Origin of the sequence: Lactimicrobium massiliense (assembly GCF_900343155.1) — a bacterium.
Taxonomy (GTDB): Bacteria; Bacillota_I; Bacilli_A; order Erysipelotrichales; family Erysipelotrichaceae; genus Bulleidia; species Bulleidia massiliensis.
The window spans coordinates 518,413-702,210 of sequence record NZ_OUNG01000001.1 but is presented as its reverse complement, the minus strand read 5'-3'; the positions used below and the strand labels follow the sequence as shown (position 1 = coordinate 702,210).

Below are 183,798 nucleotides of genomic sequence, written 5' to 3'. Positions count from 1 at the left end.
GATAGACTTCTGCCATGGTCAGAAGAAGTCCATCAAAAGCTTGGTATGTAAAACCATTCCCATTGACACCGTTAAGTGTACCTGGAAATGGTTTTTATCATAGGTACGGATTATCGAGCGCTTACTAAGTACTCGATAATCCTGCCTGTTAAAACGGCAGTTACGCTGACATGATGAGTCCAGAAAATACAGGGATTTCCGGGACTGATGAAAGATAACTAAAAAATCATATTCCTTTCATCTGAATGCGCTATCATTTATATATCATAAGGAGGAATATATGGCTCATTTTCGAGATGGTTTTCTCTGGGGCGGTGCTACGGCAGCCAACCAGGTAGAAGGTGGATGGGACAAAGATGGCAGAGGTCCTGCAAAAACGGATGTAACGACGGGAGGCTCCTATAAAGAACCTCGTTATATCACGTACATTGACAAGGATGGCAAACCAGGAAAGATGAATCAGTTTGCGCATCTGCCGGAAGGTGCACATTATGCTGTGCTGGATGGCGTTCATTATCCGAATCATAATGCTGTTGATGAATATGACCGTTATAAGGAAGATATTGCGCTTTTTGCTGAGATGGGATTCAAGGTATACAGAATGTCCATTTCCTGGAGCCGTCTCTATCCACGTGGTGACGAAAAGACACCAAATCCGGCTGGCATTGAACATTACCGCAAGGTGTTTGAGGAGCTGCACAAGTACAATATTGAACCGCTGGTTACGATCTGGCACTTTGATACACCTTTGTATCTGGAACAGAACTATGACGGCTGGAACAATCGTCAGCTGATTGATTTCTATGTCCGCTTTGCGACAACCTGCTTCACTGAATATAAAGGCCTTGTTCATTACTGGCTGACATTCAATGAGATTAATAATACTTGTGCATTTATTCCGATGAAAAAAGAAATGCTTCATATGGATAAGGCACAGGAAGATGCCGAATATCAGGAAGCATACCAGCAGCTGCACTATCAGCTTGTGGCCAGTGCCAAGGCTGTACAGATTGGCCATGCCATCGATCCTGACAACATGATCGGCTGCATGCTTTCCACTTCCTGCTCTTATCCGGGTACATGCGATCCGAATGATGTCCTTGCTAATGAACATAACTGGGAGAATGCGACGTACTACTGCGGAGATGTCCATGTCTTTGGAAGATATTCTCCGTTTGCACAGAGACTGTGGCGCATTCATGATGTTCATCTCGACATTACGGAACAGGATCTTGCCGATCTGGAAGCCGGCACCGTTGACATGTATACATTCAGCTATTATTCATCCGGTGTTGTGACAACACATAAAGTTGATGAAAAGGTTGGAGGCAACTTCTCCAATGGGGCCAGAAATCCTTATCTGCAGTATTCTGACTGGGGATGGTCACTGGACCCGACTGGTCTTGAATACTTCCTTGAGAAGATCTATGACCGTTATCGTCTGCCTCTGATGGTAGTGGAGAATGGTCTTGGTGCATATGACAAGGTTGAGCCGGATGGCAGTATCCATGATCAGTACCGGATTGATTATCTGCGCCCGCATATTCAGGCGATGGACAGGGCAATTGAGAACGGCGTTGATCTGATTGGCTATACGACATGGGGATGCATTGACGTTGTCTCAGCCGGAACTGGTGAAATGAGAAAGCGCTATGGCTTCATCTATGTTGATATGGATGACGAAGGAAAGGGTACACTTAACCGCAGCCGCAAGGATTCGTTCTACTGGTACAAGAAGGTTATTGCGTCCAACGGTGCTGACCTGGATTAACATCGTTTCCATGTAACTCTCAAAGCTCTGGGCTGCCAGAGCTTTTTATCTTGGCGGCAGAGCACCTGGAAATTCCTGTTTTTCAGTGCTTTCAGCTATAAATAATGGTTGACTGGAAGAATGGCTGGACGTAAAATAAAAGTCGGCATCTCATGCCAAATGTAGCCCCGGAAACTACATATGGAGGATGAAATATGCGTCAGACAACGATGGCTAAGCCAAACGAAGTCAAGCGTCAGTGGTATGTGGTAGACGCCACTGACTGTGTCCTGGGACGTCTTGCTTCTCAGGTCGCAACAGTATTAAAGGGCAAGAACAAGCCGATTTACACACCTAATGTTGACTGCGGCGATTATGTGATCGTCATTAATGCAGATAAGGTTCGTATCACTGGTGATCAGGATTTCAAGAAGTTCTACTTCTCTCATTCCCAGTATCCGAATGGTCTGCGTGTCAGAAGCACAAAGGTGATGCGTGAACAGTATACAGTTGAGTGGGTCACAAAGGCGATCACTGGTATGCTGCCGCATAACAAGCTCGGTGATCAGATGCGCAAGCATGTATTCGTTTATGAGGGTGCTGAACATCCTCATGCAGCTCAGAAGCCTGTTGAGCTGAAGATTAAGTAAGGAGGATAAGGACAATGGCAGGTAAGAAGAAAGTTACTTACATCGGAACAGGACGCCGCAAGCAGTCCGTTGCCCGTGTCTTTATGACTCCGGGTACAGGTGTGATCACAGTTAATGGACGCACTCTGGAAGAGTATCTCCCGCAGGCTACTCTGCGTATGGAGGTCAATGCTCCGCTTGTACTGACTGAGACAAAGGGTCAGTTTGACATCAAGATCAATGTTTATGGCGGCGGTTATGCTGGCCAGGCTGGTGCTATGCGTCATGGCATCTCCCGTGCTCTGCTGGAAGCCAGTGCAGATTACAGACCTGCACTGAAGAAGGCTGGATTCCTCACACGTGATTCCCGTATGAAGGAACGTAAGAAGTACGGTCTGAAAGCTGCTCGTCGTGCACCGCAGTTCAGCAAGCGTTAATCAGAGTATGGCTTGGAAAACCTGGAGAGAGTTCTTCAGGTTTTTTTGTGCTTTCATGCAGAGACAATTTTCGGATACCAGAAAAGCTTCTGGGCAAGAGTACATATAACAGTGTGTACAGATATGAGAATTGACACGGGAAAAGGATATTTATATTTGGCTCTTATTTTCTTTGGCTTGTTTTTCTGGTTTTGCTACAATGGCGACTGAAAGATTGTGTGAAGGATGAAAGATATGGAGCGCAGGGAATTGCTGCATGCTTTGATGGATCTTGGTGAGCTGATGTTAGTCAGCGGCGGTGAGGTGAAACGGGTAGAGGATACGATTACCCGCATGGGTGTGGCGTCTGGCGCTGCCAGGATGAATGTCTTTGTCATTACCAGCAGTATTGTTGTGACGATGGAAGATCCTGACGGTTGTGAATATACAGAGACAAAACGTGTTCTGATGAGTACTGCGAATCATTTCCGTCGTCTGGAGCAGCTGAATCAGCTGAGCCGTTCCTTCTGCAGCAGGCCGTGCACTGCGGCAGTGCTTCATGAGCGGATTGAAGAGATCCGGAACCAGAAAGAGAAAATATTCTGGCTGTATTTTGGCAGTGTGATGGGAGCTGCGGCTTTTGCCATCTTCTTTGGGGGAACGCTTGTGGATGGTATTGCCTCCGGCCTGATGGGACTGTTTGTCTCTCTGCTTGTGAGCTATCTGGAGCCATACTGCCCCAATGCCGTATCATTTAATCTTCTGACAAGTTTCCTGTGCGGATTTGGCATTTGTCTCCTTGGCCGTGCCATTCCAGGCCTGCATGCAGATATGATTATGATTGGTGATATCATGCTGCTGATTCCCGGTATTCCAATGACGAATTCCATTCGGGATGTACTGGTCGGGGATACGATCAGCGGTACGCTGCGCCTGACGGAAAGCATGGTGCGGGCAGCGGTGATTGCGGCTGGCTTTATGCTTGCCATCATGGCAGCAGGGAGGCTTTAAGATGCAGACAGTTCTGATTCAGCTGGCCGCGGCTTTCTTTGGATCGCTTGGCTTTTCCATCATGTTCCGGGTACGGGGGAAGCTGCTTCTGCCGGCCAGCCTTGGCGGCCTGTTTACCTGGAGCATCTATCTGTTTTTGTTTCATATCACGCATCATGTCTTTGCGCCCTGCCTGGCAGCATCTGCATTTGCGGCAGGCTATGCAGAAGTTCTTGCCCGCCTGCTGCATGCGCCGGCAACGCTGTTTGTCATTCCTTCTGCGATCCCGTTGATTCCAGGATCCTATCTGTATTACGGTATGCTGGCGGCAGTGCAGAACCGCATGGAAGAGTTTCAGCAACAGTTTTTTGTCATGATGGAATTTGCCATTGCCATTGCTCTGGGCATGAGTATCATCTGGACGGTAATCTATATGAGCAGCCGTTTCCATCACCATCGGACAGCCGGATAATGTCTGGCTGTTTTTCTTTTGCAGGATTACAATGCTATATGAAAGGGGTTTCATATATGGAACGAGCACAGGGTTATATCCGGTTTGAGAATGCAGTCAGAATCTATGGCAGCTCCAGTACTGCAGTGCATGCTCTGGATGGTGCCAGCTTTACGATTGATCAGGGAGAATTCTGTGTGATTCTTGGTTCTTCCGGGGCTGGCAAGACGACCCTGCTGAATATGCTCGGGGGCATGGACCGGCTGACATCGGGGCATATTTATCTGCAGAATAAAGAGATCAGTGCCTTCACAGATAAAGAACTGACAGAGTACCGCCGCCATGATGTTGGCTTTGTCTTTCAGTTCTATAATCTGATTCCGAATCTGACAGCTCTGGAGAATGTGGAGATTGCAGCGCAGCTTTGTGACCATCCCATTCCTGCCAGGCAGGCTCTGGAAATGGTTGGGCTGCAGGACCGTATGCATAATTTTCCTTCTGAGCTGTCCGGCGGGGAGCAGCAGCGCACGGCCATTGCCCGTGCTTTGGCAAAGAATCCATCATTGCTGCTGTGTGATGAACCTACGGGTGCCCTTGACTATAAAACTGGCAAGGCAGTGCTGAAGATGCTGTATGAGCTGAGCAGACAGAGGGGTACAACGGTTGTCATCATCACGCACAATCAGGCGATTGCGCCGATGGCAGACCGCATCATTCACATGCAGAGCGGCAGAATTCTGGATGATGTCAGGAATGGGCATATCCAGAATGTGGATGAGATTGTCTGGTGAGGATCATGAAAGGGATTGGTAAGCTGACCAGACGGTCTATTCTCAGCTTTCCGGGGCGCTGGCTTGCCCTGGTGCTGATTGTGATGCTTGGTGCCGGTTTCTTCTCTGGCCTGCGTATTACCCGTCATGCCATGGGGACGCTTGCCCAGAATTACTTCTCACAGCAGAATCTGTATGATTACCGGCTGTATTCTTCCCTTGGCTTTACGGATAAGGAGGTCAGTGCACTTGCGGATCTGGATGGTATCGGACAGGCGGAAGGACAGAAGAGTCTTGCTTCCATGGGTGCATTCTCAGGACGCAGAGATGTATATACGGTTTTGCTCTGCCGGAAAAGATCAATGTGCCGGCGCTGACTGCCGGCCGCATGCCGGCAGATTCATCCGAGTGCCTGGGGGATGACAATTTCTTTGACAAACAAGATCTTGGCAAGACTGTTACACTGGAAACAGATGATCTGAAAAGAAAGGAATATACGATTTCCGGACTTTGTTCTTCGCCGCTGTATATTGGCAATGATCGTGGTACAGCATCGATCGGGACGGGCTCTGTTCAGGCATTTGTCTATGTGATGGATGATGTTTTTGGTGATGCCTGTACAGAGGTGGATCTGACCCTGCTGGAAAAGGCAGATGCGTACAGTCAGGCATATGATGATCTTGTATCGGAATTTCAGGATGAGGTGGAGAAAAAGTGTGTTCAGGTGTCCGATGAACGTTATCATACACTGCTGGCAGATCATTTTCTGACGGAATGGTCTGGTGAGGCTGCCGGCATCGTTTCACCAAAGACATATGTACTGACGCGGAAAGATAATGCCGGCTATGTGAGCTTTCAGAACGATGCATCGATTGTCAGCGGTATTGCCAGCCTGTTTCCGGTATTCTTCGTACTGATTGCGATGCTTGTATGCGTGACGACAATGACCCGCATGGTGGAAGAGGAACGCGGCATGATTGGCACACTGAAGGCACTTGGTTTTTCTGACGGTGCCATCACGGCAAAGTATCTGCTGTATGCAGGCAGTGCCTCCCTGCTAGGATGGATCATTGGCTTTTTCGGCGGTACATGGGCACTGCCGCAGATTTTCTGGAAAGCCTATCAGGTCAGCTATCATTTTGCCCGGATGCCGTATGTGTTTTCTGGTTCTCTTGCAGGAGGAACACTGGCGGTGACAATGGCAGGAATGCTTGCCTGTACGTGGTACAGCTGCCATCATGAGCTGAAAAGTACTCCTGCTGCTTTGATCAGACCGCTGCCGGCACGCCATGGCCGTCATCTGTTCCTGGAACGTTTTTCAATCTGGCAGCGTCTTTCCTTCCTGCAGAAGATTTCCCTGCGCAATGCTTTCCGCTATCCGCAGCGTCTGGTCATGTTTGTGACAGGCATTGCCTGCTGCACGGGACTGCTGGTAACCGGCTTTGGCGTCAGGGATTCCATGATTGGGATTTCTTCTTTGCAGTTTGACGGGATTCAGACGTATGACATGGCATTGTCTTTTGCCAGTGGGAAACAGGATCAGGTGGAAAGCGGACTGCAGCAGAAAGAACATATCAATGGTATGCTGGCGGGCAGGGAAACGATTGTCACGGCAGGCAGTGATGTGCAGATGAACGGGGTGCATCTGTACCAGTTTGCCGATGGGGATGATTTTGGTTCATACTGGCATCTGATGCAGGATGGCAAACCGGTTTCGTATCCGCCGGAAGGAGAAGCGGTTATCAGCAGTTCGATCTCCCGCCGTCTTCATCTGCAGAAGGGGGATGCACTTGTTATGACAGACAGTGATCATAACCGGCTGACGGTGAAAGTCGCAGGTGTTTTTGACAGTTACATCGGAAGTTTTGTCATCATGAACAGTGATGCTGTCATGGATGGAAGTACATGGCAGACGAATATATTCCTTCTGAAATGCAGTGACAGTTCGGATGACTTTGCAAAGGAACTGACATCCATCAGTGGAGTTACCGGACTGGAAAGGCTGCAGCAGACAAGGCATACGGTGGACAGAGCTTTGTCCTGCCTGCACTATATCATTGCTTTGATTGTGGTTCTCTCCGGTGCCCTTGCCTTTGTTGTCATCTGCAATCTGACCAGTATCAATATCGCTGAAAGAAGCCGGGAGATTGCAACCGTTGAAGTGCTTGGCTTCTATCCCGGTGAGACGTACAGTTATGTACTGCGTGAAAATATCATTCTTTCTGTTCTTGCCGGCCTGCTTGGCTTGCCGGCAGGCACTCTGTTTGTCCATGCTGTAATGGCACGCATTGTGGTTGATGCAATGTCGTTTGATGTTCATGTATCTCTGCGTTCATACGTGCTTTCGTTTGCTGTGACGATGCTTTTTGCCATGGTTGTCAATGTGCTGATGCGGCGCGTGATCCGCAGGATCAATATGGCAGAGTCGCTCAAGGCGGTAGAGTAAAGAGGCATCATTCTGCGAAAATCCGGAAAAGAATGATATTCATGGTTTTATTCTGAAAAAATGGAAAAATAATTTGCAATATTCTGCAATTCTGACCGCCTTTTTCATGGGAATTGCTTTATTCATAGCAGGATGGTGGTATCATGGTGCCATTGTCCTTTGGGGCATTGGTGACGGGACTGGCACTGTTTGTGCAGGTCAGGCTGGCTTCATGTCCTGTACCGCTGCTTTCGCCTCACCGTCTGTATCATACTTTTCATCAGAAGTTTCCGGATCTGGAAACAGCAGAAATCAGATGGAGGATGTTCCGTCAGAAGGCGTCGCAGGGATCTCTGTTTCATCGCAAATAGAGGGCGGACTGCCGCCAGTGTAAAGGAGGATTGGGTATGAATACGAAAAATGATATGCTTGAAGGAAAGATTGGAAGACAGATCCTTCTTTTTTTCTTTCCTATTATGTTTGGATCTCTGTTCCAGCAGCTTTACAACACAGTCGATGCGATCGTTGTCGGAAACTTTGTCGGCAAGGAAGCTCTTGGTGCAGTAGGGGGCTCTACCGGTACTGTCATCAATCTTCTGGTGGGCTTTGTTGTCGGCCTGAGTTCCGGTGCGACAGTTGTCATTGCCCAGTATTATGGCAGCCGCCAGGAGGAAGGCGTGCGCAAAGCAGTAGACAGTTCCATGTACCTGTCACTCATCCTGGGCATTGTTTTTACTATTGGCGGTATTCTGCTGGCACCTTCCATCCTGCATCTGCTGAAAGTGCCGGATTCCATTTATGGCTATTCTCTGATCTATATGCGCCTGTATCTGGCCGGTATGGTACCCTCACTGATCTATAACAACGGAGCCGGTATTCTGCGTGCCGTTGGTGATTCCAAACGCCCTTTGTATTTTCTGGTAGCATCCTGTCTCACCAATATTATACTTGATATCCTGTTTGTCGTTGGCTTTCACTGGTCCGTTGCCGGAGCCGCCATCGCTACGGTGCTTTCGGAAGTTGTTTCCTGTGCTCTGACACTGTGGGTGCTTGCCAGAACGGAAGATATCTATGCTTTTAAGATGCGCGATCTGTCCGTGGACTGGAAGGTGCTGGCGAGTGTGATTGTCATCGGTTTTCCGGTTGGCATTCAGTCCTGCCTGTATTCCATCGCCAATCTGTTCATTCAGTCCAGCGTCAATGGCTATGGCACGGATACGGTGGCAGCATTCACTGCCTTTGGCAAGATTGATGCTTTGTTCTGGAATTCTTCTGCGGCACTTGGCCAGGCTGTGCTGACATTCTGTGGCCAGAACTTTGGGGCAGGCAAGATTGACCGGGTAAAGAAGGGAATTCACAGAGGACTGCTGATGTATGTCATTGGTGCCGGGGCAATTTCTCTGGGATGCATGCTGCTGGGCCGCTGGATCTACCGGCTGTTTACACCGGATGCAGGTGTTATCAATATTGGCATGCAGATGCTGTGGTACATGTGTCCGTTCTGGGTGACATTCTGTGGTGTTGAGATTCTATCATCATCCATGCGTGCATGCGGTGACTCGATTGTCCCTATGGCCATGACTGCGATTGGCGTAGGGGCCTTCAGAATCCTGTGGATCCTGTTTTTCCCTGCCTCCCGTCTGTTTGATACTCTCGTTTGTTATCCGATCAGCTGGATCGCAACATCAATCATGTTTTTCCTGTATTACTTCCAGGGCGGCTGGCTGAAACGTGCCGTCCGCCAGAGAGAAAAGCTCATGGCTGCAGCAAAGTAAAAGAGGCTGTAACAGGTGCTGATGGTTTAGCTCTGTTCCAGGCGTCTTTTATTGATTGATGACGTCGCGCATACCCTGTCTATAGCCAAAACCTCAATGTTTGCACAAAGTAGCGTAGGCTTAGGCGGGGTTAGCGGCGTCATTTTTCTTTTGGCCTTGTTCCTGAATATACTTACGGATCATCTGCTCTGTTGTATCTGATACGGTGCTGATGAAATATGTGTCAGACCAGAAATATGGCTTCAAACAGGATATGAACATGATCCGTATCCGTGTGAATCTCCAGTATCTCAGACTTCCAGCTATTCTCAATAATGGCATAGCTGATTTGGATGAGCCTGTCCTTAATGCCATCTACTCATACAGGATGGCTGTATTTTGTATAAACCACTAAGTGATACTGCAATCTGTATACCGCATGCCGAATTGTGTAATATCCATTACTATATTGCATATCGTTTCACCTCTATGAATGTTGTACCACTGAATATGTTATAATATCTATGGAGGAACATATGATACTGACGTCAAGTTACGGATTACATTTCAAAGGCAGTGAATCAGCAATTAAGAACACAAGCGCGTATTACGCTTCTGCCGTTAAATATCTGATACCTGTAGTCCGCGTAAACTGGGACGCTGTTGAACCGATCTCTTATAGCAAAGGCAGAGTGCGCCTTATTGAATGCCTGATCCACAGCAATAAGAGCAATCGGGCAGTGTATAACTTCGATGACCGGTTTTATAAGTTCCCCGTTTATCTGAGAAGAGCTGCGATTGCGGATGCCATTGGCAAAGTAGCCGCGTATTTCAAACTTTTCGAGTTATGGATAAAAAATGAATGTGAAGGCGTTATGCCGCAGATCGATACGTGTGACCATCTCATGCCGTGTTTCTTTAATGGCAATATGTTTGCCTGGGATCAGCTTGGCCGCACTGCTCAGGTAAAGGTTTATGTTAACAATGACTGGGTATGGAGAGAAATCCGTCTTTCCAAGACAGATATCAGGTATCTGAACAGCAGAAAGCGTCTGCATAACGCAAAGCTGTCCGCACCCGTCATTGAAAAGAAACATGGACACTATCAGCTTCGCTTTACGATTCAGGAGAATGTCAGACTGCATCATACGCCGATCTTTGAACAGAAGATATGTGCGGTAGATCTTGGCATTGGTACAGATGCCGTGTGCAGTGTATTGGATTCTAAGGGAACTGTCCTGTCAAGGGAGTTTATTAACTTTGGCAGAGAAAAAGACTCTGTATCCAATGCGCTGCACCGCGTATCTGATTTCCAGCGCTATCACGGATCTCATGACAGCGGCAGACTCTGGAATCTGGCAAAGCGAAGAAACCTGAACCATGCCCGCCTGATTGCCAATGCAATTGTGGAGTATGCCATGGCAAATGAATGCCACACAATTGTATTTGAGCATCTGGACACGGCAGGTAAGAAGAAAGGCTCAAAGAAACAGAAGCTTGTCATGTGGAAACATCGTGATGTGCAGAATACGGCTGAACGCTTAGCGCATCGTTATGGTATGCGGATATCGCGCGTCTGTGCATGGAATACAAGTAAGCTTGCGTATGATGGTTCTGGCATTGTAAAACGCGGCAGCGATGTACCGCGTTCTGAAAAAACAGAATCCATGATTCGTCATTCCATCTATAAAGGCAGGATGGAAGAAAGAGTTCCTTATGACATTTGTCAGTTCATGAATGGAAAGCTGTACAATTGTGATCTCAATGCGTCATACAACATTGGAGCACGATATTTTATTCGCGAACTGTTGAAAGCATTACCCCAGATACAGGCAGAAGTTCCTGATCTGGGCAGTGGAAGCTCCAGAACATTAGCTGATCTATGGCAGTTAAACACTGCAATAGGTACAGCAGTCAGCTGATTGTTCTGCACATAAGTCTCCCAAAAGTTAGTACAGATGGGTATAGCAAGCGTCAGCAAGCTATACTGTGCTGCAACCGTATCTGAAGGAGGCGAAAGTCTGAAAGCACACAAGCTTTTGGAAGCCCCATCTATAGTCCGAACGTAAGCGAGGACTTAGGTGGGGAGCTTCACACGGGTGCTGTGAATGTACTGCTTCTGATTATTTCATATCATTTGCACAAGGCAGTCCAAAGACAGAAGTGGCATGGAGAACAGCTGCATCGATAGCTTTGGCAACGGTTCTTGCAGCAAGCGTGCCAGCCACATTGATATCAGCTTTGACCTGCGGATGGCTCAGGGCATACAGAGTGTCTCCGTCAAACATGGTATGAACCGGATTGATTGAGCGGGCATAGCCGTCATGACCCATGCCGGCAATTTTGGTCAGCTCAGTCTTGTCAAAGATGCCGTTGGTCAGAATCGCCGCAATGGTTGTATTGGTATTGGATGACTGTGGTGCCATCTGGTAAAGTGCTTCTTCGCAGGCTGGTTCCATGGTTCCCGACTCATCCCGCAGGCCGGCAAGTTTCCTGCCGGTATCGGGATCATAGATATCGCCAAAGGCATTAACCACGGCAATCGCCCCTACCTGCAGGCTGCCCAACTGGTAAGCAGCAGCGCCGATGCCTGCTTTCATCGCATGTTCCATACCGTGTGCTTTGCCAACAGTTGCACCCATGCCGGCACCGTAATTTCCCTGGCGGAAATTCCCGGCATTCTGGCATGCCTGATAGCCCATGGCCGCATCTGGATATGCATCAGGATCACCGATGCCAAGGTCAAAGATGCAGGAACTGACAACAATCGGCACGGGTCCATACGCAGTTGCGAACCCGATGCCTTTTTCTTTTAGCCACCGCATGGCGCCGCAGCTGCTTTCCAGTCCGAAAGCAGAACCGCCTGAAAGAACAACGGCATGCACTGCATCATTGGCTGCCAGCGGATTGAGCAGCGCATTTTCCCGGCTGGCCGGACCGCCTCCCCGTACATCAGCGCCGCATACTGCACCTTTTTCTCCAGTCAGAATAACGGTGACCCCAGTTGCCTTTTTTTCATCCTCACACTGACCGATGGAAAATCCTGCAATATCTGTGATTTCAATTGATTTCAGTACTGTAGTCATGAAAACCTCCGTTTTTTCTGGATTCATGGTAGCACAATGCCTGTTTTTGTGGTATAAAGCCATTGATTATCTGAATAGAGCCATATTTGGGAAGAAAAATAGACAATGATGGGACCAAGAGATTATTTTACATTTGAAACAATTCGTGATCATGAACACAATGTGGTTTGCTACTATGTGACCGCAATCGGAACCATTGAGGAAGACGGTGCTGTGCATCTGCGGGGGGATATGGGTCCGGACAAGGATGAAAAGATGGCGTTCGGCAGGATTACGCTGCATAATCAGGACCGTAAGATCAGTACGCTGCTGAAGGAGACAAACAGCAGGGTTTATTACCATATTCATGATGAAGAAGGATCTGTGGATGTGATCAGTTTTACAGCCAGAAACTGGCGTGCAGATGAAGCCTATGAGCTTGAGGCAGGGGACCGCGTTATGGTGCAGGGCAGAGCATATCTGCGCAAGAATGATGTGGAGCGCTATCCGGGAAGACTGCCTGAGATCAGTATTACGGTAAGCGGGCTGTTCCGTCTGAGCAAGGCGCGCAGACCACGTTTTCAGGGGATGAATGCATCCCTGATTCCGCAGAAATAAGCAGAAGGACTCTGAGAAAATGCCAGAGTCCTTTTTTACAAGACGCTATTTTCAAATAAATAGTTGATGTACCCGAACAAGTACATCAAGTTAATATCTATAACTTATCATGACTTCAGTTGAGGTGATGATATGCTCGTTAATCAGAATTTCCTGAATTCTTTATCTCCTGTCGAAATTGAATTCATTCGTGTTGGTTTAGAAAAGCTATTCAGAGAGAAAGTAAACTGTACGACAACAAATTACGAGAATCTCTCTTTGCATGTTGAGAAATGTCCTCATTGTGGTTCAACTCACTTTGTTAAGAATGGCTTTAACCCACATAATCGTCAGAAATACAGATGTAAAAAATGCAAATCTGTTTTTATGGCAACAACAGGTACGATGTTTACTCATTCCAGAACAAGCTTTGATATCTGGACTACTTTTATCTCTGGCGAGCTTAACGGAATGACTCTGACTCAGCAGAGTGTAGCTACAGGCTTATCAGTTACTACCTGCTTCAACATGCGTCACAAGTTATATCAGGCTGCAGCAAAGATTCAGAATAATGTGGTCTTAAGTGGAAATGTTGAATTGGATCCTACTTATACCAAAATCAACCTGAAAGGGACCGGGAAGGATAAAATGCCAAGATTCAGCAAACAGCGTGGAAAGCATCGCCGTCATTCAACCAAGCGTGCTTTACCTGGCACCAGCCATCACAAGATCTGCCTGGTAACAGCTATTGATGAGCATGACAATATTCTCTTTAAAATTGGAGGATTAGGCAGAGAGAGTGCAGAAATTCTGAATCAATATAGCTCTCACTTCGCAGCGCATTCAACAATTATCAGTGATGACAGCCATAGCATTCAAACTTTCGTGGGCGATAATCACTTCAACAGTGACATTATTCCATCTAACGGTTATTTAACACCAAAGGGCAATACAGTATCTGAAGTAAACGAGCTTCACTCTGAGCTAAAAAACATGATCAGGCAGAAACATGGTATCAGCACAAGACATCTCCAGGGTTATTTGAATTGGATCGTCATGAAGAAATATTTAAAGTACAGGCTGGACATGCGCAAATGGAAATCAGAAGCATACATGGAAACAATGTTTGAACAGATTCCATTTACCTGTGCGGAGATCCCAAAGCTTAAAATGCCAATTAACCTCTATGAGGCATATAGCTCATGATATTTTGGTGTTTACAGCCTCATCAACTAAATCTTTGAAAATAGCGTTACAAGAAAAAAGCGGATGATTACTCATCCGCTTGCAGTGGAGCTGATGGATTCTTCCCGCTGGCCACTGGATGAGTAGCGGGCATAGATTACAGTTGGATTCAGGACTCCATGAATTTTTTCTTTTTGTCATAATTTCTTATTAATTAGAGTTTTGATAGAGCTGTTATTTTCCAAATGCTTGAAAAAGGAAAATAAGAGACGGTATATTTTCCTTCTGATACTTTTTGGAAACTAAAGCAGTTTAATTAATTTGACGCAAAAGTAAGTTTATTTCTTTTGTTTGTATCAGTTGCTAACACTCCAGCGGGCCCATTCCGCCCGGCTCTAACAGAAGCAAACATTATGAATTCAGATCCGTCAATGTATTATGAAAAAGCACATAAAATAGCCGAACAGAAATATAATTATAGCGAAGCACTACTACAGTACTTAAATAAAGTTAAGAAAGAGTAATGACTATGCTAACCTATAAATTACTTGAAGGATCAAATGGGACATATGTTTATGAATATTATCCAGAAGGAAACCTAACTAAGCCTGGTAAAATTTCTATTTCAGATTCTGGGAAGATTGAATTATTATCACTATCTGACAATGATCTATTCCATATTTATGCTATTCATGCTATTCATGGAATACCTGCAGGGAAGACAGAAGGAACTATAGCTTGGTACTAATTCTTAATGAAGAAGGGGCTGTAACGAATAAGATGATTTGACATAGTTAAGTCAATGAATCTTGGCGTTGCAGCCCTTATTTTCTGACAAAAAGTACCCAGAACTGCAGGTACTGCTTGAACCAGCCTTTATTCATGCGGGTTTTTGAAGGTTCAGTGAACCGGAACAACATCACAATGCTGTTAGTGTTCGACTTTACGCGCCATGATGGAGCTAAGAAGGATTCTGAGAGAATGCCAGAGTCCTTTTTTGTAAGACGCTATTTTCAAATAAATAGTTGATGTACCCGAACAAGTACATCAAGTTAATATCTATAACTTATCATGACTTCAGTTGAGGTGATGATATGCTCGTTAATCAGAATTTCCTGAATTCTTTATCTCCTGTCGAAATTGAATTCATTCGTGTTGGTTTAGAAAAGCTATTCAGAGAGAAAGTAAACTGTACGACAACAAATTACGAGAATCTCTCTTTGCATGTTGAGAAATGTCCTCATTGTGGTTCAACTCACTTTGTTAAGAATGGCTTTAACCCACATAATCGTCAGAAATACAGATGTAAAAAATGCAAATCTGTTTTTATGGCAACAACAGGTACGATGTTTACTCATTCCAGAACAAGCTTTGATATCTGGACTACTTTTATCTCTGGCGAGCTTAACGGAATGACTCTGACTCAGCAGAGTGTAGCTACAGGCTTATCAGTTACTACCTGCTTCAACATGCGTCACAAGTTATATCAGGCTGCAGCAAAGATTCAGAATAATGTGGTCTTAAGTGGAAATGTTGAATTGGATCCTACTTATACCAAAATCAACCTGAAAGGGACCGGGAAGGATAAAATGCCAAGATTCAGCAAACAGCGTGGAAAGCATCGCCGTCATTCAACCAAGCGTGCTTTACCTGGCACCAGCCATCACAAGATCTGCCTGGTAACAGCTATTGATGAGCATGACAATATTCTCTTTAAAATTGGAGGATTAGGCAGAGAGAGTGCAGAAATTCTGAATCAATATAGCTCTCACTTCGCAGCGCATTCAACAATTATCAGTGATGACAGCCATAGCATTCAAACTTTCGTGGGCGATAATCACTTCAACAGTGACATTATTCCATCTAACGGTTATTTAACACCAAAGGGCAATACAGTATCTGAAGTAAACGAGCTTCACTCTGAGCTAAAAAACATGATCAGGCAGAAACATGGTATCAGCACAAGACATCTCCAGGGTTATTTGAATTGGATCGTCATGAAGAAATATTTAAAGTACAGGCTGGACATGCGCAAATGGAAATCAGAAGCATACATGGAAACAATGTTTGAACAGATTCCATTTACCTGTGCGGAGATCCCAAAGCTTAAAATGCCAATTAACCTCTATGAGGCATATAGCTCATGATATTTTGGTGTTTACAGCCTCATCAACTAAATCTTTGAAAATAGCGTTGTAAGAAAAAAATTGTAAGAAAAAAGCGGATGATTACTCATCCGCTTGCAGTGGAGCTAAGGAGGATCGAACTCCTGACCCCCTGCTTGCAAAGCAGGTGCTCTCCCAGCTGAGCTATAACCCCATACGATGAAGTGGGCCTGAATGGACTTGAACCAACGACCTCACCCTTATCAGGGGTGCGCTCTAACCACCTGAGCTACAGGCCCATATCTCATCGAATGCTTATCTATAATACCAATGACTGCATATTCTGTCAATAATAATTTTCACGAATTTTACTGGGCCACTTTTTCTCTGCAGGATTGTCTTTTGCTGGAAGTGTCCAGGATCTGTCAGGACCGTGACAGGCATGCATGCGGTTGAGAGGGCATGACGATTGTGGTAGAGTAATACCCATTCAGGAGGATGTATGAACAGCTTTATTAACTGGTTCATGTCCACGGTTGGACAGCATATTTCAGCGGAATGGTCAGTCTTTCTTGTGTCGATGTTTCCACTGGTGGAGGAGCGCGGCGGGCTGATTGTTGCCAGACTGCTGAATATTCCGCTCTGGAAGGCAGTAATCTTCTGCGTGGCTGGCAATATTCTGCCAATTCCTTTTATTCTTCTTCTGCTGAAGAAACTTCTTCATTTTATGGCGGATCACCATATGGGAAGGCTGGCAGACTGGCTGGAAGCCAAGGCTGCCAAAAACAAGCCGAAAATTGATAAGTATGGCTTCTGGGGACTGATGCTGTTTGTCGGCATTCCGCTGCCTGGCACAGGTGCATGGACGGGTTCTCTGGTTGCGTCTGTTTTTGACATGGATATGAAGAAGGCAAGTCTTTCCATTCTGCTTGGCGTCTTTCTGGCAGCGGTGATCATGTCACTGGTGTCCTATGGTGTTCTTGGTTCGTTCCTTTCCTGAAGGAACTTTTTTGTCTGGAGGCAAAGTAATGTTTATCAAGATTGAAAAGATCCATGTTCTGGCACCGGAGGACTGCGGCATACAGGATGTTTTGGTATGCAATGACCGGATTGTCAGAGTGGACAGGCAGATTGATTTTTCCTGGGACAGAGATGTTCTGATCGTGATTGACGGACGTGGGAAGCTGCTTGTGCCTGGCTTTATTGATCAGCATGTGCATATTATCGGAGGCGGCGGGGAAGATGGTTTTGCGTCTTTGATTCCGCCGCTGCAGATGACGGACTGCATCCGCTATGGGGTGACATCTGTTGTCGGCCTGCTTGGCACTGACAGCAATGCCAAAAGTGTACAGGAACTTGTCGCCAGGACAAAGGCACTGCGGGAAGAGGGTATGAGCGCATGGTGCCTGACTGGCTCCTATGCATATCCCAGTACGACACTTACCGGATCGGTCGCAAAGGACATTGCATTTGTCAGTGAGATCATAGGTGTCAAGATCGCCATCAGTGACCATCGTTCTTCCAATGTCAGCAGGGAAGAGCTTGCCCGTCTGGCTTCACAGGCACGAACGGCGGGCCTGCTGGCAAAGAAGCCGGGTATTGTGCATATGCATACGGGACGTGGGAAGAAGGGATACAGTGATGTGCTGGACATTGTTCATCATACGGATATTCCGATCAGTCAGTTTCGGCCAACACATGTGGCCAATGCTTACCAGGATGCCCTGCAGTTTGCCAGTGAGGGCGGCTATATTGACTTTACCAGCGGCAATGATACTGCCGGCACTGCCCATCTGATGGCACAGGCGCGTGAGAAGGTGCCATGGGACAGGGTTACGCTTTCTTCTGATTCCAATGGCAGTTTTCCGGTTTGGAGTGAGGACAAGAAGCTGATTGGCATGGGCATAGGAAAGATGGAAACGCTGTTTGATACAATACGTCATCTGGTCAATGATGAGCATCTTCCTCTTTCTGAAGCCCTGAAGCCAATTACCAGCACAGTTGCCGGGGCACTTGGCTTTTATCCGCACAAGGGATGCATCAATGCGGATGCAGATGCAGATCTTGTCATATTAAAAGATGATCTTTCTCTTGACAGTGTGATTGCCAGAGGAAAGATCATGATGCAGGATGGCATAGTGACAGCAAAGAACTATTATCAGGGTCTCTAAGCGTGGGCAAGCGCGCGCAGCTTTTCACGGTCACTGACGAGCAGTTTTCCGCGCCCCAGCCGTTTCACAGCACCTGCTTTTTCAAACTTTGCAATCACGCGGGATACAGTTTCTGGACGCAGACTGATGGAGGCGGCAATATCTTCCAGCTTGAGTTCAATCTCTTTGCCAATGCAGCGGGCATCCCGGAACAGCAGAAACTGTCCTACCCTGTCATCCATGGCATGCAGGGACAGCAGGTATGCCTTCTCATTGGCATCCTGCAGTTCAGTTGACAGCATCTCTATCAGATACAATGCTGTGGTGGGGTGTGCGGCCAGCGTTGACAGGAAATCTTCGCGCTGGATCAGACAGAGAGAGACATCGGTGAGAGCAACGACATCGTAGTGATAGATGTGATCTTCCAGAAACATGCCATGCCAGATTGCCTGACCGTCATGAAGGACATCAAGAATATGCTCTTCACCGTTTGTGTCAATCCGTCTCGTTTTGACTTTACCGCTGCGGATGATCAGAATGGCATTGATTTCACTGTTCTCTTCTGCCAGAATGGTCCCTTTGGGACGCTGTATATGCCTGGCATTTTCAACCAGAAATGCCTGATCTTCTTCTGGCAGCTTCTGAAACAGCCGGATGGAATGTGTGCAGTACTCTTTTTTTGCCCGATAGGGGCATTCATGGTCAATATCCATATCATTAGTATAAGTAAAACAAAATGAAGCATCAAACAAATTGGATGGGCAGAAAAAAGAAAAGCCCTGAGACAAGGGCTTTGTGAGGTGCCGACTATCGGAATCGAACCAACGACCTACTCATTACGAATGAGTTGCTCTACCAACTGAGCTAAGTCGGCAAGTGACAGCTTTGATATTATAATCGAGGAGAATGTTGTTTTCAACGTGAAAGGGAGGAAAAGAAATGCGAATACTGATCATTCGTCATGGGGAACCGGATTATGCACATGATTGTCTGACAGAAAAGGGATGGCGTGAGGCACAGTATCTGGCCAAACGGCTTGCGAAGGAACAGATTGACTGGTTCTATGTGTCACCGATGGGCAGGGCACAGCAGACAGCTTCCTGTACATTGCAGGCAATGAATCGTGAAGCGGAAACGCTGGACTGGCTGCGGGAATTTCAGGTACCGGTGATTCATACGGGCGATACGGTACCAACCCGTCCGTGGGACTGGATCCCATCGGTATGGGTGAAGGATGAGCGCTTCTTTGACAAGGAATGCTGGACGCAGAACCCTGCTTTTGAGCAGGCTGATCTGAAGGAAAAGTATGATCATGTGATTGCATGTTTTGATGCGCTTCTGGAAAAGCATGGCTATCGGCGGGACGGCTATCTTTATGATGCTGTTGACAGCAGTCATGAGACGATTGCACTGTTCTGCCATTTTGGGCTGGAGTGTGTTCTGCTCAGCCATTTGCTGAATGTTTCACCGATGGTTCTGTGGCATGGCTTTTGTGCTGCGCCAACGAGTGTGACGGAAGTATGGACGGAGGAACGCGAACAGGGAACGGCATCGTTCCGGATCAGCAAGTTCGGGGACATTTCTCATTTGTATGTGCATGGTGAACAGCCTTCTTTTATGGCACGTTATTCTGAATGCTATGGGGATGTGCAGAAGCACTGACACATGTATTACACGCGTCTGCGGCGTGTGATACGATAAGTCAGCGATGATAAAGGGGGGTACAGAATGAATGCAAAGAAGCTGAAAGCATTGCTTACGATTGACTATGCCGGAGTACAGGGATTCTATTCGACAATGTATGCCGGCATCGGTGCTTTTATTTCGGTGTTTCTGCTGGCCAATGGCTTTTCCAATACGGAGGTTGGCCTGGTTATGTCCGGGGCAAATCTGTTAACGGTTCTGTTTTCACCGGGGCTTGCCGATTTCGCTGACAGGACAAAAAAGATTACACTGACCCAGCTGATCTCTCTTTTTTCTTTTCTGACTGGTCTGATGTGCATCATTCTGATGGTGCTGCGCGGTCACACTGTGGCATTGTTTGTCTGCTATATGCTTGCCCTTGTCTTTGATCTGGTGATGCCGCCGCTTGTCAATGCCCTCGTCTTTCAGATTGAAGGCTACGGCATTCATCTGAATTTTGGCCTGTGCCGGGCGGCGGGCTCTCTTCTGTATGCCATTATGACTGCCGCACTTGGGGTGGTGACAGAGCGTATGGGCATCAATTCCATTCCCGGCTCTACCATTTTCTCGCTTGCCCTTTTGCTTGCCAGCCTGTTTCTGCTCAGGCACCACATGGGTTTTCTGCATGGCAGCAAAACGGTTGAGAAAAAGGAGGAAGAACGCATCACCCTCAGGGATTTCATCAGAAACAACAAGGCATTCCTTGTTCTGAATATCGGCATCATGATCATGTATTACTACAACTATATTATCGGATCATTTATGCTGCAGATCATTACGCCTCTTGGAGGTACTGTAAAGGATATGGGCAATCTGTTTGCACTTGGCGCTGCCATGGAGATTCCTGCAATGGTGAGCTTTGACTGGCTGCGGAAGAAGGTTTCATCTGCCCGTGCCCTGCAGATTTCGATGGCTGGCTTCATGCTGAAGTCACTGCTTGTGCTGGCTGCCGGTAATGTTGCGCTTGTTTATGTATCACAGGCACTGTCATTTATTGCTTACGGACTGTTTTATCCGGCTATTGTACAGTACACCGGTGAAAGGATGAAAGCGGGAGAGGCGGTCAAAGGGCAGTCTATGTTTACGGTCATGATGACGGCTTCCGGCATTATTGCCAATGTCAGCGGAGGCATGGTTCTGGATGCTTTCGGACCGCACCTGCTTGTTCTGCTTTGCTTTGTGCTGTGCGTGACAGGCGGGACGATTGTACTTTTCATGAGCAGCAGGGTGCCTGTCAAAGCATGATGATGCTTTGCACATCTGCATGCTTTTTTCTTTTTTTGATGAAAGCCAGTGCAGAATTTTCAGAATGATTTTTTGGGCCTGGCATAGGGAAGAGCATGGCTGAGCTTGGAAAATGAATCCCTTTTCAAAGATATAGTCATGATGACAATAAATAATAGTCATGATGACTATACAAATGCATGAGCAGGTTGTATAACGGAACATGCTGAAAAGGAGAGGGATATATGGAAAAAGTAAGGGAATATCTTGCCAGCAAGGATATTGTGTTCTCAGCGGATCGCTATCTGATTGATGCGATGGGTGCTATGGCGAAAGGATTGTTTGCTTCCCTGCTGATTGGTACGATTCTGTCTACGGCAGGAACACAGCTCCATCTTGGTTTTCTTTCGGATATTGGCGCCTATGCTTCAGGGGCTGCCGGGGCGGCCATGGCTGCTTCGATTGCGTTTGCACTGCATGCGCCGCAGCTTGTTCTGTTTACGATGGTGGGCGTTGGTGCAGCAGCCAATAAGCTGGGCGGCGCCGGCGGTCCTCTGGCTGTCTATATCATTGCTATTATTGCAACAGAATGCGGCAAGCTTGTCTCTGGTGAAACAAAAATTGACATTCTGGTTACGCCGGCAGTCACTCTGATTGTCGGTGCCGGCCTCAGCATGCTTTGGGCACCGGCAATCGGTGCTGCTGCTTCCTCACTTGGCTCCATCATCATGTGGGCAACGGAACAGCAGCCATTTGTTATGGGCATGATTGTAGCAGTAATAACCGGCATTGCTTTAACCCTGCCGATCTCTTCTGCAGCGATCTGTGCTGCGCTTTCTCTGACCGGGCTTGCCGGAGGTGCCGCAGTTGCCGGATGCTGTGCACAGATGATCGGCTTTGCCGTGATGTCTTTCCGTGAAAACGGCGTGGGCGGACTGGTATCCCAGGGCATTGGCACAAGCATGCTGCAGATGCCCAATATCATCAAAAACCCGCGGATCTGGCTGCCTCCGATCCTTGCCAGTGCCATCACTGGCCCACTGGCCACATGCGTGTTCCATCTGCAGAATAATGGACCGGCAGTTTCTTCCGGCATGGGTACCTGCGGCTTTGTCGGGCAGATCGGCATCTATTCCGGCTGGGTCAGTGATATTGCCAATGGCGCAAAGACCGGCATTACCGGCATGGACTGGCTGGGAATGGCATTGATCTGCTTTGTTCTGCCGGCACTGCTGTCTGTGGTGTTCTGCCGCCTGGAAGAGCATTTCGGCTGGATCAAAGACGGTGATATGAAGCTGCAGTAAGATGCGGATATCGCCATTGTTTCCGCTGCTGTTCAGACAGAGTTCACAAAGAGGGGTTACCATGGGTATGCAAACATGGAAGGAGTGAGTGACATGTCAGAAAGCAAAGACAACGAAAAGAACAATGCAGGTGAAGAAAGCAGGGATGCGTCATCTGCTGAAAAAGAAGTTTCATCACCTGCGGCATCGGAAAAGAAAAGTGCTGCACCGCAGAATACAGAAATAGCAGAGCAGCAGAAGCAGGCTGACCAGGAAAACAGGAAAGATCAAGCGGAATCAAAGCCGGATGATGTGAAGGCGGAATCGCCGCAGCCTGCAAAACCTGCAAAGAAGAAAGGCAGCCACAGGAAGATCTGGCAGATTGCCGGTATCTGCGTGCTGTGCTTTGGCTGTGGCTTTCTGGGCGGTGTGACTGCCAATTATATAGGCCCTGGCCATGCGCAGAAGCAGACAGCTTCTTCTGACCGGGATGATCTGGAGAAGATATTTGGCCAGCTGCCTGAGCAATGGGATGATGGTTCTGACAAGGCCCCGGCACAGAGTACCCAGGGTGCGGATGGCGATGAGGATGATTCTGACAATCCGTTTGCGTCTCAGGCTGCTCTTGGCATTACGGTGCAGCAGGTACAGGCTTCAGATGATCAGGAAGGCGGTGTTTACGTTGTATCGATTGCCGATGGATCCAATGCGGCAGATGCCGGCGTCAAGGTTGGCGACCGCATTGTCAAAGCGGACAATACGGAGGTCACTGGTGTCAGCGCACTGGCAGAATATATCGCCGGCAAGGATGTTGGTGATACGGTAACACTGACTTTGAAGCGTGATGGTCAGGAAGTAACGGCGGATGTGACTCTGATTTCGAAGAACAGTGTTGCTTCGCAGGATAATCAGAAAGCCTGAAGAAGAAAGATGCATTGGCGGAAAGATGGTGTACAGCCATCTTTTTGTTTTCTTATAATTGACTGTGCAAGGAGGGGAAAGAGATGAGCGATGCGCTGCAGGAGTATCAGAAAGCCCGCCGGGAAGGAGAACGGGCTCTTCGGCACGGACATGGGCTGCCGGTACTGGATGAACTGGTGCATGGCACCTGCCGGCAGGTGCCGCTTGGCGTAATGGAAATTCCGCTGTCACTGGTAGCGGGAACCGTAACGGCTATGCGGACAGTTTCATTTGCGGACAATTATATGCCAGTTATGGCGGAAAGTACTGAATTCGCCCGCAAATGGATGAATGTGTATCAGGTGCAGACGGAAGATGGCATTGACGATCCCGTTCAGGTCAGAGAATATCTTGGCCGCTTCTATGTGCAGGAGGGCAACAAGCGTGTGTCGGTGATGAAGTATCTTGGCAATCCTTCCATCATGGCGGATGTCACCAGGGTGATGAGCGATCACATGCCGGCGGTCTATGAAGAGTTTCTGTCCTTCTACAGGGTCTGTCCGATCTACAATATCCAGTTTACAAAGGCCGGCAGCTATAAGCGTCTGGCGGCTCTGCTGGACAGGGATCTTGTGACGCCCTGGCCGGATGATCTGATTCATACTGTGCAGGGCGGCTTTTTCCGCTTTGAGAGTGTCTATCAGGAAATCAGGAGCGACAAGGTTTCTCTCTGTGCCAGTGATGCCTTTCTTCTCTATCTTCTGACCTACCAGTTTGACAGTCTTCTGGATTATTCCCGTTCTTCTGTTGCCCGCCGGATCATTGGCATGCAGAAAGAACTGATTCTGCGCTCAGAAGCGGATGCCGGCGTGCAGATGATGCCGGAAGATCCCAGACAGAAGCGTTTCAGCCTGCTGAATTTCAGCCCGGTTTACAGTGAGAGAAATCCTCTGCGGGCAGCTTTTATCTATCCTGTCCGGCAGAATGACAGCGCGGTATCTGATCATGAAATCGGCAGAATATATGTTGAAAATGTGTTTGAGGGCATTGTCAGAACGATGGTGTATGACGGCTGCAGCAGTGATGAACTAACGGAGGCGGCCTTTGCGGATGCGGCAGGAAAGGGAGCACAGGTGATCTTTACAACCAGTATTCTGCAGCGGACAGCTGCTCTTCGCCAGGCGATTCTGCATCCGGAAATCCAGGTATACAACTGTTCCTTGTTTCTGGAGAATCATACGCTGCATTCATATGCTACCCGTGATTTTGAAGTGAAATTTCTGATGGGGGCGCTGGCTGGGCAGCTGAGTGAATCAGGCCGTATCGGCTATGTTGTGCCTTCGCCTGTCTATGGTACAGCTGCAGAGCTCAATGCGTTTGCCATCGGTGCCCAGATGATCAGGCCGGATGCGTCTGTCATGGCCATCTGGGCAGACCGCAGGGATGCGGACAGCAATGCCCTGCTTGCCCGGGAACATATTTCAATCTATGCAGCCAGGGATCTGATTTATCCTGATAATGATGAACCGGCATATGGGCTCTGCCGCAGAGAGGGCGGCAAAGTGATTCATCTGGCCGCGCCTGTGCGCAACTGGGGTGCTTTCTATGAAAAGCTGATCCGCGGCATTCTGGCGGGCGAAAAGCCCGGACGCAACAGTCAGTGGTGGGGTATCAGGTCCGGTGTGCTTGATCTGCATTGTTCTGATCAGCTGCCTCCTGCTTCTTTCCGGCTGGTGGATGCGCTGCGCTGCAGTCTGCGCCGGGATGATTTTGCGATCTTCAGCGGTTTGCTGAAGGACCAGGAAGGCAATGTCAGAAACAGCACAGGAATGCTGGACGCAAAGCAGATTCTGGAAATGGACTGGCTGTATGAGAATGTTGAGGGAAAGATGCCTGATATGCATGAATTTGATGAAGAGACGGCGGCGGAGATACGCCGGATGGAGGCACAATGAAACTGCTTCTGCTGGCAGATATTGAGGACAGGGGGCTGTGGGACTATTGGGAACCGGAGAAAACAGCAGGCTATGATCTGATTGTGTCCTGCGGTGATCTTTCACCGGATTATCTGGAGTTTCTTACCACCGTAGCCAATATTCCGCTGCTGTATGTGCGCGGCAATCACGATTCTCTCTATGATCATCATCCGCCGCTGGGCTGTATTGATATTGATGATACAGTTTATAACTTTCATGGCCTGCGTATTCTGGGACTGGGCGGATCCATGCGCTATCATGACGGCAAAGATATGTATACGGAAAGGCAGATGCATAAGCGCATCCGGCATCTGGAAGGCATGCTCAGGTTTACAGGAGGCTTTGATCTGTTTGTGAGCCACGCCCCATGTCTTGGCTTTGGGGATGGAAAGGATCCTGCCCACCGTGGTTTTGCCTGCTTCAATGATCTGCTGACAAGATGGGGGCCAAAGTACATGGTGTATGGCCATGTGCATGCCAGCTATGGCGCACCGTTCCAGCGTGAGATCATCCATCCGGCCGGTACGAAGCTGATCAATGCCTGCGGCCGCTATCCGCTGGTTCTGAGCGGCTCTGACTATCCGGCTGAGGGCAGAACCGGCAGCCTGTTTTATGATCTGTATATCCGGCGCACTCATCATCTGTCTGTGTAGGGACCAAAATAAAACAGCGGCTTCTTCCTGTGATGGAAAAGACCGCTGTTTTGCGTGACACATTCAGCTTACTGTGTAGTTGAGATCCCAGTTGCCGGCATTGTCCAGCAGGATCCACAAAGAATAGGAACCATCCGGCAGATCCACCGTCTTAGTGGTATCAAACGGGGTTGACTCATGAAAGACGTTGGCGACGATTTTGCCATCACTGTCTACGACATCTGCGCGGTAAGTGCCGCTGCCCTCCATCTTTCCATAGACGGTAATGGAGGATGTGCAGGTAAAGTCAAACTTCTCAGTTGGCGTATAGTCTGCCTTTTTGCCGGCAGAAGAAGATGATGATGAAGAACTTGCTGTTGGTGTTGGCGTTGCTGCAACAACATCGGCATCTTTCTTCTCCACGTCGCCATCTTCCAGGATTTCAAACGTATAGGAGAAACTCTGGTTGGCTGTCTTTGCTGTTGAGGGATACTTGTAGGAGCCTTTGGCGGATGCTGTACTGCCGGACAGACTGAATTCTGTGGCAGTCATATCAGCATAGACCTGTGCCTTGGTGCCATAGGAAGCGTTGAGATCAGTGTTGATGATTTCCAGCATCTCCATTTTCTGAACATAGGTCAGCTCAGTTGGGGCTGGTGTCGGTGTTGCACTCGGGGTGGGACTTGCCGCTATGGTTGGCTTTTCAATATCAGTTTTATGATCGCCGCAGCCTGTCAGAATCAAAAGGCAGGCACAGACGGCGACAAATGGGACTTTTTTCATGTGAATTCCTCCGTGCTTGGTACCGCCTAATGATACACCTGCACGGCATTCTTTTCATGGCAGACTTCCAAAGACTGCCTCTGACACCGGTTTCATGCAAAAAACCTTTTGCTGGTGGCACTTTCTGTATTAAGATAAAGACACAGATACGCGGACAGAATACACAATGAGATACGGATATGCTGTTTTAGATGATGATGAAGTTTTTGAGACTTCGAAGAAATTGTTTTTTTCAAAAGTAGTTGATCTTGACCGCCTTTTTGTTGATGTGGGGTCATCACGGCAACAGATGGAGCAGATGCTTTCCCTTTTGTCGTGGTCTGATACCCTGATGATGCAGGGCTATGACTGCAGTGGTCTTTCTCCAGAGGAGATGCGTGATCTGCTGGGGAAGCTGCGTGAGCGTGGCGTTCCTTTCCTGTTTGCTCAGGGCAGGGGTGCCAGTCAGCCAAAGGAAGAGAAAAAGCGCGGCCGCAAGAGCAAGGAGCTGGATATGGCATTGTTTGCTCAGTTGTGCGAGCAGCTTGTAAATAAAGAGATTACCAAGAAGGAAATGGCTGCGGTGCTTGGTATTGCATATGCAACCCTGCAGCGCCATCTGCTTGAAAATGGCATTGTGCAGTGAGCGATGGAGCAGGAGGGATAATAGATGGAAGAGAAAGAACCGGTATAGGTGATAGGTCATGTGCATCCGGATACGGATGGACCATACACACTGCAGAAGGATATTCTGTCAGGGAAGATGCAGATTCTGCCAAAACTGATAAAAGCAATTGAGGCGTAATACGGGTAGTATACCCTCTTTTTGTGTAAGTGTGAGTGAGATTGACAACAGATTGAAAGCGGATACAATAGCATCTATGTGAAATCAGGGACAATACAGCTGTATAGCTGTGCCGGATGAGGTGATACGGTAATGATGCGGGATGATGCTTTTGCGCAGTGGCTTGGAGAAAAGCACCGTTGTTATGATCTGCTGCAGGCTGGTATTTGTGTGATCAGTGCAGATGATCAGGAAGAGGTGCTTTTTGCCAATCAGTCCGTTCTGGAAATGTATGAGTGTTCATCCTGGGATGAATTTCATGAACTGGTGCATGGCACATGGACAGGAATGTCTGCAGATGACTTCGCCGGGCTGGACCATATCGGGCCTGATCAGTCGCTTCACCTGCAGATGCATTTTACTGGCAAAAAGGGAAGCAGCCGCTGTGCCTATGCCGTGATCAGCCGGCTGCCTGCAGAAACAGGCAGCTGCTTTCTGCTGCAGATGTGGTGTCCGCAGGTGGATGCTTCTCTGCATGATCATGATGACCTCACAGGTTTTGTCAGCCTGGCAGTATACCAGAGAAGGGTGAATGACTTGTTTGGCACAGGTGGCACAGGTGCAGAGAAACCGTGGGCACTTGTGCATTTTGATATCGCCAATTTCCGTGGGTACAATCAGCGGTATGGTACGGATGCCGGCAACCGCTGTCTTGTGCTGGTGGCTTCGGTATTGAAAGATGTCATTCCGGATGGGCTGATGTGCAGGGTGAATGCGGATCAGTTCCATGTTGTTCTGCCGCCTGATGATGCAGAGAAAAAGGTGGAAGAGGTTTGTGCGCTTGTCAATGAGCGCATGGGTACGCATATTGCTTCGCTCAAGGCAGGAATTGTGTATCTGCATCCCCATGTATCTGTGAAAGCAGTCATTTCCGGTTTTGGCAGGGCAGTGCATGCATGTGCTGCCATTAAAAACGGCAGTTCCCGCAATACTGCGGTATATGATGAGAAAATGCAGGAGATGCTTGATACCAGGACGTATATTCTGGACCATCTGGAGCAGGCAATGTCTTCCGGCTGGATTCAGATCTGGTACCAGCCGGTTGTTCATACATATTTCCGTACGGTAAGCTCTTTTGAGGCTCTTGCAAGATGGCAGGATCCTGTCAGAGGGATGATTTCTCCCGGAATATTTGTGCCGATTCTGGAACAGGCGGGCAAAATTGAGAAACTGGACCGTTATGTGATGACACAGGTTGTAAAGGATCTGCATGAGAAGCTTTTGGATGGCAGTCAGGTTGTGCCGGTTTCTCTGAATCTGTCCCAGATGGATTTTCAGCTGATGTCGCCGCTGGATGAGCTCAATGCGCTGACGATGCGCTATCAGGTTCCCCGGCATCTGCTTCATATTGAGATTACAGAGAGAGTTGTGGCCAAGAGCAGGGAACAGATGGAGACGGCGATCAATCGTTTTCATGAAGCCGGATATGATGTCTGGCTGGATGATTTTGGCTCTGCGTATTCCTCACTGAATGCCCTGCACAGTTATTCATTTGATCTGATCAAGCTGGATATGGAGTTCTTCCGCAACTTTGACCAGCGCAGCAGGGATATTATTACAAGCATTGTAACCATGGCCAAGCGGCTTGGCATGCATACTCTGGCAGAAGGGGTTGAAACACGTGACCAGCTGGCTTTTCTCAGACAGATTGGCTGTGAGCTGATTCAGGGATACTACTTCAGCAGGCCGGTGCCTGTGGCCCTGATTCCCAAAACGCTTGCGGCAGGGCATCTGCGTCTGGAAAAGGAACTGGAAGGCGCAGTTTACGGGGCAATCGGACTGATGGATATCATCGCACAGAATTCTGCCGGTCTTTTTCTGGTGGATCATGGCTATGTACATGTTTTTGCAGCAAACCATGCCTTTATGCGTGAATTGGAAAATATCGGCCTGAACAGCCTGAATGCCCTGAATCAGTCTCTCATCTCTGCCAGTGTCTCCGTGCAGAAAAAACTGCATCATTATCTTGAAAGCGTGCTTGATGGCGGTGAGGAGAAGGCTGTTACGGTTGTGCTTCAGGATCAGTATATCCGTCTGCAGGCATCGATGGCAGCGGGTGTCAGCGACTTCTGGGCAGGCAGTCTTCAGATCATCAATATCAGTGACGACCGTCAGGGAGCCTGGAGCAGAGGGTATGATGCTGTGTTCCGCAATCTGGTTCTGCTGTATGACAGTATCTGCTGCATTGATACGGAAGATGATGAAGTGGAGGTGATGTTCACGCATCATCTGCAGATTCATCCGGAATCCCATATCAGTGGGATCAGTGCGTTGGCACAGCGCTTTTGCCATGAACTTGTGCATGCCTGTGATCAGCAGCGTTTCCTTTCTTTCATGGATCTGTCATCGCTGAACAGCAAGCTGCATGACTCTTCGCAGGGATATGTGCAGGATTTGTTTCGGGTGAAGGATAATACTGGAAACTATCTCTGGACAGTGTTCAAAGCGGTTCAGACTGTCCGTGATGGCAGAACGGATATTCTGATCTGTGAAGCGGTCGATCTCTGGGAACATCACAGCAGCCGGAAGGAACTTCTGCCGGATTTTTCCCGTTCCATGGAACCAGAACTGCCGGCAGTCAGTACAGATATGTCACAACAGGAACGGGAAGAGCTGTCTGTCTTTCATTCTTTTCTGAAGAATGCCGGAATTCCATTTTTCTGGAAGGACAGGCAGCTGCGCTACCGGGGCGTCAATGATCTTACCCTTGACCGTCTTGGCGGACTGAGCTGGCAGCAGATAGAAGGCAGGACGGTCAGAGAGCTTGGCATCATGGTGGATCCCGACAGTCCCGAGAAGCTGGAAAAGGATATTCTGCAGGATGGCAGGACAAGAAACGGCGGCAGTTTGCTGCATCTGCCGGGCAGCCTGCGCCGGCGGGCAGTGACAGAATTTCCCTGGTACCGCGGCAATCAGATCGCCGGTGTGGCAGGGGTGGTACACACATGTGCTGAAGATAGCTGCGAAGTATTCCTGAAGGATGAAAAAACGGGATTATTCAATATATATGGAACCATGCTGGCAGGTGAAAATATGGTTCGTTCCTATCGCCTGTCTCATGAGAATTTCTTCTGTGCTGTCATTGCGCTGCATGATGAACAGCGCCTGATCAGATTCTATGGACAGGAATTCGTTGACCGTATTACAGAAGCTGCGGTGGGAATACTTTCAGATGTTGATGATCCCGGGATCATTGCGGCACATCTGGATGGCTGCCGTTTCTGTCTGCTGGGAAAGAAGCATGAAGCCGTACGGTTGGTGAAGATCGCTGACAGAGTGGCGCAGTGCGTGTCAGCACTGTGTGATACAGCTGGACTCAACCGCAGGCTGCGCATGGATGGCGCTATGGCAGAGGGGACAGAAGAAAGCAGTGTTCTGGGCATGATGAAACTTCTGGATCAGCGTCTTCAGGACGCAAAAGGCATGCCCCAGGATTTTGACAGCCTGCGGGAAATGCTGTAAATACAGTGATCATTACGCTGCAGCAGGATTCTGGAATATTCAGTTCCAGATCTTTTTTTGTCTGCAGTCTACCAAAACTCGCAAAAGTCGCAAATTTGAATATTACGCGAATATCTGCTAGAATGCGGATATGGAAATGAAGAGATGGAAAAATGATCTGATCATGATTGCAGGTGCCTGCATTCTGTCTTTTGGCCTGTTCAATGTCCATCAGCAAAGTGGCATTACCGAGGGCGGAGAACTGGGAACAGAGCTGCTGCTGAACCATTGGTTCGGCATATCACCGTCTCTGACATCAGCCATCTTTGATACAGTGCTGTATCTTCTCGGTGCCTTTGTGCTTGGCCGCGGCTTTGTACGCAATGCTTTTCTCTCTACTGCCTCTTTCTCACTGAGCTACCGTCTGTGGGAATGGGTGGGACCGGTATTGCCGGATCTGTCTGACATGCCATTGGCAGCTGCAGTTCTTGGCGCTTTGTTTGTCGGCTTCGGATGCGGCATGGTTGTCAGAATCGGAGGTGCCTGCGGCGGGGATGATGTACTGGCACTGCTGCTGCACAGAAAGCTCCGGCTGCCGCTGGGCAGATGTTACTTTCTGGCGGATGCTGTGGTACTGCTGCTTTCATTGAGCTATCTGCCGCGGACAAACATTCTGTTTTCATTCGTGACGGTTACCTTGTCTTCCTGGCTGGTAGGCAGGGTATCATCGTTCCGCATTCCAGAGGATCTTGTCCCGGATACGTGAAAGAAAGAGGATTAAAGGCCAGAAGAAAAAGACGCCTGCGCAGGGCGTCTTTCATTTTAACCATGGATTGGCCGGATCCGGATCGGTAGGATCCCATCCGCGGCTGGCATTGCTGACATCAATCTTTTGGAAGTCAGGCTTGCCAAAAGGGCCTGGATTGCCGGCATCATCATAGAATTCCACCGTAGTGCCCAGAGGACAGTTAACATAGATCCACCTGGCACTGGCAGCCTGCAGCCGCACACAGCCAAGAGAAGCACTTGTTCCCAGCTTGTTGTATTCCTCATACTCCAGATCATCCGGGCTTTCTGAGAAGTAGGGCACGGAATGAAACAGGATGTCATCAACGATATCCGTCACATACTGGCCGCTGGCATTGTCAAACAAGGCTCTCCATCTGGACTGGCCATAGGTCTGATATGTGCCAAGCGGTGTAGCAGGACCGGTAGAACAGATAAATGCTTTATAGGGCAGAGAATAATTTCCCTGTGCATCCCGGGCATATACTGTGACGGTATTGGCCGCCCGGTTGACTCTGATCAGGTAAGGATGATCATCAGAGGCAGGCGTGACAACAGTGACCTGATAGGAAGTTGAGGCGGTATTGCCGCTGGCATCAGATGCTTCCAGAGTGACCTGATAGGTACCGGGCTGACTGGCATTGACATCGGATGTGATCTGCCAGTGGCTCTGATCAATTGGGCCATCAACAGCATCTGTGATCCCGGCAACATTCCCGGCAGGATTAAAGTCTGCTCCCTGGGCAATCTGCAGATTATCAGTTTTCAGTGTAATGACCGGGGCTGCAGTATCTTCGACAGTGAAGATTACGCTGCGCTTCTTCAGTATTTCACGCCCATAACGGTCACTGGTGCGCAGGGAATAAACAACCGGATAGCTTCCTGTCTTGGCTGTATTGACACTTCCGGAGACAGACAGCGTTCCTCCGGATGCCGTAACAGCATCATACAGTGAAACAGAATCTCCTGCTTCAACGATCAGCTTTGACTGATCAATACGGAGTATCATGCTGTTTTTGGCCTCCCGGTAAGCTTTGTGATGCTGTATTCTGACAACTGCCCACCGTCCCGCCAGCAGCAGTACAATTGCCAGCAGAAGAAACAGGCAGATATGTGCAAATCTGTAAGTGTTTTTCATCGCCATACGATGATAGCACGCAAATCAGACCCCGTAAAAACAATTGCTGTTTGTGCTATGCTAACAGCAGACGGAGGATTGAACAGATGACATATCAGGAGTTGCTTGCAGAAGCACGGAAGAAAGTCGGGCCATACTGCCATGCATGCCCGGTCTGCGACGGCAGGGCATGCGGAAGTCAGATCCCGGGTCCGGGAGCCAAAGGCATGGGTGATACAGCTGTGCGTAATTTTCAGGCATGGCAGAATATCAGAATCAATATGAATACAATCGGTGAGGGCAGGGAGCCTGATCCATCACTGACACTGTTTGGCCATAAGCTGAAATATCCCATTCTGGCAGGGCCGGTCGGGGCAGTTAATCTGCATTATGGCGACAGTCTGAATGATGTTTCCTATAACGATATTCTTGTCTGTGCATGCCGGGATGCGGGCATTGCGGCATTTACCGGTGATGGCACGGATCCAAAGGTCATGGAAGCGGCTGCCCAGGCGATCCGCAATGCCGGTGGAATCGGCATTCCGACGGTGAAACCGTGGGATATGGAGACGATTGAAGAAAAAATGGCGCTGGTGGAAGAGTCAGGTGCTTTTGCCATGGCAATGGATGTGGATGCGGCAGGTCTGCCGTTTCTGCAGGGCAAGAATCCCCCGGCCGGGCCAAAGACCATTTCCCAGCTTCGCCAGATTGCAGAACGTGCAGGCCGGCCGTTTATCATCAAGGGAATCATGACGGTCAGAGGCGCTCTTGCGGCCAAAGAGGCAGGCGCATCTGCGATTGTGGTATCCAATCATGGCGGCAGGGTGCTTGATCAGACACCTGCCACGGCGGAAGTGCTTGCACAGATCAGGGATGCCGCAGGCAAAGAAATGACAATACTTGTGGATGGCGGCATTCGTTCCGGCACAGATGTTTTCAAAGCCATTGCTTTGGGAGCAAATGGTGTTCTGATCGCAAGACCATTTGTGACTGCGGTCTATGGCGGCGGCAAAGATGGGGTGGCTTTATATACCGAAAAGATTGGCAGAGAACTCGTGGATACGATGAAGATGTGCGGTGTTTCCAGACTGGATGAAATTACCCGTGAATGTCTGTTCCGGCCATCTTCAGATTATTTCCGCCTGTGAGCAAAGGATAGAAAACAGGGACAGATGAAAGCAGAGGCTTGATTGATGCGCCGCGCATACCCTGTCTATAACCAAAACCTCAATGTTTGCACAAAGTGGCGTAGGCTTAGGCGGGGAGCTTCACATTCTGGATTTCAGACTGACAGATGAGGAAATGGCACAGATTGCCAGGCTGAACAAGGGTGTCCGCTACTATACCAGAACAGAAGAAGCACTGGCGGGGTTTGCTGTATGGAAGCCCGCATATGAAGCTGCCTGAGACGGCATTATTTCAGAATGAGACAAACTGCTTTGCATTCTGCTGCCTGCAGAATATGCAGAGCAGTTTTTTTGAGGATTTTAATTTTGTTGTCCAAACAACATAATTAGCCATGCCAAACTCCTATCATGATGATGTAAAAAGTGAAGGAGTCATGAATATGGCAAAAGAAATAGATCTGACAAAGTCGGTATATGAGCTGACAAATGAATATCCGGAGCTGATTGATATTATGGCGCAGCTTGGTTTTTCAGAGATTGTCAATCCTATGGTGCGCAATTCTGCGGGCAGGCTGATGACAATTCCGAAGGGTGCCTCTATGAAGGGGATCGATATGGCAAAGGTTGTCGCTGTGCTGATGCAGAATGGTTTTACTCTGGCTGGTGAGATGCCGGATGTTGGGGTGGTACAGTCTGCAAAGAAGAACGAAGCAGGCAATGCTGAAAGTGTGGAAGAAAAAAACAGCGAAAACCGGATGTCCTTGTTGAAATCCTATCTGCAGAGGCTGGCCAGCGGTGAGGAGCTGGAAAGTGTACGCAAGGATTTTGTGGAGAATTTCAAGGATGTGGATGCGTCTGAAATCATGAAGGCGGAGCAGGAGCTGATCAGGGAAGGCACGCCGCTGAATCAGGTGCAGAAGTTGTGTGATGTGCATTCTGCGCTGTTTCATGGGGCAACCAGAGAAGAGAAGATTGCAAATGCGGAAAATGCTGTGCGGTCTTCCCTGGTTTCGGATGGGATGGACCGCAAGGCAAAGGCGGCTGCTCTTGAGGCAGTTCCAGGACATCCCCTCTATACTTTCACAAAGGAAAATAATGCGTTGGAAACATTGCTGAATGCTTATGACAAGGATCATGATGCTGCCGTTCTGGCAAAGATCCGGGATGTTTCCATCCACTATGCAAAGAAAGGGGATCTGCTCTATCCGCATCTGAAGGTGAAGTATGACGTGACAGGTCCTTCTGATGTCATGTGGACTGTGGATGATGAAATCAGGGATGAGCTTGGTGCTCTTTGCCGGATTGACAATCATGATGATGCCTGGAACAAGCGTGTTGATGCGGTACTGACCAGAATCCGGGAAATGATCTACAAGGAGCAGAATATTCTGTTCCCGATTGCAGCAGAAAAGTTTTCCGTGGAGGACTGGATCGGTGTTTATCAGGGCAGCAGGGACTATGCATCATGCTTTGGCGTAAACAATGAGACATGGCTGCCTGGTGAGCAGAAAAAAGCTGCCCATTCTTCGGATCATACGGATGATATTCAGCTTGGAGGCGGTCACATGAGTGCTGCCCAGCTGACGGCCATGCTGAATACGATTCCGATGGAAATCAGCTTTGTGGATGATGGGAATATCAATCGTTACTTCAATGAAGGACCAAAGCTGTTCAAACGTCCGGCCATGGCGATTGACCGTGAGGTATTTACCTGCCATCCCCCCAAGATTGAACCGATGGTGCGTGCGATCATCGATGATTTCAGATCCGGAGGCCAGGACAAGGTACAGATCTGGATGAACAAGAACGGCAGATCCGTACTGGTCAGTTATATGGCTGTGCGCGATCATGAGGGCAATTATGTTGGCACGATGGAACTTGTGCAGGACATGGAGTTTGCAAAAGAGCACTTTGCCCGCAGTGCAAAATAAATCAGAGTTACAGATGGTCTGGCATTTCATGCAGGATGAATTCATTCTTCCGGCAGGAAATCAGACCGTCTTTTTTCATTTTGGAAAGCTCAGCAGACATGGCACTGCGGTCAACCCCAAGATAATCCGCAAGCTGCTGGCGGTCAAAAGGAATGACAAAATGAGCGCTGCCATGGATCATGGCCTGCTCAGACAGATAGGAAAGCAGCTTTTCACGTAAGGATCTTGGCGCTGTATGCATCATCCGCTGAGACAGATTCAGGCTTTTTTTTGCCTGAATGGACAGCAGATTGTGGATCAGCCGGTTGTGGAAGGCACATCCATGCTGGCAGGTTGTCAACAGCTTATTCAAATTGATGAACAGGATCGTGCTTGGCTCACAGGCAACGACATCGCAGAGCAGTTCTTTGCCGGGGATTGCTGCATAGTTTTCCCCGAAGATTTCGCCCTGACTGGCATGGCCGAAGATGCGGCTGGTCCCCCAGTAGAAGTTGACGATGATATTGACACCGCCGGACTCAACCAGACCAAGTTCCTGGATGGTGCTGCCTGCCCGCAGGATCGTCTCATTCTTGTCATAAGACTGTTCATGGGCATCCAGGCAGGAAAGCAGATGGGTGATTTCCTCTTTCCGGATGCCGTGGAACAGATTGGTGTTGGTCAGAAACATTTCATTCATAATATTCTCCATTTGTTGTCATAACAACATATATGTTGTGTATAGCATAGTATCCTGTTCGCGTAAGGTCAACAGGAGGACCGGTAAGATGGAAAAATATGTCAATGGTGAAACGCTGATTGGTGAGATTGTGGCAAAGTATCCGGCTTGTGTGGAGATTCTGATGGATGCCGGCATGCACTGTCTGGAGTGTGCTGCTGCTTCTGGTGAATCCCTTGAGGATGCCTGTGCAATGCACGGCCTGCCTTCTATGGTGATCGTCAATATGCTGAATGAGTCTATTGCTCTGCAGGAGAATGCCTGATATGAGCATGACGCTCGGGCCCATTCATTACTGGCTGTATGGCAAGATTTCCAATCAGGAGGAATTGACAAAGTTTCTTGCTGAGGGGGCAAGGGAACAGGGAATGTCACTGGCTGTAAATCGCTATACCAGAAATCTGCCGCCACTTGAAGAGATCATTGATCCCATGAATATCCACGGTTCTCTGCAGGCAGCCATCGATGATGCGGAAAAGCGGTATGCAGACCTTGTGCAGGATCTTTTAAAAATGCATGTGGATCCTGCGGATCTAGCCAACTGTGCGCAGGGATTTGGCAAAAAGCACCCCGTTACTGTGGATACACCGGAAGAAGTTTTCCGTGCCTTTGAGGATTTCTTCCTGGATGGGATGCCCTGCGATCATGTCAATCGGGTGAGTGACAGTTCTTCGGCTTCATTAACATGGGAGATCACAGCGGATGTACACAGTACTTACTGGCATGAAAATGCTGGCATGTATCAGAAACTGCGCCTGGCCGTTATGAACGGCATGCTGGCAGCTGGCAGCTTTAAGGCCGGAATGCCGGATGGTGCTCATGGCATCATTGAAAGGAAATAAGAACATGAAGGCAGATGCAGGTAAAGTGTTTTCAATCCGCAATGAGAATGCCCCGGTTCCCGGATGCACGGTTTCCGGTCAGATCATTGCCGGCCGTAATCCGCTGACGGTTTTCTCACTGGGAGCCCATACAGATATCAGTGCTGAGATTCATCCCTATCACAAGCTTGTGATGGTGCTGCAGGGCAGCGTGGAAGTCTATGGCAGTGATGGCAGCAGCGAGCATGTCAAAGCAGGTGAAGGTGTTCTGACGAAGATTCATCAGGCGGTTGGTTTCCGCACAGATGAAGATACGGTTTATACAGAGCTGGCAGTCCAGCAGGAGGATGTTATGAATCAGGCTATTCAAGCAGGAAAAGTATTCAGATTTGCCGATCTGGTTCCTTATCAGGACGGAAAGATCGTCAATATGGATATTGTTCACAATGACAGCATGAAATTTGTGGTCATGGCTTTCGATGAAGGTACCGGTCTTAGTGAGCATGCGGCGCCGGGTGAGGCGCTGATCTTTGCCCTGGATGGGGAGGCAACCATTACGTATGAAGGCGTACCGCATGTCATTCACGCAGGTGAGAATTTTCATTTTGCCAAGGGTGGTCTGCATGCTGTGCAGGCAGATCAGCGCTTCAAGATGGGATTGTTATTAACTCTGCAGAAGTAGATGAAGAAGGAGAATAAAATGGACGCAAAGATGTTTTGTTATCAGTGCCAGGAGACTGCTGGCGGCAAGGGATGTGTGTATGCCGGAGTCTGCGGCAAGCAGCCGGATGTAGCAGCGATGCAGGATCTGCTGATCTATGCAAGCAAGGGACTGTCCCAGGTCACAACAAGGCTGCGCCAGGAAGGCAAGGCTGTAAGCAGGGATGTGAATCATCTGGTGACTGTCAATCTGTTTACTACGATTACCAATGCCAATTTTGACAAGAATGCCATCATTGACAGAATTGTGAGGACTCTGGCTGTCAAGGAGGAACTGCTTGGCCAGCTTGACAGCAAGGAGGGTCTGCATGACGCGGCCGTATGGAACGGGGATGAGGCATCTTTTGATGCTAAGGCGCATTCTGGAGAGGTTGGTGTTCTGGCCACCAGAAATGAGGATATTCGCTCTTTGCGCGAGCTGATTACCTATGGTCTCAAGGGACTGGCTGCCTATATGAAACATGCCAATGCCCTTGGTTATGAGAATGAAGAAATTGATGCCTTTCTGCAGGAAGATCTGGCTAAGCTGCTGGATGACGACATGGACGTGGATGCCTTGACGGCATTGACGCTGAAAACTGGTGAGTATGGCGTCAAGGGTATGGCTCTGTTGGACGAGGCTAATACAGGCACCTACGGAAATCCGGAAATCACTTCTGTTGATATCGGGGTCAGAACAAATCCGGGCATTCTGGTTTCGGGTCATGATCTGAAGGATCTGGAACAGCTGCTGGAACAGACCCAGGGTACAGGTGTGGATGTGTATACGCATTCTGAGATGCTGCCGGCGCATTATTATCCTGCCTTCAAGAAGTATCCTAACTTTGCCGGCAATTATGGCAATGCATGGTGGAAGCAGAAGGAAGAGTTTGCGTCCTTCAATGGTCCGATTCTGATGACAACCAACTGCATTGTGCCGCCGTCAGATTCGTATAAGGACAGACTGTGGACAACCGGTGCAGCCGGCTATCCGGGCTGCCGTCATATTGATGGTGCCTATGGTACGGTCAAGGATTTCTCTGCTCTGATTGCGCAGGCAAAGACATGTCAGCCCCCGAAAGAAATCGAATCTGGTTCGATTGTTGGCGGCTTTGCCCATGCTCAGGTATTCGCCCTGGCAGATAAAATTGTTGAGGCTGTCAAGAGCGGTGCGATCCGCAAGTTTGTTGTCATGGCTGGCTGCGATGGCCGCATGAAGTCACGTGAATACTATACTGAGTTTGCAAAGAGACTGCCGAAGGATGTTGTGATACTGACCGCGGGATGTGCAAAGTATAAGTACAACAAGCTGGATCTTGGCGATATCAATGGTATTCCGCGGGTTCTGGATGCCGGCCAGTGCAATGACTCCTACTCTCTGGCTCTGATTGCCTTGAAGCTCAAGGAGATTTTCAATCTGGCAGATATCAATGATCTGCCGCTGGCTTTCAATATTGCCTGGTATGAGCAGAAGGCTGTCATCGTTCTGCTGGCTCTGCTGTCCCTTGGTGTCAAGAATATCCATCTTGGTCCGACACTTCCTGCCTTCCTGTCTCCTAATGTGGCCAAGGTTCTTGTGGAGAATTTCGGCATTGCCGGCATCGGCACAGTCGATGATGATCTCAAACTGTTCTTTGGCAAGCAGGCATAAGCAGTTCATCACATCTTTTCATGAGTACAGCGGGGCCCGTCGGGCCCCTTTTTTCTATTATGAAATGCGCTATCATGACAGGTATGAATACAAGCAATGAAAACAGAAGAATTGGCTGTATCTTTGACGCGGATGGAACTTTGCTGGATTCGATGGGATTCTGGCAGGCTCTGCCGCAGCGTTTCCTGGAAAGCCGGCAGATTGCGGCCCCGGCAGACATCAGCAAAGTACTGGCAGATATGTCATTGCCAGAGAGTTGTGCCTATCTGCATCAGCAGTATCTGTCAGAACGATCAACAGAGGATATCCGACAGGAAATTACTGCAATGATTCGGCAAGCATATGCAGAGCAGATCACGCTGAAGCCAGGCGTTCTGGCATTGCTTTCCGGTCTGCAGGAAAAGGGCATTGTGATGTGCGTGGCATCAACCAGCGATCAGTTGCTATTGGAGATGTGCTTTCAAAGACTTGGCATCTCATCCTTTTTCGAAGCTGTGATTACGCCGGGAAAGGAGAATACGGACAAGTCCGGGCCGGATCTGTATGTGCGGAGTGAAACTGTCATGCACACGGCTGCTTTCAATACTTATGTGTTTGAGGATACACTGTTGCCGGTAAGGACGGCGAAGAAGGCCGGATACAGGGTAATTGCCGTCCGCGATATCTGGTCCCGATCTGACTGGCCCCTGATGGAAGAAACTGCTGATCTTTGCGTAGATGGTCTTATGGAACGTGACAAAATTTTTGCCTTCATGGGCGTAAATAAAAATTCAAAAGAATTTTAAGATTTCGCTTGATTTTTTGTAAACGATTACATATCATAAAGGTGTAAGTTGTAAACGATTCCAGTAACGTTTCCATCCGGAGGGAAATGAAGGAACGTACAACCATGATTGAAAAATCAGGAGGAAAACATGAACAAGAAAGGTTTTGTAGCATTGGCATTATCTGCTGCTATGCTGGCTGGCTGTGGAGGTTCTTCTGCTGCTGCAGCATCTGCAGATTCCGGTAAGGGAAGCGTCTATTATCTGAACTTCAAGCCTGAAGCGGATGAGTACTGGCAGGATCTGGCAAGTGAATACACCAAGGAGACTGGTGTTAAGGTCACTGTTCTGACAGCTGCTTCCGGTGAGTATGAGAGCACCCTGAAGTCTGAAATGGCTAAGTCTGAAAAGCCGACACTGTTCCAGGTGAATGGTCCTGTTGGTCTGGCTTCCTGGAAGGACTACTGCTATGATCTGAGCGGATCTGATATTGAGGGTCAGTTGTCAAACAAGGCATATGAGCTCAAGGATGGCGACAAGGTCGCAGGCATTGCATATGTTACGGAGGCTTATGGTCTGATCACCAACAAGGCACTGCTTGAGATGGCTGGCTATTCTGTTGATGATATCAAGAGCTTCGATGATCTGAAGAAGGTTGCTGAGGATATCACAGCTCGCAAGGATGAGCTTGGATTTGCAGCATTCACTTCTGCAGGCATGCATTCTTCCAGTGACTGGCGCTTCAAGACACATCTGGCCAACCTGCCGATCTACTATGAGTACAAGGATGCAGGAGTCGATGATGAGGAAGAGCTGAAGGGTACATATCTGCCGAACTATAAGAACATCTGGGATCTCTACATCAATAATTCCACGGTTGATCCTTCTCAGCTTTCTACTGCGACTGGCGATCAGTCTGAGGCTGAATTCGTTAATCAGCAGGCTGTCTTCTTCCAGAATGGTACATGGGAGTATGACAAGGTAAAGGCAGTCGGCGATGACAATCTGGCTTTCCTGCCGATCTACTTCGGTGTTGATGATGCCAATGAGGGTCTCTGCATGGGTACTGAGAACTACTGGTGCGTAAACAGCCAGGCTTCTGAGGAAGACATCAAGGCTACTCTGGATTTCATGAACTGGTGCGTTACATCTGATGAGGGTGTCAAGGCTATGACAAGCGGCGACAAGATGGGCTTCAACATTCCGTTCAAGTCCAACCCTGAATCTTCCAATGTTCTGTTCAACTTGGCAAATGCGAATACAGGTACACCGGTATCCTGGAACTTCACAACAATGCCTTCTGAGGAGTGGAAGAAGACACTTGGCCAGGCTCTGACAGTTTATGCGGCTGACCAGAGTGATGCCAACTGGGATCAGGTCAAGAGTGCATTCGTTGATAACTGGGCAGCTGAAAAGAAGCTTGCTGCTTCCAATAACTGAGTTTAATTGATTCACAACGCAGACAGGCCGGCAGAATCTCTCTGCTGACCTGTCTTTCTTCACACTGAGCGAGGCAATATAAGATATGCAGAAAAATATCAAAAAATACTGGCCTGTCTTCACAGTGCCAACGATGGCTGCTTTTGCCATCGGTTTCCTGATTCCGTTTATTCTTGGTATCTATCTCTCCTTTACCAAGTTCACAACGGTCAAGGATGCCAGATGGGTTGGTATATCCAATTACATTACGGCATTCAAAGATACCACTTTCGTTCATTCTTTCTGGTTCACAGCTGCCTTTGCAGTCGTGACGCTGGTTTTGATCAATGTCATCGCCTTTGCACTGGCAATGGCACTGACCAAGGAACGCCATGGTACGAATATCTTCCGCACGATTTACTTCATGCCGAACCTGATCGGCGGCATTGTGCTTGGCTATATCTGGCAGCTGATCTTCTCTGGCATTCTGGTTCATTTTGGCACTGCCCTGAACCTGAATACAAAGCTTGGCTTCTGGGGACTGGTCATTCTGGTCTGCTGGCAGCAGATCGGCTATATGATGATTATCTATATTGCTGGTTTCCAGGCAATTCCGGGCGATGTGCTGGAAGCTGCCGAAATCGATGGTGCCAACAGCCGTCAGATGCTGTTTAAAGTCATTATTCCGATGATGATGCCAAGCATTACAATCTGCACATTCCTGACAATTACCAATGGATTCAAGCTGTTTGATCAGAACCTGGCTTTGACCGGAGGCGCGCCAATGAAGCAGACGGAGATGATGGCATTGAACATTTACAACACATTCTTCGGCCGTGTCGGCTTTGAAGGCGTCGGCCAGGCAAAGGCAGTTTTGTTCTTCATCCTGGTTGTCGTCATTGCCGGCATTCAGCAGAAACTGACAAGGTCCAAGGAGGTACAGCAGTAATATGAATCAAAAAGGTAAATGGTATGGCACAACATTCCTGACATTCCTTTGTGTCTTCTGGATTATGCCGGTACTGGTTGTGCTCTGGAATTCATTTAAAGACAAGAATGCGATCAATCTGCAGCCATTCAAGCTGCCGACGCATGAGACTTTCATCGGTGCTGAAAACTATGCACAGGCCATCAACAAGTATGGGCTGTTAAACTCTGTTGGCTGGACCGTATTTATTACCGTATTCTCCGTTGCGGCTATCCTGCTGTTTTGCTCGATGACCGGCTGGTACATTACCAGAGTCAATTCAAAGTGGTCTAAGATCATCTATATGCTGTGCATATTCTCCATGGTTGTACCCTTCCAGATGGTCATGTTCACATTGTCTCTGGTCGCCAATATGCTGCATCTGACCAATCCGTGGGGGATCATTATTGTGTATCTTGGCTTTGGAGCAGGACTGGCTGTGTTTATGTTTACAGGCTTTGTCCGCTCTATTCCGATTGAGATTGAGGAAGCTGCCATGATCGATGGCTGCACACCGCTGCAGACATTCTTCAAGGTTGTCATGCCGATCATGAAACCGACCTATATTTCAGTAGGCATTCTGGAAACAATGTGGATCTGGAACGACTTCCTTCTGCCGTATCTGGTACTGGATATCAAGAAATACAAGACGATTTCCATTGTTATTCAGTATATGAAGGGCTCCTATGGTTCTGTTGATATGGGTGCCATTATGGCTGCACTGATTCTTGCAGTGATTCCGGTAATTATCTTCTATCTGAGCTGCCAGAAGTATATTATCAAGGGTGTAGCAGCAGGTGCTGTCAAAGGATGATTTTAGAATTGAGGTATTTATGAGAAGAAGTGCAGGAATTCTGATGCCGATCAGCGCCCTGCCTTCCCGGTATGGGATTGGCACGCTGGGGGAAGCGGCTTACGAATTCATCGATTTTCTGGAAGCGGCCGGTCAGTCATACTGGCAGATACTTCCAATTGGACCAACCGGATATGGGGATTCTCCCTATCAGTCATTTTCTGCCTTTGCCGGTAACCCATATTTTATAGATCTGGATTTGCTGGCCAGAGATGGATGGCTGAAAAAAGAAGAGTACAGTGAGATTCATTGGGGAGATGATCCCGGCCGTACGGATTATGGAACGCTGTATAAAAAGCGTTTTGATGTACTGCGCAAGGCAGTAAAGCGTCTGTTGGCAGATGTTCCGGATGATTATGAGGCGTTTGCAAAAAAGAACGCGTTCTGGCTGGATGATTATGCTTTGTTTATGGCATTGAAGGATGCCCACCAGGGCAAGAGCTTCATGTTGTGGGAAGATGATCTGCGCAAACGGGATGAAAAGGCACTGGCTTCTGCCAGAGTAGGATTGAAGGAGGAGATTGCCTTCTACAAGGGAATTCAGTACTTCTTCTTCCAGCAGTGGGCTTTGATGCGGACGTATGCACTGGACCACGGGATTTCTCTGATCGGTGATGTACCGATCTATGTATCTCCGGATTCCAGTGACCTCTGGGCCAATCCACAGCTGTTCCAGCTGGACAAGGATGGCAGGCCGACGGAAGTGGCGGGCTGCCCACCGGATGGATTCTCTGCTGATGGCCAGCTCTGGGGCAATCCTTTGTATAACTGGGAAGACATGAAGAAGGATGGATATGCCTGGTGGACAAAGCGCATTTCCTATCAGTTTGAACTGGTAGATGTGCTGCGCATTGATCATTTCCGCGGTTTTGAGTCTTATTTTGCGATTCCCTACGGAGCTGTTACGGCACGTGGCGGAAGGTGGCGCAAAGGTCCCGGCATTGATTTCTTCCGCACCATTGAGAAGAAGCTTGGACATCTGAATATTATTGCTGAAGATCTTGGCTTCCTGACGCCGGGAGTCATTCAGATGGTCAAGGATACAGGTTATCCAGGCATGAAAGTGCTTGAATTTGCCTTCGATCCAAGAGATACAGGCTCCGGCTATCTGCCGCACAAGTTCATTAACAACTGTGTTGTCTATACAGGCACACATGATAATGAAACCGTCATGGGATGGATGGAGAACTCACCAAGATCCTTCAGTGAGCATGCAATTGATTATCTGCACTTGGATGAAAAAGAAGGCTATAACTGGGGCTTTATCAGAGCTGCCTATATGAGCGTTGCCGATCTGGCGGTCATGCAGTTCCAGGATCTGCTTGGCCTTGGTGATGAAGCACGCTTCAATGTACCTTCCACCACCGGTAATAACTGGGTATGGCGTGCAAAGAAAGACGATTTTACCTTTGCATTGTCCAAGAAGCTCAGACATATGACCGGTCTGTATGAACGCCTTCCGGAAGGTAAGAAAGAAGCAGACATTCAGGCATCGGATGAATAAGACAAAATCATGAGATCAGACGGTCTCATGATTTTTATGTTTCTTTTTTTGCCTGGCTGTGCTAGAATCATCTTACTTGAGTGATTAGCTCAGCTGGGAGAGCACTTCCTTGACGTGGAAGGGGTCATGGGTTCGAGTCCCTTATCGCTCACTGAATCATCTTCGGAAAGCCGCATAAATAGCGGCTTTTTCTGTACTCTCTACTGATTCGTAGAGGAATTTGTAGACTTTTAAGCTTTGTATCTTCTGTTCAATGAGGCATTGACTGCATCAGAATTCCATTGTCAGTGGGGAAGATGATACTTTGCTCAACTGGGATTTTATGCTAAACTATGAATCACTGGGGTTGTAGCTCACCCGGGAGAGCGCATCCATGGCATGGATGAGGTAGTGGGTTCGAGTCCCATCAGCTCCACTGTAAGAATGTGCCGCATTGCTGCGGCGCTTTTTTGTGTCTTGATTTTTCCTTTCCTGCGGTCAGATTAGCAGGGTGATGTAAAGCCTGTATCGCTTTGCAGGCTAACACTGTGTAAAATGGTAGGCATGAAAAGGGCTGAAGATGGCAGAGAAGGTACTGGTGATAGATGCGTCAAGGCATCTTGGCGGTGCTGCGGATGAAGCGCTGACATATGTGAAAAAGACAATCGGCAGCAATGATGTCACGGTGGAAATATGTTCCCTGGGCAGGGATGATATAGCCGGGTGCATTGGATGTGGAAAGTGTATCCGCCGGCGTGTGTGCATCATGGATGATGCGGTGAATCAGTGCAATGCGTGTATGTGGGATGGCATGCTGGTGCTGTTTGATGTGCTGTATGAGCAGCCGGATGAGCAGGCGGTGCGCTTTCTGAAGCGGCTGTTCTACAGTCACAGTGAAGGCTGGCATTATGTGCCTGCTGCATGCATTGGTCTGGCACGGATGGGATCTGTCAAAGAAGCGTGCCGGCTGATTGAAGATCTGTTTGCACTGGCAGATATGACGATTGTGACGAGGGCACATGGCACCTCCGGAAGTGACAGCGCCCAGATGAATATTCTGTTGGATCATTTCATGCAGGCGGTGAATGGCATGCAGAATAGAAAACCTTGCAAAGAGATTCCAAACCTGGATGGGTTTGTGCGCTAACGGAAGATGGAGCGGCGGTATCTGCCTGGTGAGGTATGGTACTGCTTTTTAAACAGGCGGATAAAGTAGGAGAAGTTGTCGAAGCCGGATTCAACGGCGATGTCGTTGACGGAGCTGTTTGTGCTGCGCAGCAGGTTGGCAGCGACTTCCAGACGGTAGCGGTTGAGATAGGTGATGAATGTTTCACCGGTTTCCTGATGAAAGACACGCATGAAGTGGTTGCGGGAGAAGCCTGCGGCTGCTGCAGCTTCATCAATCGAGATGCTGTGGCGGTAATTGGCTTTGACAAAGGAAATCGTATTTCTCACAATATCTTCATGGCCGGATTCGCTTGGAGCTGCTGCCTTGATGCGGTGGGCATACAGACACTGCAGAAACAATAATAAATATGCTTTGATCTGCATGGAGTAGCCGCCTTCTCTGGCAGTGCTGGCTTCATTTGCCCTATGCAGAAAGTAGGCAAGCTCCTGGTGCATGGGACTGGTCTGCAGGATGGGTCTGGGCAGAAAAAGTTCATGGTTTACCAGACGCTGCAGAACATGTGTGCGGCACCAGTCATCCGGATCGCTTGCATCAAGAAATTCCAGGGAGAACAGAAAGTCTTCATAGACCAGAGGATTACCGGATGTTCTGGCGATGGCATGCATTTCTCCGGGCATGATTGGGAGAAGGCTGCCCTGACAGATGGATATTTCCCGGTTGGAGACAGTGATGGTGCCGCTGCCGCTGCGTACGAGTATGACTTCCATCTGGCTGTGCCAATGGAGGCTGACAGCATCAAAATCATCCGGTATGGTGCATAACTGCATGCGGAATGAGAATGAATGGGAAAATGCTTTCTGAGGTGTATTGAATTGCGTATCCATGGTGCTATTGTACAAATTGTAAACGTTATAGTGCAAGATAAAACCATTGTGAAATTATTATAATACAAGAGAAATTTGTAGATGGAGGTCGTTATGACACGATTGATTACTGACTATACAGGCAAGCCGCTGCAGGAATGTACTGAGCTGGAACTGTTCAACGGTGTCCTGAATCTGGTCAATGATGCAGAAAAAGAGAAAGGATACAATACCGGCAAGAAGAAACTGTATTATATTTCGGCTGAATTCCTGATTGGCAAGCTGCTTTCCAACGATCTGATCAATCTTGGTCTGTACCAGGATGTCAAGAAGCAGCTTGAGGATGCGGGCAGAAGCCTGGCTGATCTGGAAGAGTTCGAGTATGAGCCTTCCCTTGGCAATGGCGGTCTGGGCCGTCTGGCAGCATGCTTTGTTGACTCGCTGGCAACGCTTGGCCTGCCGGCAGATGGTGTCGGTCTGGCATATCATTGCGGTCTGTTCAAACAGAACTTTGAAAACAACAAACAGTCTGAGACACCGGACAGATGGCTGCAGTGGGGACATGAAAGCTGGATGCGGTCAACCGGAAAGCATTATACAGTTGACTTTGGCGGTTTCTCTTTGACCTCAACAATGTATGAAATTGGTGTGACAGGTTATGGATCCAAGTGCGGCAAACTTCGGCTGTTTGATGTGGATACGCTTGATGAGCGTGTGATCCGCGATCAGATCAGCTTTGACAAGAAGCAGATCGCGAAGAATCTGACCCTGTTCCTGTATCCGGATGATTCGGATGAGGATGGCCGCATCCTGCGTGTCTATCAGGAATATTTCATGGTTGCCAATGCTGCCCAGCTGATTCTGGAAGAAGCACAGGCAAAGGGAAGCAATCTGCATGATCTGGCTGATTATGCAGCGATCCAGATCAATGATACGCATCCGACCATGGTGATTCCGGAACTGATCCGCAGGCTGACACAGAAGGGTATTTCTTTTGAGGAAAGCATTGAGATTGTCAGAGCTGTATGCGGTTATACCAACCATACAATTCTGGCAGAGGCACTTGAGACATGGCCGCGTGCATATCTGCAGAAGGCTGTTCCGCAGCTGCTGCCGGTGATTGAGAAGCTGCAGGCATATGTGGCAGAGCGCTATCAGGAACCGTTTGTACAGATCATTGATGGCAATGACAATGTGCATATGGCCAACATTGACATTCACTTCTCTCATTCTGTAAATGGCGTTGCCAAGCTGCATACCGAGATTCTCAAGAATACGGAGCTGGCACCGTTCTATCAGATTTATCCGGAGAAGTTCAATAACAAGACCAATGGCATTACATTCCGCCGCTGGGGTGTCATGTGTGATCCGGCTCTGACTTCTCTGATCAATGAGACGATTGGCAATGACTGGATCCGTCATGCGGATGATCTGAAGAAGCTGGAAGATAAGAAGGATGATCCTGATTTCCTGAAGAAGATTCTTGCAGTCAAGCAGGAAAACAAGCAGAACTTTACGGACTATCTGAAGAATTATCGCGGTATTGAAGTGGATCCGACGTCTGTGTTTGACGTGCAGTCCAAGCGTCTGCATGAATACAAGCGCCAGCAGCTGAACCTGCTGTGGGCAATCTCTGTCTACAATGATATGGTGGAAGGAAAGTTCCCGACCCGGCCGATTACGGTCTTCTTCGGCGCCAAGGCTGCTCCAGCCTATATCATTGCCAAGGATATCATTCATGCCATCCTGACATTCTCCAAGGTGCTGGATGCGGATCCTGATGCATCGAAGTGGCTGAAGGTTGTTATGCTGGAGAACTACAATGTTTCTCTGGCAGAGAAGCTGATTCCGGCTGCGGATATCTCCGAGCAGATTTCACTGGCTTCCAAGGAAGCAAGCGGCACTGGCAATATGAAGTTCATGCTCAACGGTGCGGTTACTCTTGGTACGATGGACGGTGCCAATGTTGAGATTGCAGAGCTGGTTGGACCGGATAACATCTATACATTTGGACAGTCTTCGGATGAAGTGATTGCCCACTATAAGAAAGCGGACTATGTATCCAGAGAGTACTATGAGAGGGATCCGAAGCTGAGAAAGGCCGTTGATTTCCTGACAGGCGATCTGATGATGCAGAATGGAGGAGATCCGGAAAATCTTGGCAGACTGAGCCACGAGCTGCTGTCCAAGGACTGGTTCATGACGTTCCCTGATTTTGAGGATTATTGTGAAACCAAGGCCAGAATGCTGGCAGATTATGAGGATCGTGAGAGCTGGAGCAGAAAGATGCTGATGAATACAGCCAATGCAGGCTTCTTCTCCAGTGACCGTACCATTGCCCAGTATAATGAGGATATCTGGCATCTGGACAAGGATACTTCCAAGTAACAGACAAGCAGGAGAAATCCTGCTTTTTGTTATGCTCTTATCCGGCATATACTAATAGCAGGTGGTGATATAAATGAAACTTGGCATGATAGGCCTTGGCGTTATGGGACGGCCGATGGCACTGAATCTGCACCGGGCAGGATATGATGTGTGCGTGGCACCGCACCGCAGAAATATGAATGATTATTTTGCTTCATTTGGCATTCCGGTTGTTTCCAAAAAGGAAATTGGTGAATGCTGTGATGTTGTGCTGCTGATGCTGCCGGATTCAAAGCAGGTAAAGTCGGTAATGCTGGAAGATGACCAGCTGGCAGAAATCATGAAGCCCGGTTCTGTTTTGATCGATATGAGTTCCATTGATCCGGCTGTTTCCAAAGAGGTGAATGGGCAGCTTGAAAAGCGTAGCATCGAGATGCTGGATGCACCGGTATCTGGGGGAGAACCAGCGGCTGTTGAGGGGACTTTAAGCTTTATGGTCGGTGGCCGGCAGGAAGTCTTCGACAGATACAAGCCGATATTGCTGGCTATGGGTTCTTCAGCCGTCAGGATAGGAGAGATTGGTGCCGGCAATACCGCCAAGCTCTGCAATCAGATCATTGTGGCAGGAAATCTGATGGCGCTGGCAGAAGGCATTACGCTTGCCCAGCAGACTGGTCTGGATCCTGCTGTGATGATTGAAGCGCTGCAGGGCGGTCTGGCTGATTCTGCTGTGATGCATGCAAAAGCACAGATGATGATTGATAAAAGATATGATGCCGGATTCCGCATAGATCTGCATATCAAGGATCTCAATAATGCCCTGATGGCAGCCCACCAGGCTGGTTCACCAGTGCCAATGACAGCACAGGTGAAGGAAATCATGCAATGGCTGCACAGCCATGGCCTGGGAGATGAGGATCACAGCTCCATCAAGGCGTTCTATGATATGCTGGCAGGCAGGTAAAAAGAAAAACCCATTGCCGGAAATGACAATGGGTTTTTATGCGGTTAGCAGGACTTGAACCTGTACGGGTTGCCCCAATAGATCCTAAATCTATCGTGTCTGCCAGTTCCACCATAACCGCGTGGAACATATTATAGTATGCCGATGTTTCGGTTGGCAAGTTTCAGCAGACAAAGTTGAGATAGTAAGGAAGCTGACGGCGCCACCATGGCCAGTCATGGGCCACATCGGCACCCCAGAAGTCTACCCATGCAGGTATATTCTTGTAAGCAAACAGTTCTTTCATTCTTGCTGCATCTTCCTGCATCGGATGTTCCCAGGCACCTCTGCCGCAGCAGATAATAATATCCCGGTGACGGTACATCTCCACATAGGGATGGTCATAAGACATGCCTTCAATGTAGTCAACTGGCGAGTTGGTATACACAAGGTCATCCATGTAGTCCGGGAAGAACAGTCTGGCATTGTAGGCACCGGACAGCGCAATGCATCCGGAGAAAAGATCCGGTCTTCTTAACAGAAAGTTCAATGCATGTGTACCGCCCATTGAGCATCCGGTTGTCAGGATCCCATCATAACTGTTGCCCTGGTTGGCATTTGTGCTGATTTCTCTGATACGTGGCACGAGTTCATCCGTGATATAGCGATAATAAGCTTCCTGATTCTCAATGCGCAGACGATTGTCCCATGTCTTCAGCGACCAGCTGTTGACATCATTGGAATCGCAGCAGAACATCTGAATTCTGCCGGCATCAATATATGGTGCAGCCGCAGCGATCATGCCATTGTTCTCATAGTCAAAGAAACGTCCGTCCTGGCTTGGAAAGACAAGTACCGGCTTGCCGGCATGGCCATACACCTTGAATTCCATGTCACGGCCAAGATTACGGGAATATTCCCTGAAATATTCTGTCTTCATTCTGCCGCCTCTGTTTCTGCCTGTTCCGGTCTGACTTTTTCATAGACAAAGCTGATGAATTTCTTCACGTCATCAATCGTCTTGAAGCGGGCAATATACATATCATCTCCCATTGCTGAGCCAAGGATGCCCGGCATCCGTTCATGCATGCAGATATTGGAGCCATAGCGGCGGAAAACCGCTGCATCGGAATTGGCATATCTCAGACGGTCGCGCTTGCCTACATAGACGCAGTAATACGGACGGTCAGTCTGATACAGGCCATGGTTGTACATGCACATGTTGGCATAAATGTTATAGACATTGATGTCATTGGCAAAGTTCATCATGTCAGGTGTATATCCTCCCGGCGGTCTCATGTTCACTTCCAGGCCGACAAGGCCTCCTTTTTTGCCAAGACCTGGCTTGTCTTCCGTCAGACGGAAATATTCCGTATGGAAGAATCTGCCTCTGATTTTAAATGCTTTGATGACCCTGGTCCCCATGTCATCCAGATCATCCGGAATGACTCTTTCACTCCAGTAGCAGCACTCATCACTTTCGTTGACTACATCCATGATCGGTTCCGGGAAGGTATGGGATGTTTTGAAGATAATATTGCCATCCTGGTCAGTAATTCCGTCAAAGGAAACAATATAGCCCGGTACGTACTCTTCCATGATGTACTGTACTTTCAGGTTCTGACGGTAGAAGTCTTCCAGTTCCTTATCACTGCTGATCTTCCATGTGCCATTGGCACCGACACCGTCATCTGGCTTGACAATCACCGGATAGCCGACTTCTTTGATGAAGTTTTTTCCTGCCTCAGGGGTTGATACCAGGTGCCAGCGGGCACATGGCACACCGGCTTCCTGATAGTATTTCTTCATGTTGGATTTCAGCTTGTAGCGCATGACATCCTTCGTTTTGTCACCGGTATTGATGTTGAAGTCTTCACGCAGATGGGCATCCTGCTCCAGCCAGAATTCGTTATTGCTTTCCAACCAGTCAATTCTGCCATGCTTGTGAGCAAACCAGGCAACTGCCCGGTACATCTGGTCATAGTCTTTCATTGAGGAAACCTGATAATATTCATCCATGGAATCCTTCATTTCCTGGGAAAGGGAATCATAAGGATCCTCACCGATGCACAAAGACGTTCCCCCTATCTGTTTCCACGCCTTGGGAAACTGATAATATGTCTTTGGAAAGTTTGGCGATATAAAGACAAAGTTTCGCATCATTGACGTCCGTCCTTTCTTGGAGTGATTATACACCACCGTTACGATCTGTATTTTATTTTGTTGGGCAGGTGCATTAAAAGCGGTCTATAATGAAAAATATCAGTGGGGAGACAGTGATGAGTGAAAATAAACTGATGGATGCACGCCGGCGTATTGATGCTATTGATGCACAGATGGCAGATTTGTTTACACAGAGATTTGCGGCTGTGCGCGACGTGATTGACTATAAGATAGAAAACAGGCTTCCGATTTTTGATTCGAGCCGCGAGGAAGTGGTTCTTGATCAGAATGCAGGACGTATTGATGATGAAGATATCCGTCCGTATTTCAGAGCATGGTATCAGGAGCTTCTGAAGCTGTCGAAGGAATATCAGAAGCAGATTAAGGAAGAGAAATAACAGGAGGTATTATGGGAGAGCTGTTGAAGCAGATCCGGCATGACAACATGCAGGCTATGAAGGAAAAGGATGAAGTTAGGAAGGGTGTATGTTCTTTGCTGATTAGTGCGATTGCACTGGCTGAAAAGGAAAGTGGGAAGGTTCTGGAGAAGGATGAGGAGCTTGTCTTTGTGCAGAAGGAACTGAAGCAGACAAAGGAAGAACTGGAGAGCATTCCGGATTCCCGTCCTGAGCTGAAGGAAAAGGCACAGCAGAAGATTGCCATCATTGAGAGCTATCTGCCGAAGCAGATGAGTGATGATGAAATCAGAGAGGCTCTGGAAAAGATCATTGCTGAAAAGGGGCTGGATCATACAAAGAAGAGTCAGGGGCAGGTAATGAAGGCCATGATGGCAGAGTATAAAGGAAAGACGGATGGCAGGACAGTAGCCAGAGTGCTTGGGACTCTGCTGCACTGAATTTACGATAAGGGGTTTTTGCAAGGCTCCCAATGGCGTAAACCTAAATTTAACGGTTTACGCTATTTTTTTATCTTTATGTCACCAGCTTTCTCATATTGAAGCTTTAAATACAGCTCAAATGTAGTATAAGATAATATAATTTCAAATGATTTAATAAGCTATGTTTCTATATAATTGTAGTATAGGAAGGAGGCTCTTATGTTTGTCAAAGTAGTACCTAATAACAAAGGTAGGAAGGATACTTTCTTCATCTACCTCACCGAGTCTTATCGTGACAGGAACGGAAAGGTCAGGCACCGTACCGTCCGCAGCCTTGGGCTGTTTGAGAAAGATCAGGTCCCATATATAAAAGCTGCTTTCATGGAACCTAAGCCTCGCCTCGTATACGACGGGAAGTAGTATAGAATTCTGTGGATCTGAGAGAAAAACTGCAGATCTTCTCTTCTATCCTGTGTGACTCTTCGCTCTTTGATCATGCCTGCATTATTCCTGGCTGTTTGACATTAGAAAAGCAGAGATGGCTTCAAAGGTATCGCTGGCAAATGCTGTGTCTGACAGTTTATCCTCCAGGGATACACTGGGATCCTTCCATTTTCTCTCTGCTTCTTTTTTCAGATCAATTTTCTCATTCATACCGCCATTTTAGCGGTTCTGCCTGCATTTCTCAATTTCTGTCCAGATAGGTGCAGGCAGCGGTTGCGGCAATGGCGCCATCGGCCGCGGCAGTGGTCAGCTGACGCAGGGATGTTGTCCGGCAATCTCCTGCGGCATAAATGCCTGGATGGCTTGTTTTACAGTCTGCTCCGGCTTTGATATAGCCTTTTTCATCCAGTTCAACAATATCAGAAAAGATCTGATTGTCCGGCTCCTGGCCAATGGCCACAAACAGGGCGCTGACGGGTACCTGCACGGTCTGTCCGGTTTTGACATTGGTAACGTCAATACTTTCCAGATGGTCTTTTCCGTGCAGTGAGGTGACATTGCTGTCAAGCATGAAGGTTACGTTGTCACATTTGTTCAGCTTGTCAAGGTCTGCCTTGTCGCCGCGGAAGGAATCACGCCGGTGAATCAGGGTGACATGACTGCAGATGCCTGCCAGATACAGGGCATCGGAAAGGGCGGTGTTGCCGCCGCCATTGACGGCAACATTCTTTCCCTTGAAGAACATGCCGTCGCAGGTTGCACAGAAGGATATGCCTCTTCCAGTCAGACGCTCTTCATTCTCCAGGCCAAGATGTCTGTTCCTGGCACCGGTAGCGATGATCAGAGCTCCTGCTTCATAGTCATTGTGATCTGTTCTGATATGGAAAGGATGCCCGTCAAGGATGCCGGTTACCTTTTCAAAAATGACTTTGACGCCCAGGCCGGTGGCCTGTGTATACAGATTTGTGGCAAATTCATATCCGGAGATATGGGCAAAGCCAGGATAGTTTTCGATATCGGGCGTATTGACGATCTGTCCGCCATAGGTGCTGCTTTCTGCTACAATGACGGATTTTCCTGCCCGGACCGCATAGATAGCGGCAGATAGGCCGGCTGTACCGGCACCGATAATAAATAGATCTGTCATATGAAGTTACCTCTCGATATCTGTATGATGCCTTGTCTCTGGAAAAAAGAAAAGGAAGATGCCCATGCAATCTTAAGATAATTTTAATGATGAAAATGTGTAAAAATCGTGAAAAAGGACTATCATAGTGGCCGGAATTCAAACAGGTGGAAATATGAAGCGTATGAAAGAGATATGGAGTAAAGTGTTTCACTTTCTGAAAGAGCTGCTGCGGGAGCGGGAAGCACCCCGGCAGATGAATAACTGGCAGGCACTGCTTGCCCAGTTTGGCTTATCAGTGCTGACCTGTCTGATCATCGAGGCGGTCTCCCGGCACAGCCTGATGGCAGGACTGGCGTTTGTGCACAGCAGTACCAAGGCATTTCTGTATAACTGTGTGCTTGTCTTTGTGACTTCATTGCCGATTTTTCTGTTCCGGAAGCGGCGTTTTCTGCGGGTGCTTGTCTTTGGTCTCTGGATTGCCCTTGGTGTAGCCAATGGCATTATCCTTTCCAAGAGGGTAACGCCGTTCACCGGCCCGGATTTTAAGAACTTTACGGAAGGCAAGGCAGTCATGGGCAAGTATCTGTCCAGTTTCAGGATATTCCTGCTCTATGCTCTTGTCGTAACGGCTATTATCCTTGTGGTGATCTATCTCTTCCGTTCTCCGCGGTATCGTGGAAAGATGCACTATCCGGTTGTGATCGTTGGTCTTGCGGCTGCATTTGCCGGCTTCTTCGGCCTGACAAAACTCTGCGTCAATGCCCGCATTCTTTCCACATACTTCGGCAATATTGCCTTTGCCTATCAGGATTATGGCTTTCCTTACTGCTTTACGGTAACGGTACTGGATACCGGGATCAGGGAGCCTAACAACTATTCACCTGCTCTTGTACAAACGATTACAAGTGAGGATGAAAAGGCAGGTACGACAACGGCGGATACCGATGATCTTCCTAATATTATTGTCGTACAGCTGGAATCGTTCTTTGATCCTTCGCGTGTGAATTATCTGCAGTGCTCCCAGGATCCCATTCCCAACTGGCATGAATTGGAGAGCAGCTGCACAAATGGCTACTATACGGTGCCGACCATCGGCGCCGGCACGGCCAATACGGAGTTTGAGACGCTGACCGGCATGTCGCTGCGCTTCTTTGGCGCCGGTGAATATCCGTTCAAGAGCATTCTGTCCCAGGAACCGTGCGAGAGCAGTGCCTATGATCTGAAGACGCTTGGCTATGCGGCCAGTGCCCTGCATGACAATGAGGCAAACTTCTATTCGCGCAAGAAAGTGTATAAGAATCTTGGCTTTGATACTTTTACGTCCAAGGAATATATGCAGAATCAGGATGATGTCAATCACAATGGGTGGATGCGTGACCGCAATCTGATCAGGCCGATCAATGATGCTATGGATGCCACTCCTGGCAAGGATTACATCTTTACAGTTTCTGTGCAGCCTCATGGTGCCTATCCGACAGAAGAAGTGCTGGAGGATCCGGAAATTACGGTGTCCGGCAATATGAGTGAGGCACAGCGCTGTGCATGGGAATACTATGTGAACGAGATTCATGAAGAGGATCAGTTCATCAGGGATCTGATTGATTCTGTCAATCAGCGTGATGAAAAGAGTATTATTCTGTTCTATGGCGATCATCTGCCTACGATGAATCTGACCCAGCAGGATCTGTCTGGCGGCAATCTGTATCAGACCAATTATATGATCTGGAATAATTTCGGCCTTGATATGCCGGATCAGGATCTGACATCGTACCGTGCGATTGCAACGATTATGAATGCTCTTGATATTCATACAGGGACTATGTTCCGCTTTCAGCAGGCACATACCGGGCAGGAGGAGAATTTCTTCAATGAAATGCAGACGCTGCAGTATGATCTGCTGTATGGAAAGCAGTATGTGTATGGCGGCGATGATCCGTATCAGCCGGATCCCAATTATCATCTTGGCATCAAACGTATTGTCATGACCGGGATTGTTCCTGTGGCGGATGGATATCTGATCAAGGGAAGGAACTTTACACAGGCATGCCGGGCTGTGGTGGATGGCGATGCTGTGGATACTGAGTTTGTGGATATCAATACATTGAAGGTGAAAGGTGAGATGCCAAAGGCTGGCAGCAGTATTGAGGTGGGCGTGCTGAGTGCTTCCAAGACGCATAGGATGCTGTCATATGCTTTGAATTACTATGTTGTTCCGGAAACGGCGAATGCTTCGCCATCGCCTTCACCGGCATCCTGATGCATATCAGAATGGGTATCTGTCAGATGGCAGATGCCTTTTTTGCGGCAGGCGAAGAATAACTGATTATGCAGAATTTGCATAATGGTATGATGCATTTTGCTTGATGGTTATGGAAAGCATGTCTAAAATGCACAGACAGGAGAGAGAAGAGAGATGACAGATGGATTGTGGGGAATCCTGTATGATTCCTTCTGGAAAATACTTGCAGCAGGGATCAGAGTGACGATTCCGCTGACTATAGTGGCTTTTCTGGCTGGTCTGCTGATTGCGCTGGTGACTGCTCTTGTGCAGTATGCAAGGGTGCCGGTGCTGAAGCAGATTGCCAGATTCTATATCTGGCTGATCCGGGGTACGCCGCTGCTTGTGCAGCTGGCGATTATCTTCTATGGACTGCCTGTCATTGGCATTCATGTGGATGCCTTTGCGGCAGCTGCAGTTGGTCTGTCTTTCTGTGAAGGGGCATATATGGCGGAGACGCTGCGCGGCAGTCTGGAAGCAGTAGACAAAGGGCAGAGCGAGGCAGGATACTGCATCGGCCTGAATTTCTTTCAGATCATGCATCATATTGTCCTGCCGCAGGCATTCCGTACGGCTTTTCCGGCTTTATCCAACTCGCTGATTTCACTTGTCAAGGATACCTCCCTGGCTGCCAATATTACGGTTGTGGATATGTTTATGACAACCCAGCGGATTGCCGGCAGAACATATCAGTTCATGCCATTGTACATTGAAGTGGCGGTGGTTTATCTGCTGTTTTGTTCCTTGATTACCCTTGTTCAAAGAGCCATTGAAAAAAGACTCAACCGCTATCAGAGTCAGGAGGCAAAGTGATGCAGCAGGTATTAAAAGCAGATCATATCCGCAAATCATTCGGTACGCTGGATGTTCTGCAGGATGTATCCCTGCAGGTAAACAAGGGTGATGTCGTAGCCATTCTTGGCCCATCTGGCTCTGGCAAGACAACGCTGCTGCGCTGTCTGAATTTTCTGGAGAAAGCGGATGGGGGTACGATTGTGTTTGATGGGAAAGACTATGATCTTGCCCATATCGGAAAAAAGGATATTGAAGAAGTCCGGAAACATACTGGTTTTGTGTTTCAGAATTACAACCTGTTTGCCAATCTGAACGTGCTGAAGAATGTGATGCTTGGGCTGACAGTGGCACGGAAGATGCCGGTGAAGCAGGCGGAAGAGATTGCCATGGCAATGCTGAGAAAGGTTGGCATGGCGGAAAGAGCAGACTATTATCCTTCTCAGCTTTCCGGCGGTCAGCAGCAGCGTGCTGCTATTGCCAGAGCCCTTGCCATTGATCCTGAGATCCTCTATTTCGATGAGCCGACAAGTGCGCTGGATCCGGAATTGATTGGTGAGGTGCTGAAGGTGATGCGGGATCTGGCCAGAGAGGGCAGAACGATGATTGTGGTGACGCATGAAATGTCATTTGCCAGGGATGTCAGCACGCATACAATCTTTATGGAACATGGGGTGATTGTGGAAGAAGGCAGTACGCAGGACTTCTTTGCGCGTCCTCAGAAGGATAGAACAAGGGAATTCCTGCGTATGGAAGACAGGGAGGAAAGATGATGAAGAAACAAATCAGTGCTGTATTAGCCGGGGTGCTGGCTTTGACACTGGCAGGATGCGGAAAATCCGCAGGAGATGATTCACTGAAGAAGATTCAGGATGCCGGTGTGATCAATATTGGTCTGGAAGGGGACTGGCAGCCTTTTTCCTATCATGATGAAAATGATGATCTGGTTGGCTATGATGTTGAAGTTGCCAAAGGTGTTGCCGAAAAGCTTGGCGTAGAGGCGAAGATTACGGAAGCGCCATGGGATGGCCTTCTGACAGGGCTTTCCACGGGGGTGTATGACATTGTCGTCAATGGCGTTGATGTGACCAAGGAGCGTGAGAATACCTTTGATTTCTCGGATCCCTATGCCTATGACCACATTGATCTTGTCACGTTGAAGGACAATACCGATATCACAAGCTTTGATGATCTGAAAGGCAAAAAGACTGCTAACTCCACGGGTTCCACCTATGCGGAAATGGGAGAGCAGTATGGGGCTGAGGTATCCAATGTTCCGACACTGGCAGAGACGATGACCCTGGTGCTTAATGGTACGGTTGATGCCACGATCAATGCGGATACATCCGTACAGGATTATCTGCATACCACCGGGGAGACCAATCTGAAGGTGGCAGTCCAGTCAGATGATGTGACAGAATATGCCATTCCGATGAAGAAAGGATCTGATTCCCTGAAGGAAGCTGTGGATAAGGCACTGCAGGAAATGAGAGATGATGGTACTCTGGCTCAGCTGTCAGAGAAGTATTTCGGGGCAGATCTGACCAATAAGTAAGAGGAAGGAAGAATATCCGGAAAAAGTCTTGTGGCACAGCATGCGCTGTATCGGGACATCAGACACTCTTGTGTGATGTCCTGATACTTTTTTCTTTTGCAGCGCTCTTCTTAATAATTCCTTAAAGTATCCTGTCTGGCACTGGCTATAATGAGTCTGAAAAGGAGCGGGGGACATGTCAACAATTCTATTGGTCGATGATGAGCGGGATATTTTGCTTGCTCTGCGGATTTATCTTTTGCCGCAGGGATATGAGATCCTGCTTGCGGAAAATGGCAGACAGGCCTTGCAGATACTGCGGGAACGAAAGATAGATCTGATATTGCTGGATATCATGATGCCGGAGATGGATGGCATTCAGACCGTTCGTGAGATTCGTTCCTTCTGTAATGTGCCGGTGATCTTTCTTAGTGCAAAAGGTGAGGAAGAGGATAAGATTGCGGGTCTGGAAGCAGGGGCGGATGATTATATCACCAAACCGTTTCATGCCAGTGAAGTCAGGGCGAGAGTTGCCTCCCAACTGCGGCGATATCAGCATCTTGGCGGTCAGACTGACGATGACAATGTTCTGGTCAACGGCGGCATCATGCTGAATCAGAAAACAAATGAAGTGAGTGTCGATGGGAATCCTATCCATCTGACCCGTACGGAATACAGGATTCTTCTGTTTTTCATGCAGCATCCCGGCATCACATATTCCAGCTCTGCTATTTATCGGGGCTGCTGGGATGATGAACCAGTCATGGGAGATAATACGATTGCTGTTCATATCCGTCATCTGCGGGAAAAGATTGAGACGGATCCTTCCCATCCGGAATATCTGAAGGTGGAATGGGGACGGGGATACAGAATGGAGGATTATCATGATGCAGCATAAATGGCAGAGGTGTACGGCTACGATCCTGATGATTATGATGTTTCTGCTGGCGGCGGTATCGGCCATGGGACTGCATGCATGGAACAGCACCAATGGCGATGCAAACAGCCTCATGAAGGAACAAATGCGTCAGGATGCCCTTGCATATGCGACGGGCTGGGGGAATCAATCTGATCTCAGACAGTGGAATACCGTGGATTCGAATCTACAGATCAGCCTGTACACATATGAGCAGGACACCGGCAGCTGGAAATTGGCAATCGGCAAGGCAAATAACAGTGTCACTGCTTACCGGGTAAATATCCTGCATGATCTGTATACAAATTCGACCTGGTACACAGATGCGAATCTGCCCAGAGCAGGCAGTGAGATCTACCAGGTGCGGATGAGCCTGCCCTCTGTATTGACGGCTCATGATGTTTACTGGAGGCTGAAGCTCTCCTGTGATTATGAAAATTGGCTTCATTCTCACCGCTATGTCTTTGTACTGGTGACGATGGCAGCAGCTGCACTGGCCCTCTGGCTTGCCTTTTCCGGCAGGCATTCCTTTCAACGATACAGTCTGGATGTATTTGCGGTTATTGCCCTTTTGATGGGCCTGCTGATGCGCTCATTCCTGCATGCCTATTCCTATCGGAGCCTGATTACAACTGGAAGCCCTGTCAATTTCCTGCTTTCCCTGCTGTATCTTCTTGCCTTTTTTCTTGTCTGTGTGCAGATCCTGCGGATCTTCCTGCATCTGCTGCAGACCCATACCTTTGCCTGTGACAGTATGATCGGATATGCTTTCAGTCATCTTGACAGTCATATTCTTTCGCATCCTGTGTTTCGCGGCATTGTCTATGGAACTGTACTTGCCGCATGGGTGATTTATCTTCTGTGGTCTGGCGGCAAGATTGAAAAGCTGCTGTTTTCTCTGGCAGTTCTGGTTCCGCTGCTGGATAATCTGATTCTGCATCATGGCCTTAAAGTGTGTACAAAGGCAGCCGATGAAATGCAGAATGGAAAAACAGACTGGCGCATTGATGAAGCTACGCTCGGCAATGTGCACGGCGCCGCATATGATCTTGCCATCAGGATGAATGGCCTGGGAGATTCTCTGGAGAATGCTGTTTCCGAAAGGACACGGGCACAGCGGCTGCAAGCCCAGCTGATTGCCAATGTGTCCCATGATATTCGTACTCCCTTGACAGCGATCATCAGCTATGTTGACATACTGCAGAAAGAGCATACGCCGGACCAGGAAACAGAGTATCTGGCGGTTCTTGCCCGCCAGAGTGAACGTCTGAAAAGACTGAGTGAGGATGTCATGGCTGCGGCCAAAGCAGAAAATGGTGCCATTCCGGTGCATTCTGAACAGATTCATGTCAGGGAACTGCTTGCCCAGGCTGAGGGAGAATACCGGGAACGCTTTGAAAAAGCCGGACTGACTCTGCATGTTGATGAAACAGATCCTGATCTGTGTGTAACTGCGGATGGAAGACTGTTGTGGCGGGCAGTGAACAATCTGCTTGATAATGCCCTGAAGTATTCTCTGCCTTCTTCCCGTGTCTATATTCATACCTGGCAGGAGAAGGATGACGTGATGATCTGTGTTGCCAATGTATCACGGGCACCACTGAATGTGAGTGCAGAAGAACTGATGGAACGATTTGTCAGAGGGGATGTATCGCGGAACAGTGAGGGCAGCGGTCTGGGTCTTTCCATTGCCAGATCTCTGATCGGACTCATGCATGGCACCTTCCATATCACAATTGATGGTGACTTGTTCAAAGCAGAGATACAGCTTCCCACCTGTGCAGCAGAAGTGGAATGATTCCCCCTGGTAATTCTCGTCCATCTAAATTTCTGAGATCAGATCGGCAATTCTGCAATTAATTCGAAGCCTGAATTTATGCGGTTTTCCATATGTATAAATAAGGCTATGATTGTGTTTAAGAAATTCTTAAGATTTCATAAAAATTATTGGTGGCGGAAACCTGCTACCTTTAGATGGTGGGAGGAGCCACCGATATATCGCTATCCCTGGTTCTCTATATAATGGTGGATCGTAGAGACAGAGACTTCTCCAATGCTGCAGGCAAAATAACCATCTGACCAGAAGACCTGCTTCTTGTAATACGTTTTGCATAGCACACTGCTGTATTTCTGCCATACCTTATAAGTTGTCATCTGCTTGATACTTTTGACAATGCCGCAGACGCACTCTGTCGTGTCGTAGTCCAGCAGAAACTTCCTTCTATACTTGGTGACAAGCACAAGATACACTTTCAGCATATACTTGCGGCGGTTATGACAATAATATCTGTCGTCACTTGAGTTCAATAGTTTTTTTCCATTTATAATAATTGTATTGAGGTGGTATCACACATGCAATTGGCTGAAACGATAAAACTTAGACTGTATCCAACTGCTGAACAGGAGCTTGCTTTCAGCGAGCTTAGTTATTGGTACATGAAAGCCTGCAACTTCGTGTCAGACTATGTTTTCAGCCATGACTTCTGCACAAACTCTGTCAGATTGAGCACTGCACTGTACAGTGATATCCGCTCTAAGTTTGGGCTGAAGTCACAAATGTCACAATCTGCTATCAGGACGGTAACAGCACGCTACCAGACGGTTGATACTCAAATGAAGAATCAGCCGCACAAGTTCAAGTGTGACGGAAAATATTACACCTTCAGAAGAGATATCACCTGGCTGCAGAAACCAATTGCATTCCGGAGGCCGCAGGCTGATCTGGTACGGAGCCGTGATTTCAGCTTTGTAGAAGATAAAGAAACAGGAGAACTTCTTCTTTCTTTAAATACACTTGCAGGACGAGCCAGACTGCCGTTTGCACATTCAGATTATTTTGAGCAGAAGTTTCTCAATGGCGGCTGGCAGTTTGGAACAGGTAAGCTTGTTTGCATGAAAGGCAGATGGTATTTCCATATCTCTGCCACCAGGGAAGTACAAGAAACGCAAAGGGAGGATATACAACATGTAGTAGGAATTGACAGAGGACTGCGCTTTTTGGCTGCAACTTATGATGACAAGCAGAATACTGATTTCTTCAGCGGAAAGAAGATTATCAAAAAGCGCAACAAGTTTGATGCCGTGCGTGCAGAACTGCAGTCGAAAGGTACAAAGTCAGCCAAAAGAGCACTGAAGCGTATTTCTGGACGAGAGAACCGTTGGATGAGTGACGTAAATCACTGCATCAGTAAGACACTCGTTCGGAAGTATGGACCAAATACGCTTTATGTGCTGGAAGACCTGACAGGTGTATCTTTTGAAGAAGAGAATCAGCATGGCAGAAAGCAGACGCACGATCTGCGCAACTGGTCGTTTTACGATCTGGAAACAAAGCTGTCCTATAAAGCAAAGGAAACGGGTGGACGTGTGCTGAAGGTTGATCCGCACTATACATCACAGAGATGCCCGCATTGTGGGGCTATCGTCAAAGAGAGCAGAGATCACGACAGGCATGTTTACACATGCAGAAAGTGCGGATTTTCTTCTAATGACGACAGAGTGGGCGCCATGAATATTTACCTGCTTGGCACTCTTTGGGTGACAGGTGAAGAAAAACCTCACTTCGCTCTGCAAGAGCCAAGTGAGGCAGCATAAATAAGCTAAGGTTTCGGTATACCGGAACGCTATCAAACGGGTGCAGTCAGCCACCCGGCGATGCAGCGGCACAGAGGGTGTATCCCCTGCTATTTGAATCCAGGAGAGCCGGTTATCTGGCTACGCTAGTACTGGAGGAGCCAGCTGCAAGCCCACGTGCCTTTAGGCCGTGGGTAGTTGACAGAGGTAAGTTACAGATGTACTGAAGTCTCTTTTCTAATTCTTTCATCCATGATATAACCGCTGTATTGTGAGGATGACGGATGAATGAGGGACAGAAGAAAAGATATCTGAGCGTTGGAATTGTGGCGCATGTGGATGCGGGCAAGACAACCTGTATTGAGGCGATGCTGTATGAAGCTGGCCGGATCAGAAAAGCCGGCCGGGTGGATCATCGTGATACAGTACTTGACTATGATGAACAGGAACGTGCCCATGGCATTACGATCTATGCCAAGGATGCCTGGCTGGACTGGCAGAATGAGCGTGTGTTTGTCATTGATACGCCAGGCCATGTCGACTTTTCTGCTGAAATGGAGCGGTCTTTGTCAGTGGTGGATCTTGCTGTCATTGTCATCAATGGTCAGGATGGTGTGCAGTCCCATACCAAAACCATCTGGAAATGCCTGGAATACTATGGTGTTCCGGCCATCATCTTTGTAAACAAGATGGACATTGCCCATCATACAAAAGAAGAATTGTTAAAGGATCTGCAGAAAGAATGCAGTGATATGTGCATTGACTGGCAGTCTTCTTCCCGTGATGAAAATGCGGCCATGGCATCAGAGGATCTCATGAATGCGTATCTTTCAGATGGTCACTTATCATCGTCCCTTTTGCAGGATGCCTTTACCCGCCGGCAGTTTTTCCCGGTTCTTTTTGGCAGTGCCCTGCATCAGGAAGGCATTCATGAACTGCTGGATACAATTGTATCCTTGCCTATGGAAAAGCAGTATCCCGACACTTTTGGCGCTCGTGTGTATGCTGTTTCCACCGATCCCAAGGGTGAGCGTCTTTGTCATGTGCGAGTCACCGGCGGTGTATTGTCGGCCAAGATGAATGTGTCACAGGATGAGAAGGTCGATCAGATCCGGTTATATACCGGTCAGAATTATGAAATGGTGCAGGATGCGTATCCGGGGATGATCTGTACATTGAAGGGCCTGAATGCGATCGAGGCAGGTGACGGTCTTGGCTTTGAACAGGATCTTGCCCGTCCATTATTGAATGCCTTCATGGATTACAAACTCATTCTGCCCCAGGGCGCGGATGTGCTTGCTCTTCGTGATGTCTGTTCACAGTTAGCGGCAGAGGATCCAACATTGCAGGTGGATCTGGATGCGGATCATCATTCCATCCATGTGCGCATCATGGGGGCAATGCAGATGGAAGTGCTTCAGAAGAAGATCTTTGCGCGCAGCGGTATCCAGGTTGGCTTTGGCCATGGCGGGATTGTCTATCATGAAACGATTGCAGACAAGGTGATTGGAGTTGGCCACTTTGAGCCATTGCGCCATTATGCAGAAGCGGTTGTACAACTGGAACCACTGCCATTGGGCAGCGGTGTCCAGGTAGAATCGCGCATTCCTGCCGGGATGCTATCAGGGGTGTTTGAGCGCTCCCTTCTTTCTGCTTTGCGCCATGAGCACCGTGGCGTTCTGACGGGGTCACCGCTGGATGATGTACGCATTGTTTTAATAGCAGGCAAAGGCTCACTCAAGCACACCAGCGGCGGTGATATGCGCCAGGCTGCACGCAGGGCAGTACGCCAGGGTCTGATGAAAGCAGAAAGCATCCTGCTGGAACCATATGAAGACTTTCAGATCAGTGTGCCTTCTTCATCTCTTTCCCGTGTGCTCTTTGATCTGGAAAAGAGGGACTGCACCTTTTCCATTCAGGAGGATACTGGCGGTACAAGTATTGTTGCCGGCAGTGGACCGGTACGCACGATGATGGATTATCAGAAGGATCTGACGGCAAATACGCATGGTCTTGGACGGCTGTATGCCAGTGTGTCGGGGTATGAGAAGGTGAAGAACCAGGATGCTGTCATCGCGGAAAAGAACTATGATCCTGACAGTGATCTGCGCAATCCGACGGGTTCTGTCTTCTGTGCCAATGGGGCAGGTTATTTTGTGCCATGGACGGATGTGGAAAAGCATATGCATATTGATCTGCATCAGGAAGGAAACAGTGCGGGATACCGGCATGAAACAATCAAGGTCGCTGAACAGGATCTTTCCCGGATTCTTGCCAATGCCGCGGGAAATAACCGCAATCTGAAGAAGAAAGAAGCCCCTGTAAAGAAGAAGGATGATGAACGCACGCATGTGGATATCAGGCCTGCTTCTTTGAAGGAGCGGCAGATGATTATTGACGGATACAACTGTCTGTACAGCTGGAAGAGCATGGAGCCATATCAGCATGGAGATCTTTCGGTTGCAAGAGAGAAGCTGATTGATATCATCTATGCATGGCAGGCGTATTACAAGGCACCGATTGTGCTCGTGTTTGATGGATATAAGCGGAAGGACAATGCCGGTTCTGTTGAGAATCGCAGGGGAATGACGATTGTATATACACGGACAGATCAGACAGCAGATGCATGGATTGAAAAGACGATTGCAGGGCTGAAGGGAAAGTATGATATGACGGTGGTGACGAGCGACGGACTGATTCAGAATGCTGTGCTGGCAGCAGGAGCAAAGCGTATGTCATCGCGTGAGCTGGAGGAGGAGATTGTAAGATGAAGATCAGAAGAGCAGAAGAAAAAGATATTCCGGCTGTTGAAAAGCTGCTGAATGAGGTGCTGGAGATTCATGCAGGTATTCGTCCGGATATCTTTATTGCCGGAACGACGAAGTATACGCCGGAAGAATTGAAGAAGATGTTTGCGGATGAGAATGATCTGATTTATGTGGCTGTGGATGATGGTGATGAAGTGCTTGGCTATGCTTTCTGCTGTAAGGAAAGCAGGCCGTTCAGCCATAACATGGTGCAGTTTACTTCTTTGTTTATTGATGATCTGTGCGTGGATGCACGGGCACGCGGCATGCATGTCGGTCAGAGGCTGTTTGAACATGTCAAGCAGGAGGCCAGGAAGCTTGGCTGCTATGAGGTGACGCTGAATGTATGGCAGGGCAATGACAGTGCCATTGCGTTCTATCAGAAGATGGGACTGAAAGTTCAGGAAATGCGGATGGAATATATCCTGGATGATGAGAAGAAATGAGGAAACAGCGTACCATTGAGATGGACATGGTTCACGGTCCTTTGTACCGGAATCTTGTCTTGTTTTCATTACCTTTAATGGCAGCCAACCTGCTGCAGATGGCGTTTAATGCAGCGGATACGATCGTGGTTGGAAAGTTCTCCGGACAGAGGGCACTGGCAGCGGTCGGGGCAACAGCACCGATCATCAATCTGATTGTGTCATTGTTTGCCGGTCTTGCCATAGGTGCCAACATCGTCATTGCCAGGGCTATCGGCAAAGGTGACCGGGAAGAGATCTCAATTGGTGTCAATACGGGATACTGGCTTTCGATTGTTAGTGGTATTCTGCTGACTATCTTTGGCATGCTGCTGTCACCTATGCTGTTAAAAGCCATGGGAACACCCGATGACATCATTTCTCTCAGCGTGCTGTATCTGCGCATCTATTTCCTTGGTGCCATTCCTTTGCTGATATATGACTTTGGCTCGGCTGCACTCAGAGCCAGGGGAGACACGCTGCATCCAACCATCTATCTGTGCATCAGCGGTGTGCTGAATGTTGTGCTGAATCTCTTCTTTGTCATTGTTCTGCATCATTCTGTGGATGGCGTAGCGATGGCAACCGTGATTTCTGAGGCCGTTTCAGCGGTACTTGTTTCCTGGTCATTGGTTCGTGAAGCGGATGAAACAAAGCTTGTGCCTGCTTTGATCCGCTTCCACAGGGAAGAAACGCTGCAGATTCTGAAGGTTGGCATCCCGGCTGGTCTGCAGTCCATGATGTGGGCAATTTCCAACATTGCCGTACAGTCATCTCTGAATACGTTTGGCTCTGTTGTTGTGGCCGGCAACAGCGCCGCCCAGTCTATTGAAAGCTTTGTGTACATTGGCATGGAAGCCTTCTCCCAGGCTGCCATTACCTTCACATCGCAGAATGCAGGCGCCGGTGAAAAAAAGCAGATCAGACGTCTGCTGATCGTGCTGAGTGTCATGATGTTTGTAGTGTCTTTTGGCATTGGCGCTGTCCTGACCCTGACAGGCAGGTACTGCCTGCGTCTGTATACCAATGATGAAGCAGTAATCAGGGCTGGCATGGTCAGAATGCAGTTTGTGGTTTTCTGGCTGTTTCTCAATGGTTTGCTGGATGTGCCGGCCAGTTCACTGCGGGGGATGGGATATGGCACACTGCCAACAGTGATCATGCTTGCCGGCATTGTCGGCATCAGACTGCTGTATATCGCCACGATCTTTCAGGCGATGCCGACCCTGGACGTACTGTATTTCTGCTTTCCGCTGTCCTGGGCAATCACGCTTGTTCTGCAGTATGGCTTCTGGATCTATGCCTATCATCGCTTCTGATCATTCCAGACTCAGATACATGATGTGCATATCCTGATAGGAGCCGTCTTTGATCCGGAATCCCTTTGGAATCACGCCGACTTCCCTGAAGCCGCATCTCTGGTAGAGATGAAGGGCATGGATGTTTGTGTCCACAACCCCGTTAAACTGCATGTAGCGGAATCCCTGTGCTCTGGCCTGAAGGATGCTGTCGTTGACAAGCATTCCGCCAATGTGCCTGCCGCGCAGATCCCTGCGCACAAGATAGGTCGCATTGGCACCAGAGGAGCAGCGTCCTAAGATATTTTCATGAAGCAGATAAAAGCCGGCAACACTGTTATCTTCTCTCACGGCACAGCGTACCGTCCTGCCTGAAAGAAAAGAAGACAGCTGTGCCGGCGTCCACTTCTCTTCAAATGGGAAGGAGCCTCCTTCCTCAACAACTTCATTCCAGATCATTGCCATTTCACTGAGATCCTCAGCCTGACAGCCACGCAGTTTGATCATCGTCAGCACCTCATTTTCTTTTGGCAATGATAGCACAAAAGCTGTAGTATCATGAAATAGACGCAGGAGAAGGAGATATGAAGATCTGGATTACACGACACGGTCAGACAGACTTTAATAAAAAACATCTGATGCAGGGCAGAACGGATGCGCCGCTGAATGAAAGAGGGATTCAGCAGGCCGAAGAGGCCAGGGCAAAGATTGGCGATATGCATTTTGATGCTGTTTATGCCAGTCCTTTGCAGAGAGCGAAAAAGACGGCCAGTATTATTGGCAATGTCCCGGAGGATGAAATCATTGTGGATGAACGCCTGATTGAGGTGGATTTTGGCAGATATGAACTGCACCGGTATGAGCTGCTTGGACCAAAGATGACATTCTACTGGCTTCTGCCGGAATTTCTGCCGTCACCTGCAACTGTAGAGCCGCTTTCCTCTATGATTGCCCGCAGTTCCTCCTTCCTGCAGGATCTTGAACAGAAAGACTATGACAATGTGCTGGTTGTCTGCCATGGCGGCATTATGCGTACATTATGCGGCTATCTCAGGCACAGCCCCAAAGGCATCATGTGGCGGCCTAAACCGCATAATTGCGAAATCCGTGTGTTTGACACCGGGAACAAAGATCATCCGATGATCAGGGATATCCGCTGAACCCGATCGTGATGATAGATTTTATGCTGAGGACATGAAAAAGCAGATCAGACAATCTGCCTGATCTGCGGATCGCATGCCTTTACAGAAATGGAAGTCGGAAAGTTAAGAATAATAAGACACAGCCAGCAGGATCAAAAGGATCATACTGCAGGAATATGCAATCTGTATGATGCGCTGCGCTTTCTCCTCTGCCAGCATGCTTTCTTTGTCAATGCGTGCATACCACAGCATGAGAATGAGGGATGCCGGTCCCAGTGTATAAACCAGAATATCTTTGAATGTCTCATTGACGGCATGCATATTGACGGTCAGAGCCAGTGTAAACAGGATGATCAGAATGATTACCCAGAGTAATTTTTTCTTTTTCATAGCATGGTACTAATAAAATAATCGTATTTGATAATCGTGTTTTATAAAAGCTGACTTTCTGAAACACTTAGTCTCCATTTTTATACCTGGCAGGATAATATAGAAGCATATTGGATCCTCCTTTTAATATGATTTCTATTAACAACATAGTGGAAAAAGCTGTCAAAAAAAGCCTGTTATTATATTTACACATATAATATAATTGTATTTTACCCATTTGGACAGTTGTACAAGAACATGTATAGCAGCTTCAGTGATCGTGTTTATCAATATGAGACTGCGTGAAGTGCTAAAAGAATTTGCCAAAATGAACTGACAGCCAGAAGAGACAATCCGTAAAACAGTCATGGACATGATCCAGATGAATGATAATCTGAACGCATGCGTGCCTGAGGTGTGTGCCATGTGTGTGGTGCAGAGCACGTCAGATTTTATCGCTGCGGCATTCAAGGCAAAAAGCGCGGATGGTGCTGCAGCAAATGCAAACATAAGTTCACTGATGATTCGCATACAATCACTTCCAATCTGAACATTGAAAGAGATATATTTGTGCAGATCTGCATGGATACACTCAATATGGTACCTATCCGGAAGAGGGCAGAACGGCTTGATGTCTCTGTTCAGTGCGTCTTCAACAATCGTTATAAGCTTCTCAGCCTTCTGGAAGAGATTTTCGGGAAAGAAAAGGAACTGATGACAGGAACCATCGAAGGTGACGAAAGTTATGTTCTGGAATCTATGAAGGGAAGTATTCCCGAAAACAGAAAATCCCGCCACAGAGGCGGGCATTCTGGTATTTTTTCGGTTCAGTCCTAATTCCTGTTGATAGATGTACCCAGAGGTCATGAGAATTTCCTGCTGGCATCAATGATCTTCAGGAAGAAATATTCATCATCTGGATAGCCGTATCCTTTGCGTCTCAATGTTTTTATCATCTGGTTGGTTCCTTCAACTTTGCCGGATGAGATATGGACTCTTGCATGAGAGATAATTCCTTTCATGTGTTCCTCCAGCAGCTTGGCAAACCATATGAAATGCTTGTTCTCTGTTGCTTTGCAGGTGCGTATGATCCGTTTAATATGAATCTTCATGCCTCTTTCGCTATTTGCTTTGTATGCTTTATCAAGCTGTTCCTTTACCAGATCCATGGTGAAGAACAGCTTGTTTTCATCCAATAGCTTCTTGTATTCTTCTTCAACGCCTGCTTTCTGCTTCACCTCCGGCTTCTTGAACAGATCGCTTCCACGGGCAATGGTTTTGCCCGCTTTGGCATCTTTTTCTTTCTGCTTTCTTGTTTCAGCACTTGTCATCAGAACATACTTAGAGCCTTTGAGAGCTTTGGCAGCTTCTGTATTGCCTTCTTCTATCAGGCGCTTCTGTTCCTCTTTACGGACTTCTGATACCACCTTGTCATTGAAGTTTTTGACCAGATGGAAATGGTCATAGACAATATCCAGCCATTCACAGCGATCTTTAAAGGCTTCTTCAAAGTCACTGTTCATATCACAGGCCACAGCCTTCACGTTCTTCATCCAGTCGATGCCGACCCAGTCAATAAAGTCATATACAGTCTGTTTCTTCTTGCCATAGGCAAGGTACAGCACATGTCCGCTCTTCAGGTCCATGATCAACGTAGCGTATTTATGGCCTTTATGAAGAAGAAATTCATCAATGCCAAGATACTCCAGGCATTCTGCAGGCTTCTTCAGTTCCTTGCCTTCACCATTAACGGTATACAGCTCCTGAAGGCGCTTCTTATCGATCTCCTTGACTGTATTCTTGCTTAAACCGGTAATGATGGATATTTCCTTCATTGTCAGTCCAAAGCGAAGCAGATCGCGTGTATAGTTCTCAAGAGCAGCTGTAATCAGATGTCCCTGAGCCTTGAAATCTAGTGGTTCTGTATAAGTACTGACCGGACAGTTCTTATTCTGGCAGAGTGCTCTCTGCTTGGATACAACGATATGAGTATAGATACCTCCCATAGGAATGTGTTTCAAGTCAACCTCAGTTGTGCCGTTATACACCATTTCCTGACCACAGCAGCTGCAGTAAATCGGCTGTCCGTTCAGACGATTCAGCTTTCCCTTAAAGAAATATTCAGTGACACTGCGCCTGGCAGGTCTGGATGATGTGCCTACAGAGATCTCTTTAACGGCCGTTTCCGGCATACCAACCTGGGTAAAGGATGGCAGACCTGATGAGAATGTTAAAATGCCACTCTGGAGTTGCACATCAGAAATTGAATCAATCAGATCATGTGCATCGGAGCGCAGATCGTCTGATCTGGTATCAAGTAATTCTTCCTGAATAAGCGGCTGTGTGTTAACATTCATATGGATCTCCTATCTTGTATGTTTGGGTACACACAATTATACGAGATCCATTTTTATATTCGTACTATATCTCCGTCCCACATGGCGTCATATCAACAGGTTTTGGGATTGAGCCATTTTTTCTGCCTGATATTGTTGCGCCTGTCAGTCGGCGAAGGCTATGGCTGTATCCAGGGCAATCTCCATCATGTCGGTGAAGCTGTTCTGTCTTTCTTCAGCGGTGAGGGCAACCGGCTTGAACAGATGGTCAGAGATCGACAGGATGGAAAGTGCTTTCTTGTGGTTGGCACATGCGGTCCAGTACAGGCCGGCTGTTTCCATTTCCACACACAGGTGGCCGAAGTCTCTGAGCTTTTCATTCAGACCCTTCTGGGGGTAATAGAAGAAGTCGGATGTATAGACTTTGCCGACTCTGGCATTGACCTTCTTTTCTCTGGCGACACTGACGGCTTTTTCCAGCATGTCAAAGTCGGCACAGGCAGCCAGCTGACCAGGGATGCCATAGGCGTTTCCGTAGTTGGAATTGGTGGAAGCGGCCTCGGCAATAACAACATCGCGGGCATTGACGGACATATCCAGACCGCCGGCAGAGCCGATGCGGATGATGGCCTCCACACCGAACTGGCTGTAGAGTTCCTGGGTATAGATGCCGATGGAAGGCACGCCCATGCCGTGTCCCATGACGGAAATGCGCTTTCCTTTGTAGGTGCCGGTGAAGCCCAGCATGTTCCGGGTATCATTGAACAGTACGACATCGGACATGTACTTGTCGGCAACTGCCTTGGCGCGCAGCGGATCACCCGGCATCAATACAACTTTGGCAATTTCTGCCTTCTGAACAATACTTGCGGAAATCGATTCTTTGTTTTCCATTTTCTTCTCCTTTTATTTCTGGAACAGTTTCTTCAGATTCTCTTCAAACGGGGGATAGACAATGCCCCGCTCGGTAACAATGGCTGTTAATAAGCTGTGGTCGGTCACATCAAAGGACGGGTTGTAGCAGTCAACTTCCCTGAGGATCATTGGCTCTTTGTACCACATGGAACGGATTTCATCCGGGTCTCTCTGTTCGATATGAATGTCGCTGCCGGTCTTTGTGCTGAAGTCAATTGTGCTGGAAGGGCCGAGGGTATAGAACGGGATGTGGTAATACTTTGCCAGAATGGCAACACCGGATGTGCCGATCTTGTTGGCAAAGTCGCCGTTGGCAGCAATGCGGTCACAGCCGACCATGACGGCCTGAATCTTGCCTTCTTTCATGACCAGGGAAGCCATGTTGTCACAGATAGAGGTGACAGGCACACCGCTCTTTGCCAGTTCGAAGGATGTCAGTCTGGCTCCCTGCAGCAGCGGTCTTGTTTCATCGGAATATACATGGATATGCATGCCTTTTTCCTGGGCCATGTACATTGGTGCGGTGGCGGTGCCATAGCCAAGGCAGGCCAGATAGCCGGCATTGCAGTGGGTCAGAATGCCATCACCATCCTTGATCAGAGTGACGCCGTATTCAGCAATCTTTCTGTTCATTTCAAGATTTTCTGCATCAATGCGCTTTGCTTCCTGGATCAGGGTGCGGGCAATTTCATGACAGTCGTTTTCTTTGCATTTTTCAGCTTTTTCCATCTGTCTTTTCAGTGCCCAGGACAGATTGACGGCAGTCGGCCGGGAAGAGTTGAGATAATCCGCCTGTTTCTGCAGCATTTCCAGAAACTCTTTACGGGGCAGATCGGCGATCTGTCCGGCCAGTACAGCAAGGGCATAGCCGGCAAATACGCCAATGGCGGGGGCACCTCTTACCTGCAGCAGTTTGATGGCATTCCACATGCTTTCTGCATCTTGCAGATCCAGATATTCCTCATGATTTGGCAGCTTCGTCTGGTCCAGAATGACAACACTCTTTTCATCTTCGGACAGACGGACGACATTCAGTCTTTCTTGCATATTATTCCTCTCTGTTCTGTTTTCCGTATTTGTTTACGGCAAAATCACGCATCCATTCCACTTTGTCTTTGGGAATGATGCATGGTTTGCCGATCGTCAGTGCTTTGTAATAGATTTCAGCGCTTGTTTCCAGTACCTCTGCTACTTTGAAGCATTCTTTCAGATCCTTTCCGGCACAAACGGCGCCGTGATTGGCCAGCAGTACTGCCTGTCCATTGCCCAGGGCCTTTACGCAGTTGTCAGCCAGTTCCACAGAACCGGGCAGGGCGTAGTCTGCACATCTGACTTCCTGACCGACTGCCTGGGCAAGCTCATCGGTCACAACCGGGATGGACATGTGCAGGACGCCAAAGACGGTGGAACTGACCGGATGGGTATGCAGGATGGCATTGATATCTTTGCGTGCAGCATAGATCTTTGCATGCAGTCCTGCTTCGACAGACGGCACCCGGCGTCCTTTGTATACGGATCCGTCCGGGTTCAAGGCGACGATATCTTCCGGCACCAGTTTGTTGTAGGGCATGCCGGAAGGCGTGATGTACAGCAGACCTGTTTCCGGATCACGCATGGAAATGTTGCCCCATGTTTCAATGGTGAGGTGGCGGCTTTCCATGGCAACCCCGGCTTCCAGGATCAGACTGATGATCTTTGTGTTCAGTGTGTTTGTACTCATAGCATTTATTGTAGAAGTGACAGGCGTAAAATTCAATCAATGCCGGGCAAAGGAAAAATAATGTAAATTGTTTCACAGAAATCAAAGTTTTACATTTCGTGTTGACAATGACTGGATCTGCAGTAAACTGAAATCACAAACCAGTGATTGGGAGATCAAACATACACAGCGGTCAACAGAGAGCCGGGAGGATGGAAACCGGCGATGTCAGCGGTATGCAAATGGACCCATGAGGGACTGATGAAAGCTTGTGCGAGTACTCAGTACGCAGTGTCAGCGTTACAGGACAGGAAATGTGATTGCATTTTCGTTAGAGTGGATTATTTCATCAGGAAATAGTCAGGTAAGGTGGTACCGCAGATGATAACGTCTGTCCTTCATTGGACGGACGTTTTTGTTTTTACAGGTATCCGGAAATGCAGAGAAGAAAGAGGAGGAAAAATCACATGAAAAAGTTTGGATCAATGGTTCTCAGTGCCGTTCTGGCGGCTTCTCTGGCAGGATGCGGTGCATCCGGCACAGCATCTGCTTCAGCTTCTGCAGCGGGTACTTCTTCGGGTAAGGTTTATAAGGTTGCGGTTGTCAAGCAGCTGCAGCATGCGTCTCTGGATGAGATTGCCAATGCGATTACCGCAGAGCTGGATGCGATTGCGGAAAAGGAGGGTGTCACGATTGAATACGGGGATGTGTATGACGGTCAGAATGACCAGTCGCAGCTGACAACGATTGGCTCACAGGTTGTCAATGACGATGTTGACTGCATCATTCCGATTGCAACGCTGGCTGCCCAGACCATGGCAGCGGCTGCCCAGGATTCCGGCACTCCGGTTGTCTTTGCGGCAATCTCTGATCCGGAAAGTGCAGATCTGACCGGTTTTGACAATGTGACCGGAACAAGTGATGCACTGGATACGGAGCGTATTCTGGATATGATGCTTGCTCAGAATCCGGATGTCAAAACGGTAGGCCTGCTGTATTCGACAAGTGAGACAAACAGCCAGAAGCCGATTGCGGAAGCCAAGGCATATCTTGACAAGAAGGGCATATCTTATGTTGAGGCAACCGGAAATACAACGGATGAGATCCAGACGGCAGTTTCCAATCTTGTTTCCCAGAAGGTGGATGCGGTATTTACGCCAACCGATAATGTGGTCGCAAGTGCGGAACTCTCTATTGCGGATACGCTTGCAGAAGCGAAGATTCCTCACTATGCCGGTGCTGATTCCTTTGTCAGAAACGGTGCCTTCGCTACCTGTGGAGTCAACTATACAGAACTTGGCAAAAAGACTGCGGATCTTGCCTACCAGGTTATGAGCCAGGGCTTTGATTCTCTTGGCGATGATACGATTGATGGTGCACAGAAGACTGACAACTACTATGTAATCAAGGGAACGGTAGTAACAGTAAACTCTGAGACGGCTGAAAAGGGCGGCTTTGATGACAGTTCCTTCAGTCAGTTCGGTGATGTGACGGAAGTAAGCACGACAGAGGAATAAATGTCTTTCGGAAAGTGCAGTACAATTGAATGATTGCATGCTCCTGCTGCGGCAGGAGCTTATGTGTGTAAAGAAGGTGGATGAATGGTATACATTGCACAGACGGCGCTGGAGCTGGGCACGATCTATGCGCTTGTTTCACTGGCACTGTTTCTGAGTTTCCGGATTCTGAACATTGCCGATCTGACCACCGATGGCTGCTTTGTCCTTGGCGCGGCGGTATCGGTATCGTTTGCTGCCAAGGGACATCCCTGCATCGGTGTTGTCATGGGTATGCTGGCCGGAGGATGTGCCGGCTTTGTGACGGCCTTTCTGAATACCCGCATGGGAGTGCCGGACATTCTGGCTGGCATTATTACCAACACTGGTCTGTATACCATCAATCTGATGGCAATGGGCTGGAGTTCCAATATCTCTCTTCTTAAGAAGGAGACGATCTTCTCCTTATTCAAGAAGACAGGCATCGGTGGTTCATGGTATCCGCTGGTGCTGTCTGCTGTCATTGTCGGCCTGTGCATGGTGGGGATGCGGCTGTTTCTTTCTACCCGGCTTGGTCTGTCCATCCGTGCCACCGGTGACAACAGGGATATGGTAGCTGCATCTTCCATTGACAGCCGCTATACCATTACGGTCGGCCTGGTGATATCCAACATGATGACCGGGCTTTCCGGAGCTCTGGCCGGGCAGTTTCAGCGGGCTGCGGATATCAATTCTGGCAACAGCATTGTTGTGATTGGCCTGGCGTGCCTGATCATTGGCGAAACGGTGATCCATGGTCAGAAGTCGCTGACCAGGAATATCATTGCCGTGCTTGTCGGCAATATCATTTATCGCTTTATTTATGCGGTAATTCTGCGCACTGGCCTGATTCCGGTGGAATCGCTGAAACTGATGACAGCGATCATCGTAGCCATTGCCATCGGTGCTCCGGCAATGAAAGAAGCGCTTGCCTATCGCACCAGAGCGCACCGGGAGGGATGAGTGATGCTTGAGATTGAACATGTCAGTAAGACGTTTGCACCGGGAACGGTGAATGAGAAGAAGGCACTTGTGGATGTCAGCCTGAAGATCAATGACGGCGACTTTGTGACCGTGCTTGGATCCAATGGAGCTGGCAAATCGACTCTGTTTCAGGCTATTTCCGGAACGTACCGGATTGATTCCGGCAGGATTATGCTGGATGGGAAGAATATTGCCTATGTGCCGGAGTATAAGCGGGCAAAATATATTGGCAGGCTGTTTCAGGATCCTTTGAAGGGGACAGCACCGCATATGACCATTGAGGAGAATCTGGCGCTTGCCTATCTGCGGGCAGGCACGCATACCAATCCGTTATCCCGCATTTCCAGAGCGGACAGGGAGCGTTTTCGCGATGCTTTGAAAAAGCTGGATATGGGTCTGGAGGATCGGATGGATGTGCCGGTAGGCACATTGTCGGGTGGACAGAGGCAGGCGCTGACCCTGCTGATGGCGACAATTGTTCCGCCTAAGCTGCTGCTGCTGGATGAGCATACGGCTGCTCTGGATCCTGCTGCTGCCGAGAAAGTCATGGCACTGACGGAGGCAATTGTGAAGAAGAATGGGACGACGTGCCTGATGGTGACGCATAACATGCATCAGGCGCTGACGAGTGGCAATCGGATTCTGATGATGAAGGACGGACGTATTGTATCGGATATTCAGGATAAGACTGGTCTGTCGGTAGAGGATCTGCTTGCCAAGTTTCATCAGGATGCCGGTGAAGATCTGGATAATGACCGGATTCTTTTGTCATAAGCGTGTACAATGTTGTACCGGGAGGCAGAAGGATGGCAAAGGAAGCGAAAACAAATGCAATGCGGATGCTGGACAGCGCCCATGTGAACTATGTTCTGCATACGTATGATACATCTGACGGTCAGATTGATGGTCTTGCTGTTGCCAGAAAGTGCGGCGAGGATCCTGAGCAGGTTTTCAAGACACTGGTGACACAAGGCAATGATAAAAACTTTTATGTTTTTGTGGTGCCGGTGGAGAATGAGCTGGATCTGAAGGCGTGTGCGCGCAGTGTCGGCGTGAAAAGCGTAGAGATGATTCATGTCAGGGATCTGCTGAAGACAACGGGTTATATCCGGGGCGGCTGTTCGCCCATCGGCATGAAGAAAAAATACACAACCGTCTATGATGAGACGATTGTGCTGTTTGATACGGTGCTTGTATCAGGCGGCAGGATTGGCACACAGGTAGAGATAGCCCCGTCAGATCTGATCCGGATTACGGATGGCATTACGGCGGATATCAGCCGTTCTTAAGATCATTGATCATCAGTCGGACAAGATATGCAATGAAGATGCCGGTGATATAACCGGTCATATCGATGCACACATCCCGTATGCAGCCATAACGGCCCGGGACAAAGTGCTGGATGGATTCGTCTATGATGCTGGAAGCTGGCCAGAGTACCCACTTTGGCCAGCTTTTGTGATTGAACCTGCCGGCGGGATACACAAGCAGGGCAAGTACAAAATATTCTGAGAAATGGGCGAGTTTGCGCACATAGAAATGCAGTGTGTCAAAGGGAACAGTGAAGCCTGTCTTTTCTACCCAGGGCAGGATGGCCAGGGTGATGGATCTGGACAAAGAGCCGGAAGCGGTGCCGGTTTCCATGGAGTTGTGCCATATCAGAAACAGATAGATGGCAACGATGATCCACATCCATTTGTTGTTTCTAGTTTGTGTTTTCATCTCTGCCATGATATCAGAGTCCTTCCCATCATGCTATAATTGGATCCATGGCAAAAAAAATCAATGAAATTTTCAGAATTCTTCTGGGTACATTTCTGCTTGCTCTGTCGGTGGAGGAGTTTATTCTTCCTTTCAGTATTCTTTCCGGCGGTGTGGCAGGCATTGCCGTTGCCCTGGAACCATTCTTCCATTTTAATGAAACATTGTTTGCCAATATCCTGACAGTAGCGTTTCTGGTATTGGGCCGCTTCACGCTGGGCAGAAAATTCATTCTGGATTCGGTGCTTTCATCGATCAGCTATCCGGTTTTTACAACGGTTCTGGCCCACTTTGCTGTGCCGCTGGATATCTCCCCGGCAGTTGCCTCATTGTATGCAGGTCTGTTAGGCGGGATTGGCGTCGGTATTGTCATGAGCACCGGTGCTTCCACCGGCGGTGTGGATATTCCAACCATGATCCTGGCCAAGGTGTTCCATCAGAAGATCGGTACGATGGCAATGATTCTGGATGGCTGTACGGTGCTGCTGGGCGTGATTGCCTATGATCTGTCAGCAGCTCTGATCGGACTGCTGTCCGTATTTGCATCCTCATTTGCCATTAACCGGGTTCTCTATGCCGGCCAGAACAGTTCCAAGAGCGTACAGATTATTTCGGATCAGTGGGAGACGGTCAATGAGCGCATCCGCAATGAACTGGAACGCGGGGCGACAATTCTGCAGGCCCAGGGCGGTTATTCCGGCAGACAGAGGCCGGTGCTGCTATGTGTTGTGTCGCAGCGGCAGTACAGCCGTCTGCTGCAGATTGTGCATGAGGTGGACAAGCGTGCCTTTATCATTACGACAGATGCGAGTGATATGCACGGAGAAGGCTTTACATTCCCATCTCCTTCCGCCAGAATGTAGCTGTTATGGTAGAATACCTTAGCATTACCGGAGGTTGCTATGATTGAGTGTTCACATGTATATAAAAGATATAAAACCGGGACCAATGCTCTGTATGATATCAATCTTTCCATTGCCCAGGGAGAGTTTATCTATGTCATTGGCCCGACCGGGTCAGGAAAATCTACATTGATCCGTATTCTGGATGGCGAGATTGTGCCTACCAAGGGTACAGTCAAGGTTGTCGGCATTGATGTCGGCCATCTGAAGAACCGTCAGGTGCCGATTTACCGCCGCAATATCGGTGTCGTTTTCCAGGACTATAAGCTTTTGCCGCAGAAAACAGTGGCAGAGAATGTGGCCTATGCCCTTGAGGTCATCAATCTGAAAAAGAAGATGATTAAAAAGAGAGTGGCAGAGGTGCTGGAAGTTGTTGGACTGAGTGAGAAGGCAAATGCTTTTCCGCGCGAGCTTTCCGGCGGTCAGCAGCAGCGTGTGGCCATTGCCCGGGCGATTGCCAACCGGCCGAAGGTGCTGATTGCGGATGAGCCGACCGGCAACCTGGATCCGGCCAAGAGTGAGGAGATCATGGAGCTGCTTGAGAAAATTCATGATGAATATGGCACGACAGTGATGATGGTGACGCATGATCTGACAATCGTCAACAAGTACAGAAGACGTACGGTTGTTCTGGAGCATGGCCATATTGTGGCCGATCTTGCGGAAGGAGGCTATGTCCAGCATGATCAGTAGACCGATTAAAGAAGGTGTCCGCGGTGTTGGCAGACACTGGGCAATGGCGCTGTCCAGCTCCATTGCTGTTACTATTACCCTGATTATTATTTCTCTGTTTATGCTGTTCATGGTCAATGTGCGTCAGTTTACGACCAATGTGGAACAGGGGATGGAAATCTCAGTCATGATTGACTGGGACCATGAATCCCAGGCAGATGAGGATGCTCTGAAGGCACAGATTCAGTCGCTGGACGGCATCAAGAGTGTGCGTTTTTCATCCAAGGATGAAGAGCTGCAGTATTATATTGATCAGTTTGATGATGAAGAGACAAAGAAGGCAGTGGAGTCGCTTGTACAGGACAATCCGATGCATGATGCCTTCTATGTGGAAGTGATGGATGGTGATGATATTGCTTCCATCGCTGACAGGATCAAAGCGATGGATGGGGTTGCCAGTGTCAACTATGGCGGCTCTTCTACTATGAATATGGTTGCGGCCATGAATACAGTCCGCAAGGGCGGCACAATTCTGGTTGTGGCTCTGACCGTGCTGGCGATCTTCCTGATTCAGAATACGATCAAGCTGACCATCTATGCCCGTCAGGATGAGATTACGATTGAGCGTAATGTTGGTGCGACCAACCGCTTCATCCGTTCTCCGTTTGTGGTTGAGGGTATCATTATTGGTGCTATTGGTGCTCTGATTCCGATTGCCCTGACAGTTTGGGGATACCGCTATGCCTGGAAGCTGACCGGCGGCTATCTGATCTCGAATATGTTCCATCTGGTTCCGCCGATGCCATTTACACTGTATCTGTCTGTGGTACTGCTTGTCATTGGCATACTGGTTGGTCTGATCGGCTCCTATCTGTCCGTGACGCGCTATCTGAAATGGAAACGATAAGACCCGGTGCATCCGGGTTTTTTCGGATATAGAGGTAATTGCATGAGTGAAAATCAGGATAACAGGGATATACAGCAAAAGCAGGCGGAAAATACGCCGGCAGAAGGCGGCGGGGCTGACCAGGATGATCTGGTTGTGACGATCCCGCTGAAACGGCATCTGTGGCCGGATGAAGCTGCATTAAAGAAGGAAAAGAAGAAGACAAAGAAGCTGAAAAAGCTCTGTATTGTTCTGAGTGTGGTGTTTCTTGCGGGCGGCTGGTTTGGAGGTTCTTTGCTGCCGCTGCCAAAGACCGTGAGCCTGCGTTATATGATTCAGAGTGCTTTTGGTCTTTCTTCTGAGAACAAGGTGGATGAAGTGCGGGATATCATGGAGAATTCCTGGTATTGTAGCAAGGATATTTCAGATCTGGATGATCGCCTGACTGATCAGGCGATCAGGGGCATGACGGACAATGACGAGGATACCCATACGGAATATATGTCGAAGGAAGAAGAGGCTGACTTTGTGCAGTCGATCAACCGCAATTATGTCGGCATTGGTGCCCAGTTCATCATGTATTCTTCCCGGGCTATGGTTACAAAGGTATTCAATGGCTCCCCGGCGGAGCAGGCTGGTTTACAGGCAGGGGATATCATCGCTGCGGCCGATGGCAAAAGTATGACTGGCGCTGACAGTTCCGCCATCAAGGAAGCGATTCAGGGGGAAGAAGGCAGCCAGGTTGTGCTTGGCATTGTCCGGGATGGACAGAGTCAGGATATTACGATCACCCGCGGGGCTGTTTCGGCAACCGCTTATGCCAGAATGCTTGATGACAATATGCTGTACCTGCAGCTGTATCAGTTTGGGGATTCTACCGCCCAGGATGTTAAGAATGACCTGGATTCTTTAATTGGAGATCAAGACAGTGTCTCGATGATTCTGGATCTGCGCGGCAATGGCGGCGGCTATCTGAACTCTGTACAGGCACTGGCATCACTCTTCCTGAATGAGGGTGATGTCATCATGAAGCAGGAATTCACCGATGGCACTTCGACTTCCATTACGGCTGACAAAGGTAAGTATGAGCAGATTCATCATATTGTGATTCTGGTCGACAGCGGCACGGCATCCGCGGCGGAAGTATGCACGCTGGCCCTGAAGCAGAACCGGGATGATGTGACAGTTATTGGCAAGACAACCTATGGCAAGGGCACGGTGCAGACAACAACCGAATTCCAGGATGGCTCTGCCCTGAAGTATACCAACAGCCGCTGGCTGTCTCCCGATGGCACCTGGATCAACGGCATCGGCATTACACCGGATCAGGATGTGGATCTGGATGAGGCGCTGACCATGACGTATCCATCCATGAACGATGGTGACAGCTATGGGGTGGATTCTGTTTCGGATGTTGTGAAGGCTGTACAGACAGTGCTGAAGTACTTTGGCTATGATCCGGGCAGAACAGATGGCTATTTCTCGCAGGATACGCTGGAAGCATGGCATGCCTTTGAAAATGATCATGGTATGCAGCAAAGTGATGTGATTGATTATACAGGCTATATGAATGCGCTGGCTGAGGTGACTTATGACTGGGCAACCAGCACTGCCCATGACAGTCAGCTGGCGGCCGCAAAGGAGGCGCTGCATGGATAATTCACATCATTTTGAGCTTGTGTCATCATTCAGGCCGACTGGTGATCAGCCCGAAGCCATTGATGCCCTTTGCAAAGGCCTGAAGGAAGGAAAACAGGAACAGGTGCTGGAAGGTGCCACCGGGACCGGCAAGACCTTTACGATGGCCAATATCATTGAACGGATGGACCGTCCTACGCTTGTGTTTTCCCACAACAAGACGCTGGCTGGTCAGCTGTATGGTGAGTTCAAGGAACTGTTTCCCCATAACCGGGTGGAATTTTTTGTCTCAAACTTTGATTACTATCAGCCTGAGGCGTACATGCCAAAGACGGATATGTATATTGAAAAGACGGCTTCGGTCAATGATGAGCTGGACATGTTCCGTGAATCAGCCCTGAATTCATTGCTGGAGAGGCATGACACGATTGTGGTTGCTTCGGTTGCCTGCATTTATGCTGCCTCTGATCCAAAGCAGTACAAGGATATGTTCATGACGATCCGGACAGGAGAATCCTGGCCGCGTGATGCTCTGCTCCGCAAGCTTGTGGAGCTGCAGTATACCCGCAATGACGTGGAGCCCTCCCGCGGTACCATGCGGGTGCGCGGAGATACGATCGATCTGACCCCGTCATGGACGGATCAGTTCTGCATCCGTATTGAAATGTTCGGCGATGAGATTGACCGCATCACGGAGATTGATCCCCTGACCGGACATATTCAGAAAGCCTATTCTTTCTATAATATCTTCCCGGCAAGCGGCTATGCCCGCTCCAAGAGCCAGATGCTGCGGGCCTGTGATGAGATTGAGGCAGAACTGGAAGATCGTCTGAAATATTTTGATGACAAGGGCAAGATGCTGGAGAAGGAACGTCTGGAGCAGCGCACCCGGTTTGATCTGGAAGCGCTGCGGGAGAATGGCTACTGCTCGGGTATCGAGAACTATTCGATGCATATTGATGGCAGGAAGCCGGGCCAGCGGCCATGGAATCTGTTTGATTACTTCCCGGATGACTATATGATGTTTGTGGATGAAAGCCATGTGTCTCTGCCGCAGATCCGTGGTATGTACAATGGCGACCGTCAGCGCAAGGAAACGCTTGTGGAGTATGGATTCCGGCTGCCAAGTGCTCTGGAAAACAGGCCGATGCGCTTTGATGAGTTTGAAAAGATCCGTCCCCAGGTCATTTACTGCTCGGCAACACCGGGTGATTATGAGCTGGCGGAGACAGATAATCAGGTTGTTGAACAGATTATCCGGCCGACTGGTCTGCTGGATCCTAAGATCAGTGTACGGCCGACCCATGGCCAGGTGGATGATATCTGCCTGGAGCTGGATAAGCGCATCCAGCGCAATGAGCGTGTATTGATTACAACACTGACGGTGCGCATGGCGGAGGACCTGACGTCTTATCTCAAAGAGAGAAATTACAAGGTATCTTATCTGCATCATGAAACCAAGACCCTGGAGCGTACCGAGACGATCCGGCAATTGCGGCTTGGCAAGATTGATGTGATTGTTGGTATCAATCTGCTGCGTGAAGGACTGGATATTCCGGAGGTTTCGCTTGTATGCATTCTGGATGCGGACAAGGAAGGATTCCTGCGTTCCAAACGGTCGCTGATTCAGACGATTGGCCGGGCTGCCAGAAATGAGAATGGCGAAGTGATCATGTATGCTGATACGGTGACAGAGTCAATGTCAGAGGCAATCAGTGAGACAAACCGGCGCCGCTCGATTCAGGAAGCCTACAACCAGGAACATGGCATTGTGCCCCATACGGTCAGAAAGCCTGTCAGTGAGGCAATCCGCGGCGTGGAGACTAAGGAGATGGCAGCGAAGTATCTGTCACATCATGCCAAGGTGAACAAAAAGGACCGCAAGACAATGATTGCGGATCTGGAGAAAGAGATGAAGGAGGCTGCCAGATCACTTGATTTTGAGCGGGCAGCAGAACTTCGTGATATGCTGTTTGAGATAAAAGCAGAGGAGTGATGAGTAAGGATGGATTACGATAAGATTATCTGCGACCGGGCAAAGAATATGCGGCCGAGTGGGATTCGCAGATTCTTTGATCTGGCTGCTGATATGCCGGACTGTATGTCGCTTGGTGTCGGTGAGCCTGATTTTCAGACGCCATGGAATATCCGGGCAGCTGCCATTGATTCTCTGGAGGCAGGTCATACCAAGTACACGTCCAATGCCGGTCTGAAGGAGCTGCGGGAGGGGCTGAGCAGCTGGCTTGCCCGGCATTATGATCTGCATTATCCCCCTGAGGATTTCCTGATTACGGTAGGAGGATCAGAGGCTATCGATCTGGCAATCCGGGCTCTGGTGGCACCGGGGATGAGGTGATCATTCCGGAACCGTGCTATGTTTCCTATGAGCCGATCACTACGCTGACTGGCGGGGTACCGGTGCATATTCAGACAACGGTAGAGAATTCTTTCCGGGTAAGTGCGCAGCAGATCAGGGATGCTCTGACCCCGCGTACAAGATTACTGGTGCTGTCCTATCCAAATAATCCAACCGGTGCCGTATTAAGGCATGAGGATCTGGTGGCAATTGCGGATGTGCTGAAGGATACCGATGTGATTGTGCTCGCCGATGAGATTTACTCAGAACTGACCTATGGGACAAAGCATGAATCGATTGCACATATTCCGGGAATGCAGGAAAGAACGATTTATGTCAATGGCTTCTCCAAGACATGGTCGATGACGGGTTGGCGGCTTGGTTATGCCTGTGGGCCGAAGCCTTTGATCAGCGTGATGACAAAGATTCATCAGTCATGCATCATGTGTGCGCCGACAACATCGCAGAATGCGGCTCTGACAGCCTTGTTTGACTGCGATGATGAAGTGCAGACCATGCATAATGAATATGACCGGCGTCGTCAGTACTGTGTGCGCAAGCTGAATGAGATGGGGCTGAAGACGTTTGAGCCGGAAGGCGCATTCTATGTATTCCCGGATATTTCTTCTTCGGGCATGTGCTCAGAAGAATTCTGTGAAAGACTGCTGAAGGAGCAGAAGGTGGCCATTATTCCGGGCACTGCCTTTGGCTCATGCGGTGAGGGATATGCGCGTATTTCGTATGCCTACAGTCTGCGCCACCTGCAGGAGGCAATGAAGCGTATTGCATGCTTTTTGGATGATCACAGGAAAGAGAGGACAAACTAATGGATACATTACAGCTGCTGCACTGCCTGGAGAATGATCCGGCTGCTTCCGTCACGGATCTGGCGGATATTCTCAATGAAAAGCCTGAGGATGTTGCCGGTGAAAAGGCACGCCTTGAGAAGGAAAAGGTGATCTGTGGCTATCATACGGTCATCAACTGGGATAAAACCGATGAGGAACATACGGAAGCGATCATTGAGGTTGCGGCAAAGCCGGAACGGGGACGCGGATATGACCGTATTGCTGAGAAGATTGCCCGGCTGCCGGAAGTTACGGATCTTTATCTTGTCTCGGGCAAGAGTGAATTCCTGGTCATGGTGACCAACCGTACAATGCGCCAGGTGGCAGAGTTTGTCGGCCAGAGACTGGCGCCGATTGATGGTGTACAGTCCACCGTGACATGTTTCCTTTTGAAGAAGTACAAGGTGGACGGCATCGCCATGGAGTTTGAAGAAGAGGGCGATGACCGCATTCAGATCTCCTGAAAAAACAGTGGACATGCCTGCCTGCAAATGGTAATATATTCCGGCGAGTGGGTTTTCCGCTCCTTGCCAGAAATGGCCGTTTAGTCCAGAAGGAGGTGTACACAATGAAAAAGTATGAAGTCATGTACATCATCAATGCATCTGTAGAGGAAGACAAGAGATCTGCACTGATCAGTGATCTGAATAAGATCATTACAAATCAGGGCGGCAAGGTCGTCAAGACAGATGAATGGGGCATGCGCGATTTCGCATACCGTATTGATGATATGACAAAGGGTTATTATGTCGTTTCCGCTTTTGAAGCTGACAATGCCTGCGTGAAAGAATTTGACCGTCTGATGCGCATTAACCCGAATGTCGTTCGTTACCTGATCACACGCGACATTGCCGCGGAGGCCAGATAATGATTAACAGAGTGGTTCTGGTTGGCAGGCTGACCAAGGATGTTGAGGTCCGCAAGACGAATTCCGGTCTTTCTGTTGCACAGTTTACGGTAGCGGTTGATCGTCGGATGTCGCGTGACAGCAATGGTCAGCAGAGCGCGGATTTTGTGCCGTGTGTTGCCTGGCGTCAAAGTGCCGATTTCCTTGGCTCTTATGCGAGAAAAGGAAATCTGGTTGGCGTAGAGGGCCGCATTCAGACCAGAAACTATGATGACAAGGATGGCAAAAAGGTCTATGTGACCGAGGTTGTCTGTGACAATGTACAGCTGCTGGAGAGCAGGAAGAGCCGTGAGGCTGCCGGTTCCTATCAGCAGAGCAGTACTCCGTCTTATGGAAGTTATAACAACAACGCACAGCCGTCCTTCAATGAGCCGGCAAAGCAGAATGATTCTGCTTCCGGTGACGATTTCAAGAACGGGGATTCACTGGTGATTTCCAGTGATGATCTGCCATTCTAAAGGAGAAAGCATAATGGCATTCAGAAAGCAGAGAATGGGCCGCAGAAAGGTATGTTATTTCACAAAGAATAACATCAAGTATATTGATTACAAGGATGTTGAGCTCCTGAAGAGATTCATCTCTTCCAACGGCAAGATTACACCGCGCCGTGTAACAGGAACCCGCGCCAAGTATCAGCGCCAGCTGGCTGTTGCAATCAAGCGTGCACGTCAGATGGCTCTGCTGCCTTACGTAGAGGACTAATGATTTGAAAAGCCTTGAGAAATCAAGGTTTTTTGTTTTCTGGCAGAAGGAGAGTGCATATGGCAGGACTTGGTACCTTGATCAATGCTCTGGCGATCATTGCCGGCGGCATCATTGGCATGGTGTTTGGCAAAAAGATACCGGAGCGCATGCAGGAAACGCTGTTGAAAGTCAATGGGACAGCGGTGCTTTTTATCGGCATCGGCGGTGTTATGAGCAAGATGCTTACGATCAAAGATGGTGTTGTTAATACGCAGGGCAGCATGATGATGATCGGTTCTCTGGCCATCGGGACAGTTGTGGGAGAACTGCTGGATCTGGATGGCTGGATGCACCGGTTTGGCGTCTGTCTGCAGAAAAAGACGGGCAATGGCAGTGACAGTCATTTCATTGAGGGGTTTGTCAGTGCTTCTTTGACGGTGTGCATCGGTGCCATGGCCATTGTCGGTGCCATTGCGGATGGCATCGATGGCAATCATTCCGTTCTGTTTGCCAAGGCTGTCCTGGATCTGATCATTGTCATGGTCATGTCTGCTTCTCTTGGCAAAGGGTGTCTGTTCTCGTTTATTCCGGTTGTCATCCTGCAGGGCAGCGTTACTCTGCTGGCAAAGCTGATTGCGCCGCTGATCACCACCGCTGCCTTGAATAACATATCCTATGTTGGTTCCGTACTGATCTTCTGTGTGGGGGTGAACCTTGTCTTTGACAGCAAAATCCGGGTGGCAAATATTCTGCCGGCCATCCTTGTGGCGGCATTGTGGCCATAATGCGCATTGATATAAGGGCAGTGAGCAGCCGTGCTATAATAACTGACAGCCAGAGGGATGTGTTTCCTGGCTTCTGGATTTGAATTCATATGAATCATAACGTTAGAAAACTGACAGACGGCGCCATGATGGCAGCTATCCTTGGCGTACTTATTCTCATTGACCGCTGGACCGGCGGTTTCTTTGAAGGCACCGCAGTGTTTCTGCTGCCATTGCCGATGGTATTCTATGCTGCCCGCTATGGCATCAGAGACAGCTGGGCGGTATTGGCTGCGATCTGCATTCTGTGCATCGTGCTGGGCACACCGCAGTCATTGTTTTACATGGCTTCGGAGTCCTTCATCGGCATGGTCTATGGCGATGGCATCAGACGGGGCACTGGTACAAGCTGCCTGCTGATGCGGACGATGGCCCTGGGGGCAATTGCAGACACGCTTTCAATGGTTGTGTTTGCTTCCTTCTTTGGCTATGATATGGCCGGTTCGCTTGCCCAGATCAAAGATGTATTCAATCAGGTTGGCACGCAGATGGGGGTTTCCTTCAATGACATCATGAATTTGGACAGCCTGGCCAGAGAAATCTTTATATTGGCGGCTGTGCTGTCAGGTGTGCTGGAAGGATTTGTGACCCACATGCTTTCCCGGATCATGTTAAAGCGGCTGCATTATCCGCTGCCGCCTTCTACACCGCTGCGCGATTATTATCCGCCCAAATGGACCGGTTATGTGGCGCTTGTCGGTGTGCTTGCCTATTTTTATGCCATGCGCAGTACGGGCATAAGCGAAACTGTGCAGGCCGTGTGCATGGGCCTTGGCCTGGCGGGCTATTACTATCTGGATCTGTTTGCCGTGATTGGTCTGACAGTCTGGGCAAGAGCCCGCAATCCGCATATCTCTAAATGGATTGCACTGCCGATTGTTATGCTGGTGATGATCATGAGTATGCTGGGAGCTATGTTTGGCTTTGTCTATATTTCAACGGATATGCATCAGAGCATGCTGGCGGGGAGGAATCAGTCATGAGAGAGAAACTGGTGCGGCTGAAACGGCTGATGGCCATCGTAGTGGCTGTGCAGCTGGGTATCTTACTACTGCTTGCCTTTGTGTTAGAGCAGAATATTGTAGGAGCTCTGATCATTCTGATCACAGAGGGCGCCTTTGTCTATTATCTGTTTGACAGCTTTGAAGACATCTATGAAGAGCAATCATCCGGGGTGCGCTCAATCCTGGGCTCCAGTTCCCAGGAAGCGTTCCTGACCGGTGGGATTGGTCTTGTCATTTATGATGATCAGTATCGTATCACCTGGATGAGCGATCTGTTTCAGCAGCGCGGCATTGACCGCGTTGGTGACAGACTTACTGCCTGGGTGCCGGAAGTTGGCAATCTGCTGTCCGGCGATCAGGATACATGTATGGTTGTTCTGGATCAAAGAGTCTATGAGATCAGGCGCAAAGAGGATGCGCCGATCATGCTTTTCCGTGATATCACTGAGATTACAGCGTACAAGACGCGCTGCGAGCAGGAACAGGTTGTCATTGGCATGGCGTCGTTTGACAACTATGATGAAAGTATTCAGTTTGCGGATGAAGCGGAGGCAGCCAACATCAATGTAGCGGTACGAACACCACTGATGGAATACTGCCAGGCACATGGCATCCTGATGAAGCGGGTGACCAACAGCCGCTATCTGCTTGTTCTGAATGAGAAGATCTTTCAGGAAGTGGCGGGTGATCATTTCAGCGTCCTTGCAAAAGTGCGCAAGGCTGCCCAGAAGCAGGAAGTATCCATTACGCTGTCAATGGCTTTTGCCAGAGGAACTGCGGACTTTGAGGAACTTGACAATATGACTTCCACTTTGATGGATCTGGCGCAGACAAGAGGCGGTGATCAGGTGGCAGTGCAGTCCAGCGGCGGTGAAGTGCATTATTTTGGCGGGTCCAGTGAGGCAGCCGAAAAGCGCAGCCGGGTGCGGGTGCGCGTTATGAGCAATACCCTGCGCGGTTTGATTATGAATTCTTCCAATGTCATCATTGCCTGTCACAAGAATGCGGACTTTGACTGCATGGGCAGTGCGCTTGCCTTAAGCCGCATGGTGCAGGCACTGCGCAAACCGGTATGCATCATTGCCAAAACCGGCGGGATTGAGGAAAAACTTGGGGCAGCCATGCTTGCCCATAAGCAGGAATTGCAGGATGAAGTCAGCTTTGTGACTGAATCAGAGGCACTGAATCAATTGCGCAATGACACTCTGGTCATCATGACGGATCATCATAACGTTTCTCAGTCCAATGGTGCCAGGGTAGAGGAGGCAGCGAAAAAGGTTGTGGTCATTGATCATCACCGGCGTTCTACGGACATGGGTGTCAAACCGGTGCTTGTGTATATTGAGGCTGGTGCTTCCAGTGCCAGTGAGCTGGTGACAGAGATGATTCCGTATGTATCTACCAAGACGGATCTGTCTGAGCTGGATGCAACGTTTATGTTAACGGGTATGACGATTGATACGGATCACTGGCATGTGCGCACCGGGGCGAGAACGTTTGATGCAGCCAGTGCTTTGCGCAAATATGGGGCTGATCCGCAGATGTCCAATGAATGGCTGAAGGACACATACAGTGAGTTTGCTCTGAAGAGCAGTGTGATTGCCTGTGCAAAGCAGTACGAACCGGGGATTCTGATTGCCGCATATGACAGTCAGAAAATGACGCGTTCTCTGATGAGCCAGGCAGCAGATTCTCTGCTGGAGATTCAGGGTGTACAGGCTGCCTTTGTGGTGGCGGATGATGACCATGGCCAGACATGCATTTCGGCCCGCAGTGCAGGTAAGATCAATGTACAGCTGATCATGGAGAAGATGAATGGCGGCGGCCATATGACCGCGGCTGCCGTCCAGCGCAGGAATACTTCAGTTGCAGTGCTTGAAAAAGAGCTGGAAATGGCGCTGGGCGAATATCAGAAAGAGGAGGAAAGTGACGATGAAGGTAATTCTTAAGCAAGATGTTAAAAAAGTCGGAAAAAGAGGCGAGATTGTGGATGTCGCCGATGGATATGCCAGAAACTTTCTGATGGCAAGAGGTCTTGCAGTGCCGCAGACGGCCCACAGCATGGAAGTGCTGCATGAACAGAAGGAAAAGGAAGCTGAGCTGGAGGCAGCAAAGAAGGCTGAGGCTGAAGAGACGGCAAAGAAGCTGGAAAAGATGGAGCTGCGCTTTCAGGTAAAGGCTGGCACGGAAGGCAGAGTGTTCGGCTCTGTTTCTACCAAACAGATTGTGGAGCAGCTGCGCCGTCAGGGCATTAGTATCGATAAGCATAAGATCCTGGATACATATCCGATTTCTTCGCTTGGCGTAACCAAGGTCAGAGTGGAGCTTTACAGGGGTGTGATCGGTACGATCAATGTCCATCTGTTCGGGAGTGAGCAATAATGGCAAAAGTGCTGCCATCGGCGCCGGAAGCAGAAGCGAGTCTGCTTGGCACCATGATGGTCTATCCCAATGCGGCCAGACTGGCAATGGAAGAGGGACTGTCCGGGGATGATTTTTTCCTGGAAGCCAATCGGAATATTTTTATTGCGGCCAGTCAGCTGTATCAGGAAGGCAGTCCGATTGATCTGGCAACGGTATCAACACGTCTTTCAGATCAGAATGTGCTGGAGAAAAGCGGCGGCATTGCGTATCTGACCCAGCTGGTAGATGCCTCTGTTACCAGCTATAACACGAAGAACTACATCAATCTGATCAAAGACAAGGCTTTGATGCGCCGCATGATTGAAACGGCGGCCAGGATTGCCGAAGATGGCATGGAAGGTCAGACCAGTGTAGATGACTATCTGGATGCAGCTGAAAAGCAGATTCTGGAAGTATCTCATAATCGCCGGGCAGGTGAGTTCAAGTCTTCCCAGGTGGTCATGAATGATGTGCTGGCCAATATTCACAAGATGGCAGAGGCTCACAGCAATGTGACCGGCATGAAGACTGGGTTTGAAGCATTGGATAATACATTGCATGGCTTTCAGCGCGGAGATCTGATCATTATTGCGGCGCGTCCTTCCATGGGAAAAACGGCGGTGGCGCTGAATGTGGCGATGAATGTGGCAATGTACCAGCCGGATGCGGCAGTGGCGCTGTTTTCGCTGGAAATGGGGGCTGAGTCCCTTGGCATGCGTATGCTCAGTGCCAAAAGCGGCATCAAGGCTGATAATCTCAAGACCGGCCAGCTGAGTGATGATGACTGGAACCGGGTCAATGAGGCAGCAGGTGAGTTGCGCAGCGCACATATTTACATTGATGACAATCCGATGACCAAGGTGGCGGACATTGCATCTAAGGCAAGACGTCTGCAGGCAGAGCACAAGGGCGGGCTTTCCCTGATTATGATTGACTATATTCAGCTGATTACCGGGGACAGGCGCAATGCGGGTGAAAACAGGCAGCAGGAAGTTTCTGATATTTCGCGCGGTCTGAAGAATGTTGCCCGTGAGCTGCAGGTCCCGGTGATTGCTTTGTCACAGCTGAGCCGTACGGTTGAACAGCGTGAGAACAAGCGACCGATGCTTTCTGACCTGCGTGAATCCGGTGCAATTGAACAGGATGCCGATGTGGTCATGATGCTGTACCGTGATTCTTATTACAATGAGGCAGCCAAGGAAGAGGCGGAAAAGAATAACAGCGAGCAGCTGGAGATTAATATTGCCAAGCACAGAAATGGTGCTACCAGGAAGATCATGCTTGCCTTCCAGGCGAATACCAATGCCCTGTTCAATATCAGCGGGCAGACGGAGCCGGAAGAACAATGAAGCACTTCTGGTCTGTGACAGCCTGCCTGCTGGCAGCAATTGGCATTGTGATGGTCTCTTCTTTGCTGTCTCCATCCATTGGTGCAAATGTGAATCTGGCTTCCACCGGTCTTTTTTCGCAGTCTGTCACAGCCATTCATCTGCATCCATCCACACAGTATGTTCTCTATGACGGTGCTACCCGGATCGGTGTTCTTTCTTCCCGGGAAAAGCTCGATCATTTTCTGCAAAAGGAATATGAGCATGGTTATGCAGAATCTTTTCCGGATACGTCTTTGTCTCTGGGAAAGGATCTCTATCTCACGCGGGAGCAGTCTTACTTTTCCTACCGCAATGCGGATGAGGATATCTTTTCCTATCTGAAGGAGAATCATCTTTTTTCGATCGGTGCTGTGAAGGTTACCATGAGCGGTGATGATAGCATCAGTGGCCAGATCTATGTCACTGACAGAGAGCTGTTCCTTCAGGCACTGCATTCTTTTCTGGAATTGTTTGTCAGCAGTGATGATCTGGACCGCTTGGAAAGGGGGCAGACTCTGCCCGCGCTCAGTGAGCCAGGCGAACAGACAACGGGTATTGCCATTGGTCAGAAGATCACCTATGCCAAGGCTGCTGCACCGGTGGATGAAGTCATGACCAGCACGGATGAGGTATTGAACTGGCTGGAATATGGACCGGCCCCGGAGAAAACGTATTATACGGTAGAAGAGGGAGACAGTCTTGCCGGCGTTGGGGCAAAGAATGGAGGGCTTTCTGCCCGTCAGGTCATGATGCTCAATAAGGATGCGATATCGGATCCTCATCAGTATCTGACACCGGGGCAGAAGCTGAATGTGACCTATCTTTCTTCTGCGTTGACAGTGACGGTAACAAAGGCGCGGCTGGTGAAGGAAGAGGTTCCTTTTGCGACGCATTATATAGAGGATGAAACCGTAGCACCCGGAAGCCGGAAAGTGCTGCAGGAAGGAGTTAGCGGTGAGCGCAGCGTTCTCTATCAGGAGACGTGGACCAACGGTGTTCTGATCAAGGGCAGCTATGTTTCAGAACGTGATGACAGGCAGGCTGTGGATGAGGTCGTAGCTGTGGCGCCGGGAGAGGCAGGAAAACTTGGCACAGGCAATTTCATCTGGCCGGTGGACAATGCGGCGATTGCCTGCGGCTGGGATGACTACAGCGGCCATAAAGCATTGGATATCATCAATGTGTACAACTGCTATGGCGATGTCAGGGCTGCTGATGCCGGCATTGTCGAAGCCAATGGCTATGACCAGAATCGTGGCAATTATCTCGTGATTGACCATGGCAATGGTCTGTATTCTTGCTATGGCCATCTCAACGAGGCATCTTCTCTTCCTGCGGGCAGCACCGTACAGCGCGGCGAAGTGATCGGTCAGATCGGTACCAGCGGCAATGCCACTGCACCGGCATTAAGCTTTTATATCAGTGTCCAGCAGCCGGACAATGCGCAGAATCCATGCGACGGCTATCTGGACTGTACGGGGTATGTATATGAGAATTGATTTACTGGCAAGTGGTTCAAAAGGCAATGCCTGCCTGGTGCGGGATGGCACAACCTGTATCTTGATTGACTGTGGCTCAACAAAGAAATATTTGTTTTCTGCTCTGGCAAAGGTTGGTGCAGATCCAGATGAGATTGATGCGGTATTGATTACACATGATCATGCGGATCATGTATCACAGATCCGCCATTTTGCGGATCATACGATCTATTCACCTGTGGAGATTCCGGACATTGAGACGCTGCATGTGCAGGCAATGAAGCCTTTCGTGATTGAAACACTGAAGATTACACCGATTGCTCTGAGCCATGATGCTCCGCATACAACCGGCTATATCTTTGAAAATGGCAGTGAAAAGCTTGTGTATGTGACCGATACAGGATACGTTTCCGAACGGTATTTCGCCTTGATGAAGGGGGCGGATACTGTCATAATGGAAAGCAATCATGATGTGGGCATGCTGATGAGGACAAGAAGGCCGCAGTATGTCAAAGCCCGCATCTATTCTGATGAAGGACATCTGTGCAATGAGGACTGTGCGGCTGTACTGGATGCGGTCACTACTGAAAATACAAAAACGATTTTTCTCGCTCATCTGTCACAGGAGGGCAATACAAGAGAGAAGGCACTTGCTGTCAGCAGTGATTTACTGCTGGCGCATCATCATGACCTGAACCGCCGTCTGGTGGTAGCAGCTGCCGGTCAGTTCGAAATACTGACCAGGGGGGATACGGATGAAGAAATGGATTACGGGACTGTTTATCGTGCTGTTGGCATGGAATGCGGGACTGACCTATGTCCTGACCAGAAAAACAACATCTGAAAAGAAAGATACAGCCCAGGAACAGAGTGAATATACACTGACTGACTACACATCTGATCTGTCCGCAATGGTTGCCAATGTGCGCGCTTCGGTTGTCCAGGTTGTCTCCTCAACAAGAGGGTCTGGCGTGATCTTTGGCTCAGATGAGGGCAATGCGTACATCGTAACATGCAAGAGCATTGTCAATGACAATGATGCTGCATCCGTTTATTTTGATTCGGGAGTGGAAATTGACGGTACGGTCATCGGCAGAGATGATGGCACGGGTATTGCCGTGATCAAAGTGCCGGTTTCTTTCGCGGTAACTGTCTTTACCAAAGGTGATTCCGACAGTGTGTCCGCTGGTGAGTATGTCAGCTCTCTTTCCGGCCGCAATCCGGATACCGGCAGGATGGGAGTTGCCTTTGGCACAGCTTCTGATGCCGGTATGGGCAGAGTCACATCCTCAACCTTGTGGCATGCGCAGCTGATTGAAACGGATATCCGTCTGGCCAATTCTGCCATTGGCGGACCGCTGTGTGATGGCGGCGGAGCACTGCTTGGCATGATGCTGGACAGTGTGGAAAACGGTGAAACAAGCCGCAGCTATGCAATCGGTGTTTCAGATGTACAGAAAGCTTATGATGAAATCTTAAAGGACGGCAGTGTGAGCAGAGGATGCCTGCCGATAACAGGCATCAACCTTTCGGATCTGCGCCAGTATCAGAAGAGTGAACGTGGATTGAATCTGGACTCTTCCAAGGGGATTCTTGTGAATAGTGCTGGCGGCAGTGCACAGGATATTCTGCAGACCAATGATGTGATTGCTGCGGTGAATGGAACACGTACAGACAATCTCAAGGAACTGCGATCTGTGCTGTACGATTGTGCAAGCGGCCAGGAGCTTTCTCTGACCATCATCCGGGATGGCAGTCAGATGGATGTGAGTGTGATTGCCGAATGATCCGCATCATTGCCTGTGGAAAGATGAAAGAAGCCTGGATGCGGGACGGCACACAGGAATATGTCAAACGCATCCGTCCGTATGAAAAGATTGAGCTTGTGGAAGTGGCTGATGAAAGAGCACCGGAAACAAACAGTGATGCCGAAAATGAACTTGTGAAGCAGAAAGAAGGGGAACGCCTGCTCAAACAGATTCATCCGGATGAGTATGTGATTCTGCTGGATCTGGCCGGCAAAGAGTGGACCTCACCCCAGATGGCAGACTATCTGGATAAGCTGTATACTTCCGGACACAGTAAAATTGATTTTGTGATTGGGGGATCGCTGGGACTGTCCAAGGATGTCATTGCCCGCAGTGATTACCGCTGGAAGCTTTCGGCCAATACCTTTCCCCATCAGATCTGCCGGATTCTCACTCTGGAACAGATCTATCGGTGTTTTCGGATTCTGCATCACGAACCGTATCATAAATAATGGAAAAGAAATGAGGGAATTATCATGCAGCGAAGCAGTGGCATTCTGATGCCGGTACCATCCTTGCCCGGCAGCTATGGCATCGGCTCTATCGGCAAAAGTGCAAAGCAGTTCATTGACTTTCTGGCAGCGTCCAGTATCCGTTACTGGCAGATATTGCCACTTGGTCCTACGGGCTATGGCAATTCACCCTATCAGCCCCTGTCATCTTTTGCCGGCAATCCTTATCTGATTGATCTTGACTGGCTTGCGGAGCACCACTATCTGAAAAAAGAGGAACTGCCTGCTATGGAAGAAGAGGACTGGATTGACTATGGAAGGCTGTATAAACAGCGCATTGCCCTGCTGAAAAAGGCATGTGCAAGAATGCCGGAAGTAAATCCGGATGACTATCTGTCCTTTGTAAAGGAAGAGCAGTCATGGCTGAAGGACTATGCGGAATTCATGGCTGTCAAAGACAGCCAGCAGGGCAGATCATGGCAGCAGTGGCCGCAGGATCTGCGCACCCGGCAGAGCGAAGCTGTAGGTGAAGTGATTGCAAAGCATCATGACAGTGCTGTTTTTTATCAGCGTGTGCAGTATCTCTTTTTCAGGCAGTATGAAGAACTGCGGGAATATGCAAAACAAAAAGATGTGCAGATCATTGGAGATCTGCCATTCTATATGGCACCAGATTCCATTGACGTCTGGGCGCATCCAGAACAGTTTTCTCTGAATCCTGACGGCAGTCTTTCTGCCTGTGCCGGCATGCCGGGTCAGGTATGGGGAAATCCGCTGTTCAACTGGGAAAGAATGCAGCAGGATGGCTATGCCTGGTGGATCCGGCGTGCCATGTTTCAATACCGCTTCTGTGACATGTTACGGATTGATCACTTTCAGGGATTTTTCCGCTACTATGCCATTGATCCCAATACCAGAGAAGGCCAGTGGTGTCAGGGACCGGGTCAGGATCTGTTTGACAGACTGGAACAGGCCAATGGCAGAAAGGAAATGCTGGTGGAGGATCTTGGTGAGCTGGATGATACATTCAAAGCCCAGGTCAAAGCATCTGGCTTCATGGGCATGCGCATCCTTGAGTATGCCTTTGATGAAAAGGATCCCGGTTCCTGGTATATGCCATTTCAGTATGCTCTGCGCAATGCCTGCGTGTATACGGGCACCCATGATAACAATACGCTGATGGGGTGGATCAAAGATGAGCCGGAAAGGGCGCAGCGGGCATGCGCATACTTTGGCTGTACAAAGAAGGAACTCTGGCAGGTCATGCTGAAATGTGTCTGGGGATCTCCCTGTGATCTTGCCATTGTCCAGGCCCAGGACATTCTTCGTCTGGCCGGCACGGAACGCACGAACAATCCGTATGGCGGCACTCACAACTGGTGCTGGCGTGCCAAAACGGGTGCCTTTGATGCCGCACTTGCTGCATGGCTGAAAGAAAACATGAAGCTGTACTGCCGCACTGCCAGCTAGATCAAAGATCAACCCTTGTATAGTTCTTTTTGTTAGACATCGTGAAAGTTCCTCATGATTCTTTCGTGCTATATCCGACCATAAATCATCATCCTGATTCCCATCAATTCAGTGCAATGGATCTGCTGCAGTGAGTTGTGCAATTTAGACAATCTTTTTCACAGTATTTGTAACCGCTTGTAAACTGGCACATGGTGGGTTAAAATAATACCAGTCAATGAAATTCAGGAGGAATGATAGAAATGAAACAGATTTCAGTTACAGTCGTTGACCCGGTGGGACTGCATGCACGTCCTGCTACGGTTGCCGTAAATGCTGCCAGCAAGTTCAAGAGTGAAGTAAAGGTATCCTACAAGGGACGTACCGTGAATATGAAGTCCATCATGGGTGTGATGTCTCTTGGTATTCCGACACAGTCTGAAATCACTGTCACATGCGATGGTGAGGATGAGGATGTTGCCGTCAAGACAATCGAAGACGTGCTGCGCGCGCAGAAAGTCATTGCCTGAAGTGAGGTATAAAGAAGGGATCTGGCCATATGCGCCAATCCCTTTTTTTCAGGAAAAAGGAGTAATAGATAATGGATTACAGGGAAGAGTATAATCGTTGGCTGCAGGCGGATCTGGTGGATTTTGATCTGAAGCATGAGCTGCATCAGATTGCGGATGATGATGAGGCGATCAAGGATCGTTTTGCCGTTGCTTTGAAGTTTGGTACAGCAGGTTTAAGAGGGGTGCTTGGTGCTGGTACCAACAGGATGAATATCTGGGTGGTGCGTCAGGCTACCCAGGGTGTTGCGGACTGGGTGAAGACGCAGGGCGGTACACAGACCGTTGCCATTTCCTATGATTCCCGTCTGAAGGGATGGAACTTTGCCCGTGATGCGGCTGGTGTACTGGCTGCCAATGGCATTCATGTTGTGATCTATGATGAGCTGATGCCGGTACCGGCACTGAGCTTTGCAACCCGCTATTATCATTGCAATGCAGGCATTATGATCACGGCTTCGCACAATCCGGCAAAATATAATGGGTATAAGGCGTATGGACCGGATGGCTGCCAGATGACAGATGATGCGGCCGCGGTTGTTTATGCGTCGATTCAGAAGACGGATGTTCTGACTGGCGCGGCGTATATGAGCTTTGCACAGGGTGTACAGAAGGGACTGATTCAGTTTGTCTCTGATGAGTGCAAGAAGGCGCTGTATGCAGCTATTGAGGCATGTCAGGTAAGGCCTGGCCTTTGTGCAAAGGCAGGCCTGAAGCTTGTGTATTCACCGCTGAATGGCACGGGTCTTGTGCCGGTGACGCATGTTCTGCAGGATATGGGCATTACGGATATCACGATTGTGCCGGAGCAGGAATATCCAAACGGCTATTTCACAACATGTTCCTATCCGAATCCGGAGATCTTTGATGCCCTGAAGCTTGGCCTGGAACTGGCAAAGAAGGAGGGCGCTGATCTGATGCTGGCAACGGATCCGGATGCGGACCGTGTCGGTATTGCCATGAAGTGTCCGGATGGATCCTATGAGCTTGTCAGCGGCAATGAGATGGGTGTTCTGCTGCTGGATTACATTTGTGCCGGGCGTATTGAAAAGGGTACGATGCCTGAACATCCGGTGGCAGTGGAATCCATTGTTTCCACACCGCTTGCTGAAGCAGTAGCGCAGCACTATGGCGTTGAGCTGCGTCATACACTGACAGGCTTCAAGTGGATCGGTGATCAGATTGCCCAGCTTGAGGCAAAAGGGGAAGAAAAGAGATTCATCTTTGGTTTTGAGGAATCTTATGGTTATCTGGCTGGCTCCTATGTCCGTGACAAGGATGCCATTGTAGGTTCCATGCTGATCTGTGAGATGGCTGCCTACTATCGTTCCAAGGGTTCTTCCATCAAGCAGCGTCTGGAAGAGATCTATGCTCAGTATGGCCGCTATCTGAACAAGGTGGATGCCTTTGAGTTTGACGGCCTTTCCGGCATGGAGAAGATGGCTGGCATCATGTCCGGTCTGCGCACAAATGCGCCGGTTTCCTTTGCCGGACATAAAGTTGTCAAAGTTACGGACTATGAAGACAGTGAAGCAACAGGTCTGCCGAAGGCCAATGTCCTGCGTTATGATCTGGATGATGGTGCGGTTGTAATCGTGAGACCTTCAGGCACAGAGCCAAAGATCAAGACTTACTTTACAACCAGGGGGACAACCCTGGCCGAGGCGCAGAAAGAGAAGGACGATCTTGCTGCGGCTGTCAAACCGTTATTATCCTGAGTCATTGGGACACAGATGGGTTTCCATCTGTGTCTTTTTTTTCTGCGATCACTTCACACCGGGCTTATAATCCATTAAAATTGAGCAGTCAGAGAGCTGTATTAGAAAGTGGGGAACACATCATGGATGATGAGATGCGGATGGCGCAGTACCATGCCGGCCAGTGCATTGATGCCTGGAAGCTTTTTGGTGCGCACCGCTGCCGCATGAACAACTGTGAAGGCGTCGGCTTTGCCGTCTATGCCCCGCATGCCCGCAATGTCTTTGTCATCGGCTCTTTCACCAACTGGGAGGATCATCCCATCCGTATGATCCGCACCGGCTTTACCGGTGTCTGGCAGGTGTTTGTACCCAATGTGTATGAATGGGACAGTTATAAATATCGGATTGAAACAAACCGCGGTGACTGGATTGACAAGGCGGATCCGTTTGCCTTTTATGCGGAAACAAGGCCGGAAACAGCTTCCAAAGTTGTGGATTTACGCCGTCTGACATGGTCGGATGAGATCTGGCAGAGCCGTCCTTCTTCCTTTGATAACCGTCCTGTCAGTATCTATGAAGTTTATGCCGGAGGCTGGAAGAAGAACGGCAACAATCCATATACATATGCCATGTTGGAAAAAAACCTGATTCCGTATGTCCGGAAGATGGGCTTCACGCATATTGAACTGATGCCTCTGCAGGAACATCCGTTTGATGGTTCCTGGGGCTATCAGGTTTCCGGCTGCTATGCACTGACATCACGGTATGGAAATCCGTATGAGTTTGCCTCTTTTGTCAATGCCTGCCACCGGCAGGGCATCGGTGTCATTCTGGACATGGTGCCGGTGCATTTCTGTGCAGATGCCTTTGGCCTTGCCCGCTTTGACGGGGAAGCACTGTATGAGTATTCACGTCCTGAGGATGCATGGAGTGAGTGGGGTACTTTGAATTTTGATCTTGGCAGGGAAGAAGTGCGATCTTTTCTGATGAGTGCCTGTGCCTTCTGGTGTGAAACTTATCATATTGATGGACTGCGCCTGGATGCCATCAGCAACATCATCTATTGGGGCGGCAATAAGGACAGGGGCATCAACCAGGGGGGCATTGACTTTATCAAGCGTCTGAACTATTACATGCATCAGTACTATCCCAAAGTATGGATGTGCGCGGAGGACAGCACGGCTTACCCGGGAGTGACCACATCCGTACAGAATGGCGGCCTTGGCTTTGATGGCAAATGGGACCTTGGCTGGATGCATGATACTCTGGATTACTTTGGCACATCCCCTGAAGTGCGGATCACGCATCCGCAGTCTTTGCTGTTTTCCATGCAGTATTTTTATCGTGAACACTTTGTGCTGCCTCTGTCTCATGATGAAAATGTGCATGGCAAGCATACGGTGATGGGAAAGATGTATGGCCGCTATGACGACAGGTTCGCTCAGCTGCGTGCCCTGTATGGCTATATGTTTGCCCATCCTGGCAAAAAGCTGAACTTCATGGGTAATGAGATTGCCATGTTCCGGGAGTTTGATGAAAGCCGGGCGCTGGACTGGAATCTGCTGGACTATCCCTCTCATGCAAGCTTTCAGAAATACTTTGCCAGGCTGAATGAGCTGTACCAGCAGGAAAGTGCCCTGTTTGTGCATGAGGATGATCCTGTGCTTTTCCACTGGTTCTTAAAGGGCGAGCATGGTGTCTTTGGCTTTGTGCGTGGAAATCTTGTCTGCCTGCTGAATACCAGTGATCAAAAGCAGGAAACAGAGATTCCCGGAACAGGTGCTGAAGTGCTGCTTGATTCTGAGGCGAAGGAATACGGGGGCCGGAATAACTGCCAGGTATATATAAAGGATAAGGTTACAAATATTGTTCTGATGCCGTATGCATGTTTGTGGCTGCGGCAGAAATAGATTAGAAAGAAGGATTGCATGTTCAGGAATAAGAGAGAGTTCAAGGCGGAGTTTCATCGCAGACTGGTGGAGGCGTATGGCTGTGAGATGGAGCAGACCAGTCCGGCTGAGAAATACCTGACCCTGGGTACAATGGTGCGCGATTATGCGTCAAATTACTGGAAGGATACCAAAAATGAAACAGCTTCTCAGGATCTCAAGCAGGTGTATTACTTTTCGATGGAGTTTCTGCTGGGCAGGATGCTGACAAGCAATCTGAAGAATCTTGGCATTTATGACATAGTGACAGAGGGACTGCAGGAGCTTGGTATTTCCTATCAGGAAATTGCAGATCAGGAGAATGATCCGGGTCTTGGCAATGGCGGTCTTGGCCGTCTGGCGGCATGCTTTATGGACTCTGCTGCCAGTGAGAACTATGTGGTAAATGGCAACTGCATCCGCTACCGGGCAGGGTTATTCCGTCAGTTTATCAATAAATATGGTGAGCAGGTAGAAATGCCGGATATGTGGATGCGGATTGGCAATCCGTGGGAGATCCGCAAACTCAAGCATGCCGTGGATGTGAAGTTCTATGGCCAGATTGAGGTCAGTTATGATGAAAATGGTGATATGCATTTCAGGCATCGCCACGCCAGCCATGTACTTGCTGTGCCATATGACATGCCGATGATCGGTGCCCATACAAAGACGGTGAATACACTGCGTCTGTGGAGTGCAGAACCGGCGGATGTTGCGCCGCGTGACAGGGATTACCGCCAGTATCTTTCTGATGTGGAAGCGATCTGTCTGAATGTTTATCCGGATGACTCCACCGAGGAAGGAAAGTATCTGCGCCTGAAACAGGAATATTTCTTTGTCTGTGCCGGTGTGCATTCCATTGTGGAAACCCATCTGAAGAACCATCCTTCTCTGGATAATCTTGGCGAGAAGGTTGCCATCCAGCTCAACGATACACATCCGGTGCTGGTGATTCCGGAGCTGATGCGGGTATTGATGGATGAATACAGTTACGCCTGGGACAAGGCATGGCAAATTGTGAAGGAAACGGTTTCCTATACCAATCATACGGTTATGGCCGAAGCTTTGGAAAAATGGCCAATGCAGTATATTGAGAATCTGCTGCCGCGCATTGCCATGATTATTTCTGAAATAGACCGGCGCTATTGTGCCTGGGCCTGGCAGCAGTGCCCTGATGATCCGGATCTTGTCAGCCGCACCCGTCCTCTGCGTGACGGCACGCTGCATATGGCTGCACTGGCACTGATTGGCTCTCATGCGGTCAATGGTGTGGCTGGCATCCATACGGAAATTCTGAAGAATGATCTGTTCCGCGATCAGATGCGTCTGTATCCCCATCTGATCCAGAACAAGACCAATGGTGTTACCCCACGCCGGTGGCTGATGTACTGCAACCCAGAGCTGAGGAAATTGCTGGATGATACGATCGGTACAGCATGGGAGAAGGACTATCATCATTTTGAAGATCTTTTGAAACATGTGGATGATCCTTCTGTGCAGGAAGCTTTCCTGGATGTCAAGCAGGTGCGCAAGGAAAAGCTTGCTGCATGTGTCAGGGATCTCACCGGTGAGATTATTGATCCTTCTTCGATGATTGATACCCAGGCCAAGCGCCTTCATGCCTATAAGCGGCAGCTGCTGAATATCATGCAGGTGATCTATCTGTATCAGCGCATGAAGCGTGATCCTTCATTCCGGATTGCGCCGCATACATATCTCTTTGCAGCCAAGGCAGCTTCCAGCTATACATTTGCAAAGAGTGTGATCAAGCTGATCAACTGCGTTGCCGCTAAAATAAACAATGATCCAGACACGAGGGATGTGCTCAAGGTTGTCTTTCTGCCAAACTATTGTGTGACGATGGCTGAGACACTTGTGCCGGGTTCTGATGTGTCTGAGCAGATCAGTACGGCTGGCAAGGAAGCTTCCGGCACAGGCAATATGAAGTTCATGATGAACGGTGCAATTACATTGGGAACACTGGATGGTGCCAATGTGGAGATTGACAGTCTGGTCGGCCGTGACAATGATGTGATCTTCGGCCATACAGTGGAGGAGCTCAATACGCTGCAATACCATTACAATGCCTATGACTATTATCAGCAGGACGGCCGTATTCATGATGTGCTGGATACGCTGATCAATGGCTTCTGGAATGGCAGTGCGGATGAGTTCAGAATTATTTATGATGAGCTGATTACCCGCAATGATACCTACTTTGTCCTGGCCGATTTTGATGCATATGTCAAAGCTCAGGAAGAGATTGCCAGACGATATGCCAGCCGTAATACCTGGGCCCGCAGCTGCCTTGTCAATATTGCCAGGAGTGGCTACTTCTCTTCCGACCGTACGATTGAAGAGTATGCCCACGATATCTGGGATCTGCAAAAACTTCACTTCTAACAGGAAAGAGAGGAAACAGTTATGCCGGCTATGCATGCATATGCGGATGATTTTGGCGTGATTACCATCTGGATGAAGAGCAGCTTTTATGGAGGCCGTTCAGATTATTTCTATCTGACATCCCAGCAGGGTCTGTACATGGATCTGATTATCAAAAGTGTGGAGGATCATCCCGATGCTGTGAAATATCTGCTGACAACGCCGGCGGATCTGCCGTTTGGCATTGACTACCGCCTGCATGAATCTCATGGTCTTTCGGTGCCGGTGGAAATGCGGCTGATCTGCCAGAAGCCGTTCTTTGCCAAAGAATTCATGTATGATGGCAATGATCTGGGACCAATATACCATCCGCTGTATACACTGTTTTCCGTATGGGCACCAACCGCTGTCAGTGTGATTCTGAAACTGGATAACCGCGGCTCGCGCACTGCTCATCCGATGACCAGAACAGATCATGGTGTGTGGCGGGCAAGAGTGAATGGTGATCTGCGCCATGCGACCTATACGTATCTTGTCAACCGCAATGGAGAGGTCAGGGAAACGCTCGACCCGTATGCTTTGTCCTCAACAGCCAATGGACATGCCTCAGCTGTCATTGATCCAAATCTGGTGCCGCATACCCATATTTCCTGCAGTACAAAGATCAATTCTGCTGTGGATGCCATCATCTATGAGTGCTCGGTGCGGGATATGACAAGTTCGGCTCACAGCGGTACAAGCACGCATGGCACTTTTGATGCCTTGCGTGAAGAAAATACATCCTGGAAGGGGCATCCGACCGGGATGAGCTATCTGGCCTCTCTTGGCGTAACGCATGTACAGTTGATGCCGGTGCTGGATTTTGTGACCGTGGATGAGGAACATCCATCCCGCAACTATAACTGGGGTTATGATCCGGCCCAGTATCTGACGGTTGAAGGCAGCTATTCTTCGGATCCGGATGATCCGTATGCACGCATGAAGGAACTGCGCATGCTGGTGGATACCTTCCACAGGCATGATATGCGGGTAACGCTGGATGTGGTGTTCAATCATATGTACGATGTGGATTCCAGTCCGTTCCAGTGTCTGACCCCGTATTACTGGTTCCGCTACAATGATTCCGGCTACCTGTCAAACGGTTCCTATTGCGGAAATGACCTGTCTTCCACCCAGCCGATGGTGCGGAAGTACTTTGTGGATGTCTGCACGAAGCTGATGGATCTGTATGATGTGGACGGCTTCCGTTTTGATCTGATGGGTGTCCTGGATGTGGATACGATGAATGCGATTCATGATGCGGTTAAAGCCAGAAAGCCGGATGCCTTATTATATGGAGAAGGCTGGGATATGCCGACCATGCTGGCACCGGAAGACAAAGCATGTATTGTCAATCAGAACCGGATGCCGGATATCGGCCATTTCAACGATTATTTCCGTGATACGGTAAAGGGCAGGACTTCAGATGATCAGAAGTATGCCCAAGGATATATTACTGGTGATCTGGGCATGGCATTTGGCATGTGTTCGGCAGTGACTGGCAATGTGATCGGTGATCCGTATTTCTATCGCTTTGATTCACCATGCAAGACCATCAATGGCACCGAGACCCATGATAATGCGACCAGTTGGGACAAGATGCGTGCCTGCTGCTCGAGTGAGAATCATGACACCCGTCTGCTGCGGCAGAAGATGCTGCTGGCATCGACACTTTTCTCGATTGGTGTTCCATTCCTGCATGCAGGTCAGGAATTCTGCGGTACCAAGAACAATGTATCGAATTCCTACAATGCGGGTGATGGCATCAATCAGATGGACTGGGACAGAGCAATTCAGAATCAGGAGATCGTCGCATATACACGCCGGGCAATTGCCCTGCGCAGGGAATACAAAGCGTTTCATTATGCTACCCAGAAGGAAGTCTGCGACAATGTGCATGTATCCGTGATGGATGGCAATGTAGTTGTCTGCGATATTCACTGTCCTGATCCTGAGCATGCATGTACAGATGTGAGGATCCTTTACAATCCATCCTATGACAATCGGGAATATGGCAGTGCGGATGAGTGGCAGGTGATCTTTGACCACGATGGCAATCCGCAGGCGCAGAAGAGCTCCGTGATTTACGTGCCTGGCTTATCTGTGATTGTGGCAGTGAAGAATAATCCGGATCAGTAAGGTTACAACAGATAATAAGGAAGTCATATCCACACCAGATATGATTTTCTTTTGGAACAGTATCAGGGATTGCATGTGAAAGCCTTTCGTCACTTCCTGATCTGGCGCATGGAAAATCGTATGGAGGCCATTGCGGCCGGAAAGAACAAGTTGTGAAAACAGGGCATGTGATATGGAAAAAAGACAGTCAGAGGTTTGAACAGCCATTTGAAAGCCAGTGCGTATTTGACAAAAGCTGGCAGATACACACAATGCTGATCTGAACAGCGAAAGCATATATGCGGTGCGTAAAAATGTACTTGTGAGTGCTGCGAATATGGGATTCCAGAAGTACAAAATCAACATCTGACCTGTGTATGCGGGGGGCAGTCGGGGCGATTTATAGTATAATGAGCAAAAGTAAAAGGAGTATCTATGACAGACCGTTTGAAGAAAGCCATTTGCATCATGTGTGCAGCCCTGCTGTGTGTACCGGCAGCAGTTGTTTCTGTACATGCCGATGACAGCGAAGAGCGCAATGCTGATTTTGATGCCCTGCTGCAGCAGGATTTTATCAATACGATGGAACAGGATTATCTCACTATGCATTTTACTGTGAAAGATCCTGACAGCCTTGGTATTGTCAAACCTGCTGTGCAGGTTGGCAGGGATCCCCGCACAGAGCTCAGTGAAGCCAGAAGCGAAGCCGAAGATATGCTTGCCAAACTCAGGGCCTTTGATTATGACAGTCTGAGTACAACTCAGCAGCATGACTATGATGCCCTTGTATATGCTTATGAAGATCAGCTGAACCGCTCAGATGAGAATTATAGCTGGCTGTTTACACCGGGCAATAATCTGGTGACCAATCTGTCTACCAACCTGACCGAGTTTGTCTTCTATACAAGAAGTGACTTTGACGATTACATCACGCTGCTGCAGTCGGTGCCGTCTTATTTGCAGGCATGTCTCAGCTTTACGGAAGAACAGGCTGAAGCTGGCTATTTTATGTCAGATAAAGCGCTGGAAGAAACAGAATCACAGATTTCTTCTTTTGTTGCAAAGACGCAGGATAATCCGATCATTGCCGACTTCAATGATGATGCGGATGCCTCACAGCTTCTGACGGATGGAGAAAGGGTGGATCTGAAGACCCAGGTCAGTGATATTGTCATCAATCAGATCATTCCTTCCTGCCAGACGATTGCCGATACGCTGAACAGCTACAAGGGAAAGGGCGGTCAGACCGGCTATTATGATATGGATGGCGGCCTGGATTACTACACGCTGGATGAACAGAATACAGCCAGTACGTCCAAGTCTCTGGATGATCAGTTTGATGAGCTGGACAGCTTTATTCAGGATGCGGTGAGTCAGCTGGCATCGCTTGGTGCCAATGCCGGCAGCGGCACCGTGAATTTCACTGATGCCGACAGGATTCTCAGCTATCTTTCCTCCGAAGAAACAAACTATGGTTTCCCGGCAATTCCGGATGTGACATATACTGCTACAAGCCTTGATCCAAGTGTTGTGTCTGGCAATGTGCTTGCCTATTATGTTTCTTCACCAGTCGATGATTACACCAGCAATATCATCAAGATCAATGATGCCAATATTTCCGATCTGAATGAACTGTATGGCACCCTTGCCCATGAGGGGTATCCGGGCCATCTTTACCAGCATGTGTATTACCTTGCGACAAAGCCAAATCTGATCCGGGAAGCCTGCAGCTTCCTTGGCTATACGGAAGGATGGGCAATGTATGCAGAGGTGCATGCTTACAGCTGGAATGTGCTCAGTGATTCTGATGCTGCTTACCAGCAGGTGATGGCCGAATTGAACTATGCACTGTGTGCACTGGCTGATATCGGTGTCAATGGCATGGGCTGGGACGAGGATGACCTGTCTGATTACCTGCGCACTGTCGGTCTCAACACACAGGCGGCATCCAGCCTTTATGAGCAGTGCCTGATTTATCCGGCGGACTATAACAGCTATGGCTATGGCCTGGCAAGATTGATGACGCTGGAGAAGGAAGCACGGGAAGCACTTGGCGATGATTTCAAGCTGGAAGACTTTAACAGGGTGATTCTCGACAATGGACCCAGAACGCTGGATTCTGTTGAGGATGATGTGTCTGCCTGGGTAGAAGCCAATGGCGGCACGATGAAGTCTGAAAATAAGACAAAGAAATCTGCATCTTCATCATCTGCCCCGGTCTATGGTGCGGCAATTGCGGCTGGCGCAGTGGTAATCATTGTCTTTGCTGTACTGAAGAAAAAGCATAACAGGAAGGGACTGGCAAAGTAAGTATGGTGCATAATACCTGGTGGCCATGGCTGCAGGAAGAATGGCAGCAGCCGTATTTCAGGCAATTATCTGCCTTTCTGCATGAAGCATATTCCCATGGAAACATTTATCCGCCCCGTCAGCAGGTATTTGCTGCCTTTGAAAACTGCGATTATCCGGATATCAAAGTTGTGATATTGGGACAGGATCCCTATCATCAGAAAGGACAGGCGCATGGCATGTGCTTTTCGGTTAATCCTGGCGTTCCCATTCCGCCGTCTCTGCAGAATATCTTCAAGGAACTTCAGGATGATCTGGGCTGCTACATCCCTAACAATGGCTATCTGATGCCATGGGCAAAGCAGGGTGTGTTTCTGCTCAACACGATCATGACAGTCGAGGATTCCCATCCCCTTTCCCATAAAGGAAAAGGGTGGGAAACCTTCACGGATCATGCCATTGCCAGAATCAATGAGAAACAGGAACCGGTTGTGTTTCTGCTGTGGGGCCGCAATGCCCGCAGTAAGGCATCCATGATTGACCGCAGCCGCCATCTTGTTCTGGAAGCACCGCATCCTTCGCCGCTCAGTGCGCACTATGGCTTTTTTGGCTGCCGCCATTTCAGCAGGGCAAATGCGTTTTTGAAAGAACATGGCCGTGAACCAATCAACTGGCAGATTCCGGATCTTTAAGCAATTGTGATCAGACATGACTGTTCTCATGGTGGGAACAGTCTTTTTCTAATCAATCAGATGAATAAATGTAAGCGCTTAGAATTTTCCCTGTTTTTCAAATCTGAGACCTGATAGAATACAGATATAGATTGAATTTGGAGGTCAGTTTATGGAAAAACTGAGTCCTTCCGCACTTACAGAAATTGATACCATTGTTGCAAAACACCGGAATCAGCCGGGCCCGGTTATTGAGATGCTCCATGAGGTGCAGAATTCTCTGGGGTATATACCTTTTGAGGCAATGGAGAAAATTGCGGAAGCTGCAGGGACAAGTCCTGCCCAGGTGTATGGGGTTGTAACGTTCTATGCCCAGTTTACGACCCAGCCGAAAGGAAAGCATGTCATCAATGTATGTTTAGGTACGGCCTGCTATGTCAATGGCAGTCAGAAACTGGCAGATCTGCTTGCGGAAAAGACAGGAGCTGGCATCAATGAGACAAGCAGGGACGGGCTGTTTTCACTGGATGCGACAAGGTGTCTTGGCGCGTGCGGACTTGCACCGGTATGCATTATTGATGGCAAAGTCTATGGCAATGCGCTTGTGTCCGGCAATGCCATCAGGCGCATTGAAGAGATCAGGGCACAGGAGGCGGACCATGGATAATATCATTCATTCCATTGATCAGCTCAATGCGATTCGTGATGCCTATCGCGACAATGTGCTTGTCCGCATGGAAGACAGTCATCCGGTCTTTGAAGCGGATAATGTGCATATGAATATTCTGTGCTGTGCGGGCACGGGCTGTACTGCCGGGGAGTCAGAAGAAAACATCCGCAGGTTTGAACAGCTGATTGATGAAAATCATCTGCAGGACAATGTGGAAGTCATCCGCACCGGCTGCTTCGGCCTGTGCCAGAAGGGACCAATTGTGGCAATTTATCCTGATCAGGTCTTCTATACGCATGTGCATCCGGAGGATGTGGACAGGATTTTCTTTGAGCATGTTGTCGGCCGTCGTCCGCTCAGAAAGAAGCAGCTGTGCGACGTGGATCCATCTACCGGGCAGACAGTCTATGATCTGGACCGGATCCGCTTCTATCAGAAGCAGATGCGGATTGCGCTGCGCCACTGTGGCCGCATCAATCCGGAAGACATTAATGAGTATATTGCAGTGGACGGCTATCAGGCGCTGGCCATGTGTCTGCGTGAGAAATCACCTCAGGATGTCATTGATATCATCAAGGCATCTGGTTTAAGAGGCAGGGGCGGTGCTGGTTTTCCGACCGGAAAAAAGTGGCAGTTTGAAAAGGATCAGCCGGGCAATGAGAAGTACGTCATCTGCAATGCGGATGAAGGCGATCCCGGTGCGTTCATGGACCGCTCCATCCTGGAAGGCGATCCTCACAGTGTTATCGAAGGTCTTGCCTGCATGGCATATGCCGTAGGTGCGCATCATGGCTATATTTACATCCGGGCGGAGTATCCCATTGCTGTGCACCGTCTGGAGATTGCCCTGCGGGAAGCACGGGAATACGGTTTGCTTGGCCGCAATATTCTTTCTTCCGGCTTTGACTTTGACCTGGAGATCCGACTTGGTGCCGGTGCCTTTGTGTGCGGCGAAGAGACGGCATTGATCGCCTCAATTGAAGGCAGGCGCGGCATGCCATCACCCAAGCCGCCGTTTCCGGCGGTTTCGGGTGTCTGGGGAAAGCCGACCAGCATCAACAATGTGGAAACACTGGCCAATGTCCCGATCATTCTGACTAAGGGGGCAGACTGGTACAGTTCGATCGGTACTGCCGGTTCCAAGGGGACCAAGGTCTTTGCCCTGGGCGGCAAGATTGTCAACACAGGCCTTGTGGAGGTGCCGATGGGCACCACGCTGCGTGAAATCATTTATGACATTGGCGGCGGCTGTCCAGATGGCAAGCGCTTCAAGGCAGTGCAGACCGGCGGGCCTTCCGGCGGCTGTCTGACGGAAAAAGAGCTGGATACGCCAATTGACTATGAAACATTGACAGCAGCAGGCTCGATGATGGGCTCTGGCGGCATGATTGTGCTGGATGAGGACAGCTGCATGGTCGATGTGGCACGTTTCTATATGTCATTTATCTGTGATGAAAGCTGCGGCAAATGTACGCCATGCCGGGTTGGCACCAAGCGTCTTCTGGAGATGCTGGATGCCATTGCGGAGGGGCGCGGAACCCTTGCCATGCTGGATGAGATGGAAGATCTGTGCCATGAGATCAAGGATACTGCTTTGTGCGGCCTTGGCCAGACAGCACCGAATCCAATCCTTTCTTCCCTGCATAAATTCCATGATGAATATGTGGAGCATGTGGTGGATCACAAGTGCCGTGCCCATGTATGCAAGCGTTTATTGCGCTATGAGATTGACGAATCGGCGTGCCGGGCATGTTCTTTGTGTGCCCGCAATTGTCCGGTGCAGGCGATCTCTGGTGAGCCGGGCCGCAAGCCATACCATATCGATCAGGACAAGTGCATCAAGTGCGGCAGCTGTCTGAATAACTGCCGCTTCCATGCGGTGGAAAGACTGTGAGGTGAGAAATCATGAGTGAAGTGCATATCAAGATCAATCATCAGTTTGTGACTGCCGAAAGCGGCGATACGATTCTGCAGGCAGCCAACCGGGCCGGCATTCAGATTCCTACCCTGTGTTATCTGAAAAATGTGATTCGCTCTGGTGCCTGCCGGGTATGTCTGGTGGAAGTCAAAGGAGCAAGAGCACTGCTTTCTGCCTGCACAACGCCGGTTTCGGAAGGCATGGAAGTATTGACCAACTCGGAGCGGGCGATCAGAGGCCGCAAGACAACGGTCGAGCTGATGATGTCAAATCACAATAAGAATTGTCTTTCCTGCAAACGGAACCAGAACTGTGAGCTGCAGCGGCTGTGTGCTGAGCTTGGCATCCGGGAAAATCGCTTTGAAGGTGAACATTCGCCAGCCACCCTGGAGCAGGCAAGCTGGGGCATCGTCCGGGATACAAGCAAATGTGTGCTTTGTGAAAGATGCATTGGCGTCTGCCGCAATGTGCAGGGGCTTGGCATTCTGTCTTTGCAGAAACGTGGTTTTTCAACAATTTGCGGACCAATCGGCAATGGTTCCTTCAATGATGTGGACTGCATGCAGTGCGGTCAGTGCGTCATTGCCTGTCCGGTTGGTGCTTTGAGTGAGAAGGAAAATATTCATGATGTCATTCTGGCGATCAACGATCCTGACAAGGTTGTCATCTGTCAGACCGCGCCGGCGGTAAGGGCTGCGCTGGGGGAGGAATTTGGCCTGCCGATCGGCACGCGGGTAACTCACAAGATGGTGGCTGCCCTGAAACGGTGCGGTTTTGACCGGGTGTATGATACCGACTTTGGTGCTGATCTGACAATTATGGAAGAAGGCCATGAGCTGTTAGAGAGAATAAATGGACATGGCGTTCTGCCGATGTTTACATCATGCTCACCAGGCTGGGTGCGTTACATGGAATATGAATATCCGCAATTGCTGGATCATCTTTCTACGTGTAAGTCACCGCATATGATGTTTGGTGCCATCTGCAAGACCTACTGGGCAAAGCAGCACAATATTGATCCGTCCCGGATCTATGTAGTTTCCATCATGCCATGTATTGCCAAGAAGTCTGAGATTCACAAGGAAGAAAATCAGACCGGGGATTATCCGGACGTGGATGCGGTGTTAACAACAAGGGAGGCCGCCAGGCTGATCAAGATGTATGGCATGGATGATCTGGATGCGCTGCAGGAAGAGGACTATGACCAGGATTTTCTTGGGACTGCTTCGGGTGCCGGGGTGATCTTTGGGGCCGGCGGCGGTGTGATGGAAGCAGCGCTGCGTACATTGAAGCAGGAAACAGAAGGCAAAAAGCTGGAGCGGGTTGATTTTGGAGAATGCCGCGGCATGGCTGGTGTCAAGGAAGCACAGGTGGAACTTCTGGGCAAAAAGTACTGGGTTGCCATGGCAAGTTCGATGTCCTGTGCAAAGCCGCTGATTGAAGATGTTCGCACGGGAACAAGCAAGTATGCATTCATCGAGATCATGGGCTGTCCGGGCGGCTGTATCAATGGCGGCGGCCAGCCGATTGTCAGTGCCAGGGCAAAGCATGGACGTCTTGGTTATTCCTATAAGGATCTGCGCATGAAGGCACTGTATGAAGAAGACCGCTATGCACCGGTGCGGGTGTCCTGTGATAATCCGCAGATTCAGCAATTGTATTCTGCCTTTCTTGGAAAACCAGGCAGTGAGATCAGCGAGCATCTTCTGCACACTTCCTACCATCGCCGGCCACGCTTTACCGGTTGGAAAACGGAACCTGAAGAGCAGCTGTGAGTTTCCACTCTCAATTGCATTGTTTTCAGCCAAAAAATGATCAGGATAGGATATAATGAAAGCGCAATCAAGTTTAATTCAGGAGGCAAATCATGAGAGCTAATACAATGGCAGCGATGATCCTGGCCGGGGGAAGAGGTTCACGTCTTCTGGATCTCACCAAAAAAGTCGCAAAGCCAGCAGTTCACTTCGGCGGAAAGTACCGTATTATTGATTTTCCGCTGAGCAATTGTGCCAATTCGGGAATTTCAACAGTAGGAGTATTAACACAATATGAGTCGGTTGTACTCAACTCCTATGTTGCCAAGGACCAGTTCTGGGGCCTGGATACCAATGATGGCGGTGTCTATGTGCTGACCCCGCGTGAGCGTGATGACAAGGGCCTTGAAGTTTACAGAGGCACCGCAGATGCCATCACTGCCAATCTGGATTTTCTGGATCAGGTGGCACCGGAATATGTATTGATCCTTTCCGGTGATCATATTTACAAGATGAATTATGCCAAGATGCTTGCCTATCATCAGGAAAAGCAGGCAGATGCGACGATTGCCGTTCTGCAGGTTTCTTTGAAAGAAGCAACCCGCTTTGGCATCATGAACTGTGATGAAAACGACATGGTCGAAGAGTTTGAAGAAAAGCCTGCCCATCCCAAGAGCAACCTGGCTTCCATGGGTATCTACATCTTCAACTATAAACTGCTGCGCAAGTATCTCAGTGCAGATGACAAGGATCCCAATTCCAATCATGACTTTGGCAAGGATATCATTCCGGCATATCTGAAAGACGGCCGCCGCTTGGCTGCCTATCGTTTCTCCGGTTACTGGAAGGATGTCGGCACCGTGGATTCCCTGTGGGAAAGCAACATGGATCTGCTGAAGAAGAACAGTGAGCTGGATCTGGAAGATCCGTCCTGGAAGATCTATACAGAGGATGTCAATGCTCTGCCGCAGTTCATTGGTGAAGATGCCGAGATCAAGAATGCCTATATTACCCAGGGTGCAGTTGTGCTTGGCACAGTGCGCAACTCTGTGGTCAGCACAAACTGCCGGATCGGCAAGGGTGCAGAAGTGGTTGATTCTGTGATTCAGCCGGGTGCTGTCATTGGTGAAGGTGCCAAAGTGACCCGGTGCATTGTGGCAGATAATGTGGAAATTGCACCGGGTGCCGTTGTCGGCAGTGCGGACAGTGAGCATATCAGCCTTGTCGCAAAGAAATATGTGGAGTGAGGAGGAAGACTGATGAACGCACTTGGAATTATTTACTTTGAAGGCAATTCGGTCAATGTCGAAGGTCTTGGTGATTATCGGCCGGTGCCGGCAATGGCCTTTATGGGAAGATACCGTGTCATTGATTTCATCCTCAGCGATATGACCAATTCGGGCATCAACAATGTGCAGGTATACTGCAAGGAGAAGCCCCGCAATCTGATTGAGCATCTGGGCAGCGGCCAGCATTACAATATCAATTCAAAGCGCGGCAAGCTGCGTGTACTCTATGGTGAAAAGACATTCTCTTCACCGGTATACAACCATGATGTTGCCAACTATATGCTCAACATGGAGTATATCGAAGACGATCCGAATCCATATGTGGTCCTGGCACCGAGCTATTTCATCTATTCACTGGATTTCAATGAAGTACTGCAGGCCCACAAGGATTCCGGTGCTGATGTGACCGTGCTTTATACCAATACCAATGATGCCAAGCGTGCTTACCTTGGCTGTGACACGCTGACCATGGACAAGGAAAAGCGTGTCATTGGCGTGGATACAAACCGCGGTGCGAAAAAAGCCAATACCATCTGTCTGGAGGCATATGTACTGAGCAAGGCGCTGTTCATTGAGCTGGTCAAGAAAGCAGCAGCGACTTCTTCTCTGTACTGGTTCAAGGATATTCTCAAGGATTCCCTTGGCGAGCTGCGTGTGCAGGGATACAGCGTGCGCGGTTTTGTGGCATGCATTAACTCTCTGCCGGAGTACTACAGATGGATGATGGCGCTGCGTGATCCGTCCACTGCCAGCGGACTGTTCAAGCCGGGCTGGCCGATCTATACGCAGACATCAGATTCTGCGCCGACAAAGTTTACGGATGATGCCGAGGTCAAAGGCAGTGTGGTTGCCAACGGCTGTGTCATTGACGGTACAGTACAGGATTCCATCATCAGCCGTAATGTCCGCATCTGCCATGGCGCCATTGTCAAGGATTCCATTATTCTGCCTGGCGCATATATTGGCGAAGGCGCCAAGCTTGATCATGTTGTGGTGGACAAGTATGCCATCATTCATCATGTCAAGGCACTCAAAGGAACAGATGATGATCTGGTCTACGTCAAGCGGCGTGACAGAATCTGACAGGGAGGCGTAATTCATGGGAAGATCAATATTGTTTGCGGCTTCGGAAGGATTACCGTTTGTCAAGACCGGCGGTCTGGCAGATGTCATCGGCTCTTTGCCGAAGGCACTTGCCAAGCGCGGTCATGATGTGCGTGTTGTCCTGCCTCTGTACAAGAAGATTATTGAGAAGCACTATGATGAGCTGGAAAGACTGGGTACCATTCAGGTGCATTCCGGCTGGATCAATCAGCCTGCGACTTACTACAAGGCAGAAGTAGACGGTGTCATCTACTACTTCATTGAGCACCAGTACTACTTTGAGCGTGACGGCCTGTATGGCTATCAGGATGATGGTGAGCGTTTTGCCTTCTTCCAGCGTGCTGCTCTGGATATGATTTATTTCATCAACTGGTGGCCGAACATCATTCACAGCAATGACTGGCAGTGCGGCATGATTCCGCTGCTGTGCCATGCATGCTATGCGGATGATTACCGCTATCAGAATATCCGCCATGTCTTTACGATTCATAACCTGGCTTTCCAGGGCAACTTCGGCGTCGATATGTTGCCGAGCTGCCTGGGCCTGGATTACAGCTATTTTGACAATGGCTCGATCAAGTTTGATTCCGGCATTTCCTTCATGAAAGCCGGCATCGTCTATGCGGACAAGGTCACAACCGTTTCGCCGACTTATGCCAATGAGATTCTGACCCAGACATATGGTGAGCGCATGGATGCGATCCTGCGCTATCGCAGAGAAGATCTCTGGGGTATCGTCAATGGCATTGACTATACGCTCTGGAATCCAAAGACTGATAAAGCTTTGACAAAGAACTATGACATCAAGTCATGGAAGAGCGGCAAGAAAGCCAACAAGGCGGCATTGCAGAAAGAACTTGGTCTGAAGGTCAAGCCGGACACATGCCTGGTTGGCATTGTTTCCCGTCTGACCAACCAGAAGGGTGTCTATCTGATCACAGACCGGATTCAGGAGATCATGGGCCTGGATATCCAGTTTGTCGTGCTTGGCACGGGTGAGCAGAATGCTGAGAATGCTTTCCGCTGGATGGAAGATACCAACAAAGGCAGGGCAGTTTACTACTGCGGCTATAATGAGGAGCTGGCACACCGCATTTATGCAAGTGCTGATCTGTATCTGATGCCGTCTTTGTATGAACCGTGCGGATTGAGCCAGCTGATTGCCTTGCATTATGGCACTCTCCCGTTGGTGCGTGAGACCGGTGGTCTGAAGGATACTGTGCAGCCGTACAACCAGTATACGGGCGAGGGCAATGGCTTCTCGTTCTATGCGGCCAATGCGGATGATATGGTCTATACGCTGCGCTGGGCAGTGGATCAGTATTATCACAATGAAGCGGGCTGGAAGGGCCTGGTTGAGCATGCGATGAATTATGATGCCAGCTGGGACAAGAGCGCAGATATTTACGAGGAACTGTATTACACCATCTGCAACTGGCCTGACAATTGATTGAACAGGAACAGGGGGGGGCCCCTGTTTTTTGGATGGGATTGTTTTCGCAAGATGACATGCTGGCATTTACCGCCGGCATGGGCAGGTGATATAATAAAAACGCTAAGAAGGAGGAGTTTCTTTACAATGTCTAAGGTTACTGTGAAAGATCTGGACGTAAGAGGCAAGCATGTCATTGTACGTGTTGACTTCAACGTTCCGCACAAGGGCAGCGTCATTACGGATGACAATCGTGTCCGTGCAGCTCTGCCTACGATTCAATATCTGACTGAGAATGGTGCAAAGGTTCTGCTGCTGAGCCATCTGGGCAAGATTAAGACGGAAGAGGACAAGGCCAAGAATGACATGTCCATCGTCGCTGACTGCCTGGCTAAGCTGCAGAGTGCTCCGGTGAAGTTTGTCAATGCGACAAGAGGACCTGAACTGGAGAATGCTGTCAAGGAGCAGGCTGAGGGTACGATCGTTCTGATGCAGAATACCCGTTATGAGAAGGGTGAGACAAAGAATGATCCGGAGCTTGGCAAGTACTGGGCTTCCCTGGGCGATCTGTTCGTTGAGGATGCTTTTGGTTCTGTACACAGAGCACACGCTTCCACTGTTGGCATCCCGAGCAATCTGCCGAAGGACTGCAGTGCTGTAGGCTTCCTGGTTGAGAAGGAGCTCAATGTTCTGGGCAAGGCTCTGAATGATCCGGCCCGTCCGTTTGTTGCAATTCTGGGCGGTGCCAAGGTTTCCGACAAGATCGGTGTCATTGAGAACCTGCTGAAGATTGCTGACAAGGTCATCATCGGCGGCGGTATGTCCTATACATTCTCTGCTGCCCAGGGCGGCAAGGTTGGTACTTCTCTGCTGGAAGCTGACAAGGAAGATCTTGCAAAGGAATTCATGGAAAAGGGCAAGGGCAAGCTGTTCCTGCCGGTAGATACGGTTGTTGCCAATGACTTCGACAATCCGACTGATGTCAAGACTGTCAAGGCTGGTGAGATCCCGGATGGCTACATGGGACTGGATATCGGCCCTGAGACAGTAAAGCTGTTCCAGAAGGAACTGGCTGGTGCCAAGACCGTATTCTGGAATGGTCCGATGGGTGTGTTTGAGAAGCCTGCATTTGCAAAGGGCACAGAAGCTGTCTGTGAGACACTGGCTGGCCTGGAAGGCGCTACAACCATCATCGGCGGCGGCGATTCTGCTTCTGCAGCCAAGAACCTTGGATTTGCGGACAAGTTCTCCCACATTTCCACTGGCGGCGGTGCTTCGCTTGAATTCATGGAAGGAAAGGAGCTCCCGGGAGTCGCTGTGATTCCTGAGAAGTAAGGATATGGCAAGAAGACCTATTATCTTTGGTAACTGGAAGATGAATAAGACACCTTCTGAAGCACTTGAGTTCTTCAAGGGCATGGAAGGTTATGTAACAGGCAATGAAGCTGCCGAGTATGGTATCGGTGCTCCGTTTGTTGATCTGGACGTTGCTGTTAAGAATGCAGGTGCCATCAAGGTTGCTGCAGAAAACTGCAATGAGAAGGACAGCGGTGCCTATACAGGTGAGGTCAGTGTGCCGATGCTGAAGGAAGTTGGCATTACATACTGCATCATCGGTCATTCTGAGAGACGTACATACTATGCTGAGACAAGTGCACACTGTGCTGCCAAGGCAAAGAGACTGTTCGAGGCTGATATTACCCCGATCCTGTGCGTTGGTGAGACCGAGGCTGAGTATGATGCCGGCAAGACTGCTGAAGTTCTCAAGACTGAGCTGACAGAGAGCCTGGCTGGTCTGAGTGCTGATGAAGTCAGCAGAATGGTCATTGCGTATGAGCCGATCTGGGCGATTGGCACTGGCAAGAGCGCTGATGTCAATACAGCTGAGTCCTGCTGCAAGCTTGTCCGTGATACGGTCAAGGGCCTGTATGATGAGGCTACTGGTGAGGCTGTCCGCATCCAGTATGGTGGATCCGTCAAGCCGAACAACATCCGTGAGTATATGGCCTGCGCTGATATCGATGGCGCATTGATCGGCGGTGCTTCTTTGAAGGTTGATTCCTTCAAGCAGCTCGTTGATGCGACTAAGTAAGGTTTCTACAGGATTCTTTCCTGGAAACAATAGGTACTGATTAAGGAGGAAATATCTAGATGCCTAATTTTATTGATCCGATTGCTGAAGTTCATGCACGTGAGGTTCTTGATTCCCGCGGCAACCCTACTGTTGAGTGCGAGATTACAACTGAGTCTGGTGCATTTGGCCGTGCGATTGTACCTTCCGGTGCTTCTACTGGTGAAAGAGAAGCTCTGGAGCTTCGTGATGGCGATAAGTCCCGTTTCGGTGGCAAGGGCGTTCTGAAGGCTGTTGCTAACGTTAACGAGAAGATTGCACCGGCTGTCATTGGCCTGAATGTCTTCGATCAGCCGCTGATTGATAAGACCATGCTGGATCTCGATGGCACAGAGTTCAAGAGCAACCTGGGTGCAAATGCTACTCTGGCTGTTTCTCTGGCTGCTGCTCATGCAGGTGCTGATTCCTGCGGTCTGCCGCTGTACAAGTACATCGGTGGTACAAATGGCAAGGTTCTGCCTGTTCCGATGATGAATGTCCTCAATGGCGGCAAGCATGCTGATTCTGCTGCTGACTGCCAGGAGTACATGATCATGCCGGTTGGTGCCAAGAACGTTCATGAGGCTGTCCGCATGGGTGCTGAAGTATTCCATGAGCTGAAGAAGGTCCTCAAGAAGTATGGCTACAACACAGGTGTTGGTGATGAAGGCGGCTATGCACCGGATTCCATCAAGGGCGGCAATGGTCCGCTGGAGACTTTGGGCAATGAAGGCCCTCTGGCTCTGATGAAGGAAGCTGTTGAGGCTACTGGCTACAAGCTGGGTGAAGATATCTGCTTTGCTATGGATCCGGCTTCTTCTGAGTTCTACAACGAAGAGACTGGCAAGTATGAGCTGAAGAGATCCGGCGAAGGCGAGAAGACATCTGAAGAGATGATCGAGATGTATGAGAAGTGGGTTGAGAAGTATCCGCTGATCTCTCTGGAAGATGGCCTTGCTGAGAACGACTGGGATGGCTGGGTGAAGCTGAGAGAGAGACTCGGCGACAAGATCCAGCTGGTTGGTGATGACCTGTTCGTTACCAACACTAAGTTCATCAAGAAGGGTATTGACCTGCATGCAGCCAATGCCGTTCTGATCAAGCTGAACCAGATCGGTACTCTGACAGAGACACTGAACGCTATCGAAATGGCTAAGGAAGCTGGCTGGACAGCTGTTGTTTCCCACCGTTCCGGTGAGTCCGAGGACACCACAATTGCAGACCTCGTTGTTGCTACAAATGCCGGCCAGATCAAGACAGGTTCCATGAGCCGTACTGACCGTATTGCCAAGTACAACGAGCTGATGAGAATTGAGGAAGAACTCGGTGATGTTGCTGAATACCGTGGCAAGAAGGCTTTCTACAACGTCAAGGAACTCTCCAAGTAAGCATCATTGATCATCTGATTCATAAAAGGGAAGCTCATGTGCTTCCCTTTTTGCTGTAGTGTGTCGGGCATGGCACACATCTAGCCTGCAATAGAGGCAGGCCGCGGGTATTTGTCGCCAAGCGAAGTGAACTACCAGCCGAGGGTGAATAACCCAGAGCGAAAGCAGTAGCTAGCATATTTCTGAGCTTACGTACAGAAACCTGATTGAGGCCATAAGGCGGATAAGGCTGCTATGCAAGCTGAAGTCCAAAAGACAAACGTAAAGCCGACCGGTAAATCAGGAAGCTATGGAAATTACAGATGTGTGTCTTACCCCGAGAGATCCTGCGGACAGATGAACCTAAACACAGGGAAACCGAGACGCTTTTAAACAGCTATCGTTATCATCTGGTCGGATAAAGGTCTATCGCAGGAAGTCAGCTGAGGTCATAGTAGTGATGAAGCTTCTGTAACGGAAGTGGAGCGAAGGACCTAATGTTTGTATAGTGTGCCCCACTATACGCAATGTTCGGATAGTCCGAAAGGGAGGATAAGCCTACAGCAGAGGATCGTAACCTCTGACGGCAAAGGGCCCCGGGATGATTCTGAATAATCTACAGATAGAAAGGAATGGCACAGCGGTATGGAATTAATTGAAGTGATTCTGAGTGACGAAAACTTGGAAGAAGCGATCAGAAGGGTTAAGAGAAACCGTGGCGCGGCCGGCGTGGACGGCATGAAAACCAGTGAGCTGGATGAGTATTTCTCTAAACATAAAGAAATAATCAAACAGCAGATCCGGAACATGCAGTACAGACCGAAACCAGTCCGCAGGGTCTATATACCCAAGCCCAATGGCAAGCAAAGGCCATTAGGTATTCCGTCAGTCGCAGACCGGGTGGTACAGCAGGCAGCAGCCCAGGTACTCAGCGGCATCTACGACAGCACATTCAGTGACCATAGTTATGGATTCAGGCCAAACAGAAGCGCACATGATGCGATGAAGGATGTCCTGAATAATCTGAACAGCGGATACGACTGGGTGATTGATCTCGACATCGAAAAGTATTTCGATACGGTGAATCATGACAAATTAATCTCCATTTTGAGAGAAAAGGTAAACGACAAGAGAACGTTACACCTGATCCGGTCCTTTCTGAAGGCTGGCGTCATGGTGAACGGACTCGTATCACCAACTGAACTAGGCGTTCCGCAAGGCGGACCCCTCAGTCCGATACTTAGCCTTATTTATCTCGATAAATTTGACAAAGAACTGGAGAGCAGAGGACTGCATTTTGTGCGGTACGCAGATGACTGCGACATCTTCGTGAAGAGCGAAATGGCGGCAGACAGAGTGATGAAGTCGGTAGCCTCATGGCTGGAACGAAAGCTGTTTCTGAAGGTCAGTCCAACCAAGACAAAGGTGGTCAGGCCAACACACAGCGAGTTCCTAGGCTTTACGTACTGGAAGGCAAAAGACGGATGGCACTGCAAACCGAGTGATGACAGAAAGAAACGGCTGATGGCGAAAACCAAGGCTGTCCTGCAACGCAAGGAAGCAATATCCAGACCTCTGGCCGTCACATTCACAAAACTGAATCAGATCGTCAGAGGATGGATCAATTATTTCATCATCGGAGATATGAAGGCTTTCCTCGATGAATATGGACAGTGGATGCGGCACAAAGTCAGAGTCATCATCATCAAGCAATGGAAGAAACCGAAGCGTATAGACACAAATCTCCAAAGGCTTAACGCTATGTTCCATTGTAATTTCACCGATGAAGATACATACAAGGTAGCCAACTCACGCCTAGGATGGTATCGGAGGAGTGGAATGGATGTGGTAAATTACGCTCTCAGCCCGAAAGTACTGGCCCTGCCAAGTAGGAAAACAGGTCGACCAGGACTGGTCAACCCGTTGGAATACTACCTCAATAATCGTAAGTAAATACAAACGTAGCGCCGTATACGGAAAACCGTACGTACGGTGCAACGGGAGGGTCGAGCCGCTAACGCGGCTCACTCTACCCTATTTGAGGCAAAGAAGAAATGATTGGGTTATAATGCAGAAGTCATGTCGGAGGTAAAGTATGGATCAGAAACAGGAAAAGATTGATCGGGCCCAGATTGCCCGGGCAGAGGCAATGAATCTGCCTGTACAGAATGCCATTGCGGCATATTATCATGACCGCTCACAGAAGAATGTGGCATTGATACTGCAGGCTTTAACCAGTGCAGTGCTGCTGGTGCCTGGTGTCCAGAAGGAAGAAGGACCTGCCATGGGTGTCAAAGTATCCTTTTCGATTATCAAGGATGGCTCTGGCAAGCCGTATTTTCCTGCTTTTACAAGCGTGAAGCAATTAGCCGCATGGTCACCAGAAAAGGCAAAGACACAGGCATTCCTGCCGGTTGACTTTACCCGTATGGCAGAGATTCTGGAAGAAAATCCATCCATCGGCGGCTTCATGATCAACGTGAAATCGCAGCCGTTCCTGATGCCTGCCCGCCTGTATATTCAGGCATATCATGCTTTGATGAACAGACTGAAGGGAATGGCATGAAGATTGCGGTATATCTAGGCTCGTCTTATGGCAGCCAGAGCCTCTTTGCGGATGGGGCAAAGCAGCTTGGCCGTTTGATCGGGGAACATGGGGATACGCTGGTCTATGGCGGTGCATCGGTAGGACTGATGAATGAGCTGGCACAGAGTGCTTTGGATCATGGTGCTGCCGTCATCGGTGTCATGCCGCGCTTCATGATTGATGTAAACAAGCAGAGAAATGATCTGAATGAACTGATCGTCTGTAAGACGATGAGTGAGCGCCGCAATCAGATGAAGGAACTGGCAGATGGCTATATTGCACTGCCGGGAGGTCCCGGCACACTGGATGAAATCTCAGAAATCATCTCTGACAGCCGCCTGCATCTTGTGCAGGGCAGAATTGCACTGCTCAGCTTAAATGGCTATTATGCGCCTTTAAAGAAGCAGTTTGATGATATGGTTTCCAATGGTTTTATGGAGCCAATGGACAATCTGCTGTTTGCCAGAACTGTGCAGGAAGGCTATGACTGGATCAAGGGAGAATCGATGGGGAGACAGGAGGAAACAAAATGAATAAAAAGACAATGCTCTCTGCCATGCTTGCGATGATGCTGGCAGGATGCGGCAGTACTGCTGCAACTGTATCCACATCACCTGCCGCATCACCATCCGCCAGTGCTGCTTCTGCAGAAAGTACATCACTGACGGAAGAGTATTCCAGTCTGCCTGCTGACAATGCCTATACACTGCTGCGTGATCATCAGGATGTGGAAGATATGCTCAATCATGGCACAGGTGTTTTGTTCTTTGGCTTTCCAGAGTGCCCGTGGTGCCAGTACTATGTGCCGATGCTCAATGAGGATGCTTTGACAGCCGGTGTCAATGTGAAGTACTACAACATCTATGTTGATAAGACTGCTGACCGCACCTGGTATGACAGCATTGCGGATCTGCTGGATGAAAAGGACAGTGAGATCACGCACTATGACAATGATGGCAAGAAGGTCATCTATATGCCACTGGTGGTTTTCCTGCATGATGGCGAGATCATCGGTTTTGATGATGAGACATGTGATCTGGATTCTGATGAGATTTCTCCAGCTGATTACTGGACAGATGAAAAGATCAGTGCTCTGCATGAGCGTCTTTCGTCTCTGCTTTCGCAGGTAAAGACGTTCCAGGATGAGGGCAATGCGGAAGGATGTGCCGTTAAGGCATCGCCAGACTGCTGAAAAGGGCTGTTTGTGGTCAGGCTTAGCAGGAATGCATTGCATACGTGGAAAAGCTGATGATATAATGTTGACTGCAGCGAAAGGAGCGATCCATGCTTAACGCGTTATTAATGATTGATTCAGCACTGCTGATTATTCTGACTCTGCTGCAGGGCGGCAAGTCAGATGGCATTTCCGGTGCTTTTACAGGAAACGGCGGCTTGAACCTGTTTGCCAATGTCAAGGAGAGAGGATCTGAGAAAGTTATTTCCAATCTGACTCTTGTCCTTGGAATTCTGTTCTTTGTGCTTGTGATACTGATCAGAGTTCTGTAAGATTCTTGTAACAATCAGCGTTGGTATAACTGCCAACGCTTTCTTAATATCTGAGGAAAAATTGAGGAAAGAAATGGAAGATTTACAACAAAAGATACTGGACCTGTTAGCAAATAGCAAAAAGAGCAGTCTTGATACCGGGGCGATTGTGGCTGGGCTTCACCTTGGCAAAGGGGGCAATTTCGCCTCTGTCAGCACAGCATTGAACCAGATGGAAGACCAGTGTCAGATTGTCCATAACATCAATGGCACATGGGATCTGGCATCGGTTGTCAATCTGTATACCGGCACACTTTGTGTCAATACCAAGGGACTTGGCTTTGTCGACAAAGAAGATGGCACAACGGTGCGCTTTGACGCCCGTGATCAGCTTGATGCGCTCAATGGCGATGTGGTTGCCTATCAGGCAGGGCCTGGTCAGGCATATGGCCATGTCATCAAGGTTCTGCAGCGTGCCCATGTCAAGGTGATTGGTACGTATGAGGGTGCCTATAAGCCAAAACTTGTGCTGGATGACCGCAAACTGCAGAACAAGGTGCTCAAGGTAGAAGGTGCCGACAAGTTCAACATCATTGAAGGCCTGAAGGTTCAGGGAACCATTGTGGAATATGGCAACCGCTATCTGCGGGTGCGGATTGACAGGGCCATCGGTCATAAGGATGATCCGGGTGTGGATATCCTTTCTGTTCTTCTCGATCACGACATTGAGCCGGCTTTCCCGGATGAAGTCATGGCAGAGGTTAATCAGATTCCTCAGGAAGTATCCGAAGAAGAGATGGCAGGCAGAGTGGATCTGCGCAATGATATTACGGTCACAATCGATGGTGATGATTCCAAGGACTTTGATGACGCTGTCAGTGTTGTCAAAGATGGAGATGGCTGGCTCTTGAAGGTATCCATTGCGGATGTACAGCACTATGTCAAAGAGAATTCTGCGCTGGACAAAGAAGCACTGAAGCGCGGCTGTTCTACGTATGTGACAGATCGGGTGGTGCCGATGCTGCCGCATCAGCTGTCAAATGGCATCTGCTCTTTGAATCCGCATGTTGTCCGTCTTGTCAATACATGTGAGATGAAGATTGCCCATGACGGCCATATCATCAGCTACAAGACTTATCCGGCCGTGATGCGTTCTACGGAACGTATGACATACCACAATGTCAATCTGATCCTGGATGGCGATCAGGAACTGTGTGCACGCTATGCACACCTTGGCACATTGTTTACAGATCTGCGTGACTGTGCCGATGCGATTCGTGCCCATCGCCATGACAAAGGTGCAATTGACTTTGATACAGATGAAGCTGAGATCAAGTGTGATGAAAACGGCGTGCCGATCAGTATCACGCTCCGCCAGAGAGGCCATGCGGAATGCATGGTTGAGGACTGTATGATTGCGGCCAATGTCTGTGTGGCCAACCAGATGAAGCTGGCAGATGTGCCGTGTGTCTATCGTATTCATGAAGCACCGGAAGCCAAGAAGCTCAAGAGCTTTGTGGATACATCGTTCCTGCTGGGTCATAAGTTCCGCCCTGAACACAGTGTAGCTAGGCCGAAGGAAGTGCAGCAGTATCTGGAGAGTGTCAAGGATTCACCAGAGTTCCCTGTATTGAGCATGATGCTGCTGCGGTGCATGCAGAAGGCACGCTATGATGCAAGACCTGTTGGACACTTTGGTCTTGCGGAAGAGGACTATCTGCATTTCACATCACCGATCCGCCGTTATCCGGACCTGATTGTGCACAGAATGCTGACAAAGTATGTGTTCAATCAGTGCAAGGATCCGGATCAGATTGCAAAGGATACAGGCTCCATGCAGGAGTTTGCCGATCAGTCATCAATCCGTGAACGTGCAAGTCAGGATGCTGAGTATGAATGCGATGATATGAAGAAGGCACAGTTCATGGAGAAACATATTGGTGAAAAGGGCGAAGGCCTGATTACCGGTGTGACATCGTTTGGCTTCTATGTAGAGCTGCCCAATACCGTGGAAGGTCTTGTGCATATCTCTCATCTCAATGATGATTACTACACATATGATGAGGACCGCATGGAACTCAAGGGTTCTCATTTCAAGCATGTATATCAGCTGGGCCAGACGGTCAAGGTTGTCTGCCTTGCAGCATCCCATGATACCCGTCAGATTGACTTTGGCATTGATGGCATGAAGGCAGCACCGCAGCGCAATGACCGCAATAATGGCGGCAGAAATGGCTACAGGAAGCGCAGGAGAGATAATCGTGGCAGAAGGTAAAACAAAAGAAATTGCCTATAACCGGAAAGCAAAGCATGACTACTTCCTGGAAGATTTCTATGAGTGCGGCCTGGTACTGACCGGTACAGAGATCAAATCAATCCGGGAAGGCCATGTGCAGTTCAAGGATGCCTATGTTTCGATCTTCCGTGGGGAAGCCTGGATCAAAGGCATGCATATCAGTGCCTATAAGTATGGCTCCTTTGCCAATGTGGATGAGGAACGGGACCGGAAGCTGCTGCTGCATAAGGATGAAATTGCTAAGCTTGACAGTAAGGTGCGCACCAAAGGCTACACGCTTGTGCCGGTGCGGATGTATCTGAAAAACGGCAGAGCAAAGCTGGAGATCGCACTTGCCAAGGGTAAGGATCTGTATGACAAGAGGCAGACAGAGAAGATCCGGGATGCCAGCCGGGAAATGGCAAAAGCATTAAAGCGTAAAGGATAATGGTATGAGACGTGTCATTACATATGGAACATTTGATCTGCTTCATTATGGGCACATCAATCTGTTAAAAAGGGCAAAGTCACTTGGTGACTATCTGATTGTCGGTGTATCGACGGATGAGTTCAACTGGAACCAGAAACACAAGAAGTGCTATTTTTCCTATGAGAAAAGAAAGGCACTGGTAGAGGCCATCCGCTACGTGGATCTGGTGATTCCGGAGGAAAGCTGGGATCAGAAGATCAATGACATGCATGAATATCACATTGATGTGTTCTGCATGGGTGATGACTGGAAAGGCAAGTTCGACTATCTGGAAAAAGAGGGCGTTGAGGTTGTCTATTTCCCGCGCACACCGGAGATTTCCACAACCCAGATCAAGCATGATCTGAACAAAGGAAGCGAGAAATGATTGATCTTCCCAGAGCATATGCGGCCTTTGCGTCTTATGTGAAAAACTATAATCCGCAGGATGGCAAGGTGCGTCTGAAGATTGTGCATACGGAGCATGTGGCGGCCATTTCCCGGAACATTGCCGAAAGTCTGCACGTATCCAGGGAGGATATCCAGCTGGCTGAACTCATTGGCTTATTGCATGATATCGGCCGCTTTGAGCAGATCAGGCGATATGGTGACTTCCGTGATTTTCTGACCATTGACCATGGTGATTTTGGCGCCCAATTGCTCAAAGAAGGACTGCTGGAACGCTTCATAGATGATCAGAGTCTGTATGATCTGATCATTACAGCGGTGCAACTGCACAATAAATACAGACTGCCGGATGGACTGGATGAAAGAACATTGCTGCATTGTCAGATCATCCGTGATGCGGATAAGACAGATATCTTCCGGGTCAGAACAGAAGATCCTCTGCTGGATGTGCAGACCTTTACCAGAGAGCAGATGGAAAATTCAACGGTAACACCGGAACTGTATGAAGAATTCTTCCAGGAGCACAGCATTCTGGCAAAGCCTGGCCGTACGCCGGCAGACACATGGATTGCGGCAACAGCATTGATCTTTGATTATAACTTTCCAAGAGGCCTGGCAATGCTGAAGGAAAAGGGTTATATCAGCCGCATGATTCACCGCTTTGATTTCAAGCTGCCGGATACAAAGGAAAAGATGGCTGCTGTAGAGCAGTATGCCAACCGCTGGCTGGACGTACACAGCAGGGCTTGAATGTAAAGTTTCGGCGTGCTATATTCTTTCTGCCGCAAGGCAATCCAGGGGCTGTCATGGTTTCGACAGGTTTTTAGTTTGATTCGGACTGCAGTGGAGCGGTGACCTTATCACCAAAACAAAAATAAACGCTAACAACAATAGTTACGCATTTGCTGCCTGAGTTCGCTTTACGCGATGCAGCATCCTCTGACCGTTCTTTGCTGTTTGACGGACAGAGCGTAAATGAACAGATACGGTGAGGCTTAGCCTGGAGGCCGATCCCGACAATCTTACAGGCACATTCAGCAGGCGGTAAGACCGCTGACATACCTGCTGTCTTACTAACAGCGGACTAAACTGTAGAGGTCTGAATGTGGGACGATTCCTGGACACGGGTTCGACTCCCGCCAGCTCCATAGCCCACTGGCTTTCTGGAAACTTCCGGAAAGCCTTTTTTCTGACTCTCTTTGCATGTGACAAATAATGCTCTGATATAGACAAATTATTTTTATAAATTTGTGAAGAACGTGTGAAATCTGCACGAAAACGGCGCTGTGAGGACAGCTAGCCTTGATTTAACACTTGTTTCAGGCTAAATTAAAAACATGTACGGAAAAAGAAAAGCAAGATTTCTGACATCGCTTTTACTGGCTGCAGTGATTGCAGCACCGATATCACCGGTATTTGCGGATGAGCATAAACCAGATGAAACAAGCAAAGTCAGAGTCTTTGAGATTGATATGAATAACCAGAATCCGCTTGCTACGCTGAAAGAACAGGCGATCAGGGAACGAGCGGATTATGATGCAGCGATCAACCTGAATGAGGTTGATTTTGACAAATCGACAATTCATACTTCGGCATTTAACCGAACTAAGAGCGGCATTCAGAATATTACGGTCAGTATCCAGATTGTACGTAAGGATGACAGCGCAGACAGTGTTGTCTATTCCTTCTCAGAAAATGCGGCTGTTAAGCTGATTGCTTCAGAGGGTCCGCAGGTCATTCTGAAACAGAGCGAAGTAACAGTGGATCTTGGCTCAGAATTCAAGTATGGCGACAACATTGGTTATGTTTCCTCGACGGTAGGCAAGCTGCCGGTCATCAAAGAGACAGATAATGTCGATATGAATACGGAAGGAACATATACATGCTGGCTTACCTTTGTGGATGACAGCGGCGATACAACCAAGATTTCTTATCTTGTGAATGTCCGCAAGCCGGCTGAGGTTACCAGAAGTGAAGAGGAAGCTGCTCAGGCAGAGGCACAGGCGGAAGAGCTTGCCAGCTCTAATGGCATGAATGTCTCCCAGGCCGCTGCTTTGCAGAGCCAGTTGTCTGCGTATGATCACAGCGGTGGAGCTTCTTCCGGTTCTGTATCTGATACGCCGGTAACCGGTACGTATTACAATGGCGATTCCTACGTATCCCTGCTGAAACAATGGGTTGGCTTTACATGGGAAGGCAAGCTGCAGTGCGTTGGCTATATGCATTACCGCTTCGCCCAGCATTATGGCTTTATGACCGGTAAGATCAATGGCAACGGCCGTGATCAGGCATGGGGCATCGTAGCTGCATCATCCTCCTGGAGTGTACATTTCTACATTTCCAATTCACCTGCACCCGGCGCAATCTTCTCCGGTGTCGGCAGTGATCCAAGCGGACACACAGCTTTTGTTGAAAAGGTTGATGACAATGGTCTGTGGGTATCTGAGGCATGGGGATCTACAGGTCAGGTCAATGAAAACAAATACTACACCTGGTCACAGTGGTCCAGCATGTATCCGTCCGGTGTTGTCTATGCTGTGCCGGAAACATCACAGGCTGCATAATCACAATAGAGATAAACGAAGCGTATGGCAGATGCTATACGTTTTTGTTATGTATTTGATTGAGCAATGTAAAGCGATCTTTCTAATATCTTTTCTGTGGAGCTGTATAAACAAAAGATAAATAGTAATTGTTGAAAATGAAACATGCATAACGTGCAGAAAACTGAAAGCGGCGGACATCCTCCGGCTGATCAACACAGGTCCAATGGCACGCTCTGATCAACAACGCTATTTTCAAAGATTTAGTTGATGAGGCTGTAAACACCAAAATATCATGAGCTATATGCCTCATAGAGGTTAATTGGCATTTTAAGCTTTGGGATCTCCGCACAGGTAAATGGAATCTGTTCAAACATTGTTTCCATGTATGCTTCTGATTTCCATTTGCGCATGTCCAGCCTGTACTTTAAATATTTCTTCATGACGATCCAATTCAAATAACCCTGGAGATGTCTTGTGCTGATACCATGTTTCTGCCTGATCATGTTTTTTAGCTCAGAGTGAAGCTCGTTTACTTCAGATACTGTATTGCCCTTTGGTGTTAAATAACCGTTAGATGGAATAATGTCACTGTTGAAGTGATTATCGCCCACGAAAGTTTGAATGCTATGGCTGTCATCACTGATAATTGTTGAATGCGCTGCGAAGTGAGAGCTGTATTGATTCAGAATTTCTGCACTCTCTCTGCCTAATCCTCCAATTTTAAAGAGAATATTGTCATGCTCATCAATAGCTGTTACCAGGCAGATCTTGTGATGGCTGGTGCCAGGTAAAGCACGCTTGGTTGAATGACGGCGATGCTTTCCACGCTGTTTGCTGAATCTTGGCATTTTATCCTTCCTGGTCCCTTTCAGGTTGATTTTGGTATAAGTAGGATCCAATTCAACATTTCCACTTAAGACCACATTATTCTGAATCTTTGCTGCAGCCTGATATAACTTGTGACGCATGTTGAAGCAGGTAGTAACTGATAAGCCTGTAGCTACACTCTGCTGAGTCAGAGTCATTCCGTTAAGCTCGCCAGAGATAAAAGTAGTCCAGATATCAAAGCTTGTTCTGGAATGAGTAAACATCGTACCTGTTGTTGCCATAAAAACAGATTTGCATTTTTTACATCTGTATTTCTGACGATTATGTGGGTTAAAGCCATTCTTAACAAAGTGAGTTGAACCACAATGAGGACATTTCTCAACATGCAAAGAGAGATTCTCGTAATTTGTTGTCGTACAGTTTACTTTCTCTCTGAATAGCTTTTCTAAACCAACACGAATGAATTCAATTTCGACAGGAGATAAAGAATTCAGGAAATTCTGATTAACGAGCATATCATCACCTCAACTGAAGTCATGATAAGTTATAGATATTAACTTGATGTACTTGTTCGGGTACATCAACTATTTATTTGAAAATAGCGATCAACAAAAAAACAATCCATCATGATCGAAAAAAACACCGTTTGCATACTTGAATTTTCTTGATGATCAGTCTATTGTGTTCTTGAAGAAAGATGGGAGGAAATCTGTATGTTAACTTACGATCCCGCCCGTTATAAGAACGGCATTTGTTAAGGTTTTTATGGATTGGAATCATGCTTTATGAGATTCCGCGCTTTATCATTCGATGCGTTCTGCAGCGAAAATGCAGAAGGCATTCTGTGCCATGATTCCAGTCAAAGCTTGGTGGATGATGGCAGTCAGATGATTCAAACACATAATACAAAGACTACTATGTTGAATGTAAAAATCTTAAAAGGATCCATAGCAATCATGCTTGCGGTATCGATGGCAGGATGTGGATCAGAAAGTGCAGCTGCATCATCCAGCTTACCATCTGCTTCTCCAACAGCAAGTGCGGATGCACCGTTATGGCATGGTGATGGTACATATGACAAGAAGAATCAGACTTATACTGTGATCGTTCCAGCATGGCAGGCAATATATGAGGGATACAGCATAAAAGCAGTGTTTTCGCTTAAGATGAATTATGATCCAAGCAACTATACTAAACGGTATATTTATGATATTCAGCCAGAGTCATTAATGGTTGAATCTGGTTGGGACTCTGCTGAAATGGGCGAGATTACCAATACTGAATACTTCCAAAATCATCAGGAAGCCCTTGTTACCTGGACATATATTGTTACTGCCGGGAATGAAACTTATTCTGAAAAGTACAGTGCGGATATTCTGTTAGAAGAGTAATGAAGCGAAAAAGGGATAGCTGTTGGATTGCAGCTATCCTTTGTTATGAGATGGAATGTATTGATTCTGGTTATATGAGATGGAAATGCTGGCAGGCATGCAGGATGCCGTCATGATCCGGATCATCTGTGATGTAGGTGCTGACAGCTTTTGTGCTGTCGGCGGCGTTGGCCATAGCAATGGAGATGCCGGCATGTCTTAACATGGGGATATCATTGCCGCCATCGCCAAAGGCCATGGTGTGCTCCATGTCAAAGTGGAATACTTTGGCAAAGACATCCATGCCTTTGACCTTGGTGCCTCCTTTTGGTGAAATATCACAGAAGGTGGGATACCAGCGGGCACTGGTGCAGTCTGGAAGATATGTCATCAATTCTTTTTCTTCATCTTCGTTCAGGAATGTCATGACCTGATAGACTTTTTTTGCGGCAATGTTGGAAACATCACCAGCTGGCTGATTGTCATTGTGGGTAATGGCATTGACTTCATCACATCTTTCATCCCGGTAATTGTAGATTTTTCCTTCGGGCAGGACATAGCCGCAGGGAAAATGATGCTTTGCTTCATAGTTGACAAGGGTCTGCAGATCTTCTGCATGAATTGTGTTTTCATAGACGACTCTGCCATCCTTTTCAAAGCAGTACTGGCCATTGAGGGTGATATAGCCATCAAATGGGAAGTCTCCCAGACAGCCCAGCCCATCTTTTCCACGGCCGGTCGCAATGAACAGCAGAATGCCTTTTTTCTGCAGCTGCTGTAATGCATGGATTGCTGAGGAAGGAATGGTATGTGTCTTGAAGCTGACAAGGGTGCCGTCAATATCAAAGAAGATTGCCTGAATCATGTCGTGTCTCCGTTTTCTGCCTTCAGTGTAGCATGGAAAAGAAAAGAACGTATCACTCGGATACGCTCATCTGTGGTTTCTGATCGGCCGGCCGGCTTTTGCTTTGGTCCGGTTGGGACCTGCTTTTCTGACCCGGTAATGACCGCCTGTCTGAATCTTCTTTTTGACAGCTACGGCATGGGCTGCCAGGGCAAAGCCATCCTTTGTCTGGATGAAGTCAGCTGTTTTTAATGGTGCACCGCAGTTGGGACACATCGCAAAGCCTTCCAGAGGCAGGGCACTGGAGTTCTGGTTGACTTCCATATAGCCGCAGGCAGGGCAGTACATGCCGCGGTATAAACCATCTTTGGCTGTCTGGGGATGATCGGCAAGCTGTTCTGGTTCCTGTTTCTTTTCTTTTTTCTCTTTCTTCTTATGCTTCAAGAATGCAAACATAGTTTCCTCCCGTTACTGCACTAATGTACTGCAAACAGGAAGAATTGTGGTGAACTTTTTCTGAACATTACTTTCGTTTGTACTTTTTCCAGAGATACCGGATACAAAGTGCTGTGCCAACGGCAATGGCGGCGAAGTAGCCGATGAAGCCCAGGAAGGGAAGACCCATGATCTTTGGGGTCATATCGGTGGTGCAGATAATGGAAGATGAGATCAGCAGGGCCGCCAGGCACAGGCCGATGACGAAGTTGCGCACAGCAGAATGGACAATGTCGTTGAAGTTCTTGGAAGAATGCAGAGAAATGTTAATACCTGCCTGACCAGCCAGATATTCTTTGAGGGCATCGGCTGTCAGAGAAGGAACTTCTGCACCTTTTTTACTGATGCGCCATGCGGCATGAATATCTTTACGGATTTCACTCTTCCAGTCCATGTTGTCCAGAGTCTCTTCCATGACTCTGTTGGAGGCAATCTGTGACATAGATATTTCCGGTGCAATTTCTGACAGGACACCCTGCATGACAGTTAATCCCCGGCACAGCATCGTCATGCCATGGGGCATGGAAATCTCATTTTTCTTCATGATTTCCATGATCTCAGACATGCTGTCAGCGAGGTTGATATCACCAAGCGAAGCATTGCCATATTCATCCAGGAACCCTTTGAGATCCTGATAGAGCTGGCCGCGGTCTGGCTTGCCGCGGAAATCGCCGATTTCCAGAACGGCATTTTCCACCATTGTGACATCATGCAAGCCGATGCCGCGCACACCCTTGACCATAACTCTGCGGTCATGATCAGACAGTCTGCCCATCATGCCCATATCGATCCAGACAATTTTGCCATCCATAATCTTGACGTTGCCAGGATGGGGATCGGCATGGAAGAACCCATCATCCATGACCTGTTTGATGTAGTTGTTTACAAATTTGACGCCGATTTCATGCAGGTCATAGCCGTTTGCTTTCAGATCCTTGACATCATCAATGCCAAATCCACCGATATATTCCATGACCAGAACCTTGGATGTGGAATATTCCCGATACAGCTTTGGACAGCGGATATAGTTGATGTTCTTGTTATTATGCGCAAATTCTTCCAGGTTGCTGGCTTCCTTGAGAAAATCCATTTCCTGCTGGGCAACGGACCACATTTCATTCAAAATCATGTCAAGGTCAACGATGTTCTTGAGATCCCCGACCGGCGGCATGAGTTTGACAAGCCGGTGCAGCAGGGAGATATCCCGGGACATGGTTTCATAGATTCCTTTGCGTTGTACTTTGATGATGACATCGCTGCCATCTTTCAGCACGGCTTTGTGAACCTGGGCAATCGAGGCGGATCCTAATGGCTTGGTGTCAATGGACTTGAAAAAGGAAGCCCATTGGGCACCGCAGGATTCGTTGATGATTTCTTCTACGGTTTCAAATGGCATCGGGGTGACATCACTGTTGAGCTTCATCAGCTCTTCGCAATAGGCTTTGGGCAGGATGTCACTGTGCAGTGACATGATCTGGCCGAGCTTGATGAAGGTAGGACCAAGTTCTTCCAGAATGATGCGCAGCTTCTCCGGGGTAATGCCGCGGGTGATATGGTTGCGCACCAAAACCTGGCGGATCTGCTTTAAGCGAGACCCGCCATCGTTTTGAGTATTCAGCGCTTTTTCAGGACTGCCGTCTGCCATGCGGCTCAGGCATCCTTCTTTTCATCATGGGCAGAGATCGCTGCCTTCAGGCTGGCAAGCTCATCATCGGAAAGGCCGTCTACCATCGAAGCAAAATCTTTTTTCTCTTCCGGCTTTTCTTCCTTTTCCTTCTTCACTTCCTCAGCCTTGTGCTTGAGTTCTGTGTTGAGTGCCTTGCCCTGTTCAACGGTTAATTCACCCTTCTTGACAAGTGTGTCAACAACGTCGCTTGCTTTTTCAGCGGTGAAGGCAGCAGCGCCTACACCAGCGAGCATCAGTTTCTTGAATCCATCTGTAAATTCCATGAGATATACCTCCGTTTCCTTACTTTCAGTATAGGCTTTTTTGATGCAGAAAAGCATCACAAAATGTGGGAAATGTCTGTCTCAGTTTTCGCGCTGGATTTCATGCAGCTTCTGCTGTACTTCCTGCCACAGGGATTCATGGGCAGTGGAATGGAGAGACGGGAAGGCACGGTAGATTCTTCCGGCCGTATGCATGGGCTTTGCATGAATTTCTCTGGCAAGTTCTTCCAGCTTCTGACGGTATTCTTTTTCTGCAGCAGCATGCTTTTCTTTCAGCTGCTCCACTTTAACGGCATATTCTTCTTTTTCCATCTCCAAATGATCAGCGGCTTCCATCTTTTCATACTGCTGTTTCTGCTGGACCTTTTCGGCTTCACAGGCAGCACTGAGGCCCGCATCACCCAGGACAATGGCAAGCTGGTCAGACAGCAGCCGCATGCGGTCTCTTGTCTCATTCAGGCTGGCAAGCCGCTTGGCCAAGCCTCTGGTTGCGGCCACGGTAACAATGAAATCTGCAAGATAGGCACCATACAGGACTGCCAGGATGATCCACTGCCACAGCGGATGGATCAGCACAGGATCAGAATGCGGCATCAAAGGGTGAATGAAGCGGATGATGACAACGGTCAATACGCCCCAGACCAATGAGAACCGCAGGCAGATATAGCCATGAAAGTTCAGCGGTTCTTTGGAATAGTCCCACCATCTGGCGTGGAAACATTTCTCCAGCAGCCATCCGGCAATCAGTTCAATGATTGTGCATAAGATCATGCCGGAAAGAAAGGTGGCAAGGATAGACGGACTGCCGCTGCTGTTGCTGGCTGCCTGGGAGAGGACATTTGACAATAGCAGCAGGCCGCACATGCCAAAGCCGTAGATCGGGCAGACCGGACCGTTGAGGAAGCCGCGGTTGACGATCTTATGCTGGACGATGGCATGCCACAATACTTCCAGACACCAGCCAAGGAAGGAATAGATGAGGAAGTAGCGCAGTAAATCAAATACAGGAATATTGGCAATCATGCAGTCTCCTTCAAACGTATGGGAATAGTATGATTTTACCATAATCCGTGCTTGATTTCGGGCTGATTTGTGCTAGCAGTGATTTTGTGCTAGACTGATAAGCAGTATACGCAAAGGAGGGATGATCCGCATGAGTGAGAATGTGCTGACAATGAACGGGGGCTTACAGATTGAAAGCCTGACGATTCCGGAGCTTGCTGAAAGAATCCGGATTGGCGACCGTGACTGCATGATGCGGATGTACCGTCTTCTGCATGATGATCTGTTTGCAATGGCACGCAATACGATTGCTTCTGCCAAGCAGGCCGAGTTTGTTGTCCGCAAGACCTTTGCGGAAGTGTTCTATCACCATGAGGATATTGATCCGGATCTTTTTGAGCTGAATCTGGTTCAGGTTCTCAGTGAGAATACTCGCCGTGAGGATATCCGCAATACTTATACCCGGACATTGAAGAGAAGCGAGATCATGGCTGCCCAGGCAGAGCTGGATAAGCCGACGGTGTCTGAGGTGACGTCACCATTGATCAATGCGGTCAAGGCAAAGGCTGTGCCGGCAAGGCTGGCAATGGATTATGCCGAGGCTGCGGATGCAGCTGTTCCGCAGGAACAGGAGCGCAGCCAGAGCCTGACGCATACTCTGAGTATGCCGGTGCTGCTGTCCGGTGCCTGTGCGATTGCGGCTGCCGGTGTAGCTGCCAATGCCTATCATCAGGCACAGGTACGCAAACGGGATCTGTCCTACACGCAGATGATGGACGCATTGAATATCAGCTTTGATACCGATGAGAGCGGCAATGAGACAAGTGTCTTTGAATATGAGCCGGCTGCCCAGAAGGCAGTCAGTGATCTGGTCGCTGCCCATACTGGCACATTGAAAACAAGTGCTTCCAGCCTGGATCTTTCCAAGGTTGGCGATACACTAGTCAATTATGAGCTTTCTGATTCTGATATCTATGGTCAGACAGCCAGAGTGAGTGTGAAGCGCACCTATACGGTGCAGGATACAAGAGCACCGGAGATTTCCCTTGCCAATGATTCTGTAAAGCTGACAGAAGGTGACAGCTTTGATGCCAATTCGGTTGTTGCTGCGGTGGCGGATCCAGCCGATGGTGCTTTGACGCAGGTTGAGGAAGAGCCTGCCCAGCTGGTCAATGATGCCCAGGGCAGACTGTATGAAAACGGCTGGTATACTGTAAGTTCCAATGTGGATACCAATACAGCCGGTACGTATGAGGTGACAGTGCATGCGGTTGATAATCATGGCAATGCATCGGATGCCTCTGTTGCCGTAACCGTAAAAGCCAAGCCGAAGGTCGTTGTCACAACAGCTTCCGCTGCTTCATCTGCTGGTTCCGGCAGTACGGTAACGGCAGCCGCATCTGTCAATACCGGTGCCAATGCGTCCAGCATTTACAGCCTGCTGACAGGTTCCTATGGTTTTACCAAGGCGGCCGCGGCCGGCATTCTGGCCAATATGCAGATTGAGTCCAGCTTCAATCCCAATGCAGGATCCAGCTACTACGGCCTGTGCCAGTGGGGAGGATCCAGAGTTTCCAACCTGTCTGCGTTCTGTGCTGCCAATGGATATTCTTCCAGCAGTGTGGATGGCCAGGTTGCCTTCATGGTTTCAGAGATGGGCAGCGGCATGATCTCCACCATGAACAGTTTCTCGGATGATGCCCAGGGTGCTGCTGATGCAGGTACATACTTCCGGGTGAACTTCGAGCGTTCTGCTGGTTTGAACAATGTGGCAAACATTGCCGCAGGTTTCTACAACGCCCTTTGAGAAGATCGATGATCTTCTTTTTTTCATGAAAAGGGCCTGTAACAGTTGCTAATGAATTAGCTCTGTTATGGGCCTTTTTGTTTTCTTTTGTATTATCTTTACCAAGACTTATTCAACAGAGTCATTTCTATGCATGAATGGTTTATATCAAAGCATTATTAAAACAGTTCTTTGCCTTTTCTTATATTTCAGATCATTTTTTGCTCTATTTTCTGATCAGCTCATCATATTGTGAGGAACTGCAGCCATTCGTCGGAGTCTCCAGCTATGGTATTTACGCAGATTATATCCCAGACATACCATAAGAAATTCCATTTTCACGGTTTTCAATCCTCTTCTGTGGAAACGGTCAAATCCCATATCTTCTTTGATTGCCGCAAAAGCTCCTTCTGCCTGTTCGCTGCGCATTACCTTCAGCTTTATACCATGTTCTGTATCCAGTTGTTTTCTGGCTTCTGCTTTCAGCTCTTCTCCAACGACATTAAGTCCTACTTCCTTGTAGCCTTTCTTGTTTGTTTTCATGAGGCATTTTTCTTTCAGCGGACATCCTTCGCAATGTTTTGGCTCTGTATATTTCTGCGTTATGGATAGATTGCCTGCCCGGGTAGAGGCATAGATGTCCCCTTCATATTGGTCAAATGTTCTCCCATTCGGGCAGATCCGGTACCCATGTTCGTTCTTTTTCCAATTAACAAGATTGTACGGATTTCTATATTGAAAAACTTTGTCGAGCTCGTTTCCATACATGTTAAATTTCTGGACGAGATCGATGCCGTGGCTGATGTTATACAGGTAGTTGTCATATCCACCAGATCCAGCATCAGCGGCTGGTTTCTTCGGGTAGAATCCATACAGCGTATGGAATCTCTCCATGAACGGGATCCAGGTGACGGTATCACCCGGTGTCTGATAAATATCACTGTTAATGATCAATCCACCAGATACAGCAATCTGGCAGTTATAGCATGGTCTTGTTATACCGGAGCGATTGTAGTAATCCCACTTGGTAGCCATAAATGTCGCATCATGGTCAGTCTTTGAGCAACTGTTCCTGCTGCCCATGACAGACAGCCAGTACTCATATGTGGTAAGACGAATCGCATAGTCCAGAAGCACATCATACCGCTTTTGAATATCGGATTTGCGATGACCCTTTCCATACTGGAGTTCAATGTTATCGGCAACCATCACATCCATCAGCTTCTGAACAATATTCCAGATTTCTAATGCGTTATAACGGTCTTTTATCTCATATTGGTATTTGTAAGACAGATTCAAAGAGCTGATCGCCTTGGAAAGGTCTCTGTACAGATTGTTGCGTGCATTCAGAATTCTCCGCTTGTACACAAAAGAATTTTTATGAGCATTTGCCTCAATCTTTGTTCCATCCACAAACTGCGTGTTTGGATCAATACCTGTCTGATCAATCAGCTTCAGATTCAACTCTTTCATAAGATCATCAATAGATACCGTCAGCTGATTCATAACACGTGAGAACGCCATTTTGCTTGGTGCTTCCCAATTGGACAGATAGATAAATCTGATATCCGTACGGCAGTGCTGGACAATATCAGTCAGGGAAAAAATACGGTTCATGTAAGCAAACAGAAGAACTTTGACGAGCATTCCTCGGGAGTGACTATGCGTGTTATTTGAACGGATCGGTTTAACAAAGCGACTGAAATTAACTTCCTTCACCGCATCCAGAAAAGAGAACAGCATATCAGAATGAGGTACACGAATCATTGTGCTAAGTGGCAGGGCCAGTTGAACAGCGTTATAATAAGAGCGCTGATCGTGTCCTGCAAAAACGAGATCAGCATTTTTCATACTCATATTATACATGCACGCATATAATATATCAATGATAATATATGGATATTTTGCATATTTTTCACATGAATAAATCGGCTTTTGGTTTGCACTGATAGATATACAGCGAAAATATGTGCAAGCGCAAAAAAATGAGCTGCAACAGCTTATTCAACTGTTACAGCCCCTTTGGCTTAGTGGATCAGATGTACGGTATTGAAGACGACGGCGAGTGTGTTTGCCACGGTGGACATCATCTTGATGAAGATATCCAGGGCAACACCGACGACGTCTTTTCTTGTATCACCAACGGTATCACCGGTGACGGCTGCCTTGTGGGCAGGGGAGCCTTTGCCGCATCCTTTGATGCCGCCGGCTTCAATGAACTTTTTCGCATTGTCGAAGGCACCGCCGGAGTTGCCCATGAACAGGGCTTTTGGAATGGCAGTGATCGTGGCACCGATCAGCAGGCCGCCGACAAATTCAGCACCGGCAAGGAAGCCGCCGATGATCGGGATGATGATGGCGAGAATAGCCGGCATCATCATTTTCTTTAATGCCTGGTTGGCAGCCATCTCAATCATCTTGTTGTATTCCGGTCTTACCGTGCCTTCCAGCACACCTTTGACAGAGAGCTGGCGGTCTCCTTCATCGGCCATCAGGCGGGCAGATTCAATCGTATTGTCGGTCAGGATGGCAGAGAAGTATTCGATCAGGGCACCGCCGATGATACCGCCGGAGATGACGATATAGCTGGCAATGTTGAGGACCGGTACCTGATCGGCTGCGGTGTAGTTGGCAACATAGGCAACGATCAATGATACAGCCGCAAAGGCAGCAGAGCCAATGGCGAAGCCTTTGCCGATGGCAGCGGTGGTATTGCCAACGGCATCCAGCTTATCCGTGATGGCACGTACTTCCGGATCCAGGTGGCAGCTTTCTGCAAAGCCGCCGGCATTGTCGGCGATCGGGCCAAAGGCATCGATGGAGACGGTTGCGCCTACGAATGACAGCATGCCCAATGCGGAAATGGCAATGCCGTATGTACCGCAAAGTACGCCGGATAAGAACAGAGAGATACCGATGATCAGAATCGGCAGCAGGCAGCTTCTTGAGCCGAGGGCATCACCCTTGGTAATGACGAAGGCTTCTCCTTCGGTGGCAATTTCAGCCAGCTGTCTTGCCGGCTTGTAATCTGTGCTTGTGTAATATTCCGTGATGGAACCGATGGCAACACCGGACGCAATGCCAAGCAGGGCAGAGATCCATGGTGAGATCCAGCCAAGACGGAATTCATCATAGAGCGGGACATCCTTGAACAGGAACATGCAGGTGCAGAATGACAGGGCGACGGTCAGACCGGCGGCGATCCAGTTGGACAGATCCAGTTCATGTTCGGGATCATCCTTCATATTGCGAAGTGATGTAAACATGATGGACAGCAGGCAGGAGAACAGTCCCACACCTGCCAGTGTCACTGGGAACAGGGTCGTGGCATTGAAAGTTGCCTCGGTGATGTTTGTCTCTTTGAGAATGACGGCTGTTTCATAGCTGGTGACTGAGATCATCAGTCCGGCTGCGATGGAGGCAACATACGATTCCAACAGATCCGAGCAGTTGCCGGCAATATCATTGACATTGTCACCGATGAAATCGGCGATGGTGTTTGGCACGCGGGCATCATCCTCAGGCAGATCGTGGCGGATCTTGCCGAGAATGTCGCTGGAGATATCTGCGGCCTTGGTATAGTTGCCGCCGGCGACACGGTTGAACATCGCTACCAGCGAGCAGCCAAGGGAATAGGTCGTGATGCGCATGACACTGGCATTGCACGGTACTGACAGCAATAGGCCCTGGCCAACGGATGTATGGCTGACACCGTTGAAGATCATCAGTACCAGTAATAGTCCCATCGTACCAAAGGCCTGTACGGAAAGGCCGGAGATGGAGCCGCCCATCAGGGCAACTTTGACCGTGGCACCGATTGACAGGGTCTCTTTTGCTTTGTTGGCAGTGCGCACATTGGCGTAGGTTGCCGACTTCATGCCGATGATACATACTGCTGAGCTCATCAGGGCACCAAGCAGGAAGGTCAGACCGGATGTCTTTTCAATGAACAGTGTGAAGACAACGGCCATAATCAGCGTGACGATGCCGATGGAGCGGAACTCGGTGCGAATGAATGTGTTGGCACCGGATCGAATGATCGCGGCCATGTCGGCCATGTCCTTTGTGCCTTCCGGGAGTTTCCGGATGTTGTTGTAATTGTAGAATATGTAGCAAAGTGTCAGAATTGCCACAAGCAGAAAAATGAGCCACCAAACCATAATGTTTTTCCCCTTTCTTTGGCTGCTGCTATTGTCAACAGGCGAATGATCTGCCTGATTGTGCCTTTTTCAGACTTTCTCTGTTTTTGAATCCTTTGGCTTCATTATGAGACTTTGCGAATCTATTTACAAGTGATAGCGCTTACAATTTTTGACTTGCCTGCGCTGTTTTTGCTTTGATTTTCTGAAAACACTGCCAGAAGCGCTGCGCATTCTGATCCAGCCTGCCTTTGCGGTGGACAAGCCGCAGGCTGCTGGTCAGCCTGAGATCCGGTATGTGATTGCTGCCAAGTTCAGGATAGGGAATCGGCAAGGTATCCGGCACCAGGGCAATGGCATCCATGTGCCTGGCAAACTGCAGGCATGTTCTTGCATCGTCGCATACCATGATGGGATGAATGGTGATGAAGGCATTGTTGCAGGCTTCCCGGATCGGGTTCTCCCAGCGCCGGTACAGGATGAGGGGATAGTGAGACAGATCCTGCAGAGTCAGCGATGTCTCGATGTCTATCTTCTTCTGACAGACGGCATGAATGCGGCTGGTGCTGATTTCAATGGCATCCAGGTCCTGATCCGGATAAGGTGTGCGGATCAAGGCCAGGGAGATGATGCCTTCATGGAGCTGATCAAGCAGATCGTATGTATTGGCTTCATGCAGGATCAATGGAATGTGGGGATACTGCTGGTGAAATTGATCGAGTCCCTTGTAGAAGGCATCGCATTCATAGGAAGAGATCACGCCCATGGAGATCGGCTCTGGTGCATGCGAGTGCTGCTTCAGACGCTGATGGATATCACTGTCCATCGCCAGCATCTTCTTTGCATACTGGTACAGTATCTCGCCATCTTTGGTGAGACGAATACCCCGGCCCTGACGGATCAATAATGTGGTGTGCAGCTCTTCTTCCAGATTTTTGATCTGTGTGCTCAAAGGCGGCTGTGACATGTGGATCTTTCTGGCCGCCCCGGATACAGATCCTTCTTCAGCAATGGTCACAAAGTAATACAGTTGTTTCAGTTCCATGGTGCCTCCTATATAAAAATAATATAGCTTTGAATGATAATAATATCTTTGCTATAAGAGATCAATGGTACCATGGCACAGAAGAAGAGGGGAATACGATGGTTAACTTGAGAAAATATCTGGCCAGGTATCGTACGGCCAGTATCCTGACACCGCTGTTCAAGCTGCTGGAAGCGCTGCTGGATCTGTTTGTGCCGCTGGTTGTGGCGGCGATGATCAACCGCGGCATCGGCGCTCATGACGCCAGCTTCCTGATCCGCTGCTTTATTCTTCTGCTGGTGCTGGCAGCGGTGGGACTTGGGTTCAGTATCACAGCCCAGTACTTTGCAGCGAAAGCAAGTGTCGGCTTTGCCACAGATCTGCGCCAGGCACTGTTTGATCATATCGAAACACTGTCTTACAGCGATCTTGACAAACAGGGCAGCGATACGCTGATCACCCGGCTGACCGCGGATATCAACCAGGTGCAGACTGGCTACAATCTTGCCCTGCGGTTATTGCTGCGCAGTCCGTTCATTGTCTTTGGTGCCATGATCATGGCCTTCACGATCAATGTGAAGTGTGCCATCATCTTTGCCGTTGTCATCCCACTGCTGGCCATGGTTGTCTTTGGCATCATGTATGCGTCCATGCCGCTGTTTGCCAGAGCACAGAAAGCACTGGACAGGGTATTGTCTCTTGTGCGTGAGAATCTGCTGGGTGTGCGTGTCATTCGTGCATTCTGCCGTGAACAGGAAGAGGTACAGGCATTTGATGCCGCCAATGATCATCTGACCAGGCTGAATGAGAAAGCCGGCAATCTGAGTGCAATGATGAATCCGGCTACCTATATTCTGATCAATCTGGCAACGGTTGTGCTGCTGCAAAGCGGTGCCATTCAGGTAAATCTTGGCTCTCTTGCCCAGGGTGATGTGGTTGCTTTGTATAACTACATGGCCCAGATTGTGGTGGAGCTGATCAAGCTTGCCAATCTGATCATTTCCATCAATAAGGCACTTGCCTGTGCACACCGCGTCGAAGATGTGCTGGCTATCCAGCCTGGCATGCAGTATCCGGCAGCACCGGTTCAGCCGTCTGATCCGGATACCGTACTTGCCTTTGATCATGTCAGCTTTGTGTATGAAGGCGGCGGGGCAGAGGCACTGCATGATGTGTCATTTACATTGAAGCGGGGCGGTACGCTTGGCGTCATCGGCGGTACTGGTGCCGGCAAGAGTACGCTGGTGAATCTGGCAGCCCGCTTCTATGATGTCAGCGCTGGATCTGTCAAAGTGGAAGGTGAGGATGTGCGCAGCTATCCCCAGGCACAGCTGGAACAGATGATCGGTGTGGTGCCGCAGAAAGCAGAATTGTTTGCCGGTACGATCCGTGACAATCTGAAGCTTGGCAATGAAGGTGCGGATGATGACCTGCTTTGGAACGCACTGGAGAGGGCCCAGGCAAAGGATGTTGTGCAAGGAAAGATTGGTGGGCTTGACAGTATGGTTGAGCAGAATGGCCGCAATCTTTCGGGTGGACAGAAGCAGCGCCTGACCATTGCCAGAGCGCTTGTCAAACAGCCAAAACTGCTGATCCTGGATGATTCTGCCAGTGCTTTGGACTATGCCACGGATGCCCGCCTGCGGCAGGCATTGCGCAGTGTGAAGGCAACGACTCTGATTATTTCGCAGCGCATCAGTGCGGTGCGCCAGGCCGATGCGATTCTTGTATTGGATCAGGGAAAGCCGGTCGGCCTTGGCAGTCACGAACAGTTGATGAAAGACTGTACGGTATATCAGGAGATTGAAGCATCGCAGAACCGGAAGGAGGCAGCCGCATGAACAGGGATTCTTCAAGGAAAACATTTGCCAAAGTCATGCAGTATATCGGCCGATACCGCTTCCTGCTTTTCGCATCTCTTGTACTGGCAGGATTAAGCGTCATTGGCCAGCTGTATGTGCCGGTTCTGTTTGGAAAGGCCATTGATGAGATCGTGGGCAAAGGCAATGTTAATTTTGGCCGTATTGCCATCATGATGAAACAGACGGTTCTTGTCATTGCGGCAAGTGCTGCTTTGACCGGCATTATGAATATCATCAATAACCGGGTTGTGTATCAGACTGTAAAGGAGATCCGGGCCAGGGCCATGCGGCAGATCCAGAAGCTGCCGTTAAGCGTATTGGACAGCCACAGTTCCGGTGATATTGTGCAGCGGGTGACCGGTGATGCGGATGCCCTTTCCGATGGCCTGCTCAATGGCATGACCCAGTTGTTCTCCGGCATCATTATGATCATTGCCACTCTGTATTTCATGTTTTCCAGATCCGTTGAGGTCTCTTTGCTGGTAGTGATTCTGACACCGCTGTCATTTCTTGTCGCAAAGTTTATTGCCTCCGGTGCCTATGGCATGTTCCGGAAAGCAAACAAGACCAGAGGGGATCAGACAGCCTATCTGAATGAGATGGTCGGCTCCATGCGGGTGGTGCAGGCCTTTGGCTATCAGGAAAGAGCATCAAAGCGTTTCCGGAAGGTGAATGAAGAGCTGCAGGATTACGCACAGAAAGCAATCTTCTTCTCCTCATTGACCAATCCGTGCACACGGGCCGTGAATTCCTTGATCTATGCTATTGTGGCACTTGCCGGCAGTTTTCTAATTCTGAAGGGAAGACTGACCGTCGGCGGTCTGAGCGTGCTGCTGGCTTATGCCAATCAGTACATGAAGCCGTTCAATGATATTTCCAGTGTGATTACCGAGATGCAGAATGCCTTGTCATGTGCAGACCGGATCTTTGCTTTGATTGAGACAGAACCGGAACCGGCAGAGAAAGATGCTGTATTATCCGATGTCAAAGGCCATGTGCAGCTGAATCATGTGTACTTCCAGTATGATCCATCTAAGCCTTTGATCCGTGATTTTACGATGGAAGCAAAGCCGGGCATGCATATTGCGCTGGTTGGGCCGACGGGCTGCGGCAAGACGACGCTGATCAATCTGTTAATGCGCTTCTATGATGTCAACCGCGGCGAGATTCTGGTGGATGGAAAGAATATCCAGGATGTAACAAGGCATTCTCTGCGCCAGCAGTGGGGCATGGTGCTGCAGGATACCTGGCTGAAGAATGGCACAGTGCGGGAGAATCTGGCTTTGGCTGATCCTGATGCCAGTGAAGAGCAGATGATCGCAGCATGCAAAGAAGCCCATTCCTGGAGCTTTATCTCGCAGCTGTCAGATGGCCTGGATACACAGATTACCGAAGATACACTGTCTGCAGGTCAGAAACAGATGCTGTGCATTACCAGAGTAATGCTGGCCCTGCCGCAGATGCTGATCCTGGATGAGGCAACTTCTTCGATTGATACCCGTACCGAGATCCAGATTCAGGATGCCTTTGACAGGCTGATGGCAGGCCGTACAACCTTTGTGGTTGCCCATCGTCTTTCTACGATCCGCCATGCGGATCTGATTCTGGTCATGAAGGACGGCATGATCATGGAAATAGGCACGCATGAGCAGCTGCTGGCTGAAAACGGCTTCTACAAACAGCTGTATGAAGCACAGTTTGCCAGTGTGCAGGAGATGGCATGAATACGTTTCCCGGATGGGATCTGCTGGAAGGATGGCAGATCGATCCAAAGAAAGCTGTGGCATTTGGCTTTGTAAAAAGCGATCAGACCTTTGTGTATGAAAAGGATCTTGGCAGCGGTCTTTTGATCAGGATGAAGGCGGATGGCAGCCGGCTGCGGGCAGACTGCATCGATGCGGAAAGCAAAGAGCGTTTTGTGCCATTGTATGTACCTGGTACAAAGGGCACGTATGTTGATCAGGTACGCAAAGCCTTTCTGTCTGCACTGCTTTTGATCCGCAATGCCTGCTGTATACAGGGCGGCTATCAGCTTGCCCAGACAGGACGCATCATTGCTCTTGTGCAGGATCATCTGAAGATATCCATTGATCATCTGTTTGCCAAACATCCTTCCATTGGCGTTTTCCATCATGAAGACGGCAGATGGTTTGCGTTTATTTCTCCTGTTATCCGATCCAAAGTGTTTCCCGGAGGCGGTGATACGCAGACTGAGATTCTGGTATTCCGCACGGATGAGAAAGAGAATCTGCTGAAAGAGAAGGGGTTTGGCCGGGCGTGGCATATGAACCAGCAGCGCTGGGTATCTCTGGAGCTGAATGATGCGATCAGTGATGCACGCATCCTCTCTTTATTAGAGAACGCAAGTGATCTTTCCGGCGGTCCTGCATGCCATGCATGGCTGCTGCCCGCCAATCCAAAGCAGTTTGATGTGATTGGTGCGCTGGAAAACTGTGATGAGATCACCTGGCACAAGGATGGAAATGTGCTTTTGCATGACCGTGTGTATCTGTACTATGCAAAGCCATATGGCTGTATTCTCTACCAGTTTGATGTGATTGCAGTGGATGCAAAACAGATGGTGCTTCATGTGGTGCAGCGGTATCGGCGCGGCCAGATTGACCTTACCTTTCTGAAGAGTATCGGCCTGCGGGCTCCGCGCAGTCTGCGCCATCTGCCGATGGATCTGGAAAAGCTTGTTCTGGACCACGTGCAGGTTTGTCACAGGTGATGATTTTTGCGGAAAAAACCGGTTTTTCTTCCCATTACTACGGGATTCATGTAAAATAAGCGGGTGGATTCGGGCGGCAGAGCCCGATTAGTTTCGAACTGACAACAGTTCCATATTCGCGAGGGAGGAAAAAGTATGGATTGGAAAACACTGCCTGGTTACGACGAGAAGTATGCCAACATTTCCATTAAGGAGCGCAAGTCATTTGGCGGAAAGGTCATTGACGTATTGTATGGCGCCAAGGATGAAAACGGAAATGCGGCTGTACCGGTCGCTGGCAAGGATGACGGACACGGAGAGTGGTTCGGTATCGAAAATGAGAAAGGATACGTCATGTTCACTCTGAAGCATCCAGCATCCGAGGGTGGTGAAGTTGAGTATGGCACCAGCCATGGTGATCATGCCCTTGAGGATATGGAAGCGGATCTTGCCAAGAAGCAGGCACTGTGCAAGGAGATCAATGATCTGCAGCCTAGTGAAGAGAATGCAGCCAGGGTGGATGAGCTGAAGCAGGCATATGCTGGTGTTGAGGACTGGGGAACAGCCAAGGATGCCGAGTATAATGAGTGGTTCAACCGCAAGGCCGATGAGTTTGAGAAGAACAAGAATGTGATTGCCGAGAATACCAAGGCAAAGCAGGAGCTCGTGGATGAGGCTGCCAAGCTGGCTGATGCCCAGGAGTGGAAGGCTGGCCAGGCAAAGCTGAGAGAGCTTGAGGATAAGTGGGATGAGCTGGGAAGCGCCGGTGCTGCTGACAGTGCGCTGCATACAGCATTCCGTGATGCCAGAAGAAAGTTCTTCGCTGCCAAGGATGAATACTTTGACAATCTGGATAAGATGCGTGCTGAAAACAAGGCCAAGAAGGAAGAGCTTGTTGCCAAGGCACAGGATGCCGTCAAGGATATCAAGAGCTATAAGGCAACCGGCGATCTGATGAATTCTCTGATGGACAGTTGGAAGGCTGTCAAGAGTGCCGGCCATGAGACAGATGAGGCTCTGTGGAAGGAGTTCTCTGCAGCCCGTCAGGAGTTCTTTACAAAGCGCAGAGCGTTCTATGAGGAGCGTGATGCACAGCGCAAGGAGTCGATTGATGCCAAGCGTGCTCTGATTGAGAAGGCTAAGGAAATTGCGGCTAGAAATGATTATAGCCGTGAGACAACAGATGAGATGAAGCAGCTGGATGTTGAGTGGAAGAAGCTTGGCTATTCCGGCAAGGATGAGAATGACCGTCTGTGGGATGAGTTCAAGGCTGCCAAGGATGTGTTCTGGAATGGCAAGCATGATGCGTCTCAGGCCCGTTTCAAGTCTTTGATTGACCGTAAGGATGAGCAGATCCGCAATATGCGTGAGCAGGTGAACCGTCTGGAAGAGAGAGTTTATGAGACGGATGACTTTGAGGAAGAGCAGGATCTCAACCGCAGAGCTGCGCAGAAGAAGAACATCATTGAGAACATGAAGAAGGATATTGAGGATCTCAAGTCCAAGCTTGATGACTGATGACAGTAAGGAAGGTGCAGGCCCAATGTCATTAAGATAAGCTCATGAAAGTGATATTGAGATTTTGACCCGTTAAGTTAAGAAGCTGGATGAAGAATAATAATGTTATTCTTCAGGACTCAGCTTCTTTTTTGATCAGCTCTTAGAGGACAATCCAGAGGTTCTCAAAAAGAAGGCATGACGAAAACATCTTTTGAGCAATCTGTCACTTTATCATTGAATCCAAAGGCTGACCTCGTATAATGAAGTTGCTTAGGCAGCTCTATAGAGTGACAGTCTTGCTGGTTGTGACTTTATATTGCGCTTGAACTTTCTTCCTGGTCGTACGGGACTCAGGAAGTTTTTTATTCTGTCTATGAATGCTTTTGTCGTAATAAGCTTCTTCAGGAATAATCGCGCATTCGTAACGGCAGGTTTAAAAGCAATCTGATACGTCCATTTTCTGCCATCCTTTTCTACCGGCACAGCATTGATCAGAAGCTGGGTGTAGTTGTACATGATGAGAGCGGCATAGATTTCCTGTCTTGCGTTTTTCTGCTTGACTGAATTGAAGTAAACCATGTTTGTATCGTATTTCAAGTGGCGGAATGCACCTTCAATCTCCCAGCGCATATGGTAAAGTTCCTTAAGCTCAGTGATGGAAAATTCATCTTTGGGCAGATTCGTAACCAGGCACTCATAAGTACCGTCCGTGATTTTGAAACGGGCGACACGGAAAGTCATATTGTAGAACGGATGATCAAAATCCAGATAACTGAAATTTACGTTTGATGGCAGGAATACGTATTTCTGCTTGTTTTGCTTGATCTCTTTCGTCTGGCTTCTTGTCAATATACGAGTGATATCTCGATCGAATTCTTCATCTGGCAGATCAATGGCAGATAAGATCCCGCTGCTGAATATATCCTTTATACGAATGGCGAAGTGAATGCTGTTTTCAAGCATATAGGCAAGCAGCTCATAGCTTTCGTAGCCGCGGTCAGCAGTAATAATCGTTTTGGCTGGCAGATCATGGGCTTTAAGCATATCAAGCAGAGCGCCTTTCTCATGAGACTTCTGTTTCGTATCTATCATAGCGTCTGTATATACGCGATTCAGAACGTCATACAGAGCATTGAGATGAAGCTGATTATAGCCCTGGCTGTTCTCATCATTCTTCAGAAATGTCTCTGGATCATCAGGGTTATAAGGGATACGTACATCTGATCCATCACAAGCGAATACACGATAGCCTTTGAAGAATCTGGTTCCAGGAATGTTTTCAGTCATTAAGTGCATTACTCTTTCAAGAGCTTCGGGATCGAGCTTTGAACGCTGCTGGCAGAAAGCTGAAGCAGACGGCGGGACTTTGGAAACAAAGAAATCAGAGAGTTCCTGGTTTAATGCCTTGGCCTGTTTCTGGATAAGGAAGCGAATCAGAATACCAGCGGGCAGTGCACGTATCCGAGTGAAGTCAACACCTGGCTGCGTACAATAGCAGCTTATATTTTGCTCGACCATATCAATGGCCTTGGCTAAAATGTCATCTACGCACTTAACAGAATCAATGGAAATCATAGTGAATTTTTCCTCCTACAATTTCCTTCGGATTGTGTAAAAAAGGCTGATTTTTGGCTGTCAAGTGTTTTTTAGAAAATCATCCAAAAAAATACGGCCCCTTTTGGCCATCAAAAAAAATGCCTTGTATTCTTACAAAATACAAAGCGTTTCAATCATCAAGCCCTAACTTAATGACATTGGGTGCAGGCCTTCCTTTTTTGTTTGTCAGAATTGTTGTACAAGCCTATAATGGGCATCGGAAAGAGGGATAGAAGATGGAACTGTTAGTTCATATTACAAATCATGAAGAGACGGTTACACCCATCATGGATAAGATGATGGCTGCCGGTATTCATGGTGCTTCCATTGTTACTTGTGAAGGCATGCTTGCGGCTGTCAATGCGGACAGTGTCAATGCCCCTGCTATTTTTGGCGGTCTGCGCCAGTTTCTGAATCCAGAGCGTCCTCAGAACAAGATGATTCTTGTATTGCTGGAAGATAATCAGGTTCAGCAGGCGATTGATATTGTGCATCAGGTGTCAGGAGATCTCAGGTTGCCGAATACCGGCGTCATGTTCGTGCTGCCTGTGAGCCGCTGTGAAGGAACAGACAGTCACTGAGCATGACGGTCCTGTTATATCTTGGCCTGGCCATGTGTGCCGGCCTGCTGATGACAAGACTGACGCGGCTTGTTCATCTGCCTAATGTCACAGCATACTTGATCGCCGGTGTATTGATCGGCCCGTGTGTCCTGCATTTATTAAGCAAAGACACAGTTTCTTCACTCGGCCTGATTACCTCAGTGGCACTTGGCTTCATTGCCTTCTCCATTGGTGATCAGTTCCGTCTGGAAGATATGAAGAAGCTTGGTACAACCGTGCTGGTTGTCACGCTGTTTGAGTCAGTCGGCGCTGTTATTCTTGTCGATATTGTTACCCTTGTCTGTGGCTTCCCGCCGGCTGAGTGCCTTGTGCTTGGTGCATTGGCAGGCTCTACTGCACCGGCCGCAACCCTGCTGGTTGTGCGTCAGTATAAAGCATCCGGTCCATTGACAAGTGTCTTACTGCCGGTTGTCGCAGCCGATGATGCGACGGGTCTGATTGCCTACTCCATTTCCATTTCCATTGCCCAGGGCATTGCCAATGGTGAGGCATTCTCCATTGTCAATACACTTCTGGTACCGCTGCTGGAAATCATTCTGGCTCTGGCCATTGGTGCTGGTCTTGGCTTCCTTGTTGCATTGAGCCACCGCTGGTTCCACTCTCATACCAACCGGATGTCCATCTGCATCGCTGCGGTATTCTGTGCCGTTGCCATTGCTGATCACTTCGGATTGAGCTCACTGCTGATGTGCATGATGCTTGGTGCTGTGTATGTCAACCTGCGCAGTGATGCGGAGCGTATCCTGAATTCTGTGGATGACTGGACATATCCGCTGTTCATGCTGTTCTTCGTTATTTCAGGTGCCCAGCTCGATCTGTTCTCACTGCCAAAGGTTGGCCTGCTTGGCGTGATCTACATCATCACTCGTTTCTCCGGCAAGTGGCTCGGTTCCTGGCTTGGTGCGACTATCCGCAAGTGCCCGAAGGTTGTCAAAGATGGCATTGGCTGGGCTTTGATGCCGCAGGCTGGTGTCGCCATTGGTATGGCAACCCTGGCTGTGACACAGCTGCCGCAGTATGGCTCTCAGATCCTGACTGTCATCCTGTCCGCAACACTTGTCTATGAGATCGTTGGTCCGATCGCAACCAAGACAGCACTGCAGAAGGCAGGAGAAATTCATACAAACTGATATGTCAAAGTAGTGCACATGATTGTGCATTGCTTTTTTTATTCGAATGAAATTCCTGCACAGCTGATCGAAATATCTCCAGGTTCCGGGATGAACCTTTTTGATAATGTGCTGTGTGCAGACTGCATAGTTCTTCCATACTGCTTTTTGGTGTATGGGTATTATAATAACTGTTATGACAGATACAGATAAAGATGTATTGCGCAAGGCAATGGATGCGGATCATCCGCTGCCTCTTGGCGCAAAGATGGAAGTGGTATGGAAACTCTCTCTGCCTGGCATTCTTGCCCAGATTTCAGAGATTGCCATGCAGTATATTGATGCGGCGATGGTAGGCAGTCTTGGTGCTTCTGCCAGTGCTGCCATTGGTCTTGTGGCAAGTTCGACCTGGCTGGTTGGCGGCCTTGTCATGGGAACGGCGGCTGGCTTCTGTGTGCAGATTGCCCATGCGTCTGGTGCAAAGCAGGAGGCAAAAGCACGTGATATCCTGCGCCAGGGCATCCTGGTATCATTGCTGATTTCACTGGTGCTGGCGGGGCTGGGCTCTTTTGTTTCTTTCCATCTGCCTGCCTGGCTTGGCGCAGATACATCTTTGTGGCATGATGCCACGGCATACTTTCTTGTCTTTGCCTTGTTTGTGCCGGTAAGGATGATGTTCTATCTTGGCCAGAGTGCGTTGCAGAGCACCGGCAGTATGAAGATCCCGGGCTTTTTGTCGGCCATCATGTGTGTACTGGATGTGTTCTTCAATTACCTGCTGATCTTTCCTGCCCGCCAGGTTTCTCTTTTTGGCGCTTCTGTTGTCATGCCTGGTGCGGGTCTTGGTGTGATGGGTGCGGCACTTGGTACGGCCTTCTCGTTTGTGTGTGCGGCGATCGGTGTCTTTATTGCCATTATGCATTCTTCCACGCTGTCTCTTTTGAAAGCAGGCAGCTGGAAGCTGCATCATGATACATTGCATGAGGCGGCGGTAATCGGTGTGCCGATGGCACTGGAGCAGGCAGCGATGACCAGTGCCCAGGTGTTTTCCACCCGGATTGTGGCACCGCTTGGCACCAATGCCATTGCGGCCAATTCCTTTGCTGTGACTGCAGAATCCATCTGCTATATGCCTGGTTATGGCATCCAGAGTGCCGCGACAACGCTGGTGGGTCAGGCTGTTGGTGCCAGAAGAAAAGAGCTTGCCAAAAGCTTTGGCTGGCTGAGTACGCTGATGGCAATGGCAATCATGGCCATGACTGGTTTTGCCATGTATTTCCTCTGCCCATTTGTCTTTGCCTTTCTGACACCAGTGGAAGATGTACGCAGGCTGGGGGCTTCGGTATTGCGGATTGAGCTGCTGGCAGAGCCGTGGTTTGCGGCATCGATTGCCGCTTCGGGTGTGATGCGCGGGGCAGCGGATACACTGGTGCCGGGCATCATGAATCTTGTCAGTATCTGGGGTGTGCGCATTCCGCTGGCCATGGTGCTGTCAAAACAGTACGGCCTGCACGGTGTATGGATCGGGATGGCAGTAGAGCTTACTTTCAGAGGGCTGATCTTTTTGATCCGGCTTGGCAGGGGCAGATGGCTGAACCGTGCTTTTGAGGGATAATCGCATTCAGTGTATAATAGCCGTAAGTGAGGTGATGTGGGATGCTGAAGAAGATGCCGCCGGCACAGAAGGTGTTTGAGGCCTTTACGGCGATTGCGGATGAGCGTGTGACAATGGGGGATCACGAGGCAAAGGTGGATTCCAGTGATGATGCCAGAGAGTATACAGTGCGCTGGCAGGATGAGGCATATGCTTCTTCTGATCCGGCAACCTACTGGCAGGGATATCCTGGCTATCCGGTGATTGCGGTGCTTCTGATGCAGGGGAAGCTGCCGATGGACCGCCGCATCATTTCCTATATGTCGGATATTCCCTGGCATAAGCTGAATGATGCTCACAAGCGGGATTATCAGGCTGCTTTGATGGATGCGCTGTCAGACAATTCCCATGCCGAAGAGATTCTTGCCTATGGGCAGAAAGTGAATGAGGAACTGGCAAAGCTGGATATCACCGTGCACAGGAGTCTGAATACAAAGAGGAAAAAGCATGATTGAAGAACATACAAAAGAACTGGCGGCGTACTGTTTGTCCTGCCCGGTGCCGCGCTGTGAAACAGGATGCCCGGTGCATAATCATATCCGGGACTATATCAAGGCCGTCAAGGAAGATGACATGGCCAGGGCCAGAGAAATCCTGTATGGCGTGAATCCATTTCCGCAGCTGACATGCCGTCTTTGTGATTATGCAAGACAGTGTCAGGGACACTGCGTGCGGGCAATCCGTTCGGTCCCGGTGGAGATTCATTCGCTGGAAATGGCCATCAGTGATTCCGGCTTTGATGAGACAGTCAGCGGCACTGCCAATTGGCATCGCATTGCGATGATCGGTGCCGGTCCTGCCAATCTTGCGGCCGCAAAGTATCTGGTGCGCAGAGGCTTCCAAGTGGAAGTTTATGAAGCGCTGGATGAGATCGGCGGCGCCATTTTCAGCGGGATTCCTTCCTATCGTTTTGACAAGTCGTATCTGCAGGAAATCTACAATGACCTTGCCAGAGCAGGTGTGAAGTTCCACTTTGGTACGATGGTTGGCAGAGATGTGTCTTTAGAGGAGCTTTTGAAGGAGTATGACCGTATTCTGGCTGGCATTGGTGCCCAGTCGGAGAATACGTATGGCCTGCAGGGTGATGGCTGCAAAGCTGGCCTTTCGCTGCTGTATGATCTGAATGTTCTGCATCTGCAGGAAGAATACCATACGAAGTATCGCCATGCGGTTGTCTGGGGCGGCGGCAATGTGGCAATGGACTGTGCCCGCAGCCTGATTCGGCTGATGGATGATGTGACGGTGGTCTACCGCCGCTCTGAGAAGGAGATGCCGGCAAACCATGATGAGATTGAAGATGCGAAAAAGGAAGGCGTGAAGTTTGCTTTCCTGGAGAATATCAAGTCGTTGTCTCTGGATGAGCAGGGCAGAGTGACTGGTGTTCATGCCGTGAAGATGCATCTGGGAGAGCCGGATGACAGCGGCCGGGCAAGACCGATTGAGACCGTTGGCAGTGATTATGAGATTGTATGTGATCTTGTTGTACCTGCGATCGGTCAGAAGGTTGATTTTGCGCCATTGGATGGTCTGCATACGACTGCCAGCCACCTCAGTGATCATGAGCGGGTTTATGTGTGCGGGGATGCCTATCTTGGACCAAAGACGGTGGCAGCAGCCATTCATGATGGCATCGAAGCAGCCAGGGAGATTGAAGCATCATTCTGACAGGAAGGGGAAACCTTTCCTGTTTTCATAAAGAGGGATAGTACATGACGATACAGCAGATACATTATGCAATCGTGATCTCAGAAACGGGATCTTTGAACAAGGCCGCGGAGCAGCTCTATGTGTCACAGCCTTCTTTGACCAGTGCCCTGCAGGAGCTGGAGAAGTCTTTGCATATTACGATTTTCAACCGTACTGGCAAAGGCGTGACGCTGACCAATGACGGCCGGGAGTTCCTGCAGTATGCACGCCAGGTCTATCAGCAGTATACAGACCTTCTGGAGCGCTATGAGGACACTTCCAATATCAAAATCAAGTTTTCTGTCTCCACCCAGCATTATTCTTTTGCGGATAAAGCTTTTGTCGAGATGGTGAAGAAGTTTGATCTGTCCAAGTATGAGTTTGCCATCATGGAGACAAAGACCAGGGAAGTGATCTCTGATGTGGCCAGTGTCAAGAGTGAGATCGGCATTCTGTATCTGTCTGATTTCAACCGGCCGGTAATTACCAAATTGCTGCGGACCAACAATCTGGTCTTTCATCATCTGATTGATGCCAGAGCCTATGTGTATATCTGCCGCAATCATCCGCTTGCTAAGCAGAAGTCCATTTCCTTTGAGCAGCTGCAGAAATATCCCTGCCTGAGCTTTGACCAGGGCGATAACGTTTCCTTTTACTTCTCGGAAGAGATTCTTTCGACCAATGAATACCCGCGCATCATCCGTACCAATGACCGTGCGACGATGCTGAATCTGATGGTCGGCCTCAATGGCTATACATTGTGCTCGGGCATCATATGTGAAGAGCTCAATGGGGATGACTATGTGGCAGTTCCCTATGAGGATGCCAACAATCCCAACAGTACGATGGAGATCGGCTATATTACCCGCAAGGACAACACGCTGTCCAAGATGGGAACTTTGTATGTGCAGGAACTGAATGACTATCTGCAGCAGGAATCAAAGAAGATGCAGCAGAGGTGAATATGCAGGACTTTGGCTATTTCTTTCTGGATCAGGAAAAAGATATGATTGTCTCTCTGCAGATGGCAGAGGATGGCAGGCTGTACTATGAGCTTTCTACGCCTAATCATCACACGGGCAATCTGATCAGGAACTTTGCCCATTTGTGCAAGGCGGATCTTTACGAAAACACCATCGGCCTGCAGGTGATGCGCGGGGAAGTGCCATGTTACGTGGATGGCAATAATGAACTTGTCTATGTGCTGCGTCTGGCTGATACCAAGATTGCCAATATCTACCCGGATGGCCATATTGAATGCAAAGCCACGGTGCCGGCCATTGCCAAGACACTGATGTCACAGACCAAGCAGTATAAATACGGAGCCTATGAGACGATCTTCAAGACGTATGTATTTGCGGACTGCAAGTTCCACAGTGATCTGCATACGCATATGAATGCCAATCTGAGTCCGGATACCCTGATTGCCCTTGGCATTGCCCATCAGATCCGCTATCCGCTGTATCTGATCCGCAAGCTGAATCTGGAAGTCAATGATGCACAGATGAAGTATCTGCTGGATACCTTCGCCAGAAATAAAGCGGGCAGAACAGCCCGTCAGGCAGAGGATATGACCTATCTGAACTTTGCAGACCTGATCCTGAACAATCTCGATCATGCCGAGGCTAACATTGTCAAAATCCGGATCTCATTGTCTATTCTGAAGGATGGCCAGGCCGTCTTCACCAATCTGGAGAAGGTCTATCAATACCGCTATGTCTTTGCCAAGGGTGTCCCGTGTGAGAAAAAGATTGTGCTGCATGACTGTGAAAAGATTCCGGACAGAGATGTGCGGGACAATGTGCTGCAGATGCGCAAGGATCAGAAAGATCCCCGCTATGCGCATTTCTCCTTGTTTCAAAGCAAATTGTTATGGATTGGCCGCACCTATCAGAAACAGGGTGTGACCTACGCCGAAATCAGTGATACAACCCTGGTCAAAAATCCGGTTGCTTTTGACATGCTTAAAGAAGTTCATGAGGCTATGCCTGCGATCATGCAGGAAACCGGCGTAACAATCCGCTTCCTGGCTGCCATGCGCCGGATTCCTCTGCAGGGCATTGAGCAGATGCCAAAGAACTATCTCATCCAGAATCTGTCTGTTCTTTCAGCAGTGGCATCTGATCCCTATGTGGCCGGGTGTGACTTTGTCGGGGAAGAAATCAATGATATCCAGACACTGAAACCGTTATTCAAGGCTATTGATCAGATTGCTGCAAGGGAAGATGGGTTTGTCATCCGTATTCATGCCGGTGAGAATGATTCTCTGAAGGTGAACATGAGCCATGCGATTGCCTGTGTCAAAGACTGTCTGGCTCCAGGCCAGAAGATGCCTGAGATGCGTCTTGGCCATGGTCTGTATACCGTTGCTTTGAACAGTGAACGGGGAAAGAAGCTGCTGAAAGATCTGGCTGACAATCACATTGTGCTGGAGTTTCAGATCACCAGCAATGTCCGTCTGAACAACCTGACAACCATTTCCCGTCATCCGCTGCGCACCTATCTGGCAAATGGCATTGCCTGCGTACAGGGGACCGATGGTGCGGGCATCTATGGCACCAACAGCATGGATGAACAGCTTGCCTTGGCAAGACTGCTGCATTTGAGTCATGATGAAATGAGACAGATGCGCATGGCAGAAGAACATGTGATGACAAAGCAGCTTGCCTGCTTTGCAAGAAAGATGGATGTGCAGAAGAAACTGCTGCAGAACATGAGCCTGCAGGAATACTTTATGCAGCGGATGTCACTGCCGGTGGCAGATGTACACCTGATACAGGATGGCCTGCAGGACAGCAGTATGATGCTGAAAGAACAGATTCATGCACTGCCTTTGGACAGAATCCCGGTGATCATTGCCGGAGGCAGCTTTAATACCGAAGAAAGAAAGACCAGAGTGCAGCCGGAAGCCCAGCATCTGTTACAGGATGCATTGAGCCGGCTGGATTCTGCCCGCCATTTTCTGGTGGTCGGCCACACACTGTCCGCCTATGAAAAATACGCTGTTGAACATGCCCATGGCTGTGAGGTATATGCTTTTGTGCCATCACGTCTGAAAGAAGGCCAGATTCATCATCTGCGGGAACATCATGTGAAGATCCGGATTTCACCAGAGACGATCGGAGCAGCCCTGTATAAGAGCTTTAACTATGAGATCTTTGAAAGAAGACCATCGGTTGTGATTGCGTTTGATGGCAATTCAGCGGGCGAGAATCTGATCCAGGAAGCACGCAATGGCAAGGGCAAAGCCAGAATTTATGTGTATGCCGGTGCACGCAGTCTGAAGAAGAAGGCGGAATCGCTGCAGGGGTATGTGACGTTCTTTTCAGAATCACAGAAGATTGTTCTGCCCTGAGAGGGCATGCTGGCAAAAAAGTGTGTTGACGCAGGAATACAGCTGTGGTATATTAATCCAGCACCTTGATAAAAGGTAATGGAGGTTTAGCTCAGCTGGGAGAGCATCTGCCTTACAAGCAGAGGGTCAGCGGTTCGAGCCCGTTAACCTCCACCATTGTTTGCCGACATAGCTCAATTGGCAGAGCAACTGATTTGTAATCAGTAGGTTGTAGGTTCGATTCCTATTGTCGGCACTCTGGAGACGTAGCGAAGTGGCTAAACGCGGCAGACTGTAAATCTGCTCCCTCTGGGTTCGGTGGTTCGAAACCACCCGTCTCCACGTTTTGATTCTGACACACTGTTATGTGTGATATATAGATATAGGGCAGATTGGGGCATAGCCAAGCGGTAAGGCAAGGGACTTTGACTCCCTCATTCGTGAGTTCGAACCTCGCTGCCCCAGCCTTGTTTTATTCCACTGCTGTCTCGGTAGCTCAGGTGGTAGAGCAACTGACTTTTAATCAGTGGGTCGAGGGTTCGATTCCCTTCCGAGACACCTCTGATTGTATGCGAGTGTAGTTCAATGGTAGAACGGCAGCCTTCCAAGCTGCATACGTGAGTTCGATTCTCATCACTCGCTTAGATAGATCCGCTCAGGCGGATTTTTTGTTTTGGGCGGCATACACATCAATTGCTGTATCAATATACTTCTGCAGGGCAGCAGAGGCAGGGCTTTTATAGAGAATGCCATAGGTTCTCTGCCAGCCTGTATCCAGAGGAATCGTTTTGATCCCGTCAATTTTGCGGATAAACGGATTGGCGCCAATGATGATATGGTGCGTACCATGCAGTGAAAAGGCTGCTTCCACCTGATTGTCAACATCGCTGCGGATGATCAGGTTTTCCGGGTGATGGCAGAATGCCTTTTTCATTTCGGCAATGTAATCCTTCATGACCATCAGCCCGAAGATGGAAACCTGATAAACGGTCATCTGCTGCAGATTGATTCTGGTGTGTCCGGCCAATGGATGGTTCTGGTCCATGGCAGCATAGTATGGCTGTGTGGTGAGCCGAACGAATGTGCAGTCATCAAACGCAGGCGCGTCTGTAATGAAGCTTTCCGCAATGTCCTGAATATGATTAGCAACTTTCCATTCACCGGAATGATTGGGATGGACTACCCTGATCAGCTGTATGTCAGGGTATTTCCTGGCAAAGATTTCATTGACAGGATCAAGAAGAATCTGGTGCTGAAGTGCTCCTATACGGATGCTGTTTTCTCCGATTGTGTTTCTGCAGGCTGCCATCAGTTTTTCTTCTTTCTGCAGAATTTCTTTTGCACCATCATAAAAGATCCTGCCGGCATCGGTCAGTTTCAGACCGGTATGAGAACGCAGAAACAGTGGGACACCGATCTCTTTTTCAAGGCTGTCAATCTGCTTCATCATGGCCTGCTTGCTCAGGTGACTGTCCTGCTCTGCCTTGGAAAAACTGCTTTTGTCGGCAGTGAGCAGAAATGTTTTCAACTGTTCTGTATTCATGGTAACTATAGGTTACCATTGCGGCAACAATCCGGCAATTCCTTCCGTCCTTTGTGAAATTTACAATAATCCCGAAAGAGGGAAAGAAAAAACATGAAGACAAGAAGATTTGCGTCGGCAGTCGGGTGTATTGCCTTACTGCTGTCAGGATGCGGCTCTGGCCCATCTGCAGCTAAGTATAAGGCAGGTGAGTACACTGCCACAGCTGCGGGAAGAAATGGTGATGTGACACTGCATGTCACCTTTACTTCTGACAATATTGAAAAGATCACAACGGAAAATCAGGAGACGCAGGGCATTGGGACAGCAGCCATTGATACCTTGATTCAGGAGACAATTGATAATCAGGCTGTGCCTGCCGACATGGTCAGCGGGGCAACCATTTCCAGCAATGCCTATGTGACGGCGTTGAAGGATGCGATTGCCCAGGCTGGCGGCACCGCAGCGACTGCCGCCGTATCTGCAGAAGGCAATGATTACAGCACAACTGATGCGGATGTGATTATTGTCGGCGGCGGTGCAGCCGGCATGACAGCAGCCGTGACCCTGGCGGACCAGGGAGACAGTGTCATCCTGCTGGAAAAGAGTGACAACCTTGGCGGCAATACACCGGCTGCTGCCAATGGGATTAATGCGGCAGATTCCCAGGTACAGCTGAATGATCAGCAGTACAAGGATGCAGGCGCTTCGGTAGAAGGACTGGAGAATCTGCAGTCACAGAATACAGAAGCACGTAAGAATCTCGTGGATGCATTTGCGGAAAACAGCGGCAGTGTGATTGACTGGATGAACAGTGATCTTGGCGTTGATTTCAAGGTGGATATCCAGGAAGATCCGCGCAATGCTGTTCAGAATTACTATATGCTGCAGGCAGATGCGGATGGTTCTACAGGTATTACACTGACAAATGCGATGGAAACCGCATTATCCAAGCGGGATGTGACCGTATATAAAAATACCGATGCCATAAGTCTGATCACCCAGGATGATCAGGTGACTGGCATCAAGGCAGATTGTGATGATGGTCAGGAAAGAGAGTTTACCGGCAAGGCTGTATTGCTGGCAACAGGCGGTTTTGGCCACAATCAGGAACTGCTTGCAAAAGTGAATCCAAAGCTTGCTAATGCGACAACGGATGAAATTGCGCCGACGACGGGTGAAGGACTGCTCATGGCCCAGGCTGTGGGTGCCAAGGCTGTGGATCTGGATGCCATTCAGACTTTCCCGGTTGTCATTTCCGGCTATGGTATGTGCACACCAAATAAGCTGCCAGGCGGCATGAGCCTGGATGGCGCAGTCATTGTCAATGACAATGCGGAAAGATTTACAGCTGAGCAGTTTGAAGCGGGAGATGCAATTCTGCAGCAGCCCAATGGCAATGCTTATATGATCTTTGGCAAAAATGATCTCAACGATGATATAAAACAGATCATGAGCGCAGGCTATGTACAGGAGGCAGATTCCCTGTCAGAGCTTGGTGAGAAGCTTGGCATTGATGGCGATACGCTGGCAAAGACAGTTTCTGCTTACAATGATGATATTGCGGATGGCACTGATGATGCGTATGGCAGACAGAATCCAACCGCAGTAGATGCCAGCGGCAAGGTCTATGGCTTCAAGTATGGTGTTGGTGCCCACTATTTTATGGGTGGTATTCTGATTGATGAGAATACACATGTTCTCAATGAACAGGAACAGCCGATTGCAGGCCTGTATGCTGCAGGCGAGGTAACTGGCGGCTTCCATGGCACGCAGAGAATTGATGGCTCCGGTATTGGTGACAGCTTTGTCTTTGGCAGGATTGCCGGCAATGCCATTGCCTCAGCACTGAAATAATATGAATTTGTGGTCCTGGCAGGGTTGATTCTTGTCAGGACTTTTTTGCGTTCCTGCCAGGACTCCGCATTTCCGGATTAGTAAATCACAGTGGTCCGTAATATAATGAACAGGAATATGAGGTGTTTATGATTATTTACAACGGCGGAAATCTTGACCGAAACAGCCGGTTTATCCTCTGCATTTTCCTGGGCCTTGCGGCAAGTATCGGCCTTGGCATTGTGTATGGGGCCGTGCAGAGTGTCATCCACATTGAGATTGAGTATGTATATATCTTTCTTGGCTATCTGATTGGTGAAATGTTACAGAAACTTGGCCATGGCGTGACCATGAAGTATTCTGTGCTTGGGGCAGTCCTTGCCATCATCTGTATTGTGACAGGTGACTTTGTGTCAGTATTTGGCAATCAGGTATGGGCAGCTCTTGGCAGTGTATCTGCCTGGAGAATGCTGGCCATGATGCGTTTTGGCTCGTTATGGGCGATTCTGGGGCTTGTATTTCGTGTGTTGACTGTTGTGACCGCATATCGGACATCGAGAATATTTTAGGAGGCTGTATGTATCGGAGAACATGGATGGAGATCAATCTGGATCAGATTGCAGAAAATGTCAGAAAAATAGGGGATATCTGTCATAAGAAGGTCATTGCTGTTCTGAAGGCTGATGCCTATGGCTGTGGTGATATTCAGGTATGCCGGGCTTGTGAGGAAGCCGGTGCACAGATGGTTGCCGTATCTTCACTGGATGAGGCAATGATTCTGCGCAATGAGGGCTATACTGGCAAGCTGCTGATTCTTGGCATGTCTGATCCGGATGATGTGGAAGATTTGAAGAAGGCAGATGCGGCAACAGCAGCGTATTCTTCTGCCTGGGTGGATGAGGTTTTGAAACATGATGCCCGTGGATTAAAAGTGCATCTGGCAGTGGATACCGGTATGAATCGGATCGGTTTCAAGGACCTTGATGAAATGAGAGCGGCGCTGCAGAAGATGCTGGATGCCGGTGTGATTGTGGAAGGCATCTTTACACACTTTTACTGTTCGGATATTCCGGATCATGTCATTACAGATCGCCAGTTTGCGGCATTTGATGAAGCGGTCAACGCAATGCATTATCCATTTGAATGGATTCATTGCGACAATTCAGATGCGACACTGTTCCATCATGATCCTTTGAGCAATGCCTGCCGGGTCGGCATCACGCTGTATGGCATATCGCCATACCGGAATGACTTTGCCCATCCGATCTCTCTGTATTCTGCTGTCTATATGTGCAAGCATGTACCAGCCGGAGAGACCATTGGCTATGGAGCAACCTATACAACAACAGGTGATGAGATCATCGGTACAGCACCGATCGGCTATGCGGATGGACTGATCCGTGCCAACCAGGGCAGAAAGGTCTATGTGGATGGCCAGTATGGCACGATTGTCGGCAGAGTATGCATGGATCAGGTGATGATCCGGCTGGATCATGAAGTCCCGATGGGTACTAAGGTTGAGATCTTCGGCCCGCATATTTCTTTGGAAGAAATGGCTGCAGATCTGCATACCATTCCTTACGAAGTGATCTGTCTGATTTCCGGCCGGGTAACCCGCCGCTATATCTGGCATGGCCAGCTGATGCAGGAACAGAATGACCGTCTGATTCGTTCAGAGGCCTGAAATAGAAGTTAGAGGAGGTACGGCAGAGATGGTAATTTCTTACAGACAGGCACAGAAGGAAGATGTTGACGAGATCTGCCGGCTTTCTGATGATGTGATCCGCCGCTATGAGGATTTCAGCCGGATCAACCGGGAGAAGGCACTGGGATGGACGCATCTGTCCATTGCCGAAAACATTGATGCCTTCAGTGTCATCCTGGCTGATGGCCACAAAGCCGGTTATCTGTTTATTACACCGGTTAATGGTGTCTATGAGATCCGGGATCTGCTCGTCTTTCCGCAGTGGCAGAACAAGGGGATCGGCACGGCTGTGATCAACCAGTGTGTCAAGGATACCGGCGGCAATGTGCGCGTATATGTCTTTACCGGCGATCTGCAGACATATTCCCTGTTTGAAAGCTGCGGCTTTCATCCGGTGCAGGTATTTCACCGCACCAGGTATTTAATGGCATATGGTGAACAAAACAATGTAATGGCGGAGGACACCTTTGATGAATGAAGAATATGAACTGAAGGAAGTAGAAGAAGCACTGAGTGCTGCCAACAATGCTCTGGATCATCTGTACCGGGCAAAGGAAATTCTTGGCAGTGCTTCTACCATGGGTATTCTGGATATCCTTGGCGGCGGCATGTTCATCACGTTCCTGAAACAGCGCAAAATGAGTGAGGCAAGAGAGCAGATGGAAGCAGCGCAGCGTGCCCTGGAAATGTTCAACCGGGAACTGGATGATGTGCGGAACATGAATCTGAATCTGCATCTGGATGATTTTACGGCATTTGCGGACTACTTCTTTGACAATGGCTTCACCGACCTCTTTGTCCAGGGTAAGATTTCCGATGCCCGCGGTCAGGTTAACCATGCAATTCAGGAAGTCAGCCGCCTGCAGAAAGAACTGCAGGACAGAGAAGAAGAACTGGTTTATGCCATGGACCATCCTGCACATTGATGGAACGCTGGCATGACCTTGGCACATACTGCCAGGAAACGTTTGGACATAAGCTCTTCAGAGTACCGCTGGACGGCGGTTTTTCCTGTCCTAACCGGGACGGCACACTGAACACCGGCGGCTGTATCTTCTGTGATGAAGGCGGTTCAGGTGATTTTGCCATTCACTATGATGGCAGTTTGCTTAAAGAGGACGATCTTTCCTATAATCATCAAAATGCCGGTGCCGGAAATTACATTGGCTATTTTCAGGCCTATACAAGTACGTATGGGCCTGTTGACAAACTGCAGAAACTGTTTGAAGGTGCACTTTCAGATTCGCTGTTTGCCGGGATTTCGATTGGAACACGGCCGGACTGCCTTGGCGATGATGTATGCGCACTTCTTGGGCATCTGAAGCACAAGTATCCCGATAAGTTTATCTGGATCGAGCTTGGCCTGCAGACGATGCATGATGATACGGCTGCCTTCATCCACCGGGGCTATTCCTTACCTGTATTTGATGAGGCGGTCAAAAACATGCATGCATTGCATATTCCGGTGATTGTGCATCTGATCCTTGGCCTGCCCCATGAAAATGAAGACATGGTTCTGCAGACCATCGCACATATGAATGAAATGCACGTGGATGGCGTCAAACTGCAGCTGCTGCAGTATCTTAAAAATACTGCCCTTGGCATGATGTATGAGGATGATGTGCCGGGCTTATGGCATCTTGGTGAAGCGGACTATGTGCATCTTGTCTGTCAGTGTCTGGGGCATCTGGATCCTTCGATCGTGATTCACCGGCTGACAGGCGACCCGGTGCATGAGATGCTGATAGGACCTATGTGGGCACTGGACAAGCGTCATGTGCTCAATGCGATCCGCCATGAAATGAAGCAGGAACAGCTCGTACAGGGCTGTCTGATATCAAAAGGAGGCAATGATGATGAGTGATATCGCAGAAACAATTCGTGAACAGTTCGGAAAGGGGGATGCCATCCGGGATGCCGGCAATACAACGCCGGCGGATGTAGAACGTCATGACAATATTCTTTATGGCAGCGATCCCAAGTGGCAGATTCTGGATGTGTACCGGCCGAAGAATCATGCCGGTAAGCTGCCGGTGATCATCAGCTATCATGGCGGCGGCTGGGTATATGGCACCAAGGAAGTCTACCAGTGGTACTGCATGTCTCTTGCCCAGCGCGGCTTTGCCGTAATCAACTACACATACCGTCTTGCCCCGGAATTCAAATACCCGGCACCATTGGAAGACTGTGCTCTGGTGATCAAATGGATGCAGGCACACAGTGAAGAATACGGCTTTGATCTGGATCATGTCTTTGGCGTTGGTGATTCGGCCGGCGGCAATGGCCTTGGGCTGTTTGCCTGCATTCTGAGCAATCCTGACTATGCACGCTTCTATCCGTTTGCACCAAAGGACTTTCATTTCACAGCCATTGCTTTAAACTGCGGTGCCTACGGAATGGATGAAAATGATCCAAACAGTCTGGATATGCAGATCATGAAGATATTTCTGCCGGAGTGCAGCCATGAACTGCTGGAACGCATGAATGTGCATCATTGGATTACGGCTGCCTATCCGCCGGTATTTCTGATGACGGCAGATGGTGACTTCCTGAAGAAACAGGCTGGTGAGCTGGCCAATACGCTGCTGGAGGAGAATGTGCCGTTTGCATTCCATTTTTACAAAGGCAAAAACGAACCGCTGCCGCATGTATTCCACTGCAATGTGAAAACAGCAGATGCGGCCAGATGCAACGATGATGAATGTGCGTTCTTCAAAAGCTTTCTGAAAAATTGACGCCTGTATTAAAATAGTGGCAGGAGGATATGGAAATGAAGGATTTCTTTGGATTGAATATGCCCCGTCTTGGCTTTGGCCTGATGCGTCTGCCGCGTCTTGCGGATGGCAAGACCATTGACATTGCCCAGTGTGAGCAGATGACCGATGCCTTTCTGGCAGCTGGCATGAAGTATTTCGATACAGCGTACGTCTACGAAGGTTCTGAAGAAGCAGCCCGGAAGTTCCTGGTGGAAAGACATCCGCGTGACAGCTTCTATCTGACTTCCAAGCTGAATGCGGGCAGCTGGGCTGCTAAGAATGCAGAAGAGGCAAAGGCAGAGCTGGCCACGTCGCTGGAAAGAACCGGTGCCGGCTATTTTGACTTCTACCTTCTGCATGCCTTAAGCAAGGGCAACATCGATAATTATGAGAAGTATGGTATCTGGGACTTTGTCAAAGAGGCGAAGGAAAAGGGATTGATCCGTCATATCGGTTTCTCCTTCCATGATATGCCGGATGTGCTGGAGGATGTTTTGAACAAGCATCCTGAGGTAGAGTTTGTCCAGTTGCAGATCAACTATGGTGACTGGAACAACCCCAGTGTATGTTCACGTGAAAACTACGAAGTATGCGTGAAGCACAATAAGCCGGTGGTGGTCATGGAGCCGATCAAGGGCGGTACGCTGGCCAATCCTCCTCAGGCTGTCAAAGATGTCTTCACATCAGTGGATCCGGATATGTCCGTGGCCAGCTGGGCAGTGCGCTATGCGGCCAGCCTGGACCAGGTCATGGTAGTTCTTTCCGGCATGAGCACGCTTGGCCAGATGGAAGACAATCTGTCCTACATGAAGGATTTCAAGCCGCTGAATGAGGAGGAACAGGCTGCTGTTGCCAAGGTGCAGCAGATTCTGTCTTCGATTGAGCAGATTCCGTGCACAGGCTGCCACTATTGCACGGGTGGATGTCCGCAGCACATTCAGATTCCGGATATCTTCAGTGCCATGAATCTGAACCTGATCTATGGACAGAAGGATACGGCAGAAAAGAGCTATGAGCGTGCGGTGGCAGGAGAACATGGCAAAGCAAGTGACTGCATTCACTGCCTGCAGTGTGAAGATGCCTGCCCGCAGCACATTCACATCACTTCCTGGCTGGAAAGAGCGGCCCAGGATCTGGAACATTAACGAAAGGAACTGGCGGCATAAAGCCGCCTTTTATGTAAGAGATTATGAAGATACTGTATCTGGACTGTCATATGGGCGCATCCGGCGATCTGCTCAACAGTGCGTTAAGTGAACTTGTGGATCAGCGCAAATATCTGGAAATCATGAATCACTGCGGTTTAGAAGGCATTCATTTCCAGGCATCCGTGAAAGAAAATGGCGGTGTATCCGGCAGCCATGTAGAAGTGCTGATAGACGGTCACACCGAAGAAGAGCCGCAGTCACATCATCACCATCATGAACATCACACTATGGCTGAAATCATGGATACGATTGATTCCCTGCAGTTGTCAGAACATGTCCGTCAAAAGACAAAGGCAGTCTATCAGCTGCTGGCTGAGGCTGAAAGCAAGGCTCACCGCATGCCGGTATCTGAGATTCACCTGCATGAAGTGGGAATGAAGGATGCCATTGCGGATATTGCCGGATGCTGTGTACTGATGGAGATGATTGCGCCGGACCGTGTGTACACGGGATCTTTGCGTACAGGCAGCGGGACGGTGCACTGTGCGCATGGCATTCTGCCAGTGCCGGCACCGGCAGTGGCTGCACTGCTGGAAGGCATGCCGTTTGAAAAGGGAGATGTTGATGGCGAACTGTTAACACCGACTGGGGCTGCACTGCTGAAGCACTTTACAGACAGCTATGACAACCCGCCCCGCATGATCCTGGACAAACAGGGTGTTGGGGTTGGGTCACGTACCTATCAGGAACCGGATGTGCTGCGGGCATATCTTGGTGAGATAAATGATGACGGGGATGTTGTGGAGCTGGCGGCATCCATGGATGATATGACGGGTGAAGAAATCGGCTTTGCTGCAAACAAGCTGATGGCGGCAGGCGCACTGGATGTGTACACCACACCGATCTATATGAAGAAAAACCGGCCCGGAACATTGTTTACATGCATGTGCCTGAAACGTGATGAACAAAGGATGATTGCACTGATGCTCAAGCATCTTTCTACACTGGGAATCCGTTCTTATACTTCCAAGCGTTATGTCATGAAGCGCACCATGAATGAATGGCAGACCCCATATGGGATGGTGCATGAGAAAACGGCGGCCGGTTATGGTACGAAACGTGCAAAGCTAGAATATGAAGATCTGGCCAGGATTGCGGATGAGGCAGATATCAGTCTGTATGATGCACGCAAACTTGTGCAAGTCAGCAAGAAATAAGTAAAAACCGTGAAAAAAATCAGAAAAATAATGCATACGGCATCCATGTTTTGCTATGCTTAATACAGTACAAGGGATGGAGGTTATCCATGGGTTTGTCTGATATGCGCTGGGATGTCATTCTGGGCGGCTTCGGCCTGTTCATGTTTGGCATTAACTTCATGGGCGATGCGCTCAAGGAGTTTGCCGGCGATAAACTGCGGGAATATATTGACCGCTATACTTCGAATCCGTTCAGCGCTTTTCTGATTGGTATTGTGATTACGGTTGTCATGCAGTCATCCTCTGCATCCACTGCCATTACCATTGGCATGGTCAGAGCCGGATTGATGACACTGGAACAGGCAGCAGGCATCATCATGGGAGCCAACATCGGCACAACCATCACCTCCTTCCTGATCTCTTTGGATATTGGCAAATATATCCTGTATGTCATCTTTGCAGGTGCCATGCTTTCATGTTTCTCTTCACGGCGTAAAATCAAGTGTCTTGGCAATATTCTGATGGGGTTTGGCATGGTCTTCTATGGCCTGGATTCCATGGGTGAAGCACTCAGTGTCATCAAGGACATTCCTGCCTTTACGAATGTTGCATTGAAGCTGAGCGAGAATCCGCTGCTGTCACTGCTTGCCGGTACAATCATGACTGGTGCCGTGCAGGCATCGGCTGCTACGATCGGTGTTGTGCAGAAGATGTATCAGGCAGGTGCCCTGAGCTTTCAGGCTGTGCTGCCGTTTGTCTTTGGTGCTAACATCGGCACCACGGTGACTGGCATCCTGGCAAGTGCCGGCGGCAGTACCGCGGCCAAGCGGACAGCCGGTCTGCATACATTGTTTAATATCGTTGGCTCTGTCATGGGCATGATCCTGCTCAAACCGCTGAGTGCTGTCATTCTTAATGTTTCCGCATCCCTTGGCATGAACAAGATGATGCAGGTAGCTCTTGCCCATATCATGTTCAATGCGCTGGCTACTTTGATCTTCTTCCCGCTGCTGAAACAGATGTGTGCTCTGGTACGCAAGATCATTCCGGGCGAAGAACCGAAACGCCTGCAGGTGGATGTGGATCATCTGGATCCTTCTCTTGCCAGACGGCTGCCGGCAGCTGCGTTAACTGCTGCCGAGGAAGCGATTCATTCCATGTCTGATGCCGTTGTGGAGAATGTGCACAATACACGTGATTATCTCAATGGCAAGGGCGGCGAAGAGGAGCTGCAGATGATTGATCAGGGCGAATCCGTGGTCAATGACTATGACAAGAAGATTACAGCGTATCTTCTGGAAATCAGTATGGCAGGCGACCTGTCTCCTTCGGATACATTGGAGCAGCGCACCGATTTGGACAATGTCAAGAACCTGGAGCGTATAGGTGATATTGCCATGAACCTGAAGGAATTCTTCCAGATGATTCATGAAGACCAGAAGGGCTTGTCGCCAAGTGCGGTCTATGAAATCAACCGCATGTACAACCAGTTTGATGAGATGTTTGCCAAGCTGCTGGAGATCGCTAAGAATCACAGTCAGGCTTCGTATAATGAGCTGTTGAAACTGGAAGATGAGATGGACCTGCTGGAATACAATGCCAGAGAATCTCACTTTGAGCGTATGGCAAAGAAAATCTGCACGGCACCAGTGGCTTCTTCGGTATACTGTGACATTCTGTCGAATCTGGAAAGAATGGGCGACCACTGCTGCAACATTGCCCGCAGTATGATGAAGATGACAGCGGATCATACTGGTGATGACAAGCATCTCAATCCGCGTCTGGATGACAATAAGCAGAGATAACGTAAAAAAGATGGCAGAACCTGTGCTGTGCAGGAACCTGCCATCTTTTCGTTTGTAAGCGTCAATATAGCCACGTATAGAAAATAAGGACTGTTCTGAGTATCTTGTATGTGTATCAGGATTCAGAGCAGTTCTTTGAAATTTGAAGATCTTGTGGCAGATCAGCTGCGTATGGCAGGCATCTCTGGATATCTTCTTCCTGAATGCCTCCATTGACTGAAGCTCTTGCCATCTGATCAATCAGCCAGGCAAGATATTTCTCTGAGTTCAGGGAATTCATTCTGGCTGATATTAAGATCGAGAAGTACATGCAGGAGTATTTCGCTCCATGCTTTGTATCAGCGAACAGGAAATTTTTTCTCGCCAGGACAAAAGGTTTTATTCCTTCACGCTCAGCCAGATTATTATCCAGTCCAACCTGCCAGTCGCTCAGATAATACATCAGCTTGTCCCACTGATTCTTTGCGTATGTAATCGCTTTTCCAAGCTTTCCGCTGGTCATGAGTTTCTCATCCATGTAATCCAGCTGATTCCTGAGCTCTTCCCATATTGGCTTCTCTTTTTCCTGCCTGATCCTGAGAATAGTCTCCGGTGATGCCTTGGTTTCATTCAACTGTTTCTCTATACCATAAAGGTTTGAGTATTCATCCAGAAAGCGAATGATGATGCCGAAGGACGGATTGTTATCAAGAAGCTGTTTGATCTCTTCTTTATCTTTCAGGCTGCTATACTTTGCATAGAGATCAGTATAGGCTTCCGCTGCTTCTTCAAATTTTCTGCGGCAGTGTGCGCTGCACCCGGCATGAGCTCTGGCAGCCTCATATTTGTCATATGCCTGATAGCCATCTGACTGAATGACACCATGAAAATCATGGCCCAGGATCTCATAGATAAAGCTGTATGCCCTTGAGACATTATAAAAGTACAAAGCCATCTGCTTTGTCTCGTGTTTTCCGCTCATGGCAAGCCACGTATAGCTCTTTTCTCTGGATCCGTTACGGATATCTTCCAGAACCTCAAGCGATGTTTCATCCATATTGAGAACTTTACATTTTCTCAGATCCTCAGTCATTCGTTTGACGATGGGATCCAGATATAGCTCTGCACACTTCATCAGCCAGCTGCACATTACCTGGCGACTGATTTCAATTCCTCTGGTCCTGAGATCTTTAGACAAACGATAGATGGGAACGGCGACCAGATATTTCTCATACGCAATATGGCTGATTACAGAAGCTGAGGCCAATGAACTCTGAATCGGCTTTACAGGCAGACAGTCTGTATTGCCATGATATGTCACGCAGTTCATATTCTGGTTATTGCATGAATGACATGTATAGTTATGGATTCTTACACGGTGCAGAACATACTCCTCCGGGATATGCTCAAGCCATTCAAAAACAGTAGGAGCCAGTTCTCCCATTGGTTTACTGCATTTTGGATAGTTTCTGTCCTCAAGTTCAATATCCGGTTCATCAATGATGCGGACATTCTTCAGCTTTGCATTCTTGCCATGCCTGTGTTTTTTGCCCGGCTTAACGATAATATCATCTCCAGATGGCTCTTTCTTCTGATCAACAGAAGCAGTATCGTCAATCGCTTCTGCTTCGTTAAACAATGACAGCTGATCTGGTGAAACATGCGAATTGTGTTCATTGTGCTTAATGCCAAAAACTCTGCGTCTCAAAGCTTGATAGTTTTCTTCAAGTGCAGAGTTCTTAACAGCCAGGGAATACGCAAATGATACCAGGGCATCGTGGCTCATATTATCGAGATTCTTTTTGAATTCTTTCTCGTCTATCATTGATTATAGTATACATTCATGCATGCATTTGTGCAACATCATTAAAGCCTCATATATAATCTTTTTTGACAGGCTGAAAAGCACTTTTCTGCTCAATCTTCAGCCCATCCAAAAGCCATCCGAGCTGCTGCTCACTGATCATGACAGAGTGGTTGGCATCATCCTTTTTCCACTTGAAATGGCCTTTCTCCAGACGTTTATATAACAGCCAGAATCCTGTGCCGTCAAAGTAAAGACACTTCAGCTTCGTTCTGTCACGATTACAGAAAAGATACATCGAATGGTCCATTGGGCTCTGGTGCAGCTGTGACTGAATCAATGCGGCATAGCCATCAATCCCTTTTCTCAGATCAGTAACACCGGTCACAAGATAGAGCTTACCGATCTTTTCAAAGGGCATCATAGATCTCTGCAGAGACGAATGATTCTCTGCAGTTCCAGATCAGAAATGCCATCATCATAAGAAACCGGAATGCCATTGAAACTTACTGCCGTCTCAGTAGAATGACTGATAACAACAGGGCATAACTGACAGGTGCTATCATCCTGGTATTTATTCTTAAAGTAGTAAAAAGCCCGTGGCTTCATCCCGTTACGACTGCAGAACTCTTTGACAGACTCATCCGATAATTCAAACTGATTCCAGAGCAATTTCCATTCTTCTTCATTCATAAAACAGGATCTCCTTTACTGCATACAGTATCGGATATCCTGCTATTTATTGAAAGACGGTGTTACTTTGACGCTTACTTTCGTTTTGTGCATTTCAGAACTTTGCCTGCATGTACGGCTGATGGTTCAGTGTGTATACTGTAAAGCCATCTTCATTCAGAATGCCATAGCTGCGGGGGTGGTTCTGTTTGGGCAGGGATATAGATCCCGGGTTTAACAGCCAGATGCCGTCTTTCTGGCCTGCGGCAGGAATATGTGTATGGCCAGAGAGAAAGAGATCCCCTTCTTCTAATACTGGCAGATGATCCGGTCCATAGATGTGGCCATGGCTCATAAAGAGCTTATGGCCATTGAATGGCATGGCACAATAGTCGCTCATGCACGGAAAATCCAGCACCATTTGGTCAACTTCTGCTTCACAATTGCCGCGGACCGCAATGATCTTTTCCTTGAAACGATTCATGATCGGGATGACCTTCTTTGGCGCATAGTCTGATGGCAGGTCATTGCGCGGGCCGTGATAGAGAATATCGCCAAGGCAGAGAATCATTGATGCCTGATGATACGCATATGCCTCTGCCATCGCTTCTGCCCCTGAGAGGGCACCGTGAATATCTGAAACAACAAGCCAGTTCTGTTTGTTCATACCGTTACCTTTCCCTGGCGGTACATGCCGCCTCGTTTGTAAATCGTACCATGCGAACATATAATTGTGAGGTACCAACGGGAGAAATATTATGGAGAAAAAGTGTGTCATCGTCGGTGTTACCGGCGGTATTGCCGCATATAAAGCCTGTGCACTGGTGTCCATGTTAAAGAAGGCAGGCCATGATGTTCATGTTCTGATGACAAAAAGCGCCCAGGAATTTGTTACACCGCTGACCTTTCAGACATTGTCAGCCAATCGGGTCATCACGGATATGTTTTCGGTGGATTATGAGCCGGATGTGCATCATGTTTCACTGGCTAAAAAGGCAGATGCCTTTGTGGTGGCACCGGCAACCGCAGATTTCATTGCCAAAGCAGCCAATGGTATTGCGGATGATATGTTAACAACAACCTTTCTGGCGGCATACTGCCCCAAACTTGTAGTGCCGGCAATGAATACGCACATGCTGGCAAATCCTGCCACCCAGGATAATCTGCGCAGACTGAAAAAGTATGGCATTCATATCATGGAAAGTGATGCCGGCTATCTTGCGTGCGGTGATGTGGGCAAGGGCAGGATGCCTGAGCCTGCAGAGATTGCGGATGCACTTTCCGCACTGCTGTATACGGATAAGTTTCTGGCAGGAAAGCAGGTATTGATTACCGCCGGAGGCACCCAGGAAGCCATTGATCCGGTCCGCTGCATTACCAATCATTCCACCGGCAGAATGGGCTATGCCCTGGCAAGGGCAGCCCGCAATGCCGGTGCAGCCGTGACACTTGTCTCAGGCAGGACGGATCTTCCTGCTCCCTATGGTGTTCATATGGTCCCGGTTGTTTCGGCAAAGGATATGGCGGATGCCGTGCTGTCTGTCAGTGATGGCATGGACGCGATCATCATGGCAGCGGCTGTGGCAGACTATACGCCTGTAAAAACTGCAGATGAGAAGATCAAGAAAGAAGAAGGCGGTTTACAGATTGATCTTTGCCGGACAACGGATATTCTCAAGGAACTTGGCAGGCGTAAACATGAGGATCAGGTGCTGATCGGCTTTGCCATGGAGACAGAGAATCTGTATGCCAATGCACAGAAGAAACTGGTAGAGAAGAACGCTGACTTTATTGCCGCCAATTCACTGCGTGACAAGGGTGCCGGCTTTGGCGTGGATACCAACAAAGTGACGATCCTTTCCAAAGATCATCAGGAACAGCTTGGCTTGTTAAGCAAGGATGATACGGCTGAGGAAATCCTGAAATACTGCCTGAAGGGAGAAAGACATGTTACTGGCTGTTGATGTTGGCAATACAAACATCTCCATGGGCATCATGGAGGATGAAAAGATCCGTGCTTCCTTCCGTCTGATTACCAGAACAGAAAGAACAAGTGATGAACTTGGCGTGATTGTCTATGATCTGCTGGAACGGGCAGGCATTGGTACAGAAGATATTGAGGCAGTTGTGATTTCATCTGTTGTACCAAAACTGATGTATACGCTGACTTCATGCATGAAGAAATACATTGGCAAAACACCGATTGTGATTACACCGCAGATGGATTGCGGCATTGTTCTGAAAGCAGACAATCCCAAGGCAGTTGGGGCGGATCGGATCGTAGACTGTGCCTATGCGTATCATACGTTTCAAAGATCCTGCATCGTAGTTGATTTTGGCACAGCGACAACCTTTGACTATGTTTCTTCTGCCGGTGAATTCCGCTATACAGTTATTGCCCCGGGCCTTGGCATTTCTGCAAATGCATTGACATCCCAGACGGCAAAGCTGCCGGAAATTGAGATCAAGAAGCCTGCTTCTGTGCTTGGCTCCAATACGATCACAGGCATGCAGGCAGGTGTCGTCTATGGCTATATTGGTGCTGTGGAATACATTCTGAAACGGATGAAGGAAGAACTGCATGATCCGGACTGCTATGTTGTGGCAACCGGCGGTCTTGGCCGTGTGATTGCCAGTGAGACAGATGAGATTGATGCCTATGATCCGGATATTGCCTATAAGGGCATCCGTATCATTTATGAGTTGAACAGGAGGAAAGTGTCATGAGAATCTTTGATCTGCATGCGGACTTAGCGATTGCCATCCGTCAGTATCCTAATGAGACAGCCGTGCTGAAAAACCACTGGGACAAGCGCCTTGAAAAAGGTGAAATCATGTACAGTGCTGCGGCATCCTTCTTTGCCGGCAGGGAATCCTGGCAGGATATGATGGATACAGTGACAATGGTGAGAAATGACATCATCGCTTCTGGCCACAAGCCGATGCTCAGCATGGATGATCTGGATCCGGATTCTGATCATGTCAGTTATCTGATGACAGTGGAAGGCATGTGCGGTATTCATGATCATCCCGAAGAGAAGATTGACTGGCTGTATGAGCAGGGCAACCGGATTGGTTCTCTGGAATGGAATGATGAAAATGATCTGGCAACCGGCAACAGCGGGCATGCCGGCAGAGGACTGACGGATCTTGGCAGAAGAGCCATTGCCCGCATGAATGAGAGACATATGGTCGTAGATGTCTCCCATGCCAATGAAAAGACATTCTGGGATATCCTGGATGCTAGTACACGGCCTGTTATTGCGACTCACTCCAATGCCAAGGCACTGTGCTATGTACCGCGCAATCTGACAGATCAGCAGATTGTGGCATTGTGTGACAAGGGCGGCCTGATTGGCTTAAATGCATGTGAAGAATTCATTGCCCAGAAACAGGCCGACCGCAGTGCCCGCACGCTGGCAAAGCATGCCAGATTCATGGCTGATCTTGTGGGTGTCTCCCATGTGGCAGTCGGCTTTGATTTAGGCGGTTATTACAACAAGGCAGAAGGCCATGATCTCTATGATCCTGAACAGGCCCAGAATTTCATTGAGGGGTTGAAAGCAGAAGGATTCAGTGAGGAAGAGATTGCGGATATTGCCTGGCGCAATGTCTATCATTTCCTGCAGGATAATCTGTAAGCAGCTGCGGCTGCTTTTTTCTTTTGGCCAAAAAGAAAACCAGGTTTCCCTGGTCTTCCATCATTCTTATTTCCAGAGCACATCCGGATAAATGCCGGCATCTTTCATGGCCTGGATCTTGGCGACAACACCAGGCTTATCCTGCTGGTAGGTGACACCAAACCACTTGTCAGAAGATGACAGCATCTTGACAGTGACCTTGCCTTCATCAATCAGCTGACCGATGGCAGTCGGAATCACATGCTCGCATTTCATCGGATCTTTCTTGACTGCTTCATGAATGAAGGTATCAAAGATCTTCTCACAGTCATCAAACACAGCCGGTGTAAAGCCCCAGAAATTCATGGAGACAAGCGTATCATCCGGCAGCTGCTTCCACTGATCGCCATCCTTGTATACGGCATGACCGTCTTTGCGGGCAATTTCCTTCACCTCAACAATGTGGCTCAGATTGCCGTTTTCATCCGTGCGGCAGACACCTCTTGTGACTGTACCATTATCTGTCAGTGTGTTCACACACGGATAGCCGACCATGGCATAGTGATTGTCTGCAACTTCATCACACAGATATCTGTACATGACTTTGTAGGCATCTTTGCCATAGAAGTCATCCGCATTGATGATCGCAAACGGCTCATTGACAATGCCCTTGCATGCCAGCAATGCATGGGTTGTGCCCCATGGCTTGACACGTCCTTCCGGCACCTGTACGTCGGAAGGAATGTTGTTCATATCCTGATAGGCAAATTCAACATCCATATGCGGGGCAATCTTGTCCGTCAGTGCCTTGCGGAAAGCAACTTCATGCTCTTTCTTGATGATCAGCACGACTTTGCCAAAGCCCGCTTCCTTTGCATCATAAATTGAGAATTCAATGATTGGCTCACCATGACTGCCAACGCCGTCAATCTGCTTCATACCGCCGTAACGGCTTCCCATTCCTGCCGCCAGAATGACAAGTGTAGGTTTCTTCATATGATTTCAAATCCTCCTGAATTGCACCTTTATTGTAACATGGGTGCAATTGCCCTGGTCATGAATTTCCATAAACCATGTATAATGACAGACAGAGGAAGAATATGAAAGAACTTGTGCTTGCCAGCCGCTCACCGCGGCGCAAAGAAATCCTGTCATTGTGCGGTGCTCCGTTTATCTGCGATCCGGCCGATGTGGATGAAACCATTGACTGCAGTAAACCACTGGCAGATGAGATCGAGCGGCTGTCAGTGAAAAAGGGAAAAACCGTGCTGAAAAGGCATCCGGATGCAGTGGTCATCGGCAGTGATACGATGGTTGTGATTGACAGCAAACCGCTGGGCAAACCACACACCAATGAAGCTGCATTTGCCATGCTGAAAAGTCTGCAGGGCCGCACGCATCATGTGCTGACTGGATTGTGCATTGTATCTCAAGAGGAATGTTACCGGACCGCCGTTTCAACTGCCGTACATTTTCTGCCCATGAATGATGATGAGATTCACGCATACATCGCAACCGGGGAATGCAGTGACAAGGCGGGTGCCTATGCCATTCAGGGCTATGGCGGCAGATATATCGAAGGCATCGAAGGAGACTACTATGCCGTCATGGGACTGCCGCTGCATCTTGTTTACGCTGAGCTGAAGAGAAGACAGATCATATAAGCAGAAAATGCAGCAAGGAGAACATATGCTGCATGGCCATCATGGATATTGCGGATATCAGACCTCTGATTTCGGCAGTACATGATCTTCTGGCAGATCATGGTATTTTGTCTTTGCCACCCAGCATCCATGCTTTGTAACAAGAGATGATAAATATATAACCGCACACAGCTATGAAGGTGAGGCCATTACGGGGCATCCTTCTAAGCAACTGTATTTCCATCGTTCTCTGCAGGATATTTTCAATGTCTGCTTCGATACAGGATTTGTGATCGATGGCATTGCAGAAACAGCCTGGAAAAACAGTGAGATACCGGAAGCGATCATTGTCAGAGCCAGAAAGAAATAAGACAGGTGAGCAGGCGCACGGAATGCCGCTGTACTGGGCCACACGAGATTTCCTGGCGTGGATTGGTGTTTGCATGTTGATTTTACATGCAGGTTTGGGTAGAATAGCAGAGCAATGCCGCTTTAGTATAGTGGTAATACGCATCCATGGTAAGGATGAACGGGCAGTTCAATTCTGCCAAGCGGCATATCAGGAAGATGATCCTCGTGATTGTCTTTTTTTTATATGAAAAAGACATCCGTTCCTGATGAAACGGATGTCCTCGGAAAATGTCTGTATATATTACTTTATCATTTTCAGAGCAAAATCTGCAGCCTCTTTCAACTGTGCGTCATTGGCTTTATTTTTGACATAGAAGGTTTCCTGCTCTGCCGGAATGCCTTTTTCCTGCAGCTCTCTGCGGATCAGATAAATGCTGTGGCGGGAGATCCAGGACGTGGAGAAGATCACTGCTTTGCCAACTTTGGCTGGATCCAGATTGCGGATAAATGTTTTTAAGTGCTTATCAAGCCCGTAGGCATACAAGGCACCGCCGATAAACAGTACATCTGTTTTGTCCTTTAGCTGTGCATCACTGCTGTCAACAGAAACTGCCTTGACCTGCAGGGCATCGGCAATTGCCTCTGCCACAATCTTTGTATTGCCTGATCTGGAATAATATCTGACCGCTGTGTTCATTTCATTACCTTCTTCTTTTACTTTGCATGATCACAATCAACTGGCACCCTGGCATTCAGAATCTTGTAGAGAATGCGGTACAGCTCGTTGGCTTCTTCGATGGAAATCGGAGTGCATTTTTCAACCTGCAGCGGTACATGCACCAGCTTTTGTTTCATGTCTCTGCCTTCTTTTGTCAGATGAATGGTTACTTTACGTTCATCTTCTTGATCACGTTTCCGGGTGATATAGCCCTGTTTCTCCATTTTCTTTAACAATGGCGTCAAAGTGCCATTGTCCAGATGAAGTCTTTCACCAATCTCACCAATGGTCAGCCCGTCTTTTTCCCACAGCACCATGAATGTGATGTACTGGGTATAAGTCAGATCCAGCGGCTTCAGATATGGTGTATAAGCACTTACCGCTTTCCTGGCAGCAGCGTAAAGGGGAAAGCAAAGCTGCCTGTCTAACCGCAGCAATTCATCTGGATTCAGATCTTCCCATTTTCCCTTTTCAATCTCATTCATCACATTCGCCTTGCTGTATTTTTTGTGCTGTCAGCTTACAGCAGTTCTTCCACTGCCTGCCTGACATCCTTCATCTTTTCGGTTGGCTCAAAGCGGCGTACAACATTGCCATTGCGGTCAACCAGGAACTTTGTAAAGTTCCACTTGATCTCTGAATTGTGCTGATAATCCGGATCGATCTTCTTCAGCATGACGCTCATCATCACGGCCTTTGGACCTTTGCCAAAGCCATGGAATGTCTGCTGGCTCTTGAGAAACTTATACAGATCCAGCGCATTTTCGCCATTGACATCGCTCTTCTTCATCTGATCAAACTTTGTGTTGTATTTCAGTGTGCAGAACTCATGCACTTCTTCATCAGTACCCGGTGTCTGGCCGGCAAACTGATTGCAGGGAATATCCAGAATCTCAAGTCCTTTGTCATGATCTGCCTCATAGAGCTCTTCCAGATCCTTATATTGCGGCGTAAAGCCGCATCCGGTAGCAGTATTGACAACCAGAACAACCTTTCCTTCAAACTTCTTCATCGAAACTTCATTGCCATTACGATCGTTTACAGAATAATCATAAAATGTGCTCATCTTTTTCCTTTCTGCTGCACAAGC

Annotated in this window: 168 protein-coding genes, 13 tRNA genes, 1 other RNA gene and 4 pseudogenes; 143 read left to right on the top strand and 43 right to left on the bottom strand. The window is 48.8% G+C overall.

From position 1 onward, the window contains the following. Positions 1 to 280 precede the first annotated feature (280 nt). From DHU66_RS03420 to DHU66_RS03375, 10 genes are all read left to right on the top strand, one after another. On the top strand, positions 281 to 1,771 hold the full coding sequence (locus DHU66_RS03420; protein WP_108774454.1) for a family 1 glycosylhydrolase: 1,491 nt from the start codon (positions 281 to 283) through the stop codon (positions 1,769 to 1,771). A gap of 194 nt (positions 1,772 to 1,965) precedes the next feature. Continuing rightward, positions 1,966 to 2,400, top strand: coding sequence for a 50S ribosomal protein L13 (rplM, locus tag DHU66_RS03415; protein ID WP_108774453.1), 435 nt, complete (start codon positions 1,966 to 1,968; stop codon positions 2,398 to 2,400). 14 nt (positions 2,401 to 2,414) lie between these two features. Next, positions 2,415 to 2,816: a 30S ribosomal protein S9 gene (gene rpsI / locus DHU66_RS03410; protein ID WP_108774452.1), complete on the top strand. Its 402-nt coding sequence runs from the start codon at positions 2,415 to 2,417 to the stop codon at positions 2,814 to 2,816. Positions 2,817 to 3,050: 234 nt separating this feature from the next. Then, positions 3,051 to 3,806 carry a threonine/serine exporter family protein gene (locus DHU66_RS03405; protein ID WP_108774451.1) on the top strand — a complete coding sequence of 252 codons (756 nt, stop codon included), beginning with the start codon at positions 3,051 to 3,053 and terminating at the stop codon, positions 3,804 to 3,806. A 1-nt stretch (position 3,807) separates the two neighbouring features. Further along, the gene (locus DHU66_RS03400; RefSeq protein WP_108774450.1) at positions 3,808 to 4,257 is read left to right on the top strand and encodes a threonine/serine exporter family protein; all 450 of its coding nucleotides are present in this window, start codon (positions 3,808 to 3,810) and stop codon (positions 4,255 to 4,257) included. 56 nt (positions 4,258 to 4,313) lie between these two features. Then, entirely contained in the window at positions 4,314 to 5,027 is a 714-nt protein-coding gene (locus DHU66_RS03395; RefSeq protein ID WP_108774449.1) for an ABC transporter ATP-binding protein, read from the top strand. A 5-nt stretch (positions 5,028 to 5,032) separates the two neighbouring features. Continuing rightward, positions 5,033 to 5,383 carry a hypothetical protein gene (locus DHU66_RS03390; RefSeq protein ID WP_135358291.1) on the top strand — a complete coding sequence of 117 codons (351 nt, stop codon included), beginning with the start codon at positions 5,033 to 5,035 and terminating at the stop codon, positions 5,381 to 5,383. Continuing rightward, positions 5,371 to 7,452: an ABC transporter permease gene (locus tag DHU66_RS03385; RefSeq protein ID WP_108774447.1), complete on the top strand. Its 2,082-nt coding sequence runs from the start codon at positions 5,371 to 5,373 to the stop codon at positions 7,450 to 7,452. Before DHU66_RS03390 ends, DHU66_RS03385 begins: the two co-directional genes overlap by 13 nt. Positions 7,453 to 7,595: 143 nt before the next feature. Further along, complete coding sequence (locus DHU66_RS03380) at positions 7,596 to 7,802, top strand: hypothetical protein (RefSeq protein ID WP_108774446.1); 207 nt, start codon at positions 7,596 to 7,598, stop codon at positions 7,800 to 7,802. Between the two features lie 36 nt (positions 7,803 to 7,838). Then, positions 7,839 to 9,206 carry an MATE family efflux transporter gene (locus tag DHU66_RS03375; RefSeq protein ID WP_108774445.1) on the top strand — a complete coding sequence of 456 codons (1,368 nt, stop codon included), beginning with the start codon at positions 7,839 to 7,841 and terminating at the stop codon, positions 9,204 to 9,206. Between the two features lie 120 nt (positions 9,207 to 9,326). On the opposite strand, the pseudogene DHU66_RS12615 reads toward DHU66_RS03375, so the two are convergent. Then, a pseudogene (locus DHU66_RS12615) lies at positions 9,327 to 9,555 on the bottom strand (transposase). A gap of 166 nt (positions 9,556 to 9,721) precedes the next feature. Between DHU66_RS12615 and DHU66_RS03365 the strand changes: the two are divergent. Next, positions 9,722 to 11,107, top strand: coding sequence for a transposase (locus DHU66_RS03365; RefSeq protein ID WP_167836235.1), 1,386 nt, complete (start codon positions 9,722 to 9,724; stop codon positions 11,105 to 11,107). 201 nt (positions 11,108 to 11,308) lie between these two features. On the opposite strand, the gene DHU66_RS03360 is transcribed toward DHU66_RS03365, so the two are convergent. Further along, complete coding sequence (locus DHU66_RS03360; protein ID WP_245309353.1) at positions 11,309 to 12,271, bottom strand: P1 family peptidase; 963 nt, start codon at positions 12,269 to 12,271, stop codon at positions 11,309 to 11,311. Positions 12,272 to 12,376: 105 nt separating this feature from the next. On the opposite strand from DHU66_RS03360, the gene DHU66_RS03355 reads away from it, so the two are divergent. The 4 genes from DHU66_RS03355 (at position 12,377) to DHU66_RS03340 (ending at position 16,179) form a co-directional block, all read left to right on the top strand. Further along, positions 12,377 to 12,868, top strand: a complete 492-nt coding sequence (locus DHU66_RS03355) for an OB-fold nucleic acid binding domain-containing protein (protein WP_108774443.1) — start codon at positions 12,377 to 12,379, stop codon at positions 12,866 to 12,868. A gap of 132 nt (positions 12,869 to 13,000) precedes the next feature. After that, positions 13,001 to 14,053, top strand: a complete 1,053-nt coding sequence (locus DHU66_RS03350) for an IS1595 family transposase (RefSeq protein WP_108774183.1) — start codon at positions 13,001 to 13,003, stop codon at positions 14,051 to 14,053. A gap of 508 nt (positions 14,054 to 14,561) precedes the next feature. Continuing rightward, a complete protein-coding gene (locus DHU66_RS03345; protein ID WP_108774442.1) occupies positions 14,562 to 14,780 on the top strand; it encodes a hypothetical protein in 219 nt (72 codons plus the stop codon). 346 nt (positions 14,781 to 15,126) lie between these two features. Next, a complete protein-coding gene (locus tag DHU66_RS03340; RefSeq protein ID WP_108774183.1) occupies positions 15,127 to 16,179 on the top strand; it encodes an IS1595 family transposase in 1,053 nt (350 codons plus the stop codon). A gap of 99 nt (positions 16,180 to 16,278) precedes the next feature. Here the strand turns inward: DHU66_RS03340 and DHU66_RS03335 are convergent. Together DHU66_RS03335 and DHU66_RS03330 are read right to left on the bottom strand one after the other, a co-directional pair. After that, positions 16,279 to 16,351, bottom strand: a tRNA-Ala gene (locus DHU66_RS03335). Positions 16,352 to 16,362: 11 nt separating this feature from the next. Then, positions 16,363 to 16,436: transfer RNA gene (locus tag DHU66_RS03330), tRNA-Ile, on the bottom strand. 203 nt (positions 16,437 to 16,639) lie between these two features. Between DHU66_RS03330 and DHU66_RS03325 the strand changes: the two genes are divergently transcribed. After that, positions 16,640 to 17,137, top strand: a complete 498-nt coding sequence (locus tag DHU66_RS03325) for a COG2426 family protein (RefSeq protein ID WP_108774441.1) — start codon at positions 16,640 to 16,642, stop codon at positions 17,135 to 17,137. A 28-nt stretch (positions 17,138 to 17,165) separates the two neighbouring features. Next, on the top strand, positions 17,166 to 18,308 hold the full coding sequence (iadA, locus tag DHU66_RS03320) for a beta-aspartyl-peptidase (protein WP_108774440.1): 1,143 nt from the start codon (positions 17,166 to 17,168) through the stop codon (positions 18,306 to 18,308). Here iadA and DHU66_RS03315 read toward each other — a convergent pair. Then, positions 18,305 to 19,000 carry a Crp/Fnr family transcriptional regulator gene (locus DHU66_RS03315; protein WP_108774439.1) on the bottom strand — a complete coding sequence of 232 codons (696 nt, stop codon included), beginning with the start codon at positions 18,998 to 19,000 and terminating at the stop codon, positions 18,305 to 18,307. The two genes, iadA and DHU66_RS03315, sit on opposite strands and share 4 nt — an antisense overlap. A gap of 88 nt (positions 19,001 to 19,088) precedes the next feature. Next, positions 19,089 to 19,161: transfer RNA gene (locus DHU66_RS03310), tRNA-Thr, on the bottom strand. A 65-nt stretch (positions 19,162 to 19,226) separates the two neighbouring features. Here DHU66_RS03310 and DHU66_RS03305 point away from each other — a divergent pair. From DHU66_RS03305 to DHU66_RS03280, 6 genes are all read left to right on the top strand, one after another. Further along, the gene (locus DHU66_RS03305) at positions 19,227 to 19,949 is read left to right on the top strand and encodes a histidine phosphatase family protein (protein WP_108774438.1); all 723 of its coding nucleotides are present in this window, start codon (positions 19,227 to 19,229) and stop codon (positions 19,947 to 19,949) included. Between the two features lie 66 nt (positions 19,950 to 20,015). After that, positions 20,016 to 21,215 carry an MFS transporter gene (locus tag DHU66_RS03300; protein ID WP_108774437.1) on the top strand — a complete coding sequence of 400 codons (1,200 nt, stop codon included), beginning with the start codon at positions 20,016 to 20,018 and terminating at the stop codon, positions 21,213 to 21,215. A gap of 224 nt (positions 21,216 to 21,439) precedes the next feature. Beyond that, entirely contained in the window at positions 21,440 to 22,498 is a 1,059-nt protein-coding gene (locus DHU66_RS03295; RefSeq protein ID WP_108774436.1) for a PTS sugar transporter subunit IIC, read from the top strand. A gap of 93 nt (positions 22,499 to 22,591) precedes the next feature. Then, a complete protein-coding gene (locus tag DHU66_RS03290) occupies positions 22,592 to 23,398 on the top strand; it encodes a S1C family serine protease (RefSeq protein ID WP_167836234.1) in 807 nt (268 codons plus the stop codon). An 83-nt stretch (positions 23,399 to 23,481) separates the two neighbouring features. Beyond that, positions 23,482 to 25,332, top strand: coding sequence for a BMP family ABC transporter substrate-binding protein (locus tag DHU66_RS03285; RefSeq protein WP_108774434.1), 1,851 nt, complete (start codon positions 23,482 to 23,484; stop codon positions 25,330 to 25,332). Next, positions 25,329 to 26,006 carry a metallophosphoesterase family protein gene (locus DHU66_RS03280; protein WP_108774433.1) on the top strand — a complete coding sequence of 226 codons (678 nt, stop codon included), beginning with the start codon at positions 25,329 to 25,331 and terminating at the stop codon, positions 26,004 to 26,006. Before DHU66_RS03285 ends, DHU66_RS03280 begins: the two co-directional genes overlap by 4 nt. A 63-nt stretch (positions 26,007 to 26,069) precedes the next feature. On the opposite strand, the gene DHU66_RS03275 is transcribed toward DHU66_RS03280, so the two are convergent. Then, the gene (locus tag DHU66_RS03275) at positions 26,070 to 26,768 is read right to left on the bottom strand and encodes a hypothetical protein (RefSeq protein ID WP_108774432.1); all 699 of its coding nucleotides are present in this window, start codon (positions 26,766 to 26,768) and stop codon (positions 26,070 to 26,072) included. A gap of 289 nt (positions 26,769 to 27,057) precedes the next feature. Here DHU66_RS03275 and DHU66_RS03270 point away from each other — a divergent pair, with 289 nt between their 5' ends. From DHU66_RS03270 to DHU66_RS03260, 3 genes are all read left to right on the top strand, one after another. Then, positions 27,058 to 27,393, top strand: a complete 336-nt coding sequence (locus tag DHU66_RS03270; RefSeq protein ID WP_135358290.1) for a hypothetical protein — start codon at positions 27,058 to 27,060, stop codon at positions 27,391 to 27,393. A gap of 291 nt (positions 27,394 to 27,684) precedes the next feature. Further along, a complete protein-coding gene (locus DHU66_RS03265; RefSeq protein ID WP_108774430.1) occupies positions 27,685 to 31,053 on the top strand; it encodes an EAL domain-containing protein in 3,369 nt (1,122 codons plus the stop codon). Between the two features lie 130 nt (positions 31,054 to 31,183). Beyond that, a complete protein-coding gene (locus DHU66_RS03260; RefSeq protein WP_108774429.1) occupies positions 31,184 to 31,798 on the top strand; it encodes a YitT family protein in 615 nt (204 codons plus the stop codon). Positions 31,799 to 31,849: 51 nt separating this feature from the next. Here DHU66_RS03260 and DHU66_RS03255 read toward each other — a convergent pair whose 3' ends face one another. Next, positions 31,850 to 32,956: an immunoglobulin-like domain-containing protein gene (locus DHU66_RS03255; RefSeq protein WP_167836233.1), complete on the bottom strand. Its 1,107-nt coding sequence runs from the start codon at positions 32,954 to 32,956 to the stop codon at positions 31,850 to 31,852. An 86-nt stretch (positions 32,957 to 33,042) separates the two neighbouring features. Between DHU66_RS03255 and DHU66_RS03250 the strand changes: the two genes are divergently transcribed. From DHU66_RS03250 to DHU66_RS03245, 3 genes are all read left to right on the top strand, one after another. Further along, positions 33,043 to 34,083, top strand: coding sequence for an alpha-hydroxy-acid oxidizing protein (locus DHU66_RS03250; RefSeq protein ID WP_108774427.1), 1,041 nt, complete (start codon positions 33,043 to 33,045; stop codon positions 34,081 to 34,083). A gap of 82 nt (positions 34,084 to 34,165) precedes the next feature. After that, on the top strand, positions 34,166 to 34,342 hold the full coding sequence (locus tag DHU66_RS12140; protein WP_167836232.1) for a hypothetical protein: 177 nt from the start codon (positions 34,166 to 34,168) through the stop codon (positions 34,340 to 34,342). A gap of 160 nt (positions 34,343 to 34,502) precedes the next feature. After that, on the top strand, positions 34,503 to 35,993 hold the full coding sequence (locus DHU66_RS03245; RefSeq protein ID WP_108774504.1) for a DUF438 domain-containing protein: 1,491 nt from the start codon (positions 34,503 to 34,505) through the stop codon (positions 35,991 to 35,993). A gap of 7 nt (positions 35,994 to 36,000) precedes the next feature. On the opposite strand, the gene DHU66_RS03240 is transcribed toward DHU66_RS03245, so the two are convergent. Beyond that, positions 36,001 to 36,672 (bottom strand): Crp/Fnr family transcriptional regulator, encoded by a 672-nt coding sequence (locus tag DHU66_RS03240; RefSeq protein ID WP_108774426.1) that lies wholly within the window; start codon positions 36,670 to 36,672, stop codon positions 36,001 to 36,003. Positions 36,673 to 36,760: 88 nt separating this feature from the next. Between DHU66_RS03240 and DHU66_RS03235 the strand changes: the two genes are divergently transcribed. The 12 genes from DHU66_RS03235 to DHU66_RS03180 all read left to right on the top strand — a co-directional run bounded on the left by DHU66_RS03235 (position 36,761) and on the right by DHU66_RS03180 (position 46,515). Then, positions 36,761 to 36,976 carry a DUF1858 domain-containing protein gene (locus DHU66_RS03235; RefSeq protein ID WP_108774425.1) on the top strand — a complete coding sequence of 72 codons (216 nt, stop codon included), beginning with the start codon at positions 36,761 to 36,763 and terminating at the stop codon, positions 36,974 to 36,976. A gap of 1 nt (position 36,977) precedes the next feature. Continuing rightward, positions 36,978 to 37,553 carry a hypothetical protein gene (locus tag DHU66_RS03230; RefSeq protein WP_108774424.1) on the top strand — a complete coding sequence of 192 codons (576 nt, stop codon included), beginning with the start codon at positions 36,978 to 36,980 and terminating at the stop codon, positions 37,551 to 37,553. Then, positions 37,531 to 38,214 (top strand): cupin domain-containing protein, encoded by a 684-nt coding sequence (locus tag DHU66_RS03225; protein WP_245309350.1) that lies wholly within the window; start codon positions 37,531 to 37,533, stop codon positions 38,212 to 38,214. Before DHU66_RS03230 ends, DHU66_RS03225 begins: the two co-directional genes overlap by 23 nt. Then, positions 38,215 to 39,882, top strand: a complete 1,668-nt coding sequence (gene hcp / locus DHU66_RS03220; protein WP_245309347.1) for a hydroxylamine reductase — start codon at positions 38,215 to 38,217, stop codon at positions 39,880 to 39,882. 83 nt (positions 39,883 to 39,965) lie between these two features. Beyond that, on the top strand, positions 39,966 to 40,667 hold the full coding sequence (locus DHU66_RS03215; protein ID WP_167836231.1) for an HAD family hydrolase: 702 nt from the start codon (positions 39,966 to 39,968) through the stop codon (positions 40,665 to 40,667). A gap of 129 nt (positions 40,668 to 40,796) precedes the next feature. Further along, positions 40,797 to 42,086 carry an ABC transporter substrate-binding protein gene (locus DHU66_RS03210; protein ID WP_108774422.1) on the top strand — a complete coding sequence of 430 codons (1,290 nt, stop codon included), beginning with the start codon at positions 40,797 to 40,799 and terminating at the stop codon, positions 42,084 to 42,086. Positions 42,087 to 42,171: 85 nt separating this feature from the next. Next, positions 42,172 to 43,014: a carbohydrate ABC transporter permease gene (locus DHU66_RS03205; RefSeq protein ID WP_108774421.1), complete on the top strand. Its 843-nt coding sequence runs from the start codon at positions 42,172 to 42,174 to the stop codon at positions 43,012 to 43,014. A gap of 1 nt (position 43,015) precedes the next feature. Continuing rightward, positions 43,016 to 43,846 (top strand): carbohydrate ABC transporter permease, encoded by an 831-nt coding sequence (locus DHU66_RS03200; RefSeq protein WP_108774420.1) that lies wholly within the window; start codon positions 43,016 to 43,018, stop codon positions 43,844 to 43,846. Then, positions 43,830 to 45,389 (top strand): 4-alpha-glucanotransferase, encoded by a 1,560-nt coding sequence (gene malQ, locus DHU66_RS03195; RefSeq protein ID WP_280952614.1) that lies wholly within the window; start codon positions 43,830 to 43,832, stop codon positions 45,387 to 45,389. Before DHU66_RS03200 ends, malQ (DHU66_RS03195) begins: the two co-directional genes overlap by 17 nt. Before the next feature lie 78 nt (positions 45,390 to 45,467). Next, positions 45,468 to 45,540, top strand: a tRNA-Val gene (locus tag DHU66_RS03190). 191 nt (positions 45,541 to 45,731) lie between these two features. Beyond that, a tRNA-Ala gene (locus tag DHU66_RS03185) sits at positions 45,732 to 45,804 on the top strand. Positions 45,805 to 45,948: 144 nt separating this feature from the next. Continuing rightward, a complete protein-coding gene (locus DHU66_RS03180) occupies positions 45,949 to 46,515 on the top strand; it encodes a flavodoxin family protein (RefSeq protein WP_108774418.1) in 567 nt (188 codons plus the stop codon). Here the strand turns inward: DHU66_RS03180 and DHU66_RS12425 are convergent. After that, positions 46,512 to 46,991: a helix-turn-helix domain-containing protein gene (locus DHU66_RS12425; protein WP_245309345.1), complete on the bottom strand. Its 480-nt coding sequence runs from the start codon at positions 46,989 to 46,991 to the stop codon at positions 46,512 to 46,514. The genes DHU66_RS03180 and DHU66_RS12425 overlap by 4 nt on opposite strands. A gap of 150 nt (positions 46,992 to 47,141) precedes the next feature. Next, positions 47,142 to 47,264: pseudogene (locus DHU66_RS12610) on the bottom strand (cupin domain-containing protein); the annotation flags it as partial. Between the two features lie 210 nt (positions 47,265 to 47,474). On the opposite strand from DHU66_RS12610, the gene DHU66_RS03170 reads away from it, so the two are divergent. Continuing rightward, entirely contained in the window at positions 47,475 to 49,748 is a 2,274-nt protein-coding gene (locus DHU66_RS03170) for a glycogen/starch/alpha-glucan phosphorylase (RefSeq protein WP_108774416.1), read from the top strand. Between the two features lie 73 nt (positions 49,749 to 49,821). Further along, a complete protein-coding gene (locus DHU66_RS03165; protein ID WP_108774415.1) occupies positions 49,822 to 50,691 on the top strand; it encodes an NAD(P)-binding domain-containing protein in 870 nt (289 codons plus the stop codon). 39 nt (positions 50,692 to 50,730) lie between these two features. On the opposite strand, the gene DHU66_RS03160 is transcribed toward DHU66_RS03165, so the two are convergent. The 3 genes from DHU66_RS03160 to DHU66_RS03150 all read right to left on the bottom strand — a co-directional run bounded on the left by DHU66_RS03160 (position 50,731) and on the right by DHU66_RS03150 (position 52,833). Beyond that, a tRNA-Leu gene (locus tag DHU66_RS03160) sits at positions 50,731 to 50,812 on the bottom strand. 42 nt (positions 50,813 to 50,854) lie between these two features. After that, positions 50,855 to 51,610, bottom strand: coding sequence for an esterase family protein (locus DHU66_RS03155; protein ID WP_108774414.1), 756 nt, complete (start codon positions 51,608 to 51,610; stop codon positions 50,855 to 50,857). Then, positions 51,607 to 52,833, bottom strand: coding sequence for an ATP-grasp domain-containing protein (locus DHU66_RS03150; RefSeq protein WP_342587730.1), 1,227 nt, complete (start codon positions 52,831 to 52,833; stop codon positions 51,607 to 51,609). The genes DHU66_RS03155 and DHU66_RS03150 overlap by 4 nt, the downstream gene beginning before the upstream one ends. A gap of 116 nt (positions 52,834 to 52,949) precedes the next feature. Between DHU66_RS03150 and DHU66_RS03145 the strand changes: the two genes are divergently transcribed. Together DHU66_RS03145 and DHU66_RS03140 are read left to right on the top strand one after the other, a co-directional pair. Beyond that, complete coding sequence (locus tag DHU66_RS03145; RefSeq protein ID WP_167836229.1) at positions 52,950 to 53,231, top strand: chorismate mutase; 282 nt, start codon at positions 52,950 to 52,952, stop codon at positions 53,229 to 53,231. A gap of 11 nt (positions 53,232 to 53,242) precedes the next feature. Next, a complete protein-coding gene (locus tag DHU66_RS03140; RefSeq protein ID WP_108774412.1) occupies positions 53,243 to 53,689 on the top strand; it encodes a GatB/YqeY domain-containing protein in 447 nt (148 codons plus the stop codon). Between the two features lie 486 nt (positions 53,690 to 54,175). Here the strand turns inward: DHU66_RS03140 and DHU66_RS12135 are convergent, their stop codons facing one another. After that, on the bottom strand, positions 54,176 to 54,325 hold the full coding sequence (locus DHU66_RS12135; protein WP_167836228.1) for a hypothetical protein: 150 nt from the start codon (positions 54,323 to 54,325) through the stop codon (positions 54,176 to 54,178). 31 nt (positions 54,326 to 54,356) lie between these two features. Beyond that, positions 54,357 to 55,262, bottom strand: a complete 906-nt coding sequence (locus tag DHU66_RS03130) for an NAD(P)/FAD-dependent oxidoreductase (RefSeq protein ID WP_108774410.1) — start codon at positions 55,260 to 55,262, stop codon at positions 54,357 to 54,359. A 154-nt stretch (positions 55,263 to 55,416) separates the two neighbouring features. On the opposite strand from DHU66_RS03130, the gene DHU66_RS03125 reads away from it, so the two are divergent. The 6 genes from DHU66_RS03125 (at position 55,417) to DHU66_RS03100 (ending at position 62,562) form a co-directional block, all read left to right on the top strand. Continuing rightward, on the top strand, positions 55,417 to 57,501 hold the full coding sequence (locus tag DHU66_RS03125) for an LTA synthase family protein (protein WP_108774409.1): 2,085 nt from the start codon (positions 55,417 to 55,419) through the stop codon (positions 57,499 to 57,501). Positions 57,502 to 57,657: 156 nt separating this feature from the next. Continuing rightward, complete coding sequence (locus DHU66_RS03120; RefSeq protein WP_108774408.1) at positions 57,658 to 58,335, top strand: amino acid ABC transporter permease; 678 nt, start codon at positions 57,658 to 57,660, stop codon at positions 58,333 to 58,335. Continuing rightward, positions 58,335 to 59,087, top strand: a complete 753-nt coding sequence (locus tag DHU66_RS03115; RefSeq protein WP_108774407.1) for an amino acid ABC transporter ATP-binding protein — start codon at positions 58,335 to 58,337, stop codon at positions 59,085 to 59,087. The genes DHU66_RS03120 and DHU66_RS03115 overlap by 1 nt, the downstream gene beginning before the upstream one ends. Then, on the top strand, positions 59,084 to 59,869 hold the full coding sequence (locus DHU66_RS03110) for a transporter substrate-binding domain-containing protein (RefSeq protein WP_245309341.1): 786 nt from the start codon (positions 59,084 to 59,086) through the stop codon (positions 59,867 to 59,869). Before DHU66_RS03115 ends, DHU66_RS03110 begins: the two co-directional genes overlap by 4 nt. Positions 59,870 to 60,044: 175 nt before the next feature. Further along, complete coding sequence (locus DHU66_RS03105; protein WP_108774405.1) at positions 60,045 to 60,746, top strand: response regulator transcription factor; 702 nt, start codon at positions 60,045 to 60,047, stop codon at positions 60,744 to 60,746. Further along, on the top strand, positions 60,733 to 62,562 hold the full coding sequence (locus tag DHU66_RS03100) for a sensor histidine kinase (RefSeq protein ID WP_108774404.1): 1,830 nt from the start codon (positions 60,733 to 60,735) through the stop codon (positions 62,560 to 62,562). The genes DHU66_RS03105 and DHU66_RS03100 overlap by 14 nt, the downstream gene beginning before the upstream one ends. Positions 62,563 to 62,765: 203 nt before the next feature. Here the strand turns inward: DHU66_RS03100 and DHU66_RS03095 are convergent, their stop codons facing one another. Continuing rightward, the gene (locus DHU66_RS03095) at positions 62,766 to 63,023 is read right to left on the bottom strand and encodes a transposase (RefSeq protein WP_108774403.1); all 258 of its coding nucleotides are present in this window, start codon (positions 63,021 to 63,023) and stop codon (positions 62,766 to 62,768) included. A 93-nt stretch (positions 63,024 to 63,116) separates the two neighbouring features. On the opposite strand from DHU66_RS03095, the gene DHU66_RS03090 reads away from it, so the two are divergent. The 4 genes from DHU66_RS03090 (at position 63,117) to DHU66_RS03075 (ending at position 68,927) form a co-directional block, all read left to right on the top strand. Further along, positions 63,117 to 64,358, top strand: a complete 1,242-nt coding sequence (locus tag DHU66_RS03090) for an RNA-guided endonuclease TnpB family protein (protein WP_108774402.1) — start codon at positions 63,117 to 63,119, stop codon at positions 64,356 to 64,358. 263 nt (positions 64,359 to 64,621) lie between these two features. Next, a complete protein-coding gene (locus DHU66_RS03085) occupies positions 64,622 to 67,108 on the top strand; it encodes an NYN domain-containing protein (RefSeq protein WP_108774401.1) in 2,487 nt (828 codons plus the stop codon). Beyond that, positions 67,105 to 67,590, top strand: coding sequence for a GNAT family N-acetyltransferase (locus tag DHU66_RS03080; protein WP_108774400.1), 486 nt, complete (start codon positions 67,105 to 67,107; stop codon positions 67,588 to 67,590). The genes DHU66_RS03085 and DHU66_RS03080 overlap by 4 nt, the downstream gene beginning before the upstream one ends. Beyond that, positions 67,587 to 68,927 (top strand): MATE family efflux transporter, encoded by a 1,341-nt coding sequence (locus DHU66_RS03075; RefSeq protein WP_108774399.1) that lies wholly within the window; start codon positions 67,587 to 67,589, stop codon positions 68,925 to 68,927. Before DHU66_RS03080 ends, DHU66_RS03075 begins: the two co-directional genes overlap by 4 nt. Here the strand turns inward: DHU66_RS03075 and DHU66_RS03070 are convergent, their stop codons facing one another. Next, positions 68,928 to 69,413: a GNAT family N-acetyltransferase gene (locus DHU66_RS03070; protein WP_108774398.1), complete on the bottom strand. Its 486-nt coding sequence runs from the start codon at positions 69,411 to 69,413 to the stop codon at positions 68,928 to 68,930. Positions 69,414 to 69,490: 77 nt separating this feature from the next. Here DHU66_RS03070 and DHU66_RS03065 point away from each other — a divergent pair, with 77 nt between their 5' ends. Next, entirely contained in the window at positions 69,491 to 70,066 is a 576-nt protein-coding gene (locus DHU66_RS03065) for a histidine phosphatase family protein (protein ID WP_108774397.1), read from the top strand. Between the two features lie 105 nt (positions 70,067 to 70,171). Here the strand turns inward: DHU66_RS03065 and DHU66_RS03060 are convergent, their stop codons facing one another. After that, positions 70,172 to 70,438 carry a hypothetical protein gene (locus DHU66_RS03060; protein ID WP_108774396.1) on the bottom strand — a complete coding sequence of 89 codons (267 nt, stop codon included), beginning with the start codon at positions 70,436 to 70,438 and terminating at the stop codon, positions 70,172 to 70,174. 561 nt (positions 70,439 to 70,999) lie between these two features. On the opposite strand from DHU66_RS03060, the gene DHU66_RS11995 reads away from it, so the two are divergent. Beyond that, positions 71,000 to 71,254 (top strand): hypothetical protein, encoded by a 255-nt coding sequence (locus DHU66_RS11995; RefSeq protein ID WP_135358289.1) that lies wholly within the window; start codon positions 71,000 to 71,002, stop codon positions 71,252 to 71,254. Between the two features lie 26 nt (positions 71,255 to 71,280). On the opposite strand, the gene DHU66_RS03050 is transcribed toward DHU66_RS11995, so the two are convergent. The 4 genes from DHU66_RS03050 to DHU66_RS03035 form a co-directional block, all read right to left on the bottom strand. Then, positions 71,281 to 72,774 (bottom strand): ISL3 family transposase, encoded by a 1,494-nt coding sequence (locus tag DHU66_RS03050; protein WP_245309339.1) that lies wholly within the window; start codon positions 72,772 to 72,774, stop codon positions 71,281 to 71,283. A 144-nt stretch (positions 72,775 to 72,918) separates the two neighbouring features. Next, the gene (deoD, locus tag DHU66_RS03045) at positions 72,919 to 73,647 is read right to left on the bottom strand and encodes a purine-nucleoside phosphorylase (protein WP_108774394.1); all 729 of its coding nucleotides are present in this window, start codon (positions 73,645 to 73,647) and stop codon (positions 72,919 to 72,921) included. A 12-nt stretch (positions 73,648 to 73,659) separates the two neighbouring features. Then, on the bottom strand, positions 73,660 to 74,715 hold the full coding sequence (mtnA, locus tag DHU66_RS03040; RefSeq protein WP_108774393.1) for an S-methyl-5-thioribose-1-phosphate isomerase: 1,056 nt from the start codon (positions 74,713 to 74,715) through the stop codon (positions 73,660 to 73,662). Between the two features lies 1 nt (position 74,716). Then, positions 74,717 to 75,388: a class II aldolase/adducin family protein gene (locus tag DHU66_RS03035; RefSeq protein WP_108774392.1), complete on the bottom strand. Its 672-nt coding sequence runs from the start codon at positions 75,386 to 75,388 to the stop codon at positions 74,717 to 74,719. A 446-nt stretch (positions 75,389 to 75,834) separates the two neighbouring features. Between DHU66_RS03035 and DHU66_RS03030 the strand changes: the two genes are divergently transcribed. From DHU66_RS03030 to ybaK, 4 genes are all read left to right on the top strand, one after another. Then, positions 75,835 to 76,884: an ABC transporter substrate-binding protein gene (locus DHU66_RS03030; protein WP_108774391.1), complete on the top strand. Its 1,050-nt coding sequence runs from the start codon at positions 75,835 to 75,837 to the stop codon at positions 76,882 to 76,884. A gap of 84 nt (positions 76,885 to 76,968) precedes the next feature. Beyond that, a complete protein-coding gene (locus DHU66_RS03025) occupies positions 76,969 to 77,865 on the top strand; it encodes an ABC transporter permease (RefSeq protein WP_108774390.1) in 897 nt (298 codons plus the stop codon). A 3-nt stretch (positions 77,866 to 77,868) separates the two neighbouring features. Further along, a complete protein-coding gene (locus tag DHU66_RS03020) occupies positions 77,869 to 78,660 on the top strand; it encodes an ABC transporter ATP-binding protein (protein WP_108774389.1) in 792 nt (263 codons plus the stop codon). A 32-nt stretch (positions 78,661 to 78,692) separates the two neighbouring features. After that, positions 78,693 to 79,175 carry a Cys-tRNA(Pro) deacylase gene (gene ybaK, locus DHU66_RS03015; protein ID WP_108774388.1) on the top strand — a complete coding sequence of 161 codons (483 nt, stop codon included), beginning with the start codon at positions 78,693 to 78,695 and terminating at the stop codon, positions 79,173 to 79,175. On the opposite strand, the gene DHU66_RS03010 is transcribed toward ybaK, so the two are convergent. Continuing rightward, positions 79,162 to 79,617, bottom strand: a complete 456-nt coding sequence (locus tag DHU66_RS03010) for a VanZ family protein (RefSeq protein WP_108774387.1) — start codon at positions 79,615 to 79,617, stop codon at positions 79,162 to 79,164. The genes ybaK and DHU66_RS03010 overlap by 14 nt on opposite strands. A gap of 38 nt (positions 79,618 to 79,655) precedes the next feature. Between DHU66_RS03010 and DHU66_RS03005 the strand changes: the two genes are divergently transcribed. The 47 genes and pseudogenes from DHU66_RS03005 (at position 79,656) to DHU66_RS02775 (ending at position 132,456) form a co-directional block, all read left to right on the top strand. After that, positions 79,656 to 80,510 carry a YitT family protein gene (locus DHU66_RS03005; RefSeq protein WP_108774386.1) on the top strand — a complete coding sequence of 285 codons (855 nt, stop codon included), beginning with the start codon at positions 79,656 to 79,658 and terminating at the stop codon, positions 80,508 to 80,510. 39 nt (positions 80,511 to 80,549) lie between these two features. Beyond that, entirely contained in the window at positions 80,550 to 81,242 is a 693-nt protein-coding gene (ftsE, locus tag DHU66_RS03000) for a cell division ATP-binding protein FtsE (protein WP_108774385.1), read from the top strand. Beyond that, positions 81,232 to 82,128: a permease-like cell division protein FtsX gene (ftsX, locus tag DHU66_RS02995; protein WP_108774384.1), complete on the top strand. Its 897-nt coding sequence runs from the start codon at positions 81,232 to 81,234 to the stop codon at positions 82,126 to 82,128. The genes ftsE and ftsX overlap by 11 nt, the downstream gene beginning before the upstream one ends. Before the next feature lie 42 nt (positions 82,129 to 82,170). Further along, complete coding sequence (locus DHU66_RS02990) at positions 82,171 to 83,766, top strand: S41 family peptidase (RefSeq protein WP_108774383.1); 1,596 nt, start codon at positions 82,171 to 82,173, stop codon at positions 83,764 to 83,766. After that, positions 83,759 to 85,741, top strand: a complete 1,983-nt coding sequence (uvrB, locus tag DHU66_RS02985; RefSeq protein WP_108774382.1) for an excinuclease ABC subunit UvrB — start codon at positions 83,759 to 83,761, stop codon at positions 85,739 to 85,741. The genes DHU66_RS02990 and uvrB overlap by 8 nt, the downstream gene beginning before the upstream one ends. A 9-nt stretch (positions 85,742 to 85,750) precedes the next feature. Next, positions 85,751 to 86,928 (top strand): annotated as a pseudogene (locus tag DHU66_RS02980) (pyridoxal phosphate-dependent aminotransferase). Beyond that, positions 86,928 to 87,413 carry an Lrp/AsnC family transcriptional regulator gene (locus DHU66_RS02975; RefSeq protein ID WP_108774381.1) on the top strand — a complete coding sequence of 162 codons (486 nt, stop codon included), beginning with the start codon at positions 86,928 to 86,930 and terminating at the stop codon, positions 87,411 to 87,413. The pseudogene DHU66_RS02980 and the gene DHU66_RS02975 overlap by 1 nt, the downstream one beginning before the upstream one ends. Before the next feature lie 104 nt (positions 87,414 to 87,517). Next, positions 87,518 to 87,817 carry a 30S ribosomal protein S6 gene (gene rpsF / locus DHU66_RS02970; protein ID WP_108774380.1) on the top strand — a complete coding sequence of 100 codons (300 nt, stop codon included), beginning with the start codon at positions 87,518 to 87,520 and terminating at the stop codon, positions 87,815 to 87,817. Further along, entirely contained in the window at positions 87,817 to 88,314 is a 498-nt protein-coding gene (ssb, locus tag DHU66_RS02965) for a single-stranded DNA-binding protein (RefSeq protein ID WP_108774379.1), read from the top strand. The genes rpsF and ssb overlap by 1 nt, the downstream gene beginning before the upstream one ends. 13 nt (positions 88,315 to 88,327) lie before the next feature. Further along, positions 88,328 to 88,558, top strand: a complete 231-nt coding sequence (gene rpsR, locus DHU66_RS02960; protein ID WP_108774378.1) for a 30S ribosomal protein S18 — start codon at positions 88,328 to 88,330, stop codon at positions 88,556 to 88,558. 59 nt (positions 88,559 to 88,617) lie between these two features. After that, positions 88,618 to 89,325: a DUF554 domain-containing protein gene (locus DHU66_RS02955; RefSeq protein ID WP_108774377.1), complete on the top strand. Its 708-nt coding sequence runs from the start codon at positions 88,618 to 88,620 to the stop codon at positions 89,323 to 89,325. 89 nt (positions 89,326 to 89,414) lie between these two features. After that, complete coding sequence (locus DHU66_RS02950) at positions 89,415 to 90,347, top strand: DUF2232 domain-containing protein (protein ID WP_108774376.1); 933 nt, start codon at positions 89,415 to 89,417, stop codon at positions 90,345 to 90,347. Further along, a complete protein-coding gene (locus DHU66_RS02945) occupies positions 90,344 to 92,317 on the top strand; it encodes a GGDEF domain-containing protein (protein ID WP_108774375.1) in 1,974 nt (657 codons plus the stop codon). Before DHU66_RS02950 ends, DHU66_RS02945 begins: the two co-directional genes overlap by 4 nt. Beyond that, on the top strand, positions 92,301 to 92,750 hold the full coding sequence (gene rplI, locus DHU66_RS02940) for a 50S ribosomal protein L9 (RefSeq protein WP_108774374.1): 450 nt from the start codon (positions 92,301 to 92,303) through the stop codon (positions 92,748 to 92,750). The genes DHU66_RS02945 and rplI overlap by 17 nt, the downstream gene beginning before the upstream one ends. After that, the gene (dnaB, locus tag DHU66_RS02935) at positions 92,750 to 94,120 is read left to right on the top strand and encodes a replicative DNA helicase (RefSeq protein ID WP_108774373.1); all 1,371 of its coding nucleotides are present in this window, start codon (positions 92,750 to 92,752) and stop codon (positions 94,118 to 94,120) included. The genes rplI and dnaB overlap by 1 nt, the downstream gene beginning before the upstream one ends. Further along, positions 94,117 to 95,640, top strand: coding sequence for a peptidoglycan DD-metalloendopeptidase family protein (locus tag DHU66_RS02930; protein WP_108774372.1), 1,524 nt, complete (start codon positions 94,117 to 94,119; stop codon positions 95,638 to 95,640). Before dnaB ends, DHU66_RS02930 begins: the two co-directional genes overlap by 4 nt. Then, positions 95,630 to 96,463: an MBL fold metallo-hydrolase gene (locus DHU66_RS02925; protein WP_108774499.1), complete on the top strand. Its 834-nt coding sequence runs from the start codon at positions 95,630 to 95,632 to the stop codon at positions 96,461 to 96,463. Before DHU66_RS02930 ends, DHU66_RS02925 begins: the two co-directional genes overlap by 11 nt. After that, on the top strand, positions 96,375 to 97,406 hold the full coding sequence (locus DHU66_RS02920; protein WP_108774371.1) for a S1C family serine protease: 1,032 nt from the start codon (positions 96,375 to 96,377) through the stop codon (positions 97,404 to 97,406). Before DHU66_RS02925 ends, DHU66_RS02920 begins: the two co-directional genes overlap by 89 nt. Further along, entirely contained in the window at positions 97,403 to 97,879 is a 477-nt protein-coding gene (rlmH, locus tag DHU66_RS02915; RefSeq protein ID WP_108774370.1) for a 23S rRNA (pseudouridine(1915)-N(3))-methyltransferase RlmH, read from the top strand. The genes DHU66_RS02920 and rlmH overlap by 4 nt, the downstream gene beginning before the upstream one ends. A gap of 24 nt (positions 97,880 to 97,903) precedes the next feature. Next, a complete protein-coding gene (gene malQ / locus DHU66_RS02910; RefSeq protein WP_108774369.1) occupies positions 97,904 to 99,349 on the top strand; it encodes a 4-alpha-glucanotransferase in 1,446 nt (481 codons plus the stop codon). Between the two features lie 242 nt (positions 99,350 to 99,591). Next, positions 99,592 to 99,858 (top strand): phosphocarrier protein HPr, encoded by a 267-nt coding sequence (locus DHU66_RS02905; protein ID WP_108774368.1) that lies wholly within the window; start codon positions 99,592 to 99,594, stop codon positions 99,856 to 99,858. A gap of 71 nt (positions 99,859 to 99,929) precedes the next feature. Next, positions 99,930 to 101,615 carry a phospho-sugar mutase gene (locus tag DHU66_RS02900; protein ID WP_108774367.1) on the top strand — a complete coding sequence of 562 codons (1,686 nt, stop codon included), beginning with the start codon at positions 99,930 to 99,932 and terminating at the stop codon, positions 101,613 to 101,615. 122 nt (positions 101,616 to 101,737) lie between these two features. Further along, positions 101,738 to 103,507 carry a 1,4-alpha-glucan branching protein GlgB gene (glgB, locus tag DHU66_RS02895; RefSeq protein ID WP_108774366.1) on the top strand — a complete coding sequence of 590 codons (1,770 nt, stop codon included), beginning with the start codon at positions 101,738 to 101,740 and terminating at the stop codon, positions 103,505 to 103,507. 18 nt (positions 103,508 to 103,525) lie between these two features. Continuing rightward, positions 103,526 to 105,928: a glycogen/starch/alpha-glucan phosphorylase gene (locus DHU66_RS02890; protein WP_108774365.1), complete on the top strand. Its 2,403-nt coding sequence runs from the start codon at positions 103,526 to 103,528 to the stop codon at positions 105,926 to 105,928. Between the two features lie 21 nt (positions 105,929 to 105,949). After that, on the top strand, positions 105,950 to 108,085 hold the full coding sequence (gene pulA, locus DHU66_RS02885) for a type I pullulanase (RefSeq protein WP_108774364.1): 2,136 nt from the start codon (positions 105,950 to 105,952) through the stop codon (positions 108,083 to 108,085). Positions 108,086 to 108,499: 414 nt separating this feature from the next. Next, positions 108,500 to 110,374, top strand: a complete 1,875-nt coding sequence (locus DHU66_RS02880; protein WP_108774363.1) for a DUF885 family protein — start codon at positions 108,500 to 108,502, stop codon at positions 110,372 to 110,374. A 2-nt stretch (positions 110,375 to 110,376) separates the two neighbouring features. After that, a complete protein-coding gene (gene ung, locus DHU66_RS02875; protein ID WP_108774362.1) occupies positions 110,377 to 111,045 on the top strand; it encodes a uracil-DNA glycosylase in 669 nt (222 codons plus the stop codon). 151 nt (positions 111,046 to 111,196) lie between these two features. Next, on the top strand, positions 111,197 to 111,691 hold the full coding sequence (locus tag DHU66_RS02870; protein WP_108774361.1) for an NADH-quinone oxidoreductase subunit NuoE family protein: 495 nt from the start codon (positions 111,197 to 111,199) through the stop codon (positions 111,689 to 111,691). Continuing rightward, on the top strand, positions 111,684 to 113,588 hold the full coding sequence (locus DHU66_RS02865) for an NADH-quinone oxidoreductase subunit NuoF (RefSeq protein WP_280952613.1): 1,905 nt from the start codon (positions 111,684 to 111,686) through the stop codon (positions 113,586 to 113,588). The genes DHU66_RS02870 and DHU66_RS02865 overlap by 8 nt, the downstream gene beginning before the upstream one ends. Before the next feature lie 11 nt (positions 113,589 to 113,599). After that, positions 113,600 to 115,387 (top strand): NADH-dependent [FeFe] hydrogenase, group A6, encoded by a 1,788-nt coding sequence (locus DHU66_RS02860; RefSeq protein ID WP_108774360.1) that lies wholly within the window; start codon positions 113,600 to 113,602, stop codon positions 115,385 to 115,387. Between the two features lie 92 nt (positions 115,388 to 115,479). Beyond that, a complete protein-coding gene (locus tag DHU66_RS02855; protein WP_108774359.1) occupies positions 115,480 to 116,613 on the top strand; it encodes a glucose-1-phosphate adenylyltransferase in 1,134 nt (377 codons plus the stop codon). A gap of 12 nt (positions 116,614 to 116,625) precedes the next feature. After that, positions 116,626 to 117,738 carry a glucose-1-phosphate adenylyltransferase subunit GlgD gene (gene glgD / locus DHU66_RS02850; RefSeq protein ID WP_245309337.1) on the top strand — a complete coding sequence of 371 codons (1,113 nt, stop codon included), beginning with the start codon at positions 116,626 to 116,628 and terminating at the stop codon, positions 117,736 to 117,738. Positions 117,739 to 117,754: 16 nt separating this feature from the next. Further along, positions 117,755 to 119,209 carry a glycogen synthase GlgA gene (gene glgA, locus DHU66_RS02845; protein ID WP_108774357.1) on the top strand — a complete coding sequence of 485 codons (1,455 nt, stop codon included), beginning with the start codon at positions 117,755 to 117,757 and terminating at the stop codon, positions 119,207 to 119,209. A gap of 129 nt (positions 119,210 to 119,338) precedes the next feature. Next, the gene (locus tag DHU66_RS02840) at positions 119,339 to 120,526 is read left to right on the top strand and encodes a phosphoglycerate kinase (protein ID WP_108774356.1); all 1,188 of its coding nucleotides are present in this window, start codon (positions 119,339 to 119,341) and stop codon (positions 120,524 to 120,526) included. Positions 120,527 to 120,530: 4 nt separating this feature from the next. After that, positions 120,531 to 121,283, top strand: a complete 753-nt coding sequence (gene tpiA, locus DHU66_RS02835) for a triose-phosphate isomerase (protein ID WP_108774355.1) — start codon at positions 120,531 to 120,533, stop codon at positions 121,281 to 121,283. A gap of 59 nt (positions 121,284 to 121,342) precedes the next feature. After that, positions 121,343 to 122,689: a phosphopyruvate hydratase gene (eno, locus tag DHU66_RS02830; protein WP_342587727.1), complete on the top strand. Its 1,347-nt coding sequence runs from the start codon at positions 121,343 to 121,345 to the stop codon at positions 122,687 to 122,689. A 624-nt stretch (positions 122,690 to 123,313) separates the two neighbouring features. Further along, a complete protein-coding gene (gene ltrA, locus DHU66_RS02825) occupies positions 123,314 to 124,621 on the top strand; it encodes a group II intron reverse transcriptase/maturase (RefSeq protein ID WP_108774013.1) in 1,308 nt (435 codons plus the stop codon). 142 nt (positions 124,622 to 124,763) lie between these two features. Then, the gene (locus DHU66_RS02820; RefSeq protein ID WP_108774354.1) at positions 124,764 to 125,234 is read left to right on the top strand and encodes an SseB family protein; all 471 of its coding nucleotides are present in this window, start codon (positions 124,764 to 124,766) and stop codon (positions 125,232 to 125,234) included. Then, a complete protein-coding gene (locus DHU66_RS02815) occupies positions 125,231 to 125,788 on the top strand; it encodes an LOG family protein (RefSeq protein WP_108774353.1) in 558 nt (185 codons plus the stop codon). Before DHU66_RS02820 ends, DHU66_RS02815 begins: the two co-directional genes overlap by 4 nt. Further along, positions 125,785 to 126,447, top strand: a complete 663-nt coding sequence (locus DHU66_RS02810) for a hypothetical protein (RefSeq protein WP_108774352.1) — start codon at positions 125,785 to 125,787, stop codon at positions 126,445 to 126,447. The genes DHU66_RS02815 and DHU66_RS02810 overlap by 4 nt, the downstream gene beginning before the upstream one ends. Before the next feature lie 92 nt (positions 126,448 to 126,539). Further along, positions 126,540 to 126,761 (top strand): preprotein translocase subunit SecG, encoded by a 222-nt coding sequence (gene secG, locus DHU66_RS02805; RefSeq protein WP_108774351.1) that lies wholly within the window; start codon positions 126,540 to 126,542, stop codon positions 126,759 to 126,761. 73 nt (positions 126,762 to 126,834) lie between these two features. Further along, a complete protein-coding gene (rnr, locus tag DHU66_RS02800) occupies positions 126,835 to 129,015 on the top strand; it encodes a ribonuclease R (RefSeq protein ID WP_108774350.1) in 2,181 nt (726 codons plus the stop codon). Then, a complete protein-coding gene (gene smpB / locus DHU66_RS02795; RefSeq protein ID WP_135358287.1) occupies positions 129,002 to 129,463 on the top strand; it encodes an SsrA-binding protein SmpB in 462 nt (153 codons plus the stop codon). Before rnr ends, smpB begins: the two co-directional genes overlap by 14 nt. 4 nt (positions 129,464 to 129,467) lie before the next feature. Further along, positions 129,468 to 129,872: a glycerol-3-phosphate cytidylyltransferase gene (gene tagD / locus DHU66_RS02790; RefSeq protein WP_108774348.1), complete on the top strand. Its 405-nt coding sequence runs from the start codon at positions 129,468 to 129,470 to the stop codon at positions 129,870 to 129,872. Beyond that, complete coding sequence (locus DHU66_RS02785; protein WP_108774347.1) at positions 129,869 to 130,642, top strand: HD domain-containing protein; 774 nt, start codon at positions 129,869 to 129,871, stop codon at positions 130,640 to 130,642. Before tagD ends, DHU66_RS02785 begins: the two co-directional genes overlap by 4 nt. A gap of 47 nt (positions 130,643 to 130,689) precedes the next feature. Then, positions 130,690 to 131,043: a transfer-messenger RNA gene (gene ssrA, locus DHU66_RS02780) on the top strand. A gap of 186 nt (positions 131,044 to 131,229) precedes the next feature. Further along, positions 131,230 to 132,456, top strand: coding sequence for a CHAP domain-containing protein (locus tag DHU66_RS02775; protein WP_108774346.1), 1,227 nt, complete (start codon positions 131,230 to 131,232; stop codon positions 132,454 to 132,456). Positions 132,457 to 132,728: 272 nt separating this feature from the next. Here the strand turns inward: DHU66_RS02775 and DHU66_RS02770 are convergent, their stop codons facing one another. Next, positions 132,729 to 133,781 (bottom strand): IS1595 family transposase, encoded by a 1,053-nt coding sequence (locus tag DHU66_RS02770; RefSeq protein WP_108773885.1) that lies wholly within the window; start codon positions 133,779 to 133,781, stop codon positions 132,729 to 132,731. Positions 133,782 to 134,135: 354 nt separating this feature from the next. On the opposite strand from DHU66_RS02770, the gene DHU66_RS02765 reads away from it, so the two are divergent. Beyond that, positions 134,136 to 134,657, top strand: a complete 522-nt coding sequence (locus DHU66_RS02765) for a hypothetical protein (RefSeq protein ID WP_135358286.1) — start codon at positions 134,136 to 134,138, stop codon at positions 134,655 to 134,657. A 70-nt stretch (positions 134,658 to 134,727) separates the two neighbouring features. On the opposite strand, the gene DHU66_RS02760 is transcribed toward DHU66_RS02765, so the two are convergent. The 5 genes from DHU66_RS02760 to DHU66_RS02740 form a co-directional block, all read right to left on the bottom strand. Beyond that, positions 134,728 to 135,501 carry a Cof-type HAD-IIB family hydrolase gene (locus tag DHU66_RS02760; RefSeq protein WP_108774344.1) on the bottom strand — a complete coding sequence of 258 codons (774 nt, stop codon included), beginning with the start codon at positions 135,499 to 135,501 and terminating at the stop codon, positions 134,728 to 134,730. Between the two features lie 66 nt (positions 135,502 to 135,567). After that, the gene (locus DHU66_RS02755; RefSeq protein WP_108774343.1) at positions 135,568 to 135,936 is read right to left on the bottom strand and encodes a hypothetical protein; all 369 of its coding nucleotides are present in this window, start codon (positions 135,934 to 135,936) and stop codon (positions 135,568 to 135,570) included. A 67-nt stretch (positions 135,937 to 136,003) separates the two neighbouring features. Then, a complete protein-coding gene (locus tag DHU66_RS02750; protein WP_108774342.1) occupies positions 136,004 to 137,620 on the bottom strand; it encodes an ABC1 kinase family protein in 1,617 nt (538 codons plus the stop codon). Between the two features lie 5 nt (positions 137,621 to 137,625). Next, positions 137,626 to 137,925 (bottom strand): phasin family protein, encoded by a 300-nt coding sequence (locus tag DHU66_RS02745; RefSeq protein ID WP_209451719.1) that lies wholly within the window; start codon positions 137,923 to 137,925, stop codon positions 137,626 to 137,628. A gap of 81 nt (positions 137,926 to 138,006) precedes the next feature. Further along, the gene (locus DHU66_RS02740; protein ID WP_108774340.1) at positions 138,007 to 138,990 is read right to left on the bottom strand and encodes a putative ABC transporter permease; all 984 of its coding nucleotides are present in this window, start codon (positions 138,988 to 138,990) and stop codon (positions 138,007 to 138,009) included. 88 nt (positions 138,991 to 139,078) lie between these two features. On the opposite strand from DHU66_RS02740, the gene DHU66_RS02735 reads away from it, so the two are divergent. Next, positions 139,079 to 140,734, top strand: coding sequence for a phage tail tip lysozyme (locus tag DHU66_RS02735; protein ID WP_135358285.1), 1,656 nt, complete (start codon positions 139,079 to 139,081; stop codon positions 140,732 to 140,734). A gap of 216 nt (positions 140,735 to 140,950) precedes the next feature. Here DHU66_RS02735 and DHU66_RS02730 read toward each other — a convergent pair whose 3' ends face one another. The 3 genes from DHU66_RS02730 to DHU66_RS02720 all read right to left on the bottom strand — a co-directional run bounded on the left by DHU66_RS02730 (position 140,951) and on the right by DHU66_RS02720 (position 145,897). Next, a complete protein-coding gene (locus DHU66_RS02730) occupies positions 140,951 to 142,570 on the bottom strand; it encodes a transposase (protein WP_167836227.1) in 1,620 nt (539 codons plus the stop codon). 170 nt (positions 142,571 to 142,740) lie between these two features. Further along, positions 142,741 to 144,873 (bottom strand): sodium-translocating pyrophosphatase, encoded by a 2,133-nt coding sequence (locus tag DHU66_RS02725; protein ID WP_108774337.1) that lies wholly within the window; start codon positions 144,871 to 144,873, stop codon positions 142,741 to 142,743. 142 nt (positions 144,874 to 145,015) lie between these two features. Then, positions 145,016 to 145,897 carry a LysR family transcriptional regulator gene (locus DHU66_RS02720; protein WP_108774336.1) on the bottom strand — a complete coding sequence of 294 codons (882 nt, stop codon included), beginning with the start codon at positions 145,895 to 145,897 and terminating at the stop codon, positions 145,016 to 145,018. Positions 145,898 to 145,995: 98 nt separating this feature from the next. Here DHU66_RS02720 and DHU66_RS02715 point away from each other — a divergent pair, with 98 nt between their 5' ends. From DHU66_RS02715 to DHU66_RS02700, 4 genes are all read left to right on the top strand, one after another. Beyond that, positions 145,996 to 147,717 carry an ABC transporter ATP-binding protein gene (locus DHU66_RS02715; RefSeq protein ID WP_108774335.1) on the top strand — a complete coding sequence of 574 codons (1,722 nt, stop codon included), beginning with the start codon at positions 145,996 to 145,998 and terminating at the stop codon, positions 147,715 to 147,717. After that, positions 147,714 to 149,462, top strand: coding sequence for an ABC transporter ATP-binding protein (locus DHU66_RS02710; protein ID WP_108774334.1), 1,749 nt, complete (start codon positions 147,714 to 147,716; stop codon positions 149,460 to 149,462). The genes DHU66_RS02715 and DHU66_RS02710 overlap by 4 nt, the downstream gene beginning before the upstream one ends. Then, complete coding sequence (locus DHU66_RS02705; protein ID WP_108774333.1) at positions 149,459 to 150,469, top strand: MmcQ/YjbR family DNA-binding protein; 1,011 nt, start codon at positions 149,459 to 149,461, stop codon at positions 150,467 to 150,469. The genes DHU66_RS02710 and DHU66_RS02705 overlap by 4 nt, the downstream gene beginning before the upstream one ends. Before the next feature lie 135 nt (positions 150,470 to 150,604). Then, the gene (locus tag DHU66_RS02700) at positions 150,605 to 151,966 is read left to right on the top strand and encodes a DUF349 domain-containing protein (protein WP_108774332.1); all 1,362 of its coding nucleotides are present in this window, start codon (positions 150,605 to 150,607) and stop codon (positions 151,964 to 151,966) included. Between the two features lie 252 nt (positions 151,967 to 152,218). On the opposite strand, the gene DHU66_RS02695 is transcribed toward DHU66_RS02700, so the two are convergent. Beyond that, entirely contained in the window at positions 152,219 to 153,523 is a 1,305-nt protein-coding gene (locus DHU66_RS02695; RefSeq protein WP_108774331.1) for an IS4 family transposase, read from the bottom strand. A 257-nt stretch (positions 153,524 to 153,780) separates the two neighbouring features. Here DHU66_RS02695 and DHU66_RS02690 point away from each other — a divergent pair, with 257 nt between their 5' ends. From DHU66_RS02690 to DHU66_RS02630, 13 genes are all read left to right on the top strand, one after another. After that, positions 153,781 to 154,125, top strand: coding sequence for a hypothetical protein (locus DHU66_RS02690; RefSeq protein WP_108774330.1), 345 nt, complete (start codon positions 153,781 to 153,783; stop codon positions 154,123 to 154,125). A 2-nt stretch (positions 154,126 to 154,127) separates the two neighbouring features. Next, entirely contained in the window at positions 154,128 to 155,297 is a 1,170-nt protein-coding gene (locus tag DHU66_RS02685; RefSeq protein ID WP_108774329.1) for a cation:proton antiporter, read from the top strand. Between the two features lie 175 nt (positions 155,298 to 155,472). Continuing rightward, positions 155,473 to 156,891 (top strand): MATE family efflux transporter, encoded by a 1,419-nt coding sequence (locus DHU66_RS02680; protein ID WP_108774328.1) that lies wholly within the window; start codon positions 155,473 to 155,475, stop codon positions 156,889 to 156,891. A gap of 41 nt (positions 156,892 to 156,932) precedes the next feature. Next, positions 156,933 to 157,385 carry a hypothetical protein gene (locus tag DHU66_RS02675; RefSeq protein ID WP_108774327.1) on the top strand — a complete coding sequence of 151 codons (453 nt, stop codon included), beginning with the start codon at positions 156,933 to 156,935 and terminating at the stop codon, positions 157,383 to 157,385. Next, positions 157,378 to 158,595, top strand: coding sequence for an FAD-dependent oxidoreductase (locus DHU66_RS02670; protein ID WP_167836226.1), 1,218 nt, complete (start codon positions 157,378 to 157,380; stop codon positions 158,593 to 158,595). The genes DHU66_RS02675 and DHU66_RS02670 overlap by 8 nt, the downstream gene beginning before the upstream one ends. A 44-nt stretch (positions 158,596 to 158,639) precedes the next feature. After that, complete coding sequence (locus DHU66_RS02665) at positions 158,640 to 159,578, top strand: LysR family transcriptional regulator (RefSeq protein ID WP_108774326.1); 939 nt, start codon at positions 158,640 to 158,642, stop codon at positions 159,576 to 159,578. Between the two features lie 2 nt (positions 159,579 to 159,580). Beyond that, positions 159,581 to 161,971 carry an amidohydrolase family protein gene (locus tag DHU66_RS02660; protein ID WP_108774325.1) on the top strand — a complete coding sequence of 797 codons (2,391 nt, stop codon included), beginning with the start codon at positions 159,581 to 159,583 and terminating at the stop codon, positions 161,969 to 161,971. Between the two features lie 80 nt (positions 161,972 to 162,051). Then, positions 162,052 to 162,127 (top strand) — tRNA-Val (locus tag DHU66_RS02655). 6 nt (positions 162,128 to 162,133) lie between these two features. After that, a tRNA-Thr gene (locus tag DHU66_RS02650) sits at positions 162,134 to 162,206 on the top strand. 4 nt (positions 162,207 to 162,210) lie between these two features. Then, positions 162,211 to 162,292: transfer RNA gene (locus DHU66_RS02645), tRNA-Tyr, on the top strand. A gap of 51 nt (positions 162,293 to 162,343) precedes the next feature. Continuing rightward, positions 162,344 to 162,415, top strand: a tRNA-Gln gene (locus DHU66_RS02640). Positions 162,416 to 162,435: 20 nt separating this feature from the next. Then, positions 162,436 to 162,508 (top strand) — tRNA-Lys (locus DHU66_RS02635). A 13-nt stretch (positions 162,509 to 162,521) separates the two neighbouring features. Beyond that, positions 162,522 to 162,592: transfer RNA gene (locus tag DHU66_RS02630), tRNA-Gly, on the top strand. Positions 162,593 to 162,605: 13 nt separating this feature from the next. Here DHU66_RS02630 and DHU66_RS02625 read toward each other — a convergent pair. After that, positions 162,606 to 163,493 (bottom strand): LysR family transcriptional regulator, encoded by an 888-nt coding sequence (locus DHU66_RS02625; RefSeq protein WP_108774324.1) that lies wholly within the window; start codon positions 163,491 to 163,493, stop codon positions 162,606 to 162,608. Positions 163,494 to 163,586: 93 nt separating this feature from the next. On the opposite strand from DHU66_RS02625, the gene DHU66_RS02620 reads away from it, so the two are divergent. The 10 genes from DHU66_RS02620 to DHU66_RS02575 all read left to right on the top strand — a co-directional run bounded on the left by DHU66_RS02620 (position 163,587) and on the right by DHU66_RS02575 (position 173,921). Further along, positions 163,587 to 165,329 carry a flavocytochrome c gene (locus DHU66_RS02620; RefSeq protein WP_108774323.1) on the top strand — a complete coding sequence of 581 codons (1,743 nt, stop codon included), beginning with the start codon at positions 163,587 to 163,589 and terminating at the stop codon, positions 165,327 to 165,329. A gap of 128 nt (positions 165,330 to 165,457) precedes the next feature. Beyond that, positions 165,458 to 165,877 carry a hypothetical protein gene (locus DHU66_RS02615; protein WP_108774322.1) on the top strand — a complete coding sequence of 140 codons (420 nt, stop codon included), beginning with the start codon at positions 165,458 to 165,460 and terminating at the stop codon, positions 165,875 to 165,877. 8 nt (positions 165,878 to 165,885) lie between these two features. Further along, the gene (gene alr, locus DHU66_RS02610) at positions 165,886 to 166,992 is read left to right on the top strand and encodes an alanine racemase (RefSeq protein ID WP_108774321.1); all 1,107 of its coding nucleotides are present in this window, start codon (positions 165,886 to 165,888) and stop codon (positions 166,990 to 166,992) included. Positions 166,993 to 167,020: 28 nt separating this feature from the next. After that, a complete protein-coding gene (locus DHU66_RS02605) occupies positions 167,021 to 167,491 on the top strand; it encodes a GNAT family N-acetyltransferase (RefSeq protein WP_108774320.1) in 471 nt (156 codons plus the stop codon). Further along, positions 167,484 to 167,939 (top strand): hypothetical protein, encoded by a 456-nt coding sequence (locus DHU66_RS02600; RefSeq protein ID WP_209451718.1) that lies wholly within the window; start codon positions 167,484 to 167,486, stop codon positions 167,937 to 167,939. The genes DHU66_RS02605 and DHU66_RS02600 overlap by 8 nt, the downstream gene beginning before the upstream one ends. Then, positions 167,939 to 168,877, top strand: a complete 939-nt coding sequence (gene mnmL, locus DHU66_RS02595) for a tRNA modification radical SAM protein MnmL/YtqA (protein WP_108774319.1) — start codon at positions 167,939 to 167,941, stop codon at positions 168,875 to 168,877. Before DHU66_RS02600 ends, mnmL begins: the two co-directional genes overlap by 1 nt. Beyond that, on the top strand, positions 168,870 to 169,748 hold the full coding sequence (locus DHU66_RS02590; protein WP_108774318.1) for an alpha/beta hydrolase: 879 nt from the start codon (positions 168,870 to 168,872) through the stop codon (positions 169,746 to 169,748). The genes mnmL and DHU66_RS02590 overlap by 8 nt, the downstream gene beginning before the upstream one ends. A 29-nt stretch (positions 169,749 to 169,777) precedes the next feature. After that, positions 169,778 to 170,914 (top strand): aldo/keto reductase, encoded by a 1,137-nt coding sequence (locus DHU66_RS02585; protein ID WP_245309335.1) that lies wholly within the window; start codon positions 169,778 to 169,780, stop codon positions 170,912 to 170,914. A gap of 44 nt (positions 170,915 to 170,958) precedes the next feature. Beyond that, a complete protein-coding gene (gene larC / locus DHU66_RS02580; protein WP_108774316.1) occupies positions 170,959 to 172,134 on the top strand; it encodes a nickel pincer cofactor biosynthesis protein LarC in 1,176 nt (391 codons plus the stop codon). An 89-nt stretch (positions 172,135 to 172,223) separates the two neighbouring features. Continuing rightward, positions 172,224 to 173,921: a Na/Pi cotransporter family protein gene (locus DHU66_RS02575; protein WP_108774315.1), complete on the top strand. Its 1,698-nt coding sequence runs from the start codon at positions 172,224 to 172,226 to the stop codon at positions 173,919 to 173,921. Positions 173,922 to 174,036: 115 nt separating this feature from the next. Here the strand turns inward: DHU66_RS02575 and tnpC are convergent, their stop codons facing one another. The 4 genes from tnpC to yfcE form a co-directional block, all read right to left on the bottom strand. Then, positions 174,037 to 175,725 (bottom strand): IS66 family transposase, encoded by a 1,689-nt coding sequence (gene tnpC / locus DHU66_RS02570; RefSeq protein ID WP_108774314.1) that lies wholly within the window; start codon positions 175,723 to 175,725, stop codon positions 174,037 to 174,039. Between the two features lie 49 nt (positions 175,726 to 175,774). After that, on the bottom strand, positions 175,775 to 176,128 hold the full coding sequence (gene tnpB / locus DHU66_RS02565; RefSeq protein WP_108774313.1) for an IS66 family insertion sequence element accessory protein TnpB: 354 nt from the start codon (positions 176,126 to 176,128) through the stop codon (positions 175,775 to 175,777). Continuing rightward, positions 176,125 to 176,397: an IS66 family insertion sequence element accessory protein TnpA gene (tnpA, locus tag DHU66_RS02560; RefSeq protein WP_108774312.1), complete on the bottom strand. Its 273-nt coding sequence runs from the start codon at positions 176,395 to 176,397 to the stop codon at positions 176,125 to 176,127. Before tnpA ends, tnpB begins: the two co-directional genes overlap by 4 nt. A gap of 94 nt (positions 176,398 to 176,491) precedes the next feature. Then, positions 176,492 to 177,043 (bottom strand): phosphodiesterase, encoded by a 552-nt coding sequence (gene yfcE, locus DHU66_RS02555; protein WP_108774311.1) that lies wholly within the window; start codon positions 177,041 to 177,043, stop codon positions 176,492 to 176,494. Positions 177,044 to 177,134: 91 nt separating this feature from the next. Here yfcE and coaBC point away from each other — a divergent pair, with 91 nt between their 5' ends. From coaBC to DHU66_RS02540, 3 genes are read left to right on the top strand one after another with little or no spacing between them, the layout of a single operon-like run. Beyond that, complete coding sequence (gene coaBC / locus DHU66_RS02550) at positions 177,135 to 178,340, top strand: bifunctional phosphopantothenoylcysteine decarboxylase/phosphopantothenate--cysteine ligase CoaBC (protein ID WP_108774310.1); 1,206 nt, start codon at positions 177,135 to 177,137, stop codon at positions 178,338 to 178,340. Beyond that, positions 178,324 to 179,103, top strand: coding sequence for a type III pantothenate kinase (locus tag DHU66_RS02545; RefSeq protein WP_108774309.1), 780 nt, complete (start codon positions 178,324 to 178,326; stop codon positions 179,101 to 179,103). Before coaBC ends, DHU66_RS02545 begins: the two co-directional genes overlap by 17 nt. Further along, on the top strand, positions 179,100 to 180,017 hold the full coding sequence (locus DHU66_RS02540; RefSeq protein ID WP_108774308.1) for a dipeptidase: 918 nt from the start codon (positions 179,100 to 179,102) through the stop codon (positions 180,015 to 180,017). The genes DHU66_RS02545 and DHU66_RS02540 overlap by 4 nt, the downstream gene beginning before the upstream one ends. Before the next feature lie 66 nt (positions 180,018 to 180,083). Here the strand turns inward: DHU66_RS02540 and DHU66_RS02535 are convergent, their stop codons facing one another. Continuing rightward, positions 180,084 to 180,992 carry a nucleotidyltransferase family protein gene (locus tag DHU66_RS02535; protein ID WP_108774307.1) on the bottom strand — a complete coding sequence of 303 codons (909 nt, stop codon included), beginning with the start codon at positions 180,990 to 180,992 and terminating at the stop codon, positions 180,084 to 180,086. A 104-nt stretch (positions 180,993 to 181,096) separates the two neighbouring features. Here DHU66_RS02535 and DHU66_RS02530 point away from each other — a divergent pair, with 104 nt between their 5' ends. The 3 genes and pseudogenes from DHU66_RS02530 to DHU66_RS02525 all read left to right on the top strand — a co-directional run bounded on the left by DHU66_RS02530 (position 181,097) and on the right by DHU66_RS02525 (position 182,196). Beyond that, the gene (locus tag DHU66_RS02530) at positions 181,097 to 181,660 is read left to right on the top strand and encodes a Maf family protein (RefSeq protein ID WP_108774306.1); all 564 of its coding nucleotides are present in this window, start codon (positions 181,097 to 181,099) and stop codon (positions 181,658 to 181,660) included. A gap of 32 nt (positions 181,661 to 181,692) precedes the next feature. After that, positions 181,693 to 182,009: pseudogene (locus DHU66_RS12570) on the top strand (class I SAM-dependent methyltransferase); the annotation flags it as partial. Positions 182,010 to 182,125: 116 nt separating this feature from the next. Further along, positions 182,126 to 182,196 (top strand) — tRNA-Thr (locus DHU66_RS02525). A 95-nt stretch (positions 182,197 to 182,291) separates the two neighbouring features. Here the strand turns inward: DHU66_RS02525 and DHU66_RS02520 are convergent. From DHU66_RS02520 to DHU66_RS02510, 3 genes are read right to left on the bottom strand one after another with little or no spacing between them, the layout of a single operon-like run. After that, a complete protein-coding gene (locus DHU66_RS02520; protein ID WP_108774305.1) occupies positions 182,292 to 182,687 on the bottom strand; it encodes a flavodoxin family protein in 396 nt (131 codons plus the stop codon). 17 nt (positions 182,688 to 182,704) lie between these two features. After that, positions 182,705 to 183,193, bottom strand: a complete 489-nt coding sequence (locus tag DHU66_RS02515) for a MarR family winged helix-turn-helix transcriptional regulator (RefSeq protein WP_209451717.1) — start codon at positions 183,191 to 183,193, stop codon at positions 182,705 to 182,707. Positions 183,194 to 183,228: 35 nt separating this feature from the next. Then, on the bottom strand, positions 183,229 to 183,774 hold the full coding sequence (locus DHU66_RS02510) for a glutathione peroxidase (RefSeq protein ID WP_108774304.1): 546 nt from the start codon (positions 183,772 to 183,774) through the stop codon (positions 183,229 to 183,231). Positions 183,775 to 183,798 lie beyond the last annotated feature (24 nt).

Bases quoted from the DNA above. Each gene is read 5' to 3' on its own strand.
- tpiA (WP_108774355.1), top strand. From the start codon at position 120,531: ATGGCAAGAAGACCTATTATCTTTGGTAACTGGAAGATGAATAAGACA.
- DHU66_RS03130 (WP_108774410.1), bottom strand. From the start codon at position 55,262: ATGACAGATCTATTTATTATCGGTGCCGGTACAGCCGGCCTATCTGCC.
- DHU66_RS03070 (WP_108774398.1), bottom strand. From the start codon at position 69,413: ATGATCAAACTGCGTGGCTGTCAGGCTGAGGATCTCAGTGAAATGGCA.
- DHU66_RS02535 (WP_108774307.1), bottom strand. From the start codon at position 180,992: ATGAAGAAACCTACACTTGTCATTCTGGCGGCAGGAATGGGAAGCCGT.
- DHU66_RS02900 (WP_108774367.1), top strand. From the start codon at position 99,930: ATGGATTACAGGGAAGAGTATAATCGTTGGCTGCAGGCGGATCTGGTG.
- DHU66_RS03010 (WP_108774387.1), bottom strand. From the start codon at position 79,617: ATGGCAGAGATGAAAACACAAACTAGAAACAACAAATGGATGTGGATC.
- DHU66_RS03050 (WP_245309339.1), bottom strand. From the start codon at position 72,774: ATGAATGTTAACACACAGCCGCTTATTCAGGAAGAATTACTTGATACC.
- DHU66_RS02955 (WP_108774377.1), top strand. From the start codon at position 88,618: ATGGCAGGACTTGGTACCTTGATCAATGCTCTGGCGATCATTGCCGGC.
- DHU66_RS02615 (WP_108774322.1), top strand. From the start codon at position 165,458: ATGATTATTTACAACGGCGGAAATCTTGACCGAAACAGCCGGTTTATC.
- DHU66_RS03260 (WP_108774429.1), top strand. From the start codon at position 31,184: ATGGAAATGAAGAGATGGAAAAATGATCTGATCATGATTGCAGGTGCC.
- DHU66_RS11995 (WP_135358289.1), top strand. From the start codon at position 71,000: ATGGATACACTCAATATGGTACCTATCCGGAAGAGGGCAGAACGGCTT.
- DHU66_RS03225 (WP_245309350.1), top strand. From the start codon at position 37,531: ATGGCATCATTGAAAGGAAATAAGAACATGAAGGCAGATGCAGGTAAA.
- DHU66_RS12140 (WP_167836232.1), top strand. From the start codon at position 34,166: ATGTTTGCACAAAGTGGCGTAGGCTTAGGCGGGGAGCTTCACATTCTG.
- DHU66_RS02745 (WP_209451719.1), bottom strand. From the start codon at position 137,925: ATGGAATTTACAGATGGATTCAAGAAACTGATGCTCGCTGGTGTAGGC.
- DHU66_RS02685 (WP_108774329.1), top strand. From the start codon at position 154,128: ATGACGGTCCTGTTATATCTTGGCCTGGCCATGTGTGCCGGCCTGCTG.
- DHU66_RS02585 (WP_245309335.1), top strand. From the start codon at position 169,778: ATGGAAATGAAGGATTTCTTTGGATTGAATATGCCCCGTCTTGGCTTT.
- DHU66_RS03395 (WP_108774449.1), top strand. From the start codon at position 4,314: ATGGAACGAGCACAGGGTTATATCCGGTTTGAGAATGCAGTCAGAATC.
- pulA (WP_108774364.1), top strand. From the start codon at position 105,950: ATGCCGGCTATGCATGCATATGCGGATGATTTTGGCGTGATTACCATC.
- DHU66_RS02760 (WP_108774344.1), bottom strand. From the start codon at position 135,501: ATGATTCAGGCAATCTTCTTTGATATTGACGGCACCCTTGTCAGCTTC.
- DHU66_RS03420 (WP_108774454.1), top strand. From the start codon at position 281: ATGGCTCATTTTCGAGATGGTTTTCTCTGGGGCGGTGCTACGGCAGCC.
- malQ (WP_108774369.1), top strand. From the start codon at position 97,904: ATGCAGCGAAGCAGTGGCATTCTGATGCCGGTACCATCCTTGCCCGGC.
- tnpC (WP_108774314.1), bottom strand. From the start codon at position 175,725: ATGATAGACGAGAAAGAATTCAAAAAGAATCTCGATAATATGAGCCAC.
- DHU66_RS02695 (WP_108774331.1), bottom strand. From the start codon at position 153,523: ATGATTTCCATTGATTCTGTTAAGTGCGTAGATGACATTTTAGCCAAG.
- rnr (WP_108774350.1), top strand. From the start codon at position 126,835: ATGGAAGATTTACAACAAAAGATACTGGACCTGTTAGCAAATAGCAAA.
- DHU66_RS02775 (WP_108774346.1), top strand. From the start codon at position 131,230: ATGTACGGAAAAAGAAAAGCAAGATTTCTGACATCGCTTTTACTGGCT.
- DHU66_RS03210 (WP_108774422.1), top strand. From the start codon at position 40,797: ATGAACAAGAAAGGTTTTGTAGCATTGGCATTATCTGCTGCTATGCTG.
- rplM (WP_108774453.1), top strand. From the start codon at position 1,966: ATGCGTCAGACAACGATGGCTAAGCCAAACGAAGTCAAGCGTCAGTGG.
- DHU66_RS03020 (WP_108774389.1), top strand. From the start codon at position 77,869: ATGCTTGAGATTGAACATGTCAGTAAGACGTTTGCACCGGGAACGGTG.
- DHU66_RS02810 (WP_108774352.1), top strand. From the start codon at position 125,785: ATGAATAAAAAGACAATGCTCTCTGCCATGCTTGCGATGATGCTGGCA.
- DHU66_RS03170 (WP_108774416.1), top strand. From the start codon at position 47,475: ATGACACGATTGATTACTGACTATACAGGCAAGCCGCTGCAGGAATGT.
- DHU66_RS03325 (WP_108774441.1), top strand. From the start codon at position 16,640: ATGAACAGCTTTATTAACTGGTTCATGTCCACGGTTGGACAGCATATT.
- ybaK (WP_108774388.1), top strand. From the start codon at position 78,693: ATGGCAAAGGAAGCGAAAACAAATGCAATGCGGATGCTGGACAGCGCC.
- DHU66_RS03065 (WP_108774397.1), top strand. From the start codon at position 69,491: ATGAAGATCTGGATTACACGACACGGTCAGACAGACTTTAATAAAAAA.
- DHU66_RS02625 (WP_108774324.1), bottom strand. From the start codon at position 163,493: ATGAATACAGAACAGTTGAAAACATTTCTGCTCACTGCCGACAAAAGC.
- DHU66_RS02735 (WP_135358285.1), top strand. From the start codon at position 139,079: ATGAGTGAGAATGTGCTGACAATGAACGGGGGCTTACAGATTGAAAGC.
- DHU66_RS03025 (WP_108774390.1), top strand. From the start codon at position 76,969: ATGGTATACATTGCACAGACGGCGCTGGAGCTGGGCACGATCTATGCG.
- DHU66_RS03145 (WP_167836229.1), top strand. From the start codon at position 52,950: ATGAGTGAAAATAAACTGATGGATGCACGCCGGCGTATTGATGCTATT.
- DHU66_RS02945 (WP_108774375.1), top strand. From the start codon at position 90,344: ATGAGAGAGAAACTGGTGCGGCTGAAACGGCTGATGGCCATCGTAGTG.
- DHU66_RS03270 (WP_135358290.1), top strand. From the start codon at position 27,058: ATGGAGCAGATGCTTTCCCTTTTGTCGTGGTCTGATACCCTGATGATG.
- ung (WP_108774362.1), top strand. From the start codon at position 110,377: ATGGTGCATAATACCTGGTGGCCATGGCTGCAGGAAGAATGGCAGCAG.
- DHU66_RS03230 (WP_108774424.1), top strand. From the start codon at position 36,978: ATGAGCATGACGCTCGGGCCCATTCATTACTGGCTGTATGGCAAGATT.
- DHU66_RS02710 (WP_108774334.1), top strand. From the start codon at position 147,714: ATGAACAGGGATTCTTCAAGGAAAACATTTGCCAAAGTCATGCAGTAT.
- rplI (WP_108774374.1), top strand. From the start codon at position 92,301: ATGAAGGTAATTCTTAAGCAAGATGTTAAAAAAGTCGGAAAAAGAGGC.
- DHU66_RS02515 (WP_209451717.1), bottom strand. From the start codon at position 183,193: ATGAATGAGATTGAAAAGGGAAAATGGGAAGATCTGAATCCAGATGAA.
- DHU66_RS03295 (WP_108774436.1), top strand. From the start codon at position 21,440: ATGGAAAAAGTAAGGGAATATCTTGCCAGCAAGGATATTGTGTTCTCA.
- DHU66_RS02975 (WP_108774381.1), top strand. From the start codon at position 86,928: ATGGATACATTACAGCTGCTGCACTGCCTGGAGAATGATCCGGCTGCT.
- DHU66_RS03300 (WP_108774437.1), top strand. From the start codon at position 20,016: ATGAATGCAAAGAAGCTGAAAGCATTGCTTACGATTGACTATGCCGGA.
- DHU66_RS03245 (WP_108774504.1), top strand. From the start codon at position 34,503: ATGGCAAAAGAAATAGATCTGACAAAGTCGGTATATGAGCTGACAAAT.
- DHU66_RS03375 (WP_108774445.1), top strand. From the start codon at position 7,839: ATGAATACGAAAAATGATATGCTTGAAGGAAAGATTGGAAGACAGATC.
- DHU66_RS02880 (WP_108774363.1), top strand. From the start codon at position 108,500: ATGACAGACCGTTTGAAGAAAGCCATTTGCATCATGTGTGCAGCCCTG.
- rpsF (WP_108774380.1), top strand. From the start codon at position 87,518: ATGAAAAAGTATGAAGTCATGTACATCATCAATGCATCTGTAGAGGAA.
- DHU66_RS02705 (WP_108774333.1), top strand. From the start codon at position 149,459: ATGAATACGTTTCCCGGATGGGATCTGCTGGAAGGATGGCAGATCGAT.
- DHU66_RS02785 (WP_108774347.1), top strand. From the start codon at position 129,869: ATGATTGATCTTCCCAGAGCATATGCGGCCTTTGCGTCTTATGTGAAA.
- DHU66_RS03035 (WP_108774392.1), bottom strand. From the start codon at position 75,388: ATGAGTACAAACACACTGAACACAAAGATCATCAGTCTGATCCTGGAA.
- DHU66_RS02715 (WP_108774335.1), top strand. From the start codon at position 145,996: ATGGTTAACTTGAGAAAATATCTGGCCAGGTATCGTACGGCCAGTATC.
- DHU66_RS03060 (WP_108774396.1), bottom strand. From the start codon at position 70,438: ATGAAAAAGAAAAAATTACTCTGGGTAATCATTCTGATCATCCTGTTT.
- DHU66_RS03140 (WP_108774412.1), top strand. From the start codon at position 53,243: ATGGGAGAGCTGTTGAAGCAGATCCGGCATGACAACATGCAGGCTATG.
- alr (WP_108774321.1), top strand. From the start codon at position 165,886: ATGTATCGGAGAACATGGATGGAGATCAATCTGGATCAGATTGCAGAA.
- DHU66_RS03400 (WP_108774450.1), top strand. From the start codon at position 3,808: ATGCAGACAGTTCTGATTCAGCTGGCCGCGGCTTTCTTTGGATCGCTT.
- secG (WP_108774351.1), top strand. From the start codon at position 126,540: ATGCTTAACGCGTTATTAATGATTGATTCAGCACTGCTGATTATTCTG.
- mtnA (WP_108774393.1), bottom strand. From the start codon at position 74,715: ATGCAAGAAAGACTGAATGTCGTCCGTCTGTCCGAAGATGAAAAGAGT.
- DHU66_RS03110 (WP_245309341.1), top strand. From the start codon at position 59,084: ATGATGAAGAAACAAATCAGTGCTGTATTAGCCGGGGTGCTGGCTTTG.
- DHU66_RS03345 (WP_108774442.1), top strand. From the start codon at position 14,562: ATGCTAACCTATAAATTACTTGAAGGATCAAATGGGACATATGTTTAT.
- DHU66_RS02840 (WP_108774356.1), top strand. From the start codon at position 119,339: ATGTCTAAGGTTACTGTGAAAGATCTGGACGTAAGAGGCAAGCATGTC.
- DHU66_RS03275 (WP_108774432.1), bottom strand. From the start codon at position 26,768: ATGAAAAAAGTCCCATTTGTCGCCGTCTGTGCCTGCCTTTTGATTCTG.
- DHU66_RS02700 (WP_108774332.1), top strand. From the start codon at position 150,605: ATGGATTGGAAAACACTGCCTGGTTACGACGAGAAGTATGCCAACATT.
- DHU66_RS03405 (WP_108774451.1), top strand. From the start codon at position 3,051: ATGGAGCGCAGGGAATTGCTGCATGCTTTGATGGATCTTGGTGAGCTG.
- DHU66_RS02590 (WP_108774318.1), top strand. From the start codon at position 168,870: ATGAGTGATATCGCAGAAACAATTCGTGAACAGTTCGGAAAGGGGGAT.
- DHU66_RS03205 (WP_108774421.1), top strand. From the start codon at position 42,172: ATGCAGAAAAATATCAAAAAATACTGGCCTGTCTTCACAGTGCCAACG.
- glgA (WP_108774357.1), top strand. From the start codon at position 117,755: ATGGGAAGATCAATATTGTTTGCGGCTTCGGAAGGATTACCGTTTGTC.
- DHU66_RS02920 (WP_108774371.1), top strand. From the start codon at position 96,375: ATGAAGAAATGGATTACGGGACTGTTTATCGTGCTGTTGGCATGGAAT.
- DHU66_RS02815 (WP_108774353.1), top strand. From the start codon at position 125,231: ATGAAGATTGCGGTATATCTAGGCTCGTCTTATGGCAGCCAGAGCCTC.
- DHU66_RS12425 (WP_245309345.1), bottom strand. From the start codon at position 46,991: ATGCACCAGGAGCTTGCCTACTTTCTGCATAGGGCAAATGAAGCCAGC.
- glgD (WP_245309337.1), top strand. From the start codon at position 116,626: ATGAACGCACTTGGAATTATTTACTTTGAAGGCAATTCGGTCAATGTC.
- DHU66_RS02740 (WP_108774340.1), bottom strand. From the start codon at position 138,990: ATGGTAAAATCATACTATTCCCATACGTTTGAAGGAGACTGCATGATT.
- DHU66_RS02600 (WP_209451718.1), top strand. From the start codon at position 167,484: ATGAATGAAGAATATGAACTGAAGGAAGTAGAAGAAGCACTGAGTGCT.
- coaBC (WP_108774310.1), top strand. From the start codon at position 177,135: ATGGAGAAAAAGTGTGTCATCGTCGGTGTTACCGGCGGTATTGCCGCA.
- DHU66_RS03125 (WP_108774409.1), top strand. From the start codon at position 55,417: ATGAAGCGTATGAAAGAGATATGGAGTAAAGTGTTTCACTTTCTGAAA.
- DHU66_RS03150 (WP_342587730.1), bottom strand. From the start codon at position 52,833: ATGATGCGAAACTTTGTCTTTATATCGCCAAACTTTCCAAAGACATAT.
- DHU66_RS03100 (WP_108774404.1), top strand. From the start codon at position 60,733: ATGATGCAGCATAAATGGCAGAGGTGTACGGCTACGATCCTGATGATT.
- DHU66_RS02675 (WP_108774327.1), top strand. From the start codon at position 156,933: ATGCTGAAGAAGATGCCGCCGGCACAGAAGGTGTTTGAGGCCTTTACG.
- DHU66_RS03120 (WP_108774408.1), top strand. From the start codon at position 57,658: ATGACAGATGGATTGTGGGGAATCCTGTATGATTCCTTCTGGAAAATA.
- DHU66_RS02725 (WP_108774337.1), bottom strand. From the start codon at position 144,873: ATGGTTTGGTGGCTCATTTTTCTGCTTGTGGCAATTCTGACACTTTGC.
- tnpA (WP_108774312.1), bottom strand. From the start codon at position 176,397: ATGAATGAAGAAGAATGGAAATTGCTCTGGAATCAGTTTGAATTATCG.
- DHU66_RS03280 (WP_108774433.1), top strand. From the start codon at position 25,329: ATGAAACTGCTTCTGCTGGCAGATATTGAGGACAGGGGGCTGTGGGAC.
- DHU66_RS02755 (WP_108774343.1), bottom strand. From the start codon at position 135,936: ATGTTTGCATTCTTGAAGCATAAGAAGAAAGAGAAAAAAGAAAAGAAA.
- DHU66_RS03315 (WP_108774439.1), bottom strand. From the start codon at position 19,000: ATGGATATTGACCATGAATGCCCCTATCGGGCAAAAAAAGAGTACTGC.
- larC (WP_108774316.1), top strand. From the start codon at position 170,959: ATGAAGATACTGTATCTGGACTGTCATATGGGCGCATCCGGCGATCTG.
- DHU66_RS02530 (WP_108774306.1), top strand. From the start codon at position 181,097: ATGAAAGAACTTGTGCTTGCCAGCCGCTCACCGCGGCGCAAAGAAATC.
- DHU66_RS02575 (WP_108774315.1), top strand. From the start codon at position 172,224: ATGGGTTTGTCTGATATGCGCTGGGATGTCATTCTGGGCGGCTTCGGC.
- DHU66_RS03200 (WP_108774420.1), top strand. From the start codon at position 43,016: ATGAATCAAAAAGGTAAATGGTATGGCACAACATTCCTGACATTCCTT.
- dnaB (WP_108774373.1), top strand. From the start codon at position 92,750: ATGGCAAAAGTGCTGCCATCGGCGCCGGAAGCAGAAGCGAGTCTGCTT.
- DHU66_RS03285 (WP_108774434.1), top strand. From the start codon at position 23,482: ATGAGCGATGCGCTGCAGGAGTATCAGAAAGCCCGCCGGGAAGGAGAA.
- DHU66_RS03340 (WP_108774183.1), top strand. From the start codon at position 15,127: ATGCTCGTTAATCAGAATTTCCTGAATTCTTTATCTCCTGTCGAAATT.
- DHU66_RS03390 (WP_135358291.1), top strand. From the start codon at position 5,033: ATGAAAGGGATTGGTAAGCTGACCAGACGGTCTATTCTCAGCTTTCCG.
- DHU66_RS02905 (WP_108774368.1), top strand. From the start codon at position 99,592: ATGAAACAGATTTCAGTTACAGTCGTTGACCCGGTGGGACTGCATGCA.
- DHU66_RS03115 (WP_108774407.1), top strand. From the start codon at position 58,335: ATGCAGCAGGTATTAAAAGCAGATCATATCCGCAAATCATTCGGTACG.
- glgB (WP_108774366.1), top strand. From the start codon at position 101,738: ATGGATGATGAGATGCGGATGGCGCAGTACCATGCCGGCCAGTGCATT.
- DHU66_RS02540 (WP_108774308.1), top strand. From the start codon at position 179,100: ATGAGAATCTTTGATCTGCATGCGGACTTAGCGATTGCCATCCGTCAG.
- DHU66_RS03355 (WP_108774443.1), top strand. From the start codon at position 12,377: ATGATGGGACCAAGAGATTATTTTACATTTGAAACAATTCGTGATCAT.
- DHU66_RS03235 (WP_108774425.1), top strand. From the start codon at position 36,761: ATGGAAAAATATGTCAATGGTGAAACGCTGATTGGTGAGATTGTGGCA.
- DHU66_RS03075 (WP_108774399.1), top strand. From the start codon at position 67,587: ATGAGGAAACAGCGTACCATTGAGATGGACATGGTTCACGGTCCTTTG.
- DHU66_RS03105 (WP_108774405.1), top strand. From the start codon at position 60,045: ATGTCAACAATTCTATTGGTCGATGATGAGCGGGATATTTTGCTTGCT.
- ssb (WP_108774379.1), top strand. From the start codon at position 87,817: ATGATTAACAGAGTGGTTCTGGTTGGCAGGCTGACCAAGGATGTTGAG.
- DHU66_RS12135 (WP_167836228.1), bottom strand. From the start codon at position 54,325: ATGAATGAGAAAATTGATCTGAAAAAAGAAGCAGAGAGAAAATGGAAG.
- deoD (WP_108774394.1), bottom strand. From the start codon at position 73,647: ATGGAAAACAAAGAATCGATTTCCGCAAGTATTGTTCAGAAGGCAGAA.
- eno (WP_342587727.1), top strand. From the start codon at position 121,343: ATGCCTAATTTTATTGATCCGATTGCTGAAGTTCATGCACGTGAGGTT.
- DHU66_RS02670 (WP_167836226.1), top strand. From the start codon at position 157,378: ATGATTGAAGAACATACAAAAGAACTGGCGGCGTACTGTTTGTCCTGC.
- iadA (WP_108774440.1), top strand. From the start codon at position 17,166: ATGTTTATCAAGATTGAAAAGATCCATGTTCTGGCACCGGAGGACTGC.
- yfcE (WP_108774311.1), bottom strand. From the start codon at position 177,043: ATGAACAAACAGAACTGGCTTGTTGTTTCAGATATTCACGGTGCCCTC.
- DHU66_RS02930 (WP_108774372.1), top strand. From the start codon at position 94,117: ATGAAGCACTTCTGGTCTGTGACAGCCTGCCTGCTGGCAGCAATTGGC.
- DHU66_RS03165 (WP_108774415.1), top strand. From the start codon at position 49,822: ATGAAACTTGGCATGATAGGCCTTGGCGTTATGGGACGGCCGATGGCA.
- ftsE (WP_108774385.1), top strand. From the start codon at position 80,550: ATGATTGAGTGTTCACATGTATATAAAAGATATAAAACCGGGACCAAT.
- DHU66_RS02770 (WP_108773885.1), bottom strand. From the start codon at position 133,781: ATGCTCGTTAATCAGAATTTCCTGAATTCTTTATCTCCTGTCGAAATT.
- hcp (WP_245309347.1), top strand. From the start codon at position 38,215: ATGAAGAAGGAGAATAAAATGGACGCAAAGATGTTTTGTTATCAGTGC.
- DHU66_RS02620 (WP_108774323.1), top strand. From the start codon at position 163,587: ATGAAGACAAGAAGATTTGCGTCGGCAGTCGGGTGTATTGCCTTACTG.
- DHU66_RS03380 (WP_108774446.1), top strand. From the start codon at position 7,596: ATGGTGCCATTGTCCTTTGGGGCATTGGTGACGGGACTGGCACTGTTT.
- DHU66_RS03240 (WP_108774426.1), bottom strand. From the start codon at position 36,672: ATGAATGAAATGTTTCTGACCAACACCAATCTGTTCCACGGCATCCGG.
- DHU66_RS02605 (WP_108774320.1), top strand. From the start codon at position 167,021: ATGGTAATTTCTTACAGACAGGCACAGAAGGAAGATGTTGACGAGATC.
- DHU66_RS02990 (WP_108774383.1), top strand. From the start codon at position 82,171: ATGAGTGAAAATCAGGATAACAGGGATATACAGCAAAAGCAGGCGGAA.
- DHU66_RS03090 (WP_108774402.1), top strand. From the start codon at position 63,117: ATGCAATTGGCTGAAACGATAAAACTTAGACTGTATCCAACTGCTGAA.
- DHU66_RS02665 (WP_108774326.1), top strand. From the start codon at position 158,640: ATGACGATACAGCAGATACATTATGCAATCGTGATCTCAGAAACGGGA.
- DHU66_RS02545 (WP_108774309.1), top strand. From the start codon at position 178,324: ATGTTACTGGCTGTTGATGTTGGCAATACAAACATCTCCATGGGCATC.
- DHU66_RS02870 (WP_108774361.1), top strand. From the start codon at position 111,197: ATGGAAAAACTGAGTCCTTCCGCACTTACAGAAATTGATACCATTGTT.
- DHU66_RS02690 (WP_108774330.1), top strand. From the start codon at position 153,781: ATGGAACTGTTAGTTCATATTACAAATCATGAAGAGACGGTTACACCC.
- DHU66_RS02860 (WP_108774360.1), top strand. From the start codon at position 113,600: ATGAGTGAAGTGCATATCAAGATCAATCATCAGTTTGTGACTGCCGAA.
- DHU66_RS02520 (WP_108774305.1), bottom strand. From the start codon at position 182,687: ATGAACACAGCGGTCAGATATTATTCCAGATCAGGCAATACAAAGATT.
- DHU66_RS02950 (WP_108774376.1), top strand. From the start codon at position 89,415: ATGAATCATAACGTTAGAAAACTGACAGACGGCGCCATGATGGCAGCT.
- DHU66_RS03215 (WP_167836231.1), top strand. From the start codon at position 39,966: ATGAATACAAGCAATGAAAACAGAAGAATTGGCTGTATCTTTGACGCG.
- DHU66_RS03350 (WP_108774183.1), top strand. From the start codon at position 13,001: ATGCTCGTTAATCAGAATTTCCTGAATTCTTTATCTCCTGTCGAAATT.
- DHU66_RS03005 (WP_108774386.1), top strand. From the start codon at position 79,656: ATGGCAAAAAAAATCAATGAAATTTTCAGAATTCTTCTGGGTACATTT.
- DHU66_RS03360 (WP_245309353.1), bottom strand. From the start codon at position 12,271: ATGACTACAGTACTGAAATCAATTGAAATCACAGATATTGCAGGATTT.
- rlmH (WP_108774370.1), top strand. From the start codon at position 97,403: ATGATCCGCATCATTGCCTGTGGAAAGATGAAAGAAGCCTGGATGCGG.
- DHU66_RS03080 (WP_108774400.1), top strand. From the start codon at position 67,105: ATGAAGATCAGAAGAGCAGAAGAAAAAGATATTCCGGCTGTTGAAAAG.
- DHU66_RS02865 (WP_280952613.1), top strand. From the start codon at position 111,684: ATGGATAATATCATTCATTCCATTGATCAGCTCAATGCGATTCGTGAT.
- DHU66_RS03180 (WP_108774418.1), top strand. From the start codon at position 45,949: ATGGCAGAGAAGGTACTGGTGATAGATGCGTCAAGGCATCTTGGCGGT.
- DHU66_RS03085 (WP_108774401.1), top strand. From the start codon at position 64,622: ATGAATGAGGGACAGAAGAAAAGATATCTGAGCGTTGGAATTGTGGCG.
- DHU66_RS02510 (WP_108774304.1), bottom strand. From the start codon at position 183,774: ATGAGCACATTTTATGATTATTCTGTAAACGATCGTAATGGCAATGAA.
- DHU66_RS02730 (WP_167836227.1), bottom strand. From the start codon at position 142,570: ATGAGTATGAAAAATGCTGATCTCGTTTTTGCAGGACACGATCAGCGC.
- DHU66_RS03030 (WP_108774391.1), top strand. From the start codon at position 75,835: ATGAAAAAGTTTGGATCAATGGTTCTCAGTGCCGTTCTGGCGGCTTCT.
- DHU66_RS02855 (WP_108774359.1), top strand. From the start codon at position 115,480: ATGAGAGCTAATACAATGGCAGCGATGATCCTGGCCGGGGGAAGAGGT.
- DHU66_RS02890 (WP_108774365.1), top strand. From the start codon at position 103,526: ATGTTCAGGAATAAGAGAGAGTTCAAGGCGGAGTTTCATCGCAGACTG.
- rpsR (WP_108774378.1), top strand. From the start codon at position 88,328: ATGGCATTCAGAAAGCAGAGAATGGGCCGCAGAAAGGTATGTTATTTC.
- DHU66_RS03255 (WP_167836233.1), bottom strand. From the start codon at position 32,956: ATGAAAAACACTTACAGATTTGCACATATCTGCCTGTTTCTTCTGCTG.
- DHU66_RS03265 (WP_108774430.1), top strand. From the start codon at position 27,685: ATGATGCGGGATGATGCTTTTGCGCAGTGGCTTGGAGAAAAGCACCGT.
- uvrB (WP_108774382.1), top strand. From the start codon at position 83,759: ATGGATAATTCACATCATTTTGAGCTTGTGTCATCATTCAGGCCGACT.
- ftsX (WP_108774384.1), top strand. From the start codon at position 81,232: ATGATCAGTAGACCGATTAAAGAAGGTGTCCGCGGTGTTGGCAGACAC.
- DHU66_RS03155 (WP_108774414.1), bottom strand. From the start codon at position 51,610: ATGAAGACAGAATATTTCAGGGAATATTCCCGTAATCTTGGCCGTGAC.
- tagD (WP_108774348.1), top strand. From the start codon at position 129,468: ATGAGACGTGTCATTACATATGGAACATTTGATCTGCTTCATTATGGG.
- tnpB (WP_108774313.1), bottom strand. From the start codon at position 176,128: ATGATGCCCTTTGAAAAGATCGGTAAGCTCTATCTTGTGACCGGTGTT.
- DHU66_RS03095 (WP_108774403.1), bottom strand. From the start codon at position 63,023: ATGCTGAAAGTGTATCTTGTGCTTGTCACCAAGTATAGAAGGAAGTTT.
- mnmL (WP_108774319.1), top strand. From the start codon at position 167,939: ATGGAACGCTGGCATGACCTTGGCACATACTGCCAGGAAACGTTTGGA.
- DHU66_RS03250 (WP_108774427.1), top strand. From the start codon at position 33,043: ATGACATATCAGGAGTTGCTTGCAGAAGCACGGAAGAAAGTCGGGCCA.
- ltrA (WP_108774013.1), top strand. From the start codon at position 123,314: ATGGAATTAATTGAAGTGATTCTGAGTGACGAAAACTTGGAAGAAGCG.
- DHU66_RS02720 (WP_108774336.1), bottom strand. From the start codon at position 145,897: ATGGAACTGAAACAACTGTATTACTTTGTGACCATTGCTGAAGAAGGA.
- DHU66_RS03365 (WP_167836235.1), top strand. From the start codon at position 9,722: ATGATACTGACGTCAAGTTACGGATTACATTTCAAAGGCAGTGAATCA.
- DHU66_RS02680 (WP_108774328.1), top strand. From the start codon at position 155,473: ATGACAGATACAGATAAAGATGTATTGCGCAAGGCAATGGATGCGGAT.
- DHU66_RS02820 (WP_108774354.1), top strand. From the start codon at position 124,764: ATGGATCAGAAACAGGAAAAGATTGATCGGGCCCAGATTGCCCGGGCA.
- DHU66_RS03305 (WP_108774438.1), top strand. From the start codon at position 19,227: ATGCGAATACTGATCATTCGTCATGGGGAACCGGATTATGCACATGAT.
- DHU66_RS02660 (WP_108774325.1), top strand. From the start codon at position 159,581: ATGCAGGACTTTGGCTATTTCTTTCTGGATCAGGAAAAAGATATGATT.
- rpsI (WP_108774452.1), top strand. From the start codon at position 2,415: ATGGCAGGTAAGAAGAAAGTTACTTACATCGGAACAGGACGCCGCAAG.
- DHU66_RS02750 (WP_108774342.1), bottom strand. From the start codon at position 137,620: ATGGCAGACGGCAGTCCTGAAAAAGCGCTGAATACTCAAAACGATGGC.
- DHU66_RS02925 (WP_108774499.1), top strand. From the start codon at position 95,630: ATGAGAATTGATTTACTGGCAAGTGGTTCAAAAGGCAATGCCTGCCTG.
- DHU66_RS03290 (WP_167836234.1), top strand. From the start codon at position 22,592: ATGTCAGAAAGCAAAGACAACGAAAAGAACAATGCAGGTGAAGAAAGC.